Origin of the sequence: Nocardia sp. NPDC050412 (assembly GCF_044458825.1) — a bacterium.
In the GTDB taxonomy this organism is placed as follows: domain Bacteria; phylum Actinomycetota; class Actinomycetes; order Mycobacteriales; family Mycobacteriaceae; genus Nocardia.
The window spans coordinates 249779-479459 of sequence record NZ_JBITIJ010000007.1 but is presented as its reverse complement, the minus strand read 5'-3'; the positions used below and the strand labels follow the sequence as shown (position 1 = coordinate 479459).

At 65.6% G+C, this 229681-nt stretch carries 220 protein-coding genes and 1 riboswitch (2 of these 221 cut by a window edge); of the genes, 99 read left to right on the top strand and 121 right to left on the bottom strand.

Translation table 11 applies throughout. From position 1 onward, the window contains the following. Nucleotides 1-976, bottom strand: partial view of a Re/Si-specific NAD(P)(+) transhydrogenase subunit alpha gene (locus ACIBI6_RS22385; RefSeq protein WP_364355184.1) — the 5' portion only. The gene continues 176 nt to the left of window position 1, outside the view; the window shows 976 of its 1152 coding nt (coding positions 1-976); the start codon lies at nt 974-976; its stop codon lies off the left edge, out of view. A 316-nt stretch (nt 977-1292) separates the two neighbouring features. Here ACIBI6_RS22385 and ACIBI6_RS22380 point away from each other — a divergent pair, with 316 nt between their 5' ends. From ACIBI6_RS22380 to ACIBI6_RS22370, 3 genes are read left to right on the top strand one after another with little or no spacing between them, the layout of a single operon-like run. After that, nucleotides 1293-1751 carry an HIT family protein gene (locus ACIBI6_RS22380; protein ID WP_396957553.1) on the top strand — a complete coding sequence of 153 codons (459 nt, stop codon included), beginning with the start codon at nt 1293-1295 and terminating at the stop codon, nt 1749-1751. Then, nucleotides 1748-2587 (top strand): maleylpyruvate isomerase family mycothiol-dependent enzyme, encoded by an 840-nt coding sequence (locus ACIBI6_RS22375; protein ID WP_364355190.1) that lies wholly within the window; start codon nt 1748-1750, stop codon nt 2585-2587. The genes ACIBI6_RS22380 and ACIBI6_RS22375 overlap by 4 nt, the downstream gene beginning before the upstream one ends. 6 nt (nt 2588-2593) lie before the next feature. Beyond that, entirely contained in the window at nt 2594-3232 is a 639-nt protein-coding gene (locus ACIBI6_RS22370; RefSeq protein ID WP_364355193.1) for a Type 1 glutamine amidotransferase-like domain-containing protein, read from the top strand. Here ACIBI6_RS22370 and ACIBI6_RS22365 read toward each other — a convergent pair. Then, the gene (locus ACIBI6_RS22365) at nt 3131-3688 is read right to left on the bottom strand and encodes a GtrA family protein (protein ID WP_364355196.1); all 558 of its coding nucleotides are present in this window, start codon (nt 3686-3688) and stop codon (nt 3131-3133) included. The genes ACIBI6_RS22370 and ACIBI6_RS22365 overlap by 102 nt on opposite strands. A 74-nt stretch (nt 3689-3762) precedes the next feature. Continuing rightward, nucleotides 3763-4074, bottom strand: coding sequence for a hypothetical protein (locus ACIBI6_RS22360; RefSeq protein WP_396957552.1), 312 nt, complete (start codon nt 4072-4074; stop codon nt 3763-3765). A gap of 219 nt (nt 4075-4293) precedes the next feature. Here ACIBI6_RS22360 and ACIBI6_RS22355 point away from each other — a divergent pair, with 219 nt between their 5' ends. Further along, on the top strand, nt 4294-5652 hold the full coding sequence (locus ACIBI6_RS22355) for an FAD-linked oxidase C-terminal domain-containing protein (protein WP_364355202.1): 1359 nt from the start codon (nt 4294-4296) through the stop codon (nt 5650-5652). Between the two features lie 38 nt (nt 5653-5690). Then, nucleotides 5691-6017, top strand: a complete 327-nt coding sequence (locus tag ACIBI6_RS22350) for a GNAT family N-acetyltransferase (RefSeq protein WP_364355206.1) — start codon at nt 5691-5693, stop codon at nt 6015-6017. Between the two features lie 148 nt (nt 6018-6165). Here the strand turns inward: ACIBI6_RS22350 and ACIBI6_RS22345 are convergent, their stop codons facing one another. The 4 genes from ACIBI6_RS22345 to ACIBI6_RS22330 all read right to left on the bottom strand — a co-directional run bounded on the left by ACIBI6_RS22345 (nt 6166) and on the right by ACIBI6_RS22330 (nt 9923). Then, nucleotides 6166-7326 (bottom strand): acyl-CoA dehydrogenase, encoded by a 1161-nt coding sequence (locus tag ACIBI6_RS22345; RefSeq protein WP_364355209.1) that lies wholly within the window; start codon nt 7324-7326, stop codon nt 6166-6168. 160 nt (nt 7327-7486) lie between these two features. Then, nucleotides 7487-8167 (bottom strand): TetR family transcriptional regulator, encoded by a 681-nt coding sequence (locus ACIBI6_RS22340; protein WP_364355212.1) that lies wholly within the window; start codon nt 8165-8167, stop codon nt 7487-7489. An 87-nt stretch (nt 8168-8254) separates the two neighbouring features. After that, entirely contained in the window at nt 8255-8764 is a 510-nt protein-coding gene (gene purE / locus ACIBI6_RS22335) for a 5-(carboxyamino)imidazole ribonucleotide mutase (RefSeq protein ID WP_364355351.1), read from the bottom strand. After that, on the bottom strand, nt 8748-9923 hold the full coding sequence (locus ACIBI6_RS22330) for a 5-(carboxyamino)imidazole ribonucleotide synthase (protein ID WP_364355353.1): 1176 nt from the start codon (nt 9921-9923) through the stop codon (nt 8748-8750). Before ACIBI6_RS22330 ends, purE begins: the two co-directional genes overlap by 17 nt. A 90-nt stretch (nt 9924-10013) precedes the next feature. Here ACIBI6_RS22330 and ACIBI6_RS22325 point away from each other — a divergent pair, with 90 nt between their 5' ends. After that, nucleotides 10014-10556 (top strand): GtrA family protein, encoded by a 543-nt coding sequence (locus ACIBI6_RS22325; protein WP_364355215.1) that lies wholly within the window; start codon nt 10014-10016, stop codon nt 10554-10556. Here ACIBI6_RS22325 and ACIBI6_RS22320 read toward each other — a convergent pair. From ACIBI6_RS22320 to ACIBI6_RS22310, 3 genes are read right to left on the bottom strand one after another with little or no spacing between them, the layout of a single operon-like run. Continuing rightward, nucleotides 10553-11866 carry a HAMP domain-containing sensor histidine kinase gene (locus ACIBI6_RS22320; protein WP_364355218.1) on the bottom strand — a complete coding sequence of 438 codons (1314 nt, stop codon included), beginning with the start codon at nt 11864-11866 and terminating at the stop codon, nt 10553-10555. The two genes, ACIBI6_RS22325 and ACIBI6_RS22320, sit on opposite strands and share 4 nt — an antisense overlap. 18 nt (nt 11867-11884) lie before the next feature. Further along, nucleotides 11885-12562, bottom strand: a complete 678-nt coding sequence (locus ACIBI6_RS22315) for a response regulator transcription factor (protein ID WP_364355221.1) — start codon at nt 12560-12562, stop codon at nt 11885-11887. Next, nucleotides 12559-13086, bottom strand: coding sequence for a PH domain-containing protein (locus ACIBI6_RS22310; protein WP_364355224.1), 528 nt, complete (start codon nt 13084-13086; stop codon nt 12559-12561). The genes ACIBI6_RS22315 and ACIBI6_RS22310 overlap by 4 nt, the downstream gene beginning before the upstream one ends. Nucleotides 13087-13355: 269 nt before the next feature. Here ACIBI6_RS22310 and ACIBI6_RS22305 point away from each other — a divergent pair, with 269 nt between their 5' ends. Then, nucleotides 13356-14309 carry an acyl-ACP desaturase gene (locus tag ACIBI6_RS22305; RefSeq protein WP_396957551.1) on the top strand — a complete coding sequence of 318 codons (954 nt, stop codon included), beginning with the start codon at nt 13356-13358 and terminating at the stop codon, nt 14307-14309. Nucleotides 14310-14363: 54 nt separating this feature from the next. On the opposite strand, the gene ACIBI6_RS22300 is transcribed toward ACIBI6_RS22305, so the two are convergent. After that, complete coding sequence (locus ACIBI6_RS22300; RefSeq protein WP_364355230.1) at nt 14364-15164, bottom strand: biotin--[acetyl-CoA-carboxylase] ligase; 801 nt, start codon at nt 15162-15164, stop codon at nt 14364-14366. Nucleotides 15165-15173: 9 nt separating this feature from the next. Beyond that, entirely contained in the window at nt 15174-15353 is a 180-nt protein-coding gene (locus tag ACIBI6_RS22295) for a hypothetical protein (RefSeq protein ID WP_364355233.1), read from the bottom strand. A 270-nt stretch (nt 15354-15623) separates the two neighbouring features. On the opposite strand from ACIBI6_RS22295, the gene ACIBI6_RS22290 reads away from it, so the two are divergent. The 3 genes from ACIBI6_RS22290 (at nt 15624) to ACIBI6_RS22280 (ending at nt 18371) form a co-directional block, all read left to right on the top strand. Beyond that, nucleotides 15624-17264: an acyl-CoA carboxylase subunit beta gene (locus ACIBI6_RS22290; protein WP_364355236.1), complete on the top strand. Its 1641-nt coding sequence runs from the start codon at nt 15624-15626 to the stop codon at nt 17262-17264. Nucleotides 17265-17410: 146 nt separating this feature from the next. Then, nucleotides 17411-17731 (top strand): acyl-CoA carboxylase subunit epsilon, encoded by a 321-nt coding sequence (locus ACIBI6_RS22285; RefSeq protein ID WP_364355239.1) that lies wholly within the window; start codon nt 17411-17413, stop codon nt 17729-17731. A 4-nt stretch (nt 17732-17735) separates the two neighbouring features. Then, nucleotides 17736-18371, top strand: coding sequence for a nucleoside triphosphate pyrophosphatase (locus ACIBI6_RS22280; RefSeq protein WP_364355242.1), 636 nt, complete (start codon nt 17736-17738; stop codon nt 18369-18371). Here ACIBI6_RS22280 and ACIBI6_RS22275 read toward each other — a convergent pair. Beyond that, nucleotides 18297-19085 (bottom strand): transcriptional regulator, encoded by a 789-nt coding sequence (locus ACIBI6_RS22275; protein WP_364355245.1) that lies wholly within the window; start codon nt 19083-19085, stop codon nt 18297-18299. The genes ACIBI6_RS22280 and ACIBI6_RS22275 overlap by 75 nt on opposite strands. Before the next feature lie 167 nt (nt 19086-19252). Here ACIBI6_RS22275 and ACIBI6_RS22270 point away from each other — a divergent pair, with 167 nt between their 5' ends. The 3 genes from ACIBI6_RS22270 to ACIBI6_RS22260 all read left to right on the top strand — a co-directional run bounded on the left by ACIBI6_RS22270 (nt 19253) and on the right by ACIBI6_RS22260 (nt 23258). Beyond that, on the top strand, nt 19253-20167 hold the full coding sequence (locus tag ACIBI6_RS22270) for a sulfurtransferase (RefSeq protein ID WP_396957550.1): 915 nt from the start codon (nt 19253-19255) through the stop codon (nt 20165-20167). Between the two features lie 239 nt (nt 20168-20406). Beyond that, the gene (locus tag ACIBI6_RS22265; protein ID WP_364355251.1) at nt 20407-22212 is read left to right on the top strand and encodes an acetyl/propionyl/methylcrotonyl-CoA carboxylase subunit alpha; all 1806 of its coding nucleotides are present in this window, start codon (nt 20407-20409) and stop codon (nt 22210-22212) included. 77 nt (nt 22213-22289) lie between these two features. After that, nucleotides 22290-23258 carry a patatin family protein gene (locus ACIBI6_RS22260; RefSeq protein WP_364355254.1) on the top strand — a complete coding sequence of 323 codons (969 nt, stop codon included), beginning with the start codon at nt 22290-22292 and terminating at the stop codon, nt 23256-23258. On the opposite strand, the gene ACIBI6_RS22255 is transcribed toward ACIBI6_RS22260, so the two are convergent. Together ACIBI6_RS22255 and ACIBI6_RS22250 are read right to left on the bottom strand one after the other, a co-directional pair. Beyond that, nucleotides 23211-25379: a protein kinase gene (locus ACIBI6_RS22255; protein WP_364355257.1), complete on the bottom strand. Its 2169-nt coding sequence runs from the start codon at nt 25377-25379 to the stop codon at nt 23211-23213. The genes ACIBI6_RS22260 and ACIBI6_RS22255 overlap by 48 nt on opposite strands. A 178-nt stretch (nt 25380-25557) precedes the next feature. After that, nucleotides 25558-27279: a serine/threonine-protein kinase gene (locus ACIBI6_RS22250; protein ID WP_364355260.1), complete on the bottom strand. Its 1722-nt coding sequence runs from the start codon at nt 27277-27279 to the stop codon at nt 25558-25560. 194 nt (nt 27280-27473) lie between these two features. Here ACIBI6_RS22250 and ACIBI6_RS22245 point away from each other — a divergent pair, with 194 nt between their 5' ends. Both ACIBI6_RS22245 and ACIBI6_RS22240 read left to right on the top strand, forming a co-directional pair. Beyond that, complete coding sequence (locus tag ACIBI6_RS22245) at nt 27474-27887, top strand: DUF1707 domain-containing protein (protein WP_364355263.1); 414 nt, start codon at nt 27474-27476, stop codon at nt 27885-27887. Then, on the top strand, nt 27887-28225 hold the full coding sequence (locus ACIBI6_RS22240; RefSeq protein ID WP_364355266.1) for a hypothetical protein: 339 nt from the start codon (nt 27887-27889) through the stop codon (nt 28223-28225). The genes ACIBI6_RS22245 and ACIBI6_RS22240 overlap by 1 nt, the downstream gene beginning before the upstream one ends. A gap of 13 nt (nt 28226-28238) precedes the next feature. Here the strand turns inward: ACIBI6_RS22240 and ACIBI6_RS22235 are convergent, their stop codons facing one another. From ACIBI6_RS22235 to ACIBI6_RS22225, 3 genes are all read right to left on the bottom strand, one after another. Further along, nucleotides 28239-29450, bottom strand: coding sequence for a hypothetical protein (locus ACIBI6_RS22235; RefSeq protein WP_364355269.1), 1212 nt, complete (start codon nt 29448-29450; stop codon nt 28239-28241). A 164-nt stretch (nt 29451-29614) separates the two neighbouring features. Then, entirely contained in the window at nt 29615-30964 is a 1350-nt protein-coding gene (gene lat, locus ACIBI6_RS22230) for an L-lysine 6-transaminase (protein ID WP_396957549.1), read from the bottom strand. A 64-nt stretch (nt 30965-31028) separates the two neighbouring features. Further along, nucleotides 31029-31481, bottom strand: a complete 453-nt coding sequence (locus ACIBI6_RS22225) for an Lrp/AsnC family transcriptional regulator (RefSeq protein WP_040686931.1) — start codon at nt 31479-31481, stop codon at nt 31029-31031. A gap of 109 nt (nt 31482-31590) precedes the next feature. Here ACIBI6_RS22225 and ACIBI6_RS22220 point away from each other — a divergent pair, with 109 nt between their 5' ends. Further along, nucleotides 31591-33120, top strand: coding sequence for an aldehyde dehydrogenase family protein (locus ACIBI6_RS22220; protein WP_364355273.1), 1530 nt, complete (start codon nt 31591-31593; stop codon nt 33118-33120). Nucleotides 33121-33601: 481 nt separating this feature from the next. Here ACIBI6_RS22220 and ACIBI6_RS22215 read toward each other — a convergent pair whose 3' ends face one another. Further along, nucleotides 33602-33889: a hypothetical protein gene (locus tag ACIBI6_RS22215; protein ID WP_364355276.1), complete on the bottom strand. Its 288-nt coding sequence runs from the start codon at nt 33887-33889 to the stop codon at nt 33602-33604. A 13-nt stretch (nt 33890-33902) separates the two neighbouring features. Here ACIBI6_RS22215 and ACIBI6_RS22210 point away from each other — a divergent pair, with 13 nt between their 5' ends. Continuing rightward, nucleotides 33903-34109, top strand: a complete 207-nt coding sequence (locus tag ACIBI6_RS22210) for a DUF3761 domain-containing protein (protein WP_396957548.1) — start codon at nt 33903-33905, stop codon at nt 34107-34109. Nucleotides 34110-34324: 215 nt separating this feature from the next. Then, a complete protein-coding gene (locus ACIBI6_RS22205) occupies nt 34325-37792 on the top strand; it encodes an indolepyruvate ferredoxin oxidoreductase family protein (protein WP_396957547.1) in 3468 nt (1155 codons plus the stop codon). 176 nt (nt 37793-37968) lie between these two features. On the opposite strand, the gene ACIBI6_RS22200 is transcribed toward ACIBI6_RS22205, so the two are convergent. Together ACIBI6_RS22200 and ACIBI6_RS22195 are read right to left on the bottom strand one after the other, a co-directional pair. Further along, on the bottom strand, nt 37969-38808 hold the full coding sequence (locus tag ACIBI6_RS22200) for an SDR family oxidoreductase (RefSeq protein ID WP_396957546.1): 840 nt from the start codon (nt 38806-38808) through the stop codon (nt 37969-37971). Beyond that, entirely contained in the window at nt 38805-39743 is a 939-nt protein-coding gene (locus tag ACIBI6_RS22195; RefSeq protein ID WP_396957545.1) for a patatin-like phospholipase family protein, read from the bottom strand. The genes ACIBI6_RS22200 and ACIBI6_RS22195 overlap by 4 nt, the downstream gene beginning before the upstream one ends. A gap of 69 nt (nt 39744-39812) precedes the next feature. On the opposite strand from ACIBI6_RS22195, the gene ACIBI6_RS22190 reads away from it, so the two are divergent. Continuing rightward, entirely contained in the window at nt 39813-40442 is a 630-nt protein-coding gene (locus tag ACIBI6_RS22190) for a TetR/AcrR family transcriptional regulator (RefSeq protein WP_396957544.1), read from the top strand. On the opposite strand, the gene ACIBI6_RS22185 is transcribed toward ACIBI6_RS22190, so the two are convergent. Beyond that, complete coding sequence (locus tag ACIBI6_RS22185) at nt 40432-40977, bottom strand: histidine phosphatase family protein (protein ID WP_364355294.1); 546 nt, start codon at nt 40975-40977, stop codon at nt 40432-40434. The genes ACIBI6_RS22190 and ACIBI6_RS22185 overlap by 11 nt on opposite strands. Before the next feature lie 138 nt (nt 40978-41115). Here ACIBI6_RS22185 and ACIBI6_RS22180 point away from each other — a divergent pair, with 138 nt between their 5' ends. The 6 genes from ACIBI6_RS22180 (at nt 41116) to ACIBI6_RS22155 (ending at nt 50655) form a co-directional block, all read left to right on the top strand. Then, entirely contained in the window at nt 41116-45957 is a 4842-nt protein-coding gene (locus ACIBI6_RS22180) for an ATP-dependent helicase (RefSeq protein WP_396957543.1), read from the top strand. A 279-nt stretch (nt 45958-46236) separates the two neighbouring features. Continuing rightward, the gene (locus ACIBI6_RS22175) at nt 46237-47043 is read left to right on the top strand and encodes a DNA-formamidopyrimidine glycosylase family protein (protein ID WP_396957542.1); all 807 of its coding nucleotides are present in this window, start codon (nt 46237-46239) and stop codon (nt 47041-47043) included. A 129-nt stretch (nt 47044-47172) separates the two neighbouring features. Then, entirely contained in the window at nt 47173-47739 is a 567-nt protein-coding gene (locus ACIBI6_RS22170; RefSeq protein ID WP_364355303.1) for a TetR/AcrR family transcriptional regulator, read from the top strand. Further along, nucleotides 47739-48584, top strand: a complete 846-nt coding sequence (locus ACIBI6_RS22165; RefSeq protein ID WP_396957541.1) for an MBL fold metallo-hydrolase — start codon at nt 47739-47741, stop codon at nt 48582-48584. Before ACIBI6_RS22170 ends, ACIBI6_RS22165 begins: the two co-directional genes overlap by 1 nt. 56 nt (nt 48585-48640) lie before the next feature. Beyond that, on the top strand, nt 48641-50002 hold the full coding sequence (hpnE, locus tag ACIBI6_RS22160) for a hydroxysqualene dehydroxylase HpnE (protein ID WP_396957540.1): 1362 nt from the start codon (nt 48641-48643) through the stop codon (nt 50000-50002). A gap of 62 nt (nt 50003-50064) precedes the next feature. Then, nucleotides 50065-50655, top strand: coding sequence for a TetR family transcriptional regulator (locus ACIBI6_RS22155; protein WP_364355359.1), 591 nt, complete (start codon nt 50065-50067; stop codon nt 50653-50655). A gap of 3 nt (nt 50656-50658) precedes the next feature. Here the strand turns inward: ACIBI6_RS22155 and ACIBI6_RS22150 are convergent, their stop codons facing one another. Next, nucleotides 50659-52392 (bottom strand): glycerol-3-phosphate dehydrogenase/oxidase, encoded by a 1734-nt coding sequence (locus tag ACIBI6_RS22150; protein ID WP_364355312.1) that lies wholly within the window; start codon nt 52390-52392, stop codon nt 50659-50661. 277 nt (nt 52393-52669) lie between these two features. Here ACIBI6_RS22150 and glpK point away from each other — a divergent pair, with 277 nt between their 5' ends. After that, nucleotides 52670-54169, top strand: coding sequence for a glycerol kinase GlpK (gene glpK, locus ACIBI6_RS22145; protein WP_396957539.1), 1500 nt, complete (start codon nt 52670-52672; stop codon nt 54167-54169). A gap of 3 nt (nt 54170-54172) precedes the next feature. On the opposite strand, the gene ACIBI6_RS22140 is transcribed toward glpK, so the two are convergent. From ACIBI6_RS22140 to ACIBI6_RS22125, 4 genes are all read right to left on the bottom strand, one after another. After that, a complete protein-coding gene (locus ACIBI6_RS22140; RefSeq protein WP_396957538.1) occupies nt 54173-55348 on the bottom strand; it encodes a PLP-dependent aminotransferase family protein in 1176 nt (391 codons plus the stop codon). 75 nt (nt 55349-55423) lie between these two features. Next, nucleotides 55424-56467: a hypothetical protein gene (locus tag ACIBI6_RS22135; RefSeq protein ID WP_396957537.1), complete on the bottom strand. Its 1044-nt coding sequence runs from the start codon at nt 56465-56467 to the stop codon at nt 55424-55426. Between the two features lie 73 nt (nt 56468-56540). Beyond that, nucleotides 56541-57521: a hypothetical protein gene (locus ACIBI6_RS22130; RefSeq protein WP_396957536.1), complete on the bottom strand. Its 981-nt coding sequence runs from the start codon at nt 57519-57521 to the stop codon at nt 56541-56543. A gap of 471 nt (nt 57522-57992) precedes the next feature. Further along, nucleotides 57993-59396, bottom strand: coding sequence for an NAD(P)H-quinone dehydrogenase (locus ACIBI6_RS22125; RefSeq protein ID WP_364355327.1), 1404 nt, complete (start codon nt 59394-59396; stop codon nt 57993-57995). 125 nt (nt 59397-59521) lie between these two features. On the opposite strand from ACIBI6_RS22125, the gene ACIBI6_RS22120 reads away from it, so the two are divergent. Beyond that, the gene (locus ACIBI6_RS22120; protein ID WP_364355330.1) at nt 59522-60001 is read left to right on the top strand and encodes a gamma-glutamylcyclotransferase; all 480 of its coding nucleotides are present in this window, start codon (nt 59522-59524) and stop codon (nt 59999-60001) included. 55 nt (nt 60002-60056) lie between these two features. Here ACIBI6_RS22120 and ACIBI6_RS22115 read toward each other — a convergent pair whose 3' ends face one another. From ACIBI6_RS22115 to ACIBI6_RS22105, 3 genes are all read right to left on the bottom strand, one after another. Next, complete coding sequence (locus tag ACIBI6_RS22115; protein ID WP_364355362.1) at nt 60057-61187, bottom strand: M20 family metallopeptidase; 1131 nt, start codon at nt 61185-61187, stop codon at nt 60057-60059. Between the two features lie 128 nt (nt 61188-61315). Further along, nucleotides 61316-62548, bottom strand: a complete 1233-nt coding sequence (locus tag ACIBI6_RS22110) for a M20 family metallopeptidase (RefSeq protein ID WP_396957535.1) — start codon at nt 62546-62548, stop codon at nt 61316-61318. Between the two features lie 93 nt (nt 62549-62641). After that, nucleotides 62642-63346, bottom strand: coding sequence for an enoyl-CoA hydratase-related protein (locus tag ACIBI6_RS22105; RefSeq protein ID WP_396957534.1), 705 nt, complete (start codon nt 63344-63346; stop codon nt 62642-62644). Nucleotides 63347-63904: 558 nt separating this feature from the next. Here ACIBI6_RS22105 and ACIBI6_RS22100 point away from each other — a divergent pair. Together ACIBI6_RS22100 and ACIBI6_RS22095 are read left to right on the top strand one after the other, a co-directional pair. Continuing rightward, on the top strand, nt 63905-64684 hold the full coding sequence (locus ACIBI6_RS22100; RefSeq protein WP_364346527.1) for a purine-nucleoside phosphorylase: 780 nt from the start codon (nt 63905-63907) through the stop codon (nt 64682-64684). After that, nucleotides 64685-66202 carry a phospho-sugar mutase gene (locus tag ACIBI6_RS22095; protein WP_396957533.1) on the top strand — a complete coding sequence of 506 codons (1518 nt, stop codon included), beginning with the start codon at nt 64685-64687 and terminating at the stop codon, nt 66200-66202. Nucleotides 66203-66470: 268 nt separating this feature from the next. Here the strand turns inward: ACIBI6_RS22095 and upp are convergent, their stop codons facing one another. Continuing rightward, on the bottom strand, nt 66471-67094 hold the full coding sequence (gene upp / locus ACIBI6_RS22090; protein WP_364346523.1) for a uracil phosphoribosyltransferase: 624 nt from the start codon (nt 67092-67094) through the stop codon (nt 66471-66473). Between the two features lie 154 nt (nt 67095-67248). Here upp and ACIBI6_RS22085 point away from each other — a divergent pair, with 154 nt between their 5' ends. The 5 genes from ACIBI6_RS22085 (at nt 67249) to ACIBI6_RS22065 (ending at nt 70851) form a co-directional block, all read left to right on the top strand. Further along, complete coding sequence (locus tag ACIBI6_RS22085; RefSeq protein WP_364346521.1) at nt 67249-67557, top strand: hypothetical protein; 309 nt, start codon at nt 67249-67251, stop codon at nt 67555-67557. 4 nt (nt 67558-67561) lie between these two features. Beyond that, nucleotides 67562-68686, top strand: a complete 1125-nt coding sequence (locus ACIBI6_RS22080; RefSeq protein ID WP_396957532.1) for a C40 family peptidase — start codon at nt 67562-67564, stop codon at nt 68684-68686. A 20-nt stretch (nt 68687-68706) separates the two neighbouring features. Further along, entirely contained in the window at nt 68707-69057 is a 351-nt protein-coding gene (locus tag ACIBI6_RS22075; RefSeq protein ID WP_364346517.1) for a hypothetical protein, read from the top strand. Nucleotides 69058-69205: 148 nt separating this feature from the next. Then, a complete protein-coding gene (locus ACIBI6_RS22070; RefSeq protein WP_396957531.1) occupies nt 69206-69553 on the top strand; it encodes a YbaB/EbfC family nucleoid-associated protein in 348 nt (115 codons plus the stop codon). 26 nt (nt 69554-69579) lie between these two features. Continuing rightward, on the top strand, nt 69580-70851 hold the full coding sequence (locus ACIBI6_RS22065; RefSeq protein ID WP_364346511.1) for a primosomal protein: 1272 nt from the start codon (nt 69580-69582) through the stop codon (nt 70849-70851). Here the strand turns inward: ACIBI6_RS22065 and ACIBI6_RS22060 are convergent, their stop codons facing one another. The 3 genes from ACIBI6_RS22060 to ACIBI6_RS22050 form a co-directional block, all read right to left on the bottom strand. Next, entirely contained in the window at nt 70852-71949 is a 1098-nt protein-coding gene (locus tag ACIBI6_RS22060) for an adenosine deaminase (RefSeq protein ID WP_396957530.1), read from the bottom strand. A 371-nt stretch (nt 71950-72320) separates the two neighbouring features. Beyond that, complete coding sequence (locus ACIBI6_RS22055) at nt 72321-73607, bottom strand: thymidine phosphorylase (protein WP_364346507.1); 1287 nt, start codon at nt 73605-73607, stop codon at nt 72321-72323. 308 nt (nt 73608-73915) lie between these two features. Beyond that, entirely contained in the window at nt 73916-74329 is a 414-nt protein-coding gene (locus ACIBI6_RS22050) for a cytidine deaminase (protein WP_396957529.1), read from the bottom strand. A gap of 175 nt (nt 74330-74504) precedes the next feature. Between ACIBI6_RS22050 and ACIBI6_RS22045 the strand changes: the two genes are divergently transcribed. The 7 genes from ACIBI6_RS22045 (at nt 74505) to ACIBI6_RS22015 (ending at nt 80961) form a co-directional block, all read left to right on the top strand. Then, complete coding sequence (locus ACIBI6_RS22045; RefSeq protein WP_396957528.1) at nt 74505-75008, top strand: hypothetical protein; 504 nt, start codon at nt 74505-74507, stop codon at nt 75006-75008. A gap of 7 nt (nt 75009-75015) precedes the next feature. Continuing rightward, the gene (locus ACIBI6_RS22040; protein WP_396957527.1) at nt 75016-76449 is read left to right on the top strand and encodes a hypothetical protein; all 1434 of its coding nucleotides are present in this window, start codon (nt 75016-75018) and stop codon (nt 76447-76449) included. A 521-nt stretch (nt 76450-76970) separates the two neighbouring features. Then, nucleotides 76971-77369, top strand: coding sequence for a succinate dehydrogenase, cytochrome b556 subunit (gene sdhC, locus ACIBI6_RS22035; RefSeq protein ID WP_364346499.1), 399 nt, complete (start codon nt 76971-76973; stop codon nt 77367-77369). An 84-nt stretch (nt 77370-77453) separates the two neighbouring features. Further along, nucleotides 77454-77885, top strand: a complete 432-nt coding sequence (locus ACIBI6_RS22030) for a succinate dehydrogenase hydrophobic membrane anchor subunit (protein WP_396957526.1) — start codon at nt 77454-77456, stop codon at nt 77883-77885. A gap of 93 nt (nt 77886-77978) precedes the next feature. Then, nucleotides 77979-79745: a succinate dehydrogenase flavoprotein subunit gene (gene sdhA / locus ACIBI6_RS22025; RefSeq protein WP_396957525.1), complete on the top strand. Its 1767-nt coding sequence runs from the start codon at nt 77979-77981 to the stop codon at nt 79743-79745. Further along, nucleotides 79745-80515 carry a succinate dehydrogenase iron-sulfur subunit gene (locus ACIBI6_RS22020; protein ID WP_396957524.1) on the top strand — a complete coding sequence of 257 codons (771 nt, stop codon included), beginning with the start codon at nt 79745-79747 and terminating at the stop codon, nt 80513-80515. The genes sdhA and ACIBI6_RS22020 overlap by 1 nt, the downstream gene beginning before the upstream one ends. A 92-nt stretch (nt 80516-80607) precedes the next feature. Next, nucleotides 80608-80961, top strand: a complete 354-nt coding sequence (locus tag ACIBI6_RS22015) for a GNAT family N-acetyltransferase (RefSeq protein ID WP_396957523.1) — start codon at nt 80608-80610, stop codon at nt 80959-80961. Between the two features lie 83 nt (nt 80962-81044). Here the strand turns inward: ACIBI6_RS22015 and ACIBI6_RS22010 are convergent, their stop codons facing one another. The 4 genes from ACIBI6_RS22010 to ACIBI6_RS21995 form a co-directional block, all read right to left on the bottom strand. Next, entirely contained in the window at nt 81045-81728 is a 684-nt protein-coding gene (locus ACIBI6_RS22010) for a RadC family protein (RefSeq protein WP_396957522.1), read from the bottom strand. 109 nt (nt 81729-81837) lie between these two features. Then, the gene (locus ACIBI6_RS22005) at nt 81838-82695 is read right to left on the bottom strand and encodes a MerR family transcriptional regulator (protein ID WP_396957521.1); all 858 of its coding nucleotides are present in this window, start codon (nt 82693-82695) and stop codon (nt 81838-81840) included. Beyond that, nucleotides 82688-83551, bottom strand: coding sequence for an alpha/beta fold hydrolase (locus tag ACIBI6_RS22000; RefSeq protein WP_396957520.1), 864 nt, complete (start codon nt 83549-83551; stop codon nt 82688-82690). The genes ACIBI6_RS22005 and ACIBI6_RS22000 overlap by 8 nt, the downstream gene beginning before the upstream one ends. Nucleotides 83552-83574: 23 nt before the next feature. Further along, a complete protein-coding gene (locus ACIBI6_RS21995; RefSeq protein ID WP_364346483.1) occupies nt 83575-83778 on the bottom strand; it encodes a type II toxin-antitoxin system VapB family antitoxin in 204 nt (67 codons plus the stop codon). Between the two features lie 118 nt (nt 83779-83896). Here ACIBI6_RS21995 and ACIBI6_RS21990 point away from each other — a divergent pair, with 118 nt between their 5' ends. The 3 genes from ACIBI6_RS21990 (at nt 83897) to ACIBI6_RS21980 (ending at nt 86293) form a co-directional block, all read left to right on the top strand. Continuing rightward, nucleotides 83897-84457 carry a DUF4396 domain-containing protein gene (locus tag ACIBI6_RS21990; RefSeq protein WP_396957519.1) on the top strand — a complete coding sequence of 187 codons (561 nt, stop codon included), beginning with the start codon at nt 83897-83899 and terminating at the stop codon, nt 84455-84457. 127 nt (nt 84458-84584) lie between these two features. Then, nucleotides 84585-85478: a phenylalanine 4-monooxygenase gene (locus tag ACIBI6_RS21985; RefSeq protein ID WP_364346479.1), complete on the top strand. Its 894-nt coding sequence runs from the start codon at nt 84585-84587 to the stop codon at nt 85476-85478. 143 nt (nt 85479-85621) lie between these two features. Further along, entirely contained in the window at nt 85622-86293 is a 672-nt protein-coding gene (locus tag ACIBI6_RS21980; RefSeq protein WP_396957518.1) for an ester cyclase, read from the top strand. Between the two features lie 22 nt (nt 86294-86315). Here the strand turns inward: ACIBI6_RS21980 and ACIBI6_RS21975 are convergent, their stop codons facing one another. Further along, nucleotides 86316-86921, bottom strand: coding sequence for a TetR family transcriptional regulator (locus tag ACIBI6_RS21975; protein WP_364346475.1), 606 nt, complete (start codon nt 86919-86921; stop codon nt 86316-86318). Beyond that, nucleotides 86911-88455: an MFS transporter gene (locus tag ACIBI6_RS21970; RefSeq protein ID WP_396957517.1), complete on the bottom strand. Its 1545-nt coding sequence runs from the start codon at nt 88453-88455 to the stop codon at nt 86911-86913. The genes ACIBI6_RS21975 and ACIBI6_RS21970 overlap by 11 nt, the downstream gene beginning before the upstream one ends. A 127-nt stretch (nt 88456-88582) precedes the next feature. Here ACIBI6_RS21970 and ACIBI6_RS21965 point away from each other — a divergent pair, with 127 nt between their 5' ends. After that, nucleotides 88583-89875 carry a D-alanyl-D-alanine carboxypeptidase family protein gene (locus ACIBI6_RS21965; protein ID WP_396957516.1) on the top strand — a complete coding sequence of 431 codons (1293 nt, stop codon included), beginning with the start codon at nt 88583-88585 and terminating at the stop codon, nt 89873-89875. A gap of 162 nt (nt 89876-90037) precedes the next feature. Here the strand turns inward: ACIBI6_RS21965 and ACIBI6_RS21960 are convergent, their stop codons facing one another. Next, nucleotides 90038-90640 (bottom strand): TetR/AcrR family transcriptional regulator, encoded by a 603-nt coding sequence (locus ACIBI6_RS21960; protein WP_364346469.1) that lies wholly within the window; start codon nt 90638-90640, stop codon nt 90038-90040. 82 nt (nt 90641-90722) lie between these two features. Between ACIBI6_RS21960 and ACIBI6_RS21955 the strand changes: the two genes are divergently transcribed. Then, a complete protein-coding gene (locus tag ACIBI6_RS21955; RefSeq protein ID WP_396957515.1) occupies nt 90723-91823 on the top strand; it encodes a Gfo/Idh/MocA family protein in 1101 nt (366 codons plus the stop codon). 473 nt (nt 91824-92296) lie between these two features. On the opposite strand, the gene ACIBI6_RS21950 is transcribed toward ACIBI6_RS21955, so the two are convergent. The 4 genes from ACIBI6_RS21950 to ACIBI6_RS21935 are packed head-to-tail and all read right to left on the bottom strand — an operon-like array spanning nt 92297 to nt 95386. Continuing rightward, nucleotides 92297-93013: an ESX secretion-associated protein EspG gene (locus tag ACIBI6_RS21950; protein WP_396957514.1), complete on the bottom strand. Its 717-nt coding sequence runs from the start codon at nt 93011-93013 to the stop codon at nt 92297-92299. Then, a complete protein-coding gene (locus tag ACIBI6_RS21945) occupies nt 93010-94371 on the bottom strand; it encodes a hypothetical protein (protein WP_396957513.1) in 1362 nt (453 codons plus the stop codon). Before ACIBI6_RS21945 ends, ACIBI6_RS21950 begins: the two co-directional genes overlap by 4 nt. A 2-nt stretch (nt 94372-94373) precedes the next feature. Beyond that, nucleotides 94374-95015 (bottom strand): DUF3558 domain-containing protein, encoded by a 642-nt coding sequence (locus ACIBI6_RS21940; protein ID WP_396957512.1) that lies wholly within the window; start codon nt 95013-95015, stop codon nt 94374-94376. After that, on the bottom strand, nt 95012-95386 hold the full coding sequence (locus ACIBI6_RS21935) for a hypothetical protein (RefSeq protein WP_396957511.1): 375 nt from the start codon (nt 95384-95386) through the stop codon (nt 95012-95014). The genes ACIBI6_RS21940 and ACIBI6_RS21935 overlap by 4 nt, the downstream gene beginning before the upstream one ends. 207 nt (nt 95387-95593) lie before the next feature. Here ACIBI6_RS21935 and ACIBI6_RS21930 point away from each other — a divergent pair, with 207 nt between their 5' ends. The 4 genes from ACIBI6_RS21930 to ACIBI6_RS21915 are packed head-to-tail and all read left to right on the top strand — an operon-like array spanning nt 95594 to nt 97341. Then, nucleotides 95594-96625 (top strand): helix-turn-helix domain-containing protein, encoded by a 1032-nt coding sequence (locus ACIBI6_RS21930; protein ID WP_396957510.1) that lies wholly within the window; start codon nt 95594-95596, stop codon nt 96623-96625. Then, nucleotides 96622-96825, top strand: a complete 204-nt coding sequence (locus ACIBI6_RS21925) for a DUF397 domain-containing protein (RefSeq protein ID WP_396957509.1) — start codon at nt 96622-96624, stop codon at nt 96823-96825. The genes ACIBI6_RS21930 and ACIBI6_RS21925 overlap by 4 nt, the downstream gene beginning before the upstream one ends. A gap of 59 nt (nt 96826-96884) precedes the next feature. Further along, complete coding sequence (locus ACIBI6_RS21920) at nt 96885-97034, top strand: DUF397 domain-containing protein (protein WP_396957508.1); 150 nt, start codon at nt 96885-96887, stop codon at nt 97032-97034. A gap of 16 nt (nt 97035-97050) precedes the next feature. After that, on the top strand, nt 97051-97341 hold the full coding sequence (locus tag ACIBI6_RS21915) for a DUF397 domain-containing protein (protein WP_396957507.1): 291 nt from the start codon (nt 97051-97053) through the stop codon (nt 97339-97341). 51 nt (nt 97342-97392) lie between these two features. On the opposite strand, the gene ACIBI6_RS21910 is transcribed toward ACIBI6_RS21915, so the two are convergent. The 7 genes from ACIBI6_RS21910 to ACIBI6_RS21880 all read right to left on the bottom strand — a co-directional run bounded on the left by ACIBI6_RS21910 (nt 97393) and on the right by ACIBI6_RS21880 (nt 103496). Beyond that, nucleotides 97393-97911, bottom strand: a complete 519-nt coding sequence (locus tag ACIBI6_RS21910; protein ID WP_396957506.1) for a hypothetical protein — start codon at nt 97909-97911, stop codon at nt 97393-97395. Between the two features lie 4 nt (nt 97912-97915). Then, the gene (locus tag ACIBI6_RS21905) at nt 97916-99148 is read right to left on the bottom strand and encodes a DUF6973 domain-containing protein (RefSeq protein WP_396957505.1); all 1233 of its coding nucleotides are present in this window, start codon (nt 99146-99148) and stop codon (nt 97916-97918) included. After that, on the bottom strand, nt 99145-99444 hold the full coding sequence (locus tag ACIBI6_RS21900) for a hypothetical protein (RefSeq protein ID WP_396957504.1): 300 nt from the start codon (nt 99442-99444) through the stop codon (nt 99145-99147). The genes ACIBI6_RS21905 and ACIBI6_RS21900 overlap by 4 nt, the downstream gene beginning before the upstream one ends. Before the next feature lie 90 nt (nt 99445-99534). Further along, on the bottom strand, nt 99535-99822 hold the full coding sequence (locus tag ACIBI6_RS21895; RefSeq protein WP_396957503.1) for a YbaB/EbfC family nucleoid-associated protein: 288 nt from the start codon (nt 99820-99822) through the stop codon (nt 99535-99537). Between the two features lie 206 nt (nt 99823-100028). Next, nucleotides 100029-101048: an inner membrane protein YhjD gene (gene yhjD / locus ACIBI6_RS21890; protein ID WP_364346426.1), complete on the bottom strand. Its 1020-nt coding sequence runs from the start codon at nt 101046-101048 to the stop codon at nt 100029-100031. Nucleotides 101049-101118: 70 nt separating this feature from the next. Beyond that, entirely contained in the window at nt 101119-102153 is a 1035-nt protein-coding gene (trpS, locus tag ACIBI6_RS21885) for a tryptophan--tRNA ligase (protein ID WP_396957502.1), read from the bottom strand. Nucleotides 102154-102563: 410 nt separating this feature from the next. Further along, the gene (locus tag ACIBI6_RS21880; protein ID WP_396957501.1) at nt 102564-103496 is read right to left on the bottom strand and encodes an oxygenase MpaB family protein; all 933 of its coding nucleotides are present in this window, start codon (nt 103494-103496) and stop codon (nt 102564-102566) included. 361 nt (nt 103497-103857) lie between these two features. On the opposite strand from ACIBI6_RS21880, the gene ACIBI6_RS21875 reads away from it, so the two are divergent. Beyond that, on the top strand, nt 103858-104499 hold the full coding sequence (locus ACIBI6_RS21875) for a TetR/AcrR family transcriptional regulator (protein ID WP_364346420.1): 642 nt from the start codon (nt 103858-103860) through the stop codon (nt 104497-104499). Nucleotides 104500-104563: 64 nt separating this feature from the next. Here ACIBI6_RS21875 and ACIBI6_RS21870 read toward each other — a convergent pair whose 3' ends face one another. The 3 genes from ACIBI6_RS21870 to ACIBI6_RS21860 are packed head-to-tail and all read right to left on the bottom strand — an operon-like array spanning nt 104564 to nt 106386. Next, complete coding sequence (locus tag ACIBI6_RS21870) at nt 104564-105049, bottom strand: barstar family protein (protein ID WP_364346418.1); 486 nt, start codon at nt 105047-105049, stop codon at nt 104564-104566. Beyond that, nucleotides 105049-105534, bottom strand: coding sequence for a ribonuclease domain-containing protein (locus ACIBI6_RS21865; RefSeq protein WP_364346416.1), 486 nt, complete (start codon nt 105532-105534; stop codon nt 105049-105051). Before ACIBI6_RS21865 ends, ACIBI6_RS21870 begins: the two co-directional genes overlap by 1 nt. Before the next feature lie 36 nt (nt 105535-105570). Beyond that, nucleotides 105571-106386: an exodeoxyribonuclease III gene (locus ACIBI6_RS21860; protein ID WP_364346413.1), complete on the bottom strand. Its 816-nt coding sequence runs from the start codon at nt 106384-106386 to the stop codon at nt 105571-105573. A gap of 64 nt (nt 106387-106450) precedes the next feature. Here ACIBI6_RS21860 and ACIBI6_RS21855 point away from each other — a divergent pair, with 64 nt between their 5' ends. Continuing rightward, entirely contained in the window at nt 106451-107302 is an 852-nt protein-coding gene (locus ACIBI6_RS21855; RefSeq protein WP_364346411.1) for an alpha/beta hydrolase, read from the top strand. Between the two features lie 44 nt (nt 107303-107346). On the opposite strand, the gene ACIBI6_RS21850 is transcribed toward ACIBI6_RS21855, so the two are convergent. The 6 genes from ACIBI6_RS21850 to ACIBI6_RS21825 all read right to left on the bottom strand — a co-directional run bounded on the left by ACIBI6_RS21850 (nt 107347) and on the right by ACIBI6_RS21825 (nt 113451). Further along, nucleotides 107347-108609, bottom strand: coding sequence for an acyl-CoA dehydrogenase family protein (locus ACIBI6_RS21850; protein ID WP_364346409.1), 1263 nt, complete (start codon nt 108607-108609; stop codon nt 107347-107349). Nucleotides 108610-108664: 55 nt separating this feature from the next. Continuing rightward, nucleotides 108665-109546 (bottom strand): SDR family oxidoreductase, encoded by an 882-nt coding sequence (locus ACIBI6_RS21845; protein WP_364346407.1) that lies wholly within the window; start codon nt 109544-109546, stop codon nt 108665-108667. Nucleotides 109547-109621: 75 nt separating this feature from the next. Continuing rightward, nucleotides 109622-110500: a MaoC/PaaZ C-terminal domain-containing protein gene (locus tag ACIBI6_RS21840; protein ID WP_396957500.1), complete on the bottom strand. Its 879-nt coding sequence runs from the start codon at nt 110498-110500 to the stop codon at nt 109622-109624. A gap of 13 nt (nt 110501-110513) precedes the next feature. Next, entirely contained in the window at nt 110514-110951 is a 438-nt protein-coding gene (locus ACIBI6_RS21835) for an SRPBCC family protein (protein ID WP_364346403.1), read from the bottom strand. 60 nt (nt 110952-111011) lie between these two features. Then, the gene (locus ACIBI6_RS21830; protein ID WP_396957499.1) at nt 111012-112217 is read right to left on the bottom strand and encodes a lipid-transfer protein; all 1206 of its coding nucleotides are present in this window, start codon (nt 112215-112217) and stop codon (nt 111012-111014) included. A gap of 586 nt (nt 112218-112803) precedes the next feature. Then, the gene (locus ACIBI6_RS21825; protein WP_364346397.1) at nt 112804-113451 is read right to left on the bottom strand and encodes a helix-turn-helix domain-containing protein; all 648 of its coding nucleotides are present in this window, start codon (nt 113449-113451) and stop codon (nt 112804-112806) included. Between the two features lie 125 nt (nt 113452-113576). Between ACIBI6_RS21825 and ACIBI6_RS21820 the strand changes: the two genes are divergently transcribed. Continuing rightward, nucleotides 113577-114473: a LysR family transcriptional regulator gene (locus ACIBI6_RS21820; RefSeq protein WP_396957498.1), complete on the top strand. Its 897-nt coding sequence runs from the start codon at nt 113577-113579 to the stop codon at nt 114471-114473. A 129-nt stretch (nt 114474-114602) separates the two neighbouring features. On the opposite strand, the gene ACIBI6_RS21815 is transcribed toward ACIBI6_RS21820, so the two are convergent. From ACIBI6_RS21815 to ACIBI6_RS21805, 3 genes are all read right to left on the bottom strand, one after another. Beyond that, nucleotides 114603-115151 (bottom strand): TIGR03086 family metal-binding protein, encoded by a 549-nt coding sequence (locus ACIBI6_RS21815; protein WP_364346393.1) that lies wholly within the window; start codon nt 115149-115151, stop codon nt 114603-114605. A gap of 165 nt (nt 115152-115316) precedes the next feature. After that, nucleotides 115317-115628: an alpha/beta fold hydrolase gene (locus ACIBI6_RS21810; protein WP_364346391.1), complete on the bottom strand. Its 312-nt coding sequence runs from the start codon at nt 115626-115628 to the stop codon at nt 115317-115319. After that, a complete protein-coding gene (locus tag ACIBI6_RS21805) occupies nt 115628-115855 on the bottom strand; it encodes a hypothetical protein (protein ID WP_396957497.1) in 228 nt (75 codons plus the stop codon). The genes ACIBI6_RS21810 and ACIBI6_RS21805 overlap by 1 nt, the downstream gene beginning before the upstream one ends. 94 nt (nt 115856-115949) lie before the next feature. Between ACIBI6_RS21805 and ACIBI6_RS21800 the strand changes: the two genes are divergently transcribed. From ACIBI6_RS21800 to ACIBI6_RS21790, 3 genes are read left to right on the top strand one after another with little or no spacing between them, the layout of a single operon-like run. Next, nucleotides 115950-116540 carry a TetR/AcrR family transcriptional regulator gene (locus ACIBI6_RS21800; RefSeq protein ID WP_396957496.1) on the top strand — a complete coding sequence of 197 codons (591 nt, stop codon included), beginning with the start codon at nt 115950-115952 and terminating at the stop codon, nt 116538-116540. A 4-nt stretch (nt 116541-116544) separates the two neighbouring features. Continuing rightward, on the top strand, nt 116545-117750 hold the full coding sequence (locus tag ACIBI6_RS21795) for an epoxide hydrolase family protein (RefSeq protein ID WP_396957495.1): 1206 nt from the start codon (nt 116545-116547) through the stop codon (nt 117748-117750). A gap of 58 nt (nt 117751-117808) precedes the next feature. After that, complete coding sequence (locus tag ACIBI6_RS21790; RefSeq protein WP_364346383.1) at nt 117809-118222, top strand: nitroreductase family deazaflavin-dependent oxidoreductase; 414 nt, start codon at nt 117809-117811, stop codon at nt 118220-118222. Here ACIBI6_RS21790 and ACIBI6_RS21785 read toward each other — a convergent pair. The 3 genes from ACIBI6_RS21785 to ACIBI6_RS21775 form a co-directional block, all read right to left on the bottom strand. After that, nucleotides 118219-119358: an MFS transporter gene (locus ACIBI6_RS21785; protein ID WP_396957618.1), complete on the bottom strand. Its 1140-nt coding sequence runs from the start codon at nt 119356-119358 to the stop codon at nt 118219-118221. The two genes, ACIBI6_RS21790 and ACIBI6_RS21785, sit on opposite strands and share 4 nt — an antisense overlap. Nucleotides 119359-119757: 399 nt before the next feature. Beyond that, the gene (locus ACIBI6_RS21780) at nt 119758-120975 is read right to left on the bottom strand and encodes an NADP-dependent isocitrate dehydrogenase (protein WP_364346381.1); all 1218 of its coding nucleotides are present in this window, start codon (nt 120973-120975) and stop codon (nt 119758-119760) included. Nucleotides 120976-121263: 288 nt separating this feature from the next. Next, the gene (locus tag ACIBI6_RS21775) at nt 121264-122757 is read right to left on the bottom strand and encodes an MFS transporter (protein WP_396957494.1); all 1494 of its coding nucleotides are present in this window, start codon (nt 122755-122757) and stop codon (nt 121264-121266) included. Between the two features lie 132 nt (nt 122758-122889). On the opposite strand from ACIBI6_RS21775, the gene ACIBI6_RS21770 reads away from it, so the two are divergent. The 3 genes from ACIBI6_RS21770 to ACIBI6_RS21760 all read left to right on the top strand — a co-directional run bounded on the left by ACIBI6_RS21770 (nt 122890) and on the right by ACIBI6_RS21760 (nt 125331). After that, nucleotides 122890-123633 (top strand): TetR family transcriptional regulator, encoded by a 744-nt coding sequence (locus tag ACIBI6_RS21770; protein ID WP_364346377.1) that lies wholly within the window; start codon nt 122890-122892, stop codon nt 123631-123633. Nucleotides 123634-123676: 43 nt separating this feature from the next. Further along, a riboswitch (SAM riboswitch) is annotated at nt 123677-123787 on the top strand. Nucleotides 123788-124051: 264 nt separating this feature from the next. After that, the gene (locus tag ACIBI6_RS21765; RefSeq protein WP_396957493.1) at nt 124052-124183 is read left to right on the top strand and encodes a hypothetical protein; all 132 of its coding nucleotides are present in this window, start codon (nt 124052-124054) and stop codon (nt 124181-124183) included. Next, a complete protein-coding gene (locus ACIBI6_RS21760; protein ID WP_396957492.1) occupies nt 124180-125331 on the top strand; it encodes a homoserine O-acetyltransferase in 1152 nt (383 codons plus the stop codon). Before ACIBI6_RS21765 ends, ACIBI6_RS21760 begins: the two co-directional genes overlap by 4 nt. 38 nt (nt 125332-125369) lie before the next feature. Here the strand turns inward: ACIBI6_RS21760 and ACIBI6_RS21755 are convergent, their stop codons facing one another. Next, complete coding sequence (locus tag ACIBI6_RS21755; RefSeq protein ID WP_396957491.1) at nt 125370-125621, bottom strand: hypothetical protein; 252 nt, start codon at nt 125619-125621, stop codon at nt 125370-125372. After that, nucleotides 125618-126202, bottom strand: coding sequence for a TetR/AcrR family transcriptional regulator (locus ACIBI6_RS21750; protein WP_396957490.1), 585 nt, complete (start codon nt 126200-126202; stop codon nt 125618-125620). The genes ACIBI6_RS21755 and ACIBI6_RS21750 overlap by 4 nt, the downstream gene beginning before the upstream one ends. 110 nt (nt 126203-126312) lie before the next feature. On the opposite strand from ACIBI6_RS21750, the gene ACIBI6_RS21745 reads away from it, so the two are divergent. Further along, on the top strand, nt 126313-127221 hold the full coding sequence (locus ACIBI6_RS21745; RefSeq protein WP_364346369.1) for an SDR family oxidoreductase: 909 nt from the start codon (nt 126313-126315) through the stop codon (nt 127219-127221). Here ACIBI6_RS21745 and ACIBI6_RS21740 read toward each other — a convergent pair. Then, the gene (locus tag ACIBI6_RS21740; protein ID WP_396957489.1) at nt 127208-127759 is read right to left on the bottom strand and encodes a carboxymuconolactone decarboxylase family protein; all 552 of its coding nucleotides are present in this window, start codon (nt 127757-127759) and stop codon (nt 127208-127210) included. The genes ACIBI6_RS21745 and ACIBI6_RS21740 overlap by 14 nt on opposite strands. Nucleotides 127760-128035: 276 nt before the next feature. Between ACIBI6_RS21740 and ACIBI6_RS21735 the strand changes: the two genes are divergently transcribed. Next, entirely contained in the window at nt 128036-128281 is a 246-nt protein-coding gene (locus ACIBI6_RS21735) for a DUF3017 domain-containing protein (RefSeq protein ID WP_084508289.1), read from the top strand. Between the two features lie 126 nt (nt 128282-128407). Here the strand turns inward: ACIBI6_RS21735 and ACIBI6_RS21730 are convergent, their stop codons facing one another. Both ACIBI6_RS21730 and ACIBI6_RS21725 read right to left on the bottom strand, forming a co-directional pair. Then, the gene (locus tag ACIBI6_RS21730; protein WP_364346365.1) at nt 128408-128971 is read right to left on the bottom strand and encodes a hypothetical protein; all 564 of its coding nucleotides are present in this window, start codon (nt 128969-128971) and stop codon (nt 128408-128410) included. 238 nt (nt 128972-129209) lie between these two features. Beyond that, nucleotides 129210-129854 carry a nitroreductase family protein gene (locus ACIBI6_RS21725; protein WP_396957488.1) on the bottom strand — a complete coding sequence of 215 codons (645 nt, stop codon included), beginning with the start codon at nt 129852-129854 and terminating at the stop codon, nt 129210-129212. A gap of 69 nt (nt 129855-129923) precedes the next feature. Between ACIBI6_RS21725 and ACIBI6_RS21720 the strand changes: the two genes are divergently transcribed. After that, a complete protein-coding gene (locus ACIBI6_RS21720) occupies nt 129924-130298 on the top strand; it encodes a helix-turn-helix domain-containing protein (protein WP_364346361.1) in 375 nt (124 codons plus the stop codon). Here ACIBI6_RS21720 and ACIBI6_RS21715 read toward each other — a convergent pair. Beyond that, nucleotides 130295-130462, bottom strand: coding sequence for a hypothetical protein (locus ACIBI6_RS21715; protein ID WP_364346359.1), 168 nt, complete (start codon nt 130460-130462; stop codon nt 130295-130297). The two genes, ACIBI6_RS21720 and ACIBI6_RS21715, sit on opposite strands and share 4 nt — an antisense overlap. A 112-nt stretch (nt 130463-130574) precedes the next feature. On the opposite strand from ACIBI6_RS21715, the gene ACIBI6_RS21710 reads away from it, so the two are divergent. Further along, the gene (locus tag ACIBI6_RS21710; protein ID WP_364346357.1) at nt 130575-131039 is read left to right on the top strand and encodes a tRNA (cytidine(34)-2'-O)-methyltransferase; all 465 of its coding nucleotides are present in this window, start codon (nt 130575-130577) and stop codon (nt 131037-131039) included. Nucleotides 131040-131106: 67 nt separating this feature from the next. On the opposite strand, the gene ACIBI6_RS21705 is transcribed toward ACIBI6_RS21710, so the two are convergent. From ACIBI6_RS21705 to ACIBI6_RS21695, 3 genes are read right to left on the bottom strand one after another with little or no spacing between them, the layout of a single operon-like run. After that, nucleotides 131107-131337, bottom strand: a complete 231-nt coding sequence (locus tag ACIBI6_RS21705; protein ID WP_364346355.1) for a DUF167 domain-containing protein — start codon at nt 131335-131337, stop codon at nt 131107-131109. Further along, nucleotides 131294-132568, bottom strand: a complete 1275-nt coding sequence (locus ACIBI6_RS21700) for a DUF4349 domain-containing protein (RefSeq protein ID WP_396957487.1) — start codon at nt 132566-132568, stop codon at nt 131294-131296. Before ACIBI6_RS21700 ends, ACIBI6_RS21705 begins: the two co-directional genes overlap by 44 nt. 31 nt (nt 132569-132599) lie before the next feature. After that, on the bottom strand, nt 132600-133238 hold the full coding sequence (locus ACIBI6_RS21695) for a TetR/AcrR family transcriptional regulator (protein ID WP_396957486.1): 639 nt from the start codon (nt 133236-133238) through the stop codon (nt 132600-132602). Between the two features lie 105 nt (nt 133239-133343). On the opposite strand from ACIBI6_RS21695, the gene ACIBI6_RS21690 reads away from it, so the two are divergent. After that, nucleotides 133344-133742, top strand: coding sequence for a nuclear transport factor 2 family protein (locus ACIBI6_RS21690; RefSeq protein ID WP_364346349.1), 399 nt, complete (start codon nt 133344-133346; stop codon nt 133740-133742). 3 nt (nt 133743-133745) lie between these two features. Here ACIBI6_RS21690 and ACIBI6_RS21685 read toward each other — a convergent pair whose 3' ends face one another. Both ACIBI6_RS21685 and ACIBI6_RS21680 read right to left on the bottom strand, forming a co-directional pair. Then, nucleotides 133746-137144 (bottom strand): error-prone DNA polymerase, encoded by a 3399-nt coding sequence (locus tag ACIBI6_RS21685; protein ID WP_364346347.1) that lies wholly within the window; start codon nt 137142-137144, stop codon nt 133746-133748. A 67-nt stretch (nt 137145-137211) separates the two neighbouring features. Further along, nucleotides 137212-137667, bottom strand: coding sequence for a hypothetical protein (locus ACIBI6_RS21680; RefSeq protein ID WP_396957485.1), 456 nt, complete (start codon nt 137665-137667; stop codon nt 137212-137214). 230 nt (nt 137668-137897) lie between these two features. On the opposite strand from ACIBI6_RS21680, the gene ACIBI6_RS21675 reads away from it, so the two are divergent. Then, nucleotides 137898-138881, top strand: coding sequence for an SDR family NAD(P)-dependent oxidoreductase (locus ACIBI6_RS21675; protein ID WP_364346343.1), 984 nt, complete (start codon nt 137898-137900; stop codon nt 138879-138881). 241 nt (nt 138882-139122) lie between these two features. Here ACIBI6_RS21675 and ACIBI6_RS21670 read toward each other — a convergent pair whose 3' ends face one another. The 3 genes from ACIBI6_RS21670 to ACIBI6_RS21660 are packed head-to-tail and all read right to left on the bottom strand — an operon-like array spanning nt 139123 to nt 141227. Further along, a complete protein-coding gene (locus tag ACIBI6_RS21670; protein WP_364346341.1) occupies nt 139123-140031 on the bottom strand; it encodes a sucrase ferredoxin in 909 nt (302 codons plus the stop codon). After that, on the bottom strand, nt 140031-140423 hold the full coding sequence (locus ACIBI6_RS21665) for a YdeI family protein (protein ID WP_396957484.1): 393 nt from the start codon (nt 140421-140423) through the stop codon (nt 140031-140033). The genes ACIBI6_RS21670 and ACIBI6_RS21665 overlap by 1 nt, the downstream gene beginning before the upstream one ends. Nucleotides 140424-140432: 9 nt before the next feature. Then, nucleotides 140433-141227 carry an alpha/beta fold hydrolase gene (locus ACIBI6_RS21660; RefSeq protein WP_396957483.1) on the bottom strand — a complete coding sequence of 265 codons (795 nt, stop codon included), beginning with the start codon at nt 141225-141227 and terminating at the stop codon, nt 140433-140435. A gap of 157 nt (nt 141228-141384) precedes the next feature. Here ACIBI6_RS21660 and ACIBI6_RS21655 point away from each other — a divergent pair, with 157 nt between their 5' ends. Continuing rightward, on the top strand, nt 141385-142083 hold the full coding sequence (locus tag ACIBI6_RS21655) for a class I SAM-dependent DNA methyltransferase (RefSeq protein ID WP_396957482.1): 699 nt from the start codon (nt 141385-141387) through the stop codon (nt 142081-142083). On the opposite strand, the gene ACIBI6_RS21650 is transcribed toward ACIBI6_RS21655, so the two are convergent. Together ACIBI6_RS21650 and ACIBI6_RS21645 are read right to left on the bottom strand one after the other, a co-directional pair. Next, a complete protein-coding gene (locus ACIBI6_RS21650) occupies nt 142084-143679 on the bottom strand; it encodes a DNA polymerase Y family protein (protein ID WP_396957481.1) in 1596 nt (531 codons plus the stop codon). 298 nt (nt 143680-143977) lie between these two features. After that, the gene (locus ACIBI6_RS21645) at nt 143978-144712 is read right to left on the bottom strand and encodes a hypothetical protein (RefSeq protein WP_396957480.1); all 735 of its coding nucleotides are present in this window, start codon (nt 144710-144712) and stop codon (nt 143978-143980) included. Between the two features lie 333 nt (nt 144713-145045). Here ACIBI6_RS21645 and ACIBI6_RS21640 point away from each other — a divergent pair, with 333 nt between their 5' ends. From ACIBI6_RS21640 to ACIBI6_RS21630, 3 genes are read left to right on the top strand one after another with little or no spacing between them, the layout of a single operon-like run. Further along, nucleotides 145046-145645 (top strand): TetR/AcrR family transcriptional regulator, encoded by a 600-nt coding sequence (locus ACIBI6_RS21640; protein WP_364346329.1) that lies wholly within the window; start codon nt 145046-145048, stop codon nt 145643-145645. After that, nucleotides 145642-146493, top strand: coding sequence for a phytanoyl-CoA dioxygenase family protein (locus tag ACIBI6_RS21635; protein WP_364346327.1), 852 nt, complete (start codon nt 145642-145644; stop codon nt 146491-146493). The genes ACIBI6_RS21640 and ACIBI6_RS21635 overlap by 4 nt, the downstream gene beginning before the upstream one ends. 53 nt (nt 146494-146546) lie before the next feature. Continuing rightward, complete coding sequence (locus ACIBI6_RS21630; RefSeq protein WP_364346325.1) at nt 146547-147674, top strand: serine/threonine-protein kinase; 1128 nt, start codon at nt 146547-146549, stop codon at nt 147672-147674. Nucleotides 147675-148066: 392 nt separating this feature from the next. Here ACIBI6_RS21630 and ACIBI6_RS21625 read toward each other — a convergent pair whose 3' ends face one another. From ACIBI6_RS21625 to ACIBI6_RS21615, 3 genes are all read right to left on the bottom strand, one after another. Then, a complete protein-coding gene (locus tag ACIBI6_RS21625) occupies nt 148067-148702 on the bottom strand; it encodes a response regulator transcription factor (protein WP_062983336.1) in 636 nt (211 codons plus the stop codon). A 328-nt stretch (nt 148703-149030) separates the two neighbouring features. Continuing rightward, entirely contained in the window at nt 149031-150428 is a 1398-nt protein-coding gene (locus ACIBI6_RS21620; RefSeq protein ID WP_396957479.1) for a PspC domain-containing protein, read from the bottom strand. Between the two features lie 86 nt (nt 150429-150514). Then, nucleotides 150515-151663: an FG-GAP repeat domain-containing protein gene (locus tag ACIBI6_RS21615; RefSeq protein ID WP_396957478.1), complete on the bottom strand. Its 1149-nt coding sequence runs from the start codon at nt 151661-151663 to the stop codon at nt 150515-150517. Between the two features lie 365 nt (nt 151664-152028). Between ACIBI6_RS21615 and ACIBI6_RS21610 the strand changes: the two genes are divergently transcribed. The 5 genes from ACIBI6_RS21610 (at nt 152029) to ACIBI6_RS21590 (ending at nt 159220) form a co-directional block, all read left to right on the top strand. Next, the gene (locus ACIBI6_RS21610; protein ID WP_396957477.1) at nt 152029-152673 is read left to right on the top strand and encodes an MspA family porin; all 645 of its coding nucleotides are present in this window, start codon (nt 152029-152031) and stop codon (nt 152671-152673) included. Between the two features lie 120 nt (nt 152674-152793). Continuing rightward, nucleotides 152794-156828, top strand: coding sequence for an AAA family ATPase (locus ACIBI6_RS21605; protein WP_396957476.1), 4035 nt, complete (start codon nt 152794-152796; stop codon nt 156826-156828). Between the two features lie 94 nt (nt 156829-156922). Continuing rightward, nucleotides 156923-158776 carry a PspC domain-containing protein gene (locus ACIBI6_RS21600; protein WP_396957475.1) on the top strand — a complete coding sequence of 618 codons (1854 nt, stop codon included), beginning with the start codon at nt 156923-156925 and terminating at the stop codon, nt 158774-158776. Further along, the gene (locus tag ACIBI6_RS21595; protein ID WP_364346315.1) at nt 158769-158981 is read left to right on the top strand and encodes a hypothetical protein; all 213 of its coding nucleotides are present in this window, start codon (nt 158769-158771) and stop codon (nt 158979-158981) included. The genes ACIBI6_RS21600 and ACIBI6_RS21595 overlap by 8 nt, the downstream gene beginning before the upstream one ends. A 56-nt stretch (nt 158982-159037) precedes the next feature. Then, nucleotides 159038-159220: a hypothetical protein gene (locus ACIBI6_RS21590; RefSeq protein WP_364346313.1), complete on the top strand. Its 183-nt coding sequence runs from the start codon at nt 159038-159040 to the stop codon at nt 159218-159220. Here ACIBI6_RS21590 and ACIBI6_RS21585 read toward each other — a convergent pair. Both ACIBI6_RS21585 and guaA read right to left on the bottom strand, forming a co-directional pair. Continuing rightward, nucleotides 159208-159663: a hypothetical protein gene (locus ACIBI6_RS21585; RefSeq protein WP_364346311.1), complete on the bottom strand. Its 456-nt coding sequence runs from the start codon at nt 159661-159663 to the stop codon at nt 159208-159210. The genes ACIBI6_RS21590 and ACIBI6_RS21585 overlap by 13 nt on opposite strands. A 75-nt stretch (nt 159664-159738) precedes the next feature. Continuing rightward, entirely contained in the window at nt 159739-161307 is a 1569-nt protein-coding gene (guaA, locus tag ACIBI6_RS21580) for a glutamine-hydrolyzing GMP synthase (protein WP_396957474.1), read from the bottom strand. A gap of 66 nt (nt 161308-161373) precedes the next feature. Here guaA and ACIBI6_RS21575 point away from each other — a divergent pair, with 66 nt between their 5' ends. Further along, nucleotides 161374-162174: an alpha/beta fold hydrolase gene (locus ACIBI6_RS21575; protein ID WP_396957473.1), complete on the top strand. Its 801-nt coding sequence runs from the start codon at nt 161374-161376 to the stop codon at nt 162172-162174. 46 nt (nt 162175-162220) lie between these two features. On the opposite strand, the gene ACIBI6_RS21570 is transcribed toward ACIBI6_RS21575, so the two are convergent. Further along, on the bottom strand, nt 162221-163393 hold the full coding sequence (locus ACIBI6_RS21570; RefSeq protein ID WP_364346305.1) for a GuaB3 family IMP dehydrogenase-related protein: 1173 nt from the start codon (nt 163391-163393) through the stop codon (nt 162221-162223). 402 nt (nt 163394-163795) lie between these two features. Next, nucleotides 163796-165340, bottom strand: a complete 1545-nt coding sequence (gene guaB, locus ACIBI6_RS21565; RefSeq protein ID WP_364346303.1) for an IMP dehydrogenase — start codon at nt 165338-165340, stop codon at nt 163796-163798. A gap of 226 nt (nt 165341-165566) precedes the next feature. Here guaB and ACIBI6_RS21560 point away from each other — a divergent pair, with 226 nt between their 5' ends. Further along, entirely contained in the window at nt 165567-165980 is a 414-nt protein-coding gene (locus ACIBI6_RS21560) for a DUF5319 domain-containing protein (RefSeq protein WP_040686729.1), read from the top strand. Nucleotides 165981-166200: 220 nt separating this feature from the next. Here ACIBI6_RS21560 and ACIBI6_RS21555 read toward each other — a convergent pair whose 3' ends face one another. The 3 genes from ACIBI6_RS21555 to ACIBI6_RS21545 form a co-directional block, all read right to left on the bottom strand. Beyond that, a complete protein-coding gene (locus ACIBI6_RS21555; protein ID WP_364346300.1) occupies nt 166201-167283 on the bottom strand; it encodes an anti-sigma-D factor RsdA in 1083 nt (360 codons plus the stop codon). Continuing rightward, nucleotides 167276-167854 carry a sigma-70 family RNA polymerase sigma factor gene (locus ACIBI6_RS21550; protein WP_364346298.1) on the bottom strand — a complete coding sequence of 193 codons (579 nt, stop codon included), beginning with the start codon at nt 167852-167854 and terminating at the stop codon, nt 167276-167278. The genes ACIBI6_RS21555 and ACIBI6_RS21550 overlap by 8 nt, the downstream gene beginning before the upstream one ends. Before the next feature lie 127 nt (nt 167855-167981). Then, the gene (locus tag ACIBI6_RS21545) at nt 167982-168845 is read right to left on the bottom strand and encodes a hypothetical protein (protein ID WP_396957472.1); all 864 of its coding nucleotides are present in this window, start codon (nt 168843-168845) and stop codon (nt 167982-167984) included. Between the two features lie 624 nt (nt 168846-169469). Here ACIBI6_RS21545 and ACIBI6_RS21540 point away from each other — a divergent pair. The 3 genes from ACIBI6_RS21540 (at nt 169470) to ACIBI6_RS21530 (ending at nt 170931) form a co-directional block, all read left to right on the top strand. Next, the gene (locus ACIBI6_RS21540) at nt 169470-169763 is read left to right on the top strand and encodes a WhiB family transcriptional regulator (RefSeq protein WP_014981828.1); all 294 of its coding nucleotides are present in this window, start codon (nt 169470-169472) and stop codon (nt 169761-169763) included. A 339-nt stretch (nt 169764-170102) separates the two neighbouring features. Beyond that, entirely contained in the window at nt 170103-170678 is a 576-nt protein-coding gene (locus ACIBI6_RS21535; protein WP_364346538.1) for a sigma-70 family RNA polymerase sigma factor, read from the top strand. Nucleotide 170679: 1 nt separating this feature from the next. After that, nucleotides 170680-170931: a hypothetical protein gene (locus ACIBI6_RS21530; RefSeq protein ID WP_364346293.1), complete on the top strand. Its 252-nt coding sequence runs from the start codon at nt 170680-170682 to the stop codon at nt 170929-170931. 268 nt (nt 170932-171199) lie between these two features. Here the strand turns inward: ACIBI6_RS21530 and groL are convergent, their stop codons facing one another. Continuing rightward, nucleotides 171200-172810, bottom strand: coding sequence for a chaperonin GroEL (gene groL, locus ACIBI6_RS21525; protein WP_396957471.1), 1611 nt, complete (start codon nt 172808-172810; stop codon nt 171200-171202). An 88-nt stretch (nt 172811-172898) separates the two neighbouring features. Further along, nucleotides 172899-173198 carry a co-chaperone GroES gene (groES, locus tag ACIBI6_RS21520; RefSeq protein ID WP_040686722.1) on the bottom strand — a complete coding sequence of 100 codons (300 nt, stop codon included), beginning with the start codon at nt 173196-173198 and terminating at the stop codon, nt 172899-172901. Between the two features lie 712 nt (nt 173199-173910). On the opposite strand from groES, the gene ACIBI6_RS21515 reads away from it, so the two are divergent. After that, complete coding sequence (locus tag ACIBI6_RS21515) at nt 173911-175452, top strand: Hsp70 family protein (RefSeq protein ID WP_364346288.1); 1542 nt, start codon at nt 173911-173913, stop codon at nt 175450-175452. Between the two features lie 214 nt (nt 175453-175666). On the opposite strand, the gene tsaD is transcribed toward ACIBI6_RS21515, so the two are convergent. The 7 genes from tsaD to ACIBI6_RS21480 form a co-directional block, all read right to left on the bottom strand. Continuing rightward, nucleotides 175667-176710 (bottom strand): tRNA (adenosine(37)-N6)-threonylcarbamoyltransferase complex transferase subunit TsaD, encoded by a 1044-nt coding sequence (tsaD, locus tag ACIBI6_RS21510; protein ID WP_364346286.1) that lies wholly within the window; start codon nt 176708-176710, stop codon nt 175667-175669. Then, nucleotides 176707-177225 (bottom strand): ribosomal protein S18-alanine N-acetyltransferase, encoded by a 519-nt coding sequence (gene rimI / locus ACIBI6_RS21505; protein WP_364346284.1) that lies wholly within the window; start codon nt 177223-177225, stop codon nt 176707-176709. The genes tsaD and rimI overlap by 4 nt, the downstream gene beginning before the upstream one ends. 26 nt (nt 177226-177251) lie before the next feature. Beyond that, complete coding sequence (gene tsaB / locus ACIBI6_RS21500) at nt 177252-177965, bottom strand: tRNA (adenosine(37)-N6)-threonylcarbamoyltransferase complex dimerization subunit type 1 TsaB (protein ID WP_396957470.1); 714 nt, start codon at nt 177963-177965, stop codon at nt 177252-177254. An 88-nt stretch (nt 177966-178053) separates the two neighbouring features. Next, nucleotides 178054-178506 (bottom strand): tRNA (adenosine(37)-N6)-threonylcarbamoyltransferase complex ATPase subunit type 1 TsaE, encoded by a 453-nt coding sequence (gene tsaE / locus ACIBI6_RS21495; protein WP_364346280.1) that lies wholly within the window; start codon nt 178504-178506, stop codon nt 178054-178056. Then, nucleotides 178499-179572, bottom strand: coding sequence for an alpha/beta fold hydrolase (locus tag ACIBI6_RS21490; RefSeq protein ID WP_396957469.1), 1074 nt, complete (start codon nt 179570-179572; stop codon nt 178499-178501). Before ACIBI6_RS21490 ends, tsaE begins: the two co-directional genes overlap by 8 nt. Further along, complete coding sequence (gene alr, locus ACIBI6_RS21485; RefSeq protein ID WP_364346276.1) at nt 179569-180708, bottom strand: alanine racemase; 1140 nt, start codon at nt 180706-180708, stop codon at nt 179569-179571. The genes ACIBI6_RS21490 and alr overlap by 4 nt, the downstream gene beginning before the upstream one ends. Nucleotides 180709-181376: 668 nt before the next feature. Beyond that, nucleotides 181377-182861, bottom strand: coding sequence for an NAD(P)H-hydrate dehydratase (locus ACIBI6_RS21480; RefSeq protein WP_364346274.1), 1485 nt, complete (start codon nt 182859-182861; stop codon nt 181377-181379). Nucleotides 182862-182981: 120 nt separating this feature from the next. Between ACIBI6_RS21480 and ACIBI6_RS21475 the strand changes: the two genes are divergently transcribed. Beyond that, entirely contained in the window at nt 182982-183407 is a 426-nt protein-coding gene (locus tag ACIBI6_RS21475) for a cupredoxin family copper-binding protein (protein ID WP_364346272.1), read from the top strand. A gap of 501 nt (nt 183408-183908) precedes the next feature. Here the strand turns inward: ACIBI6_RS21475 and ACIBI6_RS21470 are convergent. After that, nucleotides 183909-184382: a MarR family transcriptional regulator gene (locus ACIBI6_RS21470; RefSeq protein ID WP_364346270.1), complete on the bottom strand. Its 474-nt coding sequence runs from the start codon at nt 184380-184382 to the stop codon at nt 183909-183911. 138 nt (nt 184383-184520) lie between these two features. On the opposite strand from ACIBI6_RS21470, the gene ACIBI6_RS21465 reads away from it, so the two are divergent. Further along, nucleotides 184521-185717, top strand: coding sequence for an MFS transporter (locus ACIBI6_RS21465; protein WP_364346268.1), 1197 nt, complete (start codon nt 184521-184523; stop codon nt 185715-185717). Nucleotides 185718-185914: 197 nt separating this feature from the next. Here the strand turns inward: ACIBI6_RS21465 and glmS are convergent, their stop codons facing one another. After that, nucleotides 185915-187795, bottom strand: a complete 1881-nt coding sequence (glmS, locus tag ACIBI6_RS21460) for a glutamine--fructose-6-phosphate transaminase (isomerizing) (RefSeq protein WP_364346266.1) — start codon at nt 187793-187795, stop codon at nt 185915-185917. 36 nt (nt 187796-187831) lie between these two features. Between glmS and ACIBI6_RS21455 the strand changes: the two genes are divergently transcribed. Then, nucleotides 187832-188689, top strand: coding sequence for a dienelactone hydrolase family protein (locus tag ACIBI6_RS21455; RefSeq protein WP_364346264.1), 858 nt, complete (start codon nt 187832-187834; stop codon nt 188687-188689). Here ACIBI6_RS21455 and ACIBI6_RS21450 read toward each other — a convergent pair whose 3' ends face one another. Then, a complete protein-coding gene (locus tag ACIBI6_RS21450) occupies nt 188690-189241 on the bottom strand; it encodes a helix-turn-helix domain-containing protein (RefSeq protein WP_364346262.1) in 552 nt (183 codons plus the stop codon). A 26-nt stretch (nt 189242-189267) separates the two neighbouring features. Further along, nucleotides 189268-189717, bottom strand: coding sequence for a DUF6640 family protein (locus ACIBI6_RS21445; protein WP_396957468.1), 450 nt, complete (start codon nt 189715-189717; stop codon nt 189268-189270). A 411-nt stretch (nt 189718-190128) separates the two neighbouring features. Between ACIBI6_RS21445 and ACIBI6_RS21440 the strand changes: the two genes are divergently transcribed. Next, the gene (locus ACIBI6_RS21440) at nt 190129-190410 is read left to right on the top strand and encodes a hypothetical protein (RefSeq protein ID WP_396957467.1); all 282 of its coding nucleotides are present in this window, start codon (nt 190129-190131) and stop codon (nt 190408-190410) included. Between the two features lie 12 nt (nt 190411-190422). Here the strand turns inward: ACIBI6_RS21440 and ACIBI6_RS21435 are convergent, their stop codons facing one another. From ACIBI6_RS21435 to ACIBI6_RS21415, 5 genes are all read right to left on the bottom strand, one after another. Further along, nucleotides 190423-190806: a hypothetical protein gene (locus ACIBI6_RS21435; RefSeq protein WP_396957466.1), complete on the bottom strand. Its 384-nt coding sequence runs from the start codon at nt 190804-190806 to the stop codon at nt 190423-190425. Between the two features lie 49 nt (nt 190807-190855). After that, nucleotides 190856-192460, bottom strand: a complete 1605-nt coding sequence (locus ACIBI6_RS21430) for a hypothetical protein (protein ID WP_396957465.1) — start codon at nt 192458-192460, stop codon at nt 190856-190858. A gap of 43 nt (nt 192461-192503) precedes the next feature. After that, nucleotides 192504-192830, bottom strand: a complete 327-nt coding sequence (locus ACIBI6_RS21425; protein ID WP_364346252.1) for a hypothetical protein — start codon at nt 192828-192830, stop codon at nt 192504-192506. 454 nt (nt 192831-193284) lie between these two features. Further along, nucleotides 193285-193593: a DUF6802 family protein gene (locus ACIBI6_RS21420; RefSeq protein WP_364346250.1), complete on the bottom strand. Its 309-nt coding sequence runs from the start codon at nt 193591-193593 to the stop codon at nt 193285-193287. A gap of 113 nt (nt 193594-193706) precedes the next feature. Then, nucleotides 193707-193904: a PspC domain-containing protein gene (locus tag ACIBI6_RS21415; RefSeq protein ID WP_364346248.1), complete on the bottom strand. Its 198-nt coding sequence runs from the start codon at nt 193902-193904 to the stop codon at nt 193707-193709. A gap of 172 nt (nt 193905-194076) precedes the next feature. Here ACIBI6_RS21415 and ACIBI6_RS21410 point away from each other — a divergent pair, with 172 nt between their 5' ends. Then, the gene (locus ACIBI6_RS21410; protein WP_396957464.1) at nt 194077-195735 is read left to right on the top strand and encodes an ABC-F family ATP-binding cassette domain-containing protein; all 1659 of its coding nucleotides are present in this window, start codon (nt 194077-194079) and stop codon (nt 195733-195735) included. Nucleotides 195736-195771: 36 nt separating this feature from the next. Here ACIBI6_RS21410 and ACIBI6_RS21405 read toward each other — a convergent pair whose 3' ends face one another. The 6 genes from ACIBI6_RS21405 to ACIBI6_RS21380 all read right to left on the bottom strand — a co-directional run bounded on the left by ACIBI6_RS21405 (nt 195772) and on the right by ACIBI6_RS21380 (nt 203877). Continuing rightward, entirely contained in the window at nt 195772-196464 is a 693-nt protein-coding gene (locus tag ACIBI6_RS21405; RefSeq protein WP_364346244.1) for a hypothetical protein, read from the bottom strand. A 213-nt stretch (nt 196465-196677) separates the two neighbouring features. After that, nucleotides 196678-198054 carry a phosphoglucosamine mutase gene (gene glmM, locus ACIBI6_RS21400; RefSeq protein WP_364346536.1) on the bottom strand — a complete coding sequence of 459 codons (1377 nt, stop codon included), beginning with the start codon at nt 198052-198054 and terminating at the stop codon, nt 196678-196680. Between the two features lie 209 nt (nt 198055-198263). Next, a complete protein-coding gene (gene rpsI / locus ACIBI6_RS21395) occupies nt 198264-198764 on the bottom strand; it encodes a 30S ribosomal protein S9 (RefSeq protein WP_364346242.1) in 501 nt (166 codons plus the stop codon). After that, nucleotides 198761-199204, bottom strand: a complete 444-nt coding sequence (gene rplM / locus ACIBI6_RS21390) for a 50S ribosomal protein L13 (RefSeq protein ID WP_040686710.1) — start codon at nt 199202-199204, stop codon at nt 198761-198763. The genes rpsI and rplM overlap by 4 nt, the downstream gene beginning before the upstream one ends. A 145-nt stretch (nt 199205-199349) precedes the next feature. Next, nucleotides 199350-201212, bottom strand: a complete 1863-nt coding sequence (locus tag ACIBI6_RS21385) for a hypothetical protein (protein ID WP_396957463.1) — start codon at nt 201210-201212, stop codon at nt 199350-199352. A gap of 70 nt (nt 201213-201282) precedes the next feature. Continuing rightward, nucleotides 201283-203877, bottom strand: a complete 2595-nt coding sequence (locus ACIBI6_RS21380; protein WP_364346237.1) for an FHA domain-containing protein — start codon at nt 203875-203877, stop codon at nt 201283-201285. A 161-nt stretch (nt 203878-204038) separates the two neighbouring features. On the opposite strand from ACIBI6_RS21380, the gene ACIBI6_RS21375 reads away from it, so the two are divergent. After that, complete coding sequence (locus ACIBI6_RS21375; RefSeq protein WP_364346235.1) at nt 204039-205430, top strand: metallopeptidase; 1392 nt, start codon at nt 204039-204041, stop codon at nt 205428-205430. Nucleotides 205431-205562: 132 nt separating this feature from the next. Here ACIBI6_RS21375 and ACIBI6_RS21370 read toward each other — a convergent pair whose 3' ends face one another. Then, a complete protein-coding gene (locus ACIBI6_RS21370) occupies nt 205563-206882 on the bottom strand; it encodes an FHA domain-containing protein (RefSeq protein ID WP_396957462.1) in 1320 nt (439 codons plus the stop codon). 141 nt (nt 206883-207023) lie between these two features. Here ACIBI6_RS21370 and ACIBI6_RS21365 point away from each other — a divergent pair, with 141 nt between their 5' ends. The 9 genes from ACIBI6_RS21365 to ACIBI6_RS21325 all read left to right on the top strand — a co-directional run bounded on the left by ACIBI6_RS21365 (nt 207024) and on the right by ACIBI6_RS21325 (nt 217207). Further along, nucleotides 207024-208229, top strand: a complete 1206-nt coding sequence (locus tag ACIBI6_RS21365; RefSeq protein WP_364346231.1) for a hypothetical protein — start codon at nt 207024-207026, stop codon at nt 208227-208229. A gap of 77 nt (nt 208230-208306) precedes the next feature. Next, nucleotides 208307-209545: a hypothetical protein gene (locus tag ACIBI6_RS21360; protein WP_364346229.1), complete on the top strand. Its 1239-nt coding sequence runs from the start codon at nt 208307-208309 to the stop codon at nt 209543-209545. Between the two features lie 8 nt (nt 209546-209553). Further along, the gene (locus ACIBI6_RS21355) at nt 209554-210753 is read left to right on the top strand and encodes a hypothetical protein (RefSeq protein WP_396957461.1); all 1200 of its coding nucleotides are present in this window, start codon (nt 209554-209556) and stop codon (nt 210751-210753) included. A gap of 110 nt (nt 210754-210863) precedes the next feature. Next, on the top strand, nt 210864-212057 hold the full coding sequence (locus tag ACIBI6_RS21350) for a hypothetical protein (RefSeq protein WP_396957460.1): 1194 nt from the start codon (nt 210864-210866) through the stop codon (nt 212055-212057). A gap of 8 nt (nt 212058-212065) precedes the next feature. Further along, nucleotides 212066-213259: a hypothetical protein gene (locus tag ACIBI6_RS21345; RefSeq protein ID WP_396957459.1), complete on the top strand. Its 1194-nt coding sequence runs from the start codon at nt 212066-212068 to the stop codon at nt 213257-213259. Between the two features lie 7 nt (nt 213260-213266). Continuing rightward, nucleotides 213267-214478 carry a hypothetical protein gene (locus ACIBI6_RS21340; protein ID WP_396957458.1) on the top strand — a complete coding sequence of 404 codons (1212 nt, stop codon included), beginning with the start codon at nt 213267-213269 and terminating at the stop codon, nt 214476-214478. Nucleotides 214479-214576: 98 nt separating this feature from the next. Continuing rightward, on the top strand, nt 214577-216169 hold the full coding sequence (locus ACIBI6_RS21335) for a serine/threonine-protein kinase (RefSeq protein ID WP_396957457.1): 1593 nt from the start codon (nt 214577-214579) through the stop codon (nt 216167-216169). A gap of 375 nt (nt 216170-216544) precedes the next feature. Beyond that, nucleotides 216545-216880, top strand: coding sequence for a WXG100 family type VII secretion target (locus ACIBI6_RS21330; protein ID WP_396957456.1), 336 nt, complete (start codon nt 216545-216547; stop codon nt 216878-216880). A gap of 33 nt (nt 216881-216913) precedes the next feature. Next, nucleotides 216914-217207 (top strand): WXG100 family type VII secretion target, encoded by a 294-nt coding sequence (locus tag ACIBI6_RS21325; protein ID WP_364346216.1) that lies wholly within the window; start codon nt 216914-216916, stop codon nt 217205-217207. 70 nt (nt 217208-217277) lie between these two features. Here the strand turns inward: ACIBI6_RS21325 and ACIBI6_RS21320 are convergent, their stop codons facing one another. Both ACIBI6_RS21320 and eccCa read right to left on the bottom strand, forming a co-directional pair. Further along, nucleotides 217278-218702: a type VII secretion-associated protein gene (locus ACIBI6_RS21320; protein ID WP_396957455.1), complete on the bottom strand. Its 1425-nt coding sequence runs from the start codon at nt 218700-218702 to the stop codon at nt 217278-217280. Nucleotides 218703-218722: 20 nt separating this feature from the next. Next, nucleotides 218723-222763: a type VII secretion protein EccCa gene (gene eccCa / locus ACIBI6_RS21315; RefSeq protein ID WP_396957454.1), complete on the bottom strand. Its 4041-nt coding sequence runs from the start codon at nt 222761-222763 to the stop codon at nt 218723-218725. 174 nt (nt 222764-222937) lie between these two features. Here eccCa and eccD point away from each other — a divergent pair, with 174 nt between their 5' ends. From eccD to ACIBI6_RS21300, 3 genes are read left to right on the top strand one after another with little or no spacing between them, the layout of a single operon-like run. Then, the gene (gene eccD / locus ACIBI6_RS21310) at nt 222938-224404 is read left to right on the top strand and encodes a type VII secretion integral membrane protein EccD (protein WP_396957453.1); all 1467 of its coding nucleotides are present in this window, start codon (nt 222938-222940) and stop codon (nt 224402-224404) included. After that, nucleotides 224401-225807 carry a type VII secretion-associated serine protease mycosin gene (gene mycP / locus ACIBI6_RS21305; RefSeq protein WP_396957452.1) on the top strand — a complete coding sequence of 469 codons (1407 nt, stop codon included), beginning with the start codon at nt 224401-224403 and terminating at the stop codon, nt 225805-225807. Before eccD ends, mycP begins: the two co-directional genes overlap by 4 nt. A 60-nt stretch (nt 225808-225867) precedes the next feature. Continuing rightward, nucleotides 225868-226617 carry a potassium channel family protein gene (locus tag ACIBI6_RS21300; RefSeq protein ID WP_364346206.1) on the top strand — a complete coding sequence of 250 codons (750 nt, stop codon included), beginning with the start codon at nt 225868-225870 and terminating at the stop codon, nt 226615-226617. 1 nt (nt 226618) lies between these two features. On the opposite strand, the gene eccB is transcribed toward ACIBI6_RS21300, so the two are convergent. Beyond that, complete coding sequence (eccB, locus tag ACIBI6_RS21295) at nt 226619-228106, bottom strand: type VII secretion protein EccB (protein WP_364346204.1); 1488 nt, start codon at nt 228104-228106, stop codon at nt 226619-226621. A gap of 112 nt (nt 228107-228218) precedes the next feature. Here eccB and eccE point away from each other — a divergent pair, with 112 nt between their 5' ends. Continuing rightward, nucleotides 228219-229681 carry the 5' portion of a type VII secretion protein EccE gene (gene eccE, locus ACIBI6_RS21290; RefSeq protein ID WP_396957451.1) on the top strand. 187 nt of this gene lie beyond the right edge of the window, so the window shows 1463 of its 1650 coding nt (coding positions 1-1463); its start codon is at nt 228219-228221; the stop codon falls past the right edge of the window.

Sequence of the window (229681 nt, the reverse complement as noted above, 5' to 3'; positions counted from 1 at the left end):
TCGCGGGCAGGTTCAACGGCGAGCAGATGGTCACCTCGTGCTTGACCACCGTCTCACCGGGTTCGGTCAGCTCGCAGTTACCGCCGGTCTCGCCGGCCAGATCCACGATCACACTGCCGGGCTTCATACCCTCCACCGCCGCGGCGGTCACCAACCGCGGCGCGGGACGACCCGGCACCAACGCGGTGGTGATCACCACGTCGAAGCCCTTGATCGCATCCTCCAACGCCTGCTGCTGCTTGGCCTTCTCCTCATCGGTGAGTTCGCGGGCGTAACCACCCTCACCAGCGGCATCAATACCGAGATCGAGCCACTGCGCACCCACCGAACGCACCTGGTCGGCGACCTCGGGACGCACGTCGTAGCCGGTGGTCCGTCCACCCAGACGCTTCGCCGTCGCCAAAGCCTGCAGACCCGCGACACCCACACCGAGCACCAGCACGGTCGCGGGCTTCACCGTGCCCGCGGCGGTGGTCAGCATCGGGAAGAACCGCGTCGACTCCGACGCGGCCAGCAGTACGGCCTTGTACCCCGAAACATTGGCCTGCGACGACAAGGCGTCCATCACCTGAGCTCGCGAAATACGCGGAATCGCCTCCACGGCGAAGGCCTGTACCCCGGCCGCCTTCAGCGCCGGAATCTGGTTCTCGGCATTGCGCGGGGCGAGAAAGCCGATCAGGGTCTGCCCGCTGGCCAGCTTGGCCACCTCGGCGTCACTGGGCGGCGCGACCTTCACGACCACATCGGCCGACCACGGATCACCGATGGTCGCGCCCGCGTCCACATATGCCGCGTCCGGAATGAGCGCGCCGAGCCCGGCGCCCGCTTCTACCACCACCTCGACGCCCTGCTTCAGCAGGCTCGGGATGATCTTGGGCACGAGTGCGACGCGTCGCTCGCCCGCGTTCGATTCGCGAACGACTCCGACACGCGCTCCGCGCGGCGACTGGTCGCCTACGCTCTGCGTTGTCTCCACTTGTCAGACTTCCTTCTCTGGCTCAGCTTCAAGCAACCGGTCACGGCAGGACGATGTTACTTGGGAGTAAGTTCGTCCAAATTCTCGCAACTGTACCCGGCTCGCTGATCTTTTCGAGCGACCTGGCAAGCAATCGCTAGCGGCGAGCGTAGCTGAGATGGCAGTCACAAGTTGCGGCCGGATTCCGCCGTTATGTCGGATTCGCGACCAACACCAAGGTTCGAATCCTGGTCGGTGCGGCGCAATACCTTCCCATAGTGACGTGCGTCATGCCCGACTATGTTCCCGGTGAGTGGTAAGCCGTAGGGTCGGCGGTGTGAACGACTGTGTCTTCTGCCGCATCGCGGCGGGACAGGCCCCGGCGACCAAGGTCTACGAGGACGACACGCTGTGCGCGTTCCTGGACATTCGCCCGATCGCGCGCGGCCACACCTTGGTCATCCCGAAGCGACACGCATCCGAGTTGACGGATCTGGACGCCGACATGGGCGCGCACCTCTTCCGCGCCGGACACCGGCTGGCGCTGGCGATCAGGCGCAGCGAACTGGCCGCGGACGGTGCGAATCTCGTCCTCAATGACGGCACCGCGGCCTTCCAGACCGTCCCACACGTCCACCTGCACGTGGTACCGCGTCGGCACGGCGACAAACTGAGTTTCGCCGCCGGACTGCTGCTGCGGCGCCCGCACGATCCCGAGTCCACCGCGGCCGCCATCCGCGCCGGAATATCGGCATTGGCACACGACGACAAGACCAGCGCCGAGGAGCAAGAATGACCGACCCGACCCAGGACCGGACGCAGCTGACCGGCCTGCTGTCCGAGCAATGGGAGACGATCGCGACCCTGGTCGCCGATCTCGACGAAGAGCGTTGGCGCACACCGTCTCCGCTGCCGGGCTGGTCGCTGTTCGATGTGGTGGCGCACCTCGTCGGGACCGAATCCTGGCTGCTCGGCGAACGCCCGCCCGCGCACGATCCGATCCGACCCAAAACCGATGTGACCACACTGCCGCATGTGCGCAACGAATCCGGTGTGCTCAACGAGATCTGGGTCGACCGGCTGCGGCCACTGTCGGGTAAGCGACTGCTCGAGCTGTACCGCGACGTCACCGACCGCAGGCGCGAGGCGCTCGCGTCTTTCGGTGATACGGAATGGCAGGCCGAAACCGTTTCGCCGATCGGCAAGGTCAGCTACGGACGGTTCATGCGGGTGCGGCTGTTCGACTGCTGGATGCACGAACTCGATATCGCCGATGGGCTCGGCATTTCCGTCGACGAGGGCGGGCCGCGCGCCGAGCGGGCCTTCGGCGAACTCACCGCCACCATCGGGCGGGCGGTGGCGAAGGGTGCGCAGGCGCCGGACGGATCACGCATCACCTTCGAGCTGACCGGCCCGTTGCCACAGACGCTGCACGTCGCGGTGGACGGCCGCGCCAATATCGTCGAGGAACTGGACGCGCCCGCCACCGTGGTGGTTCGAATGGGTTCCGGCCTGTTCGCCCGGCTGCGCGGCGGCCGCACCACCGCGGATGCGCATGAAGGCGAATTCACCATCTCCGGCGATGCGGAACTCGGCAACCGACTGGTGCACAGCCTGGCCTTCACCATCTGAGCAGCGGTGCGACTTTTCCTGTCCAGCTACCGATTCGGCGCACACTACGACCGGCTCGCCGCGCTCGTCGGCGAGCCGGGCCGAGTCGCGGTGATTCCCAATGCATGTGACGCCTGGCCCGCGGCCTGGGCTGGTGCGGTCACCAGTGACGTGACCCCGCTGCGCAAGCTCGGCTACTCCCCCGACGTGCTAGATCTGCGCGAATTCGTCGGTCGCGCAACCGAATTGGAAGCCACCCTGGCCGAATATCCGCTGGTGTGGGTGCGCGGCGGCAATACCTTCGTCCTGCGCGCCCAATTCGCCCGCAGCGGAGCCGATTTCGTACTGCCGAAGTTACTGGCCGCCGACGCCCTGGTGTACGCCGGGTACAGCGCGGGGGCCTGTCTGCTGACTCCGGATCTGCGCGGTCTGGAATCCACCGATGACCCAGCCGAGGTCGAACCGGCATGCGGCATCGAACCGCTTTGGGACGGACTGGGTTTGGTCGACCACCGCATCGTGCCGCATCTGGATTCCGCGACCGATCCGGATGGTGAGTCCGCGCTACTCGCCGCTCGGTACCGGGCCGAGGGCCTCGCGCACTGGGCGCTCACCGACGACGATGTCGTCGTGGTCGACGGCGACGATATCGAGATCCTGCGCTAGGCCGCGGAACACGATCCAGCGCATCGCGCTGTACATGTAGACCGCTTCGCATGCCCCCGCCAGCAGCCGCGACAGGTGGTATTCCGAACCCAGTGCGGTCAGTCCGCTACCGACGCCGAGTATGAAGGCGAGGTAGTTGATCACGACAACCACCACATACAGCACGGCCTGCCTGCCGACCGGTGCATGCGAGTGGAAGTTGAAGGTGCGATTCAGCACGAAGCTGAGCCCGAACGCGCAGATATAGGCGACGGTGACCGACAGCCAAACGGGCAGCCCCAGCCCGCCGTGCAGCACCGTGAGCAGTGCCAAATCGACACCGAAGGTGCAGCCGTTGATCAGCGCGAAGCCGAGAAACGTCGGGGCGACAAGGCGATTCAGCCCCAACGGCAACCTCGCGACGACGGCCTCGCACCAGCGGGAGAAGCCCGCCACCAGGGACTCGGTGCTCGTCACGCCGCCAGCATGCCAGCGGCAGGTGTCCACCAGGTGATCGTTCCGGAAACAAGATCGGCTGGAACCCGACTCGATCAGCCGATCCGGGTGAGCGTTGAACGGCGGTCCAGGACCGACCAGGCGACGAGGCAGCGGTGGCGGGTGACGTCGTCGACATCGTCGAGGAGAGCGTCGAGCAGGAGGCGGGGGTTACGGTGCCACTGATCGGACACGGTGGTGATGGCTGTTTTGCCGAACATGCCCGAACGATCCAGCGCCGTGATCCATTCGGCGATATCCCCCGCGTGGATGCGGCGCAAAGAATCCGGATCGATGCCCCCGTCGACGACTTCGTAGGAGAACACGGCAGCGACCAAATCACGGTAATCCGGCGACTCGACCTGCATGAAACCTCCTCGGCACGCCTGCGCACCTACTGGAATCGGACAGCGCCCCGAATGGGCGCCTCGCCCGGAATTCTTATCGGCCGACGGGCCCGGCACCACTGGACCGGCCCACATCCCGCCGGGCTCGGTGTTGTAGCAAACCTCCAGGGAGAACCGGACGCGCGGCTGTTACAGTCGGGCACGCACCGTGGGCCGCACCCGCCGTATAGCGTGAGCTGTGTGGACCTGCATGACCTGATCTCCCGCCTGCCCGATGGTGCGGTACTCACCGATTCCGACCTGTTGGCGGGTTATCGGCAGGACTGGGCGCGCGATCCGAACGCCGGCACACCTCTGGCCGTCGTCCGCGCTACCGGCACCGATGATGTCGCGGCGACGTTGCGGTGGGCGCACGAACACAAGGTCGCGGTGGTGCCGCGCGGGGCCGGATCCGGACTGTCCGGCGGGTCGACTGCCGTCGACGGCGGCATCGTGCTCAGCACCGAACGCATGCGCGCGATCACCGTCGACCCGGTCACCCGCACCGCAGTGGTTCAGCCCGGCTTGCTCAATGCGGAGGTCAAACGCGCGGTCGCCGAGCACGGCCTGTGGTACCCGCCGGACCCGTCCTCCTTCGAAATATGCTCGATCGGCGGCAACGCGGCCACCAACGCAGGCGGGCTGTGCTGCGTGAAATATGGCGTGACCACCGATTATGTACTCGGCATGGAGGTCGTACTCGCCGACGGTACGGTAGTGCGGCTCGGCGGGCCACGGTTGAAGGACTCGGCGGGCCTGTCGCTGACCAAGATGTTCGTCGGCAGCGAGGGCACGCTCGGGGTGATCACCGAACTCACCCTGCGGCTGCTGCCCGCCCAACCGCCGCAATCCACCGTGGTCGCGACCTTCGCGACGCTGACCGCCACCACCGAGGCCATCCTCGGCATCACCGGCACCCTGCGGCCCGCCATGCTCGAGTTCATGGATGCCGTCGCGATCAATGCGGTAGAGGACGAGATGCGGATGGGTCTGGATCGCGAGGCCGCCGCGCTGCTGGTCGCCCGTTCGGACGCGCCTGGCGAATTCGCCAGGCACGAAGCCGAAGTCATGGTCGGCATCTGCGAAAAAGCCGGTGCCATCGAGGTTTTCCACACCGAGGATCCCGAGGAAGGCGAAGCCTTTACTGCCGCACGGCGTTTCGCCATTCCGGCGGTGGAGAAGATCGGACCGCTGCTGCTCGAGGATGTCGGTGTTCCGCTGCCGCGGCTCGCGGATCTGGTCAACGGTATCGCCGCCATCGGGGCGCGCAATGACGTGCTGGTCTCGGTGATCGCGCACGCCGGGGACGGCAATACCCACCCGCTCATCGTGCACGATCCGACCGATGCGGCGATGACCGAACGCGCGCACCGCGCCTTCGGCGAGATCATGGACCTGGCCATCGAGCTCGGCGGCACCATTACCGGCGAACACGGGGTGGGCCGGTTGAAGAAGGCGTGGCTGCCCGATCAACTCGGCCCGGATGTGATGACGCTCACTCGCCGGATCAAGGATGCGCTCGACCCGCATGGCATTCTCAACCCAGGCGCGATTCTGTAGACGGAACATTCCCAGCCGCTGAGGAGTTTGACCCGATCATGACCACCAGGCTCGAGCACAATGTCGCCGATACCCGATTCGAGATCTATCTCGACGACACCCTCGCCGGGTACGCCGACTACGCCGAACGCGAAGATGCTGATCTCACTCGCCCCGTCGGCTCCGCCGACAACCATCCCCCTAAAGTTCGCGACTTCCACCACACCATGACTTTCCCGGAGTTCCGCGGCCGCGGCGTGGCCGCCCAGGTGGTCGAGTACGCGCTGCAGGATTCGCGCGCCCAGGGCTTCGCCGTCATCCCGACCTGCTGGTACGTCGAGCAGTACATCGCGGAGCACCGCGAATACGCCGATCTGGTCGCTTAACGCAGGTAGTCCGCGAGGATCGGGACCGGTCACCGCCAGGCGTCCGGGCTGGTGAGTTTGTTGTGTGTAGGGTTATCCGGGGGCACAGAAAGACCGGGTGTTCCCACCGCTCGGCGCAGCGGCCTGAACACCCGGTCGGTATGCGTTGTCAGCCCCGCAGCAGTGCGCGCGACATGACGACGCGCTGGATCTGGTTGGTGCCCTCGTAGATCTGAGTGATCTTGGCGTCACGCATCATTCGCTCCACCGGGAAGTCGGTGGTGTAGCCCGCGCCGCCGAAGAGCTGCACGGCGTTGGTGGTGACCTCCATGGCCACATCGGAGGCGAAGCACTTGGCGGCAGCGGAGATGAAGCCGAGATTCTTCTCGCCGCGCTCGGCGCGGGCGGCGGAGGTGTAGACCATGAGGCGGGCGGCCTCGATCTTCATCGCCATATCGGCGAGCATGAACTGGGTGTTCTGGAAGTCGGCGATCGCGGTGCGGAACTGCTTGCGGTCCTTGGTGTAAGCGATCGCAGCGTCCAGGGCGCCCTGCGCGATGCCGACGGCCTGCGCGCCGATGGTCGGGCGGGTGTGGTCGAGGGTCTGCAGCGCGGTCTTGAAGCCGCTGCCCGGCTCGCCGACGATGCGGTCACCCGGCACCCGGCAGTTCTCGAAATACAGTTCGGCGGTCGGCGACCCCTTGATGCCGAGCTTGTGCTCGAGCGGGCCGACCACGAAGCCCTCGTCATCCTTGTGCACCAGGAATGCGGAGATGCCGTTGGCGCCCTTCTCCGCATCGGTCACCGCCATGACGGTGTACCAGGAAGACTTGCCGCCGTTGGTGATCCAGCACTTGGAGCCGTTGATGACCCAGTCGTCGCCGTCCTGTTTGGCGCGGGTGCGCATGCTGGCGGCGTCGGAGCCCGCCTCACGCTCGGACAGCGCGTAGGAGGCCATCTCGCCGTTGACGATATCCGACAGCACCTTCTGCTTGAGCTCCTCGGAGCCGTTGAGGATCAGGCCCATGGTGCCGAGCTTGTTGACCGCGGGAATCAGCGAGGACGAACCGCACACGCGAGCGACCTCTTCGATCACGATGCAGGTGGCGACCGAATCCGCGCCCTGGCCGCCGTAGGCCTCGGGCACGTGCACCGCGTTGAAGCCCGCGGCGTTCAGCGCGGTGAGCGCCTCTTCCGGGAAGCGGGCGTTGCCGTCGACGTCCTTGGCATACGGAGCGATTTCCTTCTCCGCCAGTCCGCGGATGGCCGCACGCAGTTCGTCGTGGAAGTCCTCGAGCTGGAACAGATTGAAATCGGGGTTCCCTGCCATGGGACACACTCCTGGGTTTGTCGGTCGTGATTTTGCTGGATGGGAGCTCCAGCGATCGGCACTCAGTGCCACACTCCGTTTGAGTATACGCCCGAGGATGTACGCCAAGTGCGGTTAAAGTGTGGCACTGAGTGTCAGATACTGCATACAATGACTTCCGTCACAGACTACCGAGCTGCCGGGTCACCAAATCGGCGACCTGCCTCGGCGGCATATCCCTCGGGAACACCGCGACCACCATTTCCGCCGCACCCGACCCGCGCCCGCGCGGAATCGCCGCCAACTCCTCGCGCAGATCCGCCGCGCCCGCATCCGATTCGCCGCGCACCATGCGGCGCAACAGGTAGTTGTGGGTGGCCGTCACCGCGGCGGTGAACTGCACCCGCGCCAGATCCGGCACCTCCGGCAGCCGCTCACGCAGATAGTCGGTGAACAACCGCTCATACCGGAATACGGTCACGATCTCGCGCTCCCGCAGTGCGGGCACCTTCCGAACCACCCGATACCGCCGCTCGGCGATCTCGCGCCACTGGGTGAACCGCTCGAACACCTGCACCACCGCGGCGCACACCGCCTCCCACGGATCCCCCTGCGCCGCCGCCAAGGACTGCGCCGCCCGCGCCAACTGCGACTCGTGATCGGCGAAGATCACATCCTCCTTCGACCGGAACTGCCGAAAGAACGTGCGCCGCGAAATCCCCGCCGCCTCCGCGATCTCATCCACGGTCGTCGCCTCATACCCCTGCTCGGTGAACAACCGCAGCGCCTGATCCACGACGGTCAGCCGAAATCTGGCCGCATCATCCCCACTACGCCCCCGAACGGTTTCCTCAATCGCCACCGCATCACCGTACTGAGCCGCGCCGATACGGGATCCGCATGGCGGCAATTTGATCCTCGCCGCGCGCGGCGTGGCCGAGTCGGTTGGTCAGCCGAGGAGTTTGCTGCGCAGCGCGTCGTCCTTCTCCAGCACCATGGCTTCCAGACCAGCCTGGAACTGCTCCATCCTGGCGCGCAGGACCGGATCGGCGGTGGCGAGGATGCGGGCGGCGAGCAGGCCGGCATTGCGGGCGCCGCCGATGGAGACGGTGGCCACCGGGACGCCGGCGGGCATCTGCACGATGGACAGCAGCGAGTCCATGCCGTCGAGATATTTGAGCGGAACGGGGACGCCGATGACCGGGAGCGAGGTAGCGGAGGCGACCATGCCGGGCAGGTGGGCGGCACCGCCCGCCCCCGCGATGATGATCTTCAGACCGCGCCCCGCGGCCTCGCGGGCGTAGTCGAGCATGCGCTGGGGCGTGCGGTGCGCCGAGACGACGCCGACCTCGAAGCGAATATCGAACTCCGCCAAGGCGATTGCGGCGGCCTCCATAGTCGGCCAGTCGGAGTCGCTACCCATGATCAGGCCAACTTGCGCATTACTCACCGTGGGGATCCCATCCGTCGGTCCAAATCGCGTGCGACATCCAGTACGCCGCGCGCTCGGCCTGCTCGCGCACCACAGCGACATCGTCGCCGAGCACATTGATATGCCCGATCTTGCGATCCGGGCGTTCACCCTTGCCGTACAGGTGTACCTTCGCCTGCGGCAATCTGGCGAAGAGGTGGTGCAGCCGCTCGTCCATCGACATGGTCGGCGCCTCGGCCGCGCCGAGAATATTCGCCATCACCGTAACCGGCGCCAGCGGACTGGTGTCACCGAGCGGATAGTCGAGCACCGCGCGCAAATGCTGTTCGAACTGACCGGTGCACGCGCCGTCCATGCCCCAGTGACCGGAGTTGTGCGGCCGCATGGCCAGTTCGTTGATCAGGATGGCGCCGTCGTTGGTTTCGAAGAGTTCGACGGCCATCACACCGACCACACCGAGTTCCTTGGCGAGGTTCAGCGCGAGCGTCTCGGCCTGCGCGCCCAATTCGTCATTCAAGTCCGGTGCGGGCGCGATCACCACGGCGCACTGACCGTTGCGCTGGACCGTCTCCACCACCGGCCAGGTCGCGGCCTGACCGAACGGCGAACGCGCCACCATCGCCGACAGTTCGCGCTTCAGATCCACCTTGGCCTCAGCGAGCAGCCGCACACCGTGCGCGAGTTGATCGGCCACGATGGTCTCGGCCTCGGCCGCCGACCCCGGCATCCAGACACCGCGCCCGTCGTAACCGCCGCGCACCGCCTTCAGCACGATCCGCCAGTCGTGTTCGTCACCGAATCGCACCGCATCGGCCACCGAGGTGACGGGCACGAAGGCGGGCACCGGCAACCCGAGCTCGGACAGCTTGGTCCGCATGGCCAACTTGTCCTGCGCGAAGACCAGCGCGTGCGGCGGCGGCTGCACATTCACGCCCTCGGCGACCAGCGCCTCCAGATGTTCGGTCGGCACATGCTCATGGTCGAAGGTGAGCGCGTGCGAGCCGACGGCGGCCTTGCGCAGCGCGGTCAGATCGGTGTGGCTGCCCAGTACGACCTCGGGGCTCACCTGGGCGGCCGGGTCATCCGGATTCTCGGCCAGCACCCGCAGCCGCTGACCGAGCGCGATGGCGGCCTGGTGCGTCATGCGTGCGAGCTGGCCACCACCGATCATGGTGACGGTGGGCATGGCGGCAGGATCGAATGAACGGCGGGTGGTCACGTCGTGCAATCTTGTCATGTCCGGGCGCCATGATCCCTACCGGTACACTCGGGCCTTGTGTCTTTCGTCGACGACGTGGTCAACGTCCTCCCCAAGCCCCTGCGGGAGATCGCATACCGCCACCACGAACTGATCAAATTCGCCATCGTCGGCGCGACCACCTTCATCATCGACTCGGGCATCTTCTATGTGCTCAAGTGGACCGTGCTGGAGACCAAACCGGTCACCGCGAAGATCATCTCCGGCGTCATCGCGGTCATCTGCTCCTACATCCTCAACCGCGAGTGGTCGTTCAAGAACCGCGGCGGGCGTGAGAAGCACCATGAGGCGCTGCTGTTCTTCGGCGTCAGCGGCGTCGGCGTCGTGCTGAGCTTCATCCCGCTGTGGATCTCCAGCTACGTCTTCGACCTACGCCAACCCGATGTGAGCTTCACCGTCGAGAACATCGCGGACTTCTTCAGCGCCTTCATAATCGGCAACCTGCTGCAGATGGCATTCCGCTTCTGGTCGATGCGACGCTGGGTGTTCCCGGACGAAATCAGCGAGCTCGTCGAGGAAATCGAGGAGCTGCTCGAGGAAGAGCAGCTCGGCCGCAGTTAGCGCGGTTCAGGCGCCGGCGCGCCGTTGGGCGTGCGTTGCGACGCACTGGATCCGAGGAACATCGCGAACAGCGCGGGACGGCGGCGCTGCAATTCCAACCGTCCACCATCGGCCTCGATGAGCGCGCGGGCCAAGGCGAGTCCGACGCCGGTGGAGCCGCCTGCGGAGAAGCCGCGGTCGAAGATGTGCGGTGCGAGTTCGTCACGGACGCCATCGCCCTCGTCGGCGACCTCGACTACCACCAAGGGCTCGCGATCGCTGACCGTGCGCACCGTGCGCACCGATACCGTGCAGGTGCCGCCACCGTGCATCAGCGCATTGTCGACCAGCACCGCGAGGGCTTCGCGCAGCCGAGAACCCGTGATCGGGGCGCGCAAGGATTCGTCGCCGATCAACCGCAGGATCCGGCCTGCCTCGGTGAACGGATGCGACCACTCCTCGACGACGCCGCGCAACTCGTCCATTACCGGCACCGGATCGCGATCGGCGGCGTCCTCGTCGCGGGAGGCTCGGACCAGATCGTCGATCGCATCGGTCAGCCGGTCGACCTGCGCCATAGCCTCCTCGGCCTCGTGCACCACGGCCGGATCGGAATGCGCCGATAACTCGTCCAGCCGCAATCGCACCGCGGTCAGGCGGCTGCGCAGCTGATGGGAAACGTCCGCGACCAGCGCATGTTCGCGCTGCAGCCGCCCGGCGATCTCGACGGTCGCCGAATCGAGCACATCGGAAACCCGGTCCAGTTCGGAAATTCCGTGCCGCCGCGGATCCGGCCGGAAGTCACCCATGGCCAGGCGGGCGGCGCGGGCCGCCACGTCACGCAGCGGGTCGGCGACCCGGCGCGCGGTGATCATCGCCACCGATACCGCCGCGCCGAGTGAGGCGAGCACCGCGAAGGCAACCACCGCGACGGCCTGGATCTGGCGCGTATGCATCGGCCCCGAAGGCACCTCCAGGCGCAACGACCCCTCGGTCCCCATCGCCAGCGATTCCACCACCGGATCGTGCACCCGGTCCGCGCCGATATCGAGCCGGGACGCATTGTCCCGCGGGGCCGGATAGATGATGGTCAGCTTGCCGTCCATGGGGATCAACGGCCGCACCGGGCGGGTGTCGAGTTCGCCGAGCACCATGCCGTCGCCGTGTTCCTGGGCGATGATCTCCGCGGCGATGCGCTCGAGCCGGTTCTCCAGATCGTTGCGGGTGATGTCCTCGACCCACAGCCACGCGGTGTAGATCAGCGGGACGCCGAGTACCACCGTGGTGATGGTCAGCACGGTGAGCATCGATCGCAGAATTCTGCGTCTCATATCAGTTGTGCCGCACCATCAATCGGTGTTCAACCGGAAGCCGACACCGCGCACGGTGACGATGCGGCGCTCGGCCATCGGTCCCTCGTCGCCGATCTTGCGGCGCAGCCAGGACATGTGCATATCCAAGGTCTTCGAACCGCGCAGCTCGGCATCGCCCCACACCTCGCGCAGGATCGTCTCGCGCGGCACCACCTGACCCGCCCGATCGATCAGCACCTTGAGCAGCTCGTATTCCTTGTTGGCCAAACCGACTTCGACGCCGTTGACCAGCACCCGCCGCGCCGCGGGCTCCAGCCGGATACCGCCGACCTCGACCGCTTCGTCACCGATTCCACTGCGCCGCAACAACGCTCGGACTCGCGCGAGCAACTCGGCCAACCGGAACGGCTTGCCGACATAGTCATCCGCGCCCGCGTCCAACCCGACAACGAAGTCCACCTCATCGGTGCGCGCGGTGAGCATCAGCACAGCCAGATCGGCGCCGCGGGCGCGCACTTGGCGGCACACCTCGAGCCCGTCCATACCGGGCAGACCGAGATCTAGGATGAGTAGATCGTGACCGCCCTCCAAGGCGCGTTCGAGCACCGCGGGCCCGAAGCGTTCCACGGTGACCGAATAGCCCTCGCGCCCGAGCGCACGCGAGAGCGGTGCGGCGATGGCCTCATCGTCTTCGGCCAGCAGTACTGCGGTCATATGCGGTGGTCCCAGCGCGGATCGTCGGCTCTGGATTCCTCGAACACCTGCCGGTAGAGCAGCGCGTGTACCTGCTGCACCTGCGGGATGTCGTCGTATTCGAGCGGTTCCTCCGAGGAAGATCCGATGATCAAGGTGCCGGTACCGAGCAACCGATCGAACAGGCCGTGCCGGAACTGCACACTGGAAATCCGGCTCATCGGGATATCGATGCCGGTGTGGGTGATCACGCCCTGCCGGATGAGCACCCTGCGGTCGGTCACGATGAAATGCGTCGACTTCCAGCTGATAATCCGTGCGACACAACGCCATCCGATGATGCCCAGCCAGACGACCAGCACCACGATCAGCAATACCGAACGGGTCGTGCCCTCGGTCCTGCGCCAGATCAGCCCCCCGGCGAATCCGGCCAGCGCGGTCGCGATGATGAGCGTCACGATCGGCCAGAACAGCATTTTCCAATGCGGATGACGATGGAGTATCAACTGCTCGTCCGGGGCGAGCACCTCCTCCGGATAACCCATGCCGGAACCCTACCGCGAGAACACGCCGGAAAGCGTGGACAGCGACACGTGCCGTGCTGCACAATCGGCACCTTGCGCCGTCGCGACCTCGAGATCCTCTCGAGAACCCTCGAGATTCCGCACAGGATCGCTCCATAGCCTCGATCCGACGGCAGCCGCTCGATCCGGCTCTCGTTCGACCAGCTCTCGTTTTGTTCTGCTCAATGCTCTGCCTGTGAAAAGACAAGTCCGGCTTGACAAGACGTCGAAAACGAACCGTGGAGGCGTGCGTGACCAAGGATCTGACCCAGCTGCAAATCCTGACCGAACTCGAACCGGTGGCCGAACAGAATCTCGAGCGCCACCTGTCGATGGCCAAGGACTGGCATCCGCACGACTACGTCCCGTGGGACGAGGGGCGCAACTTCGCCGCGATGGGCGGTCAGGACTGGGAACCGGAACAGTCCAAATTGAACGAGGTCGCCAAGGCCGCGATGATCACCAACCTGCTCACCGAGGACAATCTGCCCTCCTACCACCGACTGATCGCCGAGTACTTCTCCCAGGACGGCGCGTGGGGCACCTGGGTCGGGCGCTGGACGGCGGAGGAGAATCGACACGGCATCGTCCTGCGTGACTATCTCGTGGTGACCCGTGGCGTCGATCCGGTCGCGCTCGAACAGGCCCGCATGATCCATATGACCCGCGGCGTACCCTCACCCCAGGATTGGGGCGGATTCCTCGTCAACGTCGCGTATGTGACCTTCCAGGAGTTGGCCACCCGGGTCAGCCACCGCAATACCGGCAAGGTCTGCAACGACCCCATCGCCGACCGCATGCTGCAGCGCGTCGCCGCCGACGAGAACCTGCACATGATCTTCTACCGCAACCTCTGCGGCGCGGGCCTGGATCTTGTGCCCGACCAGGCCATAACGGCGATCACCAAAATCCTCACCAACTTCGTCATGCCGGGCTACGGCATGCCCAACTTCCGGCGCAACGGCGCACTGATGGCCAAGCACGGCATCTACGATCTGCGCCAGCACCTCGAAGATGTGGTGGCGCCCGTGCTGAATAAGTGGAATGTCTTCGACCGCAACGACTTCGGCCCGCGCGGCGAACAGGCGCGCCAGCAACTCGGCGAATTCCTGGAGAAGTTGGAAAAGGACGTGCTCAAGTTCGAGGAACAGCGCGACCGCCTGCTCGCCCGCGAGGCGGCGCGCGGCATCATGCAACCGGTCTGAAGCTCCGAATGTCGGTGCCGCACAAAAGGCTCCCCTGAATCCGCCAGGGTGCGGTCAGTATTCGGCGCGCAGGTGGGTTACATCGGCGGCGGAGACCACGTGTTCGCCGATGCGCAGGCGGCCCGCGGTGTCGACATCGGTGGCGATGCCCTCGAGGGTCTGGCCGCCGGGTAGTTCGGCGCGGACGGGTGCGCCCAGGGTGGCGCAGCGGTCGCGGTAGACGCCGATCAGATCGGTGGTGTCCCAACCGGCGTCGCGCCACGCGGTGAAGCGGCGGGCGAATTCGGTCAGCAGCGACCGCACGAGCTCGGTGCGGTCGGTTACCTTCGCACCCGCCAGCGTGAGCGAAGTGGCATGCGGCACCGGCAGTTCCGCCTCGGTGAGATCGACGTTCAGGCCGATTCCGACGACAACGGCGGGCGCCCCACCACTGGAGGCGACTTCGGCCAGGATGCCCGCGACTTTGCGGCCATCGATGAGCACATCGTTGGGCCACTTCAGATTCGCCTCCACACCGGCGGTAGCGCGCAGTGCGTCCACCACGGCGACACCGGTGAGCAGCGGCAGCCAGCCCAGCACCGCCGGCTCGATGCCGGGCAGCCGCACCAACACCGACATCGCTATCTGTGCGCGTGGCGGGCTGACCCAGCTCCGAGCGTGCCGACCCCGGCCCTGTTCCTGGGTTTCGGCGAGCAGTACCGCGCGATCGGCGTCGGCCTCCCCGGCCCGAGCGATCAGGTCCGCATTGGTGGACCCGGTCGACTCCACCACAGCGATGTGGGAGAAGAACGACAGTTCGGGCGACTCGGCGAGACTGCGCCGCAACTGCTCTGCATCCAACGGTGGCCTGTGCACACCGGCAGGCTATCCGACGAGGTCGTACTCGCGAATCGGAACCGCGACGAACATGCCGTCGCCGGATTCCGCTTCGACCTCGGCCCACTCCTGCGGGTCCAGCACGGTCGGCTCGGTTTCCACGGTCTGCCAACTGGTCCACGAGGTCGCCGTGGCGTGCTCGGCGACTCGGCTGCTCCATTCCCACATGATTTGCTCCTCAGCTAGGTGTGCGTTGTCCTCCCATGCACCTCACTGCCCCCTTATCTCGAGCTGAAATGCGAACGTCCTCAGGGTATCTGGGCACCGCGGCGCCACTCCACCGATTTTCCGGCGCCTAGCACCGCATTCGGTTCGGGAATCGACCAGGAAGTTTGCCGCCATTCGCCTGTTGGAACATGATCTAGCTGCGGTTTTCTACTGACCGGTAAGCGACACTCGGTTACCGAGAGGCACTGGCACTGGTTACACTCCGGAGCCATGACGAGTGTCCAGCACCAGCCCGCATCGGAATCGGCGGGCGCCCCCGATATCCACACCACCGCTGGGAAGCTGGCTGATCTGCGGAATCGGCTGGAAGAGGCCAAACACCCGATGGGTGAGGCCGCGGTCGACAAGGTGCACTCCAAGGGCAAGATGACCGCCCGCGAGCGCATCCTCGCACTGCTGGACGAGGGCTCCTTCGTGGAACTGGACGCGCTGGCCCGCCACCGCAGCGTGAACTTCGGCTTGGAGAACAACCGACCGCTCGGCGACGGCGTGGTGACCGGCTACGGCACCATCGACGGCCGCGACGTCTGCATCTTCAGCCAGGACGTCACCGTCTTCGGCGGCAGCCTCGGCGAGGTCTACGGCGAGAAGATCGTCAAAGTGATGGATCTGGCGCTCAAGACCGGCCGCCCGCTGATCGGCATCAACGAGGGTGCGGGTGCGCGCATCCAGGAGGGTGTCGTCTCGCTCGGTCTCTACGGCGAGATCTTCCACCGCAATATCCAGGCCTCCGGTGTGATCCCGCAGATCTCGCTGATCATGGGCCCGGCCGCCGGTGGGCATGTCTACTCGCCCGCGCTGACCGACTTCGTCGTCATGGTCGACGGCACCAGCCAGATGTTCGTCACCGGTCCGGATGTCATCAAGACGGTCACCGGTGAGGACGTCACCATGGAGGACCTCGGCGGCGCGCACACCCACATGACGAAATCCGGCGTCGCGCACTACGTCGCCTCCGGCGAGCAGGACGCACTGGACTACGTCAAGGATCTGCTGAGCTACCTGCCGAGCAACAACCGCGCCGAGGCCCCGCGCTTCCCGGCCACCGACCCGATCAACGGCGCCATCGAGGATTCGCTCACCGACGAGGACCTCGAGCTGGACACGATCATCCCGGATTCGCCGAACCAGCCCTATGACATGCACGATGTCATCCGCCGGCTGCTCGACGACGACGAATTCCTCGAGGTGCAGGCCGAGCGCGCGATGAACATCATCGTCGGCTTCGGCCGGATCGACGGCCGCAGCGTCGGCATCGTCGCCAACCAGCCGACCCAGTTCGCGGGTTGCCTCGATATCGACGCCTCGGAGAAGGCCGCGCGCTTCGTGCGCACCTGCGACGCCTTCAATATCCCGATCATCACCCTCGTCGACGTTCCCGGCTTCCTGCCCGGCACCGGCCAGGAGTACAACGGCATCATCCGGCGCGGCGCGAAGCTGCTCTACGCCTACGGTGAGGCCACTGTGGGCAAAATCACGATCATCACTCGCAAGGCCTACGGCGGCGCCTACGACGTCATGGGTTCCAAGCACATGGGCGCCGATGTGAACCTCGCGTGGCCGAGTGCTCAGATCGCGGTGATGGGTGCCTCGGGCGCCGTCGGTTTCGTCTACCGCAAACAGCTGCAAGATGCCGCGAAGAGCGGAAACGATGTCGACGCGCTGCGCCTCGAGCTGCAGAACGAGTACGAGGACACTCTCGTGAACCCCTATGTGGCCGCCGAGCGCGGGTACGTCGACGCGGTCATTCCGCCCTCGCACACCCGCGGCCAGATCGTGTCGGCGCTGCGTCTGCTCGAGCGCAAGATGGTCTCGCTGCCGCCCAAGAAACACGGCAACATTCCACTGTGATCAAGCGATAACCTCCATGGACCGCGCACACTGGTTGCAGAGACGCAATGAGTCGATTCGAGGATGAGGGTCGCTTGGTCCATATGTCTTCGAGTCGGGCATAAGGCTCGATCGCAATAGAGAGAGGATCTGGCACTGTGACGACCGTGGCAGATGAAGATGTGTTGACCGCCGTCGAACTGGATCTCACAGTCGACCCGATCGCGGACGCGGTCGAAGCGGCCGCACCGACGGCAGCCCCGGCGCCCGCGCCGGCCGAGCAGCCGTTCATCCGAGTCATCAAGGGTGCGCCGTCCGACGAGGAACTCGCGGCGCTGGTGTCGGTGCTGTCGGCGGCCGCGAACAGCGCCCCGAGTAGCGGACCGGCCGGTCCGTCCGACTTCTGGGGTCGCCCGACCATGATGCACCGCGGCACCTCGCCGTTCTCGCCGTATTCTTTCCCACAACTGTCACACCTGCGCGACTGATCGGATGACGAGACTCGTTCTCGCCTCCGCCTCGCCCGCCCGCCGCGCGGTTTTACGCTCGGCGGGCATCGAACCCGTCGTCCAGATCTCCGATGTCGACGAGGACGCCGTCGCCGCGGCACTGCCGCCCGCCACGGCGCCCGAGGTCGTCGTGGTAGAGCTCGCGCGGGCCAAGGCGCGGTCGGTGGCCGCCACGATTCCGGATTTCGGCGCGGATTGCGTTGTGGTCGGCTGTGATTCGATGCTGCTCGTCGACGGCGAACTACAGGGCAAGCCGCATACGCCCGAGGTGGCGCGTGCCCGCTGGTCCGAAATAGCCGGACGCAGTGCGGATCTCATTACCGGCCATTGCGTCTTGCGCATGCGAGACGGCGAAATCGTCGCCGAAGCCGTCGACTGCAGTTCCACCACAGTGCATTTCGCCAAGCCCGAACCCGAGGAACTGGACGCCTATATCGCGACCGGTGAGCCCTTGCAGGTCGCCGGCGCGTTCACCCTCGACGGGATGGGCGGCTGGTTCGTCGATCGCATCGATGGCGATCCGTCGAGCGTTATCGGAATCGGTCTACCACTGCTGCGCCGACTGCTTGGCGACGTTGGGATCGGCGTTGCGCAACTGTGGAGCCACTCGCCCAGCTGAGGGCGGCGCGATGCGCGTCTCCGCCCCGGCCTCCGCGCCGATCGGCACCGGAGTCGCGTCACGCTCCGGATCCCGCCGGGCCGCCATCATCTCCAATCGGACCACGCAGAGCTCCGGCTCGACGAACGGTTGCAGCCGGACATTCACCTCCCCGCGCACGCCGTTGCGGTCGAGCACCTCTTTGATCAGGCCCAGGTGCACGCCACACACCACCTCGGAATGCGTGCGCGCGAGTTCGCGCAGCGGGCAGGCGGTGAGCCGGATCAGGACCTGCTCATCGGTTTCGGCGGCCGCATCGCGCTCCGGTGCGAAACCGAGTTCGGACATCAGCGTCATGGTGACGTCCTTGGCGTCCTCCAGCGATTCGACCGCATGGTCGCCCGCGTCGAGCTTCGCGCCCCAGGCGCGTCCGGCGGCAATGGCCGCCTCCGATCGACGCCGCGGATCGGGGCCGAGCTGGTCGGCTAGGACCTGAGCCAGTTCCTGATAGCCAACCGATCGCTGGACCGCGCTGTAGCCGATACGCGGGCGCCCACGGCCGCGCGGCGGTTGTTGGAACTGGCGCACCAGCGATTCCCTGGTAAGCACATCCAGATGGAACCGAACAGTGGTGACGTGCTGTCCGGTGATTCTGGCCAGTTCTTGGGCGTCGAGAGGTTCGCTGGCGCCACGTAGGATCGCGAGCAGTCGACGCCTCGGCCAAGAATCGGACATAGCTCACCCCTCCTCCCGGGAGACTTTATCGGATGAGGGTGCGATTTATTCGCCCATTCAGCCGATTTGTGATCTGAAACGAGTTTCACTATCGCCTCACACCTAACATCGGCGTGAGACCCGAACCGCTGTAACCACCCGTCTACCTCGTGTGAAGGACCCATATCGTGCCCGTTGCCCCGGACTCTCATCCTGCCTTCGGTTCGTACGCACATCCTCACCGACTAGTAACCACAGAGTGGCTGTCGGCAAACATCGGCACGCCGGGGCTGAAGATCATCGAGTCCAACGAGGACATCCTGCTCTATGACATCGGTCACGTTCCCGGCGCCACCAAGGTCGATTGGCGGGGCGACCTCAACGATCCGGTTACGCGTGACTATATCGACGGTGACCGATTCACCGAATTGATGCGCGCCAAGGGAATCGAGCGCGACGATACCGTGGTGGTCTACGGTGATCGCGGCAACGCGCAGGCGGCGCACACGTTCTGGGTCTTCACCCTGTTCGGGCATCCGGATGTGCGACTACTCGACGGCGGACGGGACGCGTGGATCTCCGAGGCGCGCGACACCACCTTCGACCCGCCGTATCTGCTGCGCAGCGAGTATCCGACGGTCCGGCGCGACGACGGTTCGGTGCGGGCGTTCCGCGAGGATGTGCTCGCCCACCTCGGCAAGCCGCTGATCGATGTGCGCTCCCCCGAGGAGTACTCCGGTGAGCTGATCCAGCCGCCGGCCAATCCAGAGGACGCGGCCCTGCGCGGCGGACATATTCCGACCGCGGTGAACATTCCGTGGACCGAGGCCTTCCACAGCGACGGCCGCTTCCGTTCCCGCGCCGAACTGGACGATATCTATGGCGATCTGGCGGCCGCGGACGATCTGGTCGTCTACAGCCGGGTCGGCGAACGGTCCAGCCACACCTGGTTCGTGCTGACCTATCTGCTCGGCTTCGAAAGCGTGCGCAATTACGACGGGTCCTGGACCGAATGGGGCAATTCGGTTCGCATGCCGATTGCCAAGGGGTATGAACCGGGTGACGCACGGACGGCCGGTACCCGCAAGGCGCGAGCCCGATAGCCGTGCTCCGGACGCATCACAACCGAGGGCGGTATCTGATTTGCGGCGTTCCCGCGCCCTAGGTGATTACGCAGACTGCCTCCTCCGGGCCTGACCGCAACGCCGCGGGTTGTGATGTGTGACCTACTGTGGAGTAGGGCTATCCGAGTGCGGCGGTTGTTGGCAGACTGCCTACACTCGCCCGAGACGGAAGTATGTCGACCACGGGGCGACCAAGAAGATTGCTAACAGGAGGCTCAGTGCCCAGCCATGCCAGCGCGCGGATATCGAAGGTACTCGTAGCTAACCGAGGCGAGATCGCCGTTCGCGTGATCCGGGCGGCCAAGGATGCCGGTATCGGCAGTGTCGCGGTATACGCGGAGCCGGATGCAGATGCCCCCTTCGTGAAACTCGCCGACGAGGCGTTCGCCCTCGGCGGGCAGACCTCGGCCGAGTCGTACCTCGTCTTCGACAAGATCCTCGACGCCGCGGCCAAATCCGGCGCCGACGCCATCCACCCCGGCTACGGATTCCTCTCCGAGAACGCCGATTTCGCCCAGGCTGTCATCGACGCCGGGCTGATCTGGATCGGCCCCTCCCCACAGTCCATCCGCGACCTCGGTGACAAGGTCACCGCGCGCCACATCGCCGAGCGCGCGAAGGCGCCGATGGCGGCGGGCACCAAGGATCCGGTCAAGAACGCGGCCGAGGTGGTCGAGTTCGCCAAGGAGTACGGCGTGCCCGTCGCGATCAAGGCCGCCTTCGGTGGCGGCGGTCGCGGCATGAAGGTCGCGCACTCCATCGAGGAGATCCCGGAGCTGTTCGACTCCGCCGTGCGCGAGGCCACCGCCGCATTCGGTCGTGGTGAATGCTTCGTCGAGCAGTACCTGGACAAGGCCCGCCACGTCGAGGCGCAGGTCATCGCCGACAAGCACGGCAATGTCGTGGTCGCCGGTACCCGCGACTGCTCGCTGCAGCGCCGGTTCCAGAAGCTGGTCGAGGAGGCGCCCGCGCCGTTCCTGACCGATGATCAGCGCGCGCGTATCCACGCTTCGGCCAAGGCCATCTGCAAGGAGGCCGGTTACTACGGTGCGGGCACCGTGGAGTACCTGGTGCAGGGCGACACCGTGTCGTTCCTCGAGGTGAACACCCGCCTGCAGGTCGAGCACCCGGTCACCGAGGAGACCGCCGGAATCGACCTGGTGCGCCAGCAGTTCCGCATCGCCGAGGGCCACGAGCTGGCGATCAAAGAGGATCCGACGCCGCGCGGGCACGCCTTCGAGTTCCGGATCAACGGCGAGGACGCCGGCCGCGGCTTCCTGCCCGCGCCGGGCCCGGTGTCGGTGTACCAGGAGCCCAGTGGGCCCGGTGTGCGCGTCGATTCCGGTGTGGTGCAGGGCAGTGTGATCGGCGGTCAGTTCGACTCGATGCTGGCCAAGCTGATCGTCACCGGCGAGAACCGGGAACAGGCACTGCAGCGGGCCCGGCGCGCGCTGGCCGAATTCCACGTCGAGGGGCTGGCCACGGTCATCCCGTTCCACCGTGCGATCGTCGAGGATCCGGCATTCATCGGTGACGGCGAGAAGTTCGACGTCTACACCAAGTGGATCGAGACCGAGTGGGCCAACAACGTCGAGCCGTACACCCCGGCCGGTGCCATCGCTGACGAGGACGAGGATCTGCCGCGGCAGAAGGTCGTCGTCGAGGTCGGTGGGCGTCGGGTCGAGGTGTCGCTGCCGGGCAACTTCACCGTCGGCGCCGGTGCCGCGGGTGCGGGCAGCAATGGCGCCGGGGTGATCCGCAAGAAGCCCAAGCCGCGCAAGCGCGGCGGCGCCGGTGGCGGTGCGGCCTCCGGTGATGCGGTCACCGCGCCGATGCAGGGCACCGTGGTCAAGGTCGCGGTCGAGGAGGGCCAGTCGGTCGAGGCGGGCGATCTGATCGTGGTACTCGAGGCCATGAAGATGGAGAACCCGGTCAACGCGCACAAGGCCGGTGTGGTCACCGGACTGTCCGTGGAGGCCGGCGCGGCCATCACCCAGGGCACCGTGCTGGCAGAGATCAAGTAAGTAAACAGCTGGCGAAGACCGTCTCGAGCGGGCGCTGGACACCGACGTCCGCGCCCGCTCTGTCGTATCGTGGTCCGGTGACCAGCTCTGCCGTCGTGCCCACCGTCGCGGAGGTCATCCGCGGCCGACGTGAATCAGCCAGCCGTGCCGACGGGTATCGCCTCGCCTTGGTCATCGAGGGTGGTGGCAGCCGCGGCGTGTACTCCAGCGGGATGGTGCAGGCGCTCGTGGAACTCGGGCTCGCCTCGATCTTCGATGCCGTGTACGGCACTTCGGCCGGTGCGATCAACGGTGCGTGGTTCCTGTGCGGGCGGGCGCTGTCGGGCATGCGGTCCTGGACCGATCCGGTGATCATGCGACGCGCGATCGATCCGGCCCGACTGCTGCGCGGGCGGCCCGCCTTCGATCTGGACTACCTGGTGAACCAGGTTTACGACGGCATCGTGCCAATGGATTTTCCGGCAATTCTGGCCAATACCACTACCTTTCATCCGATCGGCACCGATATCCGCACCGGGCACGCGGTCGATCTGCGCCGCCACATCGTCGACAAACCCACGCTGATGACCGCACTGCGGGCCTCGGCGGGGCTGCCGATTCTCGCGGGTCCACCGGTGCCGCTGGGCGGTGCCGAATATCTCGACGGCGGGCTGTCCGAAACGGTGCCGATCCGCACCGCGGTGCGCGACGGTGCGACGCACGCCTTGGTGCTGCGCACCCGACGCACCGATGAAAAACGCCCACCCGCACCGCGTTTGCACCAGGTAGTCGGGGGCAGCTATCTGCGTGTGCGGGCACCGGGCGCTTACCGTGCCTGGCTGCGGCGGCCGCATCAGCAGGCCATCGAGGATCACGTCCTGGCGGGCCTCGCAGACGCGGCTCTGCAGATCCACCCGCCCCTCGGCGCTCCGGATGTAGACAGCGCCGCGCGCGATACCGCACTGCTCGCCGAGGCATTGACGATCGGGCGGCAAGCCGTGCACGCGTCCTTGGCGGCCTTAGTTCAGCTCGACGGTGGCGCCGTTGGAGAGCATGAAGTCGTGTAGTTCCAGCCGATTCGCAGTCGCGTCCTGCGGGACGTCGAAGACCAGCTGGGTGGTGGCCGATTGGCCGGGCTGGAGTTCGAACGAGTAGCCGTAGCGACGCTGGGTGGTCTGCCACATAGTCGCGATCGCGTTGTGGTCGACCTGGCGGCCCTGGGTGTCCACGAGACGTTGACCGACGGGCAGGAACCACTTCGCCTCGTCGGAAATATTGCGGACCTCGACCGTGACGACGGAATAGGAGCCGCTCGCATTCTGCAATCCGATCCGCGGGACACCGGAATCCACCGAGGTGACCACGAATTCGAACTTGCCATCGCGCACGGGGCTGTTCAGCCCAGCAGACACCGGCGCTGGCGGGTCGGCCGATTGCGCGGTATCGCCATCCCGCACCGCGACCGACGGATCTGCCGTGCGCGTGCCGCCGCCACTGCCGGTATTGCCGAAGGCGATCAGCGCGGCACAGCCCGCCGCCAGCATGAACGGTGTCAGGACTATGACGGCGAGTGCGCCGATAAGCCTGGACAGGAAGGGCTTACGGCGCCGACGCTGTGCCCTGCGTGGGGGTGGTGCCCGGCGTGGGGGTGGTGCGATCCATGGGCGGCGCTGTGAGACCGTCCAGCGGGGTGCAATCGGAGCGCGCCACGGTGCTCGCTTCGGTTGTGGTGCAACACGCTTGGCCGGGCGCACGACCGGTGTCGGTTGGACCGCGACACGATTCGGCGACCACGGTGAATGCTGTTGCGGTGCCGCGGGTCCCGCCGGTGCTGGTGCCAGGCGGGTTGCCACGAGTGTCGGCGTTGGGCCGGGCTCGGTCATGACCTTCGTGGGATTGAGCGGCTTCGGCGACTCGGCCAGTGGCGCTGGTGAGTCTGCCGATGGGGTCGGCGCGGGTGGTTCCACGTTTGTCCGAGCGTGGGTGTCTGCCCGGGTCGGGGCCTGCGGCTGTGCCCATGTCAGGGCCGGGGTCTGTGCTCCTGTCGGCGGGTGTGTCTCTACCCGTGTCGGCGCGGGTGTCTCTGGTCGCATCGGCGAGTGCGACCGCACCGGCGTTGGTGTCGGCTGCTCATCCGCTACCAGCTGTCGGGTCTCAGATAGCGGTGCGTGCGGTTGTGGTGCATCTGGGAGCGGAGGCTGCGACGCATGCGGCTGCGGCGTATCAGGGGGCGGCGTATCAGGGGACGGAGGCTGCACGGACGGCTGGGCTGATGCAATCGGCGACTTGGGTGTCGGATGCTTGGGTGTCGGATGCTTGGGTGTCGGGCGCTTGGGCGTGCCGGGCGGCGATGATCGCGGTGCGGGGTGTGGGAGGCGCGCGAACGCGGTGGCCGCGTATGCGGCGGCGGCGAATTCGCGGGCGGTGGGGTAGCGCTGAGTTTGGTCCTTGGCCATGCCGCGGGCGATTACCGTGTCCAATTGCGGTGGGGCGGCCGGGTTCACGGTCGATACGCGGGGCGGGTCGGTCATCAGATGGCCGTGCATTTGGCGGGCCGGGTCGGTGTCGCCGTAGGGGCGACGGCCGGTGAGGCATTCGTAGAGGACGCAGGCCAGGGAGTAGACGTCGGAGCGGGCATCGACGGTGCCGTTGAAACGTTCCGGCGCCATATAGGCCCAGCTTCCGATGGCCATGCCGGTGGCGGTGACGGCCGTCTGGCCCGAGCTCTGTGCGATGCCGAAGTCGATGAGATATGCGTGCCCGCCGGTGCCGACCAGGATGTTCGACGGTTTGACGTCACGGTGGATCAGCCCGGCTCGATGCGCCGCATCCAGACCTGACGCGGCCTGCGTCACGAAGTCGACGGCTGCGGTGGGTGTCAAAGTGCCAACCCTGGTCAGCATTTCGGCCAGGTCTATGCCGTCGATGTACTCCATATCGATGTACAACCGGCCGTCGAGTTCGCCGAACCCGTGAATCCGCACGATATGCGGATGTCGCAGACTCGAGCCGAGCCGCGCCTCTCGCTGGAACCGCTTTCGGTAATCCGTGTCGGCGGCCACATGCTCCGCCAACACCTTCAGCGCGACCGTGCGCCCGGTTTCGCTGTCATGCGCCAGCCATACCGCCCCCATACCGCCCCGGCCGAGCAGACGGTCGAGCCGGTACTTCCCGAACTGTTCCCCCATCACTTACCTCCATCGCTGGGACGAGGCAGATGGCCGCGCCGTTGCGGAGTGGGGCGGCAACCCGATCGAAACCGCATCGCCCGAACCTAACCCGACCCTATCCCCGTCACCCACCCGCGAACAGTGTGACCTCCCCTACGTAGTTCTACTCGAGGAGCGATCCCGACTGAGGCGGCGGCTACTTGCCCGGCTTGGCGCGGCCACCGTGTCCAGGCTTGCCCTTGTTCGGCTTATCGTTGCCCGATTCGCCATTGGCCGAGCTGTTGACATGCGGATTTCCATTGCCGACGACCGTGGGTTCCGACTGCTGGCCGTCGGGTATGTCCCCGAAGGGCTGTGCGGGAGCCCAATTCGCGATACCGCCACCCACGGTCCGACATACGAGCGGTGTGCCGTCCGCCGCAATTACATTGCCGTCGACACCCGGTTCGCACGGCTGCCCGACGCCCGGAATCACCGCATTCGGGGACGCCGCCTGCGCCGGCCCGGTCGGCGCCAACGATTTGGGAACAGTTGGCGTAGTCCGAGCAGACGACGGTGCCGCATAACTCGTTTCGCCCCCAGGCCGCCCCAACCACAGCGCCAACCCGATCAAAGCGACCAACGCGGCAATAGCAACAGCCGCATGCCCAGGCCCAACTCCCCACCAACCGGCACGCTCCCACCACAGTTCAGCATCTCGCGTCGACTCCGCCCCGGCCCCGCCTACCCACGTCGGCTCAGGCGCAGGCGCAGCATCTCGTGTCCACTCGCCCACGGCCCCACCGACCGATCCCGGCTCATGCGCAGACACGGCATCACGCATGCCCTCAGCGGCCCCACCGACCCCCATCGACTCACGCCCAGCCGCGACATCCTGCATCCGCGAGGCTTCCGCCGGTCCGGTCCGCACCCCCGCACGCGCAGACCCGGCATCACGCGTCCACTCACCCGCGGCGGACTCGGCGATCTGCAGCCGCTCCATGGCGCCGGCCCGCATCGGCTCATCTGCCGGCTCGGCACTCACGCCCTCGGCCGCATGACATGGTTCGAGTAGGACATGGGTGGTCGGGACGGTTGACGCGGCGATCTCGACTGTCGACGCCTCACGGCCGGTTGCCGCGGCATAGGCGGTAGCGGCGAATTCGCCTGCGCTGGAATAGCGTTGGTTGGGATCCTTGGCCATGGCGCGGGTAATGGCGGTGTCGAGGGACGCGGGGACGGCAGGGTTCAGGGCGGCGGCGCTGGGCGGGGCGGTCAGTAGGTGGGCGCGCAGTTGCTGTGGAGAGTCGACATTGCCGAAAGGTCTTTGGCCGGTGAGGCATTCGTACAGGACGCAGGCCAGCGAGTATTGGTCCGCGCGTGCGTCGGCGATGCCGTCGAAGCGTTCCGGCGCCATATATGCCAGGGTGCCGACCACATTGCCGTGGGCCGTGATCGCGGGCTGGTCGATGCGATGTGCGATGCCGAAGTCGATCAGGTGGACGAACCCGGTCGGGCCCACCATGATGTTGGACGGTTTGACGTCGCGGTGCACCAGGCCGACCCGGTGCATGGCATCGAGCGCCATCGCGGTCTGCGCGATGATCGCCACGGCACGTGCCGGATCCAGCGGCCCGGCTTCCCGCAGCAATGCGCTGACATCGGTGCCCTCGATGAACTCCATATCGATATAGAGGCGGCCGTCGAGTTCGCCGAAGGTGTGGATCGGAACCCGGTGCGGTCCGGGGACCTGGGCCGCCAGGCGGGCCTCCCTGGTGAACCGCAGTCGGCAGGTCGGATCGGTGGCGTGCGAGCAGTCCAGCACCTTCAGTGCGACGGCACGGTCGGCGACGGTGTCCCGAGCCAGCCAGACCTGTCCGGTCCCACCGCTGCCGAGCAACCGATCGAGGCGGTAGTGGCCGAACCACGTTTTGCCCATGTCGAACCTCCTACTACCTTCCGTTCGTCTTTTAGCTACCCGAAATCCACACCGCCATCACAGAATCCGCGAATCTGGTCCGGCGGCAGGGCGATCATGACGCAACCAGTCCGCTCAGCGACGCGAAATTCGATCAGCTCGGGGTCGATGCGGCAGCACGAGAACATTCGGGGAAAGCCGCTAGCCTTGCTGTTATGAGTGACCTGCCCGAGATTCGCATCGGCACCGCGGAGCGTGAGCAAGCGATGCAGCGCCTGTCCGATCATTTCGCCGCCGGGCGGCTCAGTGTGGCGGAGTTCGATGAGCGCAGTGCCGTGGTCGCGGCGGCGCTGACCCGCGCCGACCTGGACAAAGTCTTCGTCGACCTGCCCGAACCCGCTCCCGTCGTCGCGGCGCCCGCCAAACGCGACTCCGGGTTCCTCGACGAGTGGCCGGAGCGGGTGATGGCGGTGATCCCGATCCTGGCCGTCATTCTCTTCTTCGTCACCGGCAGCTGGCTCTGGTTCCTGGCCATCCCGCTGGCGGGTGCACTGTTGTTCGGCGGTCGGCACGAGCATCAACGTCGCCGTCCACGCGACCGTCGCCGCCGCAGGGAGCTCGAGGACTGATGGAACCCGTCGAAATCAATGCGGGCACCTGGTATCTGCGGGCGCTGCGCGCCGACGACCGCATCGATGACCGCCCAGCCCTCGCCGCTGGCGGCATCACCGATCCGAACTACGTCACCCGCCGCACCGAGCAGTGGGATGACGAATCCCACTTCTCCTGGGCCGTCTGCGAACCCACCACCGCTGAACTGGTCGCCGAAATCGTCGTGACGCCCGGCGCTGACAACACTGCCGAACTCACCGGCTGGGCCCGCCCCGGTTACGAGCCCGCCCTCGAAACCGGCACCACCGCGGTCAGTCGCTTCGTAGAAGGCGGTCTCGGCCTCCGACTCCCCTGAGCCGGAAGCCAACTCAGCGCATCACACCCGTGTGTCCCGTTGAGTAACGGCCCGGCTGTGGCCAGATGGTGAGTCCGTGCGCTCCCCGCCCAACAGGTATGCGCGCCAACAGGTTCCAGTTCTCGATATCGATCGCGTACACCTCACCGTGGTGTCGACCCGATACCCAGAAAACCCGCCCGTCCGCGGACAGATTGCCCATATCCGGACTGCCACCGCCCGGGATGAACCACTTGCGCACCAACTTATTCGCGGCGAAATCCCAGACGGAGATGCTGCCCTCGTGGCGGTTGGTGATGAGCATCTGTTTGGAGTCGCGGGTGACATACAGACCATGCGCACCTTTTCCAGTCGGCACGAAACCCGTGTTCTCCCAAGTCGATGCGTCGATAGAGTAGATGCCGTCGGCGACCATATCGGCGATGAAGAAGCTGCGTCCGTCCGGGGAGAGCTTGACGTCCTGCGGCTTGCCAGCACGACCGCCCGGCAGGTCGATCATCTTGATCACCTTGCGCTCGGCCACATCGAAAACCAGCATGCGGCCGATGAATTCGCAGCTGGCCAGGGCGAATCGACCGTCGGCGGTGAAGTCCATGTGGTCGACGCCCGCGCAGTCGGGCACCGCGAGCGCGTGCATTTTCTGCCAGGTGTGCGGATCGTAGAAGTCCAGCGACTTATCCGCCTCGGCAACGACGAGCGCGTATTGGCCATCCGGCGTGAAGTACATGTTGTAGGGGTCGCGCACCGGGAAGGGCTCGCCGGGTTTGCCGGTGCGCGGATCGATCGGCAGCAGGGTGCCCCCGCCGATCGGCAGATCATTGGTGAGATACAGCGTCTGCATGTCATAGGACGGGACCACATGCTGGGGCTCCCGACCTCCGGCCGGGAAACTGTCGATTACTTGAAAGGTTGCCGGGTCGATCACCGAAACCGAATGCGATTCGCTGTTCGGCACGTAGACCAGGGGCCGATGATCGGCCACCGTCGGACTCAACGCCCGGTTCGCGGCATAGATGTCGGTCGGCGACAACGGCGGTGGCATACCGGGTAGCAGATTCTCCAGATGCGGCGGTGCCGCGCTGGTCGGGGCGGTGACGGTGGTGGGCGGCAGAGTCGTCACACCCACCGATCCGGCCTCGCTCGGGGCGCACCCGGCGACCGTCACGAGGACGGTCGCCGAGGCGAGCAATTGGGCGCAGCTTCGGCGATTGCGCTGTCGGTTCACGCGCTGCACCGTGCCAGGAGGTGGTGAAGACGAGATGACATGGGTGCGAAGCCTAGGCGCTGCCGCCGGGATTCCACAGCAATCCCCGCCAGGGCGTATCGGGTTGCCCGAATCATCCGGAACTACGTACTCGGACAGTCGAATTTCCGATTGCGGGCGGATAACTATCCGGCGTCGCTGAGTACCCGTTCGAGTGCGTCGACCGCGGCATCCAATTCCGCCTCGGTAACGGTGAGCGGCGGCCGGAACCGAATACCGCGCTCGCCGGTGCCGAGGATCAGCACATGCTCGCGTTCCCGCAGCGCGGTCAGCACCTCGTCCCGCAATTCGGCCGAGGCCAGCGTGATGGCACACATCAACCCGCGCCCGCGCGGTTCGGTGACCCGAGGGTGGTCGGCCGCGAGCTGTTCCAGACGCCGCAGCAGATGTGCGCCGAGCGGTCGTGACCGCTCGATCACCTCATCGCGCTCGAACACCTCGAGGATGCGTCGGGACCGCACCATATCGGTGAGATTGCCGCCCCAGGTGGAATTGAGCCGAGAGCTGACCACGAAGACATTATCGGACACCTCGTCCACACGCCCGCCCGCCATGATGCCGCAGACCTGGGTCTTCTTGCCGAACACGACAATATCGGGCTCGAGCCCGAGTTGTTGGTAGGCCCAAGTGGTTCCGGTCATGCCGACGCCGGTCTGTACCTCGTCGAGGATGAACAGCGCGTCGTTCTCGTGACACAGCCGCTGCACGGCCTGCAGGAATTCCGGGCGCATATGCCGGTCGCCGCCCTCGCCCTGGATCGGTTCGGCGATGAAACATGCTATGTCGTGCGGGTTTTCGGCGAAGGCGCGGCGCGCCTGGTCGAGTGCGTGTGCTTCGGCGGCGGCGATATCGACGCCGTTGGCCAGGAACGGCGCGTCGATGCGCGGCCAATCGAATTTGGGGAAGCGGGCCGTCTTCACCGGATCGGTATTGGTCAGCGACATGGTGTAGCCGGTGCGGCCATGGAAGGCTCCGGTCAGGTGCAGCACCTTGGTGCCGAGTTCCGGTGCGCGCCCGTGGGATTCGTTATGCCTGCTCTTCCAGTCGAACGCGACCTTGAGCGCGTTCTCCACCGCTAGTGCGCCACCGTCGATGAAGAACAGGTGCGGCAGCCGGGGATCGCCCAGCACCCGCACGAAAGTGTCGACGAAGCGGGCCATTTCGACGGTGTAGATGTCGGAGTTGCTCGGCTTGTTGAGCGCCGCGACGCTCAGTTCCACGCGGAACTCTTCGTCCTCGGCCAAGGCGGGATGGTTCATGCCGAGGGCATTGGAGGCGAAGAAGCCGAACATATCGAGGTAGGAGCTGCCGTCGCGTTCATCGACGATCAGGCAGCCACGGGATTTCCGTAGATCCAGCACCAGGTCGAATCCATCGGCGAGGATGTGCGCCGACAGGATCTCGTGTACCCGGGAGGCGGGGGTGACCGGTGCATTGCCACTCCCCGCGCGGGTGCGCTCCAGTTCGATGGTCACATCAGTAGGGTACGAAAATCTTTACGAAAATTCTATGAAATAACGGACTAATTACGGCCACAGGCTATCTGTCGTAGAATGTCTGCAAGATGATGGTGCTTCGAGTTCGCACGTTGGCGGTCGCCCTGATCTCCTGCAGCAACTGCTCGAGGTGCCGGGGAGAGGCCACCCGCACCAGCAACACGTAACTCTCGTCACCGGCCACCGAGTGGCATGCCTCGATACCCGGGATATGTTGCAGCACGGCAGGCGCGTCATCAGGTTGCGAAGGGTCGAGAGGAGTGATGGCGACGAATGCCGACAACAGTTGCCCGAGCGCCTCGGGATCGACATGTGCGGTGTAGCCGCGGATCACCCCGCGCGCCTCTAGTCTGCGGACCCGCGATTGCACAGCCGAGACCGATAAACTCGCCTTTTCGGCCAGATTCGACAGGGTGGCGCGACCATCGGCCATCAGTTCACGAATCAGCAGGCGATCGATGTCATCGAGTACGGGTCTTGCCGGTGTATCCGCCATCAGCGAAGGCTAACCCAGCGGAGGCTACTCGTGGCGAAAACTTTTGCTCGTTAACTCACCGTACCCATCCGATATTGTTCGCCGACCCAAAGTTACAGCGGAGCAACCGATGACAGACATGCTCGAAGACCACCTGACCAAGGACCTGGCTACCCGTGCGGCGGAACTACTGCACACACTCGGCGCGCAGTCACCGGTCGCTGGCGAACTGTCCGCGCGGACGCCGATCACCGGTGGCACGCTCATGACGCTGCCCGCCGACTCCCTCGACGACGCGGATGCGGCGATCGGGAGGGCGGCGGCGGCCTTCCGCGGCTGGCGCACCGTACCCGCCCCGGTCCGGGCCGGGGTGGTGCGGCGACTGGCCGAACTACTCACCGCGCACAAGGCCGAACTCGGCGAACTGGTCACCCTGGAGGCGGGGAAGATCCGTGCCGAGGCGGTCGGCGAGGTGCAGGAAATGATCGACATCTGCGAGTTCGCGATCGGGCTGTCGCGCCAGCTCTACGGCAAGACCATGCCATCGGAGCGGCCTGGACATCGGCTGATGGAGACCTGGCATCCCCTCGGCGTGGTCGGGGTGATCTCGGCGTTCAACTTCCCGGTCGCGGTGTGGGCATGGAATACCGCCGTCGCGCTGGTCTGCGGTGACACGGTGGTGTGGAAGCCGTCGGAGACGACACCCCTGACTGCGCTGGCCTGCCATACGCTGCTGCGCCGGGCGGCGGCCGATGTCGGCGCGGATCCCGAAGTGCACCAGCTGATTCAAGGTGGTGCGCAGGTCGGGTCCCGGCTGGTCGACGACGAGCGGGTGGCGCTGGTGAGCGCGACCGGTTCGGTGCGGATGGGTCGCATGGTGGCGCCGCGGGTGGCCGCTCGGTTCGGGCGATGTCTGCTGGAGTTGGGCGGTAACAACGGCGCGATCGTCACGCCCACAGCGGATTTGGAGCTGGCGGCGCGCGGCATCGTGTTCGCGGCGGCGGGTACGGCCGGACAGCGCTGCACAACCTTGCGTCGATTGATCGTGCACGCCGATGTCGTCGGGCCGCTGCTGGATCGCGTAGCCGGGGCATATCGTCAACTGCGCGTTGGCAATCCGCTCGACGACGGTGTGCTGGTCGGCCCGCTGATCAACCGCCGCGCCTACGAGGAAATGCGTGCGGCAATCGATCGTGCGCTCGGCGATGGCGGCGAATTGGTCTGCGGTGGTGAGCGAGTCGACGGGTTCGGCGACGATGCCTGCTACGTGCGTCCCGCGATCGTGCGCATGCCCGCCCAGACCGCCGTGGTCCGCGAGGAAACCTTCGCACCGATCCTCTACGTGCTGACCTACCGCGACTTCGACGCCGCCATCGACCTGCACAACGGTGTGCCGCAAGGCCTTTCCTCGGCCGTCTTCACCGCCGACCAGCGCGAAGCCGAACGCTTCCTTGCCGCCGACGGCTCCGACTGTGGTATTGCCAATGTCAATATCGGCACCTCCGGCGCGGAAATCGGCGGCGCGTTCGGCGGCGAGAAGCACACCGGCGGCGGCCGGGAATCCGGGTCGGACTCGTGGAAGGCATACATGCGGCGGGCGACCAACACCGTGAACTACTCCGATCAGCTGCCACTGGCGCAGGGCATCCAGTTCGGTTGAGCCACAACCCGCCCCCCGCCGCCTGGGCGCCTAGGTGAGGTCGACGGTGCCCGCTCGGGATAGCTCGCACGAGCCACCGGGCCCATGGTGTGTCCGGGCTGCCGATGGATTGGGCATCCACGGTCGAAGGTCGCGATGTGTTGATCCAAGTCGCCGATGACCTCGTCATGAACTGCTTTGTCGGCGACCGATCCGTATTAGGCGTTCGGTACCCGTTCGACGAGGGACTGTAGTTCGCTCGTCAATCGAGACTGTGTCCGCGGGTTCTCGGAGATCGCGACGCAGAGGCCGCAGGTTCGAAATCCTGCCCTTGCCACTGACGGTCCGAGCCGGTCGGTTTCCAAACCGACTGGCCTGGACCCTTTTTCATCGGTAAGTGTTTTGCGGTGAGTCGCTGCGAGTGTCGGTAACGGGATGTATGCCAGAGCGATGGAGCGAGTAGTCCAGGCACCCAAACCTTTCAGATCGCCCTGGCAGAAATTCAGTAGGGGAACATGAGGAATCGCTTCACCACCTTCGTCGGCACGGGCATCGCCTTCGCGGGTGCGCTCACACTGCTGCTCAGCGGCTGCGCGCCGCAATCGAGCGGCCCCGGCCTCACCGCCGCTACGGCGTCGATCACCACGTCGAAGGCCACCTCGACACCGCCCGCGACAACATCGCCGCAGCCGACTACGACCACCACGGCGGCGTCGACCGCAGCGCCGACCACGTCGGTATCGCCGCCCGCGCCGGCCCCGGCACCGATCGCCTCAGCACCACCCCCCACGTACCAACCACCGGTGGCAGCCGCCCCACTTGCACAATCCCAGCAGACCTGCGGCGACGACTCATACCTCAACTCGGACAACCAATGTGTCCACCGCCCCCAGTCCGCCCCCGCCGCCCCGCCCGGAGCCACCGCCCGCTGCGCCGACGGCACATACAGCTACAGCCAACACCGCTCGGGCACCTGCTCCCATCATGGTGGCGTAGCCGCCTGGCTGTAACGCCTGACGCAGCTCATACCGGGTCATCGTGGGCGGGATCACATTTCACCTCGCATCCTGCATAGCCGGTGTCCACCGATCGAGCTTCAAATTGCGCAGTCTGCTCAATGTGGCGCGCATCAGTTGTGCGTTCAGCTCTTCAAGTACAGGATTGCGGCAACAAATGCTCAAAACAGCGAAGCGCCCGATCGGCGCCTCGCGGATGGGTGGACTACATGACCGAGCTCGCCGACCGCGAACTGATCCCAGCCCCCTACGACCTCGCCGACCGCTACCGCGTGGGTGCGGGCACCGTTATCCTCACCGGCGTCCAGGCGATCGCTCGACAGCTGGTCGAGCAGCATGTTCGCGATCTGCGCGCCGGACGCCGGGTCGGTACCTTCGTCTCCGGATATCAGGGCAGCCCGCTGGGCGGTGTCGACAAGATGCTCAGCGGGATGCCGGATGTTTTGGCCGAGCACGATATTTCGTTTGTCCCCGGTTTGAACGAGGAGCTTGCGGCAACCTCGGTGTGGGGCAGCCAGGCGGATCTGCCCGCCGGCGCGGCGACCCATGACGGCGTTGTCGGAGTCTGGTATGGCAAGGGCCCAGGTCTCGACCGCGCGACTGATGCACTGCGGCACGCCAATATGTACGGCGCGAATGCGCGTGGCGGCGTGCTGTTGCTGGTCGGCGATGATCCGGCATCCAAGTCCTCGACCGTGCCGGCGGTGAGTGAGCGTTCGCTGGCCGCAATGGGTATTCCGGTGCTCTTTCCGCGCAACGCCCGCGAGATCATCACCATGGGCTTGCACGGTGTCGCCCTCTCGCGCGCATCGGGATGTCTGGTCGCGCTGAAAATTGTCGCCGACGTGGCCGATGGCGCTTGGACAGTCGACGGCAAGGTTGGCGATATCGACATCACTATTCCCGAGATCGACTGGGAGGAAAGGCCATTCACCTACCAACAGCGCCCGATGGCCGCGCCGACGGACAGCGTGCTCGCCGAGGCCGATCTGTACGGACCGCGCTGGAAGATGGTGCAGGCCTATAGCGCACTCAATGAACTCGACGTCATCGAGGTGAATCCGACGCGTGCCCGCATCGGAATCGCCGCCACCGGAACCACATTCGACGCGGTGCGCCAGGCACTGATCGATCTCGGCGCCGACGACGACGCGCTGCATCGTGCCGGGGTCCGACTGCTGCGCATCGGCATGCCGTATCCCATTGCTCCCGAACGCGTCCGGCAGTTCGCCGACAGGTTGGAGCGGATCGTGGTCGTCGAGGACAAGACCGCGTTCATCGAAACGCAGATCCGCGAAATCCTGTATGGCTCTGTCGATGCGCCCGAGATCATCGGCAAGCGCGATGCCGAGAACCGGCCGCTGTTCGCTCATGACGGCGAGCTCACCTCTGGTCGGATCGTCGCACCGCTGCGCCGTGCGCTGCAGGGTCGGCTGGAGATGAAACGCACCTTGCCGCAACCACTGTCACTTTCGGTTCTGCCCGCGAAGCGGGCCGCGTACTTCTGCAGCGGCTGCCCGCACAACCGGTCCACCGCCGTGCCGGAAGGGTCGATCGCCGGTGGCGGCATCGGCTGTCACACCATGGTGACCATGTCCGGCCGCGACGACAGCAAGGTGACCGGGCTGACCCAGATGGGCGGTGAAGGTGCGCAGTGGATCGGGCAGGCCCCGTTCACCTCGGTGCCGCACCTGTTCCAGAACATCGGTGACGGAACGTATTTCCACTCCGGACAACTCGCGGTGCAGGCCTGTATCGCCGCGGGTGTGAATATCACCTACAAGCTGCTCTACAACGATGTCGTCGCGATGACCGGCGCGCAGGACGCCGAGGGAGCACTCGCGGTGCCCATGCTGACCCACAAACTCAGAACCGAGGGCGTGCGACAAATCATCATCTGTGCCGATGAACCCGAGAAGTACCGCAAGCGCGACCTCGCCGCCGGAACCCTGCTCTGGCACCGGGATCGGCTCGACGAAGCCCAGCGCACCCTGCGCGCAATTCCCGGGGTGACCGTGCTCATCTACGACCAGCACTGCGCCGCCGACGCGCGCCGCCAGCGCAAGCGGGGCACGCTGCCGGTTCGGCGGACCCGGGTGGTCATCAACGAGGCGGTCTGCGAGGGCTGTGGCGATTGCGGTGTCAAGAGCAACTGTCTTTCGGTGCAGCCGGTCGAAACCGAATTCGGCCGCAAGACCCGCATCGATCAGACCTCCTGCAATACCGACTACAGCTGTATGGACGGCGATTGCCCCTCGTTCGTAACGGTCGAGCTTCCCGCGAAAGCCGAGAAGCGAAAGGCGACTCGACGCCCCGAGCCGCCGGTACAACCCGACCTGCCGAACGGCGCGCCTGCGACGACCCAGAATGTATTCCTCGCCGGTATCGGCGGCACCGGAATCGTGACGGTCAACCAGGTGCTTGCGACCGCGGCCTTACGCGCCGGGTACGAGGTGGCGAGTCTGGACCAGATCGGCCTGAGTCAGAAGGCTGGACCGGTCGTATCGCATCTGCGCTTCGCGAGTGGCGAATTGGAACCGGCGAACCGGCTTACGCCGGGTTCGGCCGACTGCATCGTCGCATTCGACCTGCTCACGGCCACCGATAACAAGAATCTGGCCAACGGGTCGAAGCAGACCACCCTGTCCGTCGCCTCGACCAGCAAGACCCCCACTGGCGAAATGGTCTACGACAAGTCCGTCGCGTATCCCGAAGAGCGCGACCTGCTTGCCCGACTCGAGCAAGTGTCGCGCTCGGTGCGCTCGTTCGACGCGCTGGCCGCGGCCGAGGTGCTGTTCGGCAACACCGCGGCCGCCAACTTCCTGCTCGTCGGCGCCGCCTATCAGATCGGTGGTCTGCGCATACCCGCGTCGGCGATCGAGGAGGCCATCGAGATCAACGGTGTTGCGGTGCATGCCAATATCGCGGCTTTCCGTTGGGGACGGGTGGCAATCGCGCGGCCGGATGAATTCGCCGCTGCCACCACACCCAAGACGCACAAGCGCCCCGAGATCGCCATTCCGTCAGATCTTTTCGATGGTGTGACCGCGTCAGGTGAGACGAGGCGACTGCTCGAACTGCGTGCCGTCGAGTTGATCAGCTTCCAGGGCGTGCGGGTGGCCCGCGCCTACGTCCGTACCGTGCAACGCATTTGGGATGCCGAGCGGCGTATCACCGACCGGACCGAGTTCAGCGAGCAAGTGGCCCGTGGCCTCTACAAGTTTACCGCATACAAGGACGAATACGAGGTCGCGCGGCGCCTGACCGACCCGGCCTTCCTCGACCAGGTCAGCGAGCGAATTCCCGACGGCGCCAACCTCACCTACCGCCTACACCCGCCGATCCTGCGCGCCATGGGCCGCAAGAAGAAGATCGGTCTCGGCCCACGCAGTCACTTCGCCCTGCGTGTCCTCGCCAAGGGAAAGCGCCTGCGCGGCACCAAATTCGACCCATTCGGCTATGCCCATGTCCGCCGCGTCGAACGCACTCTGCTCAGCCACTACACGGAAATGGTGACAACACTGGCCGCAAACCTCGGCCCAGCGGACTACGACCGCGCTACCCGGGCCGCCGCACTCCCCGACATGGTCCGCGGCTACGAGGACATCAAATTGGCCAACGTCGAGCTCTACCGAAACGCCCTGCGCGACCTCAGCATCGAACCACCTCAGGTGTAACCGCAGAGGTAGCTGTCTCGGCACCGGGCACCCGCTTATGGGTGCCCGGTTGTGACGGGGTGTGCCCGGTCGGTTCAGATATAGGTGCCAGGTGCCGAGGCACCGGGTGCAGTCGATTTCGACTGCGGAGCAGGTGCAGCCTCGGGGCAATCGTTCTCTTGCCGGATAAGATCCGACTATTCGGTGATCGAACGGACCTGTTGTTCGTACTTCGCGCGGGTTTCGGAGTCGGCTGGGTGGAGGGCGCGGTTGCCATCGAGGAGTCGGCGAACAAGGCGGACTGCGCGCTCGGGAGCGGCGGCCAGGGCAATGTCGATGGGGCCCAGGTAGTTCGGGACGGCCACTTCGGCCTTGCGGGTTTCGCAGGTTTGCAGGATGGCGGCGGCGACGTCTTCGGGATCCACTGTCGGCATGCCCTTGCCGAGGGACAGACCGGAGGAGAGGCGGGTGCGCACAGCCGAGGGCATCACGCAGCTGACGCTGACGCCCTGCGGTGCGAACTCCAAACGTGTTGCGGCGGATAGGCCTACGGCGGCGAATTTGCTGGCGTTGTAGACGGCCAAGCCCGCGACCGGGATCTTGCCCGCGAGCGAGGCGACGTTGACGACGTGGCCGCGGCGGCGCTCGATCATGCCGGGCACCACGGCGCGCATGCCGTGGATCAGACCCCAGACATTGACATCGATGGTGGCGCGGCCGACCGCGTCGGGCTCATCGAGGAACGCGCCCGCGGGCATGACACCCGCATTGTTGACCAGGACATCCACCGCGCCGAAGTCTGCGACGACCTTGTCCCATTGGTCGCGGACACGGACATCGAGCTCATAGGCACGCGCGCCGATCGCGGCAGCGGCGGATTCGGCTGCGACAGTGTCGACATCGGCAATGGCGAGTTCAGCGCCCTCGGCCGCGAACAGTTCCGCGGTCGACTGTCCGATGCCGCGGCCCGCGCCGGTAATCAGCACCCGCGCGCCCTTCAGGTCGATACCCGGATAACCGTGACCGAGAATATTCATGCGAATGCTCCTTGTTCCAGCGCTCGGCGGGTGCTGCGCAGGCTGTGTTCGAGGGTTTCGAGACGACGACGGCCGTCCATGAAGTTCGGTCCCATTACAGCGAGGTCAGCTGCGGTGGCACCGATCACGAGGACGCGCGTACCAGCCGCACGCAACACCGCGACCTCGGCAGCGAGCTGGGCGCTCATGCGATTGCGCAGCTGCCGCTCCAGGAAATGACCGGGACCGGTCGCGGGGACTTCTTCGACGGAGGCCATGGGCGCGAGCACCAGCACCTCGTCGAGTTGTTGTGCGGCAAGCAGGTCCACTGATGCGGTCGAGCCCGCACCACCATCGATGAAGCGACGTCCGTCGATCGATACGGGCGGGAACCAGCCGGGAACCGCCCACGACGCACGCAGCGCCGCACCCAGGTTCGCCGATGGTGCGTCGGGCGAGCCGAATGGAACCCGTTCTCCCGTCGCGTAATCCATGGCGACCAGCCAGGTCGCGGGGTGAGATACCCAGGACCGGCCGGGATTCAGGCGATCGGCAAGGTGCTGCAGCCAGCTCGCATCGCCACCGCCGATCGGCAGCAGGCCGCTGCCCGCGGTGAGCAACCGCTGACCGGTCGCGGGCGCACGCAGGCTCAATGCCAACTCACCCAGCCGCGGTCGAGGCAGCGGCGGGAACCGCCCGGGCTCGGAACGCATATGCGCCAACAGAATCGGATTCGTCGAGGTACCGCGCTGCATCGCGACGAGTTCATCCACGCCGATGCCGCTGCCGAGCAGGGTGACCGTCTCGGCACCCGCCGATGTGCCGAGCAGCACATCCGCCTCGCGCGGCTCCCAGTCGAGTACCTCGCGGGTGGCGGCCAGCGCGGCCACGATCCAGGCGAACCCGAGCGTTCCGCCGCAGCCTACGGCCATGCCGCGCCGGTTTTTGTTACCCATGGTTCCACACACTAGCAGGATTCAAATACCTTCAGTATCTGAAAGCCACCGGTACGTAGAATCGGCGGCATGGCACGTCTGACCCGGTCCGAAAGCCAGGCCCGCACCCGGGCCGACCTGATCGCGACCGCACGCGATCTCTTCCTGGCCGAGGGCTATGTGAAAACCAGCCTGGAGCGGGTCGCCGAGGAGGCGGGCTACTCGAAGGGCGCGGTCTACTCGAACTTCCGCACCAAGAAGGAACTGTGCCTAGAGGTGCTCGGGCTGATCCACGCGACGAAATTCGGCGAGGTGGCCGATCTGATCGCGGCGGGCGAGACGCTCGACGACCAGCTGGCTCGATTCCACGAATGGGCCGAGCACACCATCGGCGATGTCGGCTGGACCATGCTCGAAGTCGAATTCGCCACGGTCGCCCGCGACGATCCGGAACTGCAGGCCGCGCTGGTCTCGAGCCTGGCCATGATGCGCGGCGCTGTCGCGGCGCAGGTGCAGACGCTTTCGGACATGACCGGAATCCCGCTGCCGATGCCCGCCGAGGATGCCGCGACCGCAATCCTGAGCATGGGTATCGGGCTCGGCATGCAACGAGCCGTCGATCCGTCGATTCCGGTGCGCTTGATCACCGATGCGGTACGACTGCTCGTAACTATGGGCGAAGGGCCACTGCGCGCGATGAGCCCGGATCTCACGCGGTGAAGTGCAACGTCCATTCGCCGCGATAGTGCAGCCGGGTGACGCTGCCCGGCGGAATGTCGATCCGCCAGAACGATTTCGGCGGCGCGTCCAGGGTCACCAGCAGTGCCGCGCGGATCACCGCCGGATGGGTGACGGCGATGGTTGACATGCCCTCGGAAGCGATTTCGGCCATCCAGTACCTGGTCCGCTCGACCACATCGGTTACGGATTCGCCACCGTGACCACGGAACTGCGGGTCGGTCAGCCAGGCATATAGCTCATCCTGCGGCACCGACATCAGTTCGCCGCCGCGCCACGCGCCGGCATCCAGATCGCGCAGCCGGGTGTCCTCCTCGCCCGGAAGCCCCATCAGCGCAGCCGTTTCCACGGTCCGGCGTTCGGGTCCGGTGAGTACCCGCGCCGCGGTCAGGCGGCCACACGCGGCGATTGCTCGGCGACCGGCCTCGGTCAGCGATTCGTCTACTGGAAAACGTGCCTTTCGCATCGCCTCGGTCATGCCATGGCTGACCAGGTCGAGTCTGAGCACCTTTTGCACGGTTGGAAGCGTACGGCGCGACGCTGGCGGCCGTACTTCGATTGCCACCCCTTCGCTCGGGCCCACCAGCCATTTGCCGGACTCGAGGTATTCCGGCCGCCGCTGCTGGTTGTCGGTGCCCGGGTGCACACTGATGCCATGGCCCAGTTCTCCACCGCGACCCAAGAGTGGTTCGACGGCGCATTTCCCGCGCCGACGTCTGCTCAGCTGGGCGCATGGAAGGCCATTGCCGCAGGTGAGCACACCTTGGTCGTCGCGCCAACCGGTTCGGGTAAGACGCTGTCGGCCTTTCTGTGGGCCATCGATCAACTCGCGACCCGACCGAAACCCGAGGGCAAGGTCGGCACCTCGGTGCTCTATGTGTCACCGCTGAAGGCATTGGCGGTGGACGTCGAACGGAATCTGCGCGCGCCGCTGGTCGGGGTCACCCAGACCGCGAAACGGCTCGGCCTGGACCCGCCGATGATCACCGTCGGTGTTCGTTCCGGCGACACCAGTGCGGCGCAGCGGCGATCGATGCAGCGGACGCCGCCCGACATTCTGATCACCACTCCCGAATCGCTGTTCCTGATGCTCACCTCGGCGGCCAGGGAGACGCTCAGCGATATCGACACGGTGATCGTGGACGAGGTGCACGCCATCGCGGGCGGTAAGCGCGGCGCACATCTGGCGCTTTCGCTGGCACGGTTGGATCTGCTGACCGAGCGGCCCGCGCAGCGGATCGGGCTCTCGGCGACGGTGCGCCCGCCTGAGGAGGTCGGGCGATTTCTGGTTGGAAATGCGCCGATCACGATCGTTTCGCCGCCCGCTCCCAAGACCTTCGATCTGTCCGTGCGTGTGCCGATCGCGGATATGACCGAGCCGGGCGATTCCGATCAGCCCGGATCCATCTGGCCGCATGTGGACGAGGCGATCGTCGACCTGGTGCTGGACCACCGGTCTTCGATCGTCTTCGCGAATTCGCGCAGGTTGGCCGAGCGGCTGACCGCACGGCTCAATGAGGCCTATGCCGCGCGGCTGGGCGAGGCCGTCGAGACTGTGTCCGATTCGCCGCGCACGGGGCCCGCCGTGGTTACGCAAGCTGCCTCCTCCCGGCCTGACCCGCGCGGCGGGCACAAACCGCCCGCCCAACTCGGCGCATCGACCGAAGTGATCCACGGCGCGGATCCGCTGTTGGCCCGGGCGCACCACGGGTCGGTGAGCAAAGAGCAGCGGGCGCTGATCGAGGACGATCTCAAGAGCGGACGGCTGCGCTGTGTGGTGGCTACCAGCAGTCTCGAACTCGGAATCGATATGGGCGCGGTCGATTTGGTGGTGCAGGTGGAGGCGCCGCCTTCGGTGGCCAGCGGGTTGCAGCGAGTCGGGCGAGCCGGGCACCAGGTCGGTGAGATTTCGCGCGGGGTGCTGTTCCCGAAGCATCGCACCGACGTCATCCACTGCGCGGTCGCGTCACAGCGGATGACTGCCGGGCAGATCGAGGCCCTGCAAGTTCCCGCGCACCCCCTGGACATCCTGGCCCAGCAGACCGTCGCGGCCTGCGCGCTCGAACCCATCGATGTCGACGCTTGGTTCGAAACCGTGCGCGGCACCGGCAATTACGCTTCGCTGCCCAGATCGGCGTATGAATCGGTGCTCGATCTGCTCGCCGGTCGCTATCCGTCGGACGAGTTCGCCGAATTGCGACCCCGGCTCGTGTGGGACCGCGACGCGGGCACGCTAACCGGTCGGCCGGGGGCGCAACGACTGGCCGTCACCTCGGGTGGCGCGATTCCGGATCGCGGCCTGTTCGCGGTCTACATGGTCGGTGAAAAGGCCTCCCGGGTGGGCGAACTCGATGAGGAGATGGTGTACGAGTCGCGGGTCGGCGATGTATTCGCCCTCGGCGCGACCAGCTGGCGCATCGAGGAGATCACCTTCGACCGGGTGCTGGTCACGCCCGCGTTCGGGCAGCCGGGACGGTTGCCGTTCTGGCATGGTGACGGACTCGGTCGGCCCGCCGAACTCGGTGCGGCGCTAGGCGAATTCATCCGCAAGGCCGGTGCGCAATCGCCGAAGGGTTCGAGCCTCGACCCCAAGAAGAACTCCCCAGCGGATCCGGCAGTCGACGCACTCCTACGTGGTGCAGGCCTCGACGAGAATGCCACCGCGAATCTGGTGACGCTGCTCGATGAACAACGCACTGCCACTGGACAATTGCCCAGCGATAGAACCCTGATCGTCGAGCGCTTCCGTGACGAACTCGGCGATTGGCGACTGGTACTGCACTCGCCGTACGGCTTACCGGTGCATGCGCCATGGGCGTTGGCGATCGGTGCGCGGCTGCGGGAGCGGTTCGGCGTGGATGTCGCGCCGAATGCCTCCGATGACGGAATCGTGGTGCGACTGCCCGATACCACCGACGATCCACCCGGTGCTGAGCTGTTCGTGTTCGAGCCCGATGAGATCGACGAGATCGTCACCGAGCAGGTCGGCGGATCGGCGCTGTTCGCATCGCGATTCCGGGAGTGCGCGGCACGGGCGCTGCTGCTGCCCCGACGCGATCCGGGTAAACGTGCGCCGTTGTGGCAGCAGCGGCAGCGGTCGGCGCAATTGCTCGATGTGGCGCGGAAGTTTCCGGACTTTCCGATCCTGTTGGAGACGGTGCGCGAATGTCTGCGCGACGTTTACGATCTTCCGTCGCTGCGGGATCTGTTCGGACGGGTGGCGCGTCGCCAGGTGCGATTGGTCGAGGTGGAGACCGCGACACCGTCACCGTTCGCCAATTCCCTGCTGTTCGATTACATCGGGCAGTTCATGTACGACGGGGACAGTCCGCTGGCCGAACGTCGGGCGGCCGCACTATCGCTCGATTCGAGTCTGCTCGCCGAATTGCTCGGGCGGGTGGAACTGCGGGAGCTGTTGGACGCCACCGTCATCGAGCAAACCGAGCGGGAATTGCAGCGGCTCACACCCGAACGGTCGGCGCGGGATGCGGAGGGGCTGGCCGATCTATTGCGGCTGCTCGGACCGCTTACTGCCGAGGAAGCCGCGCAGCGGTGTGGCGGCGTTCAACTCGACGACGCAGAACCCACCGGTAATCCGGCGGAATGGTTCGCCGGCTTGGTGAAATCGAAGCGCGCACTCGAGGTTACGTTCGCCGGACGGACCTGGTGGGTCGCCGTGGAGGATGCCGCGCGCCTGCGCGACGCGCTCGGCGTGCCGCTGCCCATCGGCACCCCGGCCGCATTCATCGAACCGGTCGCCGATCCGCTCGGAGACCTCGTTGGGCGCTATGCCCGCACGCACGGACCGTTCACCACCGAGGCCGTGGCCGCTCGTTTCGGACTCGGCACCGCGGTCGCCGCGACGGCACTGCATCGGCTGGTCGCGGAAAAGCGCGTGGTAGAGGGCGAATTCACGCCGGCGGCCAGCGGCCCGGAATGGTGCGACAGCCAGGTGCTGCGCCGATTGCGCCGCCGATCCCTCGCGGCCGCCCGACACGAGGTCGAACCCGTCGCGACCGCCGCCTTCGGCCGATTCCTACCGTCCTGGCAACACATCGGTACCGGTGAATTGCGCGGCGTCGACGGGGTCGCGGCAGTGATGGAACAGCTTGCGGGAGTGCCGATTCCCGCGTCCGCATGGGAATCGCTGGTATTGCCCGCGCGGGTGCGCGATTACTCCCCCTCCATGTTGGACGAACTGATGGCCACCGGTGAGGTCATCTGGTCCGGGCACGGCGCCATCACTGCCAAGGACGGCTGGATTGCCCTGCACCTGGCCGACCAGGCGCCGTTCACGCTGACGCCCGCCGACGAGATCGAACTGTCCGAGGTACACCTGCGCCTGCTCAACGCATTGGGCGCATCGATCGCCCCATGGACGCCTATCGATGCCGATACGGAGGAACCACCCGCAGGGCCAGACCAGGTCGTCTCGCTGGATGATGCAGTACAGGATGTTTCAGCGATGCCGGGCATTTCCGCGAATCGAGGCACCTCGGCGACCACCAACGGCTCAGCCCGCCGAAACAGTTCGCCACCGCGACTTCCGCCGGTCCTGCACGGCGGCGGCGCATACTTCTTCCGTCAACTCTCCGATGCCACCGGACTCCTCGACGACGCTCGAGTCGCGACCGCACTGTGGGAGCTCGTCTGGGCAGGCGTCGTCTCCGGTGACACCTTCGCCCCGGTCCGCGCCCTGCTCTCAGGCACGGCCCGGACCACAACCGCACATCGCACACCCCGGCGCGCGCCACGCGGACGGGCCTATCTCCCACGACCGAATATGCCGACCAGATCCGGACCGCCCGCCGTGGCGGGCCGCTGGTCACTCCTGCCGGAACGGGTGGCGGACAACACCCTGCGCGCCCACGCAACGGCGGACACCCTGCTGGAGCGGTACGGCGTGCTGACCCGCGGCTCGGTGCAGAACGAGGGCGTGCCCGGCGGATTCGCACTCATGTACCGCGTGCTCACCGAATTCGAGGATCGCGGCCGTTGCCGCCGCGGCTATTTCATCGATTCGCTCGGCGGTGCACAATTCTCGACCACCGATGTGGTGGACCGACTACGCTCCTTCGACACCGAACGCACCCGTCCCGGCAGCGGCGGACAACGCCGGAGCACCGCATCAGCCTTGGCGGCAAGCGATCCCGCGAACCCCTATGGCGCGGCACTTCCCTGGCCGAAGGGACCGGCCGAGGGCGCAGGTCACCGTCCAGGACGCAAGGCCGGTGCGATCGTCGTGCTCGTCGACGGCGAACTCACGCTCTATCTGGAGCGCGGCGGCAAAACCCTACTCACCTTCACCGAGGACCCGAACCTCCGCCAAGCCGCGGCCACCGCCCTGGCCGATCTGGTGCGCGACCGCCGCGTCGACTCGCTCGTAATCGACCGAGTCGACGGAGAAACCGTGCACGGCAACACCTTCGCCGGTTTCCTCACCGAGGCCGGATTCTCCGCAACCCCAAGAGGCCTCCGATTGCGGAGCAAGCCGTGACCCGACGACGACGAACCCACGCAAAGCGGCACGGTTCCGGCACGCGTGGCGACGGCCCCTCGCACACCGCGAAGCGAGACCGAATTCTCCGCGACACCACGCGACCTGCGATCGCGAAGCAAGCCGTGACCCGACGACGAACCCACGCACGACGTGCCCGTTCCGGCACGCGCGGCGACGGCCACTCGCACACCGCGAAGGGTGAATTGCGCGGCGATGAGCGGACGCGCACTGCGGAGCAGACAATGACCCCGGCCCGAATCAATCTATGGTCGAGCCATGCCTGAAGGCGACACCGTATTCCTGACCGCGGCCAGGCTGCGGCTCGCGCTGGAGGGAAAGACACTGATCCGCAGCGATTTCCGGGTGCCGCGCTATGCGACGGTCGATCTGGTCGGGCAGCGGGTCGACGGTGTCGCCAGCTATGGCAAGCATCTTTTCGTCCGCACCGACGAGGTCAGTGTCCACACGCATTTGAAGATGAAGGGCGAATGGCGGACCTACTGCGCCGGTGAACGGTGGACGCGGCCGCCGGTGACCGCCCGGCTGGTGCTCGGCACCGATGACACCGAGGCGGTGGGCTTTTCGCTCGGTACCGTCGAGGTGTTGCGACGCGCGGACGAGCACACCGCCACCGACCATCTCGGGCCTGACCTGCTCGGCGCGAACTGGGATGTGACCGAGGCGCTGCGACGGCTGGAACGGCATCCGGCCCAACCCATCGGCCTCGCCCTACTGGACCAGCGCAATCTGGCCGGTATCGGCAATATCTTCCGCAGCGAAATCTGCTTCCTGCGCCGCGTCCACCCGGCCACACCGGTCGCCGATGTCCCCGACCTGCTCGCCCTCGTGCACGAGGCCCATCGCGTGCTCACCAAGGCCGCAACCGAACCGCCGTGGCGGGCACTGGCCTACGGGCGCGCCCGCCGTCCGTGTCAGCGCTGCGGCACCCGCATGATCGTGCATCTACTCGGCGAGACCGAACCCCAGCCCGGTCGAACAGCCCGAAACCCCCAGTCCGACCGCATCACCCAGCGCGAGCGCGGCATCTACTTCTGTCCCCGCTGCCAACCCGAACCCGCCTGATCGAACCGAGCGGGAACGAGTTGCCACTCAGTAGCTAACACCCTGAATCCACTGCTACCGACCATCTCGAATATCCGTCAGTTCCCGAACTAACTAGACCGGTCGTCATAGTTCACGTACCGTGAAAGCGTGGCACCTCGCACCGACTCCCGCCAACGCTTCATCGACGCCGCGGCCGACCTCTTCCACACCCAGGGCTATCACGCCACCGGCCTGAATCAACTCGTCAGCGCGGGCGGCGCCCCCAAGGGCTCGCTCTACTTCCACTTCCCGGGCGGCAAGGAACAACTCGCCGCCGAGGCCATCACCCAATCGAGCAGGCAATTGCGCGACCAGCTCGACGCGATCCTTGCCGATGGCGGCGATATCGCCACCGTCTTCGACGTCCTCACCGCGCTGCTCGTAGAGTCCGATTTCGAACGCGGCTGCCCGATCGCGACCATCGCACTCGACGCTGGGCGCGAAAGCGAAACGATCAGGCAGGCCTGCGTCACCGGTTTCGAATCCTGGCGCGAATCGATCGAAAAGTACCTGCGGGACAAGGGAATCGGCCGAGAGCGGGCCACCGAACTGTCTACCGTCGCCCTCGCCACGATCGAGGGCGCCCTGATGCTGGCCAAGACCAAACGCGATGTCGCGCCGCTGCGCGCGGTCGCCGCCCATCTGCGTACTACCTTCGAACGGGAGCTTTCCTGATGCGCGTGCACCACCTCAATTGCGGCACCATGCGCCCACTCGGTGGCCGTCTCCTCGACGGCACCGGCAGCATCTTCGGCCGCGCCGAAATGGTCTGCCACTGCCTGCTCCTCGAACTCGACTCCGGACTCGTCCTGGTGGAGACCGGCGTCGGCGAACAGGCGGTCCATCGGCCCGAGGAATGGCTCGGCCGTCGCTTCCTGCGGCTCACCAATCCGGTCCTCGATCTCGCGCAGACCGCCGTGCACCAGATCGAGGCACTGGGTTACCGACGTGAGGACGTCCGCGACATCGTGCTCACCCATCTCGATCTCGACCACGCGGGCGGACTCGCCGACTTCCCGCATGCGCGGGTGCACGTATACGCCGAGGAACTGCGCGCCCTACAGGGCGGACATACGCGGGAAGAACGCTTGCGCTACAAGGAACCTCAGTTTCGGCACGGTCCACGCTGGGAGTCGTACGCGGATACCGGTGCCAGCTGGTTCGGCTTCGACGCGGTGCGCGAATTGACCGGCCTGCCCCCGGAAATCCTGATCATCCCGCTCGCGGGGCATACCCGCGGTCATGCGGGTGTCGCCGTCGATACCGGAAGCGGCTGGCTGCTATCCGCGGGCGACTCCTACTTCCATCCCGGCGTACTCGACCCGGTTCGGCCGCGACAACCGTTCGGTACGGCCATGTTCGAGAAGAATGTGCAGATACTTCCCGCCGCCCGCATCGAGAACCAGCAGCGGCTGCGCGAACTGGTGCGCGACCACGGTGACGAGGTCACGGTGTTCTCCGCGCACAGCTCGATCGAATTCCATGCCATGCAGCAGATCGCCGTTCGACCAAACCCTTGACGGCCCAGGCACTCCCGATTAACTTGCAGAATGTAAGTTAATATAGGGAGTGCAATGTGAACGATCTGCGGCGGTACGTGGTCATCGGGGGTGGACTGGCCGGGCTGGCGTCCGCGGTCTGGTTGGCCGAGGCGGGTAAGCAGGTCACGCTGCTGGAACGCCGCGGCCGACTCGGCGGCCGGACACATGCGATGAAAGTCGAAGCGGCCGATGACCTTCCCGATAACGGCCAGCATGTGATCGCCAGCGGTTATGACCATCTGTTCCGCTACCTGACCAGCGTCGGCACCCGCCAGTACGTCGCCTTCCCGCACGGCGGGACGCTGCGCTGGCCGGGCGGGCGCAGCGTGTTCATGTCGACCGAGGGCTGGGGCGCATGGCGCACGCTGTTCGGCGCACATCCCGACGCGAGCCTGCTCGATCGGCTGCGCGCCGCCCGAGCCACGGTGCGACTCGGCTGGCAGAGCCTGCACCAACCCGCTGACCTCGCCGATCTCACCACCGAACAGTGGTTCAACCGGGTAGGCATGCCCGCTCCGGCGCGAGAAGCGTTGTGGGACTGGCTCGCTCTCGGCCTCGCGGCCGAGCCCGTCCAGCAGGAATCGGCCAAGATCCTCGCCGATTTGCTGGCCACCGGCATCCGGCTCGGGGTCGAACACCGTCGGGCGGTCACCATCGGCTACCCGACCACCGACCTCGATACCCTCTACATCGCCGGGGCCCAAAAGGTTTTCGAGAAATACGGTGTCGAGGTCCGCCATCGCGCGGTGGCCCGCCGCATCAATATCGAGAATGGTGCGGTGACTGGGGTGGTACTCGCCGATGGTTCGGTCGTCCCGGCCGATGCCGTTGTCTGCGCGGTACCGAATTCGAATATCGGCGGACTGCTGGATGAATTGCCGGAACATTCCGAAATCTACGCCGCCGCAGATAAATTGGGATATACACCGATCGTCAGCACCAACCTGTACCTGGACCGCCCGCTCGGCACCGAGGCCGAATTCGAGGCACTGATCGGCGGCACCGGCGTCATCGACGAGGTCTTCGACCGGCAGTTGATGACCGGGCGCAGCACCGACCGGGCCTGGCTGTACTGCCTGACCACCAGCGGCGCGTACGAGCAGATACACAAGACCAACGAGCAGATCATCGACGAACAAATGCGCCTGCTGCGCCGCTACTACCCGGCCGCCGAAAATGCGAAAGTCGTTCAGGGACACGTAGTTCGAATGCCGAAAGCGACGTTCTCGCAGGTGCTCGGCACGCACGGCCTGCGCCCGGATCAGCGCACCTCGGTGCCGACGCTGGTACTGGCCGGTGATTGGACCGCGACCGACTGGTCGGCGACCATGGAGAGCGCGGTGCAGAGCGCTGCCAAGGCGGTGGACCTGCTACTTGCGCTACCGTCTTTGCCGTGACCACGGAGCGCTCGACCTCTGAGCACCCCACTGCGAAGTCCTGTTCCACGCCCAAGCGCCGCATGTCCGCAGCCGAGCGGCGCGCGCAGCTACTCGATGTGGCGCGCGCTATTGTCGCCGTCGACGGCTTCGGCGCCGTGAGTATCGATCGGGTCGCGCGCGAGGGCGAGGTGGCACGGGCACTGGTGTATCAGCAGTTCACCGATCTGTCCGGGCTGATGACCGCACTGGTGGATCGCGAATCGGCCATCGCACTGGCCGGTATCGGCAGTCTCGACTGGGCGGACACCGATGACGATGCGGATCGGATCGGCCGCGGCATTCTCGCCTATCTGCATGCCGCGCCGACCAGTTGGCGGATCATCCTCAGCCCACCCGACGGCGGACCGCCGGATCTGCGCGACCGGCTCGAAGTCGGCCGGGCCTATGCGCGGGCGATCGGCGCGCGGCATCTGTCGCGCCATGCGGGAGTCACCGTCGATCCGGATGGTGCGACCGAGCGCATCATGCTCGCGGCATTGGAGGAATTGGCTCGGCTGCATCTGGCCGACCCGCAGCAGTACCCGGATGAACTGGTACTGCGCTATATTCGGTCGCTCTTGGCCTGGGCCACCCAGGTCGAAACCCCGAAAAAGCCGCCAGCTGTCGGTTAGCCCTCAGCTGTCCAACGGGACCGGTTCCAGGATCTCCGGGCGCGGTTCGGGGGCCGCGATGCGAAGGGCATCGGCGGAGGGGTCGTCCGGCTGGGTCTGGGAGCGGATCTCCGCGTCGACGCGGGCCTGGTAAGTGCTTACCTCCCGGTCGATTTCGTCGTCGTCCCAGCCGAGTATCGGTGCGACCAGATGGGCTACCTGTTCGGCGCAGTTCGCGCCGCGATGCGAGTATTCGATGGAGATCCTCGTCCGGCGGGCCAGAATGTCGTCCAGGTGCAGTGCGCCCTCCGCGGCGGCCGCGTAGGCGGCCTCCACCTGCAGATATGATGGCGCGTCCATAATCGGCTGCAGTAGTTCGGGTTTGCCGTCGGCCATGGCCATGACCTCGTCGATGAGTGAACCGTAGCGATCGAGCAGATGCTTGACCCGGTACGGATGCACACCATAGGCCTCGGCGAGTTGCACCGTTTGATTGATCAGCGCGAAGTAGCCGTCGGCACCGAGCAGCGGAACCTTATCGGTGATGGACGGCGAGACGCGCGCCGGAATATCCTGCGCCGCTTCATCGACCGCGTCATAGGCCATCACCCGGTAGGTGGTGTACTTGCCGCCCGCGATGCCGACAAGCCCCGGCGCAACGCGGGCGACTGCGTGTTCGCGCGACAGCTTGGAAGTCGAATCGCTTTCTCCCGCAAGCAAAGGCCGCAGACCCGCGTAGACACCGTCGATATCCGCGGGGGTGAGCGGGGTAACCAAAACCTGGTTGACTCGGTCCAACAGATAGTCGATATCGGCCTTGGTTGCCGCCGGATGGGCGAGATCCAGATTCCAGTCGGTATCGGTGGTGCCGATGATCCAGTGCGCGCCCCACGGGATGACGAACAGCACCGAGGTCGCGGTGCGCAGGATAATCGCGGCATCGCTGACTATGCGGTCGCGCGGCACCACAATGTGCACTCCCTTGGACGCGCGCACGTGAAAGCGGCCGCGATTGTGCGAAAGCGCTTGGACCTCATCGGTCCACACACCGGTCGCGTTGATCACCACATGCCCGCGGATCTCCCCGGTGCGGCCGTCCTCGCTATCGCGCATCTTCACCCCCACGACCCGATCCGCCTCGCGCAGAAAGCCGACGACCTGGGTGGAAGTGCGGATAACCGCACCGTAGTGCGCGGCGGTGCGGGCGACGGTCATGGTGTGGCGGGCATCGTCGACAACCGTGTCGTAGTAACTGACGCCGCCGATCAGCGAGTCGGGGCGCAAACCGGGCGCCAGCCGGAGTGCCCCGTGCCGGGTTAGATGATGTTGGCCGGGAACGGATTTCGCGCCGCCCATGGTGTCGTAGAGCACCAGCCCGGCGGCCACGTACGGACGTTCCCAGCCGCGGCGGGTGAGCGGGTAGAGGAAGCGCAGCGGCTTCACCAGATGCGGTGCGAGCCGGGCCAGTGCGAGTTCACGTTCCCGCAGCGCCTCGCGGACCAGCCCGAATTCCAGTTGCTCCAGATAGCGCAGCCCGCCGTGGAACATCTTCGAGGAGCGGCTCGAGGTGCCGGAGGCGAGATCGCGCGCCTCGACCAGCGCTACTTTGAGACCGCGCGTCGCCGCGTCGAGCGCGATACCCGAGCCGACCACGCCACCACCAACGACGACCACGTCGAAGTGATCCTTACCGAAGCGCTCCCATGCCGTCGCGCGCTGCTCGGGGCCGAGGAACTGCGATTGCGGTTTCTTGGTCATGCTCGACTCCTCCAGCCGACCCCGGCGTCGGGGTTCAGACGACGTTTGTGGTCTTTCGGGCACACGATCGGGCTGCTCAGTCCGGCGGGCGGTCTTCTGTTTTCCAGGCTAGAGGAACCGGCGACGATCCCAAGTCGGGGCCCCGCGGCCGATAACCCGCGCTACTCGCCGGTAACCGATCCCAACACTAGTCCGACAACCTGCTGGTCGCGAGGTGATGCGTGGCGCGCTCCGCTGTTTTCCCCGATGGCCACGTCGGTTTTAGTAGCCTGCACGAATGCGTCGCTATGTGGCCGCCATTGATCAGGGCACGACCTCGAGTCGGTGCATCATCTTCGACCGGCAGGGCCGCGTCGTCGGTGTCGCGCAACGCGAGCACGAGCAGATCTTCCCGCGGCCGGGCTGGGTCGAGCACGATCCGGAAACCATTTGGCGCAATACCGAATTCGTGCTCGGCGAGGTGCTGCGGAGCACTGGGATCTCCGCCGCGGAGATCAATGCGGTCGGCGTCACCAATCAGCGCGAGACGACCGTGGTGTGGGATCGGGCCAGCGGCAAGCCGATTCATAACGCGATTGTCTGGCAGGACACCCGCACCGACCGTCTGGTCACCGAACTGGGCGGCGAATTCGGCGCGACACGCTACCAAGACCGCACCGGTCTCCCGCTGTCCACCTACTTCGCCGGTCCGAAACTGCGCTGGATCCTCGACAATGTCGAGGGCGCGCGAGCCAGGGCCGAGTCCGGCGAGCTGTGTTTCGGCACCATCGACAGCTGGGTGCTGTGGAAGCTCACCGGTCAGCACATCACCGATGTGACCAACGCGTCACGCACCATGCTGATGGATCTGCGTACGCTGCAGTGGGATTCACAGATATGCGCGGAATTCGGGATACCGCGTTCGATGCTGCCGGAGATCCGCAGCTCATCGGAGATCTACGCGGAGATCGGCTCCGGCCCATTGGCGGGCATACCTGTCGCGGGCATTCTCGGCGACCAGCAGGCGGCGACCTTCGGCCAGGCCTGCCTGTCCCCCGGCGAGGCCAAGAACACCTACGGCACCGGCAATTTCATGCTGCTCAATACCGGCACAACACCGGTGTTCAGCAAGCACGGCCTGCTCACCACGGTCTGCTACCAGCTCGGCGATGAGGCGGTGGTCTACGCACTGGAGGGGTCCATCGCGGTGACCGGCTCACTGGTGCAATGGTTCCGGGACAATCTCGGCATCATTTCCGCCGCCGACGAGATCGAGCCGCTGGCGCGCAGCGTCGAGGACAATGGCGGCGCCTATATCGTCCCCGCGTTCTCCGGCCTCTTCGCGCCGCGCTGGCGACCGGATGCCCGCGGCGTCATCGCGGGCCTCACTCGCTTCGTCGACAAGGCGCATCTGGCGCGAGCGGTGTTGGAGTCCACCGCATTTCAGACGCGGGAGGTCATGGACGCGATGCGCGCCGACGCCGAATCCCAGCAGCTGCGACTGGAACTGACCACCCTCAAGGTCGACGGCGGGATGGTCGGCAACGATCTGCTCATGCAGTTCCAGTCCGACATCCTCGATGTGCCGGTGGTCCGTCCGGTCGTCAATGAAACCACCGCGCTGGGTGCGGCATATGCGGCCGGACTCGCCGTCGGACTATGGGAGAGCACCGATGACATCCGCGCCAACTGGGCCGCGGATAAGACCTGGCAGCCCGCGATGTCGGCGACGGACCGCGAAACCCACCTCGCCGCCTGGAACAAGGCCGTGGAGCGCACCTACAACTGGGTGGATTGACGACTATTCGGCCGCGCGAGCCAGCCGGTCGATCGCCTCCGCCAACGTCGCCGCGTCCGAAGTGGTGAAGCACATGCGCATGGAGTGGCTGTAGTCGGTGTCGACGGCGAAGGCCGAGCCGGGGACGAAGGCCACGCCGTGCTCCAGGGCTCGCGGCAGCAGCCGATCGGTGTCGGTGCCGTCGGTGAAATCCGCCCATACGAACATGCCGCCGGCGGCATCGGTGCAGGTAAGGCGTTCGCCGAAGCGGGTGCGTACGCCGTGCACGAGCGCCTTGGCGCGGTCACCGTAGGCGGTACGGACCGTGTCGACATGGCCGGTCAGCCAGGTCTCGTCGGTTAGCAGGTCGGCGGCGATCTGGTGGGTCAGCGCCGAACCGCACAGGTCAGCGCCCTGTTTCAGCAATTCGACCGCGCGGCAGATCCGCTCCTGCGCCACCATCCAGCCGACCCGCAGCGCGGGCGCGAGGATCTTCGAGGCGCTGGAAAGCCGAATCACGTTGCGGGAGTAGGTTGCCACGGGATCGGGCGAAGGCCGGTCGAACCAGAGCTCACCGTACGGATCGTCCTCGATCACCCAGAAACCGTGGCTGTCGGCGAGTTCGGCCAACTCACGACGACGCGGCGGACTCATGGTGACGCCACCCGGATTGTGGAAATTGCTCACCGTGTGCACGACCGCCGGACGCTCACCGCGCGCCAACAGTTCCTTCAGCACATCCAGCCGCATTCCCTCGGAATCCAAAGGGACCGGCACAATTCGCGCCCCGGCCGCCCGGAACACTTGCAGCGCACCGACATACGCCGGATCCTCGACAACAACCGGTGCACCCGGGTCCAGCAGCACCTCGGCGAGCAGCGAAAGCGCCTGCTGCGAACCATGAGTCACGAAGATCTCGTCGAGCCCCACCGTCCGGCCCAGCTTCGCCGACTCCCGCTGCCGCAGCACATCGCGAAGCGGAACCCACCCGGCCGACTCGGTGTACTGCAACACCGCAGAACCACGCAGCGCCGCATCTGCCGCCGCGGCGAGCCTTTCTCTCGGCATCAACTCCGCATCCGGCAAACCGCCCGCGAGACTGATCACCTCGTCGCGCGCGGTCAGTTTCAGCAGGTCGCGAATCGCCGAGCTCTTCAGTCCGCCCAGTTTGGCCGCGAGCGGTGGATTGGTCGGCGACATGGAAAACCTCCCGAAATCAGCAGCCCACGTACCCTATCATGGGATGAATTTCAGCTCTAGGAAGCCATCGAGAGCTCAGACGCGCTCCCGGATGGCGAAGATCACGCTCTTGCCGTCCCGGACCACCGTGATGATGGTCTGCCGGTAGACATTGGTCGTGCCATCGGGCCGATGTTCGGTCAGATCCACCTCGAAGGTGTCGGCAGCGACCTCGGCAATCCGCAGGCAATGCGTGGTGCCGACCGGGATCTGTTCATTGATCGCCTGCTGGATGACCTCGGCCATCGACACATTCTCGGCATCCGGCGCGACGAATCTGCGCGCCCGCTCACCATTGCGGTCGACGTAGAACTCGTACTGGAAGCCGAGGATCGCACCCGGGCCGCTCGAGGTGTCGCCCTGCCCGTTGCCGCGGGTCACCTTGCCGTCTTTGCTCGCAGGGCAGCTCAGCGCGGCGGAGGTACTCGGCGGTGCGGGCGGCGCCGCCTTCGGACTGCCGTTGTCGTCGCGACTGACCGCGACGAAGGTCACCACCAGCGCCAGAACCACCACGAGCGCGGCGAGCACACCTAGCGCGATCCACCGGCCGCGCGAACTGTGCCGGGTCGGGGTGGCGGTGATGGTGTCGGAGATCAGCTTCGGCGCAAGACGCTTCGCGATCGGATCGTCGGCCCAGGACAGACCCGGCGGCTCGGACGGCGGCTTCGGCACGCCGCCGGATTCGGTCGGACTGTTCCACCAGGTGTCGCGCTGGCTCGCGGCAGGTGTCGTATGCCGCACGGTGGCCTCGTTGGGGTCCGGTTCGACCGGCGGTTCCGGTCGCCGCGGCGGCGGTGGCGGCGCATCGCCGAACACCGTCGTATCCGGCGCGCGGTACTGCGGGGGTGGTGGCGGCACCGTCGGCGGTTCGTCGGCGGGCCGCCAGATCAGCTCGGGATGATCGGTGGCAGGCTCGGGCACCGACCACTGCGGTCGCGCCTGACCGCCCGTCGGCGGACCGAATTCGCCTACCGGCGGGCCGAATTCGGAGACCGGCGGGCCGAAATCGTCCAACGGGGGTCCGAATTCCGACCCGGACTGGTCGGATTCGTTGTCCCTGCCATCACCCTCGGAGCCCACACCAAATCCTTTCCCCAGGACACACGTGTGGGGCGGTCGAGAACGACCGCCCCACCCGTCGAATCAGCTCGTGTCAGTACTGGAGTGACCCACCCCACTGGGTGGTGACCCCGGCGACGTTGACCGTTTGCGGAGCCAGTTCGCCTGGCGGCACCGGAAGTTTAACTTGTGCGGCGGCCTCGAGGGCAGCCGCGCCGCCCGGCTGTTCCCGAATCCAGTGCTCGACAGCGGCCTTGGCCAGGTTGGCCTGGGTGGTGTCGAGGATGACCTCGGTCTTGTTGTCGGCCAGACCCTCACCACCGGTGTAGGAGGTGACCTTGACGCTGTTGGCGCCGACGTATTCGACCGACACACCGGCCTCGCCCTGACCGGTCGGGGTGCGGTACCCGATGGTGCCGACGTAGCCCGCAGCATTGTTGAAGTGGTGGGTGTTGGCCACGTAGCCGGGCGCCAGCGAGCCACCGTCGATATTGGCGCCGATCTCCTGGTGCGGGCCGTCCATCTCGACGACCGGTGCGGCGGGCGCCTGCTGGAAGCGCGGGGCCTCCCAGCGCGGCTGCTGCACCAGCGTGTCGGGCTGCGGCTGCTGCGGGGTCCGCGCGTTCGGACCGCTCGGGGTGTTCGCACCCGGTGCGGTGGTTCCGGGCTGCGCGGGCTTCGGAGCCTCCGCACCAGGCGCCGTCTCCGGCACCACGGCGGGGACATCGGGTCCGGTCTGGCCCGGAACCGGCAGCGGCGCGACGCGCGGGGTGGTGACACCCGGCTGAGTCGGCGTCGACAGCTTCGGATCCCTTGGCTGATTCGGCATGACCTGGTTCGGATCCGGCGTGGTGACACCCGGCTGGCTCGGCGTCGGCTTGGCCTCCGGCTTACCCGGATCCGGCTTGGTGGTCTCCGGCTGGCCCTGATCCGTCGGCGCGGTGCTGCCCGGATCGGCAGGCGCGGGCGCCGGAGTGGTCGGTGTGCTCGGCTGATCCGGAACTGCCCCCGCCGGCGCCGCGAAGAGCGTGGCCACGGCCGCCGCGGTGGCCAGCGGCAACGATGTGCTCGCCATCGCTCGCTGCGTCCGACTCGGCTTACGATGTTTCACTTTTCGCAATCCCTTTCCCGGGTGCGACCGGCTCGGTCACACACAGTTTTCCCTGGTGAGACGCTTGGCCCCTGAGACAGGAGCGGCGAACGACCATGCGGCCGTTCGCCGTTCCCGCTGGAAAGGATCGATCCCCCCACACAGAACCCTCGCGATCGCCCGCCGATCGCATCTCTGCGGGAAGTGAACCACATGCGCGCCGGACTGGCAACGCGGTGAAAGTCCAGACAAGACAGTAAGACTCGGGGCACTCGAGATCGACCGCATAATCCGGCCGCAACGGAGCGAGTCTTACGAGCGACGTTCGCGGCCCGTCTCGCGTCCGAGTCGTCGAAGTGCATGCACCGCAGGCGCGAGTCTCGACGGCTCGGACGCGAGACACCGGGGGGCCGCGAACACGCAGCGCCGAAGGCGCTGCAAATCAAACACCGCCTGTTAATCCAGGTCGTCGTGACGCATCAGCAGCCGGGCCGCCTCGGTGACCGAGCCGGTCAGCGACGGATACACCGAGAACGTCTGGGCGAGATCGTTGACGGTCAGATTGTTCTGGACCGCGAGCGCGATCGGCAGGATGAGTTCCGAGGCGATCGGGGCGACGACCACACCGCCGATGACCACACCGGTCGCGGGCCGACAGAAGATCTTGACGAAACCCCTGCGCAGACCCGACATCTTGGCGCGCGGGTTGGTGTTCAGCGGCAGCATCACCGTGCGCGCGGGCACCTCGCCGTTATCGATGGCGGTCTGGCTCACGCCGACGGTCGCGATCTCCGGGCGGGTGAATACGGCCGAGGCGACCGTCTTCAGCCGGATCGGGCTGACGCCCTCACCAAGCGCGTGATACATCGCGATGCGGCCCTGCATGGCGGCCACCGAGGCCAGCGGCAGCAGGCCGGTGCAGTCGCCCGCGGCGTAGATGCCCGGCACCGAGGTGCGCGACACCCGGTCCACACGCAGGTAGCCGCCGCGGTCGAGTTCGATGCCGACCCGCTCCAAGCCCAGGTCGTTGGTATTCGGGATCGAGCCGACGGTCATCAGCGCATGCGTACCCGTGACGGTTCGGCCGTCGGAGAGCTTCACCACGATGCCTGCGGCGGTGCGCTCTACCGCATCGGCGCGGGCGTGCTTGACCAGTTCGACACCGCGTTCGGCGAGTGCGTCCTCGAGCACGAGCGCGGCATCGGCGTCCTCACCGGGCAACACCCGGTCACGGCTGGAGACCAACTTCACCCGCACACCCATTTCGGTGTACGCGGAAACGAATTCGGCGCCGGTCACACCGGAGCCGACCACGACCAGGGTCTCTGGAAGTTCCTCCAGGTCGTAGAGCTGACGCCAGTTCAGGATGCGCTCACCATCGGGCTCGGCGCCGGGCAACACGCGCGGGCTCGCGCCAGTGGCGATCAACACTACTTCGGCCTCGATGGCCTCCTCGGTGCCATCGGGCAGGAGCGCGCGCACACGGTGCGCGGCCAGACCGGCGGCCGGATCGCTGAGCTGTCCGTGTCCGGTCAACACGGTCACACCCGCGGCCTGCACCTTGGAGCGGATATCGGAGGACTGGGCCAACGCCAGCGCCTTCACGCGCGCGTTCACCTCGCCCAGTTCGATCTGGGCCTGGCTCGGATCGAGGGTAATGCCCAGGTCACGGGCGCGACGCAGATCGGTGCGCACGCCGGTCGAGGCGATGAAGGTCTTCGACGGTACGCAGTCCCACAGGACGCACGCCCCGCCGATGCCGTCGCTATCGATCAGGGTGACCGTGGCCCCGTGTTGGGCCGCCACCAGTGCCGCTTCGTAACCGGCCGGTCCGCCACCGATGATCGCTATGCGGGTCATGGATACCTCCGCTCGAGCTATTCGACCGGGATCTCCGGTGCCGGTAAACAACGTTAGCTGGCGAACACACGGTCATCTCGCCGGGATAGAGACGATGCGCGCAAGTTATTGGATACCCTTGCGTCGTGCCGATCTACGCCGCCTACGGGTCCAACATGGACTCGTCCCAGATGCTCGAGCGCTGTCCGCACTCCCCCATGTACGGGACAGGCTGGTTGGAGGGCTGGCGCCTCACCTTCAGCGGTGACGACATCGGCTGGGAGGGCCCGCTGGCCACCGTCGTCGAAGAGCCGGGCGAGCGGGTATTCGTCGTGCTCTACGACGTATCGCCCGAGGACGAGCAGCGCCTGGACCGCTGGGAGGGTTCCGATTTCGGCATCCACCGCAAGATCCGGCTGCGCGTGGTGCCGAGCGCGGGCAGCGGTTCCGAACCCATCCTGGCCTGGCTATATGTACTCGATGCCTACGAGGGCGGGCTACCATCGGCGCGTTATATCGGCGTGATGGCCGATGCGGCCGAAAAGGCTGGCGCGCCAGCGGAATACGTGCACGCGCTGCGCACCCGAAACAGCAAGAACGTCGGACCTGGATTCTTCGGTAGCTGAACAGACGCGGAAGCGGCCGACCCCCATCGAGGGTCGGCCGCTTCCTTTGTCTTCGTCAGCTCGCGTTGAACACGATATTGCTGAGTACCCGGACACCGACGGCAAGCGCGCGCTCGTCGAGGTCGAAGGTCGGCTGGTGCAGATCCAACTGTTCGCCGTGCCCGGACCAAACGCCGAGGCGAGCCATCGCGCCCGGCACCTCCTCCTGGTACCAGGAGAAATCCTCACCGCCACCGGACTGCAAGGTGTCGGCGAGTGCGTCCGGGCCGAGCATGCGGATCGCGTCTTCGAACATCCTGGTCGAGTGCTCGTCATTGACCACCGGCGGCACACCACGGCGGTAGTTCAACTGGTAGCGCACCCCGGTCGGGGCGAGCAGGCCGTCCACGATCTCGCGCACCATCGGCTCCAGCAGCGACCAGGTCGCGTGATCGCCGGTGCGCACGGTGCCGGTGAGCATGCCGGTCTGCGGTATCGCATTGGGCGCCTTGCCCGCGCTAACCGCCCCCCAGACCATCACTGTGCTGGTGCGCGGGTCGATGCGGCGGCTGAGCAGCCCGGGCAGGCCGGTGATCACGGTGCCGATGGCGTAGACCAGATCGCTGGTCAGATGCGGACGCGAGGTGTGCCCGCCCGGCGAATCGAGAACCAATTCGATGGTGTCGGCCGCCGAGGTGATCGCACCGACCCGGATGCCTACCCGGCCGACCTCGAGGCGCGGATCGCAGTGCAGTGCGAAGATCCGGTCGACGCCCTCCATCGCCCCAGCGGCGACCATATCGATGGCACCGCCGGGCATCACCTCTTCGGCGGGCTGGAAGACGAATCGCACGCCGACCGGGAGTTCCTGATCGGCCAGTGCGAGCGCGGTGCCCAGCAGAATCGTGGTATGCGCGTCGTGCCCGCAGGCATGCGAGACGCCCGGGACGGTGGAGGCGAAGCTGAGTCCGGTGAATTCCTGCAGCGGGAGTGCGTCCATATCGGCGCGCAGTCCGATGCGCGGTGCATCCACCGGACCGATGTCACAGAGCACTCCGGTGCCGTTGGGCATCTTCTGCGGCGTCAATCCCGCCTTGGTCAGCCAGGCCGAGACGAACTCGGTGGTGGCGAATTCGGTGCGGGAGAGCTCCGGGTTCGCGTGGATATGCCGGCGCCACTGGATGAGGTCGACCGTGTGCTCGGCCAGCCAGGAATCGACCGCATCCGGTCCGACTTCCGCGGTATCCGATTGTGCTGCGCTCCCGTGGCCCCCCGTGGGCACGCGCGTCGCCGACACCGAGCGTGTCGCGTGCGCCGCGGAACGGCCAGTAATGCTCACCGAATGTCCTCCTGTCGTTGAACGAGCCGTTGCAACAACCTGTCCCTATGTATTTGATCGCGAGCTACGGCGATAGCGGTACGCGTGAGCGCGATCGCACCGTCGGTTACCGCACGATCGGCCGAGGCGTTGACACTCGCCGCGGCGAAGCCGGGCTGATGCGTCACCGCCCCACCGGCATCTATGCCGATGACCGGATGTATGCCCGGTATGACGTTGGTGACGTTGCCCATATCCGTACTCCCGAGCGGTCGCTGCGCCTCGAGTTCTGGTGCGATCGGCACCCGGCCCAAGTCGACGATCTGCTCACGATAGGCAAACAGTAATCCCGAATCGGGCGTCAGCTCGGTATATGTCGGCGCAACCGTCCGGATTTCGTGAGTGCAGCCGGTTGCCAGCGCACCCGCCTCGAAACAAGCCGACGCTCGTCGCATCAGATCGTCGAGGGATGCGGAGTCGACTGCGCGTAGGTAATACAGCAGTTCCGCACGTCCGGGAACGATGTTGGGGGCTACGCCACCGTCGCTGACTATACCGTGCAGTTGCTGTCCGGGTCGGAGATGTTGACGCAGCAATCCCAGAGCAACCTGCGTGACGGTCACTGCGTCACCCGCGTTGCGGCCCAATTCCGGGGCCGCACTGGCATGCGCCTCGTGGCCGTGGAAGACCACCGACAGATCCGCGAGCGCCAGCGAGCGCGCGTCGACGATATCGATCGGACCGGGGTGCACCATCATCGCCATCGCGACATCGTCGAAGACGCCGCGCTCGAGCATCAGCACCTTGCCGCCGCCGCTCTCCTCCGCGGGTGTGCCGAAGACGACGACGGTAATACCGAGGACGTCGGCCACCTCGGCGAGGCCGAGTCCGGCGCCGACCGCGGATGCCGCGATGATGTTGTGTCCGCAGGCGTGCCCGATCTCGGGCAGTGCGTCGTATTCAGCGCAGATACCCACCGTGAGCTCGCCGGATCCGTAGGTCGCGCGGAATGCGGTAGGCAGGTCGGCGACGGGGGTCTCGATCGCGAAACCGCGCTCGGCCAGCGGCGCGATGGTCTTGCCGACGCTGCGGGTTTCCTCGAACGCCAGTTCCGGTTCGGCGTGGATCGAATGCGAGAGCGCGATCAGTTCGGGCGCGGCGGCCAGGATCGCGGCGTCCGCCGCCGCACCCGGGTGCGCGACGTGGTGGTCCGTGCGTGATTCGGGGTGCCCGCTGCGCGGTGGTGGCATGGCACACAGTCTGGCACTGCGCACACGATCGGGCGCACCCTGCGCCCAGGGGCGATGTCGCCGCGCGGCGCAAGGGTTGTGATCAAGTTGCGGTTATCCCCGGGCGAACGCCAGATTCTCCGGAGTGGTCGGGATCGCGAGCCCGGCCAGCGCCTTGGCGTGCAGCGACCGCTTGATCACCGGCAGATTGGGCTTGCGATTTGCCGCGAGGGCGCCTGCGCGCTCGATCGCGGACTTCAGCAAAACATCAGCATCCGCCTTCGCGTCGACAATTCCCGCAGCGATGGCCTCGTCGGCGGCGAAGCGGTGACCGGCGGTCATGGCCTGTACGCACACCTGGTTGGTGAGACGCTCGGTGAGCAGCGCGTTCATGCCGACGGTGAACGGCATGCCGAGGTGCACCTCGGGCAGACACCAGAAGCCGCGGTCGGCGCGCATCACCCGGAAATCGTGCGAAGTTGCCAGCATCGCGCCCGCACCGAAGGCATGACCGTTGACCGCGGCCACCGTCGGCAGCGGGAAGGTCAGCAGGCGGGTGTAGATGCTGTGCACCCGGTCGAGGTAGCCGTGCATCTGATCCAGGTTGCCGAACAGCCAATCGGTATCGAGCCCGTTGCTGTAGAACTTCCCGCTCGCCGTGGTGACCAGCGCCGCCGGCCCCTCGGACGCCTCGACCTGGTCCAACAGCCCGTGGAACGCATCGATCCAATCCGGATGGAAACGGTTCTCGCTGTCGGTCTGCCCCTCGTTCCCGAGGTAGACGACGAACACATCCCCTTCACGTTCCAGATACGGCATGCGTGCAGCGTAACGGGTGCGCAGCGCGACACCTACTCGCGGGTAGCTAACACTCGGCGGGTTGCACGACAGCAAGCCGTGCTGCCGTCTCAGCTCCAACGGCGCAAGTCTGACGAGCGCCTTCGCGGCCCGTCTCACACCCCAATGGCCGAAACACATATGACACAGGCGCGGAACTCAAACCCCCGGCACGAGGGCATCAGCCGCTGAACAAACCGCCCTCAGCGACCACAACGAAGCGAGCCCTTACGAACGACCCGTTCGCGGCCCGTCTCACACCCCAATGGCCGAAGCACATATGACACAGGCGCGGAACTCAAACGCCCAGCACGCGTGCATCAGGTGCTGAACGCCCCCGCCATCACCAACCACCACGGAGCGAGTCTTACGAGCGACCGTTCGCGGCCCGTCTCGCGTCCGAGCCGTCGAAGCGCATGCGACGAAGTCGCGAGTCTCGACGGCTCGGACGCGAGACACCAGGGGGCCGCGAACCCGCCGCGCCGCAGGCGCGGCAATTAGACCCAGCCGCAGGCGCGGCAAATCAGATACGGTGACGGCATGCTTGCCGAACAGGCCGCGAGGGCGATCGCCGAACGTACGGGAGTGGAGCGGCACCGGGTTGCGGTGGTGCTGGGATCGGGCTGGCAGGAGGCGGCCGCGGAGATCGGGACGCCGTCGGCGTCGGTGCCGATGCCGGAACTGCCCGGGTTCGGGACGCCAAGCGCGCAAGGGCATGTCGGGATTGTGCATTCGGTCGCCGTCGATAACACGCCCGTGCTGCTGCTGATGGGGCGTCAGCATCTGTACGAGGGCTATCAGCCGGGCGATGTCGTGCATCCGGTGAGCGCGGCGATTGCGGCGGGCGTGGAGACCGTGGTGCTCACCAATGCGGCGGGCGGGATCCGGGACGGACTGCGCGTCGGCGAGCCGGTGCTGATCAGCGACCATCTCAATCTCACCGGCCGCACGCCGCTGGCGGGTGCGACCTTCGTCGATCTCGTGGATGCGTGGGATCCTGAATTGCGTGCGCTGGCGAGGGAAATCGACCCGAGTCTGACCGAGGGCGTGTACGCGGGCCTGACCGGACCGCAGTACGAGACGCCGGCCGAGATCCGGATGCTGCGCACTATCGGCGCGGATCTGGTGGGCATGTCGACGGTGCTCGAGGTGATCGCGGCCCGTTCGCTCGGGGCCCGAGTGCTCGGTATTTCGCTGGTCACCAACCTCGCCGCGGGCGTCACGGGTGCGCATCTCTCGCACGCCGAGGTACTCGCCGAAGGACGTGCGGCCGCACCGCGTCTCGGCAAACTGCTGCGCGGCGTACTGGAACGGCTCTAGATGCTGCGCTTCGGTACCGCCGGGCTCCGTGGGCCGCTGCGAGACGGGCCCGACGGCATGAACCTGGACACGGTGAGCCGGGCGACCGCCGGACTCGTGGACTGGTTGCGCGGTCGCTGTCTCGGCGGCGGCGCGGTGGTCGTGGGGCGCGATGCCAGGCACGGCTCCGGCGAATTCGCCATCGTGACCGCGGAAATCCTTGCTGCCGCGGGCTTTCCGGTGACGCTGCTGCCGCGGCCGCTGCCTACCCCGGTCGTCGCCTACGCGGTGCGTGAGCTGGGCGCCGTTACGGGAGTGCAGATCACCGCATCGCACAATCCGGCGACCGACAACGGCTACAAGGTGTATCTGGACGGCGGTTCGCAACTGATCGCACCGGCCGACACCGAGATCGAGCGCTGCATCGAGGCCGTCACCGACCCGATCGCCCGCACGCCCGTCACACCGGCCGCAGATGATGTGGTGCGCCGCTATATCGATCGGGTGGCCCGGCTGCCCGAGTTGATCGGCGGTCCCGGTGAGCGCTCCGATGTCCGGATCGCGTTGACGCCGCTGCACGGGGTCGGCGGCGATACGGCGGTGGCTGCCCTCACCGCGGCGGGGTTCAAGCATGTGCACGTGGTCGGTGCGCAATTCGCGCCCGATGCCGACTTTCCCACCGTCGCCTTCCCGAATCCGGAAGAGCCCGGCGCCACCGACCTTTTGCTCGCCACCGCCACCCGGATCGGCGCGGATCTCGCCATCGCGCTCGACCCGGACGCCGATCGCTGCGCCATCGCCATACCCGAGAATCACGACCCGGACGGCGACGGTGGCTGGCGCATGTTGCGCGGCGACGAAACCGGTGTGCTGCTCGGCGATTACGTGCTGCGGACCGCGCCGCCGGATGCACTGGTGGCGACCACCATCGTGTCGTCGCGACTGCTCTCGAAACTCGCGGCCGCCCGTGGCGCGCGGTACGCGGAAACGTTGACCGGTTTCAAATGGCTGGCCCGCGCGGGCGATGGTCTGGTCTACGCCTACGAAGAGGCCATCGGCCACTGCGTGGACCCCGTCGCGGTCCGCGACAAGGACGGCATCTCCGCGGCGGTGCTGGCCGCCGATCTCGTCGCCCGTCTGAAGGCCGCGGGCCGCACCCTCGCCGACGAACTCGACGACTACGCGGTCGAATTCGGCCTGCACGCCACCGACCAGGTGTCGCTGCGCCTACCCGACCCGGCAGCGGCCGCGGACCTCGTGAACCGGCTGCGCATCGCCCCGCCCGACGAAATCGCGGGCGAGCCGGTCGAATACACCGATCTGCTCCAGGTGCGCGGCCGAATGCGCACCGACGCACTGATTTTCGAGGGCGCCAGCTCTAGGATCGTGGTCCGGCCGTCCGGCACGGAACCGAAACTCAAGTGCTATTTGGAAGTGGTCGAGCCGGTCGCCAGCCGGGACGTACTCGCGCCCGCGCGAACCTCGGCTGAGCGACGGCTTGCCGAGTTGCGGGAATACTGCGGGCGACTCGCGCAATAGCCGACGGGGCGGCTTGGCCTGCTGCCGGACTCTGTTGGCCACGCGGTCCTGTCGTCCGGCACCGACTTCTCGAGGTTTGCCGCCCCCGGATGGCTCGCCGTTGCCGTGCTGGTCCCATCGCGTGCCACACCCGGCTCACCTTCCAGCTAACTCGTTGTCGAGGGTAGTCAATTGGTGGTTGTGGGTGGGTTTTTGAGCAACCATTCGACTACCCTCGATGGGGTGAGCCGCCATTTGGCTCGGCTCGATGGCGGCGGTGTCGGTGGGGTTAGCGGGGGCCGAATTGGCGGTCACCGGCGTCGCCTAGGCCGGGGACGATGTAGGCGTCGGAGTTGAGGCCCGAGTCGACGACTGCGGTGATCAGGCGCACGGGGAGTCCCGAATCACCAAGGGCGGCAATGCCTTCGGGTGCCGCTACCACACAGACCGCGGTGATGTCGGTGGCGCCGCGAGCGGCGAGCAGTTGCAGGGTGTGGCGCATCGAACCGCCCGTGGCCAGCATCGGGTCGAGCACGAAGACCGGCATTTCGGACAAGTCGGCGGGCAGCGATTCCATGTACGGCACTGGCTGATGGGTGGTTTCGTCGCGGGCGATACCGACGAAGCCGACCCTGGCGTCCGGAATGAGTTCGGCGGCCGCTTCGACCATGCCGAGCCCGGCGCGCAGCACCGGAACCAACAGCGGCGGCTGCGCCAATCGCGTTCCCTCGGTGTCGGATACCGGTGTGGTGAGCGGGAAGTGGACCACCGGCGCGTCGCGCAGCGCCTCGTAGATCAGGATTCCGGTGAGATCGCGCAATGCCGCGCGGAAGGCCGGATTGGCCGTTCCCACATCGCGCATCGTGGTCAGCAGGGCGGCGGCGAGCGGATGGTCCACGGTGTGCGTGCGCATGAGGGAACGATAAGGTCGAAAACGAGTTCGGCGGCGAACCTCCACCCGAATTTTTTTCGAACGGCTGGAACCGATCGGCAAGGCAGCGCGTCGAACTAGGTGGATGACGTACTCTGCCTGGGAACGAACAGATGGGGGAAGCACTATGCGAAAGATGTCGGCCGACACCGAGGGCATCACCGCCTACGGCGCGACCGCCGCGGCCATGTCCGGCGATCTCGCCACCGCGGGAGTGAGCGCCGCGGCCGCCGATCCCACTCTCCTCGGCCCGATCATGGGCTTGATCGGCGGCGATTTCATGGCCGCCTACGCCGCGGCACATGCCGGGCACGTTGCTTCGATCGGTCAGTTGTCGGCAGTGCTCGCGAGTATGGGCGGTACGGCAACATCTTCGGCCGTCGTCCTCGAGGAAACCGACCTGAACAATGCCGCCGGGCTGAATGCCACCGGCCTGGACGGATGACGCCGTGATCGATGTCAGCGCCCTGGTTCAGCCACTGCTCGATCTACTCTCCAGCTTCGGCACCGGCGTCCTGCCCACCGGCGGACCCGCCGACGCACTGACCTCCACCTCGACCGCCGTCGACCAGGTGCACGCGGTCGGCCGCAACAGCATCAACCAGGTGAATAACGCATGGGACGGTGCGGCGGCTGATGCCGTCACCGCGAAGGCGCTGCGGGTGCAGACCTCGGCCGCCACCATTTCCGACCGCGGCAACGATATGGCCACTGTCGTGAATCAGGCTGCCGCCCAGGTCGAAACGGGCCAGAAGGAACTGAACGGGATCGTCCAGTCCTTCGTGAGCCAGGCCACCAGTCTCGGTCCTGCGCTGGCCACACCGGAGGGGCTGACGGTGCTCGTCGGCTCCGCGATCGACCACATCGGTCAGGGGCTGAATGTGGTCGGCCGGGTACGCAACGAACTCGATACCCAGACCGCGTCGATGAACGAGCTGACTCCCGCGCCGTCGACGCCGTCGCTGTCCAATGTCGCCAGCACGGTCGGCACCGCCACCCAGGGCGCCTCGCAATTGTCATCGACCGTGAGCAGTGTCGCGAGCGGCGCGGGCGGCATGCTCAGCAGCCTGATGAGCACCGCGAGCAAAGCCAGCACCACGACCGCGAGCACGGCGTCGAGTTCCAAACCGAGTACGAGCACCGCGACCGGGACCGGGCAGTCGTCGGCCTCCGGCAAAGGCGTAAAGATCACCCTGCCCGACGGCAGTGTCGTGGAAGCCCCGAACGAGAAGGCGGCCACCGCGGTCAAGGCGGCCATCGGCGCGGTCGGCACGCCCTATGTGTGGGGTGGCAATACACCCGGCTCCGGACTGGACTGCAGCGGTCTCACCAAGTACGCCTACGGCGAGGCCGGTGTCGATCTGCCCCGACTGGCCCAGGAACAGGGCAATGGCCATATGCAGGTGTCGCCGGGCGATCTGATGCCGGGCGATCTGGCAGTGTGGGATGGCCACGTCGCGATGGTGATCGGCAACGGGCAGTTCGTCGAGGCCGGTAATCCGGTCCAGATCAGCTCGGTTCGAACCGACAACATGGGCATGAACTTTCATGGCTTCTACCGGCCGACCTCATAAATGAGCGGAGCGAACGAATAATGTCCCAGCCCCAGACCCCACCGATACCCAACGTCACGGTGGCGGCGAGCACCAACCGATCGGGCACCATCTCGGTCCGTGCCACCGATCAGGGCATGCCGATCGAGATCAAGTTCGAGCGCAGCGAATACCGTTACGGCGCACAGACTCTGGCCGACGAGATCCTGCGACTGACCAAACGTTCCACCGTTGCCGCCCGAGCCCGCCGCCGCGAACTGCTCGCCGAGGCGGGTATGCCCGCCGACATCCTGGACAAGCTCGGCCTGCCGACACGCCAGGCCGCGGTGGACGAACTGGACCGGATCGATGACGCGGACACGGGACCGACGAGCTGGATGAGGCAGGTTTGAGCGAGCGAATCATGGACACAGCTGCCACAGCAGTCATGCCGGAGGCGAGCGCCAGCGAGGCGCAGGCCATGAGTGAGCGAAGCGAGCGAATCATGGACACAGCTGCCACAGCAGTCATGCCGGAGGCGAGCGCCAGCGAGGCGCAGGCATGAGTGCTGAGATGGACGCGTTGGTTGCCAACGCGACGGCGAAACTGGAAGCCCTCGAGGCCGCACTGTACGGCCTCGAGCAGGTGCATGGCCGGTTCCGGACCGAGGACGGGACGGTCAGCGTCGAGGTGAACAGCGATGGCGCGCTGGTCGCCCTGAGCCTCTCGGAGTCAGTCACTTCGCTGCCGCCCGCCGAGGTCGGTCAGCTGATCGTATGGGCCTGTCGGCAGGCCGCTGAGGACGCCGGCACGCAGCGATCGAAGGTCGTTGCGACACTGAACGAGTCGTTCGTGGTCGCGCCGGAGGGTGATTCGGGAAGAGTTGGGGGCGGGCCGGATAGTCACTGACTCGGAAGGTCGATAGGCTTCCGCACATGGCTTCTGGAGACATCGTCCCGATCGAGCTCGGCCTGACCGACGGCGATCTCGTCACCCTGTGGGCACCGCGCTGGCGCGACGGTGATGACGAGTGGGAGGCGTTCCTCGGACATGAGGACTCCCTCTATGGTTTCGAGACCGTCGCGGAGCTGGCCGCGTTCATCCGGACCAACTCCGATAACGATCTCGTGGACCATCCGGCGTGGAAGGTCGTGGCCGGGCTGTCGGCGGCCGAACTGGAGCCGGAGGAGAACTTCACCTTCGATCTGGTCGGGGTGCCGGAGCTGGTCGCGGGCGATCCCGACGTGGACACCATCGCCGAGCTCGACGACACGCTCAGCATGGTGCGCAATATCGGTGAGGTGTGCGAGCTGGAGACGGTGACCAAGTTCTTCGGCTCCCATCCGGTGGTCGGCGCGCTGGCCAGCGGCGTGAGCGCCTTCGTCGGGCGCGACGGCGAGGAGCTGTGGGATCAGATCGGCGCTGCCATCGCCAAGGGCTGGGACGACGTCCTCGACGCCATCGACTCTGTGGTGCAGACCCCCGAGGTCGATGCCGAGGCGGTCGCGGTCGCGGAGGCCGAGTTGCTCGCCGCGGAGGAGAACGTCGTCGACGCCGATGACGCGGCCGACAGCGAGGAGGACGAGGAGTTCGAATCCGTCGACCTCGATGCGGAGGACGAGGAGGAGGACGAAGAGGGGGAGGACGAGGAAGACGAGTCGTTCTGGCATGAGGTCGGCATCGACCCGGTCAAGATCGTCACCTCCGACGGCACCTACTTCACGCTGCGCTGCTACCTCGACGACGAGCCGATCTTCCTCGGCAAGGACGGCTCCATCACCGTTTTCGGCTCCGAGCGCGCGCTGGCCCGCTACCTGGCCGATGACCATGAGCACGAGCTGGCGCGGGTGAGCACCTACACCGATGTGCAGACCGCCGCCGTCGACGGTTCGCTCGAGGTCGAGGTGACCGACGAGAACGTCTACGTGCTGCCCGGCCTCGCCGACGACCTGGCCGAGGGCCCGGAGGCGGTCGATATCGAACAGCTCGATCTTGCGGTCGAATTGTTCACCGACGCAGCCGATTACGCCGACGACGACACGGTGGAGCAGGCGCTGGCGCAGTCCACCCCGCTCGGTTGGTATGTCTCCTACCTACTGAACCCGGACCCGACCCGCCTGGCCCCCAACCCGCCGTTCGCCGCGGAGGCCCAGAGCTGGCGGGACCTGGAGCGCAACTTCGAGTCCCGGCTCACGCAGGAGAAGTAACTAGCCGAGCAGTACGGCATAACCGGGTTTGATGATGTCGTCGATGATGCGCAGGCGTTCGGGGAACGGGATGAACGCGGACTTCATCGCGTTGATGGTGAAGCGTTCGAGGTCGCTCCAGCCATAGCCGAAGGTGTCGACCAGCTTGAGCATCTCCTGGCTCATGCTGGTGTCGCTCATCAGGCGGTTGTCGGTATTGACGGTGACGCGGAAGCGCAGCCGCGCCAGCAGATCGAACGGATGCTTGTCGAGTGAGGGAACCGCGCCGGTCTGCACATTCGAGGATGGACAGAGCTCGAGCGGAATTCGCGCATCCCGCACATAGTTCGCGACCAGGCCGAGCTGCGCGTCTTCGATCGCGCCGGAAACGGTGATGTCATCGGTGATCCGCACACCGTGGCCGAGCCGGTCACATCCACAGAATGCCAGCGCCTCGTGGATGGACGGCAGCCCGAACGCTTCACCCGCGTGAATGGTGAAGTGCGCGCTATTGGCACGCATGTATTCGAAGGCGTCCAGGTGGCGGCTGGGCGGGAAGCCCGCTTCCGCGCCCGCGATATCGAAACCGCCGACGCCACGATCGCGCCACCGCACCGCGAGTTCGGCGATCTCGCGGGAACGTGCCGCATGCCGCATGGCGGTGAGCAGGCAGATCACCACGATCGGGTGACCGTCTCGGGCCGCGGCTGCCGCGCCCTCGCGGAATCCGGCGAGAGTGTGCTGGACCACCTCGTCCAGGGTGAGGCCGTCCTCGAGATGCTGTTCGGGAGCGAAGCGCACTTCGGCATAGACCACACCGTCGGCGGCGAGGTCTTCCGCACATTCCCGAGCCACGCGGCGCAGGCCCTCGGGGGTCTGCATTACCGCGACGGTATGCGCGAAGGTCTCCAGATAAAGTTCGAGCGAGCCGCTGTCGGCCGCATCGCGGAACCACGCCGCCAGCTCGGTCTCCTTGTCGGCGGGTAGGTCGTCATAACCGCAATCGGCGGCGAGCTCCAAAACCGTCGCGGGCCGCAGACCACCGTCGAGATGATCATGCAACAACGCCTTGGGAGCTTGGCGGATCGAGGCAAGGGTCAAAGGCATCGGTCCTGTCATGACCACACGTTAGCCGCACCAACCCATTCATGCGGCTGTGATTGCGCTCTCCGCCATCCCCACTCGAGACATAATCGGCAACTTCCCTGCTCGAGTAGCCGATTGCCACACCTCGAGTACCGGAAAGCCCCTTTGACCAGCCAAGAATTAACGTAGCGGTCGGTTTCCTGCCTGCTTGCCGCAAACCTTTGCCCACCACCTCGGTGCGTTCGAACCCCCCGGGCAAGTCCGTCCGCAGCAGCCGAGTCCGAGTCCGCCGAGCAAAAGTTCGTGTGTGCCGGACGGGTTCACGCGCGCCGGGGATTCGGGCGTGCCATGCGAATTCGCGCGCCGACGAAATTGCGCGCCGGGCGAACTCGGGTGCGGTGGTGTCAGGGGGCGATGCGGTCCAAGATCAAGGGGGCTTGCGGTGGGGGCGCGGTCCCGATGGTGAAGGAGTTCTCGAGGGCGGCGAGGGCGCCGGGGAAGGCTTGCGTGGTGTCGGTGTGCAGGGTGAGAAGGCGTTGGCCCGTGGTCACGAAATCGCCTGGCTTGGCGTGCATTTCGATGCCTGCGCCGAATTGGACGGGATCGCCCTGGCGGGCTCGGCCCGCGCCGAGTCGCCAGGCGGCCATGCCGACGGCCATCGCATCGAGGCGGGTGAGCACACCGTCGTGTGCGGCCCACACGGTCTCGGTGTGCTTCGCACGCGGCAGGGGCGCGTCCGGATCGCCGCCTTGGGCTTGAACCATGGCGCGCCAATGGTCCATTGCGCGACCATCGGCGAGGGCGTCGGCCGGGTCGATATCGAGTCCGGCCTGAGCGACCATCTCGCGGGCGAGGGTGAGTGTCAGCTCGACGATATCGGCGGGGCCACCGCCGGCGAGCACCTCCACCGATTCGGCGACCTCTAATGCATTGCCCGCGGTGCGTCCGAGCGGAGTGTCCATCGCGGTCAGCAATGCCACCGTCCGCACCCCGGCATCGGTGCCGAGTTCGACCATGGCCGTTGCCAATTCGCGCGCACCGTCCAGGGTTTTCAGGAAAGCGCCGGAGCCGACCTTCACATCGAGTACGAGCGCGGCGGTCCCTTCGGCGATCTTCTTGCTCATGATCGAGCTGGCGATCAGCGGTATAGATTCGACGGTCCCGGTGACATCACGCAACGCGTACAGCCGCTTATCGGCGGGGGCGAGATCGGCACCCGCCGCGCACACCACCGCGCCGATGCCGGGATCGGACAGGATCTCCCGCATCCGCGCCACCGGCACATCGGCCCGCCACCCCGGGATCGCCTCCAACTTGTCCAATGTCCCGCCGGTATGTCCCAACCCGCGCCCGGAAAGCTGCGGCACGGCAGCCCCACACGCCGCGACCAAGGGCGCCAACGGCAACGTGATCTTGTCGCCCACCCCACCAGTCGAATGCTTGTCCACCGTCGGCCGCGGCAGATCCGTGAAGTCCATCCGCCGCCCCGACGCGATCATCGCATTCGTCCACCGCGCTGTCTCTCGACGCGTCATCCCCCGCCACACGATCGCCATCGCCAACGCCGCCATCTGCTCGTCGGCCACCACCCCCTTGGTGAATCCATCCACCACCCAATCGATCTGCGCATCCGACAGCTCTCCGCCGTCCCGCTTGGCCGTAATGATCGAAACCGCGTCCACTGCCGTCACACCGGCAAGTCTGACACGTGGCACGCTCGCCGCCTGGAACTTGTCGGTGCTCTCCGATAGCCTCTGCGCATCATCGAGTCGACGATTGGGGGAGCGACGTTTTGGGGAGAAATGACGCATGCACACCTGGACCGCCGCGCGACGGATCTCGAGGCCCGCATCCGCCAGGCCGACGAGCGCTTCGGCGAATCCCAGTTGAAGCTGACGCGACGAGTCACAGGACTGGATGGGGCTCCCACCGACTCAGCTCGCGGACGTCGAGAGGTCGACGGAAGCCGAAATCGTCGAAGAGAATTGCTGAGGACAACCTAGGTCTGTCCGGCATCCAGATCGTCAGGTCCGAAGGCGTCGGGGAGCAGGGTTCGAAGCGGAACCGGTCCGGTCTTGTGGTCCACCAGAAGATCGGCCCCGCCGTGTTCGTAGAGCAACTGTCGGCAACGCCCACAGGGCATCAGGATTTCGCCCCGGGAATCGGTGACCGAGAGCGCGAGCAACCGGCCACCGCCGCCCGCGAACAGGTTCCCGATCAGTACGCATTCGGCGCACAGCCCTAATCCATAGGAAGCATTTTCCACATTGCACCCGACGACCACTCGCCCGTCGACCAGCCCGGCCGCCCCGACCGGGAATCGAGAATACGGCGCGTACGCCCGCTGCATGACCTCATATGCGCTGGTCCGCAATAGTTTCCAGTCGATATCCACGTGTTCGCTACCTTCCATGGTCTTGGGGCGGTTTCGGTATGGCGGGCGACTCGGCTGGTCGAATTCTCCCGGCCATGCTCGATGTCGCCCGGTTCGCCCCACACCTGATCGTCGGCCTGACCAGATCTCGATGCGCGGCAACAGATTTCGGATATCATCGAATTCCCTTCGGCCCCTCCGGAAGGTGGCATCGGTGTCCAGCCCGATCAGCGACGGCCTGTGGAATTCGCACGTCACGCCAGAAAGCTATGCGGACCGGTACCAGGACGCGGTGCTCGAACAGTACAAGCTGTATGTCGAGATGGCCGACCGGATCAGCGCCCGCCGCAGCCTGACCAACAGCTTCTTCCTCACTCTCAACACCAGCGCCTTCACGATCATCGGCGTGATGCTGCAACTCCATCCGAGCCGCGCGGTGTGGACGCTGGTGTGCCCGACAGTGGCGCTGGTCGTGCAGTGCGGGGCCTGGTACTACCTGCTGCGGTCCTACCGTCAGCTCAATGCGGCCAAATATCAGGTCGTCGGCGCGCTGGAGGAGCGATTGCCCGCGTCACCGTATTGGCGGGCGGAGTGGACCGCACTCGGTCAGGGTCGAAACCGGCGTCTCTACCGGCCGCTCACCCATCTCGAGCAGTGGGTGCCGGTGATATTCGCTCTCACCTACGTGATCACCTACGTCGTCGCCGTCCTGAAGTGATGCCGGCATGACCGCGGAGGACCTTCGACAACGTGTGCGCGCGACGGAATCGAAGGCACTGTGGTCCGGGCTCGGCAACACCGCACTTGCGCTGCCGTGGGCGGCGGCACTCATCGGACTGATCTTCTTCGCACCGGATTTTCTGTACAGCGGTATGCCGCAGGTGCCCTTGTCGGGATGGCGTCAGTTCGTGCTGTTTCTGGCGCCCCTGTGCGGGTTCGGGTTGTGGGAGCGCGGCTCCGAAGGGGCGCGCAACTGGCATGCCTGGTACAGCGCGCATCGGGTGCGCCGGAAGGTCGAACGTCATCCCGATCGCGCCGCACTTTTGGTGCCGCCGCTCGAGGCGCATTTGAACGAGTTGCGGGTAATCCGGGGGCACCGTCAGGTGGCGCTGCGGCGGGTGCGGTGGGTCGTGATTCCGATCGGGCTGATCATTGCGGTGCTGCTGTTCGGCGTGCAGACCGAGGACCCCAATGGCACGCTGCGCGATGCTCCGGAGGCGGTGGTGCCGATGGTCGCGATACTCGCGGCCATATCGGTGGTCATCATCGCGTTCGCACTACCACGCTGGCGACGCTGGTACGCGGCGTATATCGCCGAAAAGTGGTCCGGTGACCCGGCATACGCCGCGGCGCTAAGTCACCTCGGGCCCGATCCCCACTACGTTCGCGCCTCCGAGATTCCCCCGTTGCGAGTGCAGTTCGTCAAACCGAAGTCGGTCGACTACCGGTTGACCGTGGTGTCGGCCGCGCGCAACGTGTTCAAATCACCGCCGCTGGAGATCGCCTATCTGCGACTGTTCGAGAATCAGGCCAGAGTTCGCAATTTCCTGCACGGCGCGTGGCGTGAATTCGGCTATGTCTACATTCTGCGTAGCTCGGGTTCGGTCAGCCCGGCGGAGGTTGCCCGAGCGCGGGCCGACAACGCGATACGCACCATGTTCGCCGCATCGCCGCGCACCTTCCGCACCGCGCTGGCCGGATTCGGATCCGAGCCGCTGCCGCCGGGTAAGCACCGGCTGACCGGGATCACCAATATGCCCGAACGCGTGCACGATCCGGCCGGTAGCTACCCCGTCCGCGCGCTGCTGTGCCACGGCAGTTTCTGGAAGAGCGCGGTCGACCTGCTGTTGGCCAGAGTCGACCTGGTGGCGGTCGATCTGTCGGGATATGTCCCGGCCAACACCGGAACACAGTTCGAACTGCAGCGGGTGATCGACCGCTTTCCGATCAATCGCGCGGTGCTGCTCTGCGATGCGGGCAGCGACCACACTTTCATCGAGGCTCAGGTGCGCTACCACTGGTCGCAGATGGCTTCGGGTTCACCCAACGCCGGGGCCGCCGAACGCTCGATCCTGGTCGCCGTCACGGGCGCGGGGCGTCCCGCGGACCGCGAACTCATGACGCGGTTGCTGGAACGACGCCGATGGATGTCGTCGTAGCGAATTTCGGCTGTCGCCGATCGGAATCTGCGATAGTTTTCTGTTACCGATGAGTAGGTTATCGTTCGTCGAATGAGACATTTTCCACATTGCCGACGCTCACAATTCGGCCCGTCGAACTGAGAGCCCCGGCGCCGACCGGAAACCGCGAGTTCGACACATAGGCATTGCACATAACTTGAATTGCCTTGTCGCACAAGATTTTTCGGTCTCAGTCTGATATCGGCGGCCCCTCAGGGACCGAGCCGCACTTGCCCGCGCAGGGGCCACGGCACAACCCATTACGCATCAAGAAAGGTAAACCTAACTCGCTCGACTGTAGCGCAACGCACGGCCTGCCGAATTAGTTCCGCGATTGCGAGGGGATTAGAGTCCAGATCAGATCGGTTCAGGTTCCCGGCGGCGGGCCCCGCGCGAGCTATTTGGAGCAGCAAAGCGCAGCCACCTGGGCATTTACATCCACGTCGCCTGCCTCGGACTTGCAACCGGGTCCATCAACGACGTTGGAGGCACCGCACTCTATGACCACGACAGAAGCTCCGGCACAGCCGAAGCGGAAGACGCTGTACCGAGGCGACCCCGGAATGTGGTCCTGGGCGCTACACCGGATCACCGGTGTCACCATCTTCTTCTTCCTCTTCGCGCACGTCTTGGACACCGCACTGGTACGGGTCAGCCCCGACACCTACGACCACGCCATCGAGACCTACAAGAACCCCATCGTCGCCCTGATGGAGATGGGTCTCGTCGTCTGCGTGCTGTTCCACGCGCTCAACGGCGTACGCGTGATTCTGGTCGACTTCTGGGGCAAGGGCCCGAAGTACCAGAAGACGATGCTCTGGGTGATTCTGGCCGTCTGGTTCCTGCTGGTGGTTCCGGCCGTCGGCCGCCAGTTCTTCTACCTGTTCACGGAGCACTGATCCCATGAGTGAGCGAAGCGAACGAATCATGAACACAGCCGCCAGTGCGGTTATGCCGGAGCCGAGCGCCAGCGAGGTGCAGGCATGAGCGCACCTATTCTCGGTAAGTCCTACGACCGGCCCGCGAGCCTGGATCTGCCCCGCTCGCCGCGTGCCCGCTCCAACAACAACTTCGAGAAGTACGCGTGGCTGTTCATGCGCTTGTCCGGCCTGCTGCTGATCGTGCTGGTCCTGGGCCACATGACGATCATGCTGCTGCTCGACGGCGGCGTGAAGCGCCTGAACTTCGCCTTCGTGGCGGGCCGCTGGTCCAGCCCGTTCTGGCAGTTCTGGGATCTGACCATGCTCTGGCTCGCCCAACTGCATGGCGGCAACGGTTTGCGCACCGTGATCGCGGACTACTCGCGCAAGGACTCGACCCGGTTCTGGCTGAACACCCTGCTGGCCATCTCGATGATCCTGATCGTGGGCGTTGGCACCTACGTCATCTTCACCTTCGACCCCAACATCAGTTAGGAACAGGCGAACTCCGATGAGTGAGCGCAGCGAACGAATCATCGACACAGCGTGTTTCACACATGCCGGAGCCGAGCGTAGCGAGGTGCAGGCATGAGTGAATCCCGGATTCAGGAGCACCGCTACGACGTCGTCATCGTCGGTGCCGGTGGCGCCGGTATGCGCGCGGCGATCGAGGCCGGTCCCCGAGCCCGCACCGCCGTCCTGACCAAGCTCTACCCGACCCGCAGTCACACCGGCGCGGCCCAGGGCGGCATGTGCGCCGCATTGGCCAATGTCGAAGAAGACAACTGGGAATGGCACACCTTCGACACCGTCAAGGGTGGTGACTACCTGGTCGACCAGGACGCCGCGGAGATCATGGCCAAGGAGGCCATCGACGCGGTGATGGACCTGGAGAAGATGGGTCTGCCGTTCAACCGCACGCCCGAGGGCAAGATCGACCAGCGCCGCTTCGGTGGTCACACCCGCGATCACGGTAAGGCCCCGGTTCGCCGCGCGTGCTACGCCGCCGACCGCACCGGCCACATGATCCTGCAGACGCTCTACCAGAACTGCGTCAAGCACGACGTGGAGTTCTTCAACGAGTTCTATGTGCTCGACCTGGTCATGTCCGAGACCGATCGGGGTCCGGTCGCGACCGGTGTGGTCGCCTATGAGCTGGCCACCGGCGAACTGCACGTGTTCCACGCGAAGTCGATCATCTTCGCCACCGGCGGTTCCGGCCGGATGTACAAGACCACCTCGAACGCGCACACGCTGACCGGTGACGGTATGGCGATCGTGTTCCGCAAGGGTCTGCCGCTGGAGGACATGGAGTTCCACCAGTTCCACCCGACAGGCCTTGCCGGTCTGGGCATTCTGATCTCCGAGGCCGTCCGCGGTGAGGGCGGCATCCTGCGCAACGCCAGCGGTGAGCGCTTCATGGAGCGCTACGCCCCCACCATCAAGGACCTCGCGCCGCGCGATATCGTCGCCCGCTCCATGGTGCTCGAGGTGCTCGAGGGTCGCGGCGCCGGACCGAACAAGGACTACGTCTACATCGACGTGACCCACCTCGGCGAGGACGTGCTCGAGGAAAAGCTGCCCGACATCACCGAATTCGCGCGCACCTACCTGGGTGTGGACCCGGTGAAGGAACTGGTGCCGGTCATGCCGACCTGTCACTACGTGATGGGTGGCATCCCGACCCGGATCCGCGGCGAGGTGCTGCGCAACAACACCGATGTGGTGCCCGGCCTGTACGCCGCCGGTGAGTGCGCGTGCGTCTCGGTGCACGGCTCCAACCGCCTCGGCACCAACTCGCTGCTCGACATCAATGTCTTCGGCCGCCGCTCCGGCATCGCCGCCGCCGAGTACGCCCAGCGTACCGAGTTCGTCGAGATGCCGGAGAGCCCGGCGCAGATGGTGCAGGACTGGCTGGCCATGCTGCTGTCGGATCACGGCAACGAGCGGGTCGCGGATATCCGCACCGAACTGCAGTACACGATGGATATGAACGCCGCGGTGTTCCGCACCGAGGACACCCTCAAGCAGGCGCTCACCGATATCCACGCGCTCAAGGACCGCTACACCCGAATCACGGTGCAGGACAAGGGCAAGCGTTACAACAGCGACCTGCTCGAGGCCGTCGAGCTGGGCTTCCTGCTGGAGTTGGCCGAGGTCACCGTGGTGGGCGCGCTCAACCGCAAGGAATCGCGCGGCGGCCACGCCCGCGAGGACTACCCGGACCGCGACGACGTCAACTTCATGCGGCACACGATGGCCTACAAGGAGGGTGCGGAGCTCATCTCCGATATCCGCCTCGACTTCAAGCCGGTGGTGCAGACCCGCTACGAGCCGATGGAGCGTAAGTACTGATGACTGCCGTACTCGAAACACCCCCGCAGAAGGCCGCACCGGTGCCCGAGGGCTCGGTCATGGTCGACGTCAAGGTCGCCCGGTTCAACCCGGAGGACGACAAGGGCGCGCGCTGGGAAACCTTCCAGGTTCCGGTACTGCCGACCGACCGCTTCCTGAACGTGCTCATCTACATCAAGTCCTACCTGGATGGCACGCTCACCTTCCGGCGCTCGTGCGCGCACGGTGTCTGTGGTTCGGATGCCATGCGGATCAACGGCGTGAACCGGCTGGCCTGCAAGGTGCTGATGAAGGACATGCTGCCCAAGAGCGGCAAGTCCCTCACCATCACCGTCGAGCCGATCCGCGGCCTGCCCGTGGAGAAGGACCTCGTGGTCAATATGGAGCCGTTCTTCGACGCGTTCCGTGCCGTGAAGCCTTACCTGATCACCTCGGGTAACGAGCCCACCCGCGAGCGCATCCAGAGTCAGGCCGACCGCGCCCGGTTCGACGACACCACCAAGTGCATCCTGTGCGCCTGCTGCACCACCTCCTGCCCCGTGTACTGGAGCGACGGCAGCTACTTCGGCCCGGCCGCGATCGTGAACGCACACCGCTTCATCTTCGACAGCCGTGACGAAGGTGCCCGCGAACGCCTCGACATCCTCAACGACGTCGAAGGCGTCTGGCGCTGCCGCACCACCTTCAACTGCACCGATGCCTGCCCCCGCGGCATCGAGGTCACCAAGGCCATCCAGGAAGTCAAGCGCGCACTGCTGTTCGCACGCTGACCCGAGGCACCCGAAGGCCGCCCGCATCGAAAGACGCGGGCGGCCTTCGTCGTCTGCGCAATAAACGGCGGTACGGATGCGTTCCACGGGGCATGAGCGAGCGAACAGTAAACAGAGCCGAACCGAAAGTAGAGGTAGTCGGCGTTCCGGCGCGCAATGCGTACGAGATCCGACTCGATGGCGCGACTGTCGGCGAGGAGTTGTATTTCGATGACGGTGTGCACCGTGTCTTCTATGCGACCGAGGTCGATCCGGCGTTCGGCGGCCGGGGATTGGGCAGCGTTCTGATCCACGACGCGCTGGCGGAAACCGTGGCGAGCGGCCGCCGGATCGTGCCGGTGTGCCCGTTCGTGGTGCGGTGGGTCACCAGGCACGACGACTTCGCGGCGAGTGTCGACGAGCCGACGCCCGCACTGCTGCAACGCATTCCGGTACTGCCCCGCTGACCGCAACACACCGGATCAGCAGGCTGCAGCTGTTCTCACATAGGATGCATGCGGTCTTATGCCATTCCTATTGCGCCGCAGCATCATTGCGTTGACCGGTGCAGCGGTGCGGCGCTGGCCCACCTCTCCCCCGCGATCACCACGTGGTCCAGGAAGCGCAGGCCGACGGTATGGGCGGATTCGATGAGCAGGCTGGTCGCTCGACGGTCGTCGAAGCTGGGGACCGGATCGCCGGAGGGGTGATTGTGCACGACCGCGAAGGCGCGACCGTCGTGGCGCAGCACGGTATTCAGGATTTCGCGGACCGGGACGGCGACCTGATCGATCGCACCCTCGGCGACGAATACCTTGTGCCGCAATCGATTCTGCGCATCGCACACCAGCACCAGCAGCCGTTCGACGCGGGCACCGGCGAACAGCGGCAGCGCCACCCGGACGATATCGGCGGCGCCATCCAGACGCGGGGCGGTTTCCGGACTGTTGCGGGCCCTGGTGGCGAGGTGGAAGGCGGCGATGATGGCCGCGGCCTTGGCCTCCCCGACGCCCGCGCGCCGCGATAATTCCTCTGGCCGCGCGGCAGCCAAACCGGCGATGCCGCCGTGCTCGGCGATCATTTCGGCGGCCATATCCAGTGCGCTTTCGCCCTTGCGTCCCTGGCGCAGCAGCACGGCGAGTAATTCGCTGTCGCTGAGCGCGTGCGGTCCGAGCGTCAGCAGCCGTTCCCGTGGACGTTGCCCGGATGGCAGTTTGGTGATGGGTACCGACATCATTCCCCCTCGAATGCGGTGCGATCTTGCGCATCATGCCAGCCCCCACCGACAGGTCGAACGCGATGGCGATCATGGTCTGCGCACCTGTGACGAGGCAGCTGATTTGTCACCGGGCACGCGGTCGGCGACTGAGAGGAGGAGGTGTTGCGGCCGCACGCTGTTCGCGGTCCACGCGCTCGAGCTTCGTCCACCCGGTCCAGCCTCGCTTCGTCAGTAGCTCGATCAGTCGACGCGCCGGCGGCGCGGTATCGAGTGCCAGTGTGTCCAGCAGCATGGCGAGCGGCGGCTCGATGTCGACATCGCCGATGTGTTCCTCGCCCTGCTTGTCGGCCAGCTGCGTGAGGTAGGCGGCCGTATTGTCGGCCAGCTCGATCAACCGTGGGTCGTGGTCGGACCAGTCGAGTGCCTGGCCCAGGGTGAGATAGAAGTCGATGAGCTGCGGGGCGGCGAGCTGCTCCCGCTTGCGTGCCACCCATTCCGGGACTCGCTCGGGTGAGTGCGCGGCCAGCGGAATCCACCCGTCCCGTTCGACCCGGACGATCCGCTCGTCGACCCCGAGCGCCCGCAGCCGGTCGAGAAACTCGACTACCTCCCGCGGCAGCACCAGGTTGTCCCCGGCGGCGAGGCGAGCGATCCGCTCGCGGTGCTGCTGCCGCTCCCGGATCTCCGCCCGTAGCCGCTTGTCGATGTCAGCGACGGCCGCGACGAACTCCTCCTGGTCGGCCTGCAGCAGCTCACGCACGCGTGTCAGCGGAACCCCCGCCTCGGCGAGGGTTCGGATCTTGATCAACTCGACCAAGTCGCCAGCGCCGTACCTCCGATAGCCGGAGTGGTCCCGCTCCGGCTCCGGCAACAGCCCCTTGGCGTGATAGTGCCGCACCGCCCGCACCGTCACTCCGGCGTACGACGCCAGCTCGCCGATGGTCAGCATCGAGCCCGTCTCCTGAACCTGGGAGCTATTCACGAAGTCGCCTGACCGGCTGAGCCTGCGTATTCCCGATAATCTGGGCGATCTGCGGGGCGTGAGTGATGACCAGCCCGTGACCGGCGTCGAGCCAGGATGTGCAGATGTGCGGCCGCTCGCGGACGAGCCGCTCGACGCCGGCACGCCAGTTCTGGTTGCGCCACAATGCCCGCCCGTCACTACTGTCGCCCGCCATCGAGGTCGACATGACCATGCTGATCGGACACTCGATCTTTCGATACTGGTCAAGGATTCCGGACCGAATCACATCCAGCTCGAGATTGAGGTCAAGAATGTCCTGCGCGGTGAGCGAGACCTGACGTGAGGAGCCCTTGGTGGCCTCCTGGCGCGTTGCAAAGTCCTCCCACATTGCACGGAACTCCGGTAGGTCGGCCTCGCTGATGAACGGTTCGGGCACCGGGTTCGCTCCGTCTATGAGAACGAGCTCGGCCACGGCGCTTGGATACGCGCAGGCGTAGTGCACGATCAGGTCCGCGCCCAGCGAGTGGCCAACGAGCACGGGCGGCGAGGGTAGGTCGAGGCGCTGCAGCTTCGCCATGACGGCGACGAAATCACTCAGGAACGAATCGAAGGTGTACCGGTCGGCGGCCGAAGTGAGGCCATGGCCCCGCAGATCGAAGGTCACTACGTCGTGGTCGCGTCGCAACAGCTCGGTCAACTCATGCAGATCGGCCTGTGCCGTGAGCAGCCCGGGCAACAGGATCAGCGGTCGTCCCCCGCCGCCGCGACACACCGGGATTACGACCCCGTCGTGGTGAACCGCGAAATGCTGCATCGCAGTGGTTTTCGTAATCATGCCGACCATACTGAGGGGTTTCCCCTGCGTCAGGGTCAATCGCCGGGACGACAGAGTTCCGCTCAGCCGTCGGCAACCGCGATCTCGGGACCGGGCAGGGCACACAGCACACCGGCAGCCAATCGCTCCAGATGGTGAAGTTGCCGCTCGTGCACAACGATTCGGCGCAGCGCCTCGTTGATGGTGGCGCTGCTCGTCGACGTGCCCATGATGGCGGCCGCGGCGGCGAGCAGTTTCTGGTCGAGATCGATCCGCACGGATTTCATGCGCCCTCCTTCGTACATTCGCCATATTGCTTTATCCGGCTCGCCCACGTCTGGCAAATCGGGCACAACAGCCGGAATCCGTGTTGACTAATTACCCTACCGGGGTATAGTTCCCGACATGGAGCACGAGCACGGAACGCCCATCGGACACCACGAACATGCTGGGCATGCAGCACATTCCGCGCATGCGGCAGCCGCCGAGCACACTCGGCACGCAAACCCCGAGCAGCACGCTCCAGCGTCCTGGCAAATGGCCGCTCAGGCCACATTGCACTGCCTCACCGGTTGCGCGATCGGTGAAATCCTCGGCATGGTGATCGGCACCGCGCTCGGCTGGAACAACACCGCGACAATGGTGCTGGCGATCGCGCTGGCCTTCTTCTTCGGCTATGCACTGACCATGCGCGGCCTCCTGAAAGCGGGTCTGCCGCTGGCTGCCGCGATCACCACCGCGCTGGCCGCGGATACGGTCTCGATCACGGTCATGGAAATCGTCGACAATGCCATCATCCTGGCTGTGCCCGGTGCGATGGATGCGCACCTGGATACGGTCATGTTCTGGGCGACACTCGCCTTGTCCCTGGCGGTCGCCTTCATCCTCACCACACCGGTCAACAAGTGGATGATCGGCCGCGGCAAGGGCCATGCGGTGGTGCACGAAATGCACGGCCACCACTGATCAGCTCGCCGCAGCCCCAGCCGGTCTACTGCCGGTAATAACGCGAATAAGTCCGCCCAGCTAGGCAGTTTGTCCAGCTGGACGGGCTTTTGTTGTCGCAACCGACCGGCGGTGCTTGCATCGAGGTATGTTCACCGAAGCTCAGCTGTACTCGCCGGTAACCCGATCCGGCGACGGCGATGTCATGGTGCACCTGAGCGACGAGCACCCAGGCGTGCACGATCCGGATTACCGCGCCCGCCGCAATGCGATCGCCGCGCTGGCGCTGGATTACGCACCGGATAAAGCGTTGCCGCATATCGACTACACCGATGAGGAACAACAGGTGTGGCGCATCGTGTCGGCCGAACTCGCACGCAAACACCAGAAGTACGCCGCCACCGAAGTGCTCGCGGCCGCGGCCCGGCTCGATTTGCCGAGCGACCACATTCCGCAGCTCGACGAGGTTTCCGCGGCACTGACCCCGCTGACCGGATTCCGGTATGTGCCTGCCGCCGGCCTGGTGCCGCTGCGCGAGTTCTTCGGTTCCTTCGCCGATCGAACCTTCCACTCCACCCAGTACATCCGGCACCATTCGGCCCCGCTGTACACCCCGGAACCCGATGCCATCCACGAGATCATCGGACACGCCAATCAGATCGCCAGCCCGCGCTTCGCCGCTATCTACGAGGCGGTCGGCGCGGCCGTCGCCCGGCTGACCACCGAGACTGCGCTGAAGTTCCTCGCCGATGTCTTCTGGTTCTCCATGGAGTTCGGTGTGGTCCGCGAGCACGGCGAAATCCGTTGCTACGGAGCCGGATTGTTGTCCTCCTACGGCGAGATCGAGGAGTTCCAGCACGCCGAGCTGCGACCGCTGGACGTGGCGACGATGGGCACCGCCGTCTACGACATCACCCACTACCAACCGATTCTGTATTGCGCACAGTCGATTTCGGAGATCGAGGATGTGATCGGCGGCTTCTTCGCCACCATGGACGACGATTCGCCGCACCGCGCACTGCACACATCCGGTAGAATGTGACACATCATCATTTTAAACTCGAAAGTTGCTGGGAGACATTAGAGTTCGGCAAATTCCCGTCCTCGACACTCCTGCCGCGACAACAGACCAACCGGCTGTTAGCCTGCCTCGCGTCCGATCTCTTCGAAGGGGCGAGAGCCGAGATGACAGTTGATACACCGGATTCCACAACCGAGACGCCGCTGTGGCTGCAGGGCCGGGACGCGGTGGTCGCCGCGACGCCGGCCGAGGATTGGCGCAACGGCGCGCCCGACTACCACCTGACCAACGAAACCGTGCCGCGCGAGCGCACCACCGACCACGCGGCGGGCTCGCTCGAGGCCATCGTCGAGGATCTGGTGCGGGTCTTCGAGATGGAGGTCTCGCACAAGAAGGACCCTGCGACCTGGGTGTCGCTGGTGGCCGAGCACTACCGGGGCCGGGTCAACGGCGGACCATGGCAGGACGCCGAGGAATTCGCGCGGATCGGCAGCTACAACATCCTGATCGGCGATAACCCGTACTACGAGGTCGAGCGGGAGACCTTCGAGTCCTCGCACGCGACCTTCCACACCGCCTTCCCGAACGGCTTCTTCTGGGAGGTGCTCGAGGTGCTGGCCGGACCACCCGCTGTCACCTTCCGCTGGCGGCACTGGGGTCACTACGACGGTGAATACAAGGGCCACCAGCCCACCGGCGCATTGATCGAGATGTTCGGCGTGACGATCGCCAGGGTCAGCGACGACCTGCGCATTCTCGAACTCGAGCATTTCTACGACAACAACAAGCTGCTCGGCCCATTGGCACATGGGTGCCCGGTTACCAAGTCCGCCTAGGATTTTCGGCCGCTCGGCAGCACTATTGCTTGCCGAGCGGTAACCCCGCCTCTAGGAAATCCAGTGCGCGATTGAGGTTCTCGGCATTCAACGGGTTGAACCTCGCGATGCCGAGCGCGACCCCCGCGATAGCACCGGCGGTCACGCGAATCTCGAAATCGTCCGCATCCCGACCCATCTGCTCGGCGAGCAGGCCCGCCATCAGGTCGATGCCGCGTTGCAGTTCCAGTCCGATGGCGGCGCGCAGCTCGGGCACGTGATACAGCAGCGCCTGACGCTCCTGTTCGAATGCCAGCTCGGCCACGGGCAGATTCGCGAATACCTCCCCGACCGCATTGCGGAACGCCGTCATCGGCGGGATGTCGTGCGGTTGGGCTCGTATCGCGTCGATCATCAGCGGATCGAGATCGTCGGCGAGCACCAGCTGTTCCTTGGTCGGAAAATAGCGGAAGAAAGTGCTGGGTGATACCTCGGCCGCCGCGGCAATCTGCTCGATGGTGGTCTCGGTGTAGCCCTGCTCACGGAACAGCCGGAACGCTTCTTCGCGAATCGTCCGGCGGGTCCGTTCCTTCTTCCGCTCGCGCAGGCTCTGCGCGGCCGTCCCGTCCGCGGGCAGCTCAACCGACATATGTCGATTCTGGCCCATCAACCGGCACCAGCGCGTCCGGTATCGCCTCCGGGCTTTGCGGCGCGGCCGTCGACCGCCGTGGCAACACCCGCAGCGCGAGCGGCACCGCCACCGCACAGATCGCCGCACACACCCACAGCATCGCGCTCATCCCGCCGACGAACGCCGACTGCACCTGCTCCAGCATGGCGGCATTGCCGGTCGACTTCGCGACTGCCACACCGGAATTCACGCTGTCGCGGATCGGATCGACATTCAGCACCCCGAGATCGTCGCGGTACACGGTAGCCAGCACGGTGCCGAGCAGCGCCACCGCGATGGTGCCCGCCGCCTGACGCAGCGCCTGCACCAGCGCCGAGCCGACGCCCGCGCGGGCCACCTCGAGATTGTCCAACGCGACCGCCATACCGACCGGCAGTCCGAGGCCCATGCCCGCGCCGGTCAACCCGACCCACAGGGCCACGAACCAGTACGAGGTCCCCAGCTCGGTCAGCCCGCCCAAGCCCATGCCGACTGCCAGCACCGTCAGGCCGAGCGCCACCATGAGCGCCGGTCCCAGTTTCGGCAGCAACCGATCACCCAGCCGTGATCCGACCAGCAGTCCGGCGATCATCGGCAGCAGCCGCACTCCGCTGCCGAGCGCGTCGACGCCGAGGACCGCCTGGAAGTACTGCGGCACGGTGAAGAACAGGCCGAACAGGCCGAAGGTAATGATCACGGTGAACGCCGCGCCCCAGCGGAAACCGGGGCTGGCGAACAGGCCCAGATCGACCAGCGGGAAGCTCGCACGCCGCTGCCACGCGATGAACGCCGCGACGATCACGACACCGCCGAGCAGCGCACCCCAACCGAGGCCGTTGCCCCACCCCTTATCACCGAGCCGGATGAATCCGTAAGTGACGCCGACCATGCCGAGGATCGACAGCACAATGCCCGGCAAATCCATCGGCCGCTGATCCGGGTTCCGCGATTCCGGCACCAGGGCCGCGACGGCCGCCGCGCCGAGCACCACCATCGGGACGTTGATCAGGAATACCGAACCCCACCAGAAGTTATCGATCAGCCAGCCGCCGAGGATCGGACCGAGCGGCAGTCCCAGTGCGGTCGAGGTGACCCAAATGTTCATGGCCTTGGCCCGCTGCGCAGAATCCGGGAACAGCACCGGCAGCACCGCCATCGATAGCGGCATCATGACCGCCGCCGCGACGCCGAGTACCACGCGGGCCGCGATGAGTTGACCGGCGGTGGTGGCGAAGGCGCAGGCCAGCGAGGCCGCACCGAACAGCACCAGCGCGCCGAGCAGCAGCTTCTTGCGGCCGTAGCGGTCGCCGAGCGCGCCTGCGGGCAGCATCACGGCCGCGAGCGCCAATGTGTATGCGGAACTGAACCACTGCAGCGCGCCGGTATTCGCATTCAGGTCGACGGCGAGCGTGGGCAGCGCGACGGTCAGCACGGTCATATCCAGGCCGATGGTCAGCATTGCCAAGGCCAGCGCCCCCAGCGCCAACCAGCGGCGAGTCGAGTCTGTCTTCATAACCCCTCCATAAAATGATAGTTACAACTTTTTGATAGTAACTCTCATTTAGTAGTTCCTGTCAATACTAGATCCATCCGTGCCTCTTCCCCGCCCACAACGCGGCCGGTCAGTAGGCTCGCAGCCGATGAGCACCCGGGACCTTCGCCTCCTCGTCGCACTCTGCCTCGGTTCTGCACTGGCCGTAACAGCCGTGACCTGGGGCCCTGCCGCGACCGTTTCGCAGGCAACGCCGACTACCGCGACGACGACGCCGTTCAGCACCCCGAATACCGACAGCTGCCCGCAGAAGACGAAGCCGCCCAATCCGATCGACGAATCCGAGGTCCCCGAACCCGGACAGCCGACGCCGACCGCGCTGGCCGTACCGATTCCGCCGGTCGGCGGCTCACGCCTGGGGGAATGCGGCGTCGTCATCCCTCGCGGCGCACCACCAGTGCCGCAGGACATTTCGGCCACGGCCTGGCAGGTATCGGATCTCGATACCGGTGAGGTGCTCGCCGCCAAGGACCCGCACGGGCGCTACCGGCCCGCCAGCACGATCAAGGTGCTGCTCGCGACCGTCGCACTGCGCAACCTCGACCTGAACAAGACCGTCACCGGGACACAAGAGGACGCGAACGCCGATGGCACCCGTGTCGGCATCGGTCCCGGTGGCCGCTACACCAACCGACAGCTCATGCAGGCGCTGATCATGGCGTCGGGCAACGATGCCGCGCATGCCATCGCCGCCCAACTCGGCGGCGACGCCGGTGCCGTGCAGAAGATGAACGAGCTGGCAAAGTCGTTGTACGCCTTGGATACTCGCACCGCCAGCCCGTCCGGTCTGGACGGTCCCGGCATGAGCACCTCGGCCTACGACCTGTCGGTGTTGTTCCGCGAGGCCATGACGATTCCCTTGTTCGCCGAACTCATCCACACCGAACAAGTCGACTTTCCCGGCTACCCCAAGGACCCGAAAAACCCTGACGACAAAGACCATCCGGGTTTCCCCGTCGCAAACGACAACCACCTGCTCTACGACTACGACGGTGCGCTCGGCGGCAAGACCGGCTACACCGACGATGCCAGACAGACCTTCGTCGCCGCGGCCCAGCGCGATGGCCGCCGACTCGTCGTGACGCTGTTGAAGGCCGATGTGCTGCCGCTGCGTCCGTGGGAACAGGCCGCGCGCCTGCTCGACTACGGTTTCGCCCTGCCGAAGAGCGCCACCGTCGGCAAGCTCCCCGAAACCAAGTCCGCATCCACGAAAGTCGCTGCGGGACTCGCCTCCCCACCACCGAAAGACACCGACCACGAGGCACAGCCCGCCGATGAACCCGACAACCACACGGGTACCCGCACGCTGCTTTTGGCGGGTGGTGCCATCCTGGCCCTCGCACTGCTGCTCTGCGCCCGCCGCCAGCGACAACAGCGCTGAGGCCGGACGCCCTCGTCCTGCACATCGCCACGCGAGGTGCAGCGCCCGGACGTGCGCGAGCGCACCGGCCACGTTGTCAGCCGCGACAGTACCGATGGAGAAGTCAGGGTCACTTATGCGAGACATGATCCGCCAGTCGAGACGGAGTATTCGAGAGAAACGCTAGGAGCGGTTGCGGTCCCTGAGTCCGTCGAGGACGATCTGCAGGTTGCGGCGCCACTGACCGCTGTCGGCCTGAAGCCCGATGGTGTGTGAGTCGGTCGAGACTCCCGCGAGCAGAAAAGCTACGTCCTGCCAGGCGATATCCCGTCGCATCTCGCCCGTGCTCTGCGCGGCTTCGACCAAACGCCTGATCCGTGCACGTATTTCGGCCAGCAATCGATCCAAACCCGGGAAACCGGCGCCGCCCAGCGCCTCGTTGGCGCCGCAGCTTTCGGTGCGCAGTTGCACATACACGGAGGCGAAGTCGGTGAACCCGCGCCATGGATCAGGGTCGGCGATCGCGCGATCGGCGCTGAAGATCATCTCGTCCAGCACTTCCTCCAGGACGACCTGCAGCAGCGTCTCCCGCGAGGGAATCCGCCGATAGAAGGTGCCCTTGCCGACTCCGGCACGCTGAGCGATCTCCTGAGCGGTGACCTCAACCCCGATCTCGGCCAGTGCCGACCGCGCCGCTGCGACCAAGCGCTCGAGGTTGCGCCGAGCATCCGCACGGGGTGCCTGGCCAGACTCGTCGGCGAGTAGTCGGTCCACGGCACTGATCACGTCCACCAGCTTAACAACTGGACTCAGCGAGTCCGGTTAGCTATAAACGGACTCGACAGGTCCGCTTATCTCAGGAGTGATCATGGACCCTATTCGGGTGGGTATCGTCGGCGCCAGTCCCGACCGCGGCTGGGCCGTGCGCGCACATGTTCCCGCACTTCAGGCGCTCGAGGACTTCCGTATCACCGCTGTCGGCACGAGCCGTGCGGAGAGTGCGCAGCGGGCGTTGCGGATATTCGGCGCGAGGCACGCCTTCACCGATCCACGCCAACTTGCGGAGGATCCCGAGGTCGATCTGGTGGCGATCACGGTGAAGGTGCCCGCGCATGCGGAGCTGATCCGCATGGCGCTGGCGGCGGGCAAACATGTCTATTGCGAGTGGCCGCTCGCACTGAACACCGCTGAGGCCGAATCGTTGGCCGAGCTCGCCTCGGACGCGGGCATCCACCACGTGGTCGGCCTGCAGACCCGATACTCGCCGGCGATCGCCCGTGCCCGCCAGTTGCTCGCGGAAGGTTATGTGGGCAACGTTGTTTCGGCAACCGTGTACTCCGCACGTCACCTGGGTGCGGGCACGCAGGTACCGGCTTGGGCGGCCTACACTCTCGACCAGCGCAATGGTGCGGGAATCGTGGAGATTGTCGGCGGCCACACGCTCGACGCGGTCGAGTACCTGATCGGCGATTTCACCGACCTGTCGGCACGGCTCGCCATCCGCCACCCGCATGCCCTGATCCAGGAAACCGGCACGGCAATCGCTGTCACCACGCCGAACCATCTGCTGTTCGACGCCGTAACCGCAGACGGAGTCGTGGTGTCGGCTCACATCCACGATTCCAAGGTGACCAACGGTCACACTCGGATAGAGATCTCGGGCACCGCAGGGGATCTGGCGATCGTCTCCGGCGCCAACGGGGCGGGCGGCATTTCGTTAAGCGAACTGCGCCTGCAAGGTTCCCGCGGTGCGGGCTCCTGGCAGCCGCTGCAGGGCGAGGACCCGCTGGCGGGAATGACGCTCGGCACCGAAGTCGGCAATGTCGCGAGACTGTATGCGGCATTGGCACAGGACATCCGAACCGGCGCTACTACGGTCCCGACATTCGATGACGGGGTCCACATGCACCGGCTACTCGACGCCATTCGTAGTTCGGCAGACATCGCGACACGGGTGCCAACTGCCTGAGAAACCCGAGCCACGTCTGCGGCCGGGACGGCTGGACCCTCGATCCGGCAGACACGGCCTAGACATCGCGGGGTGCACTCGATACCGCCCCCTGTGGGTGACCGATCCGAAACGCTATGAATGCGAGCCCCTTTCGAACATGGCATCGCCGGCACCCTCCACATCGCACACCACTGCTCCCGCGCACACATTCACGCGCCGCGCACGTTTTCGCCCGCGAATTCATGCGCGCCGCGAGAATTCATGCGCGGCGCGAGAATTCATGCGCGGCGCGAGAATTCATGCGCGGCGCGAGAATTCATGCGCGGCGCGAGAAGGTCACCGCCAAGTGCGAGACTTCGCAGCACTGGATATGCCGAGATCGTCGATGTGGGGATCGTCGGTCGACGGCCAGTGGGGCAACCACTATCTGGATTGCCCGCCCTGCATCAGACCATCCGGCAGTCGAAACGCGGGGCTCCTCGAGCGGCGGATCAGGGGATCGGCTGCGCCATGCGGGTGATTTCGCGGCGGATCGTGGACTGGTCGTAGGGGGCGATGTGGAATTCGTTGTACTGGTGGCGGTAGCGGTAGCGGCCGTCGCCGTCGACGTCGACGTCGAACCAGTTCAGGTATTCGGGTGGGGCGGGATGTGAATCGCGGAGGCCGCGAAGGATTTCCACGGTTCCGGAACCGGCGCGTGGGGCGCGCAGGAGGCGGTAGATTTGGTCGGACGGCGTCTCTTTCAGGCCGGTCCAGGACTCGAGATTATCGACTAGGCATTGGACATCCTCGACGACGGCCGGATGGCGTCCGGGCGGCACATCGCCGAGCACGGCGGTGAACACGGCGGGCACGATCGCGGCGGTGCCGACCTCGAGCACTACATTGCCGCCGAATTCGGGGGTGGGGCCCGGCCGTTGCACCAGGGTAACGCCGATGTCGGCGTCGATCGCGCCGAACGCACGGAGCGGGCGGCGCCGAGTTCCGATGAGCGTCAATGCGATTCGCGGATCGGCTGCCACTCGCAAGGCGGCGGAAAGATCCGGGTTGGCGTGCAGCGGCAGGCGGCGGTCCAATTCGCGGGTGAGCTGCTCGAATTCGTCCTCCCAACGCACCGAGGCGATCAGCCGCAAAGGAAAGGGGTATCGATCCGACCGCGTCTCGCGCCAGATGTGCATGAACTCATCAGGCGTGAACTCGAACTTCACCCGCGCCCGTCCCCCCTGCTCGGGTGGGCCGGTTGCGCCGAGGGCGCATCGGCGCCAATCGACGGGGGCGCCGCGGGATCGTCCGGGCCGATCAGTTCTTCGTACTGGCCGATCAGGTAGTCGGGGACCTTGCGGCTCGACTCGTCTTCACCCGATTTGCGCCCCGCGCCGGGTGACGACATGCCCGACATGCCGTTGCGTCCGGTGCTTGTCGCGCTTTTCGCGGCAGTGGAAACCGTTGCCGCGCTGGCATTTCCGGTCGTCGGCATGCCGGCGACGCTGCGGCCTGGGCTAGGTGTGGTGCTGCTGCCGAGTCCGGATGCGCCGCCCGGCCCAGAGGTGCCGAAATGGCCGGACTGTCCCGGTGTCACCGCTTGGCTGCCAGGGATGCCGGTACTCGCTGCGGGCGAGGTGGCGGTGGTGCTCGCGGCCGTCGTCGGGGACTGCGTCTGTTGTCCGGTAGTGGAATTCGAGTCGAGGCCCGTGGGGTTCACCGTGCCCTGATCGCTCCCCGATGTCCCCGATCCGTTCGACTCGCCGTTGCTACCGCCGGTGTTTCCGGTGCCCGATCCGGTGGTGGCGCCATTGCCGCCGCTACTTCCGCCCGGCCCGCTAACGCCCTCGTTGCCCCCACCCGGCGACGTGACCGGCACGAATGTCGGAACTCCGGACCCGGCAGGACCATAGGACGGTTTGTAGTTGTTGTTCATGGTGTCGATCGCCGTGCGATACAGCGCCTCGGTACCACGCTGATAAGCGACTTCCTGGCTGTCACCGTCTCCGACCAGGCCCGCGCCGACCGCGGAAATAATGACCTGCGCGGGGTCCAGCGAGGTCGCCGAACCCCTACTCCCCTGCGCCGCGGACGGTGGCGGCACCGTCATCTTCACCACTTCGGCGGCCGACGCCACACCCTTTACCCGATGCCCGCAGGCATTGATCACCTGCTCGACATCACTGGCCTGCCGATAAAACGTCTGCGCCGCAGCAAGCGCCGCATCGGCCATGGCGCCCTCGATACCCGACGCCAACGCCTTCTGAATCGCAAGATTCGCGCCGAACAGTCCACCGCTCAGCGCGGTGGCGATACTGATCCAGGTATCGGCCTGATGATGCATGATGCCCGGACTCATCTGCTGCGCATGGGTATAGATCTCCTCATGCGTGATGCCCTCGAACTGCTCCATCCGAGTGATGTACGCCGGATCCTGGCCATCAGCGGAAAGTTTCGTACCGTACTGCTCCGCACCCTGCTGCTGACCGCGCGCAAGCGTGCTCGGCTGAGTGGTGTCGGGCCTGCGGCTCGAATCGAATGCACCGAGGGCTGAGGGGACACTGTTGATGTCGAGGCCGGTCATCGTCAGTTGTCCTTACCGATTTCCGGTTCGATGGTGGAGGCGATGTCGGTGATGCCGTCGCAGGGGTTGAGGTTTTGTGGGGCGCGTTCGGTCAGATCAACCGCTATCTGTACGAAGCCCACTTTGGTTCGGACATCGACTTGGCAGCTGCGCTTCATTGATGTGGCCGGATCATGGACGAGCAGGGCTTGGCGACCATTTACGGTGATCGGCTCGCTATACGAGCCAACCTTCGCAAGGTCTTCCTCCCAACTCGCGTTTCCTGAGTTCAATTGCAAGGTTCGCGAAGTTGACAGGAAGTCGCAGGTGAGAAAGCTGTACTCAGCCACGAGGTCGTCGCCGCGCGCTCGGGATGCGGGATCGAAGCCAGCTCGTCGAGCTGTGTCGTCGCTGATCCATGTGCACGGGTCGAAGACGACCTTGGGGCGTCCCGTGCTGGTGGTGTATTTGTTGTCTTGGGAGGGCGGTTGAAGCTTCGGGTTGGTAAGCGTCGGCCGGACCAATTGTGCGGCGGTGGACGACGTGATGGTTCGACCAGAATCAACCGGTTCTGATGCAGTGTCGCTGTTGGATGAGCAGCTCGCCGCGACTGGTGCGACGGCTATCACCAGTAGCGCCAGCAAGGTATTGCAGATTCGGGTCATGACGATTGCGCTCCTGAAGTGCCGGTGGTTATCGACTTCGCATACATGGCGTCGGCCTCCTCCACCAACTGACCGGCTCGCAGGTATGCCGCCGCCATCTTCAGTGCTGCCTCTTTCATCCCGTTAAGAGCCTCCGTCATCTGAACAGCCTTGCCAGAGAATCCATCCTGAAGCTGCTGAGCGGACTCGAAGCCGCCGAAGCCTTCGAGCCGCTGCAATCGCATCGATCGCCTGATCTCGGGATCAAGTGTGGTGTCGACGAACCTTGTATAGACCTCAGCGCACCGACGTGCAGCGTCGGCCTCCATCCGAAATGTTCCACCAGTGGCTTGCTGATACAGCGCATTTGCGGCCGATTGCCCCACTTCCATCGGCGATCCCTCCCTCGCTGTTTCGTCCGCTTACTGTACTGGACGCGCGAAACGGTCAATCGGTTCCGTTGGGACGCAAAACCGTTCTCGATTGGTTTCGATCCTGCGGGTTCAGCCCACGCCTGCCGCATTCGGCGCGGACACTCGGACCGAGAAGCGTGCGGTGCCGGTCTCGTCGCGGGTCGAGTGAGCCCGCCGGCCACAAATATGCCGACGCTGATCTGGTCCGCGAAAGCCGTGGTGGATGCAATTCTTCCTGGGGTTATGCTCCGATCGCATGATCATTCGCGATGCCGCCTCCACGTGGGATGGCGGTGTGCTCTGCTGTGGCGAACGGTGAAACCTGATGGGAGGCGGGACATGTCGGAGGACGGATCGACGCTGGCACGGCGGCAACTGGGGAAGTATCTGCGGGATGGTCGACAGGGGTGCGGACTCACCCTGCATCAGGCGGCCGAACTGATCGACCGCAGTGGCAGCACATTACAGCGGATCGAAAAGGGCACGGTGGCGCATCTGCGTGAGGTGGACCTCGATGCGCTGTGCAAGATCTACAGCTTCGATGCAGACCACACTGCCGCGATGAAAGGGCTTGCGGCGCAAGGCAACGAGTTGAGTTGGTGGTACGAGTTCGGCGACGTCATGCCAAGGAACTTCGACTTCTTCGTCGGCCTGGAGGCTTCGGCACAACGGCTGACGACCTATGAGCCCGAACTCGTGCCGGGGCTATTGCAGACACCGGCATACGCGAGTGTGCTAATCCGATCCGTCTATCCGGACGATGGCCCCGAGGAGCATGCACGCCGAGTGCAGTTGCGCATACGTCGGCAAACGAGAATCACCCGAAAGCACCAACCAGCAACACTCAACGTCATCCTGCGAGAGTCGGTACTCCGGGGGATGATCGGTGGGCCGAAGGTGATGGCGTCCCAGATGAGGCATCTCGCCGACATGAGCACACGCGCCAATGTGAGGTTGCAAATCCTCCCGTTCCGCGCGGGATTTCCCCTCGGGGTCGCGGTCGGTCCATTCGTCATCCTGGAGTTCGGCGCGGATAAGCAGGGGCGAGCGATCGAGCCGCCAGTGGTCTACACCGAGACTTTCACGGGGAACTTGTATCTTGCGAAACCAACCACTATTCAGCGATACCATGACGCGTACGAGAGCCTCCGGCAAAGCACGATGGATCCCGCCGACAGCCGTGCTCTACTCAGGCGAATGGCAAAGGAGTACGCGTGAACATCGATCTAACCGGTGCCGACTGGTTCAAGAGCAGTCGCAGCGGAGGCAACGCGAACTGCGTCGAAGTCGCCTTCCTCCCGAACACCCTTGTCGGCGTTCGCGATTCGAAGAACCCCTCCGGCCCCGCGCTCATGTTCACCTCGGCCGAATGGTCGGCCTTCACCGCCGCGACAACTCGCGGAGAGTTCGACCGCTGACCTCAGAGGGCACCACATGACGAACCACTCGGACCCGAAGTGGTTCAAGAGCAGTCACAGTGGCGCCCACTCGAACTGCGCCGAAGTCGCCGAACCACCATGTCGGCGTTCGCGATTCGAAGCAGCCCTCCGGCCCCGCGCTCATGTTCACCTCGGCCGAATGGTCGGCCTTCACCGCCGCGACAACTCGCGGAGAGTTCGACCGCTGACCTCAGAGGGCACCACATGACGAACCACTCGGACCCGAAGTGGTTCAAGAGCAGTCACAGTGGCGCCCACTCGAACTGCGCCGAAGTCGCTTCCCTCCCGAACAACCATGTCGGCGTTCGCAATTCGAAGCAGCCCTCCGGCCCCGCACTCGTATTCACCCCAGCCGAATGGTCGCCTTCACCGCCGCGACTACCTTGGCGGGTTCACTCGCTGACGGCCTACCGGTCTCGTAGGGAGCCAGTCGTCTGCGCTGAGGCGTCGTCCTGCTTACTGTCCGACGGACATGAGCACCTCGATATACGTTGAAGCGGAATTCGACCACGTAGCGCAGCCGAATAGCCCCACCAACATGGGCTTCTATGACGCCGGCTCCAGCCTGTCGCGCCCTGGCCGAGGCACGAGCACCGATTCGGCGGTCAGAGCTCCGCGGTCGCGTACTTCGAGGGGCTTCCGATCGCCGCTCCAAGAGACAACCTGCACCGGCTTGCCTTTGTCGACGAACAGGTAGTAGCCCTGCTCCGGTCCTTCCCGGTAACCCATTGCGGGGAGATGCTTCCAACACTGACCTGGTGTGTTCGCGTTCTTGTTGAGGTCAGCCACATCGGTGGACACACGCACCTCCACCAACCGCTCCCAGCTATCAGCCCAACCCGCAGCACGGGTTATCTCGATCAGCGTGGCTCCATCCGTACCCTTTGCCACCTCGCGCAGCGCGGCGTCAAAACGCTTGTTCGATCCAAGCGGCTCTGCTTGTGGAGGGCTGAAATCGAATGTGCCAGTGCAGGTTTGATCATCCGGTCGATCAGTGGATGAGGTGCATGCACTCAGCGCCGACACGGCAACGGAGACCAGCAGTACGTACTTCAGTTTGGTCATATGATCATTTCTTCCCAGGCAACGGAATCTCAACTCCGGCAGGCTGGCCAGTATCGCTCTCGCTCACGGTGTTGCTCCAGGTGATTGTCGGCCGACTCCGGAGACCAGTGGCCGGGTCGACGGGGTTGCCGAGGACGATGGCTTGCCCATTGTCGATGTGTTCCTTGACCTTCTGCGCCAACTCTTCGGCAGATGCGCTCGAATTCGCCAGGCCGATCTTTCGCCCTTGTTCGTTGTTGTACAGATCCATAGCCTCGCGATGCGGCGGGTTCCCACCGATCTTTTCATGGCTAGTGGTGTAGGTCTGGGTCCAATCCTCACCGAACTTTTGCGTCATCAACGCATTCCAGTATGTATGTCGGAATGCGTCACCGTGCCCGTCCAGGTATGAGGTCGGATACCGCTTCTTGGCTTCGTCCTCCGCCAGCGAGGTGATATCGAAGAAATCCTTCAGACCAGATAGCCCCTTCTTGGAGTAGAGGTTATCGAGAGCCCTGGACTCCTCCTCGGTCATCAGAGTGGCCTTGAAATCTGGTATCGCCATCCGAATGACGTCGAGCAGTGCGCCATCCGAGGGCCAAATCACCGGTTTGGAACTCGACGTTTCGGTTTGGTAATCCGTGAGTACCTTTGCGAGGTTCGGATCGGACGGAGTACCAGACACGCCTTGCTTTACGGAATCGGCTAACTTCTCCAGTAGCCGTCCAAGGTTCTCCGACCCGGTGAGATCGGCCTCCTGAATCCGGGTCAGCGCTTGACGAATCGCCTGGGTCAGCCGAAACTCCTCCAACTCCTTGTTGGCGACAGCAGTGGCGGGAGACCACCAATGCTCCTTCATCGTCTCCCAATTCGATTGGCGCGAAAGCACTTCGCCGTCTGGTTCACAGAATAGATCCCAGTCCGAATCCTCGACCTCTTCGAGCCACCCACGGATCTCTCCGATCTTCCCTTCGATGGTCTCGCAGATGGAGTTGATCGACTTCGCCATCTCCTCGTATACATCGACGGTCGTGAATCCATCCTTCTTGTCCTGCTCGCCGCGCTCGCGCACGCTATCGCCTGACTTGCCCTCGAAATATTCATATGACTGCGCTATCTTGCGACCCGCGTCAGCCATTTCCGAATCGATCTCACCTGACACGCGCTTCACGATTGATGCCACATCACGGGCCGGGCCGAGATTCCAACCCAGTACCTGAGGAACTGTGAGGGGATGATCCTCGTGAAGCCCGCTCACCGCTCCCCTACCTGACGCAAACGGGTCGCGTTGGCTTCATCCAGTTGCTCGAAGGCCGTGGCCTGTTGCTCGACTACACCAGCAAGCTCTCGCATCCGGCCGACATGAAAGTCCACTACACGGTCCAGCGCTTCAAGCGTCTCCTGGATGCGAACCCCTGTTGAAGAACCCTGCAGTTTGTCCCGCGCATCATCACGACTGTCTTTCGCGACCGGCGCCTTACCAGCGATGGTGTCCGAGTGGACCCTCACATCAGCGGCCAGCTTACGCATCCTCACCGGGTCGACCTCGAACACGGATTCACCACACTTTCGATTTCACTTGCCGCGCCTCGCAAGTTGCGTACGACAGACTCACCGACAGAATGTATTCGCGGACCACTGCCGCTACCCTCGCCGCTTCGGCGCATCCTGACTGAGCTCTGTATAGATACGTTCGGCCTCAGCCTGAGCATTTCCATACGCGATCCGGTGCTGATCCGCGATCAGCCGCTCGAGCCGTCGAGCACCCGCTTCCAGCGCATACGGCTCGATGAACAGAGCCGTGATCGTGCCGCGAGCATCGGCTTCGACATACACGCCACCGTCCGCCGATCGCGAGTTCCCGCGCACCTCGGAGACCGCGGCGTTCAATCGTTTGAGGTGCGCTGCCCGACGCTCGGTGTACTCGTCCATTGCTCCCCAACCCCGATCGACACATGGATCGTCTTCGACGTACAGCGAACTCTATCGGGCACAAGTTCTCAGCGGCAAACCCGTTGGGACTGGGTTTGTGTCGCGTTGTTGGCCTCCGGAGCTGTCCAGCTGGCGAGCCGAACGACTCTTACGAGTGACACGGTTGCATACGGATCTATCCGGGTCAGCCACTCACACCACCCGGTTCAGCGGCGGCGCAAACCCGAAAGAACCAGCGCCGCAAGGGCACCCACGCCGAAGTAGGCCGCTCCGGTGCCCATGGAGAGACCGGCCGGGCTCATGCGGGGCTTGATTACGGCGGGGGCGGGTGGGGGGATTTCGGCTTCGATCTCGTTTTCCGATGCCGTTGCGGCCCAGGCGGTTGCGAACAGGATGATGCGATAGGTCGTGTAGCTGAACACCATCAGGCCGATGATCGATCCGAATACCGCGCCCGCGGGGCTGTGCAGCACCATCTGCAGGTAGAACGATGCGACGTATTTGAAGATTTCGAAGACCACTGCGGCAATCGCCGCGGCTCGGGCGGCACTTCGCAGGGTGACCGGCTCGCGGGGCAGGCGTGCGATCACCCAGACGAACACCGCCCACGAAGCGAGGAAGCCGAGCAGTATCGAAATGAGGACCAGGATCAGCCGCGCACCGGGCAACTCCGACAGGCGGAACGTCTTCAGCAGTCGCGCGCCGAGGGTGCTCGACGCCAGCGTGGACAGGCCGATCGAGACCACGAAGGCCAGACCGAGACCGATCAGCGCGCCGAGGTCGGAGAGCTTGCTGAGGAACCAATTGCCTTCCGGGGTCTTCTGTTCCCATTGTTCGGTCAGTGCTGCCCGCAGATTCGCCATCCAGCCGAGTCCGGTGTAGACACCGACGAGCAGACCGAGCGTACCGACCGTGCCGCGCGATCGGACGGCCTGATCGATCAGATCATTGAGTTGGCCGCCGAGTGATCCCGGAATGTTCTCGATGATCTTGTTCCGCACTTCGGTGAGCATTTCCGGGTCGCCCGACAGCACGGAGCCCGCGATCGCGAAGGCGACCATCAACATCGGAAACAGCGACAGCACCGTGAAATACGTGATCCCGGCCGCGTAGTAATCACCGCGTTGCCGTTGATAATTTCCGCCCGCGCGAATCAGATGATCCAGCCATGGCCGCGACTGGATCCGCCGTTCGAGCGCCGCCTTGATGTTGTCGATCACCTGCATCTGTCACGCCCCTTCAACAGAGACCGCGCGCGGTGCTGGTCGACGAGCGGTCGCTAGCGGTATTCCCCAGCTAGCGAGCCAAAAACCCCACCCGGTCGTAAACCTGCGCCAGAGTGTTGCCGGCAATCTCGCGCGCTCGCTCGGCACCTGCGTCGAGGATGCGGTCGAGTTCACCCTGATCTGATAAATACTCTTCCACTTTCGCCCGCAGCGGGGTGACAAATTCGACCAGCGCGTCGGCGACATCGGATTTCAGATCGCCGTAGCCCTTACCGGCATAGTCGCGTTCCAGCGTGACGATCGGTGTGCCGCTGAGCGAACTCAGGATCACCAGCAGGTTGCTGACGCCCGCCTTGGTTTCCGGTTCGTAGCGGATTTCGCGCTCGGTATCGGTGACGGCGGAGCGAATCTTCTTGGCGGTGATCTTCGGATCGTCGAGCAGGCTGATCAGACCGGCGTCGGTGGAGGCCGATTTGCTCATCTTCGAGGTCGGATCCTGCAGGTCGTAGATCTTCGCGGTGCCCTTGACGATATGCGCCTCCGGCACCACGAAGGTCTTCTTGAACCGAGTGTTGAAGCGCTGGGCCAGATTTCGGGTCAGCTCCAGATGCTGGCGCTGATCCTCGCCGACCGGCACCTGATGCGCACGGTAGAGCAGGATGTCCGCGGCCATCAGGACCGGATAGGTGAACAGTCCGACGCTGGCGTTCTCCGCGCCCTGTTTGACCGACTTGTCCTTGAACTGGGTCATCCGGCTGGCCTCGCCGAACCCGGTGATGCAGCTGAGCACCCAGGTCAGCTCGGCATGCTCGGGCACCTGGCTCTGCACGAACAGGGTGGAGCGCTTGGGGTCGATGCCGAGCGCGAGCAGCTGCGCGGCCGCGGCCTTGGTGCGCCGGCGCAGTTCCTTCGGATCCTGCGACACGGTGATCGCGTGCATATCCGGGATGAAGTAGAGCGCGTCGTAGTCGTCCTGCATGGTCACCCAGTACTGCAGCGCCCCAAGGTAGTTGCCGAGATGGAAGGACGCGCTGGTGGGCTGGATCCCGGACAGCACCCGCTGTTTACGTTCAGCGGCCGGGTTCGTCTGAGCAGGACTGGACATATCCCGATCTTCGCATGCGGTGTTCGCTCAGCGGCGTGCGCGGGTCCCTCCGTGGCTACGCTCCGCTACCACCTCCAGGCCCGTCGCTCACGCCGCAGTGTTCGACCAGCGACCTGCGCGGGCCCCTCCATGGCCACACTCCGCTACCACCTCCAGGCCCGCCACTCACGCCGCAGTGTTCGACCAGCGACCTGCACGAGTCCCTCCATGGCCACACTCCGCTACCACCTCCAGGCCCGCCACTCACGCCGCAGTGTTCGACCAGCGACCTGCGCGGGCCCCTCCATGGCCACACTCCGCTACCACCTCCAGGCCCGCCACTCACGCCGCTGTATTCGACCAGCGACCTGCGCGGATCCCTCCATAGCCACACTCCGCTACCACCCCCAGGCCCGCCACTCACGCCGCGGTCACGCGGAATGTCGCGCCGCCCAGTTGCGTGGGTCGACACCGGGCATGCTCGGGCGGCCGGTGCTGTGCAGTTCGCGTTCCCGCTTGGACAACAGTCTGTATACCGGCGCGCTCGGACCGGCCAGCGTCCCGCGCAGCACCGGCGGCAGCAGCGGCGGTGCGATATGCGCGGTGCGCACGCCCTGGGCGAGCGCTCGGAAGGCGAGTTGCTCGGGAAGCCCCCAGCGCATCCCGTACATATCGCGGATGCGCGGCGGCAGACTGCCCTGCACCAGCAGGTAGAACGCGTCGACGACCTGGCGGATCGGCCCGCGCTGCCGATAGGGCATGCGCTGACCGGCCAGATACGAACCGACCAACCGTGCCTCATCGGTGAGGAACAACTCGTCCGAGGCGAGGTAGTCGTCGAAGGATTTCCGGAACAGCGGGTAGCTGCCGGGCGCGGCCTCGCGCGGCATGCCGAACAGCTCGCCCCAGCGGACGTAGTCCTGGTAAAGACCCTCACGTTCGCCGTCGGTGAGCGGGCGGACCAGCAGATCGTGCATTACTTCGGCCGAGTCGAAGGCGAAGGCCATGGTCATGTACATCAGATGCGGGTCGAATGCGGAGTAGCCGGTGCCCGCCGGATGGTGCGGGCCCGCGTCCTCGGGCAGTTCGCCGACGACCTTCACATGCTTCTTGGTGGTGAAGGCGAGCGCGCGATCCGCCTCATCCTTACTGCCGAGGAAGACGGCCTCGAAGAGCTTGCCGGTTAACGCGAGTCGCGTGTACGGGGTCATCCGATGCTCGGTGTTCTCGGCGGTTCCGACGTAGAGCAGCGGATTGACCGCGCCGATCACCAGGGCACGCTGACCGTAGGTGAGGCCAACCGCGCGTTTGCTCATGACGCGTCGGGCCATCGAATGTTCGGCGAAGTAGCCGGGCTCGGACATCGCTGCCTCCTCGTTGAGCGCGTGCCGTGGGGCGCGTTTGCCCCGCCATCCCTGGCATCGGGATGCACAGCATCTGACAACAGAATCCACCAGATTTCATAATCTGGCAATATCCCATGCCAGATTGCTGTCGTGCTCGGCTACCACGATCCGGTCGACCGGAACCACAGCCATGCCAGAATCGCGGTATGAGTGCATCGCGAAGCGATTCCGTGGGGGCGGTGGTCACCCAATCAACCGGACTGCATCGCGGAACGATTCCGTCAGGGGGCGTGGTCGGGCAACCGGCGGACCTGCATCGCGCAGTGAATCCGGTCGGGCGACGAGCGAGCAAGCATCATGAAACGACTCCGGTGTGGCGATGAGCGGCCCGACGAAACGTGCCTACGGCGGCGTCTCCGCCGATGAACGCCGCGCCCAGCGACGCACGACACTGCTCGATGCCGCACTGGAGATCATCGGCACCCAGGGCATCGCCAAGCTCACCGTCTCCGGGCTGTGCGCACAGGCTGGACTCAATGAGCGCTACTACTACGAAAGCTTCGACAGCCGCGATGCGGTGCTGGCCGCACTCATCGATCGGATCGCGGAGGAACTGGCCGGGGCGATCATCGGTGCGTTGCAGACCGCACCGTCCGATACCCGAGCCAAGGCGCATGCCGCGATCTCGGCAGGCATTCATCTGCTCACCGACGATCCGCGCAAGGCGCACGTCGCACTGGTCGCGGGCATGGCGACGCCGGAACTGCGCGCCCGCACGAACCAGACGGTGCGGGTATTCGCCCGCATCGTCGCCGCCGAGGGCATCGACTTCTACGGCATTACCGACCCGAATCCCGATCCCACCATCGACTTTCGCGCCACCTACCTGGTCGGCGGCCTGGTCCAGACCCTCACCGCCTGGCTACAGAACGACCTCCCGCTCACCCGCCAAGAACTGATCGATCACACCACCGACGTCTTCGTACTCCTCGCCGATGACCTCGCCAGCCGCCTCACCTGAGCCAGACCGGCATGAATGGTTGTTCCCCGCGAGACCGACAGCCAGCATTCGACTGTGCTCGGCGCTACGGGCTCAGGCGGACGATTTCCGGGTCGGATGGTTCGCCTTGGAGCACGACCCGGAAGGCCAGGCCCTTGGTGGACCAGTATTCGGCGGCCTCGCGCATGGCTTCGATGAACCATGCGCGTTCTTCCAGTTCATCGATCAGTAGCTCGGCCGAATCGCGGATCACGGCAACATACCCGGCGGCGGGGCCGACGAAATCGTCGAGATCGCGCAGACATTCGTCGAAGGCGTCCTTATTCGCGCCGAAGTAGTACGGGAATTGAAAGGCGGGCGCGAATTCGTCGAAAACGCCTGCGGTGGTGCGCATTTTGGGCCCCCGCAGTTCGCGTACCGCGTAGTCGACGGGTGCGTCGTAGCGCACGCCGCTGAGCGTCGGCGCGTCGACGGGAAGGGCACCCACCACCGAGGACGGCGCCGAAGCCGCGGCGTCGGTGGACCGCCGGGCCTCGGGGCGGGCAAGGAACTGCGATAACGGAACTGTCATCAGCGCATCCTCGTGAAGGTTTCGTAGTGGTCACCGGTGTACCAGGCCGAACCATCGCTGCCGGTGACGATGCGTTCGGCATCGCGGGAACGGTTGGGCTGCTTCGGGTTCACATCCCATTCCTGGTAGGTGACGGCTTTACCCGCCGAATCCTTGGCGGGCAGCGTGCCGCCGCGGTTCATCCAACGGTCACCGCCCTTGGTTCCGGACGCGTTCGCCGAATCCGGCCAGCGGCCCGCGTCGATTTCGGCCAGGGTCGCATAGGCGCGATCCGGCACGCCGGGGGCTCGCACTGTGGATGTGGTGGTGACATCCGGGCCGCGCGCCGGAACAGCCACGCTGACGCTGCGCGTGGTCGAGGTGACCGATGCCCCGTTCGGCTTGCTGTCCCCGCCACCACGCGAAGCGAGCAGTGCGATCACCAAGGCCAGCAGGGCCACACCCAGCGCGGCGAAGGCGCGAACCCGCTTCGAGGAAATATTCATGCGATCCCGATCTCCAGCGCTGCCATATCGCGAACCTTATCGGTATTGCACCGTGACGGGCGCGTGGTCGGACCAGCGCTCGGCATAGGTGGCGGCGCGCTCGACCACGGCCTGCTTCGCCCGTCCAGCCACCTCGCCACGTGCCAGGTGGTAGTCGATGCGCCAGCCCGCGTCGTTGTCATAGGCGCGGCCGCGATAGGACCACCAGCTGTACGGGCCCGCGACGCCGAGATGCAGGTTGCGCACCACGTCCACGTATCCGGCGGCGAGCATGCCGTCGATCCAGGCCCGCTCCTGCGGCAGGAAGCCGGAGTTCTTCAGGTTGCCCTTCCAGTTCTTGATATCGAGTTCGGTATGCGCGACATTCCAGTCGCCGCAGATCACGAAATCGCTGGTCTGGGCACGCATATGGGCGCCGATCTCGTCGAGGAAGCGGTACTTTTCGTCCTGCATCGGCGTATCGGCCTCGCCGGTATGCACGTACACGCTGGCCACGGTCAATTCATCGAATTCGGCCTCGACATAGCGTCCGGTACCGGCGAATTCGGCGCTGGGATGCCAGGTTCGGTCCTGCCAGCACCCGAGTCCGATGCGCACGGCACGCGGTTCGCGACGAGACAGGATGCCGACTCCGGCGCGTCCCTTCGCTCCCGGTTCCGCATGCGTCAGATACCAGCCCGCATCCAGTGCGGGCGCGAGCGCGGCGCGGGTCTGCTCATCGGTTGCCCGGGTTTCCTGCAGGCAGATGATGTCGGCTTCGGTGACCGCCAGCCACTCGAGCATCCCCTTGCCCGTTTTGCCCGTCGCCGCACGGACCCCGTTCACATTGATCGACGAGATGATATAAGGCACCAGACGACCGTACAATGCTGGTCAGACGAACTCCCCCGGGACATCGCAGTCCAGGAAGGGGTGAATGACGATGAAGTCAGGCACCACCAACTCTCCCGCCCCCATCAAAGCGCTGCATATCGGCTCCGGTGATCCGGTTCTGCTGCTGCACGGGTTCATGCTTTCGCCGCACTGTTGGGAACAGGTTGCGCTGCGGCTTTCCGCGCATTGCGAGGTATTCGCCCCCGCCTTCGCCGGCCACTGGGGTGGTGAATCGATCGACGGCTGGTCGACCGATGTCCATGCCCTCGCCGACCGGATCGAGGATCAACTCGACGAACTCGGTTGGCGTACCTGCCATATCGCGGGCAATTCGCTCGGCGCCTGGGTCGGCTTCGAACTGGCCCGACGCGGCCGGGCCCGCACCCTGACCGCGATCGCACCGGCGGGCGGCTGGCAGTCGCCCTCGCTCATCCAGTTCCGCGTCGGGGCGAAGTTCCTGTCGCTGGTGCCGATCGTCCAGGTGGGTAAGCGGCTCGGCGGGCTCGCGATCAACAATCCGATCGCGCAACGCTTCGCACTTCTGCTGCTCAGCAAGAACGCCGCCGCCGTCTCGCGCCGCGATATCGCAGCCGTGATCACCGCCGCTCTGCATTGCGACGTCATGATCCCGTTGATCCTCGGCACCGTGCGCGCTCCCGCCCTGGAAGACCTGTCCAACCTTCCGACCCCGGTGCGCCTGCTGATGGCCGAATACGACCGAATCATCCCCAACCGCGTATACGCCCGCCGCTTCCTGCAGGAACTGCCCGACTCCGCCGACCGCATCCTGGTCAACGGTGTCGGGCACGTCCCCATGCTAGAAGCTCCGGACCGCATCGCGACCCTGATAGCCGAACATATCTACGCCAGCCGCACACACTTGCGCGCGGTCTGAACACGTGCCGTTCGGCATGTGCTGTGCCGACGGCAAAGTTCGCGCTACTGGGCGAGCAGACCCTTGGCTATGTGGGTGACCTGGATTTCATTGCTGCCCGCGTAGATCATCAGGGACTTCGCATCACGGGCGAGTTGTTCCACTCGATATTCGGTCATGTAACCGTTACCGCCGAAGAGTTGGACCGCGTCCATGGCTACCTCGGTGGCGGCCTCGGACGCGTAGAGCTTCATGGCCGAGGCCTCGGCGAGGTTCGGCGGTTTACCGGCCTTGCCGCGCTCGAGGGTGTTGAAGACCATGTTCTGCACATTGATTCGGGCGATCTCCATCTTGGCCAGCTTGAGCTGCACCAGCTGGAAGCGGCCGATCTCCTGGCCCCACAGCTTGCGGCTCTTGGCGTAGTCCAGGCACAGCCGGTGACATTCGTTGATGATGCCCAGCGCCATGAAACCGACACCGATGCGTTCGGCGGTAAAGCTGGAGCGGGCACTCTCCCGGCCGTCGCCGCCCTTGTGCTCCTCGGTCTCACCGAGCAGCCGGTCACGACCCAAGCGCACATTGTCGAAGAACAGTTCACCGGTCGGCGAAGCGTGCAGGCCCATCTTCTTGAACGGCTTGCCCTGGGTGAGGCCGTCCATACCCTTGTCGAGCACGAAGGTGAGCACCTTACGCTCGCGCTTGTCGCCGCCATCGCCCTCGTCGAGCTTCGCGTAGACGATCATCACATCGGCGAACGGACCATTCGTGATGAAGGTCTTCTGACCGTTGAGGATGTAGTCCTCGCCGTCGCGCCTGACGTAGGTCTTCATGCCGCCGAACGCATCCGAACCCGAGTCCGGCTCGGTAATCGCCCATGCCGCAACCTTTTTCATGGTCACGATGTCGGCGAGCCAGCGCTCCTTCTGGGCCAGGGTGCCCCGCGACATGATGGTGGTCGCACCGAGGCCGATGGACACGCCCATCGCGGTCACCAAACCCATGCAGACGCCCGACAATTCGGCGATCAGCACGGCCATCAGCGACTCCTGGCCGCTGAACGGGCCACCGCCGGAAACCTTTTCCTTCTTCTCCGGCTTCGGCTCCCCGGCCGCGATGGCCGCCGCACGAGCCTTCTGCTTGGCGAGCAACTTCTCGATCGCCTCACCACCCATGGCGTCGATTCCGAACTCGCTGAACAGCTTCCGGATGATCGGGTACGGCGTCATCTCACCGCTGTCGAGCGCGTCGAGGTGCGGACGTATCTCCTTGTCGATGAAGGTCCGCACAGCGTCGCGGATCATCACATCGGTTTCGGACCATTCGAACATCGTTGCTCTCCTAACCAGGGGGTGGCAGTCGGCGAAGCCGACGGGGTGCGTCAGCTCAGGGCAGCCGAGCGGCGATGTCGTCGATGAGCCAGGGGCCCTCGGCCTCGATCGTCTTCACGTCGTGCCAACCGGCGAGTTCGGAAATGGCACCGCCCTGTACCGCGAACACCTTGCCGGTGATCGCACACTTATCGGAAGCCAAGTATGCGACCAACGGGGAGATATTGGCCGGACTGAAGGCGTCGAAACCGCCCTCTTCCTCGGCCGCCTCGGCCTCGGCGGCCATCATCGCGCCCATGCCTGGAGTGGCCAGGGTGAGGCGGGTACGCGCGATCGGCGCGATGGCATTGACCCGCACGCCGTAGCGCGCCAGTTCCTCGGCCGCGACCAGGGTCAGCGCCGCGATCCCCGCCTTGGCGGCGCCGTAGTTGCTCTGACCGGCATTCGGCACCGTGATACCTGATGCCGATGCGGTGTTGACGACCGCCGCATTTGGCTGGTTGCCAGCCTTGCTCTGGTCCTTCCAGAACGCCGCGGCGTGATGCAGCACGGCCGCGTGGCCTTTCAGGTGTACGGCAACGACCGCGTCCCACTGTGCCTCGTCCATGCCCGCGATGAAGGCGTCGCGCAGAATGCCCGCGTTGTTGATCACGATATCCAGGCCGCCGAACTCCGAAACCGCCTGATCGACGAGCTTCTTCGCGCCGTCCCAGGTCGCGATGTTCTCGGTGTTCGCGACGGCCTTGCCGCCGGCCGCGACGATCTCATCGGCGACCTCCTGCGCGGGACCGACATCGGTACCCTCGCCGGAGTTGCTGCCGCCCAGGTCATTGACCACGATATTGGCGCCCTCGCGAGCGAACAGCAGCGCGTGCTCGCGGCCGATACCACGGCCCGCGCCTGTAATAACGGCGACTTTTCCTTCCAGTGCACCCATGTGCGTCGACTCCTGTCCTCTGCCCCGGTATCCCGTGGCGAAATGAATGTCGCGGCTCTCGCCGGGGACATGTGGCTAATCGGCGATCTCCGCGAGGCCGTCGCTCAGTACGACGTCCTCGCCACGGACCGTTTCGAAGGCGTAGATGGTGACGCCGTCGGCCGAGCCGACCTTCCAGATCCGGGTCTCCAGGTCGTCACCGGGGAAGACCATCTTGGCGAATCGAACGGCAAATCGCTTCAGCCGGTGGACATCCGAGCCCGCGACCTCGGTCAGCACGGCCCACGATGCGAAGGCCATGGTGCACAGTCCGTGCGCGATGATCCCGGGCAGACCCGCATCCTTCGCGACCTGCTCATCCAGATGCAGCGGCACCGGATCACCGGAAGCGGGCGAATAGCGGTAGGTCTGATCGAGATCGACATGCTGCGGCACCACCGCGACCGGATCATGTGCCCGCAGTTTCTCGTCGAATTTGTGCGCCGGTGCGGCGACACCGACCGTCTTGCCCGCCTCGATATTGCGGAAGAAGGCCGTCAGGTACTGCTCGTTCACCAATTCCCCTGCCTCGGTGCAGCATTCGATGAGAATGGTGATGGTGCTGCCATTCGAACGGCTGGCGTAGCCGATCGCCTTCGCCCGCGAGACCAGCCGGTCCCCCGGCAGGATCGCGCGGTAGAAGTGGAAATCCTGCTCCCCGTGCATGACTCGGCCGAAGATGTCCATCGGCGCGACATCGATCACCGGCATCATCATGGCCTCGAACACCGGGACGATGCCGAAGATCGGCGAGGCCACCTTGCCCGCCAGATGCGCCTCGATCGGATCATTGGTTGCGGCGGCGTATTCGGCGATCCGTTCCTTCGTGACCTCGAAATGTTCATCGTCACACCAGGTTTCGAGCCCGCTGTCGTCGAATTCCACTGGCCGGGCCACAGCGGCCTCCGTTTTCATTGCCGGCTCCTTCTCAGGCCGAGGCAAGAGCGTCGAGCTGTTCGAGCGACCGGTCCAGCTGCTTGAGACCGTCCTTCTCGACCGCCTTCCCGAGTGCGCCCTTGATCAGCGCGCCCTCGAAGTCCCCCGAGACCAGGACGGTGCTGCCGCCATCGCCCTTGGGCTGGATATCGAAGGTGAATTCGGTCTTCACTCCGGCCATTCCGGTGCCGCCGAGGGTGAGCTTGTTCGGCTGCTCGACCGCGACAACGGTCCATTCCAGCTTGTTCGCCATGCCGAGCATGACGATCTTCGCGACCAGCTTGGCCCCCTCGGCCAAGGTGGCGGGCGGCTCCTCCATGAAGCGCTCGTGGATGGTGAACCACTTGTCCCAGGTCTGCGGATCGGAGACGACCGCCCAGAGCGCGTCGGGGGTGGCGTTGACGTCCTTGGTGGCTTCGATATGGCCCATGAGTTACTCCTTGTCGAATGAATATCGTTGCTGCATCGAGGCTTTCGCGAAGCAGAGCGGTCAGCGATCGGCCCGCTGGTAGGCCGTGACGACAGCGGCGCCGCCGAGGCCGATATTGTGCTGCAACGCGGCGGTGACGTTGTCGACCTGGCGCTTGTCCGCGGTCCCGCGCAGCTGCCAGGTGAGTTCGGAGCATTGCGCCAAACCTGTTGCACCCAAGGGATGCCCCTTGGAGATCAGTCCGCCGGAGGGGTTCACCACCCACTTGCCGCCGTAGGTGGTCTGGTTGTCGTCGATGAGCTTTCCGGCCTCGCCTTCGCCACAGAGCCCGAGGGCCTCATAGAGCAGCAGTTCGTTGGCGGAGAAGCAGTCGTGCAGCTCGATGACCTGAAAGTCCTCCGGACCGAGGCTGGCCTGCTGGTACACCTGTTGCGCGGCTTGGACATTCATGTCGTAGCCGATGAGGTTCTTAGCGGTGTTGTCGAAGGTGGAGGCGAAGTCGGTGGTCATCGCCTGGCCGACGATCTCCACCGCCTGCGCCGCGAGGTCGTGCGAATTCACGAATTCCTCGCTGGCCAGCACGACCGCACCCGAACCATCCGAGGTCGGCGAACATTGCAGCTTGGTGAGCGGGTCGTAGATCATCCGCGAGGCCAGGATGTCATCGAGCGAATACGCGTCCTGGAACTGCGAATACGGGTTGTTCACCGAATGCTTGTGATTCTTGTAGCCGATCTTCGCGAAATGCTCCGCGGTGGTGCCGTATTGCTTCATATGCTCGCGCCCGGCCGCGCCGAACATCCACGGCGCCACCGGGAAAAGCACCTCGGAGATCTCCGCGAGCGCCATGACGTGCTTGGCCATCGGCTGTTCGCGATCGTCCCAGGTTGAACCGAGCGAGCCCGGCTGCATCTTCTCGAAACCCAATGCCAGCGTGCAATCGGCCAGACCGCCCCGAATCGCCTGTGCCGCAAGATAAAGTGCCGTGGATCCGGTCGAGCAGTTGTTATTGACGTTGACCACCGGAATGCCGGTCATCCCCAGTTCGTAGACCGCGCGCTGCCCGGAGGTGGATTCGCCGTAGACATAACCGACGTAAGCCTGCTCGACTTCGCGATAGTCGATCCCGGCATCGGCGAGCGCCTTGGTCCCCGATTCCCGCGCCATATCCGGGTAGTCCCACGCGCTGCCGTCCTCGTTCTTACGGCGGCCCGGCTTTTCGAACTTCGTCATGCCGACGCCAACGACGTAGACCTTGTTCGCCATCGAACTCCTCACGTAGTACCTGACCCGGGGTGACCATGCGCCGTAGACGACAGCCCACATTGATCGATAGCGTCCGGATCGAACAGAAACAAACATACAGAGCTGTATGTAAATCTGCAAGGGCACAAGGAATTCCATACCGCGAAATACGAGAACTACCAGCTCAGGGCGATCGGGAGCGCCATGCCGCGGGTAGCGCGCATCGCGCCATCCACCAAGGGCAACGGCAAGCCTTCCGGCGTGCTGGGGCATGAAGCGCAGATAGTTGACGCGCTCGGCGATCTACGCCATAGGTGACGGGCGGACGCCGCAGCCAGCAGCGCGCCGGACATTCGGACGCCGGAACCAAGCAGATGATCAACGCCGGATGCCGCTCGCCCGCCCCTACTGCGCGCACCCTTCGGTGCGATCACGCACGAAATGGAGTTCGAGCGGCCGGACATGATCGCCTCGGCGGCGCCCGGACCCGGAGGGCCGGAACCAGGTACATCACTGAGGCTCTCAACCAACAAGCAGGGGCGCACGTATTGCCGCCAACACTGAGATGTCGGCAGGCAGCCGGGTCGAAAAGCCCGATGGCCGTTAGCTATTCGGCGGCACCCAGCATCGGACGCGCGGCCAGTGCGGCGCTCGCGATCTCTCGCAGATGCACCGACGCCCGCCGCCAACGCCGGTGTGCCCGTTCCGAATCCGGATCGATAAAGTTGGAGACCAAAATTCCGCGCAGCGCATCCATTGCGGTGTAGACGAAATCGCGAGCTTCCTTGCGCCGCATCTCATCCGGGACGAATCGAGCGACCGCCATCAGCACGGCATTATTGACGAACGGCTCGACCTTCTCCATGGCCGAGGCGAGAACCGGATCAGTCCGACCCGCCACCCACAGCTCAGCGGTGGCGATGAACAGTGGCCCCTGATGTAGCTCCCAGAGGAAGTCCAAGGCCGCCCCGACCGGATCGCCGCCGCCCTGAACCTTGGACATCTCCCGCATCGCGGTCTCCGCACGCAACTGCGCCAGATGACTGATCGCAGCGACCACCAGATCGGTCTTGGACCCGAAATGGTGCACCTGGGCCCCCCGGGTGACCCCGGCCAGCTCGGCGACCCGCGGCGTCGTCGTCCCCGCATACCCGTATTCGACCAGGCAGTCGATGGTGGCATCGAGCAATCGCGTGCGCATCTCACTACTGCGCTGCTCCTGCGTGCGGCGCTTGGGCGCTTCGGACCTGGTCATTCCGGCGATTCTACACTTACATACAGATCTGTATGTTCATCGCCAGACTTCGAACGCTAACCTTAGCAGCGCGTTCTGTCGAAAAATGGTCTGATTGGCTGGCGTAACCAATCAGGAGCACCACGATGGAACTGAGAGATATCGAAATCTTTCTGGCGCTGGCCGAGGAGTTGCACTTCGGGCGGACCGCGGAACGGATGTATCTTTCCCAAGCTCGGATCAGCCAGTCGATCAAGAATCAGGAACGACGTATCGGTGGACGTCTCATCGACCGCGGCAACCCGCGCAATATCCAGCTCACCGCACTGGGCAAGCAGTTGCTCAGCGACTTGCGCCCGGCATACCACGAGCTGACGCAAGCGATCCAGAACGCACGCTCGACCGCACAGGGGGCGGCCCGGATTCTTCGCATCGCCATGATCGGCTTCAATTCGTATGACTACCGGCCATTTTGGGAGCTTTTCCGTACTCGGCACCCGCAGTGGGAACTACAGATCCGCAATATCGAGTTCATCGAACAATTCGACCCGTTGCGACGTGGCGAGGCCGACGTGGTCATCGCATGGTTACCGGTCGAGGAACCCGATCTGACTGTCGGGCCGATCATCTCCACCGAACCCATGGTGGCGATGATGGGCGACGACCACGAGCTTGCGGACGAAAAGCATTTATCCCTGGAGGTTTTCGGCGATCGCGGGGTACTCGCTCCGAGCAAGCCGATGCCCGACTACTGGGAGGACGCCATCAGCCCCTTCTATACACCCCGGGGCCGTCCCATCGAACGCGTTTGCACCGTCTCGACGGTGGAAGACATCCTGACGGTCGCCAGCACCCGCAGCGCCTTCACCATGGGCATGAGCCATGTCGCCCGTTACTACAACCGCCCTGGTATTCGCTACGTGCCGATCAGCGATTCACACCTGGTCCGGTGGGCGCTGGTCTGGCGCAGCGGCGGTGAAACCCAGCAGATTCGCGCGCTGGCGAGCGTTGTTCGTGAGCTGGGGCCACTGGAGCAGAACTGACGCCGCGGTCGGACGCGTCCGAGCTGATGGCGGCGCAGCCGAAGACAGTCGGTGACGCGACGAAGGCAGACGGCATGGCAAAGGCCCGCCGCAACGATGCGACGGGCCACGGGCCACGGGCCACGGGCCTCAGGCTCGGCCAACGTAGGCGAGCAGCCGACGGTGCGCGGGAGCATCACAGGGCGCCTCAACCTCCGGGCCGAACATCCCTGGTACGCGGAAGTTTTCGATGCCCATCTCATGCATGATCGCCAGCATCTCCGCACACAGCTGCTCGTCGACCAAGTCGTCCTGTCCGGTGGCGACCGCCAGATCGACACCATGCACGACGAGTTCGGTCAGGTGGATCACCGCCGCCATCGGGCCGGGCACCTCGCCGAAGCCGAGACGCACCTTCTGCTCGAGTGCGTCGGGGCGATGCCAGGCCGCGCGGTCGAGCACGGCCGCCTCGGCGTAGGCGCCCTGCGGGTCGGTGTCGAGCCAGTCGTCGTGGTGGTCGCGAACCGGGGTCAGGCCCTGTAGTTGAGCGGCAAAGATATTCATGCCGCCCACCAAGTGATTGAGCAGTTCGCGCAGATCCCATTCCCGACACGGCGTGGATACGTTCATCTGTTGTGTGGCAATGCCTTTGACGATGTCACCGGTCATATCGATGGCGCGGTCGATGCGGTTGATCATGTTGATCTCCTGAAAGTCTCGAGCAGTTGGGGAAGGGTTACGCCCGGTCGAAGGTGTCGTCGAGCCAGTCGTAAATGCGAGCGAATGCGAAACGCTGCGCGCCGGACTGGCAGTGGGCGTCGGCACCCTCTTCGACGGTGAATTCGAGCAGCGTCTTCGGGCAGGTCAGATGCCGTCGACGGCGATCAGGGCGGCCACCCGCTGATCGAAGGCGGCGGCGCGCGGCGCGAGGACACCGCCCATGCTGACCCCGAACAGGGCGATCCGGTCGGCATCCACCTCGGGCCGGGCAGCGACATAGTCGAGCACGGGCCCGACCACGTTCTCCCAGTCCGGACGGAAGGCCAGACCCTGGTGGTGCCTGGTGCCCGGCTGGCCCGGACCATCGAAGCTGAGCACGTGGTAGCCGCGCTCGACGGCCGCGACCGCGCCGAAGAAGTGCATTTCCTCGACCGTGCCGTCGAATCCGTTGTGCATCACCACCGTTGGACGCGGCTCACCCGATGTGCCGTGCGCGCCGCACCCGCCACCCGATCGGCGGTAGCCAGCCACTCGTCGTACCAACTGTCGTAATCGTCGGGGACGATCCGCTGGGCGGTGACCGCGACTTCGCCGAAATCGGCTCCGCCATAAGCGATGTGACCGAAGATGCGCAGGGTCTCGTACCAGAACGAGCGGTTATCGGGAAAGAAGATCGGTTCCATTGCCAGCTCCTAAACGCAGTTCGTTGCGGCGTTAAGCACACGATAGCGGCCGCCCACACACAAACGCAAGTCTCGACTGCTTTAAGATGGGGGCATGGATGAACAAGCCCGCGCCCGCCGTCCCGGAGGCCGCAGCGCCCGCGTGCGCGCGGCGGTACACCAGGCGGTCACCGAACTGGTCGCCGAACGCGGCTACGGCAACTTCACCGTCGCCGATGTCGCGGCGCGCGCCGGCGTCGCCGATACCAGCATCTACCGGCGCTGGGGCAATCTCGAGGCGCTGGCCATGGAGGTGACCGTCGATCGGCTCGGCACCGAGTCGGCGATAGCGAATACCGGTTCGCTCGAGGGCGATCTGCGCGCCTACGCCGCCAAGGCAGCGCGCGATGTCAGCGGACCCGACGGATTGGCGCTGCTGCGCACGATTCTCGCGCTGCTCGACACCGGCACGGCGGGCGAACAGACGCGCGACCGCTTCCTCAGCGAACGCGCGAACCAGGTCCAGGCCATGCTGGATCGAGCCACCGCCCGCGGCGAACAGACACCCGACGTGCTGGAGGTGGTCGACATCATCCTGGCCCCGCTCTACACCCGCACCCTGTTCGGCACCGGCCCGCTCACCGACGATTACGTCGATACGCTGGTCGACCGGCTATTGCGCGCGGCGGCCGATAAGCGAAAGTAATCGAATGACAGTCGGATTCGGCGTTGTTCCGGCCGTCCGACTCTCGCAGGCTGAGTCGGTGTCCGAGATCAAGCCCTTCCGAATCGCGATCCCGCAGGCCGACCTGGACGACCTGGCATACCGCCTGACGCACACCCGGTACGTCGCGGAACTGCCCGCTCGGGAGATCGCGGGCCGGGTGTACCCGGGCGTGCCGGTGCGGCCCGGCTGGGAGTACGGCGTTCCGCTGTCATTCGTCCGCCCGCTGCACGAATATTGGCGCGACAGTTTCGACTGGCGCGCACAAGAGCGGCGGCTCAATGCATTTCCGCAATACACGACCGAAATCGACGGGCAAACTATTCATTTCGTGCACGTCACTTCGCCGGAGCCCGACGCGATGCCGCTGCTACTCGCGCACGGTTGGCCGAGTTCGTTCGCCGAATTCCTCGGCCTGGTAGGCGAATTGACCGATCCACGTGCACACGGCGGCGATCCGAGCGACGCCTTCCACGTGGTGATCCCGTCCTACCCCGGCATCGCCTTCTCGGGACCGACCCACACCGCCGGTTGGCGCCCGACACGCATGGCGGCGGCATTCGACGAGCTGATGAACCGCCTCGGCTACGACCTCTACGGTGTGCACGGCAACGACTGCGGCGCCATCGTGGCACCCGAGCTGGGCCGACTCGCCCCGGACCGAGTCGTCGGCGTGCACGTGACCCAGCTCTATTCCTTTCCCAGGCGCGAGCCCGGCGAGCTGGACGGACTCAGCGAATACGAGCTCATCCTGGTGTACTTCGGGCAGAAATTCCGCGCGCACGCCGTCCACAATGCCGCCCAGCAAGCGCAGCCGCAGACCCTCGGCCACGCACTATCGGATTCCCCGGTCGGCCAACTCGCCTGGAGCGGCCAGGCGCTGGTGAACGCGATGAGCACCGACGAATTGCTCACCAATGTGGCGATCTACTGGTTCACCAATACCTCGGCGCCCGCGGCCCGGTTCTACTTCGAACACCATCGCTCGACCGAGGCGACGAAGCCCACCAGCGTGCCGATCGGGCTGGCCTCCTTCGGTTTCGACTTCAAACCGCCACGCAAATTCGCCGAACGCGACCATCGCAACCTCGTGCAATGGCACGAATACGACCGCGGCGGGCACTGGGCCGCACACGAAACCCCCGACCTGTTACTCGCCGACCTGCGCGGATTCTTCAAAAAGGTGATCTGAGCGGACCATCCATCGGCGACGATTACCTCGACCCGATCTCTCGATCCGAGGAGTGCAGATGGCCAACGATTGGAACCAGAACATCATCGCGGAGTTCCGTGCGAATGCGGGCAAGGTCGGCGGCCCGTTCGAGGGCAAAGATCTGCTGCTGCTCACTACGACCGGCGCGAAGACCGGACTGCCGCGCACGAATCCCGCGGCCTACATCCGTGACGGCGACCGTCTGGTGATCATCGCGTCCAAAGCGGGCGCACCCGATAACCCGGACTGGTATCACAATCTGCGGGCGAATCCGAAGGTCACGCTGGAGATCGGCACCGAGACCGTCGAGGCGACGGCCACCCCGATCACCGAGGGCCCGGAACGCGATCGGCTCTACGCGGCCATGGTGGAGGTTATGCCGGGCTTCGCCGAATACGAGACCAAGACGGATCGGGTGATTCCGGTCGTCGCGCTGGAACCCAGCACCTAAGCCACTGAGCGGCGAGCGGTCCAAACGGTCACCGTGAACAGCAGAACGCCGAGCACGGCCAGACCCGCGCCGAGGGCAGCGGGCGCGGTGTAGCCGAGATCTGCCGCGATGACGAGCCCGCCCAGCCACGCGCCCGCCGCGTTGGCGATATTGAGGGCCGCGTGATTGAGCGCCGCGGCGAGGGTCTGGGCGTCGGCGGCGACATCCATCAGCCGGGTCTGCAGACCGGGCGCGAGCGCCGCACCCGATGCGCCGATCAAGAAGGCGCCGATGGCGGCCGTGTACGGATTGTGCGCGGCGGCAACGAATACCGCCAGGATGACGACCATGGCGATCATCGAAGCGTAGATCGCCCGGTCGACGCCGCGATCGGCCAGAATGCCGCCGACGATATTTCCCGCGACCATCCCGAGCCCGAAGAGCATGAGCACGAACGGCACCAGACCGAGCCGCAGACCGGCCACGTCGGTCAGCGTGGTGGTGATATAGGTGTAGACGGCGAACATGCCGCCGAAGCCGATCGCGCCGACCAGCAGGGTCAGCAGCACCTGCGGGCGACGCAGTGCGCCGAGTTCGGTCATCGGGTTGGTGATCCGGATACCGTGCAGTTCCGGCACGAATCGGATCAGGGCCGCGACGGTGGCGACACCGATCACCGCAACCACCACGAAGGCATCGCGCCAGCCGAGATGCTGGCCCAGCCAGGTCGCGCCGGGAACGCCGACAACGTTGGCGGCGCTCAATCCCAGCATAACCGCGGCAATCGCCTTGGCGCGCTGCCCCACTGGCGCCAACGTGGCAGCGGCCAGCGAGGCGACACCGAAGTAAGCGCCGTGCGGCAGGCCCGAAACGAACCGTGCGATGACCAGAGTTTCGAATGTGGGCGCGATAACCGTCGCAGCATTTCCGATGGTGAACGCCACCATCAGGGCGACCAGCAGACGTTTGCGCGGCACCCGCGCGGCCAGTGCGGCGATCAGCGGAGCGCCGACGACAACGCCGAGCGCATAGGCCGATACCGCATGACCTGCCGTCGGCTCGGATACGCGCATGGCACTCGCGATATCGGGCAGCAAACCCATGGTGACGAATTCGGTTGTGCCGATTCCGAATCCACCGAGGGCCAGCGCCAGCATCGCCGGAATATGCCAGTCCGTGCGCTCGGCATCGGCGGGTACTGGGGTCTGCGTGGCAACGGTACCGGTCACGTATTCATGTAACCGCCCGGCGATACCTTCTGCTTCCCGGGCAGGCGTGAGTTCCCCCACGTCAGCGTCAGGAAATCGACTGCGCCGCCCGCATACCGCCCATTCCGGGCACCGCCCGAGCAAACGCGCGTCGATTCCCGCTCCAGCTATCGCGATCCGACCACTTCGCATGGATGCTCGGACCTGCGCAACGCCGACGACGGGTACGACAGTCACACATGGGTCGCGAAACAGTGCGGGCACCCGTACCACCGGTGTGGTGCGGGTGCCCGTATGTCGCGCCCGGCGCTGGCTTTCGTACCCAGCGCCGGGTATTCGGTCAACCTGTCAGCGCAGGGCGCGGGCCAGGTTGGCGTCGAGCGCACCGAGGAACTCCTCGGTGGTCAGATAGCCCTGATCGCCGCCGACGAGCAGCGCCAGGTCCTTGGTCATCTGGCCGCCCTCGACGGTCTTGATGACGACATCCTCGAGTGTCTGCGCGAAGCCGATCACCTCGGGGGTGTTGTCCAGCTTGCCGCGGTGCTCGAGGCCTCGGGTCCAGGCGAAGATCGACGCGATCGGGTTGGTCGAAGTCGGCTTGCCCTGCTGGTGCTGGCGGTAGTGCCGGGTGACGGTGCCGTGCGCGGCCTCGGCCTCACAGGTCCGGCCGTCCGGGGTGAGCAGCACCGAGGTCATCAGGCCGAGCGAGCCGAAGCCCTGGGCCACGGTGTCGGACTGCACGTCGCCGTCGTAGTTCTTGCACGCCCAGACGTAGCCGCCCTCCCACTTCATGGAGGAGGCGACCATATCGTCGATCAGGCGGTGCTCGTAGGTGAGGCCCGCCGCGTCGAACTGGGTCTTGAACTCGGCTTCGAACACCTCCTGGAAGGTGTCCTTGAACATGCCGTCGTAGGCCTTGAGGATGGTGTTCTTGGTCGACATGTAGACCGGGTAGTTCTGCTGCAGGCCGTAGTTGAACGAAGCCCGCGCGAAGTCCTCGATGGACTTCTTGAAGTTGTACATACCCATCACGACGCCGCCGTCCTCGGGCATCTTCACGACCTCGTGCACGATCGGCTCGCTGCCGTCGTCGGGGGTGAAGGTGAGGGTGACGGTGCCGCCCTGGAACACCTTGAAGTCGGTGGCGCGGTACTGATCGCCGAACGCGTGACGGCCGATGATGATGGGCTTGGTCCAGCCGGGGACCAGACGCGGCACATTCGAGATGATGATCGGCGCGCGGAAGATTGTTCCGCCGAGGATGTTGCGGATGGTGCCGTTGGGCGAGCGCCACATCTTCTTCAGGCCGAATTCCTCGACCCTGGCCTCATCCGGGGTGATCGTGGCGCACTTGACGCCGACACCGTGCTCTTTGATCGCATTCGCGGCGTCGATCGTGACCTGGTCGTCTGTCTTGTCCCGATATTCGATGCCGAGGTCGTAATACTCGAGGTTCAGATCGAGATACGGGTGGATCAGCTTGTCCTTGATGAACTGCCAGATGATCCGGGTCATCTCGTCGCCGTCCAGTTCGACGACGGTGCCTTCAACCTTGATCTTGGACATGGATCTTCGTGTCCTCCTAGGATGGTGCCCTTATTGCACGGCCAGGCGAACACGCTTGTGAGCGGACCCCAGCTGTTCCAACAGACAACGTATATGTCCCGCGTTGTCGGCGAGACATGTGGTGCAAACAAGACAAGCGTACTGCTGCCATTGACCTCACCGCGCGGGCAGCCCCCTATGTGAAGCCGCCCGAAATAGTTACCGACAAGTAGGTCGGCGGTGCCGACACCCTGCCGAAATAGCATGTCCGGGCATCCCCACGGATACCCGGACATCGCTATTTCAGGATCAGACCGCGACCGGAATCTGTACGTCTTCCTCGGATCCCTCGATCAGATTTTCCGGCTTGTCCCGAATCATCAACGCGATCACCGGAATTGCCGCGAGGAAGAATCCGGCGCCGACATAGAACGCCACGTCGTAGCTGTGGATCGACGCGCGGGCCATCAGGTTGTCGACCGTCGGATTGTTCTGCGCGAAGGTCTTGGCCGTCTGCACCGAGATGGTGGTGAGCAGTGCGGTGCCCACCGCGCCGCCGACCTGCTGTGCCGCATTCAACAGCGCGCTGGCCACACCGGAGTCCTCCTGCTCGACCTGATGCAGCGCGACGGTCTGCATCCCGACGAACAGCGGGCCCATACCGAGCGCGATCAGCACCTGCGCCGGCAGCACGCTGGCCGCGTAGCTGTCGCCGTAGCTCAGCTGCGCCAGCCACACCAGACCGAGCACGCCGAGCACAGCGCCGGCCACCATCAGCGGCCGCGGCCCCAGCTTCGGCAGCAGCGCGCTGGTGACACCGGCCGAGATCGCGATGCCAGCCGGGAACGGCAGGAAGGCGAAACCGGCCTTCAGCGACGAGTAGCCGAGCGTGATCTGGAAGTAGTAGCTCAGGAACAGGAACATCGCGAACATCGCGATCGGGATCAGCAGCGCGGCCAGGAAGGCGCCACCGCGGTTGATCTCACCCGGAATATGCAACGGCAGCAGCGGATTCGACGAGCGACGCTCGATGGCGACGAAGGCGATCAGCAGGGCGACGCCGATGACCAGCAGCCCGAGGGTGCTGCCGGCCAGCCAGCCGTCCTCGGCGGCGCGGCTGAATCCGTACACGATGGCGATCAGGCCGAGCGTCACGGTGACCGCGCCGGGCACGTCATAGCCGCCGGTGCGCAGAGTCGGCACATCCTTCACCACGAATGCCAGCGCACCGAGCAGCGCGAGCAGGGCGATCGGGGTGTTCACCAGCAGGCACCAGCGCCACGAGGCGTATTCGGTCAGCGCGCCTCCGGCGATCAGGCCGAGTGCGGCACCACCCGCGGAAATACCGGCGAAAACGCCGAACGCGGTCGCGCGCTCCTTGGCCTCGGTGAAGGTCACCGAGAGCAGTGACAGCGCCGCGGGCGCGAGCAGCGCCGCGAACGCACCCTGCAGTGCTCGTCCGGCGAACAGCTCCGCGCCGTTCTGCGCCAGACCCGCCACCGCGGATGCCCCGGCGAAGCCGACCAGGCCGACGATGAAGATCCGACGCCGCCCCAGGTAGTCGGCCATCCGCCCGCCGAGTAGCAACAGGCCGCCGAAGATCAGCGTGTAGGCGGTCAGCATCCACTGCCGATTGCCGTCGCTGATGTCGAGATCCTGCTGGGCGAAGGGCAGCGAAATGGTCACGATGGTGGCGTCGAGAACCACCATGAGCTGGGCCAATGCGATCACCCCCAGGGCCCACCAGCGCGCCGAACTCGTTGGTTTCTCCAGAACTTCTACCGCTGTCGCAGTCTCGCTCACCTTGGTCTCCTAGTCCGAAGTTCGTGCAGCCATCCTGTCATCGACAGACATTTGTCGTCAAGAGAAAAATGTCGCACTACGACATTTGGCCGTTAAGGACACGAACCGGCCCGATTGCGCTAACATGAGGCCATGCTCGAGTCATCGACGCCGATCGGCGCGAGCGCCACAGCCGAGGACGCTGTGCGCGCCCCAGCGAACCCAGGGCCCAGTGCGCCCGGCGGTCTGGGGTTGCGCGAGCGCAAGAAGCAGCAGACCCGGTTGCGCATCATCGAGGTGGCGCTCGACCTGTGCGACGCCCAGGGATTCGACGCGACGACGGTCGAACAGATCGCGGACCGCGCGGATGTGTCCCCGCGCACGATCAACCGGTATTTCGACAGCAAAGAGGCCATCATCCTCGGGCCGGTCAAGGACTTCGGACTCGCGATCGCCGAGTGCCTGCGCGGACTCCCGGTCACCGGCAATGAGCTGCAATCGCTGCGCGAGGCCTTCCTGCTGGTCGTCGACCAGGCCGCGGTGAATACCGAGGGACCGCTGTCGTTCCGGCGCTTCCAGCAGATGCAGCGGATTCTGCGCAGCAGTCCGACGGTCAGTGCGCAGAGCATGGAACTGGCCGACGATAAGAACGCCGCGATCGCCGACGTGATCGCCGAGCGACTCGGCACCCAGCCCGATGCGCTGCCGGTGCGGCTGGTCGTCGGCGCCTGGCAGCTGATCGGCCACCTCAGCATGGAATGCCAGAACTCGATCCTCGACGAGGAGGACACCGCTGCGGCCGCCGCGGACGCCCGCACCGGATTCACCACATCGTTCGATGAGTTCATACGCGTGTGCACCGGGCAGCCTGCGACCGAACCGGCGGAAACCCGGTAAGGGATTTCAGTCGCCGACCGCCCGCCGGTTACCATGTCCGTCAGGTCATGAGTGCCAGCGCGAAGCCCCGGCTTGCTGGACGGCAACCCTCCAGCAGCGGTGGGGTGCTCCGGGTGATGACCGGGCTCTCGATGGTCGAGGGCAAGCGCGCACTTCAGGAGGTTTTTCCGATGAGTTGTTGTCCGTCACCCGCACTCCGATAAGACCTGCCGGCGAACAACCCTTTGGAGCACGACATGAGTGACCCCATCGCGTCCGCGGCCGATCGGTTCGTCGCGAGCGCGCAGAGCACCGGCGCACGCACCCAGCCGATCTACCGGACCGCGGCCCGGTTGAGCCGGGTAGTTAACATCGGGGACGTGCGTTCTCTCGTGATTCACCCAGCGTCGGCGACGCGCAGTTTCACGGGGACGACGTCATGAGCGAACGAATCGGCGATACCGCGATCGCGACGGAGCCGAACGTCGGCGAGGCGGACGTGAGCGAGCGAACCGTCGATGCAGCACCCTCGGTCGCGACGGAGCCGAGCGCTGGCGAGGCGGAGTCGTGACCGTGACAGATCCCAGTACCACGCGTTCGTCCGTGGTGGCCCTGCCGCCGCCGGACGGAAGCCTCGGCATCATTGCCATCGGGGATGTGCGTCTCGAAAGCGGCGCGGTCATCCCGGACGTTCATCTGGCCGTGCAGCGCTGGGGCGAGCTCTCTCCCGCATTGGACAATGTGGTGCTCGTCGAGCACGCGCTGACCGGCGATTCGCATGTGGTCGGGGTACCCGACGATATCCATCCGCTGCCCGGCTGGTGGGACGGCATGGTCGGGCCAGGCGCCCCGGTGGATACCGACGAATGGTGCGTCATCGCGACGAACGTGCTCGGCGGCTGCATGGGCAGCACCGGTCCCTCGACGCTGGCGCCGGACGGAAAGCCTTGGGGTTCAAGGTTTCCGGAGATCTCGATCCGTGATCAGGTGACCGCGGAAGCGGCACTGCTCGATCTGCTCGGCATCGAACGCCTGGCCGCCGTCGTAGGCGGTTCGATGGGCGGTATGCGGGTGCTGGAGTGGATGGCCGGCGCGCCGGAGCGGGTCGTTTCCGCACTGGTACTCGCCGTCGGCGCACGCGCCACCGCCGACCAGATCGGTACGCAGACAACGCAAATCGCCGCCATCAAGGCCGATCCCGACTGGCAGGGCGGCGATTACCACGACACCGATCGCGCCCCGGTGACCGGCATGGGCATCGCCCGACGCATCGCACACCTGACCTACCGCACCGAGGGCGAACTCGATCACCGCTTCGAGAACAACGCGCAGGACGACGAGGATCCACGCAACGGCGGCCGCTACGCGGTGCAGAGCTACCTGGACCACCAGGCCGAAAAGCTTTGCAGCCGTTTCGATCCCGCCACCTACGTGCTACTGACCGAGGCGATGAACCGACACGATATCGGCCGCGGGCGCGGCGGTATCGCGGCCGCCCTCGCCGCCACCCCGGTACCGTGCGTGGTCGGCGGTGTCGACTCGGATCGCCTGTACCCGTTGCGAACTCAACAGGAATTGGCCGACGGCTTGCCGGGCTGCGAGGGTCTGGAGATCGTACACTCCCGCGACGGTCACGACGGCTTCCTCACCGAAGCCGCGGCGGTATCGAAATTGCTGACCGAAACAATGCGATTGGCACGAGTGGGTCGCACCAGCTGAAAGTCCGCTGCCTACCAGGCCACCTGTGTCGCAGACGATCACTCGGCTTGTTCAGCGCGCTCCTCGCGGAGCAACTCTTCCGACTTGCCCGCGAGATCGGGCTCGGCGTGCATCATGCCCGCAAACGAGAGGTGCCGACGCCGCTCGGCCCTTGGGCTCGGTGATCGGGTCTCGCCGAGGGTGTCGGTGACAACCAATTGCAACGCGACGGCCTGCAGCGCCTGCGCTTGGTCCGGCGTAAGCCGATCGACCAGGCGATGCAGGTCTTCGTAGGCGTGCGCTGCGGTCATGGCGTCGATGGCAGTGGTCCTCCGGTCACGAGTTTCAACTCATCCAAGGCCGCGCGAATGTGTTGCGACAGAGTGCGCTTGCCGCTGCCCTCGACCCAGCTCTCGAAGGCGATCTTGAATACGGCGACCCCGGCTTCGGCGGCCAAACTCGCGGCCGGATCGGTTACGCCGCGCTCGCGTAGCGCCTCGGCCAGCGCGGCAGCCAGTGTTGCCAGCTTGATCAGCTCGCGCTCCTGAAGTTCGGCATTGGCCGCAATAACGGCTTGCCGTTGCCGGGCGAACTCGCGGCGCTGCTCGAAAAACGTATCGGCGACCTCGGTGAGCGCCGTGGCGATCGCCTCGATGGGCGGCATGGCAGCGGGCGCGTCGCGCACCCCGCGCACGAGGGCCGCTTGGAGCGCGCTCGCCCCCGCGAACAGGACTTCGCGCTTATCGGCGAAATGCCGGAAGAACGTTCGCTCGGTGAGCCCCGCACGCTTGGTGATCTCCGCGACGGTCGTGCTCTCGAACCCGTTCTCGCGGTACAGCTCCAGAGCCGATTTTTCGAGGCGACCGCGCGCATCAGGCTCCCATCGACTCATGTGCAGATCCTATCTGATGACAGTGGCTGTCATCACGTGTACGTTGATGTCAGTCACTGACATCACTGCCTTCGCGCTGGCGAGGACATCAAGAGACTTGGAGTACTTCCGTGCGGATTTTCATTACCGGAGCATCGGGACATATCGGCTCCGCGGTCATCCCCGAACTTCTCGCCGCCGGACATGAGGTCGTCGGCCTGGCCCGGTCGAATGAAGCCGCCGCCACGGTGGCAGCAGCCGGTGCCGACGTGCACCGAGGAGATCTCGACGATCTCGACAACCTGCGCGCAGCCGCCGCCGCAGCCGACGGCGTCATCCACCTGGCCTTCAAACACGACGCCATGCAGACCGGCGACTTCGCCGGAGCGATCGCGGCCGATCTGCGTGCCATCGAGACGATCGGCGATGCGCTCGCGGGCAGCGGCAAACCCTTCGTGAGCACATCGGGCACGCTCATGCTCGCGTTCGCCGGGCTGGGCAGGGTGGGAACCGAAGCCGACGCGCTCGATGCGGGACCGCGGGTCGACGCCGAGAAAACGGTAGTCGCGCTCGCGGACCGCGGTGTCCGATCGTCGGTCATCCGGCTCCCACCGACCGTGCACAGCTCACTCGACCATCACGGCTTCGTGCCGACCTTGATAGCCACCGCCCGCGAAAAGGGCCTCGCCGCCTACGTCGGCGACGGAAACAACCGCTGGCCCGCCGGACACACCCTCGATGCCGCGCACCTGTACCGATTGGCGCTGGAGACGGCCCCTGCTGGGGCTCGGTTACATGCGGTCGATGACGAAGGCGTGCCCTTCCGTGAGATCGCCGAAGCAATCGGTCGCCATCTGGATCTGCCGGTGATCAGCATCCCGCAGGAGCGTGCGGATGCGCACTTCGGTTACCTCGGTCCCTTTGTCGCGCTGGACAATCCGACCTCGAGCGCGCGCACCCGGGAACTTCTCACCTGGAAGCCGACACATCCCGGCCTCATCGAGGATCTCGGCCAAGGCCACTACTTCAACGCTCTTTAGCGACCAGCTCCGGGATGGCGCACGCCATGCCCTCCGCCATCCCGGTTGGGCGCACGCCGAGCCCCTGGTTATGGCGGGCACGCTGGTTTTCCCAGGCGATGGTGGCCGTTAGTTCGGCGAACTGCCCTTTGGACAGGTGGTTCAGCAATTCAGTGCGCAGATCCGCGAGTTCGACGGCCGGTGTGGCGGTCATGGCCTCGGCGAAGGAGATGACAAGTTTGTCCAGGTCGCTGTAGACGTCGCTGGTGCGATAGCGCGGCAGGTCGCGCAGTTGTTGCTCGGTGAGTCCGCTCGAGTGCGCCAGTGCCGAGCCGATATCCAGGCAGAACTCGCAGTTCACAAGTCCGGCCGTCTTCAGTTCGGCCAGCTCCTTGAGCTTGGGATCCAGTCTGTTGCTGAACAGCAGCGCTGTTTCGTACCCGAGCGTGCCGAAAAGGAGCTGTGGTCGGCGGGCGAGCCAGCCGAACAGGTCGGATCGGTTCCGCTTCGCCTGCCGCATCGCTTGCACGTAGTGCCGAATCCGGGAAAGCGCTCGCATTGTCCGTGCCCCCTTGTGCAGGATGGATCTCTTCTCGCTGAAACTACGCCTGGTAGTAGTCGGAGGCAATGCCTGATCGAGTGTCGCGAAACCTGTTGCGGAGCAGTAGCCCTGCCTCGAGGCCCGGCAATCGGGTGCGCGGCTGCGTCGCACTGGTGTGAGCGGCCGCATGCCGTCTGCAAGAATCGGGGCGTGACCGACGTTGACTCGTCTGCCGCTGAACGGCAGTCCGACCGGACCAGCCCGGGTGCGCAGTTCCTGCGCTGCCACCTGCCCATGCTGGTCGTGACGGCGGTCATCCTGCTCGCGGTCGTCTTCGTGGCCTGGGACCGCTGGCGTCGCGGCGCGCTGTTCTTCGGCGGTGCGGCCCTGCTCGCGGCCACCTTCCGGCTCTGCCTGCCGACGGCTCGGGTCGGACTGCTCGCGGTGCGCAGCAAGCCGTTCGACGTCGCCGCGCTGAGCCTGCTCGGCACTGCCATCGTGTTCATTGCCGCCACGATCAACACCCTCGGCGTCGGCTGATACCGCGACGATTACCCCACGACACGACACGAGACAAACCCCGCCCGACCGCACACGAAAGCGGTCCCGGCAACCGACGTTACCGGGACCGCTTTCACCTGCCACTTGACAGAACAGGCCTACATATCAGTTGTGGCAGGTGTCCCGGTCGTTGTAGAGCATCAGCTGGGTGACCCTGGCATCGGCGGGCATATCCCGGTAGATGCCGAGGAACCCGTAGCGCGCGGGTTGATCGGGGACCGCGGCCGAACTCCAGTTGTAACCGATCTCGAGCGTGGGATAGGCGGCGCGCACTTCGTCGACCGTGGAGCCGACCGCAATGCCCTCGGGCGTACGGACGGGAAGTTTGCCGGGCATGATCGCGACTATTTCGCCCTTGTTGGTGAAACCCTGCCAACCGGCTCGTGCGGTATAGCGGCCGCAGCCGGGCGGATCGTTGGTGTCATCGAAGGCCGCGATTTCGCTGGTGGCCTCGGCCTCGCTTCGGCTCATCCCGAGCCGTAGCTTGCCGAAGCCGAGCGGGCCGAGCACGGTCGGTGCCGATGGCACCGTGGTCGTCGACGCCGCTTCCCGAGTGGTCTCGGTCGGCTCATCAGAGCACGCCGTTGCGCCGGTGAACACCGCACTGAGCAGCGCGAATGCCAGTACGGCACGGTGAATACGCATGGTCTTACCCCCGATGTCGTCCATGAACCGGAATGCCCGCCGAACCGAGACGGGTGCGATGTCGGCCCAGTCTGCACAGCGGCGACTGCCCGAGTCAAGGCGGCATCCATCGGCCGAGGTACACCTTATGCGTCACCACTTCGGCCGCGATGCCCGCTGAGGCGCAACAACTTTCGGTGCGGCGGCTTCCGATCGAGCGTGGCGGAATGGCGACTCCCATGATCTTGCGGATCCGCCGTTTCGCCGGCGCCGTAGCGCGATGTCAGCTCGACGGGTATCGCTCGGTGAAGACTGCGCGCTCGCGGGGACGGCGACCCGGATGCGGCGGAGCGCTGTCGCCGTAGCCGATCGCGACCATGACCGCGATGGCGAGGTCGGGGCGGTCATCGATGCCGATGGCCTTCTTGACCAGGTCCGGGTCCCAGCCGTTCATCGGAGCCGAGGACAGACCGAAGCTGGTGGCGGCGAGCATGACATAGGTCGCGGCGATCATCGCATTCTTCACGGCGTTTTCGCGAGTGAGTCCGCGCTGCCGCAATAAGTGGAATTCGTTGCGCGAGTTGAACATTGCGGTGAACTCCGCATTCCACGCGCCGTTGCGTCCGGCCAGTTCGACGATATCGGCATTTTCGGCCTGCCATGCCGCCGTTTCGGCGACGAAGACCAGCACGACGGGGGCCTCCAGCGGTTGTGGCTGACCGAAGGCGGCGATCGACAGGTCGCGACGCCCGGCCGCACTGGTCATTACCACGATCGACCGGTCCTGCATATTCCATGCGCTGGGCGCCTCGACGGCCAGATCCAGCAGTTCGTCGAGCAGTTCGCGCGGTACTGGATCCGGACGGTAGTGGCGAGTGGTGCGTCGGGCGCGAATCGCGTCGGGAACCGAAAGTATCTGTGCGTTCATGATTCTTACTATCGGAGAGTGACGAACTAATGGGAAGACAGCACTTAATGGTGCGCTACACTCCGAAAGGTGCGTACGGTGATCGAGGCCAGCGGGCTGCCTGCCGATGTCTACTCGGCGAAATGCCCCACCCGACAGGTACTCGACCACGTCGCGGGCAAATGGACCGTGCTGATCGTGGACGCACTCGCCGAGGGCACGATGCGCTATACCGATCTACACCGCCGCATCGAGGGCATCTCACAGAAAATGCTCACGCAAACCCTGCGGCAGCTGGAAACCAACGGATTCATCACGCGCACAGTGCATCCCACCGTGCCGCCGCGCGTGGACTACGATCTCACCGACCTCGGCCACAGCTTGCGCGGCCCGATCGCGGCACTGCGCGACTGGATCGAGGTCAATATCAACCGCATCGAAGCGGCACGTCGCGCCGCCCGCTAGCCGACCTCGGCTGCGGTGCGCCGCCCACAGGCGCTGTACAACTGCCGCGCCCGACTCGGCGTAATCGTCTCCAGTCGCATCGGCGGCTCGCCCTTCAGATGCTGCTCCAGAATTCGACCCGCCATCGGGGCGATGAACGGCGCGGCGACGATTCCATCGTCCAACTGCTGCTCGGCGCCCCCGCCGCACCGTCAGTCGAATGATGTCCGCGCGCCGTGCCGCCGTGGATCAGGCGGGATGCAAGTCTCCAGCGCGAACATGACAAGCTGATGCGTTGTGTTCCGTTTGATGTTTCACGAGCCCGCGATTCCCGGAAATACCGGCAATGCGATTCGACTTGTCGCGGGGACCGGGTGTGAGTTGCATCTGGTCGAGCCATTGGGGTTCGACCTTTCGGAGGCGAAGTTGCGGCGGGCCGGATTGGACTACCACGATCTGGCCTCGGTGACGGTGCACAAGAATCTCGCGGCGGCATGGGAGGCGGTACGGCCCGAGCGGGTGTTCGCGTTCACGACCCAGGCGAGCACGCGGTATACCGATGTGGCGTACCGCGAGGGCGATGTGCTGCTGTTCGGCACCGAACCGACGGGATTGCCGGCAGAGGTGCTCGACGATCCGCACATCACCGATCGACTGCGCATTCCGATGCTGCCCGGCCGCCGCTCGATGAACCTCTCCAATGCCGCCGCCGTCACCGTCTACGAGGCTTGGCGCCAGTTCGGATTTCCCGGCGCTGTGTGACCGTGTCGCTCAACCCAATTCGGCGATGGCGATCTCGTGGTCGGTGATGAACCTCCCGTGCGGGAGCTCAGAGGTCCAGCTCGAACCGTTTGAAGCGGGAGGTGGCGCCCGCGATGAGGCGGACGGCGGATTTGGGGACGCCGTAGTGGTCGGCGAGCAGTTCGATGGCAGCCTTGTTGGCCTTGCCTTCCACGGCGGGGGCGCGGACGTACAGCTGCAGGGTGCCGTCGTCGAGGATTTCGACGAGTGGGCCCTTACGGCTGTTCGGTTTGATCGTCGCCCTTACGACCGTCGGCACCTGTATCTCCTGTCGTCCCAGTGCCTTTCGCCGCCCCAGTGCCTTTCCCGGTCTCAGTGCCTGCGCCTGTTCCAGAGCCAGCACCAGTTCCCGCGCCTGCACTCTGTCCAGCGCCCGCCGTCTTTCCAGCGCCCGCACCAGTCTCAGCACCAGCACCGGTCCCAGCGCCCGCACGAGTCCCAGCGCCCGCATCGGTCCCAGCGCCCGCACGAGTCCCAGCGCCCGCACCGCTCCCAGCCACCGCACCGGCACCGGTCTCAGCGCCCGCACTCGATCCTGCACCCGCACCTTCAGCCGCTGTCGTGTCCGCACCGGTCGAGGCACCGACCGCAACCGGAACGGCCTTGCCCTCCTCGGATTCTCCCGTCTCCGACGAACTCCGCTTCCGACTCCGCGCCATCCGCACCACACCCCACACCACCGCGGCAATCACTACGACGAACCCGAGCCACGGAATCGCCTTGCCGGTGAACACCACCGCATCCTTCAGCCAATCCACCAGCGAATGCCAACCGGAGACGATGCCGTCCCAGAAATTGGTCGGCCCCTCGTCGGAATCCTTGTCCTCGGTGGTGATGTCGATGGTGAGCGTGGACAGCGCGACCTGATCGTCGAGGTGCCGCTTCTGCGCGGTGAGGCTGTCGAGCTCGCCCTGCCGGCTCGATAGCGCCTGTTCGGCGGCAATGAGATCCGCGGTGTTGGTCGCCCCGGCGATGAGCGTGCGCAACCGGTCGACCGAGGCCTGCAGCGCCTTGATCCTGGCGTCGAGGTCCTCCCACTGCATGGTGACGTCGTCGCGGTTGGTGCTCATCCGGGTTACCCGGCCGACGCCGCCGAGGCCGTCGATGAACTTGTCGGTCTTATCCGCCGGTACCCGCACGGTGAGCGTTGCCTGCGGATCGTTGTCATCGGTCCCCGGCTGCTCAGTACGGCTGTCGACCCGGCCGCCGACCTCGCGCACCTGATCGGTGACCTGACCGCCCGCCTTGATCGGATCGTCCGCGGTGATGTCGACGCTGCCGGTGATGACCTCCTTGCGCGCCTGGACCGTGGTTCCGCCGGTATCCCCCTTCGCCGGGGCGCCCTCGCGCAGGCTCGGCGGCGGCGCCATCGGCGCGACGGTCGCCATGCTCGACCGGCCCGGACCGGCATGGTCGTCGTTGTCATCATCACAGCCGACCAGCAACGTCAAACCCAGCAGGCCGATCACCAGCACAGCAAGCTTCCGCATGGACGCAGGTTAGCCGCTGCGGCGAATTCGGTCACGAAGTCCGATGCGGACCATTCCCGAATGCCGAAGCGACGCCAACCAGTTTCACGAGAAATCGTTCGATCTGCTCGGCGAGCGGCGGCCAGGTCTGGCCGGGTTCGTTGAGCCGCATCGACACCGCGCCGTGCACCGCTGCGCGCAGGTCCAGCATGACCGAGACCGGGTCGTCGACGGGCACGAGACCGGCATCCATACAGCGCCGGATCGAGGCGGCGGTACGTTCGGTCAGCTCCCGCTTGAACGGCATGTCCACACGCTGATTGATGGTGCTCTCGTGTAGCACCTTGTACATGCCCGGGTGTCGATAGGCCCAGTCGCCGAGGACGCGGATGCGAGCGCGCAGTTTGTCGACAGGATCATCGCCCCCGGTCTCCGCGTCATCGATCGCGCGCACCAGATCGCCGTGATAGCGCTCCAGTGCGGCCGACACCAGCGCGTCTCGATCGGCGAAATGCAGGTAGACCGACGTTGCGGCACTGCCGATTTCGCGTGCGACCGCACGCATGGACAGGGCCTGATCATCACCGAGTTCATCCAGCAGTCGGATCGCGGCGTCGACGATCTCCGCACGCAGTCGGCCACCGTGGCCGCGCGGATTGCGACCGCGTCGGGGCGTCGGATCGGAGGTCATGCGGGGATTGTAGCCGGACATGCGTAGCGCTACAGTTGTAGCGCTACAGCTGTACAGTTTCCGCTAGCGACTGCTCGCAGATCGCCCGACAAGGAGAAAACGCTGATGACCAGCACTTCGGTCGACCCGAAGCTCGAATCGAATAAGCAGACCATCCTCGCGTTCTACGAAGCCGCGTTCAATGCCAAGGATTTCGAGGCCACCGCCGAGTTCTTCGGCGCGCGCTATATCCAGCACAATCCGGAAATCGCCGATGGTTTCGACGGACTACTCGCCCGACTCACCGGCCTGAAGGAAGGCGCGCCGAAACTCCGCGTCGAAGTGAAACACATTGTGGCAGAGGGTGATTATGTTGTCGCCCACGTGCACGGTGTGCGCGAGCCCGGCGATCGCGGGCTGGCGATCATGGATATCTTCCGCCTCGACGACGGAAAGCTGGTCGAACACTGGGATGTCATTCAGCCGGTTCCGGAGCAGGCCGCCAATGCGAACGGAATGTTCTGATTCTCAACGGAAGTCGCGAGAGCTCGAGTCGACGCGCAGGTCCATGCGCTGCAGGTATTCAGCGACGACGCTGACCGCGCCCTCGGCATTCTGGACGCGGCCGCGAACAAGCAGGGCGGGGGCGCTCTGGGCCAGGCGGCGATAGCGGGTCCACAGGCCCACTGAGCAGACGATGTTCACCATGCCGGTTTCGTCCTCGAGATTGAGGAAGGTGACACCGGCAGCGGTGGCGGGGCGTTGGCGATGTGTGACGGCGCCGCCGACCAGAACGCGGGAGCCATCGGGCACGTCGAGCAAGCCGGCGGCAGGGATGACGCCCAGCGCATCCAATTGCGGGCGTAGGAATTCGGTGGGATAGCTGCCTGGAGAAATACCGGTGGCCCAAACGTCGGCGGCGGCAAGTTCGAGTTCGCTCATACCGGGTAGGGCGGGGGCGGTAGTGGCGGCACCGGTGCCGGGGAGGCGGTCGGGGCGTTCACCCGCTGCGGCGCCCGCCGCCCACAATGCTTCCCGTCGGGTAATGCCGAGACAACCCAAAGCGCCTGCGGTGGCGAGGGATTCGGCTTGGGCGACAGAAAGTTCCACACGACCGGTCAGGTCGAGGAAGGAGGTGTACGGACCGGTCGAGCGGGCGGCGACAATGCGTTCGGCGAGGTCGGTGCCGATGTGGCGGATGGTCGCAAGCCCGAGTCGCACCTCGTCACCATGATTTTCGAGGGTGGGATCGGCGCGGCTGGCATTGATATCGGGCCCGCGCACCGGAACGCCGTGCCTGCGGGCGTCGGCGACCAGCGACTGCGGGGAATAGAAACCCATCGGCTGGGCGCGCAGCAATCCGGCGCAGAAGGCCGCCGGATAGTGCAGTTTGAACCAGGCCGAGTAGTACACGATCGAGGCGAAACTCTGCGAATGGCTCTCCGGAAAGCCGAAATTCGCGAAGGCGTACAGCTTCTCGTAGATGCGATCGGCGACTTCGCCGGTAATGCCGTGCAGATCGCGCATGCCCTGATACAGCCTCTCCTCGAGGCGTTCCATGCGTTCCGGTGAGCGTTTGGAGCCCATGGCGCGGCGCAGCTGATCGGCCTCTGCGGCGGTGAAACCGGCCACGTCGATGGCCATCTGCATGAGCTGTTCCTGGAACAGTGGCACACCGAGGGTGCGTTTCAGCGAATTCTTCAGCGCGTCATGGTCATAGGTCACTTCCTCGTCCTCGTTGCGGCGACGGATATAGGGATGCACCGAACCACCCTGGATCGGGCCGGGGCGAATCAGCGCCACCTCTACCACCAGGTCGTAGAATTCCCGCGGCTTCAGCCGGGGCAGCGTGGCCATCTGTGCCCGCGACTCCACCTGAAAAACTCCCACCGAATCGGCGCGCGAAAGCATCTCGTAGACAGCGGTTTCCTTCAGGTCGAGTTTGTGCAGTTCGACCGTTTCGCCCTTGTGCTCGCGCACCATATCGATCATGTAGTGCAGTGCGGAGAGCATGCCGAGACCGAGCATGTCGAACTTCACCAGATTTATCGCGGCGCAATCGTCTTTGTCCCACTGCAGTACGCTGCGCCCGGGCATTCGCGCCCATTCGACCGGGCAGACATCGGCGATGGGCCGGTCGCAGATCACCATCCCGCCGGAATGAATACCGAGATGCCTTGGCAGACCCTCGATTTCGGCGGCCAGCTCCAGTACTTCCGCGGGAATATCCGTGCCGGTTTCGGCGGCCACGCCGGTCCAGCGGCTCACCTGTTTACTCCAGGCATCCTGCTGTCCGGGCGAAAAGCCAAGTGCGCGTGCGGCATCACGGACCGCGGACTTACCGCGATAGGTGATCACATTCGCCACCTGAGCGGCGTATTCGCGACCATATTTGGCATAGACGTGCTGAATCGCTTCCTCCCGGCGATCGGATTCGATATCGATATCGATATCGGGCGGACCGTCGCGCTCCGGAGCGAGGAAGCGTTCGAACAGCAACTCGGCGGCGACCGGGTCGACATTGGTGATGCCGATCGCGTAGCAGACGGCCGAATTCGCCGCCGAACCCCGACCCTGGCAGAGGATGTCGTTTTCCTTGCAGAAGCTGACGATATCGTGCACCACCAGGAAGTAGCCGGGAAACTTCATCTCGTCGATGATCGCGAGTTCGTGTTCGACCTGCCGATACGCCTCGGGATTTTCCGACGGCGGACCGTAACGCCGAGCCGCGCCCTCGAGGGTGAGCTCCCGCAGCCAGGAAGCCTCGTCGTGGCCGTCGGGCACGTCGAACGGAGGCAGGCTCGGCGCGATCAATTTCAGATCGAAGGCGCATTCACGGGCGAGCGTCACCGCATTCGCCACCGCCTGCGGACAAGCGGCGAACAACTGCGCCATCTCCGCACCGGAACGCAGATGCGCGCCACCGGTCGGCGCCAACCAGCCCGCGATATCGTCCAGGCTCCGGCGCGCCCGGATCGCCGCGAGCGCCATGGCGCGGCGACGCTGGGCGGGCGCGGCGAAATGCGCACCGGTGGTGGCCACCACGGGCAGACCGAGACGATCGGCCAGGGCAATGAGGTGGGCGTTGCGTTCGTCGTCCTCCGGAATGCCGTGATGGGTGAGTTCCACGCTCACCCGGTCGGCGCCGAAGCGCTCCGTCAGGTCGCGCAGGGCGGCCTCGGCTCGCCCGAGACGGGTGTCTCCGGCCCGCAGATCGCGCTCGAGGGCTTGGCGCACATGGCCTTTACGGCATCCGGTCAGAATGTGCCAGTGCCCGTCCGCCGCCGCGGTGAGCGCGTCCAGGTCGTAGCGGAGGATGCCCTTCTCCCCCGCGGCCATATGCGCTGCCGCGATCTGGCTGGAGAGTCGGCGATAGCCCTCCTGACCGCGGGCGAGCACCAGCAGATGCGGCCCAGCCGGGTCCGGCGAACCGGTGCGCGGCGCCGAATCGGGTGCGCCGACATGGCCGAGCGAATTCCCCAGTCGCGGTGCGTCTTGCGCGGTGCCGAGCGACAATTCGGCCCCGTAGACCGTCGGCATACCCAATTCCCTGGCCGCCTCGAAGAAGCGCACGGTTCCATAGAAGCCGTCGTGATCGGTGAGCGCGATCGCTTCCAGCCCGAGCCGCACCGCCTCCTCCACCAACTCCTCCGGCTGACTCGCACCATCGAGGAAGCTGTAGGCCGAATGCGTGTGCAACTCCGCATACGGCACCACCGGGCCGCCGCTAGCGACTGCTTGCAGGTCGCTCGAAACAGCACTACCCGGTTCGACCGGTTCGGGTCGGTAATCCCCGCGCTTGCGCGACCACGCCGGACTGTCGCCGCCGTCGCCCGGATACATCGCGTCCGGATTCGTCGGCCCGGGGCGACCGGACAGCACCCGCTCCAGCTCCGCCCAGGTAGGCGGGCCGTTGCTCCAACCCATGACATATCACCTCCGCTATAGTCGAACATACATTCGAACCATGAAGGAGGTGTGGACACCCGTCGAATCAGGCGGCCGGGAGCGGTTCCACCGACTTCTCACCCAGTGCCGCCTCAACCTTGTCCAGGCTGGAGCGAATCACGGCGCCATAGGCGTCGTTGGCGAGGACATCGAGGTGGCCGCGCGCGATGGTCAGCTGCATGTAGGCCACATCGAAGTCACCGACGCGGCGGTGACTGTCGGCGAGATTGAGGTACAGCGAGGGCAGGAATCCGCGTAGCCCCTCATCCAGCGGAACACCCGGGCCGAAGACCGCGGCCAGCGCGCGTTGGTCCCAGCGCAGCGCATCTTCGGCCGTGCCCTGAAGATCGGCGAGATGGTGCGCAATTACACAGCGCTGCAACGGATCTCCACCGTCACCGAGCTCGCCCCACAGTTCCGCCAGCATCCGCCGCGCCGCCTCCGGATCACCGCCGGAGAGCCGCACCGCGGCAAAGATTTCCGCCATCCGATCGTCCGCCATGCGCAGAGTATCGCACATATGTTCGATAGATTCGAGGACGGTTCGAACACCTCGGCGTGGTCGGATTCGAACGCTCGACGTGACACGGCGGCGTGGACGAAGGGCCGGAGGCGCTAGCTTGCGTAACCCCCCGCCAGGGCCCGCGAATGTCGCCATCGAACAGAGCACACTTGGCAGGTAAACTTACTTCAGAGTAAGTTCATGCCAACTCGACCTGCAAAGGAGCAGCGATGACCCGAGCTTCCGCTGACGAGGCCGACCTGCGCGGGCAGGTACGGCGCGATCGCCGCAACCGCGACCTGACAGGGCGGCATGTGCTCATCACCGGCGCGTCCTCCGGCATCGGCCGGGCCGCCGCGCTGGCCGTCGCGGATAAGGGCGCCATCGTCTTCCTGCTCGCCCGGCGCGCCGACGAACTCACGGCCGTGGTCGAGGAGATCCGGGCCGAGGGCGGCAGCGCCTACGGGTACCAGTGCGACGTAACCGATTCCGACTCCGTCGACCACGCCGTCAAAACCATCCTGGACGAGCACGGCCACGTCGACATGTTGGTGAACAATGCGGGCCGCTCGATCCGTCGCGCCATCCACCGCTCCACCGACCGGCTGCACGATTTCGAACGCACCATGGCGGTCAACTACTTCGGCGCCGTGCGATTGACGCTGGCGCTGCTGCCGCAGATGCGCGAGCGCAAGTTCGGCCACATCGTCAACATCAGCAGCGCGGGCGTGCAGGTGGCCACGCCGCGCTTCGCCGCCTACCTCGCGAGCAAGGCGGCGCTGGATAAGTTCGCCGAGGTCGCGGCGGTCGAAACCATGGCCGACGGCGTCAGCTTCACCACCATCCACATGCCGCTGGTGCGCACCCCGATGATCACCCCGAGCGGCGATCAGGGTCCGTCGGAGTCCCCCGAATGGGCGGCCGCCACCATCGTGCGCGCGCTGAGCGAGCGGCCCAAGCGCATCGATGTCCCGCTCGGCACCTTCGCCGAATACGGCGCATTGCTCACCCCGAAGCTGCGCGACCGCATCCTGCACCGCTACTACCGGGCGCTGCCCGACTCCCCCGCCGCCAAGGGCGAGCAGGCTGATACCGAGGAACCAGCGGAATCCACAGTGCCGCAACGTGATCCGCGTCATCAGTCGACGGCCCGCCGAGTCACCGGCACCGCCCTGCGCCGCGCCGCCCGCTGGGTGCCGGGCACCCACTGGTAAGCCCGCGACCTTCATCCCGCAGGGGGCGATAAAGGTCGCCGCGAACGGGACATGGTTGCGGTGGATTCCGCCGCAACCATGTCCCGTTCGGCGTTCTCGGCCGAGCACGAGGCAACGGCCAGCGCACCACCCTCCACATTGAACGCGCACGGTGTCGCGCACCGTCGACCGCAAATCGGGGCCGGGCACATCCGGCAGACGGGTCAGGCGTCCCCAGCGCGATCCAGCCGTTGGACCACGATCAGCCCGTGATCAAGCGCTGTATCCGATCGGCCACGACCGCGGTGACCGGTTTCGGTACGGCACCGCAACTGGCCTGGCGCGGTGGAAGTTCGACCGTGCGAGTTGTCACCTGCCAGCGGCGGCCGTCGCGATGGGTAACCACGGCCAGAGCGGAATCGGTTGCGGTGGAATCGGTTTCGAGACGCACGGTGAGATCATCGAGTCTTGCCGAAACTTGGTCGCGCACCGCGATTTCCGCGACCTGCTCGACCGGATGGTGACCACTGCGACCTCGCAATCCAGCCAAGGAAACCGCACCGCGTTCCACGGCTTCGACCGCCGCGATGGCGGCCGCGGTATCGACACGGCCGTAGGTCAGGCCGGAGGGCAACAACACCATGGCAGGCGCGAAGCGATGGCCGCCGGTGTGCGAGCACTCCCAGACCCGGTCCGGATAGTCGGCGGCCAGATTCGCCGCGATCGGACGGCCGAACAGCGCACAGCACTGATCGCGTTTTCCGTGCGCGCACACCAGGACCAGCGAATCACGCACGGGTGCGCCGATTCCCGGCGGCGGGCCGTTCAGCAGGTCGAGGTCCAGGTCGAGCAGCTGCTTCAGGTCGGTGATCTCGAAGCGTTCGCACCAAAAACCCTGCGGGCGCGAGCTGGCGATCAAAACCGTTCGAACACCGGCGAATTCATTGCGGCCCGGTCGCCGGATCAGCGTCGGACGAACCCTGGCGGCAACGGTACGGGCGGCGAGCTCGGCAGTGATCTCCTGGCCGAGCACTTCGTCACCGATCACATCCCGGCCCCACGCCCCCGGCTGCTCGACGCACAACCACCCCGACACCCGAGTCGCCGTCCCGGGCAATGGCACATCGACCGCGGCCGCCGCCGAGCACAGCATCCCTTCGAATCCGGTCATCAATCCAACGTCTGTCCGTCGGCGAACGCCACGTCCCAGCGGCCGTCGGCCTTGGCCCGATCGATCTCGGCCTGTCCGGCCGGGTGCATCAGCCCCTGCTCGATCAGCTCGGCGACCAGGCCGATATTGCGCAGCGACCATGGGCTGCGCTTGCGCCGCGGAGTGAAGCCGACCTGCCAGAACTCCGCATCCTCACCGCGCGCCTGCCCATCGATCCAGCCGAAGCACAGTGCCTGCCGCAGCGCGCCGGCATGATTCAGCGACGCGCGTCCGGAGCCCTTTTTGGCGAAGCGCAGCCAGACCCCGTCCACCGTGGCGTGGTTGGCCAGGAGCCAGTCGCGGAACGACTGCTCGTCGGGGAAGAACAGAACCGGACGGTCTTGCGCGGACACCGCTTCACTCTAGATAGCGGCGGGTCGGAGCGTCGCGAGGAACGGCAGCACGGTCGCCTCGAATTGCCGGTAACGGTCGCGGTGGATGCTGTGGCCGCAGGTGAAAGCGGTCACCGCGCATTCCGGGATGGTGTCGCGCAGAATGGCCAGCTTCTCCGGATCGACCATGCCGCCGGGGCCGCCGCGCAGCACCAGGGTGGGCGCGGTGATATCGGCGAGCCGATCCCACCACTCCGGATGCGGCTTGCGGAACTGTTCGAGCGCGGTCCGCGTCATCGAGCGATCGAAGGCGAGCACCGCGCGCGGATGCCGGATCAGACTGGTGGTGGCATGCCAGAGTTCGGGAATGGTCGGGAAGCGACGGGTCAGCTTCACCTCTTCATCGCCGGAACGCAGCGGCATCGGACACTCCTCGATGACCAGTCGCCGCACCAGTTCGGGCCGTTCCTGCGCGACACAGGAAACCGCGAAACCGCCCAGCGAATGTCCGACCAGATCCACCGAAGCCAGCTCGAGCCGGTCACACAGGTTCAGCACGTCGGCGCCGAATTCGGCGAAGAGATAGGACTCGGTGTGCGCGCTACGGCCGTGCCCGCGCAGATCGGGAATGATGACCCGCCGCCCGGCCCGCACCAAGGTATGCGCGAACCGATCCCAGGTATGCCCGTCCCCGCCCATACCGTGCACCAGCACCACCGGCGCGCCATCGCCCACCACGGAGTCCCGATAGGCGATCTGCACGCCGTCGAGCACAGCCCTGGTCAACGCCAAATCCACGATTTCCGAGGTTACCGGTATTGTCATGCGCCCACCCCGACTTGTCACACGCATCACTCCCCATCGGCCCCACTAGCCCCAGACATCCCCCGCCGCCACAACCACATGCGGCGGCTCGACGAAGTTGTTCTCGGGTACCGAAATTGGCTGGCAAATGCCGGGGTGTCGCGACAATACTGCGGCCATGCCCTCCTTCGCCGACTTCGATCGCCGCAACTATCACACCGTCGACGTCGCCGCCGGATACGACGGATGGGCGCCGACGTATGAGCAGACCGTCATGGACGAGATGGATCTCGCCTTGCTGAATCGGCTGCGGCAACCGGATTGGGTTGGGGTACAACGCGCCGCGGATCTCGGCTGCGGGACCGGGCGGACCGGAGCTTGGTTGCGGGAGAAGGGAATTCGCCATATCGATGGCGTCGACGTGAGCGCCGGAATGCTGGCGCGCGCACGGGAGCGCGGGGTGCACACCACCCTTGCCCAGGCGGACGTGCGTGACACCGGATTGACAAGTGGCGCATACGATTTGGTGATCTCCTCGCTGATCGACGAGCACCTGGACGATCTGACGCCCTTCTACGCCGAAGCCTGGCGGCTGGCCGCACCCGGCGGCATTTGTGTCACGGTCAGCTATCACCCGCAGTTCATGATGGTGACCGGCATGCCGACGCACTACACACCCGCGTCCGGTGAGCCGGTCGCGATCAGCACACATCTGCATTTGATCAGCGAGCAGGTGTCTGCGGCATCGGCGGCGGGCTGGGTGCTCACCGAGATGGTCGAGGCGCTGGTGGATGACGCGTGGATCGCGGCCAAACCGAAATGGGCGCAGCTGCGCGGACATCCGTTCACGCTGGCGCTGGTGTGGTCGCGCACGTAGTCAGTCGTAAAGCCCCTCGGCGCGCCAGGTCTGATCGTTGTAGATGAGCAGCAGCACACGGACATCGGCTGGTTCCCCGGCGAGTTGCACTTGAATGCGGGCGGCGATGCCGGCGCAGAGGGTGGCGGATTCCGGGGTCCACCAATGTTCGTCCACCGGCCATGGACCAGCCCAGCCCGCAAGAGGCCACTGCTTGCTGCCCCAGCGCAGCAGGGCTGGGTCGGTGGTGAAAAGGCCGCGGTCGGTGACCTGCACGGGCGTCCCGTCGGCGGCCTCCAGACGCACCACCGGCCGGTTCACCAGGATCACCGCTGGTGCGGGGCGGGGCAGGCGACCGGGCCACGGCAGGGCCGGGTCGGCGGCCGGAATCGGCTCGTCACCGAGGGCGACCATGGTGATGCGTTCGGCGGGTCCACGACCGCCGCTGAGCACGCCGACCTGGACCGCCTCGCCGCCGAGCAGACCCTGCACCCGGATCAGGGCGCGGCGGGCCCGCTCGTCCTGCTCGCCGACGCCACCCCATAGACCGAGCTGAAGTGCGCTCGCCGCAACGACTTCGACGGGTTCCAGGCGCAGCAGTGTGATCGGTGCGGTCGGCCGGTCGCGGCGGGTGAGCCAGCCGTCCAGTTGCCAGCGCACCCGATCTGCGGTGCCCTCCGGGGTCAGCGGTTCGGCGCACCGCCAGATGCGCGACAGTTGTTCGCCCGCCTCGGTTTCCGCGAACACCGACAACCGGGTGCAGGCCATCGAGGCTTTGGACAGCGCCTCGTGCAACTGGGCGGCGAGCATGCGTCCCGCGAAGGCGGCGGAATCGACCCGATCGATCGGCGGATCGCAGCGGTACTGCACCGTCAGATCCTTCGGCGGCCGACGCGCGGACGGCGGACGCTCCGGCACGGCCCTTGCGCAGCGATGTGCCAGCACGGCATCGGCGCCGAAGCGCGAGGTGACCTCGCTCGGGGTCAGCGCGGCGAAATCACCGATCCGCCGTAATCCCAAGCGGTGCAACAGATCCACCAGCTCGATGCGCTCCGGTGCGGACAGACTCGGTTCCAGTGCGAGTTCGCGCACCGGCAGCGGCGCCAGAAAACGCGCACCCCCGCCGGGCGGCACGATCGCGGTGAAACGCGCCGCGATCACCGCCGTGGACAACTCGTCGGCAATGCCGATCTGCGCCTCCACCCCCACCGCCGCGGCCGCGTCGAGGAGCCGTTCGGCCGCCGCCTCCTCGGACCCGAAGAACCGTGCCGCACCCCGCGCACCGAGCACCAACAGCCCCGGACGCAGCACCTCTACCCCCGGCACCGTCGCATCGATGGCCGCCACCACCGGCTCGAACAATCGCGCATCCCGATCCGGATCCACCTGCGCGACATATACATTCGGACACCGCGCCTGTGCCTCGCGCTTGGTCAGCCCACGCCGCACCCCCTCGGCCCTGGCAATGGCCGAACACTCCACCACCTTATTGGCGAACAGCACCGCGACCGGCCGCGTAGCGGGCACCCGCGCCACCGCCGCCGCCGTCACCGCCGACCAGTCCGGACACCACAGTGCCAGCACCCGCGCCCCACCCACCCGACTCGGCCGGATCACCACCCCACCCCTCCGGGCACCCCGCACAACAACTGGGCACCCCGTGACGGACCACCGGCCCCAGTGCTGCCGCACCGTCCGAATCCGGGACCGATGCGACAGTCGGCCGTTGTTCGCCAACGACCGTTGCTTGCGGCAGCGAGTGTCACTGCGTCCGAATCACGCCAGCGCACCGAACGTCACCTCACTCGCGGGCGGCACTGCGCTCGCCTTGGCTCGCCGCCGCGTCGAACTCCGAATCGACGGGGAAGGCCGCTTCGCGCAGCAGAACTCATGACGCGCAGTCGCGAGGACCGACTCATGACGCCGCACCGTGCGCCTCGACGGTCGCTTCATCGGCCGCGGCGACCGTTTCCAGTGCCACCCATTCCACTCGGCTCGAACCGGGACGCAGTTCGATTCGGCCGTGGCAGGGTGGGCCGGCCTTGCCGCGGACCGCGACCTCCAGGCGGAGCGAGCGGAGGCGGCCCCGGCCCGCGCCGAGTCCGCCGTACCCGGCGATGCGGGTATCCACGCGCAGGGACGGATTGGACCAGCGGCCGTCGGTAACTACCAGAGTGGCCCCTTTGCTGCGCGCACGTGCGGCGATGACGCGGGTGCGGGACGGAGCGACGGCGGCGCCGGCGAGGCCGAGCACCACCAGATCGAGGCCGTCGAGCAACACCGCGGCCACCTCTACCGGATCCGGCCCGGGATCGGCGACGACGGCGAGACGCTGCAACTGCGCCCCCATCTCGACCGCGGCGAGCAGCCCGAGCCGCGGCATTCCGACCACCGCGGCATGCCCACCGCCCTCGGTCACCGCGGCGAGCAGGCCAGCCAGCAGCGAACTCGCACCCGAATAGGCCACCACCGACCCCTTGACCAGGCCGCCGTCAGGCAACAGCTCGGCAAGGGCGGGCGGCACCGCGAGCGCTTCCCTGCGCAATTCGGCGGCGCGCGGAATCCGCTCGGCCGCCGCTTCCCCGCGCCCGGGGATCGCCGCCATCCGTCGGCGCAGCTCATCCAGTGTCGGTTTATCCCTCGGCGGCATCCTGTCCCGCCGTCTCCCCGCCCCTGAATCCTCATCCGAACCCATCACAACCACCTACTTCCAACGATGGACCCGAGGCGAAGGCGCGGCCCGAACCTCCACGAAACAAGAGTTCAGCACCGATCCAGCTATCGATCACTATCGAATATACGTTCGATGCTCGCTCAGTAGAAACCCACCCCCGACTTCCGTCAAGTACGCGCGTGGGCCGCGATCACTTCGCAATGCTGCTGTTGTTTTTGAGTTGAACTCAACTTAAGATCGGATCATGAACGAGCGAGACACAGCCGACATGTCGGCCATGACGGAGGCGAGCGCCAGCGAGGCGCAGTCATGACCGACCAGGAATGGACCGGACGCGGCGCGACAGCACGCAGACGGCTGCTGGAGGCGGCGCACGCGGAGCTGAGCGAGACCGGCGAACTCGAGGTGGCCGCCGTCGCCCGCCGCGCCGGGGTCAGCGTCGGGCTGCCCTACCGATACTTCGGCTCGCGCAGCGGCCTGCTCACCGCCGTCATCACCGACTTCTACGACCGACTCGGCGAAAACGTCACCTATGCGGAATTCGCCGGAAAGGATTGGCGCGAACGCGAACACGCGCGCGTGGTTGCCTGGGTGAACTTCCTCTACGACGACCCGCTCGCCCCCGTCGCACTCGGACGATTCGGTGACGCCGAGGCGGCGGGCGTGGAACGGCAACGGCTGCAGCAGGCGATCGAGGTCGGCATCCGAAATATGGCGCAAGGCCAGCGCCAGGGCATGGTGCCCGCGGACCGCGATCCGGAATTGCTCGTCGCGGCCGTCCTCGGTGGTGTGCATATGGCCGTTGCGGTGGCGCTCACCCGCAGTCCGCGCCCGGACCGTGCCGTCGTCGCCGATCAGGTATGGGAATTCGTGGCCGGGGCAACCGGCGCAGGGAAGGAAGAACAATGAGCTATACACAACCGGAGGTCGAACGACTCGAGGACCTCGCGGGCAACCTGTCTCGAACCCATCGCGCGATCCACGAAGCACGCGATGTCCCCGCCGCGCAGATGGACGCCGATCTCACCGCGCTCGATCGCGACGGCTACGTGATCCTCGAGGGCCTGCTCGACTCGGCGCAGTGTGCGGCACTGCGCGCAGAACTCCTGCCCCTGCTCGGCCCGAACGGGCGAAATGCGTTCGAGGGCCACCGGACTCAGCGGCTCTACAGCGTGCTCGGCAAGACGCGCATGGTCGATCAGCTGGTCGACCATCCCCGCGTGCTCGCCCTCTTGGATCGACTTCTGCTGCCCGGATATCTGCTGTCGCAGTTGCAAATCATCAATATCGCCCCCGGCGAAAACGCCCAGCTCCTGCATCCCGACGACGGCTTCTATCCGGTGCCGCGACCACGAAAGGCATTGTCGGCGGCCACCATCTGGGCGCTCGACGAATTCACCGCCGAAAACGGCGCGACGATGCTCATCCCGGGCAGTCATCGCTGGCCGGACGGTCGGACGCCACAGGAGGACGATGTGCGCGTACCCGGCGTCATGCCCGCCGGATCGTGCGTATTCTTCCTCGGCACCCTCTGGCACGGCGGCGGCGCGAACCGCTCGGCTAGCACGCGATTGGCCGCCACCGCGCAGTACTGCGAGCCGTGGTTGCGCACCCAGGAGGCCTTTACTCTCTCGACCGATCGCGATACGGTGCGCGCGGTATCACCCGAAATCCGGCGCATGCTCGGCTACAGCATTCATCCGCCCTTCATCGGCATGGTGGACGGTATGCACCCGGATCGTCTGCTGACGCAATAACCGGCACGGCGCGAATCAGGCCAGCTGGCCACGTTTTCCGCTAACCTGCACCCGTGACCGAACGCGCTCGTCCTATTGTCGGCCCCGATTATCTGGTTGCCGGCCGCTACCGTCTGCAGTCGAAGCTGGGCGGCGGCGGTATGGGTGCGGTATGGCTCGCACACGATCGCCTGCTCAACCGGGACGTCGCGATCAAACAGGTGCTTTCCACCGCCGGACTCCCGGAGGCGCAGGCCAATGAGATCCGCAACCAGATCATGCACGAGGGCCGGGTCGCGGCCAAGCTCTCGCATGAGCACGCCATCGCCGTCTACGACGTGGTGCTGGAGGCCGGCGAACCTTGGCTGGTGATGGAACATCTGCCATCACGCAGTGTCGCAAGGGCATTGGCGCTGGTGAACGCGCTGCCGCCGATCGAGGTGGCGCAGATCGGGGCGCAGGTCGCCGATGCGTTGGCGGCCGCGCACGCCGCGGGCATCGTGCACCGCGATATCAAACCGGGCAATATTCTCGTCGCCGACCGCGGACCCGTCGTCGGGATGGCCAAGCTCAGCGACTTCGGCATCTCGCGTGGTGCGACCGAAAACCCCGACGAACCGGACGGCGTGATCACCGGCACCCCTGCCTATCTCCCCCCTGAGGTGGCGCGCGGCGCGCAGCCGACCACGGCCAGCGATGTGTTCTCCCTCGGCGCCACGCTCTACACCGCGATCGAAGGACAACCGCCGTTCGGTATGGACGACGACACCGATGCCGTGGTCTATCGCGCGGCCATGGCCCAGATCATCCCGCCCAGCCGCAGCGGCATGCTCACCAACGCGCTGCTGCACATGATGGAACCCGCCCCGCAGCGCAGGCCGACCATGGCTGAGGCGCGCGACGAAATCCTCACCGCCGCATTCGGTCCCGGCACCGGACCGTATATCCTCGGCGCTCCGGTGCGCACCGAGGACGGCACCATTCCGGCATGGGCCGCCCGCAATTCGGCATCAGGCCTGCGCAGTCCGCACTCGACTCCGCTGCCGCGCCCACACCGCAGCAACACCTCCGGCCCCGCGGCCGCGGCACCCCAGCGCCCGAAGGCGAAGTCGAAGGAAGCGAGCAACGCCCCGCTCGCCATCGCCATCGGCCTGCTGATCGGCCTGGTCCTTATCATCGCCATCATCATCGCGATGATGTAATCCGCTGCGCCGCAGCCTTTCAGCTGCCGCATGACTGCGCAGCAGGCACGCTTCGAGTACGCAACCTTGCACTACGTACGAAATGGCACCACGCCACAAATTGCACCGCGCCGCGAACGAAATGGCGTGGCGTGCATGCACCAACTCTGGCACCGAGCGGACGAGCTGGGCTCGCCGCGCACAAACCGGCCCGCCGCAGACCGGCCCGGCACGCACGAACCGCCCGTCGTGCACAAACTGACCCGCACGCACAAATTCGCCCGGCACGCACAAACGGCCCGCCGCCCACAAACCGACCCGGCACGCACGAACTTGTCCGCAGCGCACCAACTTGCCGGGCGAAACCGTGCGCGGCGAGCGAATACGTACGCGGCGCGCCAGAATGCGCGAAGTCAGTCGATGCGGCGCCGGTGGGCCCAACGGGTGAGCGCGTTGCGGTTGGACTGCTGGGTCTTGCGAAGCACGTTGGAGGCGTGTGTCTCAACGGTTTTCACCGAGATAAAGAGCTTCTCCGCGATTTCCCGATAGGTGTAGCCGCGGGCGAGCAGCCGCAGCACCTCCAGTTCGCGCGGGGTGAGCGAATCCAGTTCGGGATCCAGCGGCGGCTCCGGCACCGGCGATTTGCCGGTGAACGAGTCGAGTACGAAACCGGCCAACCGCGGGCTGAACACCGCATCGCCACCGGCGACCCGTCGAATACCATCGGCCAGTTCGGATCCCGAAATCGTCTTGGTCACATAGCCGCGCGCACCCGCACGGATCACCGCGATCACATCCTCGGCGGCGTCGGAGACGCTCAATGCCAGGCATACCGGACCGTCATCGATGCCGGACAGCACCGCGACCCCGCCACCGTCGGGCATGTGCACATCGAGCAGTACGACATCCGGACGCGCGGCATTGATTCCGGCGACCGCCTCGGCCACGCCCCCGGCCTCCCCGACGACCTCCATATCGGTCTCCCGGCTCAATTCGGCCCGCACACCCGATCGGAACACGGCGTGATCATCGACGAGAAAGACCCGCACGGCCACCTACTTCTCCTCACCCTCGGTGGAGCGACCCACCCTGACGCACGGACCGCCCGCAGGCCGTCCGCACTTCATCGGTACCACAACTGCCACCGCATCTGTCGTCATCCAAAGTCACCAACCGTGCCGCGTCATCGGAGCGACCGATGCGACGCCTCGAATGCGCTTCCCACCAACCGGACCGCTCGCGCGAACGGCCCGATCCGAACGCCTTCGACAGCGTCCCGAGTTCCGTCGATGCGGCATCATCGGCCCACAGCAGATCATGTAACCCGTCTCACGGCCGAACGCCGTCAGCACGGAGCCCGTCGCACGACGGGCACGATCATTGACGATTGCGAACCGACTGTCGCACCTCATCACACTGTTCGTCCCCCACCGACGCCTCGTCGGCCCGATCCTGATCACCGGAATCGGTTCGCGGCATAATGATCCGCACCTCGGTGCCCCGACCGGGCGTGGACAGTATCTCCACTTGACCGCCGCGCCGCTCGATCCTGGCCCGAATAGATTTCGCGACACCCCGCCGATCCTGTGGCACCGCCGCGATATCGAATCCGGCTCCGCGATCGCGCACGAAGATGCTCACCTGATGCGGTTCCGCCTCGGCGAACAGATCGATCTCCGGGACGCCCGCATGTTTGGCGGCATTCACCAGCGCCTCCCGGCTCGCGCCGAGCAATGCGGTGAAATGCTCCTTCGGCAGGCCGGATCCGCTGTCGGCGCCGTCCATCGTCACATCGCCGACGGTGACCGGAGTCACCTTCACTCCGTGCTGATCCTCGACCTCGCCCGCGATCGTGCGCAGCGCCACGGCCAGGCTCGACTGTGCCGGCCCGGAATCCTCGAAGAGCCAGCGGCGCAGTTCCCGCTCCTGACTGCGCGCCAGCCGGGCAACCTCTTGCGGATCGTCGGCTTGACGCTGGATGAGCGCCAAGGTCTGCAGCACCGAATCATGCAGGTGGGACGCGATTTCCTCGCGTTCCTCATTGCGAATGCGGGCCGCGCGCTCGGCATTCAGCGCGCGCATCATGCGCAGCCACAGCGGCACCGTCAGCAGACCGGCACCGATCAGCGTGACCGCCACCGCGATCAGCGCCGAGCCGAGCGAGCTCAGATCGATCCTGGCCAGCACCACCACACCGAGTCCGAGCACGATCATGGTGATCCCGGCGACGATGCGCGCCCAAGTCACCACCGAGGGACGCGCTGGCAGGCCGAGCAGCGACCGCGGGCCGTCGGTGTCATATTCGCGCCACACCAGCGCCGCACCCACCGCCACCACGACGATCGGCACGATCACCTTCGCCGCGGTACCGCTGAACAGCCACGACACCCCGACCGCGAGCCCGAGTCCGAGCAGGGCCAACCCGATCGCCTGCCGACGCTCCTTACCGGTCGGCTTCACCGCATCGTGGCCGCCCGGAGTGAAGATCCACAGCATCCCGTAGGCGACGATCCCCGCCCCCGCGAGCGCGGACAGCAATACGAATGCCATCCGCACCTTGAATACATCGAGCCCGAGATGATCGGCGACACCGCCGGCCACACCCCCCACGATCCGGCCACCCGAACGCCGCACCATCCGCGGATACGGCGGTGTGGGCGCGAGCGCCGGCGCGGCACCGAAGCGGCCAGGACCGGGCGTGAACCCGGGCGCGGCGCCGAACCCCCGTGGATCGGCCCCCCGAGCAGCATCGAACGCGGGCACGGACGGGTACATGCCTTCGATACTGGCACGGCCCACCGACAACCGACCATCAGGAATCACCCTGATCTTCGCCGGTGACAGGGCCCCGTAGCGGTCGATCAGGCGGAGTAGTCGATAGCGGGCCCGAAGGTGCCGTCGCCGTTGCCGTAGCGCAGGGTGATGTTCCCCGAGCCGGTGTTGCCGATGACCGTGTCGATCTTTCCGTCGCCGTTGAAGTCGGCGAGAATCGGGGTGGACAGGGGGACGAGCCCGCCGGAGGGGTAGGTGTGCGGCGGACCGAAGGTGCCGTTGCCGGTACCGAGCAGCACGCTGAGGCTGGAGGTGCCGCCATTGGCAACCACCATGTCGAGCATGCCGTCGCCGTTGAGGTCGGCGAGGTCGAAGCACTGCGGGAGCAGACCACCGGTTTGATATGCCGCGAGCGCGCCGAAGGTGCCGTCACCATTGTTGAACAGCGTGGATACGCTGCCTGCGACAAGGTTGGAGAAGAGGATGTCGGGCTTGCCGTCGGCGTTGATGTCGCGCGCCATGCCGTACCAGGCGGTCAGGGCACCGTCGCCGAACGTGGTCGGGGCGGCGAAGGTGCCGTCACCGCGACCGCGGTAGATCTGGATGGTGCTGTTGACGTAATTGCCGCGTAGCAGGTCGAGGTTGCCATCCCCATCGAAGTCTGCGATGTCGGCGGACCCGGAGCCGACACCCAGGTTGCTGGAGACGGTGTATGCCGAAAAGAAAGTGCCATCGCCCTTGCCCCGGAGCACCGACCATGACGGGGCCTGATTGGAGGTGGCCAAGTCAGGGTTGCCGTCGTGGTCGAAGTCGCCGACGACCACAGCCCCGGGGGCCAGGTCCGTCGCGTAGTCGACGGCCTCGGCGAAGGTGCCGTCGCCGTTGCCCATCAGTATGGAGACGTCGCTCGTGGTGAAGTTGGTGACGGCCATATCGAGTTTGCCGTCGTGGTCGAAGTCCGCGATGGCGACATAGTCCGCCTGACCGCCGGTGGCGTAGCGGACGGCGGGCTGGAAGCCTCCGCCGGGCCTTCCCAAGAAAACCGACACTCCGAATCCGAGCACGAAATCACTGAATACGACGTCGGTGTAGCCGTCGCCGTTGAGATCGGCGATCGCGGGAACCGCTGGGCCCGTCAGATTGGGGAGCAAATCCGCCGATGCTGGAGTGCCGGGGAAGGCGGTACCCGCCAATGCCGCAGCGACGCAAGCGCTGACGACGAATCTGGTGCGTAACACTTGTCTCTCCCGTAGGACCGATATCAGCAGAACGCTACGGCGTTCTCAGACGTGGTGATCTTGCACAGGCCGCCGATTCCTGTCCGGTCCGGACAAGAAAGCCACGCTGAACTGCCGTTCTTCTCTCGAGCTAGACAGCTTGCGACGTCAGCAGCGGACAACCGACGGATCCGCCGCCGACCCGGGCACCGCCGGACCGGATAACTGCCGCAAGGCATGTCTACCAGTGCTTTTCAGATCGAATACCGATCAATGGCTTAGGCAGCTCACAGCCCCACGCCATACGTTTCTTCCGGGTCGGAAACGTCCCACTGAACACCGGGACTCGCGCCGCAGGGGGCCGAGCACAGGTTCGGGGAGGAATCATGAACATCAAGTCGGTACTGCTCACCGCCGCCACCTTGGTCGGAATCGCCGTGGCGGGTGCGCCATTCGCCGCCGCCCAGGGGATGGCGCCGCATGAGAAGAACTACGCGGGCCCAGGGGGGTTCGCGCTCACCGTGGGCCATATGGACGAGCAGTTTCGCCCCGTCCCCCCGCTCAACGGAATGCCGACCAACCGAGAGGTGTTCCTGGACAACACCTTCTACGGCACCATCCCCGCTAATGCGAGGGGCACCATGAAGGCGGGCTACCTCGTCGCCTGTGCGGTCGATCTCGATCTCACGGTCGATATCCAGGCCGGGATCGGCTTCGACACCGGGTTCAGCATCGGTGTCAGCGGCAGTGACGATTCGACGTCACCGAACTTCGATGCCAGCATCGGCCCGAAGATCTACGCCGGAGTCAGCCTCGACATGTCGATCAGTCCCGGCGAGATCAAGCCGATCGAAGTGGGCACCAAGGACCTGGCTCTCGGCGGTACCGGCTATCTGGTCAGTCACGACTACCACCTGCTGGTCAAGAATTGCGGCGGAGGGCTCACCATCCAGTCCTATGTGACCCTCACGGCCGACACACCCGATGTCACCGCCGCCGACGCGGTGACAGGAGACCGGATCTTCCTGTAATTCGGCAGCACCACAGCGGCCGTGTGATCGACGATCGCACGGCCGCTCGACCGGTCATGCACCTCGAACCGGCTAAGTTGTCCCTATGTCTGTGTCGCCCAAAAAGATCGGGCGCACGTGGTGACCGAGGACACCACCGCCGAGGCTCGGGGGGAAATCCGATCACCGCGTGCGATTTTCGCGCATCGATTCGCCGATCTCTATGCCGCCGCGGGCAATCCGACGCTGCGACGGGTCGCTATGGCGGCTGAAACGCGGATGCGGGCCGCGCAAGGTAAGCGGGCCGCCCCGAGTGCTTCGGTGCAGCGGATCAGCGATTGGAAGGCGGGGCGCAATGTTCCGGCTCGCTTCGAATCGATGCTTCCGGTCGTACTCACCCTGATCGACCTGGCTAAGAAGGCCGAGTCGCAGGCCAGTCGGCAGTTGCTGGAAGTGCGTGAGTGGCAACGGCTCTGGCAGGCCGCCATCACCTGGACACCGAATGACGAGGACGACGCGGCCTGTCCCTACCTGGGACTCACCTCCTATCGCGAGCAGCACCGGGACATCTTCTTCGGCAGAACCCGATCCACTGCCGAACTCGTCGATTTGCTCCAGGACGCCGCCGCCGACGCGGATGGAGTCGTCGTGCTGATCGGCGCATCGGGTGCGGGCAAGTCCTCGCTGTTGGCCGCGGGACTCATACCCGCGGTCACCGACAACTGGTCGACCACCGCGATGACACCCGGGGCGAGGCCACTGCTCGCACTGGCCAAGGCTTTTCACGCGGACAAGGCGATAGCGAAGCCATCCGCCGACGAGGTGTGCGCGGCTCTCGACCAGTGGAGCGCCGATCAACGTCGGCTGCTGATCGTGGACCAGTTCGAGGAGTTGTTCACCGCCTGCTCGGATGAACGCGAGCGCGAAGCTTTCCTGAATGTCTTGGACCGCTGCGCGACTCGAGCCGACGATGCCCTCACCGTCGTCATCGCCCTGCGCGCCGATTTCTATGCCCAGTGCCTCGACTACCCGATCCTGCAGCACGCTCTCGAACACCGCGGCTATCTGCTCGGCCCCATGCGGCTGGACGAACTGGCCCAGGCACTCATCGGGCCGGCCAACCACGCCGGGCTCGAACTGGAGTCCGGCCTGGCAGAACTGGTGATCACCGAACTCTGCGGAGTCGGCGATCACGAGAACCGCCAGAGCTACGATCCGGGTGCACTCCCGCTGCTCTCGCACGTCATGGCCGCCACCTGGCAGCACCGCGAAGGCCGCAAACTGACCGTCGCCGGATATCGCAAGGCGGGCGGTGTCATCGGCTCCATCGCCGCCACCGCCGAACAGGCATGGAGCGAACTATCCGACACCCAGCAGTCCTGCGCGAAGGATGTGCTGCTCGGACTCGTTGCCGTCGCCAATGATTCGCGCGATACCCGGCGCATCGCTGTCCGTCCGAACCTGCTGCAACGCACCACCGACCCGGTATCCGCCACGGCCGCACTGGAGCTGCTGGCCCGCACCCGCCTGATCACCCTCGACTCCGACTCGGTGTATCTGACCCACGAGATCGTGCTGGACGCGTGGCCGCGACTGCATACCTGGATCGATGAGGACCGCGTCGGCTACCTGGTCCGGCAGCGGTTGGAAGCCGATGCCGCGGAATGGGATTCGACCGGACAGGATCCCTCACTGCTTTATCGGGGCACCCGGCTCGAGACCGCTCTCGGTCATGTCGATCCGCCCATGGTCGGCGGCCAGATCCGCAGCTTCCTCGAGCATTCCCGAGCCGCGCGAACGCATACCCGCAGACGGTCGTCGGTGACCCGGGTCGTCCTCGCCATGCTCGGCGTCGGCCTACTCGTACTCGGCACATTCGCCTACGCGCAGGTCGAGCTCACCAAACAGCAACGCAACGACAAGAACTTCGGATCCGTACTGGCAGAGGCCGATCGACTACAACAAATCGATCCATCGCTGTCCGCGCAGCTATATCTCGTTGCCGGACAACTCAGGCCGGGCGATCCGGAAGTGCGGGCGCGGTTGCTCGCGACCCAGAACGTCGCCCTCGCAACACCATTCGTCGCTCACGACGAGGGGATCAGGACCATCGCGTACCGACCCGACGGCCGGGTGCTGGCTTCCGCGAGCAACGACAACACCATCCGCCTCTGGGACGTCGCCGATCCGCGACATCCCCACCCGCTCGGCGAGCCGTTATGCCAATCCCCTTCCGGGGCGGCGTCCATGGCATTCAACGCTGCTGGCACGGTGCTCGCCACCACCGGCACTTCGGCGCGACCGCAGCTGTGGGATGTCCGTGATCCGGCGCATCCCCGGCTGTTCGGATCACCCCCGACGACCACCAGCGATACGGGTTATCTGGTGTCCTTCAGCCCGAACGGACGGACCCTGGCAGTCGGGTCCACGCGCGACAAAGGCATCACCCTATGGGATGTCGGCAACCCGGACGAACCGATCCAGGGTCGGTTCGTCCCCGCGCCGCACAATCGGGACCTGTCCGCGTTCGCGTTCAGTGGCAATGGAGGACTACTGGCGGTCGCGACCAGTGACTGGGACCACAGTATCGCGACGGTCGAATTGTGGTCCGTTCCGGACGCGGGGGAAATCACCCGCGCTGGAACACCATTCGAGGTGACCCACGATGTCGAAGCAATCCGGTTCAGTCCTGATAACACCACCTTCGCCCTGGCCGGTCCACGCCTGACCATACGACACACCTACGTCAGCGTGACCCAGTTATGGGCCGTCGAAAATCCCGCCCATCCGCGCCCGCTCGGAAATCCGTTGGTCGATAACGTGGTTCAGCAGCCCGTCCCCCTGCTCGCCTTCAGCCCGGACGGCCACACATTGGCGACCGGTGGTGCCACCGGCGCGAAACTATGGAATATCGCCGACCCCGCGCAGCCGACCCCGCTGGGCGCCCAGCTGTCGGCGATTCCGGCTCGCTGCCTCAACGACGCGAGAATTCCCACCCGCTGTACCGGTGAACCGACGGGACTGGCATTCAGCTCGGACGGCAAGATATTGGCCGTGGGCGGCACGGAGGGCGTCGTGCGGCTGTGGTCCCTGGCTCCGGCGGTTCTCACTGGACACACCGATTGGGGCAGGAGTCCGATATTCGATGGCACCGGCACCCGAATGGTGAGCGATTCCAGCGACGGCACATTCGCCATATGGGATACCGGTAATCCCCGGGAACCGGTCCGGATAGGGGAATTCAGGGCGAAACCGGGATCATCGATCCGGGCCCTGAGCCCTGATGGGAGGTCCCTGATAGCTCGGGACGGTCCGACGGGCCCGATGGTCCTTGTCGACATCTCCGACCCGAAGCGCATTCGGATATCGGGTGACTGGCAGGCATCGTCGCAATGGTCGCGCCTGGGCTTCAACCGCGACTGGACCCTGGCGGCGCAAACTCTGGCTCCCGAGGTAGACACCTTCCAACTCGCGAACATTACGGATCGCTCCCGCCCAGTGCTATTGGGGACACCGACATCAGTGGCACCCGCGCAGGTCCAAGCCATCGGATTCAATCCGACCGGCCCCACCCTCGCGATCATCGAATCGACCCTGTCCGAACCGAGTTCGCCGGCTATGGCCCTGCGAACCAGGCTGGCCCTGTGGGATATCTCGAACCCGGACCACCCTGTGCGGGTGGGTACATCCCCGCCGGAGCACTCGCCGCTGATGCTCGATGTGATCATGCACCCCGACGGCCGCACCGCCGTCACCGTGGCGAACGAAACCTTCCAGGTCTGGGACATCAGCAACCCGGCATCGCCCGAACCGATCGGTGACCGGGTCACCGCACATAATCTGGCGATCATCTCGACCTCGTTCAGTCCCGACGGCAAGACCATGGCCACCAGCGGAAATGACGGTTCGGTGCGGTTGTGGGACTTCACCGATCGCCGTCATCCCCGCCTTATGTCCAGCTCCATCGCGCCACCCGGCCCCAATGTCTGGTTCATCCAGTTCCATCCACACGGCGACTATCTGTCCGCGTCGAGTAGCGGTGGCGAGCGTCGACTGTGGGATCTGGACGAGCAGCACGCGATCGCACGCATCTGTCATGCCACTGCCACCCTCATGACTCCCGAACTCTGGCAGCGCTACCTGCCCCAACTCCCCTACCGTCCGCCATGCGACTAAGTAACCAAGAGACCGATTGGTCCAAAAGGATCAGCAATAGTTTCAGGGTTCCCCCCGATGTGCCGAAGCGCTGGTCACGCCCAGTATGGAAACCATGACGAAAACGAGCTTCGGCGATCAGATTCACCAGATGTGGCAGTCGCGGCCCGTCCGGTTGCCGCGGCAAGGTCCGATCGCGGGCGTCGCGGCCGGATTCGGGCAGCGATACGGGATCGATCCAGTGCTCGTGCGGGTCGCGCTCGTGGTGTCGACGATCTTCGGCGGAGCGGGCATTGTGCTGTACCTGCTCGCCTGGCTGCTGTTCAGCGAGGCGGGGGATCAGTCCTCGGCGGCCGAGTCGCTATTCGGCAAGGGGCACAGCTCGCAGTCGCAGACCAAGACCATCGTTCTGCTCGTGGCACTGGCCATCGCGGTCAGCACCATCGGACCGGTCGGCGTCGGACTGGCCGGCTCCGGCATGATCAGCATGGCGCTGATGCTGGCCGGTTGGTGGATGCTGCATATGCGAAACCCACAGCCGCCACCCGGCACGAGTTCACTCGGCGGCTTCGACGGCGGTCTCACCGCGACCGGCTACCCCGGGGCCGTATTCCCGCAGCGCACGATGCCCGGCGACTTCTACGCGCCGGAGACCAGCATGTACACGCCGTACACGAAGTTGCCGGACGCATATGTTCCGGACGCTCCGGCCCAAGCGGCACCTAATACCCCTGCGCAGCAGCCAGGTTCGGACACAGTTCGCTTGCCGGACGCCGAAAATGGCGACGCCGAAACCGAACTGATCGAAAATGACGGCACGCCAATCGACGCGGGCGCTACGCCAGCCGATCCAGACACCGTCCTGCTGGGTAAGGAAGATGCCGACACCGTCCTGCTCGACAAGGGCAACGTGGAAACCACGGCACCACCCACCGAGACCACAACGTCCGACAACGGAACAACGCCGGGAATTACCGCCTCCGCCTCGCCGCACACGACCGGCGGACCGTCCGGCGCGAGCGCAACGTCCAACACGAGCGCGACGTCCAACACGAGCGCGACCTCCGGCGCAAGCACAACCTCCGGCGCAAGCACAACCTCCGACGCAAGAACGACGGCCGACGAGAGCACGGCGTCCGGCGCAACAGGTCGCGACACCGCACAACCTGCCGCAACGTCCGGCGCGAGCGACACCGACTTGGAAAGCGGCGGTAGCTCATCGCGAACCGAATCCACTTCGCGCACAAGCACTCCCCCATCCCGTACAACGGCCGCGACACCTGCGCACCCCGCCGGACTCACCCCACCCTCCTGGGACCCCCTCGGCGTAGCCCCACTCGCCTGGGATCTCCCCGAACCCACCCCGACCCGCACCATCGTCGCGCCCCCGCCGAAGCGCCCCCGCTCCCGGCTCACTCCCGTGGTCCTCGGCCTGGCCATCCTGGCCGCCGCCGGCGCGGGTGCGCTGGCCGCCTCCGGCGTCGAATGGATGACTCCCGGACGCATCGCCGCGGTGGCGCTGGCGGTGATCGGGTTGGGTCTGGTCATCGGCGCATTCCTGCGCCGCGGCTTCGGCCTGCTCGTACTGACCGCACCACTGGCCGGATTCGTGGTGCTGGCCTCGATGCTCGGCCCGATCGAATTCGACAGCGCGACTATCGGCGATCGCACCTGGGCGCCGACCTCGATGACCGACCTGTCCTCGAAGTACGAGTTGACCATGGGAACAGGCACATTGGATCTGCGGTCGCTGAAGCTGACCGAGAACCGGGCCGTCGAGGTCGCGGTTGGGCTCGGCGATGCCGAGATCCTGCTGCCCGAGGGTATGGCGGTACGCACCGATTGCACCGTCAACCTCGGAGATGTCAACTGCCCCACCGGTATTACCGGTCCGCATGCCGACGGCGCACCGGTGCTCGACCTGAAAGTCCATGTCCGGACCGGCAATGCGGAGGTGCACCGTGGCTGACCCCACCGATGACAACGTCACCAAGCGAGGGCCGTCCGTCTCCCTGCTGATCGTCGGACTGCTCGCCCTCGGCGTGAGCATCTGGGCCTTCATCGGCCCGGCCACCATGACCGCCACCGGTGTGGCCTCACTCGGCTGGGTCGTCGTGATCTCCGCCATCGTGGTCGGCATCCTGCTGGTCATTTCCCCGCGCAGCCCCCGCTGATCACACGAATGGCCCGTCCCGGACGGGCCATTTCTTTCTGGAGGAGCAGAACACCAATGCCCAAGGAACAGTTCGACATCGACGACGACCCGACCGACCATACGGGAATCCCGATCGGCCGCTTCATGCCACTGACACCGAGCCGCAGTTACCTCGGCGGCGGCTTATTACTCGGGCAACTCATCCTCGGCCGCACACCGCCCGCCCACAACGAATCCCGAGACCACTACTCCATATAAGCCGGGCAGCCCAAATGCTCACTGATCCGGTCGAGTAGCCGCTGCATACTCACCCGCTGCTTGCCTTCGACACCCCGTGCGATCATCGGCACTATCCACCGCGCACTGGTCGCGACGTTGAACATCTGCTGGATCACCCGAGCACCCTTCGGATGCGGCAACACTCGACATTCGGCGCGAAACCATCGCTGCCCCTCGACGGCGAGCATCGCCTGCGCCCGATCCACCTGGACCCGAATCCCATTGGGATCGCCGGCGATCGCGGCCCGGAATTCACTCGGGCCGCCGCGCAACCGCATCCCGGGATCGGGCCCGTCGGCGAGGAAGAAGGCGTTGTCCGGACCGACCGGGCCGGCGCTCACCGCGGTGAGCAGCGCGGCCACCACCCCACACGGTGCCTCGACGACCGCGTTGACGGTGCAGAGCGGCTTCTTCGCTGCCATCCGGACCCCCTGGGGAACTGGTCTACCCGGCTGACGGTACTCCCGGAATCCGGCAAATCAGGCCCGATTGCGGGGTCACTCCCATTCGATGGTGCCCGGCGGCTTGCTCGTCACATCGAGGACAACCCGATTGACCTCGGCCACCTCGTTGGTGATGCGGGTGGAAATGCGCTCGAGTACGTCATAGGGAAGCCTGGTCCAATCCGCGGTCATCGCGTCCTCGCTGGAGACCGGACGCAGCACGATCGGATGACCGTAGGTGCGGCCGTCGCCCTGTACACCGACACTGCGCACATCCGCGAGCAGCACCACCGGGCACTGCCAGATCTGGCGGTCCAGTCCGGCGGCGGTCAGCTCCTCGCGTGCGATGGCGTCGGCCTGCCGCAGCGTCTCCAGACGGTCCGCGGTGACCTCGCCGACAATGCGGATAGCCAGGCCGGGCCCCGGGAAGGGCTGGCGGGCAACGATTTCCTCGGGCAGCCCGAGTTCGCGGCCGACCGCGCGTACCTCGTCCTTGAACAGCAACCGCAGCGGTTCGACGAGGTCGAACTCCAGATCGTCGGGCAGACCGCCGACATTGTGATGGCTCTTGATATTCGCGGTGCCGCTGCCGCCACCGGATTCGACGACGTCCGGGTAGAGCGTGCCCTGCACCAGGAACTCGACCTCGGGCTTGGCGCCGCCGCTCTGTTCGACGACGACCTCGGAGACCGCATCCTCGAACGACCGGATGAACTCCCGGCCGATGATCTTGCGCTTCTCCTCCGGATCGGTGACGCCCTTCAGCTCACCGAGGAACTTGTCCACCGCGTCGACGGTCACCAATTTGGCACCGGTCGCGGCGACGAAGTCCTGCTGCACCTGCTCGCGCTCCCCCGCCCGCAACAGGCCGTGGTCGACGAATACGCAGGTCAGCCGGTCGCCGATGGCGCGCTGCACCAGTGCGGCGGCGACCGCGCTGTCCACACCGCCGGAAAGCCCGCAGATCGCGTGGCCGTCGCCGATCTGCTCGCGCGCCGAAGCGATCAGCGATTCGGCGATATTGGCCGGGGTCCAGGTGGGAGGGATTCCGGCGAGTTCGTGCAGGAAACGGCTGAGCACCTGCTGACCGTGCGGCGAGTGCAGCACCTCCGGGTGGTACTGCACACCGGCCAGCTTGCGGGCCCGATTCTCGAATGCGGCGACCGGAGCACCCGCGCTGGTGCCGGTGACCTCGAAGCCCTCGGGCGCGTCGGTAACCGCATCGCCGTGGCTCATCCACACCGGCTGTTTGGTCGGCAGGCCACCGTGCAGCAGACCGCCGTCAGCACTGAGCTCGGTGCGGCCGTATTCGCGGGTGCCGGTATGCGCGACGGTGCCGCCGAGCGCCTGGGCCATGGCCTGGAAGCCGTAGCAGATGCCGAAGACCGGAATGCCGAGATCGAACAGCCGCGCGTCCAGCTGCGGCGCGCCCTCGGCGTACACGCTGGATGGTCCGCCGGACAGAATCACCGCGAGCGGCTGCTTCTCGGCGATCTCATCCACGGTGGCGGTATGCGGGATCACCTCCGAATACACACTCGATTCACGGACCCGCCGGGCGATCAGCTGGGCGTACTGTGCGCCGAAGTCGACGACGAGGACCGGTCTCTGAGTTTCTGCCACTCGAACAGTTTAGTGAGGGGCTGAAATCGTCCCGCGCGGCCCCGCACCGCTGGTTATCCTCATGCCGTGCCCTTCGCCCGCGCGATAGACGCCGACATCCACTACGAGGACAGTGGCGGCGACGGTCCGGTGGTCTTACTAGCACACGAATTCTTCATGGACCGAACGATGTTCGCATCCCAGATGGCCGCGCTCGCACCGGAATTCCGGATCGTGTCGTGGGATGCGCGCGGACACGGCCGCACCAGGGACGAGGGGCTACCGTTCACCTACTGGACCGCCGCGCGCGACGCCCTTACCGTGCTCGATCATCTCGGCGCCGAACGCGCCGTGTTCGGCGGCACCGCGCAAGGGGGATTCACCGCGCTGCGCACCGCGCTCATCGCACCCGAGCGGGTTTCCGCACTGATCCTGATCAGCACCGAAGCGCACGGCCCGACGCCCGAACAGTCCACTGCGACCCAGAAATTCCTGGACGAGTGGTACGACGACGGCTCCCGGCAGGAGGCCGTCGAACAGCTCGCGTACTGGCTGATCGGCGATGACGAGTGGTACCGGGCGATCTGGACCAAGCGCTGGCTGGCCCGCGACCGCAGCGGCATCGAGGTCGCCGCGGGCTGTCTACTCGGCCGCGATTCGGTATCGGACCGCCTATCCGAAATCACCTGTCCCGCCTTGGTGATTCACGCCACCGACAGCGGTATCGCCCGCGACCGCGCCCAGCAGCTGGCCACCGGTCTCCCCGCAGCGCAGTTCGTCGAGATCGCCGGCGCACGACTCGCGGTCACCATGACCCACCCCGAACCGGTCAACCACGCCATCCGACAGTTCCTCCGCGAGCAGTCCGTCCCCACCCACGCCCGCTGACCCCGCCGGCTCGGAGAGCCACCGTTCGACTACTGTCGGCGAATGGTCAGGCGTGGACGCTCAGGCCGACCCGCTGGAATTCCTTGAGGTCGGAGTAGCCTGCCTTGGCCATCGAGCGACGCAGGCCGCCAACGAGATTCAGTGAGCCGAACGGGTCGTCGGAGGGGCCGTACAGCACCCGCTCCAGGCTCGGACGCACCGTCTCGCCGGTATCACCGGACAGCTCGCCGCCCAGATCCCACGGATCCTCCACGTGCAGCAGCGAACCGCGCGGCACCGACGGATGCGCGGCCGAGGACGGCCAGTACCAGCCGCGGCCCGGCGCCTCTGCGGCCAGGGCCAGCGGCACACCGAGCATGGCGGCATCGGCGCCACAGGCGATGGCCTTGGCCAGCTGACCCGAGGTGGCGATATCACCGTCGGCGATCACGTGCACATAGCGTCCGCCGGTCTCGTCCAGGTAGTCGCGACGCGCGGCGGCGGCATCGGCGATGGCCGTCGCCATCGGCACCCCGATGCCGAGCACCTCGCCGGTGGTCGTCGCGCCCGGATAGGAGCCGTAGCCCACGATGACGCCCGCGGCGCCGGTGCGCATCAGATGCAGCGCGGTCTTGTGATCGCTCACGCCACCGGCCACCACCGGCACATCCAGTTCGGCGATAAAGGTCTTGAGGTTCAACGGCTCACCGTCGCCGACGTGTTCGGCGGAGATGATGGTGCCGTGCACCACGAGTAGGTCGATCCCGGCCTGCAGCAGCGCGGGGGTCAGCGCGCGTGCGTTCTGCGGGCTCACCCGCACCGCCACCGTCACACCGGCGGCCCGCACCTGCGCGACCGCGGCGGCCAGCAGATCCGGCTGCATCGGCGCGGCATGCAATTCCTGCAGCAGCCCGATGGCACGTTCGTAACCACCCTTGCCGACAAGTTCGATCAGCTGGTCGATCTTCGCGGCGACATCGGCGTGCCGGGCCCACAGTCCCTCGCCGTTGATGACGCCGAGTCCACCGAGCCTGCCGAGTTCGATGGCGAACTCCGGCGAGACCAGCGCATCGGTGGGGTGTGTCAGGAACGGGATCTCGAATCGGTAGGCGTCCAACTGCCACGCCAGAGATACCTGCTTCGACGAACGAGTCCGCCGCGACGGGACGATATCGACATCGTCCAGTTCATAGGTACGCCGGGCGGTCCGACCCATACCGATCTCGACCATGTCGCGCACGCGTGCTCCTTAGTTTCGGCCGCGCGCGGCGCGGCGTGTTCACGGCTCTGTTGGATTAGCAGCACCCGCAGCACTGCGTGTTCGCTCGCCCGTGGTCCCGCTGACCCGGTCGAGCGACCTGCGTGCAGTCGCCGCGTCCGAGCCGTCGAGACTCGCGACTGCGTCGCATGGGCTTCGACGATCCGGCTGCCACGCCGCGAGGGTCGCTCGCAAGGACCCGCTCCGTCGTGGTCGCATATCGAGCCGTCGATCGCGAACAGGCGACTACGTCCGGGGGCGCGGGCCGGGACTCGTGGTCCCGTCCCTACGCCTCGCGAGGCCGTGGGTTATGCACCTCGATGACCGCGAACACGGTCAATCATGCACGGACCATCCCGTCCAGTACACAACCCGTCAAGCAGGCTAGCCGCGACCAGTGTAGTTGGGCGCCTCGACGGTCATCGTGATGTCGTGCGGGTGGCTCTCCTTGAGCCCCGCCGCGGTGATCTGCACGAACTGTGCCTCCTGCAGATCCGCGATGGACTGCGACCCGGTGTAGCCCATGGCCGCGCGCAGCCCGCCGACGAGCTGATGAATCACCTGGTTGACCGGTCCACGGAAGGGCACCCGCCCCTCGATGCCCTCGGGCACCAGCTTGTCTTCGGCGAGCACGTCGTCCTGGAAGTAGCGGTCCTTGGAGTAGGACTTGGCCTGCCCGCGGCCCTGCATGGCACCCAGCGATCCCATGCCGCGGTAGCTCTTGAACTGCTTGCCGCCCACCAGGATCAGCTCACCCGGCGACTCGGCGGTACCGGCCAGCAGCGAGCCGAGCATCACGGTGGACGCGCCCGCCGCGATGGCCTTGGCGATATCACCGGAGAACTGGATGCCGCCGTCGGCGATCACCGGAACGCCGTACGGCTTGCACGCGGCAACGGCCTCGAGAATCGCGGTGATCTGCGGGGCGCCGACACCGGCGACCACGCGGGTGGTGCAGATGGAGCCGGGACCGACACCGACCTTCACCGCATCCGCACCCGCCTCGACCAGCGCGGCCGCACCGGCCCTGGTGGCCACATTGCCGCCGACGATCTGGATGCGATCGCCGACCTCGGCCTTGACCTTGGTCACCATCTGCAGCACACCGGCCTGATGACCGTGCGCGGTATCGACGATGAGTACGTCGACCCCGGCATCGGCCAAAGTCATAGCGCGCGACCAGGAGTCCTCGCCGACACCGATCGCGGCGCCGACGAGCAGGCGGCCGTCACGGTCCTTGGTGGCGTTCGGGTACTGATCGGTCTTGACGAAGTCCTTGACCGTGATGAGTCCGCGCAGGCGGCCGTTACCGTCGACGATCGGCAGCTTCTCGATCTTGTGGCGACGCAGCAGACCTAGCGCGGCCGCGGCGGTGACGCCCTCCTGCGCGGTGATCAACGGCGCCTTGGTCATCACATCGGCCACCCGACGGTTCTGATCGACCTCGAAGCGCATATCGCGGTTGGTGATAATGCCCACAAGCGCGCCGGTCTCATCCACCACCGGCAGGCCGGAAATGCGGAAGCGGGCGCACATCGCGTCGACCTCGGCGAGAGTGTCGGTGGGGCGACAGGTCACCGGGTCGGTAACCATGCCTGCCTCGGACCGCTTGACGGTCTCGACCTGCGCGGCCTGATCGGCGGCGGCCAGATTGCGGTGCAACACACCCATGCCGCCTGCGCGCGCCATTGAGATGGCCATCCGCGCCTCGGTCACGGTGTCCATGGCGGAACTGCAGAGCGGGGTGCGCAACCGGATCTCGCGGGTCAACTGGCTGGAGGTTTCCACCGAGCTCGGGATGAGATCCGAAGCGGCCGGCAACAACAGCACATCGTCGAACGTGAGGCCGAGCATGGCGATCTTGTTCGGATCGTCACCACCCGTAGGAGGGCGGACCGCGATTCGTTCGCCCGATACGGGATTACTCATTCGGATCGACTCCTCCTGGACGTCGAAAGCAACGAACGCCGGGGTGGCCGGCGTCGTGGAAGCTGATGGGATGGACGGTGGCGGCTCCGGCAGCGCTGTCGGATACTGGCCGGGGCCTGTCACCATGGTATCTGTCCCGCAAACACGCCGATGAACTGAGCCCACCACCGAAACTGGCGCGCCACATAGCTGGCGAAGACCACCCTGTTCTGCGTACCGTGGGGGTGTGCGTGACCATCTACCACCTGGCTTGCCGCCGGATCCGTTCGCCGGAGACCCCTCCGACCCGTCCGCCGCGCTCGATGCCATCGAGCCCGGTGAACCGCTGGATCCCCACGAGCGCCTTGCGGTCGAGGAGGATCTCGCCGACCTTGCGGTGTATGAGGCACTACTAGCGCACCGCGGCATCCGAGGACTCGTGGTCAGCTGCGAAGACTGCAGACAAGATCACTACCATGACTGGGATATGCTGCGTGCCAATCTGCTTCAGCTGCTGGTCGACGGCACGGTGCGCCCGCACGAGCCCGCCTACGACCCGATGCCGGAAGCGTATGTCACCTGGGATTACTGCCGGGGATACGCGGATGCCTCGATGAATGAGGCCTTCCACGGCGACGGATTCGACGGGTTCGACAGCTGACATCACGCGCGCCCACACAGTGTGCTGACGCGCGCGCGATGTGAAATAGCTGACATACAAGAAGCCGACCGCCGCCGGTCGGCGATCGGTTCATGCACGATTATTCGGATGCCCGCGCACCCACGCACGCGCGGAAGTGGCGGATATACATCCGCCACAGCGCTTCTACTGGATCGAGCGCTTTTCACGAACCGAAGCGCTGTTGGAGTGTCGACTCCGATTAAGTGGCCGGCCCCGATCCGGGCAAACCCGGCAAAGTCGGCAAACCGGTGGGGACCACGAAGGGCGGCGGCTGCTGATGAGTCGGGGGTTGCACGGGCGGGCCACTGTCCACGCTCGGCACGACCCCCGTGGGCTGGGTCCCCACCGCGGTGCTCGGCGGAGCCTGGCTCGTGTGACTGGGCTGTGTCGGCGGTTCCGGAGTAGTCACCGGCGGCTGGGTTGTCGGCACTGTCGACTTACCCGGTGTATTCGGTTCCGTCGTCGGCGCCTTCGTATCGACCGGCGGTGCCACCGCGGAGGTCGAACCAGTACCGTCCGAAGGCTTGATGGTCGACGAGTTGGTGCCGTCGGTTGTTGCCGGATTGGGCGTCGTCGTCGATGTCGTGCTCGCCGCGAACGACTTCCCGATCTCCGGAGCGATCTTGTTCAACTCCGCGAGCAAGGCGTTGAATTCGTTGATTCGCTTGTCCCGCTTCACCGGATCGTCGATCAGCTCGGCATTCGCCTTGGCGCCCTCCAGCCTTGCCCTCGCCTGCTCCGGATTGTCCTGAGCGAGCATCACTTTCGCATTGGCCAGATCGCTGTCGGCGCGCTGCACCACGGTCGACTGCGCCTGTTCACTGAAAACGACTTCCTTGACCCGCCAGAGCGGATCGCCGGGAGCGGCGCCATAGGAGAACGCCGACAGACCACCGATGACCAGAGCCAGCGCGGCAGCCGTCCCGAGAATCGGACGGATAAGCCGTAGTCGCCCACCGGACTGCGCACCGATACGGACCTGCCGGGCACCGATCTCCTGGTTGACCGCCGCAACGATCTCATCGAGGTTCGGCCCGCCGGGCAGCGGCGGAGAAATCAGCTCCGCTCGCCAGTCCGCAAGCAGCGAGGCGAGCTGAAACTCCTCCGCACTGTCGGTCTGTACCTGCCCGTTGCTAGCAATGGCATCGATCAGCGCATCGTCTCTGCGCACCGCAGCGATGTCCACCGGACCGGTGTCACCACTCCCGGCGTAGGGACCGCTATTTCGCGATCCACGTCGCGCCTTCCAGTCGCCCCGACCGCGCTCGCCATCCCTAGCCATACATTTCACCTGCCCTCGCCACTTGTGACTTCAGTTTCGCGAGCGCCCGGTGTTGGGCGACGCGTATCGCACCCGCCGTACTGCCCACGGCGACTGCGGTTTCTTCTGCTGACAAACCCATGACCAAACGCAGGATCAGAATCTCTCGATGCTTCTCCGGAAGCGTCGCGAGCAGGGTGTTCATCTGCCTGCTCGTTTCGGACTCGAGAGCTCGCTGTTCCGGCCCCTGGTCGGTGGATATGACATCTGGTACTTCGGCCATTGCCTCCGCCTTGTTACGGGCGGCGTTGCGATGAGCGTCGGCAACCTTGTGCGAAGCGATTCCGTATACGAAGGCCATGAAGGGCCTGCCCTGGTCCTGATACCGGGGCAGAGCTGTCATCACGGCCAGACATACCTCCTGCGCAACGTCGTCCGCGGAGAGCTGTCCACGCTCCGCGGCGCCGATCCGCGCGCGGCAATAGCGCACCACCAACGGGCGGACCAATTCGAGTACCTGGGCTAAAGCGGATCTGTCGCCCTGCGCAGCGGCAGCGACGGCGAGGTCCAACTCTTCGCCCGTGTTCGTCATCGTCAGAGAATTTCCTGGCGTTACAAGTGGCACCGGCGGTGATGACCAGTGCTTCCGCCGAAGGGGCGGAACGGGTCTAACAATAGCGATACAACCCGTGGATCCGGGCAACACGGTGGTGTCTTGATCAGACGCGGGAATCACTCATGGGACGAAAGCGCCCGCCACGACGGCCGATGGTCTGCGCGCACCCCTGCGCCTCGGCCGCGGCCGCGCTTGCGTGAGCCCCCGTGCACACCCCGGAGCGCAACATCGAACTGGCCCAACGCAATGGGAGCAACCCGTGCTCGCGGCACTGCTCGGCTACCGCATCGGCGAGCGTGCGCGCGCGTTCGGTATCGCCGGATGCCGCGGCGGTCGCGGCTACCAAGAGCCGGGACTTGACCCGGTGTCGGACCGACGGTGCGTCCTCGGCCAGCGCGAGGGCCGTCGCGGCGTGGGGTGCGGCGGCGCCGGCGGCGCCGGAAGCGAGTGCGGTCTCCGCGCAGACCCAATGCCAGCGGATCAGGGTCCGCCAGCCGTGCGGCGACTGCACCACGGTCATCGCGTCATGGCTGCGCCGGAGCAGGCGGGTGGCGAGCGCCAGGCGGCCGGTGCCCAGCGCGTCGGCCGCGAGACCGGTCAGCGCGTCACAGATCGCGTCCACGCGAGCGGGCCCGACCGCATCGCCCGTAGGCAGGATCAACGCTGCCGCGCGACCGTCGTGGACGGCGGCGCGAGCATGCCAGCCGAGCTGACGCAGAAACGAGCCTTCGGTACTCGCGGCCAGCGCCAGCAACACCGGATCGGTGGTGCGCTCGCGCAGCGTCCGCAACTCTGCGCGTGCCGCGGCATACCAGCCCTGACCACCGAAAATCACCGCCCGGTACCAGCAATCGAGCGGGTTCGTGGCGGCTGGCAACTCGGTAGCGGCACGGCCGGGGTGGGTACCGAAAGCCGCGTCGGCAAGCATGGCGGACTCGATATATATAGGGGAAGCAGGCACGAGCACGGCCGAACTCTAACCCGAGCGCCGCATGTGACCCCGCACGAGAAACCGTCCGTCAGGTACTTCCGGCTAATATTGAGCATTTCATCGCCGTAGCCATGTTTCCACCAAGTAAAAGTACTTCCGGCAATCACTTAGCTTGTGTGACCGGAATTCACATGCGTTTCGCGCAATTAACCTGAGCGCCCCGTTTCTGCCATCTCCGATCGACCGGACATCGCAACGGCCCGCCGACGGTGTGATAGGACCCACGTTCGCGCCTACTCGCTACCAACCGGGGATGCCACCGCCTACCCGTTCCCACCTGCGGGAATGCGGAATACTGACGCCATGCGAAGACACCCCAGCCTCTGGTCAACCGATCAGTATTACCGGACGGTCCCAAAAAGTAAACAGCTTCGAGGTTAAATTTCGCAGCTTAAGATTTAGAAAACTGCTGCATCGAACTATTGACGGAATTTCGCGGCTGGACCTAACGTAGCTCATCGCCACGGTCGGCGCCGCGCGAAATTGCAGCGACCGCAATAGGCGAGCCCATGGCACGCCGCCGACCCAGCGCCGTGGCCACAACTGTTGCAGAACAACTGCTCGACAACGCTGACGAGCTCGCACCACGAGGAGTTCACCATGCCCATGCCGACTCACCTCCCCGGACCGAACGCGGACGTCTGGGACTGGCAGATGCGGGGATCCTGCCGAGGCCAGGATTCCGCGGTGTTTTTCCACCCCGACGGTGAACGCGGCCGCGCGCGTACCGCACGCGAGATGCGCGCCAAGGAGATCTGCCGGGCCTGCCCAGTGCTCATGCAGTGCCGCAGCCACGCGCTCAAAGTCAGCGAGCCCTATGGCATCTGGGGCGGTATGTCCGAAACCGAGCGCGAGATGCACGCCCGGCGCAACCGTCGTCGCATGGCCGTTTGAGACCAACTTCTTCCCATCCATGTGGCGCGGCGCGCCGAATGCCTAGCAAACACCCGGCGCTGGCCACAAGCCGAAGTCGGTTGTACATACGGTGTTTCGCGAAAACCATCGGCGTGTCACGGCGTGTTCCCGCCAGAAACGTCTGGCGCGTCGAGGTTTACAGGGAAGTTGCTGGCCCGCATACGGTCCGCTGATACCCCACCGCACGGGGTTCGATAGCGGCCCGCTACGGTAGTGACCGATGACACAGAATGGAGCGTTGTGACAACGCGGCCGCCGGCCGCAGAGGGCGACTCGTTCCGAAGAGAAGCCATCCCACCCACCGTTGCTTTCAACGGAGTGGAATCTGCGGTAACGGCACGCGCCGCCGAAAGTATCGAGCTCGCCGCACTTCTCGAACGTTGCGGCCGGTCCGACCAGCAGGCATTCGCCGAGCTCTACGACCGAACGTGCGCTCGCGTGTTCGGCCTGGTGCTACGCGTCCTGCACGATCCCGGCTACGCGGAGGAGACCACCCAGGAGGTGTATCTCCAGATCTGGCGGACCGCGTCCAGTTTCGACGCGAACAAAGGATCCGCGGTGACGTGGTTGATGACCCTCGCACATCGACGGGCCGTCGACCGTGTCCGCGCCGAACAGGCCCATACCCTGCGCGAAGTCGCGTATGGCATAAGGGTTCTCGGTAACGAGTTCGATGAGGTCACCGAAGAAGTGGAGCGGAGGCTCGAGCAGCAGGCCGTCCAGGCGGGTCTAGGGACATTGACACAGACTCAGCGGGAAGCCATTTCGCTCGCCTACTACGGCGGGCGAACCTACGCGGAAGTCGCCGACTTCCTCGGCGTAGGGTTACCGACCGTTAAGTCCCGTATACGGGACGGATTGACACGACTGAAGAAAAGTTTGGGGGTGACGTGAGATGAACGAAGCTCGGATCGATCTCGCGCACGCCGTCGCGCTCGGATCGATCGACGACGAAGACCACAATGCGGTACAGGAAGTGCTCGACGGCGAGGACCCCGCACTACGTGCGGAATTCGTGACCGAAGTCCAGCAAACGGCCGAAGTCCTCGCCGCTCTCGCGCAGGCGTCGGCGGCCACGCCGCCCGCCGCCCTACGCGCCAGATTGCTCGCCGCCATCGCCGCTGAGCAGCCACCCGTCGCCTCTTGATCCGCTCTTCCCGTCATCCCCCACGGGATAATTGATTTCGCTGGCACATGGGTAACTCGTCGGGTACGCCCAGAAGTCGGCTCGAGACCAACCGTCGGCCAGCGACGAAACTCTCGACGCCACCCAGCTCGTCGGGAACAGGCCCGAGGATGCGGGGAGCCGCGATTGATATTTTTCGACTTGTTGCGCGGTATTGCGTTCATATTGTTCACAAAACGAAGGCCCCCGGGACGTACGGTCCCGGGGGCCTTTTGCCGTCGGCCTGCGCTCAGTGCGCGTGACCGTGGTGGCTGTGGTCGTGCTCCTCTTCGGCGGGCTTCTCGACCACGGCGCTCTCAGTGGTGAGGATCATCCGGGCCACCGACGCCGCGTTCACGACAGCGGAACGGGTCACCTTGACCGGGTCGACGACACCGTCGGTGAGCAGATCACCATAGGTGAGGGTGGCGGCATTGAAGCCCTCCTTGCCCTCGGCGACCTTGCTGACTACCACGGAACCGTCCACGCCAGCGTTGGTGGCGATCCAGTACAGCGGCGCCCGCAGTGCGGTACGCACCGCCTCGACGCCGATGGCCTCGTCACCGGAGAGCGAGTCGCGCAGTTCGACGAGCTTGGCGGCGGCGTGCGCCAGGGCGGTGCCACCACCGGGCACGATGCCCTCGTCGACGGCGGCCTTGGCCGCGCTCACCGCGTCCTCGACCCGGTACTTGCGCTCCTTGAGCGCGGTCTCGGTGGCCGCGCCGACCTTGATCACCGCGACGCCGCCGGCCAGCTTGGCCAGGCGCTCCTCGAGCTTCTCCCGATCCCAATCCGAATCGGTGGCCTCGATCTCGCGCCGCAGCTGCGCGCCGCGGGCCGCGATGTCCTCGGCGGTGCCGGCACCATCGATGATCGTGGTGTCATCCTTGGTGACGACCACGCGACGCGCCTTGCCGAGCACCTCGATGCCCGCCTCGCGCAGCGAGATCCCCAGATCCGGGTTGACCACGGTGCCCGCGGTGACGACGGCGAGGTCGTCGAGGAAGGCCTTGCGCCGGTCACCGAAGAACGGCGCCTTCACCGCAACGGCCTTGAGGGTCTTGCGGATCGAGTTGACCACCAGGGTGGACAACGCCTCGCCGTCGACGTCCTCGGCGATGATCAGCACCGGCTTGCCGGATTCGGCGATCTTCTCCAACAGCGGGAGCAGATCGGGCAGCGAGCTGATCTTCTCCCGGTTCAACAGGATGTAGGCGTCCTCGAGGACGGCCTGCTGGCTGTCGGCATCGGTGATGAAGTAGGGCGAGAGGTAGCCCTTGTCGAACTGCACGCCCTCGGTGACAACGAGTTCGGTCTGCAGCGTCGAGGACTCCTCGACGGTGACGACGCCGTCCTTGCCGACGGTGGTCAGCGCCTTGCCGACCATTTCGCCGATCTCCTCATCGCGCGAGGAGACGGTGGCGACCTGTGCGATTGCCTGCGCACCGGAGACCGGGGTGGCCAGCGCGAGCAGCGCCTCGGAGACCGCGTCGGCGGCCTTGGCGATACCCGAACCGACCGCGATCGGATTCGCGCCCGCGGCAACGTTCTTCAGACCCGCGCGCACCAGCGCCTGGGCCAGCACGGTGGCGGTGGTCGTGCCGTCACCTGCGACATCGTTGGTCTTGGTGGCGACGCTCTTGACCAGCTGCGCGCCGAGGTTCTCGAAAGGGTCCTCGAGGTCGATATCGCGTGCGATGGTGACACCGTCGTTGGTCACGGTCGGGCCGCCGAAGGCTTTGGCGAGCACGACGTGGCGACCACGCGGCCCGAGGGTGACCTTCACCGCGTCGGCGAGCTTGTCGACGCCGCGCTCGAGAGCACGACGAGCCTTCTCGTCGAACTCGATCTGCTTTGCCATGTGTTTGTCAGCTCCTGTGTGTTCTGGGCCGAACGCACTCCGCCCCGGGTCGCGAAAGACACCGGGGCGGAACGCATGTGCCTATCGGCTACTTGGTGACGACGGCCAGGATGTCGCGCGCCGACAGGATGAGGTATTCCTCGCCCTGGTACTTGATCTCGGTGCCGCCGTACTTGCTGTAGATGACGACGTCGCCTTCCTTGACGTCGACCGGGATGCGGTCACCCTTGTCGGTGACGCGTCCTTCGCCGACGGCGATGACGGTGCCCTCCTGCGGCTTCTCCTTCGCCGTGTCGGGGATGACCAGGCCGGAGGCCGTCGTCGTCTCGGCCTCGTTGGCCTGGACGAGGATCTTGTCCTCGAGCGGCTTGATGTTCACGCTCGCCACGTTGAGCCCTCCACTTTCAGGGGATTTACGGTCGTCCGGAACTGTTGTCCCGGACCATCGGTATCGGTGTTGTATCGAGCGCCCCGCATACAGTCGCCGGTCACTCGAACTCGACCCTGCGCATCAGCCCCGTCGTCGCGGGTGCCGGGACCCCTGCTCAGTAGTCGAACTGGCACGCACATCACACAGTGCCGACTAGCACTCTATACATGAGAGTGCCAGCGCTCAAGGTTGGACTGTGCCAAAATCGTTGGTCTCCGCCCAAGCGTGTCGTTTTCCGACACGTGTGCGCCACGCCACGCCCAGATGTCTGAGGGCTTCCCAAGACTTCGGCAAATCTGTAACGTTCGGATAACGGATTGTGACAGTATTGACGACGGCCGTGTTCCGCTCGCCGTGTTCGTCACGAACCGGCGCCATGGGGGAGCGCAAAGCGTCACGAAACACCCAGTGCCACAGAGCAATACCCGCTCCGCAAGAGCAAGATCAGCGTCAGTACCGAGTTCGAACAGCGTCACAACACCAGCGTTTTTCCACAAGAAGCTTCACCAGAGGGCAAGACCACACGTGATCCATGGCCGTCCCAGCGACCCATCCGGACAACGGGTCGGCCCGGTCCCGCGTCCGGATCGCTCGCCATCCACGCGAGCTGTCCGGCTGTCCATTCGAGATGGTCGGCGACACCATGACCATCCGCTCGAAGGGAGGTGACATGCGAACATCCCTCGGCATATCGGCCGGTAACGAGGTCGTGTGCTCGGCGCTGGTCGCTACCGCGTCCAACGGCGCACAGAGTTTCGACTACCGAGTGGTTTCCGCGGACGCGGCCCACTCCGATCTCGGCGATCTCGTGGCGTCCTCGATCGAGCTGATGACCACCCAGCTTCCGACCACGCAACTCTCCTATGACGTGGCGTTTCCGGCGCATCCGGTCGGTGCGCGCTTCGCCGGTGCGAAATCGATCGGTGTCGATTCCGCCGCCGGTCGCCCGCCCACCAGCGTCGCGGTCGCCTACCGCAGCAAAGAGCAGGCGCAGGTGATCCGGTCGGCCACCGGCAAACAGCGCGACCTGCGGCTGGTGCCGGAAGGTACTGCGGCACTTACGTATTTGCGGCACACCGGACTCGTGGACCGCTACGATACGGTCGCCATCGTCGATCTCGGCGCGACCGGTCTCAGCATCACAGTGGCCGACCGGGCCGACTCCACCATCCTGCGCACCGAACGCACCCCGGCGGTCAGCGGCAACGCCATCGATGAGCTGATCTATCACCATCTCGTCGATCTGCACTACGCCCGGCGCGGCACCCGACCCAACCGGGGCATGCTGACCAATCGCGGCCGCGCCGCCAAGGAACATCTATCGATCGCGCCCGCCGTGACCATCGACCATGTCGCCGGGCAGCCGCTCAAGCTGACCAGGGCCGACTTCGAGGAACTGATCTCGGATCTGCTACGCGAGACCGCCGTCTTCGCCGCTGCGGCATTCGCGCGGGCCCCGAAATTGCCACAGGCCGTAATCGTGATCGGCGGCGGGGCCAATATTCCCGCCGTCCTGTCCACCCTCGAACACGCGTTGGACATTCCGGTGCACACCATCGACGATCCGGAGGCGGTGATCGCGAAAGGCGCCGCGCTGGTGGCGGATTCGGCACAACCGTCGGTATTCCCGGTGGTCGGCGCCGCCGACGCGCCGGTCGGTACCTTCACCAAGGTCGTCGGCACGCTGGCGGGTGCGATCGTGGTGGTCGGGCTGGTCATCGGCTACGGGGTGAAAACCTTCGCGCCGACCGGGGACGACGAGATCTCCCCCGCGGGCACCACGAGCAGCGCCCAACTACCCACGGCGCCGGTGACGGTGGTGCCACCGACCGGTGCGGGCACTTCGACCACCGGCCCGAACCGGGAGAGCACCAACCGGCCCTCCGGCGCCAATATCCCCTCACTCACCCCGGACCGTAGCCAACCGGCCACCTCGACCGCCTCGTCGCCCGTCGGGACCACCCCCGCCGCGCCGACGCTGCGCCCGGATCCGAACCTGCCGCCGATCCCGTTCCCCGAGTTACTCGGACCGCTGTTCGGAAATCCGAACTCGCCGGGTGCAGGGTCGTCGGGGCAGGACCGCGGTCCGGCGTCAGCGCCGCAATCGGGGCCGACACAAACACCTGCGCAGTCACGAATCCCATTCCCGCCCAAGGCGAATTCGGGGTCGAGTGCGGGGCAGTCGGGGCACCAGGTCGGGCCCGACGACTGAGGTCGCGCTCCGTAGGACCAGGGCAGCGACCGAGCGGGCACTAAGGACCGGGTGCAGTTGCTCCGTGGCCGCGTAGGGCGCGACCGTCCCTGCCAACGGGCACCACCCAGGGCGCACGACTGGACAGATGACCACGTGGAAACCATGGCGGCAAACCGCGACCGCCCTCAGTGCCATCTGATCTTGATTGTGTCAGCGCTCCCTAGCGCAGGGGTCAGCCGACTTGGCTGACGGAGACCGGGAGGCCGGGGTCGGTGGCGACGGTCAGGGCGGATGGGAGTGCGCCGCCGGCGATTACGTGGGCGCCGAGCGCGGCGATCATTACGCCGTTGTCGGTGCACAGGCGGGGTTTGGGGACGCGCAGGCGCAATCCGGCTGCAGCACAGCGATCTTCGGCCATCGAACGGATCCGGGAGTTGGCGGTGGCGCCGCCGCCCAGGACCAGGGTGTCGACGCCGACGTCCTGGGCCGCGCGCACTGCCTTCATGGTGAGTACGTCGGCGACCGATTCCTGGAACGATGCCGCGATGTCCGGGATCGGCAATTCATCGGCGGTGAAACCGTTGCGCTGAGCCGCCTCGACGTAGCGGGCGACAGCGGTTTTCAGGCCGGAGAAGGAGAAGTCGTAGCGGGGATCGCGCGGGCCGGTCATGCCGCGCGGGAAGGCGATGGCCTTCGGATCGCCATGTGCCGCAGCGGCATCCAGCGCCGGTCCGCCCGGGAAGCCGAGGCCGAGTAGCCGGGCGACCTTGTCGAAGGCTTCGCCCGCCGCGTCGTCGACAGTGCTGCCGAGTTCGACGATCGGCTCGGCCAGATTCGTGACGTGCAGCAGATGCGTGTGCCCACCGGAGACCAGCAGCGCGACGCACGGCGGCATCGGGCCGTGCTCGAGGGTGTCCACCGCGACGTGTCCGCCGAGATGATTCAGCGCGTAGAACGGTACATCCCACGCCGCCGCATAGGCTTTCGCGGCCGCGACGCCGACCAGCAGCGCACCGGCCAGTCCGGGTCCGATGGTCACTGCGAGCGCATCGGGCTTGCTGATGCCCGCGGCGGCGAGTGCTCGGCGCATCGCGGGCACGATGGCCTCGAGGTGTGCGCGAGAGGCGATCTCCGGGACCACACCGCCGAAGCGGGCGTGCTGTTCGACGCTGGAGGCGACCTCGTCGGCGAGCAGTTCGCAGGTGCCGTCGGGGTGTCGACGCACAATGCCGACTCCCGTTTCGTCGCAGGAACTTTCGATGCCCATGACGATCACGACAGCACCTCGTTCGGTTGTGCCGATTCGGCAGGCCGCGGGCGCCAGGCCGGGTTCGCCGCTAGTTCCGGTCTGCGCATGGTGTAGGCATCGGCGCCGCTGGGGTGGTAGTAGTTCTTGCGCAGGCCGATGATGTGGAAGCCGTGCTTGGCGTAGAGCGCGATGGCGGGGGCGTTGTCGGTGCGCACCTCGAGGAAGACCGGCCCGCCGCGCTTACCGGCCTCGGCGAGCAGCGCCTCGAGCAGCATCGTGCCGATACCGCCGCGATGGCAGCCGGGATCGACACCGATGGTGTGCACCTCGGCCTCGGGATGTTCGGCATCACCGAGTAGCGCGATACCCGCATAGCCGACCATCCGCCCGGCCTCGTCGCGCGCGACGATATAGCGGTTGTGCGGCCCGGCCAGTTCCGAGCGGAAGGACACCGCCTGCCACGGATCGTCCTCCGGGAACAACAATTGCTCGAGTTCGACACAGCGCTCGATATCCACAACGTCCATGGGCTCGATGCGCATCACGGATCTGCTCGGCTGCACGGCCGTCACGCTCCCGTCCGGTCGAGCGTGCGGTAGCTGCGTTCGACCGCATCCGGTCTGCGCAAGTACAACGGGATCAACGGTTCCGGCACGGTGCGCGCCAGCAGTTCGGCAGCCGCGACTCGCACCAGACCGGCCGGCGACGGCGTCTCGGCCGGAAGCACGGGCAGGTCGAACAGGTCGACGTGCGAGGCGGATCCGGCGATCATGGTGGCCTGTACGGGATCCAGGTCACCTGGCTTGCTCACCTCTGGGCCGTCGATGCGATATCCGTCACGGTAGCGAGCCCAATACACTTCGCGGCGGCGCGCGTCGGTGACCACGAGCAGTTCGCTCTCGGGTGTGATGTCCGGCAGCAGGGAGGGGTCGAGCACCGCGTCAGCGGCGATCGCATCGAGGCTGCATACGCCGTAGACCGGGACGCCGAGCGCGTCACCGAAGGCGGCGGCGGTCGCCATGCCGACCCGCAGTCCGGTGAACGGACCCGGCCCGATGCCGACCACGACGGCCTCGATATCGGCCCTGGAACGATCTGCCTCCGAGAGGCATTCGAGGATTTGCGGGGTGAGCACCTCGGCGTGGGCGCGGGCGTCGACTCGGACGCGAGCGGCGAGGGTGCGCACCCGCGCCGGGGCGACGGTGCCGGATGCGGCCTGCTCCAGTTCCACCAATCCCGCTGTTACGGCGGGTGTCGCGGTGTCGACGGCTAATACAAGCATGATTGACCCAACGATACCGGGTGGTACCTGCGCGCGGTGCGGAGCTACTCGGTCGTTATGGCGCAAGGAACATCCACCATTTCGCGAGCTAGCCGACCCATTCCCAGATCGCGGTGCGGACTTCGGAATTCGGTTCGCGCGAGAGCAGCACGTACAGGTGTCGCTCGGCGAGGTGTTCCACGACACCCTTGCCCCACTCCACCACCACGACTGCCTGATGCAGATCGGTGTCGAGATCGAGGGCGTCCAGTTCGTCCAGATCGCCGGCGAGTCGGTAGGCGTCCACATGCACCAGCGGCACCGGCGCGGCGCCCTGGCGCTGTCCGGCCCGATGCTGGCGGGCGATGATGAAGGTCGGCGAGCTGACCCGGCCCTGCACACCGAGGCCCTCGGCGATGCCGCGAGTCAGGGCGGTTTTGCCCGCGCCGAGCGGCCCGTCGAGTACCACCAGATCACCCGCATCCAATCCGGCGGCGAGTTCGCGACCGAAGGCCTCGGTGTCGGCGACCGTGGGCAGAATCCGTTGCTGCCGTTCAGCCACCGGCGACCTCCGCGGTTGATGGGGTGTCCTCGATCACGCCGGCGCGCATGAGCAGCCGGTCGAGTGCGGCGTTGACGATATCCGGGAATTGCATATGCGCCATATGCGCGGCGTCATCAAGGCGGACGAGTTCGCAATCGGGCAATTCGCGTGCCAGCGCGCGCGCATTTCGGAACGGGATGACGACATCGTGCGCGCCGCCCATCACCAGCACCGGCAGGCCCGCGAGCGTCGGCAGTGCGGCCGATTCGTCGTGCAGTTCGATTGCCTTCAGGAATCTCACGATCGTTTCGACGGGTGTGCGGTCGATCATGAGCGTGGTGAAGCGCGAGAGGGTGGGACCTACGTCCCCGTGAAACGAGCTGACGTGCAGTATCGGCGTGATCACATGCCCGACGGTGCTGCGCCCGGCCTGCACCAATGCGGGGGCGGTGTGCACGGCCAAGCGGAAACCGTCGACGGCCGGATTGCGCAGCAACTGCGTGATGCCCGCCGAGGTGACCTCGGCGGCGGCGGTCGAGAGCAGTCCGACTCCGATCACTCGCGCCGCGAACAACTCCGGGAACTGCGCCGCCGCGGCCAGCACCGCCATGCCGCCGAGCGAATGACCGACCAGTGCGACCGGACCGGTCGGGGCGGTCGCCTCGATAACGGACGCCAGATCGCGACCGAGTTGGGCGACGGTGCAACTGTCGGTAGTCGGGGTGCCGGAGCGGCCGTGGCCGCGCAGATCGAAGAAGACCAGGCGAACGCTTGCGCCCCAACGCTTTTCCAGATCACGGCGCTGGAAGTGGTAGGACTCCATGGTGTTGCAGAAGCCGTGCACGAAGATCACGGTGACCGGAGCATCGGGCGGACCGCATTCCCGGGTGGCCAGGCGCACACCGTCTTCGGTGAGCACCGCACCGGAACGGTCCTCGTCGAGCAGGGCGAAGTTCTCGTCGCGATATTCATCGACGCGAGCGGGCCAGAGCACGCGGGCACCGGCGCGACGCAAAGCGTGGGCACCGGCCAGCGCGGCGACCACACCGGCGGTTGCCAGTCCGCCCCGGACGACTGATCTCATCGGATTCCCCCTATATGGCGCCGCACCACCCGGCCGTGCGGCGCGCACACGATCTCGTAATGGATGGTGCCGAGCAGATCGGCCCAGTCTTGGGCGCGGGGTTGGTCCGCGCCGAACAAGATCGCGGTGTCGCCCTCGGTGACGCCTGCGGCATTGTCGCCCAGATCGACGACGAACTGGTCCATGCAGATGCGCCCCACATTGGGGCGCAACGCGCCGCCGAGCCACACCGTGAAGCGGTTGCTCAACGGGCGGAACACACCGTCAGCGTATCCGGCGGGGATAAGGGCCACGGTGGTGTCGTGCGGTGCGATCCACTCGTGGCCGTAGGAAACGCCCTCACCAGCAGCGACCTGTTTGACCAAGGCGACTCGCGCTTGCAAAGTCATCGCCGGGCGCAGACCGAACTCACCGAGTTCGGGTATCGGGGTCAGTCCGTACATCGCGATACCGGGCCGGACCATATCGAAGGCCAGATCCGGGCGGGTCACCGTTGCGGCCGAGTTCGCGAGGTGCACCAGTTCTGGTTCGAGGCCGTGCTCCTTGGCGGCGGCGATGGCCTCGACGAAGCGGTCGCGCTGGACGTCGAGGAAGGGGTGTTCCGGCTCGTCGGCGTGTGCGAGGTGGGAGAAGATCGCGCGGAATCGCACCACCTGTTCGTCCACCAGCGTGCGCAAGGCCACCAGCACCGCCGGGTATTCGGACGGTGCAATGCCGTTGCGGTTGAGGCCGGTGTCGACCTTGAGCGAGACGACCGCGGTCCGGCCGGTTGCGCGCGCCGCGACCTCGATCGCACGCAGGTGCTCCAGGGAGGAGACGCCGATCTCGATATCCTGCTCGATCGCGGCGCCGAAGTCGGCATCGGAATTATTGAGCCAGCACAGGATCGGGGCGGCAATCCCGGCGGTGCGCAACTGCACCGCCTCGGCGACCGTGGTGACCCCGAGTTCCGCCGCTCCTGCCGCCAGCGCGGCCCGCCCGACCTCGACGGCGCCATGGTTGTAGCCGTCGGCCTTGACCACCGCCATCACCGCCGCATCCCCCGCATATTCACGCAGGACCCGCACGTTGTGGGCAATGGCATCCAGATCGATAACCGTCTCCACTTGCGCCTCCACGCTTAGTGATCCTGCCATTCGGCGACTGGCTCGCGCGAGGGCGTCGGTTCATGTCCAAGGGGGGAGGGCGCGCACGACGCGTGATGACGAGGCGGCAGCGGCAGTTGGCGGCGAGCGCAGGTAGAACGCGAACGGCCGCGCGGTTACCGAGACCAGCGCGTCTGGTGGGTCGTCGAAGTGGCGTCCAGGCCAGCACACGTCACTTCGTGTCGAGCGTGGGTGAGGTGCGGATTGCCGCACGAAGGTGGTCGAGTGAGAGCAGACGCGAAGGTGGGTGTTCTCATGGGCGGCGATGGCATAGAGGCCGCCGGTTGCGGTTGCCGAGACCAGTGCATCTCGCCGGGGTCGCCGATGCGGCAATGAAGGAGCGGGCCGGGCCAGCGCGCGTCATTTCCCCGCAACCGGGCGCAACGTGCGGATTGCCGCACGCAGATGGTCGAGGAGAGAAGGCACGGAGATGTGGTTCTCATGGGCGGCGAAGGCGTGGACGTCGTTGGTTGCCAGTCGCCGGTCCCGTTCCCTGCTGCCTGTCCCGTTCCCGGTCGCCGGTTGCCTGTCCCGTTCCCGGTCGCCGGTCGCCGGTCGCCGGACGCCGGACGCCAGACGCCAGACGCCAGACGCCAGACGCCGAGACCAGCGCATACCGCGAGGCCATCGAGGCGGCAATGAAAGTGGGCCGGCGCGCGTCACTTCCCCGCAACCGTGCGCAAGGTGCGGATTGCCGCACGCAGGTGGTCGAGGAGAGGGGATGCGGAGGTGGGGGCGGCGGATGGGTGGTTTTCATGGGCGGCGAGGTTGGCGGCGAGGGCGTGGACGCGGGCGGCAGCGGCGGCGGACCAGGCGGGGTCGTAGCCCGCGGCGAGGAGGGCGCCGATGATGCCGGACAGGACATCACCCGCACCGGCGGTGGCGGCCCAGGAACCACCTGCTTCGTTGACGAGTACGGGGCGACCGGGGCTGGCGATGAGGGTGGCTCGGCCTTTGAGCAGGACGGTCAGTTGCCAGGATTCGGCGAGGTCGCGGACGGCGGCTACCCGGTCCTGGCCGAGCTCTTGTCCGGTCAGGCGGGCGAATTCGCCTGCGTGCGGGGTCAATACAGTGGGGGCGGTGCGGCTGCGGACCAGGTCGGGGTCGCTGGCGAGCAAAGTCAGGCCGTCGGCGTCGACGACGACAGGAAGGTCGGTTGCGAGGATTTCGGCAAGTCGTTTGTGGGCGTCGGTATCGGTACCGGCGCCAGGGCCGAATACCCAGGACTGCACTCGGCCGGTGGACGCGATGGTCTGGGCGGCAATTACTTCGGGAAAATGGCCGAGGACCTCGGCCGAGCCGGTTCCGGCGTAGCGAACCATGCCGGAGGTGGCCGCGACGGCGGCGCCGGTGCACAGTACAGCGGCGCCGGGATACGTCGCGCTGCCCGCGCAGATACCGGTGACGCCCTGGGTGTACTTGTCGTCGGTTGGTCCCGGAATCGGCCACCGCGCACCGATCTCCGCTGGCTCCAGCGCCGCGAGATTCGGTTCGGGTAGTCGTAAACCGATGGGTACCAATTCGATTCGGCCGCAGTAGGGCGCGGCCATGGCATGCACCGGCTTATAAGCGCCGAATGCGACCGTGACCTCAGCGCGGACAGCAGGGCCGGTGACCGCGCCGGTGTCCGGATCGACTCCGCTCGGGAGATCGGCGGCGATGATCGGAACATCCAGAGCGGCAACGAGTTCCGCGGCGCTTGGACGGAGGGGGCCACGGCCGGAGATGCCGACGATGCCGTCGATCACGAGGTCGGGTGCAGCCGAATTGATTTCGTAGTTCGCGCCATCGGCACGCAGAACATCCGATGCAGTTCGGACCCGACCGCCTGCCTTGCGCAGGGCAGCAAGGCCTTTCGCGTGCGCGCGTTCCGGATTCAGCAGCACGGCAGTGACAGCGGCGCCGCGGCGGCGGAGCATCGATCCAGCCCAGAGCACGTCCCCGCCGTTATCGCCGGAACCGACAAGCAGCAATACCGACCTGCCCGTGATACCACCGGTCCGCGCCCGCAACTCGCTCGCGACCACCGTCGCCAATCCGTAGGCCGCCCGATGCATCGGCATACCCTCGGGGACGCGGGTGAACAGCTCGGCCTCTGCCGCGCGCACTTCATCTGCGGTGAAATAGCCCCGCTGGCTGGACATGAACGCTCGCCTCCACTGCGTCGATCGGGCACTGCGGTTCCGCTGGTACGGGATACGCCGAAGCGGCAACGCCATGGCGCTTCGCGGACCCGCACCGTCAGCAGACTACGCTTGGCGGTCATGCCGATGGTGCGCCGCGCGATGTCCACCCGGATCGCAACCGGATCCGTCCTGGCTGCGATGCTATTGCTGACAGGCTGCGGCTCCGGCGATACGAACTCGACCGCCACATCGACCACCGCGAAGTCCGGCCACACGACGACCCCCACCAAGTCCGGCGATTCGAAACCCGCCGCCGTCACTGTCGGCGTCACGGATATGAAGTTCTCCCCCGCCGATGTCACCGTCAAGGTCGGCGAGACCGTGACCTGGAAATTCAAGGACTCCGTCCCCCACACCGTCCAGGGCATCGGCGATAAGGCCATGGGCCTCAACAGCCCGATTTTCGACAAGGGCGAATGGAGCTACACCTTCTTCGCCCCCGGCACCTACCGCTATCTGTGCTCCCTGCATCCTCAGATGCGCGGCACCGTCACCGTCGAATAGCCGAGCCGCCTTCTCCGGCTCTCCGAAAGCGCAGATGCAGGGGTAATCGCGCTCGGATGGATCGAGCACGAAGGCATTTCCGCACACCAGCGTCGAGCCAGCCTTCCACAGCGGGATGATGGGAAGTTGAACAGATTATGCCCGCAAGCACAGCCCCAGCAGAATGCCTCTTTGCCACGATCACGGCCCAACCACCGCAGGGGCATCATCTGCCGCCCGATATACATTCCGGCGTGAGCGCAGACGACCTATCCTGAGCCGCACCATCACCATCGAAGTAGCCGGGCCAGATCCCCCAGACGTCTCCGCCACGGTCACACCCTCGCTGGCACCTGCCAAGACACTCGATGCACGATCCGAGCCGAGCGCGGGGGTCGGATCATCACGACGTTCAACCCGCGAACCATGTTGAGCCGGTTCGGACCACTCGTCCCCATGGCAGCAGGCACATGCGACCAGCGGGAGGGGCAGTGTGCCCGTCACTGGCGCGCCGACGAAAGGTTACGCCTGCGGGATCCGGGCAGCGTTGGTGTTCATCGCTTCCACGGCGGCGACCAGCGGGGCAAGTTCGGGGTCGGCGGCGGCTTGGCCCAGAGCGCTGGACAGGGCGGTGTCATGGGTGGGGCGGGCGCGGGTCAGTAGTTCCAGGCCCGCGGCGGTGACGTCGGTGTAGATGCCGCGGCGATCGTCGGGGCAAAGGTAGCGCTGTAGCAGGCCGCGGTCTTCGAGGCGGGTGACCAGGCGGGTCGTCGCACTCTGGCTGAGCACCACGGCTTCGGCGACTTGATTCATACGCAGGTGACCGCCGGGTCCGTCGTGCTGGCGGCTGAGCACGACGAGCAGCGAAAACTCGCGCACGCTCAGCTCATGACCGGATTGCAGGGCGCGTTCGATATGCGCCTCGATCCGATCGTGCAGCAGCGACAGTGCGTACCAACCATCGGCCAGGCCGGTCAGGGCGGCATCCGCGGTCATGACGTTCCTTCGCATCGGGGCTCGTACGTCCAGGATAGATGACGTACGCAATAGCCCGCGTTTGCAATTAACACGCGTCTGCAATTATTGTTGACGCTTGTAAAGCTCAGGTGCAACATCACGTGGAGGCTCGCGCTCATGCCGCTCGCACTACTCGCCCTGACACTCGGGGCCTTCGGAATCGGCACCACCGAATTCGTTGTCGTCGGACTGCTGCCCGACATCGCAGACACCTACACGGTGTCGATCCCCACGGCAGGTCTGCTGGTCACCGGGTATGCGCTCGGCGTGCTGGTCGGCGCGCCGATCATGACCGGGCTCGGCACCCGGGTATCCCGCAAGCGCATGCTGCTCGTCAGCCTGTTGCTGCTGATCGCGGGCAATGTATTGTCCGCGCTCGCACCGACTTTCGGTCTCATGCTGACCGGACGCATCGTTGCCTCGCTCGCACACGGCGCCTTCTTCGGCATCGGATCGGTGGTCGCCGGAAATTTGGTCGGCCCGGATCGCAAGGCCGGTGCAATCGCCATGATGTTCACCGGACTGACCGTCGCGACCATCGTCGGTGTGCCGCTGGGCACCCTGCTCGGCCAGCAGTTCGGTTGGCGACTCACCTTCCTCCTCGTCGCACTGGTCGGCTTGGCAGGTCTGATCGGTGTCACCGCGCTGGTGCCGGAACAGCCCGCGCCTCATGACGCGCGCCTACGTCACGAACTCGCCGTACTCACCAACCCGCAGGTGCTGCTCTCGATGGCCATGACCGTGCTCGGCTTCGGCGGCGTCTTCGCCGCGATCACCTACCTCGCACCGATGATGACCGAGGTCACCGGCTATGCGGAGAGTTCGGTCACCTGGCTGCTTGTCCTGTTCGGCATCGGCTTCTTCCTCGGCAATCTGATCGGCGGCAAATTCGCCGACCGCCATTTGATGCCGATGCTCTACACCACCCTCGGCGGCCTCGCGCTGGTGCTCGCACTGTTCACGCTCACCGCACACAACACGGTCGCGGCAGCCATCACCGTCGTCCTGATCGGCGCCCTCGGCTTCGCGACCGTCCCGCCGCTACAGAAGCGCGTCCTCGACCAGGCAGGCAATGCGCCGACCCTGGCCTCGGCCCTCAATATCGGCGCCTTCAACCTCGGCAACGCGATCTCCGCCTGGCTCGGCGGCGTTGTCATCGCCGCGGGATACGGGTACACCTCACCCAACTGGGTTGGAGTCATCCTGGTCGTGAGCGCGCTGGGTCTGGCGGTCATGTCGGGCAATCTCGAACGTCGCGGTGCCGAAACGCCAAGCGAGACAACCGAAACCCTCGTCGCGGCTAACCGGTCCTGAAGACCTCGTAACCGGCGGCGCTGATCGATCGTCGCCGGTCACGACTGTCCACGCCGAACTACATCCAGGCCGCAACGGCGCAGCACAGGCTTCCGCTCTCGCCGCAGTGCCCTCGCCCTTGGCGAAGGTTTCACCGCCGTCCTGTCGAGCAAGCCACCGCAACTCCCCCGCCGACAGCACATATACGAGCCTTCTCGCTATTCGACGGTGACGGACTTCGCCAGATTGCGCGGCTTATCGATGTCGTACCCGCGAGCCTGAGCCACTTCGGCGGCGAATATCTGCAGCGGAACGGTCGACAGTAGCGGCTGGAAAAGCGTTGGTGCCGAAGGGATTTCGATGAGGTCGTCGGCGAACGGACGCACCGTGTCATCGCCCTCCTCGGCGATCACGATGGTACGGGCGCCGCGGGCCTGGATCTCACGGATATTGCTGAGCAGCTTCGAGTGCAGTACCGCGCGCCCCTTGGGTGAGGGCATGACGACGATCACCGGCAGCCCCTCCTCGATCAGTGCGATCGGGCCGTGCTTGAGCTCACCCGCCGCGAATCCCTCGGCGTGCATGTACGCGAGTTCCTTGAGCTTGAGCGCACCCTCCAGCGCCACCGGATAGCCGACGTGGCGGCCGAGGAACAGCACGGTCGGCACGTGCGCCAGTTCCCTGGCGATCGCGCGCACCTGCGGAGCGGTATCCAATACCCGCTGCACCAGGTGCGGCATCGCCTCGAGTTCGGCGAACTCGCGCGCCACCTCATCCGGATACTTGGTGCCGCGTGCCTGCGCCAAGGCCAGCCCGACCAGGTAGTTCGCGGCCACCTGCGCCAGGAATGCCTTGGTGGACGCGACACCGATCTCCGGTCCGGTCCTGGTGTAGAGCACCGCGTCGGACTCACGCGGAATCTGTGCGCCATTGGTATTGCAGATGGCGAGCACGCGCGCCTTCTGCTCCTTCGCGTGCCGAACCGCCTCGAGAGTGTCGGCGGTCTCGCCCGACTGTGAGATCGCCACTACCAGTGTGGACCGGTCCAGAACCGGGTCGCGGTAACGGAATTCGCTGGCCAACTCGACCTCGACAGGCAGCCGGGTCCAGTGCTCGATCGCGTACTTGGCCAATAGTCCGGCGTGATAGGAGCTGCCACAGGCGACGACGAATACCTTGTCGAAGTCGCGCAGTTCCTGATCGGCGAGGCGCTGCTCGTCCAGCACGATCCGGCCACCGGCCTCGTCGTGGGTGAAGTGGCCGATGAGCGTATCGGCGACACCGGCGGGCTGCTCTTCGATCTCCTTCAGCATGAAGAAGTCGTGCCCGCCCTTCTCGGCGGCGGCCAGATCCCAGTCGATGGTGAACGGTCGGGTCCGCGCCGAGCCGTCGTTGCCGGCGAAGTCGGTGACCGTGTAGGTGTCGGCGGTAATCACGACGGCCTGGTCCTGGCCGAGCTCGACGGCCTCGCGGGTGTGCTCGATGAAGGCGGTGACATCGGAGGCGATGAACATCTCACCCTTGCCGACACCGACCACCAGCGGCGTCGAGCGGCGGGCGGCAACAATGACGTCCGGGTGGTCGGCATGGGTGAAGACCAGCGTGAACGCACCCTCCAGCCGACGCAGCACGGCCAGCGCGCTAGCCGCGAAATCACCCGCGGTCGGTCCCTCGGCATATGCGCGCGCCACCAAGTGCACGGCGACCTCGGTGTCGGTATCACTGCTCAGTTCGACACCGGCGTCCTCGAGCTCCCGACGCAGCGGCGCGAAGTTCTCGATGATGCCGTTGTGCACCACGGCCACCTTGTTGGTGGTATCGCGGTGCGGATGGGCGTTGCGGTCGGTCGGCGCGCCGTGGGTGGCCCAGCGGGTGTGCCCCATGCCGGTGGTCCCGGCGAAGTGGTCGGTCCCGATTTCGGCGAGTTCGGCCTCGAGATTGGCCAGTTTGCCCGCCTTGCGCTCCACCGCCAACACGCCCACGCCATCCAGGATCGCGACGCCTGCCGAGTCGTATCCTCGATATTCCATGCGGCGCAACGCGTCAACGACAACGCCGAGGGCATCCCGGTATCCGACGTATCCCACGATTCCGCACATGGCTCATCAGAGTACTTATCGGATAACGTTCACGTCGTGTCGGCGTCTGTGAAATCACTCGTGAGCACCCTGACCAGCCGGGGGCCCCACCGCGTACTGCGCGGCAATCTCGCCATCGCCGGTCAGCCCGGCGTGGTGTTCACCCCGGAGTCCGGACTGAATCTACCCGCGATCGCCTTCGGCCATGGCTGGCTGACCGGCGCCGCGAACTATCGCGCCACGCTCGAACACCTGGCGTCCTGGGGTTTTGTGGCCGCCGCCCCAGATACCGAGCGGGGGCCGATTCCGTCACACCTCGGATTGGCCACCGATCTGCTGACCACGCTCGATATCTGCACCAGCGTCCGGCTCGGCGACGGCACGATCAGCGTGCATCCGGACCGGCTGGCGCTGGCCGGACACGGCATGGGCGCGGGCGCCGCGGTGATCGCCGCCGGACAGCGTCGGGTCGCCGCCGTTGCCGCCCTCTACCCCGCTCCGACCGCGCCGTCCGCCGAGACCATCGCAACCGATATCGACACGCCCGCGTTGGTGTTGGCGGGGGCGACCGATATCGAATCGGTCAGCTCGAATGCGATCCCGCTGACCGCAGCATGGGCCGGACCGGTGGTGTTGCGGGCAGTCGACGGGGCGTCACATAACGGCATTGTCGAAGGGCGGCGTGCGCTGGCCGCGTTGGGTGCGGGCAAGCATGAGTCCAAGACGGCGCGGACCACGCGGGCCCTGCTCACCGGATACCTGCTGCACAAACTATTGCGCGACAAGACGTATGCCGCGTTTTCCGATCCGGAAGCGGTTATCCCGCACACCACTGTTATCGATCCGGAAGCGCCGCACGAGGAGGAGAAGCCGAAGCTCTCGGTCCTGCAGCTCGCACAGCTGTTGCGCAAGTGATCATGGCCGGAGGCCGTCGAGCGCGAGCTCGATGAACCGCCGCCAGTCGCCGAATCCGTCGCGACTGATCGTGGCGACCGCGCCGACGATCATATAGAGGTCGGCGACGGTCGCATCCGCGCGAATGCTGCCATCGGCTCGCCCCCTGGCCAGCAGTTCCGCGCCGAGTTCGGCCAGGTCGTCGCGGACCGTACCGCGCGGTTCGGTATCGCCCAGTACCGATTCGATGGTGCCGGACAGCGCACGCCCCTGCTCGTGCACTTCGGCGACATGGCCGAGGAAACCGGCCAGCGCCTGCCGCGTATCCGGATTCGGGAGGCAGGTGCGTCGCACATGCTCGAGAATTCCGGCGAAACGCTGTTCCGCGGCCGCCTCGATCAGGGCCCGGCGGGTCGGGAAATGCCGGTAGACGGTGCCGACCCCGACCCCCGCGGCACGTGCCACATCGGCCATCTGCACCTCGTCACCGTGTGCGGCGAACAGTGCCGTCGCAGTGGCGAGGACCTGGTCGCGATTGCGGGCGGCGTCGGTGCGGAGTTTGCGGTCGGTCATCGATCTCCCTGTCTGCTGGCCGTAGGTTAGCCCCGGATCGGTGCGCGGGTGCGCTCGACGACGATCGCTAGCGCCAAGGCAATCAGCATTACCAAGGCGATGAATAGTTGCGGGTCCATACCGATGACCTTGGTGGCGTCGGCCGCGTGCTCGGGGTCCTGAGCTGCGGTGCCGGGGAACAACAGCGCGCCGAACATGGCCAGCCAGGTGACCGATCCGAGTGCGGCCGCCAGCAAGAACTGGGCGCGGAGGTTTCCCGATCGCTGCCACAGGACCACCAGTCCGATCGCACCGATGAGTGCGCCCATGCCGATGTATTGGGCGTCGTGGAATTTGGCGTGCGGAGGCCATGCGGGGTTGTGCAGGTGGAGGTCGGCGATGTCGGGGATGACCAGGTCGGCGAGGAGGGGGCCGATGAGGGTGTTCAGGAGGACGGCGCCGACAAGGATTCGCGGGAGGGTCCAGTGGGTGGTCATTGGGAGTCCTATCGGTCAATCAATGAACCGGAATCCGATTCCGATTAGACGGTAGCGCTGTGCGATGCGGACTGTCAACGGGCCGTTGGCATTCCGGGTGTTCGACCAGGTTGCGGCCCCTTGACCACCAGCGAGAACCCAGGGCGAGATCGCGCGCACGTCCCCGGCGGCGCAATCGGCAAAAGATCCGGAACCACCGTCCCCACCAGTCCGCACCTGGCCACCGCACAACCACCCGCTCCGGCCAGCCGCACGACGCATTCGCAGGCCTGAATCGTCGGCGCGGCCGGAGCGAGCCGCGGCGAAACCGAAACTTGTGGGCTGAAACGCCACGGACGCGCCGCACTCGGTCACGAACCACCTGCACGATCGATTGGAATCTCCAGATGGCTGAATGCCCCAGGGAGCCGGATGATTTCGCCCGCACCGTGGTTCAGCCCAGCGAACGGCCGCTTCCCCAATCCACTCCGCTACACCTGCCGTTTCGCCTACCGCGACGACTTCGACACCCACCGAGTCACCATGCGCGAGCGCTACTCCCCCGACGAACTCGAAGAGATCCAACTCGCCGTGCACACCCTCACGAGCTCGACGATCCGCGTCCAAATCTTCGGCGGCACAACCCAACACAAGAACCCGGCGATCAACCAACCAACCCAACGCCTCCGCGAAGCCGAAGAAGACCGCTGGTAGCCCCGGCAATCCTCAGATCAACCAGCTCTGACGGCGGTAATACTCGGACTCCTCGTCGCCCTCCTCGTCGATGGGGGTCACAACATCGTGTGCTTTGCGAGCCGCAATCGACCGCGCAATCGCCTCACGCTGCTCGCGGGCATCCGCCTCCAGGCGCTCTCGCTCGGTCTGCGCCTCGACCTCGAGCCGCTCCTTCTCTTCCGCCTCAGCCTTTGCCTTCGCTAGCTCTTCGGCATGGTCTTCCCAAAACCGACCCATTTCTATGGCGGACTGTTCGGCGAGTTCACGGTCCTTGTCGGCGGTCCGCCTATTGATCTCCTCGAACTCGTCCAGCAGCATCGTTGACCGTCGACGGATCTCCTCGACGATTTGTTCCATTTCGTCCGAATAGTTCACGATGACACCCCTCCTCGACGGTTACCGATCACGTTGGCGCGGACCGACTTCACAGCGGCCCCGCCTCCGCCAGTTCGGCACCGCTGTCGGCAGGCTCTTCCGGTTGCGGATCTGCTTCCGGCACCAGTTGAGGTTTATGCTCGCCGTCCTCTTCCTGCTTGCCAGCCGAGGGGGCGCCCGGCACGGTACCTGGACTGCCGCCGTTGTTGTCGTCGGTAGCCGGAGTTCCCGTATCGGGCTTGTCAGTGGAGGTCGATTTGTCGTCGTTCCCGTTCGATCCGTCGGTGGAGATGACTGGATTGCCATTGTCATCCAGCGTCACGCCGTACTCATGCGATTTGCCGTCACTGTCGGTCATCACGAGCTTTGGCTGACCATCCGCACCTATCTCGACCTTCACATGCTTTCCACCCAGGTCGAACTCGGCTGCGGTCTTGTTCGTGTCCCCGTCCGGCTTGCCGTCGCCGTCCTTGTCCTCGGTTTCCGTTGTCTCGAAGGCCTTCGTCAGCTGCTCTATCGCATTGTCGACGCTGTCCTTGATCGAGGTACCCAATGAGGTGAGACCTTGACTCACAGACTCGCCGAGCGATGTCAATTGCGAAGCTGCCGACGTCAACGATGACAACCCCGACAGGAGGCTGCTCGCCGTAGTGGTGTTCGTCGAAGTCGGATTCGTTGTGCCCGGCGTACCGGGAGTGCCCGGCGTACCGGGAGTGCCCGGCGTACCGGGAGTGCCGGGTGACCCTGGAGTCCCAGGGGTGCCTGGCGTACCGGGATTACCTGGAGTGCCCGGAGCCTCGGTCGGCACTCCTGCCGGGCGGTCGTACCGGGCATCCGAGACCTTGTCCAGATCCTGGATAATTTTGTCGTATACCTGCTTGACACCGCGGTCTGCCGAGTCGCACGAATCAGTGAAGATCTTGATCTTGGCCGCATAATCAGGTTTGAAGACATTGTCGAGCCAGTGCCTGCAGCGCGATTGAATGTGCTGCTGGTAATCGGATCCCGGCAGAATTCCGAGAACGTTATCCGCCGTCCAAGCATCGAATCCCCCCTGTAGATCAGGAAAGATTCTGCGCAGCTTGCTCAGCAAGCTATTACTTTGCCAACCGTTACTTACCGCAATACTCGTGCCGGAGATAATGTCATCAATATCCTCTGGCGTCTTCTCCGCGATACGAATACCGTCGCCGTTCTCGAGGATATAACGGACGGCCTCGGCTTTGATTTTCGCGGCCGCACGCAGGCCTTCGAAAGCGCCTGCGATGGACTTCCATGCATCCCCCGCTGCTTTCCAATTCGCGTCCGCTTGACCTATCTGTTTGTTCAGCATGTCAAGCGCCGCCGTTCCAGCCTCCCCTGACCAGAGCGTCGGCATTGTCTTCGCGTATCCACGCTGAGCATCCAACTGCGTTCCGCACTCCTGGAGCACCACCTGCAGCTTTGTCGAGGTGTTCAGGAGCTTGTCTTCGTTCAACCCGTTCTGCTCGTAATAGCGCTTATGGAGTTGCGAATAGTCTGGAAAATCGGCTGGCAAATTACCTCCAAAAGCGCGTTTATAGCGCGGCTGGAAGTACTCGAAGTACAGCAGAGCTCGGGAGCCGATGTCGAGATATTGTTCGACCGATCCGTTCGCAGGTACCTCAAATGCCATACTAACGACCCCCTCGGGCTACTTCTCGACTGCTCGAACGCAGCTACGATTTTTTGTCATTGCCGATCTTTGCGATATCGCGAGAGTTTTCGTCGTCAGTACTCGAGTACTTGACAACCGACGCCCCGATAACGTCCGACGTCGCCAATGTTGCCTCGGACCAATTACCCAACCATGTGTAGATCTTCTCCAGTCCGTCCTGGATCTTCTTCCCACGGTCGTGGTAGTTTTCACCAGCATCGGCAGGCCCGAACAAATAGTCGGCCACATCCTTGGCGCGATTTCGCACCGCTTGGCCCGAACCTCCGAGGTCATTTGCGAATCGCCCGAGTTCCCCAGTCTTGACGCCGAGCATGCTTGAATCGCCCACTATCCAGTCCCCTCCTTCTCCGGTTGCCGACCAGACCGACTTCAGCTCGCGACACTGATGCCGCCATACTTCCTTCGACGCACGCGGCTGACGTTCGGTTCCATCGGATCCGTCGGCTGATTCTGTCAGCAGAATCTACTGGTTGGGCGAACCAGCTACAACGGACAATGGGCCATCGAGGAGAGCATCACCACAGCCGTGGCGGTCAGCGGGTGCAGGGTTCCGCAGGTTCCAATGATCCGCACATGAACCGCACGGGTCATCGCAGCCTACGGCCGGGTGGGCCCACGAAGATCTGGGATGTGGAGGCCGTTGTCCGACAGTGTAATTGGGGTCAGCCGGACAGCGAAGGCGTCGAGGCAGTCCGACAGTTACGGCTAGATGTCACCGAGTCGATTCGGGACGGCCTCACCCGGCGAACGAGGCTGCGCCAAAAATCGATACCGCCCAGCGACTAGTGTCCGATCTTCCCCTGATCGGTCCGCACCCACTCCGAGGTTCCATCCGGATGCCGATGGAACTCCCATGCGGAGTAGTCGCCGTCCTTCTCGACCACGGTGACCTGGTCGGCGAAGCCGTCGTGGTCCCAGTCGGTCCAGACCTGCATGGCCTCGGGGCCGGTGGTGGTGATGGTGTCGAGGGTGCCGTCGCCGTCGATGTCCTGGGTCGGATGGTGCAGTTCGACTTCACCGAGGCCGTCCAGGGAAGAGGATGCGTCGATGCCGGGTAGATCCATGCCCGGGAATTCACCTGAGGTGATCATGACTCCTCCTGGTCGGGACTCGTGTGGGTGACACGGCGGTCGATCGGTGGGTACCGGTCCATAGTGTCATCCGCGAGTCCCGGACGCAGCTCCCAGCCCCTATTTATCGGGGATCATTTTTTCGGAATGATCAGCCACAGAACCAGATACACGACGAACTGCGGACCCGGGAGCAGGCAGGACAGCACGAAGAGCAACCGGACGACGTTGGCGTTCCAGCCGAAGTATTCGGCGATGCCGCCGCAGACGCCGGCGATCCACTTGTCGTTGTGGGAGCGGTTGAGTCGGCGGGTGGGCGCGGGGGCGGTCATTGTGTTCCCTCTCTGGTGATGTGCGGTACGACATCAACTCTGCCGGGGTAAATCGCGCCTGACATCGGTCGCATGACCTATCCCGACCCTGATTTCCGCAGGCTATGGACTCAGGGTGTAACCCCGAGCACGGACCCGCGGTGCTGACGTGCGGCACCGACACGGCAGACTCATGCTGGTGAGCACCACTCTGCACGCGCGCGGACTGTCCGCGGGCCACGGCGAACGCACCCTGTTCGACGACCTCGATTTCACCCTCGCGCCGGGTGATGTGATCGGTTTGGTCGGCATGAACGGTGCCGGCAAGTCGACGCTGCTGCGCATGCTCGCGAACCGATCGACACCCACCGGCAGTATCACGTTGTCCCCGCCCGACGCCACCGTCGGGTATTTGGCGCAGGAGCCCGAGCGGATTGCCGGGGAGACGGTGCTCGAATTCCTCGGCCGCCGAACAGGTGTCGCCGAAGCACAACGCGAAATGGATGCTGCGGCCGAACGTTTGGCTGACGGTGGCGAGGACGAATATTCACCGGCCCTGGAGCGCTGGCTCGCGCTCGGTGGTGCCGATCTGGATCAGCGCGCAGAGGAGGTCGCGGCGGATCTCGGACTCGCGGAAAGCCTGCCGAACGGCCTCGACACCTCGATGACCGGACTTTCCGGCGGCCAGGCGGCCCGAGCGGGACTCGCATCGGTCCTGTTGTCTCGCTTCGACATTCTGCTGCTCGACGAGCCGACCAACGATCTCGATCTTGATGGTCTCGCCCGGCTGGAACAGTTCGTGACCGGCGTGCGGGTACCGCTGATGGTCATCAGTCACGACCGAGAGTTCTTGTCGCGCACCGTGAATCGGATCGTCGAACTCGATCTCGCGCAGCAGCGGGTCGGGATCTACGACGGCGGCTACGAGGCGTATCTGATGGAGCGCGAGATCGCCCGCCAGCACGCGCGCGAGGCCTACGAGGAGTATGCCGACACCAAGGCCGGTCTCGAGTCCCGCGCCCAAATGCAGCGCAATTGGCTCGAGCACGGCGTTCGCAATGCGCGCCGAAAAGCCCGCGACCCCAAGAAGGTCGACTCCGACAAGGCGGGCCGCAAGATGCGCGCTGAATCCACCGAGAAGCAGGCCGCCAAGGCCCGCCAGACCCAACGGCGCATCGAGCGCTTGGATGTGGTCGAGGAGCCGCGCAAGGAGTGGGAGCTGCACATGTCCATTGCCGCGGCCCCACGCAGCGGCTCGGTGGTCGCCACTTTGTCGAATGCGACCCTCACCCGAGGGGATTTCGAGCTCGGCCCGATCACCACCCAGGTCGACTGGGCCGACCGCATCGTGCTGACCGGCGCCAATGGTTCGGGTAAGTCCACACTCCTGGCCCTGCTGCTCGGAAAAACCCAGCCGGACAACGGAACGGCCGCGCTGGGTTCCGGCGTGGAAATCGGCGAGGTCGACCAGGCACGCGGGCTCTTCAGCGGAAGTACCGCCCTCGCAGAAACTTTCAGCGCTGAAATGCCCGAGTGGCCCGACGCCGAGGTCCGCACCCTGCTGGCCAAATTCGGCCTCCGTGGCCCACATGTCCTGCGCCCCTGCGAAACCCTTTCCCCCGGCGAGCGCACCCGTGCCGCCCTCGCCCTGCTCCAAGCCCGCGGCGTCAACCTGCTGGTCCTGGACGAACCAACCAACCACCTCGACCTCCCCGCCATCGAACAACTCGAGCAGGCCATCGAATCCTTCGAAGGCACCATGCTTCTGGTGACCCATGACCGCCGCATGCTCGACTCGATCACCGCGACCCGCCGCTGGCACATGAGCAACGGCCACCTCACCGAAAGCTAAGAGCATGCCGGTGCCCATGATTTCCAGCCACGGGGCTCAGTCGCGCCGATCGGGAGCGTGTCGAGTCGGAGATGGAATGCCGGTTTTCCGGAGCGGATCAGTGAATCGCAGCGAGCTCAGTCCGGTACTGGTGCATTCCAGGCGGGTGGAGAGGGGGCATTTGGGCTCGGGGGCGGTCAGGGTGATCAGTTCAGCGGCTTGGGTGTAGCCGCGGCGTCTGTGGTGGCGTTGGAGTTCGGTGGCGAGTGCTGCGCGGGAGATGCCCAGGCACAGTGCGGATTCCAGGGTGGCCAAGGCTTCGCGGCGGTGGGCGGTGCGGGCTAGGTCGATCGCGGTGCGGGTGGGGTTTGTGGCCACTATGCCGTGGATCAGTTCTAGTTCGGCTTTGTCGACGTGGTCGCGATGCACGAGAAGGCGGCAGGAGCGCGAATCCCGAATGCCCAGTACGTGGGTGGATTGGCTATGCGGTATTGCGAGACCGTGCAGTTCGGCGGCGGTGTGATAGGCGGCGACAAGGGTTGGTACCCCCATGGATAGTCGGGCTGCCTCGACGCGGAGTTGCGCGGAGGGTTGGGTGGTTGCCTCGCGGAAGACGCCGCGGAAGACCCGGACCCATTCGCCTCGGTCGAGCAAGGTTCGCATCTCCGCGCGGGTGTACTCGCACAGCACCTGCCATGCGGTGAATACCCCGAATTGCTTATCCCGTACTTCTTCCAGGCCTGGTCGCATACGCCAACTATCGGCGAAACCAAACGCCGCCCTCAGCACCTGACCAGTGCAAACAGAAAGTCTGTGGATAAGCGATTCGCTGTGGACAACTCGCCGCGCGCGAGCACGCAGCAGCCACTCGAGCCCAGCGGCCATGCGGCTGTCATGCCGAGCGCGCAGCTTTGATGCGGTGTGCGACGCCGGGACGCGCGGCCGATCGTGCCGCTGACCCAACTACACTGCGGCGACGCGCTTAGCCAGATCCTCGGCCAATTGCTGGGCTTGAACCGGGTCGGTGGCCTCGACCATCACCCGGACCAGCTGCTCGGTTCCACTGGGGCGCAACAGGATCCGCCCGGAGTCACCGAGGGCCCGTTCGGCTTCCGCTACCGCCTCACGGATTTCGGGGGCCGCAGCGACCGTGGCCTTGTCGGTAACCGGAACGTTCACCAGCACCTGTGGCACGGTCTGCAGCACCGAAGCCAAATCGGCCAGCGTGCGGCGAGTCTGCGCCATACGAGCCATCAGTTTCAATCCGGTGAGGATGCCGTCGCCGGTGGTGCCGTAATCGGGGAACACCACGTGGCCGGACTGTTCGCCGCCCAGGTTGTAACCGCCGCGACGCAACTCCTCGAGGACGTACCGGTCGCCAACGGCGGTGGTACGCAAGGTGATTCCAGCTTCGCGCATCGCGATGTGCAGACCGAGGTTGCTCATGACGGTGGCGACCAAGGTGTTCTGGACGAGCGAGCCGGTCTCGTGCATGGCCAGCGCGAGAACGGCCAGGATCGCGTCACCGTCGACAATCGCACCGTTGGCGTCGACGGCCAGGGTGCGGTCGGCATCGCCGTCGTGTGCGATGCCGAGGTCCGCGCCGTACTCACACACCGCGCGCTGGATCTGGTCGAGATGCGTCGAGCCGCAACCGTCGTTGATATTCAGGCCGTCCGGCTCGGCGTTGATCGCGACCACCGTGGCTCCGGCGGCGCGGTACGCGGCAGGACCGACCTCGGCAGCCGCGCCGTGCGCGCAGTCGACCACGACGGTCAGCCCGGACAGATCCTGCCCGGTCGCCTCGACCAGATGCTCGACGTAGCGCTCATGCGTTCCGGCTACGCTGTACTGATCAGGGATGACCTGTCCGTGGTCCCTGGCGCCTGATGCATTCAATACCCGACCGATCCCCGCGCCGACCGGACGCAGTGGCGCGCCCTGGGCGATCAGCGCCTCGATCCGGTCTTCGATCGCGTCATCGAGCTTGTGCCCGCCCGCCGCGAAGATCTTGATCCCATTGTCCGGCATGGGATTATGTGAAGCCGAGATCATGACGCCGAGGCAGGCGTCGTACAGACCGGTCAGATATGCCACGGCGGGTGTCGGAAGTACCCCGACCGAAAGCACATTCACGCCTGCGGCGGTCAGGCCGGCGGTCACCGCGGCCTCGAGCATCTCGCCGCTGGCGCGTGGATCGCGACCGACCACAGCGAGCGGACGCTCCTTGCCGCGGCTCAGGATCTGCGCCGCCGCCCCGGAAACCTGTAGCGCCAGTTCCGGACTCAGTGATCCATTGGCAAGCCCGCGGACTCCGTCGGTGCCGAACAAACGTCCCATTCCCTCGCCCATCATCGGTGGATCCGCGCGGCGCGCCCGAAGGCGGCGGCCGGTGCGACCGGGAAGTGCCCCGCGAATGCCTCGAGTTCATACAGCACGAGAGCAGGCGCCCAGCTGTCTGGAAGCCTGCTCTCGCACAGGTGCCCCGCCGACCGTACCGTCTCCGACACCTCGAGGGTGCCGGATGACGGCGGCCGACGTAGCCAAAATCAGCGCTTCGAGTACTGCGGCGCCTTGCGGGCCTTCTTGAGGCCGTACTTCTTACGCTCGGTGGCACGCGGGTCACGTGTCAGGAAGCCGGCCCGCTTCAGGGCGGGACGGTCATCCGGGGTGACCTCGATGAGCGCACGGGCGATGGCCAGACGCAGCGCACCGGCCTGGCCCGAGGGGCCACCGCCGACGAGACGCGCGTGGATGTCGAAGGACTCGGTCCGCTCGACGGTCACCAGCGGCGACTTGACCAGCTGCTGGTGCACCTTGTTCGGGAAGTAGTCCTCGATGGTGCGGCCGTTCAGCACGAAGTTGCCGGAACCCGGCAGCAGGCGCACGCGAACGACGGCTTCCTTACGACGACCGACGGTCTGCACCGGGCGGTCGATCACGACCGGGGCGTAGCTGGCGGGCTCGGCCTCGTAGCCGTAGTCCTCCTCGACGACCTCGACGTTGGCGTCCTCGGTGTAGTCCTCGTTGAATTCCTCAGGAGCGGTCACTGGGCCACCTGCTTGATCTCGAACGGAATGGGCTGCTGGGCGGCGTGCGGATGCGTCGGGCCCGCGTAGACCTTCAGCTTGCCCGCGATGGCGTTGCCGAGCTTGTTCTTCGGGATCATGCCCTTGACGGCCTTCTCCACGAGACGATCGGGGCGCGACTCCAACACCTGACCGACAGTGCGCGACTTGAGGCCGCCCGGGTGTCCGCTGTGGTGGTGGATCAGCTTGTCCGCCTTCTTGTTGCCGGAGATGGCAACCTTGTCGGCGTTGATGATGATGACGAAGTCGCCACCATCGAAGTTCGGCGCGTAGGTCGGCTTGGTCTTGCCGCGCAGCAGATTCGCTGCCTGGACGGCGAGACGGCCGAGCACTACGTCAGTGGCGTCGATGACGTACCACTTACGGGTCACGTCACCCGCCTTGGGGCTGTACGTAGGCACAGTGGTTCCCTGTCTGTAGTCGGTGTTGCCAGCCACGGCGTGCAGTCGAGTGAGTTCCCGGCGGCCGGTGGAGACCCGGGGCTCGACGCAGTTCCACACGCCAACGGGCAACGATACCAGCCATGCCCCAGCGGTATGAAACCGGTCAGATCTCGATCGGCGGCCCATGGTCGATGGCGCCGGGCGGGCCAGGGACCACGTAGCGGGGGACGTCGATGCTCGGCTGCGCGCACTCCGCGCCCGCGGCGTCGAATCCGGAGTCGCCCTGTTCCGTCACCAGACCCGGGTCGTATCCGCGAGCCGCGGCAATGCCCTCACGCTGCTCATTGGTGACGTATGGAGTCAATGGGCAGGAGACCGGCGCCCCGGCGAGCGAAGCGGCCAGTTCGACGCGGTCACCACCGGACGGCATGGCCATCGCGGCCAATGCGGCGGCGCCGGCCACCGCGGGCGCGCCGAACAACTTGCCCCAGCGCTTGCCCTTACGCGGTTTGTCATCGTCGTCCGATTCGCGGGGGCGCCATTCCGAACCGCTCTGTGGCGGTTGGTCTTGCGGCGGTTGGTAGGGAGCTCGCGGCCCCGGCGGTGGCACCGACCCTTGCGACGGCGGCCCCTGGGGCGTGGGCGGGCGACCGATAACGGTGGGACGCTGTTCTTCGTGATACTGCCCGGGCGGGCGGGTGAATCGGCTACCCAACTCGGCGAGGTTCGGTGGTAAAGACTCCCGGCTGACCCGAGTGGTCGGCTCTTCCCCAGTCGGCTCGGTCGCCGGCCGCACCGTCGGATATCCGGGCCCGTACTGCACGACTGGCGGATGTGTCCGACCGGTGTCATGAGGCCCCTGCCCCCGGTCAGGCCGGACTTGCCCCTGATCGGGAGGGCCCTGCCCTTGCTCCGGACGCACCTGCCCCTGATCAGAATGGACCGGCCCTTGGTCGGGACGCCCCTGTTCCGGCCTGCCCTGCTCCGAACGAGACGACACATCCCGCCCCTGCAACGCCTCCGCCTGCCGCTGCGCCGACAATGCCTGCGCGGCCTCCACCTGCCACTGCGTCGAAAAGGCCTGCTGCTGTGCCGATTCGGCCTGATACTGCGCCGACTCCACCTGCCGCGCCCGCGGCGGCGGTGCCGGCTCGGCATGCCGCCCCGCCGACTCCGGCTCACCGTTCTCGTTATCGGTCACCAGCAGGTGCGAGGCGCCGAGCACCAGCGCGTGCATCGGGTGATCGGCCACGTGCAGCCGGTGCCCGAGATGGTTCTGGAAGGCCAACCGCAGCGCGTCGTTGAAACAGACATTGCCGGACAGCAGCAACGTCGAGGTGTCGGCACCGATCGAGCGGGCCGCGGCCATCACCTCGATCACCACATTGTCGGCCGAACGCGCATCGCGCATGGCCTCCGCGGTGACCGGCACGTCGACCGATTCGGTCGGCTGCTCGTCGTCGCCGTGCACCGCGACGACCAGCATGGTCCGCCCGTCGGAGTACACACCGGTCGCGCCGATGCCCTGCGGATTGCGATCGTCCGGGGACCGCACCAGCCCGAGCGCACGCACATATCCGGACAGCGCGACGCTTTCCGGCAGCGGTTCGACCGTGACATCCAGCCGCTCGACCAGGTCGACGTACACATCGACCTTCGCGTCCGGCCAGCCGTCCGGGAACGGCAGCGCGACCAGATCCGGTTTACCGCGCAGATATTTGCCGACGGCCGCGAGTGGGTTGTACATGCGGGCACGAAAGACCAGCTCTGCGGGCCAGGTCGCACCGGCCACCACGATCTGCGGATGGCCGAGGATGTCGCGCACATCGGCGATCGCCATCCCCAGATCCGGCCGCTGCCGCTCCACTCCGGCGGTATGCAGCCGACCCGAAGAATCCGCAAGCAGATATGCCGGCGGCGTGTATGTCCCTTCTACCTGCACGGGGCGGATCGGTGTCCCACCGCCGCCCGCGGCAACAGACACCACATCCCACCCGAGATGTACTGCCCCAACTCGCACCGTCACAGGCATAAGTGTGCCTGTTGCGCGAGCGACATGCTCACCACATCCGGTGAGAACCCGCCTGAGCAGCCCGTCACGCGTTCGACTTCCGCAACCGCAACCGGCGCCAGGTGATAATCGCCAACACCGCGGTTATCCCGACGAGCAGGCCGATATCGAGATACCAGATATTCGGCTCGTGCTTCCACAACGCATCGGGTTGCGCATTGGCGAACAGTGTCCGAATATCCACCGTCGACGCCCCGGCCGCATATCCCCACCGTGCCGGGAACAGCCACGAGATCTGCTCGAGCACCACCCGGTTGGTCACCGGAATCAGACCGCCCGCCATCACCAGCTGGACCATGATCATCACCACGAGCATCGGCATGACCTGCTCGTTGGACCTCGCCAGACTGGACAGCAGCAAGCCGAAGACCACACAGCACACCGCGGTCAACGCGATATCGAGATAGAGCTCGGCGGGCCCGTTCGGGATCACCGAACCCTCCAGCGGCGGCTTCTTACCGACCAGCGTGATGCCGACCAGCACCGCCGCCTGCAGGAATGCCGTAACGCTGAATATCGCGATCTTGGCGAGAAGGTATGCCGAAGGCAGCAGCCCGACCGCGCGCTCGCGATAGAAGATGGTGCGCTCGCCGACCAGATCGCGCACGGTCAGCGTCGATCCCATGAAGCAGGCGCCCAGAATCAATACGACGAGCAACTGCTGCGTCTCGCTGCCCCCGGACGGGACGAAGAACACATCGTTGCCGCTCTGCACCTGCTCCAGCGGACCGCTCTGGAAACCGTTGCTGCCCGGCACCACCAGCGACAGCGCACCGAGGATGAAGGGCAGGATCACCAGGAACGCCAAATAACCGCGGTCGGCGAAGATCAACCGCACCTGCCGTCGCGCCAAGGTGGAGAACTGCTTGGCGCGCCCGGATTGCGGCGGACTGCCCGCCGACCCCTGCCGCGGCGGTGCGGGCGGTGGCGGCGGTGGCGCGAAGGCCAGCCTGGACCGATACGCGGCGAATGCCTGATCCGGATTCGCGGCCACCCGCCCGAAGATCTCGGCCCAGTCGCTGGTGCCCATGGCCGCGCCGACGCTGGCCGGATGACCGCAGAAGGCGGTCTTGCCACCGGGCGCGAGCAACAGCACCTGATCACACATGTCCAGACAGGCCACCGAGTGGGTGACCACGATGACGGTGCGTCCGGCATCGGCCAGTTCGCGCAGCATCGTCATCACCTGACGATCCAGCGCCGGATCCAGACCCGAGGTCGGTTCGTCCAGAATCAGCAGCGACGGACCGGTGAGCAGTTCCAGCGCCACCGACGCGCGCTTGCGCTGACCACCGGAGAGCCGGTCGACCCTGGTGTCGGCATGTTCGGTGAGCGAAAGTTCTTGCAGTACACCGTCGATCACCTGCTGGCGGTCGGCCTTCGAGTTGTCCGGCGGCAGTCGAAGCTCCGCCGCGTAGCCGAGGGCCTGACGCACCGTGAGCTGACGGTGCAGCACATCGTCCTGCGGCACCATGCCGATGCGGGAACGCAGCGCCTCGTATTCGGCGTGCAGGTTGCGGCCTTCGAAGGTGACCACACCGCCGGAGGGGTGGGTGCTGCCCGCGATCAATTTCGACAGCGTCGATTTGCCCGCGCCGGAGGGTCCGATCAGTGCGGTGAGGGTGCCCCGCCCCGCCTGCATGTTCACATCGACGAGCAACTGCTTATTGCCCTCGACGGTGAAGCCGACGCCGTGCACGTGCAGACCCTGCTCGGCGACCGGCTTCTGCCGATGTACCAGTGCGCCCTGCTGGACGACGAAGTCGATATTGCCGATGGTGATGATGTCGCGCTCACGCAGCACCGTGCGCTGCTCGCGATGGCCGTTGACGAAGGTGCCGTTGGCCGAGCCGAGGTCCTCGATGGTCAGGCCCTCGGATGCCGCGACCAGGCGGGCGTGCTTGCGCGAGGCCAGCGGATCGTTGACGACGATCTGATTGTCAGAGGTACGACCGATATCGAGTCCGCCGGGGGGGAGGCGGTCGGCCCTGGCAATCGGCGCTGTGGATGGTCGCGTGCGGACCGGGGGCAGCATCGAGGTGTCGGCCTTGAAGGTCATATTGACATTCGGCTGCTGCGGTTGGGAGGGCGGTGGCTGCTGGGGTTGCGGCTGCGACGGTGGCTGTGGGGGGTGCTCTGGGCGTTGCTGCTGCGGGGGTTGCTGCTCTGGACGTTGCTGTTGCGGACGCTGCTGGGAGGGGGCCGGTGCCTGCGGTGTCCGTCGCGGATGTTGATAACCCGGCGGCACCGACGACTGCGGTTGCGACGGTGGCGGTTGCGCCGCCGGCGGCCGCTGCTGCCGGGCCGGCGTCGCGGGCAGCAGATGCAGTAACGGACCACTTATCGCATCACCGAGGCGCACCTGCGTCGGCCGATTGATCGGCACCGGCTGACTCAACCGACGCGCATCCACGAAAACGCCGTTGGTGCTGCCGTTGTCGGTGAGTACCCAGTTGTTGCCTTGCCAGGCGAGCGTCGCATGCACCCGCGAGACCAGCGGACTGTCCACGAAGAGCGTCACTTCCGGTGCGCGACCCATCGTGACCTGTTGATTCGAATCGAAGACCCGTTCGGTTCCATCATGGCGCACGGTGATGGTCTGCGCCCCCGGTAAAGACATGCAGCGGATACTATTCCATCACCCGGACTTCGGCGGTGCCCCCGATGCGCCTTTTGCCCCGATCCGGAGACCGTTATGAACGTGCGACCGGCCGACTAGGGGGAGCCTTGCCGAAACTCCGAGCGACCGCAGTCGTTGCCGCAGTGCTATGTGTAATCGCAATGTTGGCGGGCTGTACTCGCGCGGTGCACGGTCGAGCGGTTTCGGTCTACGACGATCCGTTCAAGGTCGCCGGACTGCCCACCACGAGCGGTCCCAGCGGGCCGCGCGAAGGCATTCCCGATAGCTCGCTCACGGCAGTCAACGGCGACAGCGGCGAGGTGGATGCCCTGGCGCTCAACGCGATCGACGATATTCAGACATATTGGCGCGCCGAGTACAGCAAGGATTTCGAAGGGGAATTCAAGCCGGTCGACAAGCTGATCTCCTGGAGCGCCAAGGCGCCGCGCAGCCAGGCACTCGAATTCTGCAAGGAATCCACCTATCACCTGGTGAACGCCGCCTACTGCCGACTGGACAACTCGATCGGCTGGGACCGCTCGGTGCTGTTGCCCACGATCGAGGACACCTTCGGCAAGATGGCCGTGATCATGGTGCTCGCCCATGAATACGGACACGCCATCCAGACCCTGGCGAAAATCGTGCAGACCAAGGATCCGGTGATCGTCAAAGAGCAGCAGGCCGACTGCTTCTCGGGTGCGTTCATTCGCCATGTGGCCGAAGGCAAATCCAAGCACTTCACCATCAATACCTCCGATGGCCTGAACTCGGTGCTGGCCGCGACCGTCGCCATTCGAGACTCCAATCCGGATGATCCGGAGAGCGTGCACGGGTCGGCATTCGAGCGGGTCACGGCAGTGCAGATCGGCTTCACCGATGGTCCGAAGGCGTGCAAGGCCATTGATATGCACGAGATCGAGCGCCGCCGCGGCAATTTGCCGCAGAGCTTCAAGGACGATCCCGGCCACGGCGAGAATCCGATCGACAAGGACAGTCTGATCGAGCTCAGCAAGGCACTCGCGGTGATCCTGCCGCTGAAGCAGGCGCCGACCTTCGACTACTCCGGCGCGAAGATCGACTGCAAGAACGGCGTTGCCACACCGCCGGTTTCGTATTGTCCGGCCAAGAACACCATCGTTACCGATGTGCCCGCGCTCGCGCAGCGCGGCACCTCCGATGCCGATGACAATGATCCGTTGCCGCTCAAGGTGACCGGCGATTACAACGGCTACGTCGTCTTCATCTCGCGCTACACCCTCGCCGTGCAGCAGGCCGACGGTCAGCAGCTCGTCGGCGCCAAAACCGGATTACGCGCGGCCTGTTTGTCGGGGGTGGTCACCGGCAAGCTCGCGCAGCCGGGGCGAACCCAGGCAGAAGGCGATATCGTCTTGGCCGCAGGCGATCTCGACGAGGCGGTCTCCGGACTGCTCGCCGACGGGCTCGCGGCCAGCGATATCGAGGGCAAGACCGTGCCGAGTGGGTTCTCCAGGGTCGACGCGTTCCGCGCCGGAGTGCTCAACGGCGAGCACACCTGCACGTCACGGTATTCCTGAGCTCCCCCTTTTTTGCCGGACGTTCAGTGCCACGCAAGCCGCGTGCTCGGGTCGGCGTTCTGGCTGCGAGTTACTCAATCCGCACGAAATCAGTTGTTGGGTCGGGCAGATTCCCCAGGACGGCCGAGCATGTCAGCCGAATGGTGGCGGAGCGGCGGGTTCGAATCGCAGCACCCGGTTGCCGATCATGATTTCGGTGCCGGGTATCAGGCCCATCGGCTGGTTGGGTGGTAAGCGGATCCAGTCGCGGTAACCGGGTAGGCGGGTGCGGGTGCCATTGGTTGAACCCCGATCCACCAGGGACACATCCCAATTCAGCAGCAGCACCTCCGCGTGCGCGCGAGACATGCCGCCCGAGGAATCCTCGACCTTCAACGGCACCATGCCGCGGCCGGCCTGTTCGGAATGTTCCGGATCGCGGCCGAGGACCGCGTCCGCGGCCAGCATGTAGGTCATGCCGTCGTCGAGGACCAGCATGCCCAGCGGCGGGCGGACCACCTCGATCAGCTGCTGCGTCTGATCAACCGGCATCCCGCAGACCGTGCAGAACGCCGAGCGCGGATCGCTGGGATGCGCACGCGCGCACTTGAATCCCATCACCTTGACGGTGAGGGCGGTGGCCTTCGCGGTGGCCTCCAGCCTGCGCTGTAGATCCGGATCCGGGCGCGGGGCCGGATTGGTGCCACCCATTTGGGTCGGCGCGTGATGCGGGTCGACCGGTTGCTGCTCCTGGACCGAATCGAGCATCGCGGTCGAGGCGCGGGTTTCGGTCGGCTCGGGCTCGGGCTCGGGCTGGGGTTCGGGCACGGGACGCTGGGTCGGTCCCGAGTCGATGCGCGCGGTCGGTGGCCTCTCGGTCGGTGGCCTCTCGGTCGGTGGCCTCTCGGACCGCAACGGTTCGGATCGAGCACGCACCGCATCGGACCAGACGATCGCGCCGCCTGCCTGTGCGATCCCCTCGACCAACCAGCCGATCCCCCGCTCGGCGGGCAGTTCCGGAATGCGGCCCTTGGGGTCGTCGACGAAGAGCGCGACCGCTCGCGCGGGCAACGATGCGACCCGGTCCACTGTGAAGGCGGCGTCGCTACCCCGATAGCGCTCGAGCGTTCCGTCACCGGCGAGTACCGCGGTGACCGCACCGTGCAGGAAGATCGCCATCCCGCCGGTCTCGGCGGCGGACAGGATGCCGAAATCGATCGGCGCACCGGGACTGATCCGCTCGGCATGCGTCATCAGCCAGCGTGTCGCGGCGCGCGCGACCAGTGCCCCCGGTCCCTGCGGATGCTGTTCGGCGGCGTCGCGCACGAGTTCGGCCAGCGATTCCAGCGCGATGACGGCAGGTGCGTCCGGAGTCGGGCGCCCATGCCCACGATGTGCGACGACCACTACCGCACCCGCGACCCGGGCGACGGCGTGACCTCCGACAACGACCTCAACCTGCCGATCCTTCAACGGTATCGGCCTTCCAGAGGTGCGCATCGCGGGGTCGTCGCCACATCGACAAGGGTATTGCAAACCAAGCCCTAAGGGGTCCCCGTCCACGGCGTCCGTCCGGTAACTTCAAATGCACATCGGGAGGAACGAGGGGCCGTCATGGTTAGGACTTCGCGCATCGCGCTCGCCGTGGCTTGTATCGCGGTGACCGGGGTGTTGACCGGCTGCAGCGGGGTGCAGGGTGCGCCGTTGGCGGCCGAGCAAGACGTGCGCAAGCTCGAGGTCGGCACCTATCCGGTCGATCGACACAAATACGACCAAGACGCCGGCTCGAACGGGGCGCTGCTCGAGGGCATGCGGATGTCGGAGGCCGTGGTCGCCAGTTCGAAGATCGACCCGTCGCTCACCTACGGACGCGAAGGCAAGGTGCTCAGCAGCATCGACGATGCAGTCGAACACGTGGCGTCCGCATCGAAACCGGTACTGGTGAACCGCAACTACCTCACCGGATACGCCACCAGCGGTTCGGATAAGCCCGATCCGCCCGGTCAGACCCGGCCGTCGGCCGACACCACCGCGATCACCAATGTCGTATTCCGGTTCCCGGACGAGGCCACCGCGAAGATCGCAGCGCGCGAACTCGAAGACGCCGATATCAATATCTCCCCCGAGAACCGCAAACTGACGTCGACCAAATATCCGGACGCCTATATCCATTGGCGCCCAGGCGTTCCCAACGTCGGAACCTTCATGGCGCACAAGGAGTTCGTCATCTCGCTGTTCGTCGGGCGGCCCCGCGCGGACAGTTCGGACTTGCTGAGCTGGGTCGAGAAAACGCTCGATACCCAGACCCGCGCGTTGGACAAGTTCCAGGCAACCCCGCAGGACAAATTCAGCAGCCTGAAGGTCGATCCGGAGGGCATGCTGGCGCGCGTGGTGGTCGCGGATCGTCGTGGGCACACCCCGAATGCCGATAACTTCGCGGTCTACGGGCCGAGTTACTTCGTACAGTCGGCCGAGGACGAGAGCAAGACCCAGAAGCTGGTGGACGAGGCCGGGGTCGACCGGTTCGCCGTCGTCGACAACGGTTCGGTCACCCGTGTCCGGGACTATCCGGCCGGGCAGAAATTCATCGACGGACTGATCGAAGAGGTGCGCGACACCTTCGACCCGATCGACGCACCCAAGGATGTTCCGGGCGCGAAGTGCTTGCAGCTCAACAGCAAAGGCGATCCGGAACGGCAGTACAAGTACCGCTGCTACGTCCCGTACAAGCGGTATGTCGGTGTGGTCACCAGCGATAAGGAACCGGATGTGCGACAGAAGGTGACCGCGCAGTACGCACTTTTGGCCAACAGCTTCTGACAGCGCTCCGACCTCCGTGGGGAACCCGGACGGTGAAGTAGGATCCGCGCGGAGATACGCGAACGATCGGGTGGGACGTGAGATTCGACGCGAAATCGAAACTTCGAACAGCAGCGGTCGCCACCACGGTGGCGGTTCTCGTCGTCGGCGTTGTCGCGGGATGTGCCGCCGACGTTCCCGGTCACGCCGGCCCCGGCATGACCGCGGTGGATCCGAACAGCCTCAACATCGGGCCCTATCCGTCCGCGCCACAGGATTACTCGTTGGACGGCCTCGACAAGGACGATGTCTTCCGCATCGAATCCCGGCGCATGCTGGGCTATTTGGTGCTGCCCTACGACGTCGACAGCGATATCAGCCACCTCGTCGATACCCGTCTTGTGGAGGCGACCTCGACGAATTTCGACGACGGTTTGCTCGGCGTGCTGCCCGGGCAATACCTACCGGTCGTCGAGCGCAACAACTTCATCGCCGGGGTGTACACCCAGCGGTCCAACGACAGTCTGCGCAGCATCAAGAACCTGGCCATCGCGTTACTTCGCTTCCCGTCGGACGCTGCGGCACGCTCCGCAGCGGCGGAACTCGACCGGGCAACCGATGAGTTCAAGCCGGGGCGGCACCCGGTCGCGATCGACGGCTATCCGGATATCCGAGCCTCATCGGATAACGATAAGAAGGGCTATGTCTTCGTCGCGCGTGGTCCGTTCGTTCTGCTGAGCATGATCACCATGCCGGGGCCCGACCCGAAAGCCCTTGCAACGCAATTCAAGAAGATGCTCGATCTGCAGCTTCCCAAGCTGGACAGCTTGGTCCCGACACCAGTGGATGACATCCTCGACCTGCCGCTCAACCCCGACGGGATCATGCGGCGCACGCTGCCAGCCGGGAAAGAGACGCGGGACTACTCACGGGACAAATACATCGGCATCTATGACGGACTCGGTCAGTTGCACTTCGAGCGCAACGGTCTCGATCTGAAACGGACACTGCAGGAAGCCGGTACCGATCTCGTCGCACAGAACCAGTCGACCCTCTTTCGCACTCGCGACCTCGCGGCATCGTTCCGGCTCCAGAACGCATTGGCGCAGTTGGGCAAGGACGACGAAGCCTTGAGCAGCCCACCGGGTCTCGCCGACGCACGCTGCCTGAAGATGGACGAGACGGAACCGATCTTCAACAACAAATTTCTGTGCATCCTCGTGCACGACCGCTATGTCGCGGTGCTCGGTTCCCAGGGACAAGGTCTCGGGAAATTCGACCCCGCGCTGTACCAGGCGACCGCCGCACAATATTCGATCCTGGCCAAGACCCAGTGAGCGCACCGATGAACCTTCGATACCGAAACGGCTTGCTCTGTCTCGCGATAGCGGCCATACTCGCGATGACCGCCTGCGGCGGGTCCGACGACCCCGCCCCCGCGGTGGATGTGTCGAAGCTCGAGGCCGGAAACTATCCGACGACACCGCGCGACATCGACAAACAGCGCACCGCCGAAACCGGTGCGGTGCAGGAGTCCATCCGACTCGCCGAGTTCGTGCCGCTGATAATGGATCTGGACGGTCGCCTGATCTACAACCAGCGCCCGTTCTACTTGCATCCGTTCACCCCACAGAATCCGCCGCGAAACGGCTCGCTCGGCGGATCCGTCGAGAACTTCGCCGAGGCAGCCCCCGGTCTCGTCGCGGGCTGGACCACCTCTGGGCACCGCAGGAAAGACCGCTCGCTCGGGCTGAACATCGACCTCACTCTGCTGCGATTCTCGAACAACGCGCAGGCAAAGACCGCCATGGACGTGTTCTCCGATGAGAAGAACGAAAAATACCCTCGAAAGGGGCCGTTGGCGATTCCCGGCTACCCGAATGCCAAATCCGCACTGACCCAATATGATGCCGTCGAAACCTGGATCGCGCGCGACGACTACTTGCTCTACACCTACCTCGGCAACAGCCTCGCGACCCCACCGGATCCGGCCCCGCTGATCGACTTCACCAAGCAGCTGTTCGACAAACAATTCGAACTGCTGAAGGGCTACACCCCGACCCCATCCGACAAGGTCGCGCAGGAACCCGCCGACATCGACGGCCTGGTCGCCCGAACCCTGCCGAACCAGCCTTCCGCGGGTTATGCCGACATCACCGGGGCCTACACCCCGCACGCGGCCCTGCACCTCGAGGAACGCCCCGACATCACCAAGCGCGCTTTCGACGACGCCGAGGTCGACCTGATCGCGCATAGCGACTCCTCGATCTACCGCACCGCCGACTCCGCCGCCGCCGCCCGACTCACCGCAAGCCTGCTCGACCAACTCACCGGGCTCTTCCAAACCACCGACAGCCCACCCGGTCTCCCGGCCGCGAAATGCTCGAAGAAGCTCGACAACGACGCGACCAAATCCCGCAACCTCGTCGAATTCATCTGCTACCTACCGTATGACCGCTACGTAGCCGCCATCACCGCCAACCAGCGCCAAGACCTCGACCAAAAACTTGCGGCGCAGTACAAACTGCTGGCCTTCGGCAAGTAGCTGCCGATCCGGACAGGCTGACACCGGCAAACTGGCCCCCGGTGCTGGTGGCTTGCGTCGAGTAGGATCCCGCGGGAAGTATGCGAACGGGGAGATGGAACGGGGGAAGTATGAGGTTCAGAGGCGGATTCGTCGCGTTGCTCGCCGTGGTGAGCGCGGGTTGCGCGGCGAGCGTGACGGGGCATCCGGGGCCGGGGTTGGCACCGGTGGACGTGGCGACGTTGAAGACGGGGGCGTACGCCCTGGAGCCGACCACCTATGACCCCCGCATCAGCAGCATTCCCGACATGCGGCTGATCGAAGCGCGCCGGATGCTCAACTACCTGGTGCATCCCTATGAGATCGACAGCGAAATCAGCGACACGTCGAATCAGAAGTTCATGTCCGACGCCGAGTCGATGATCGGCGAGAAATACTTTCCAGAGAAGTACCGACCCGTCGCAACGGACAACAACCTGCTTGCCGGGGTTTATGTCGTGGGCGGCAACGACAATCTCCGCAACCACAAGAAGTTGATCATCTCGGTTCTGCGCTTTCCTACCGACGCGGCAGGTCGTGCCGCTGCCGACCAGTTCGATCAGGTCGCGAACAGTGATCCTGGCCGGCATCCGGTGCCCATCCCGGGGCATACGGATGCTCGGGCATCGTCCGCGGACGACCGAACGATCATCTCGTTCACCGCGCACGGCCCCTATGTGGTCGTGGTGAATCACGCACTGCCCCAACCGAACCAGGCGGCAATCGCGGACAATATCGAAAAGACGATCGACCTCCAGTTCACCCGATTGGACCAGCAGAAGCCCATACCGCTGGACGATCTCCTCGACCTGCCCACTGATCCGGACAGCATCATGCGGCGAGCCCTGCCAGAGGCCCCGGACTACAGCGACCCGTTCATCGGCAAGGCGGACTTCGGCTACTTCGACCCCTCGGGTGAACTGCACTTCGAGCGCAACCCGATCGATATTCGCAAGGCATTCGAGGAGAGCGGGGTCGATCTGGTCGGCCGCCGCGGCGCGATCATCTACCGTGCTCATGACCTCCCCGGCGCCTTCCACCTACAGTCCGCGCTGGCCAAGACTGGTAAGAACGACGAAGTACTTGCACCGCCACCGGGTCTCCCCGACGTCCGGTGCGTCAAGCTCGATACCGCCACTGCTAACAGGAATTTCGACCAGTTCTGCGCTGTGGTCTACGGGCGATACGTAGCCGTCGTCGTCGCAAGAGGATTCGCAGGGGCGGTAGACCCGGTGCTGTACCAACGTGCCGCCGCTCAGTACGCGATTCTGGCGAAGAGTGAATGAGTCCGACCATGCGATTGCGACACAGTCTGTACGCCATCATCGCCATGGCGCTCGCGGCGACCACTGCCTGCGGTGACAGCCAGGGCACGACCACGCCGACCATCGACGTTGCCAAACTGGATTCCGGCAACTATCCGACAACACCGCGCGATATGGAAACCACGCGCAATGCCGACTCGGGGGGCTATCTAGAGTCGGTACGGCTCGGAAACTCGGTACCACTACCTTTCGATATAGATGGAAAATTCGCTTTCCAACGCCTGGCAACGATCGATGGGCGGACCACCCTGAAATCCCCGGCAACCATCTCATCGATCGATAACAAGGAATTCCCTGATCTTGCACAAGGACTCGTCGCCGGGTGGGAGACGACGGGTGAGCGCCGGAGCCCGTTCTGGCTCGGCAGTTCGGTGATCATGGATACGCTCCGGTTCTCGGACCAGGGCAAGGCCGAGACCGCGGCTCGTCGCCTCGCGGACCGTCAGACCGAAGTGCTGCCCGGCGAGACCGTGACGATCCCTGGGCATCCGACTGCTCGTGCGAAATGGTCGCCAAGCAAACGGACCCTGGACTCGTTCCTCGTACACGACGCCATGCTGCTATACGTGCATATCGACGATCCGGTTAGTGAACCTGTCGACACCGCACCGCTGATCGCTTTCACCCAGGCGGCCTTCACTGAACAGATCGAGACGCTGAAGGACTACTCGCCGACTCCGGTCGATCAAATCGCATCCCTCCCTATGGATGTGGACGGATTACTCGGACGGACGCTACCGCTCGAAGAGCGGCAGAAGAGCGTATCCGGAATCGACCGCACGGTGCTGATGCCCGGACACGTCGCGCTGCATTCGGAGAACTTCCCTGCACTCGCCAAGGCGGCTTACGACGACGCGGGCGTCGATCTGGTCGCGTACGCCGGTGAGAAGGTATATCGCACCCGGGATTCGAGCAGCACAGTCCGTCTCATCGCCGCCATGATCGATCAGAAGGCCGATAAATACCGTCCGGTCGACGCACCCCCGAATATGCCCGACGCCAAGTGTTTCGATGTCAAGGATAAAAAGAGCCCTTCGCTTACATATCCGCCCGTGTGCTATCTCGCATACGACAGATACGTCGCGCGAGTCGTGGGAACCAACGTGCAGGAGGCATATCAAAAGGCCGCCGCGCAATACAAGTTACTTGCTTACGGGCGTTAGGGGAGGCATGAAGCTCGCGACGAAGCCGACGGCCGTTCGATGGGTGGCGGCACTGTGCACGGCCGCGGCGTTGACGACCGCGTTGTCAGGGTGTGGTGCCCAGGTGACCGGCGAGCCGGTCCGCGTGCAACCCGATGTATCGAAGCTCGATGTCGGCAACTATCAGACCAAGCCGCGCCAAGTGGGTAATGCCAAGAGCGACAAACAAGCTCGGGCGCGGGAGGCACAACGACTGGCCGACTATGTGGCGCTGCCGTACGAAGCCGACCCCGTTTACGTTGAGGACGCCTGGGGCATCGCGACACATATTGTCCTCAACCGCAAGACCCTCGGCAGCCTCGTCATCAACGACACCTTCGATGATGTCGCGAAGGACTTGGTCGCGGGCTGGGTCAACGCATGGCGAAGCGGGGGCGCGCAGGAGGACAAGCGGCGAACGCTGAATGTCGCGGTGCTGATGTTCCCGGATGCGCAAACCGCGTCGGCAGTCGGACCGGCCCTCGAACACGACGACTTCACCTACAACGCCGACAATCAGCCTGTTCCGATCGCGCAGCCGAATACGTACGCACATTGGCGACCGGATATCTCCTCGGTCGGCTCGTGGACGGTGCACGACCGATATGTCGTCTACATCAAAGTGGTGGACGATACCTCGGCACCCGATCTGCCCGCGTTGACATCGCAGGTCGAGAAGATGCTCGGAGTGCAACTCCCGCTGCTCGACAAGTTCCAGCCGACTCCGGCCGGCGAGCTCTCACGTATCCCGCTCGATCCACAGGGTTTGCTCGGCCGAACCATACCCAGCAATCCGGAAAGACCCATTCGCGCAGAGCCCGACGGTGTTTTCCGCGGCCGCGGGACGGTGTCGTTGATGAATGCCGGTCAGGCAACACTGCCGGAACTGGAGAAGCACGGCGTCGATCTGGTGTCGTTCGGTGATGCCGTCGTCTTCCGAACCAAATCCCTGAAGGACGCCGACGACCTCTGGACGAAGTGGCAGCCATTGAAACCGGATCAGAAGATGGTCGGCGCCCCGGCCGGACTCGGCGAACATGTCCAATGTTTCGCGGATGGAGTAACCGATAAGAATCCGACCGGCTCGATGAATCTGTGTATGTTCCAGGTCGATCGGTACGTCGTGCAGGCGTTCGGCAAGCAGCTGCAGGATCTGCACCAGAAGGTCTCCGCGCAGTATGTCCTGCTGCAGAGCCGTTGAGGACGGTTCGGATGCGACTCGAATACCCACCGACGACTTGCTAGATTTCTGACGGAGGCTCGCGTGTCCGGGCGTTCGACATCATCGAGGAGGACCGAATGGCGTTGCGGCCCGGCGCAATCGTAGGTGGCTACCGGGTACTTCAAGTTCTCGGCAGCGGCGGTATGGGCACGGTGTACCTGGCCCAGAACCCGATCCTCCCCCGTCGTGACGCATTGAAGGTTCTCAGCGCCGACCTGTCCACCGATGACGAATTCCGCGCCCGCTTCGAGCGCGAAGCGAATCTGGCCGCCGGACTCGATCATCCGAATATCGTCGCGGTGTACAACCGCGGCGAGGAGAACGGCCAGCTGTGGATCGCCATGCAGTACGTCGACGGTGTCGATGCCTCGGACGAGGCCAAGAAGGGGCCCTCCGTGATGACCCCGCAGCGAGCCCTGCGGATCGTGTCCGAGGTGGGCAAAGGGCTCGACTACGCGCACCGACGCGGGCTGCTGCACCGAGATGTGAAACCGGCGAACTTCTTGCTCTCCGCCGCCGAAGCGGGTGATGAGGAACGAGTACTGCTCACCGACTTCGGTGTCGCGAAGTCGTCCGAGGACGGCCAAGACCTCACCGCGACCGGCAATTTCATGGCCACCGTCGCCTATGCCCCACCCGAGCAATTGGTCGGAACCAGCCTGGACAATCGCGCCGATATCTACAGCCTGGGCTGCTCGTTCTTCAAGCTGCTGACCGGGCAGAACCCGTATCCGTCGACCATGCCGGCCGTCGTCATGATGGGCCATCTGCACGAGCCGCCGCCGAAATTGAGTGCGGTTCGCCCGGGCCTGCCGCCCGCCTTGGATGCGGTGATCGAGAAGGTGATGGCCAAGGATCCGACACAGCGCTACGCGACGTGTCGGGAGTTCACCCAAGCCGCGGAGGCCGCCTTATACGGCACTCAATTCCGCGCTCCGGAGGCCGGATATTCGACCGATAACCGCATGCCTGTCGCGGGATATTCGACCAACCCGACCATGCCGGTCACCGGGGGTCCCCACGCCCCCGGCTACCACACCCGACCCCGAACTCCTGCTACCGGATTCGCGCCGCAGGAGAATACGGACCAAAGCTTGATCGCGACGCAGCGAAATCACTCCCCACGGTCGGCCATCCGCCGAATCCTGGTACCAGCGGCTCTCGCGGTTGTCGTCATCGCCGCCGTCGCGGCTGGAACCTTTTTCCTCACCAACGGTAAATCCGACTCCGGCGGCGGTGGCGACAAGGTGGCCGAAGCGCGGAACGCCAATCCGCAATTCTCGGGAAAGACTGTCACCGCGTTCAATTTCGGCAACTCGACCCTCTCGGTGGTGCTCAACCCCAGCGACCAATCCAAGTTCCTGCAGAACCTCGGCTTTGCCTACAGCACCAAATACAAGGCCGTCGGCGACGAGAAGTCACCACGCGCACTTTCGGCCGCGAGTTATTCGGCAGATGTCGATTCCGAGGTCGTGATCGTGCTGCGGACCGATAGCCAGGCCGGGAACGGCGGACTGCGTGGCTTGCCGGGGAGCATTCTGTCAAGCAACGCGAAGATCGTTGTGGTCGATGATCCGTCGACAGTGCAGGCGTTCCAGGTGTGGACCGCACAATCCCAGGACACACTGGCGGACAAGATGGTTCCGACGATCGCCAAGGTCGTCAAGTAGCGCAACGCCAGGGTTATCCACAGCTCTTATCGAACTGGGATCTGTCTTGTAGACGCGAGAGCGCGCTGTTCGGTAGGGTGTTCGCAGCCAGCCCACTCGCCAGTTCAAGTGGCCGCGAACAGGGGGAAGGAGGGGATCGGTGTGCTGGTGGCGACCGAGACGACGACATTGCGGTCCGAGACATCCGGGGGGATCTCTGAGGCCCTCCGACCGTGATGTAGCCGGTCGACAACGCTACAGCGCCCGTGCGACGCGGTGGATCTATCAGATTCTTTCGAACTGGATGGAACCGAACGGGCCGAGGACGCGTCCAACCGTATGAACGAGGTCAACTCGCACTTGGATTGACCACAACCAGAACCAGGAGCAGAAGCGATGACTTCACCAGGGAATTTCGCTGCGGATACCGAGGGTATCAATGCGAAGGCGAAGGAATTCCAGGAGCAGCACAACAGCCTGATGATGGCCATCCGGCAGTTGAAGACCGATGAAGACAACGTGACGAACGGCGCCAACTGGCAGGGTGCGGCCCGCGACGCGTTCAACGCCTTCATGGAGCGCTACTACTTCCAGGCCGACAAGATGAACGACCAGCTGATGGAGACCTCCGAGAAGCTGCTCAAGATGAGCAACTCGTTCTCCGATCAGACCGGCGACTTCGCCTCCAAGGTGCAGGCGCAGGTTTCCAGCCTCGACCTGCCTGCGGTCTAAACTCCAAAACCACGCAGCATAGGAGCCTGAACAATGAGCAGTGGCAAGCCCATCTCCGCTAATTTCGACGGTGTTGCAGACGGCGCGCGTCAGATCATCAACCGCGCCGAGACCATCCGCAACGAGCTCGAGGCCTTCGAGAAGAAGGTGAAGGCCTTCTTCGACACCCAGGGTGGTGCGGCGAAGGAAGCGTTCGACCAGTACCAGACGACCTGGAACCAGCATGTCGTTCAGCTGAACACGACCCTGCACGGCGCCGCTCAGCTCGTCGACAAGGGCAACTCCGAGCTTCAGGGCACGGACACCGCGCTCGCTGGCCTCTTCTGAGATTCGACTCGGAACCATTCGTGCCCCCGGCAGTTTGCCGGGGGCACGAATTATTTGGGCGGAACAGCGATTACGGCGTCGTCTGAATGGATGCCGCGAACTGCGCACAGGTCTGCGCGATCGAGTCCCAGCTACCGAAGTACTGGCATCCGGTGCTGATCTGAAGTCCCTGCTCCACCAATACATGCCAGTACACAGTTGAGCCATCACCGGGCTGTTCGGTGTAGGCCAGGCCCGATTTACCGCCGAATACTATGTCGCGCTTCAGCTCGCCGACCGTACCACTCGGCCGCTGCTTCATCTGGGCCTCGAGATTCGCCGCGACCTGCTCGTATCCGGCGCCCGTTGCGACCGGGGTCTGGATCACGGTGATGCGCATCCGAGTTCCGTCCGACGGGACGAGATCGACCCGAGACTTGTTCGGGTCAGGCGCCTGTGCGAATCGCCATCCAGCCGGTATCTGGAAGCGTACGCGCCCAACGGTTTCCGATGCTCGGGCCGTCGTCGATGGCTGCGCGCTGGTCGACGGCGGCGTGGGACGCACGGAGACAGCTGTGCTCGCCGGTGCGGCGGTTGGGTGGTCATCCGAGCCGCCGAACGCGAACACTGCCCCGACGGCCGCAGCGGCCACCACCGCAACCGCAGCCACGGCACTCACCACGTACACCTTCGTATTGCGCCCAGGCGGCTGCATCGCCGCTGCCCGCTGCCGCAGCGGCTGCATCCACTCCGTGGTCGGCAATGGCGCGATCTCGGGCTGGTACTCCGGTTCCAGCCGCGACCCACGCACCAGATCAGCGCCCGCGACCGGACGGACTTCGACCTCCGGTCCGCAGAACCGCTGTGCCACCGACCTGATCACATCAAGCTTCGCCGAATCCGAAACACCCACCGCCTGAACGACATCGGCGGGTTGCCCGCCGAGCAGACGATCGAAAAGAGTGGCCAGCTGTTCGTCCCCCGCCGCATCCGCCGCGATGTCGGCAACCGCGAGATTCGGTTCATGCTCACACGATTCGATGTGAGTGCCCTGATGGCTGCGCACGACGGCGGTCGCTGTGGTCGAGAGCGGGCCGAACTCCAACACAACGGTGCGCCTGCTGCGCGCGGTACCCGCATCGGTGACAACGGCGCGTATTGCCATGTCCTCGAACACGATATCGGTGGCGAAGCGCCGAACAGCATCGTCGATGACCGCACGTCGCCGCCTGCCCCATTCGGTCGGGCACACCACGGTCACCTGTTCACACGGAATCGCCGCACCGAGGTTCCGCAGGACTGTTCCGACCACCGCCGTCATCGCTTCGGCGACGGCCGGAACACGCGGCAGCAGGGCTATGCGGTCCCCGCCCACATACTGGACCGCGGAGCTCACCTGTGTCGGCGGTGTAAGCGGCTCTCCGACAACGAGATCCCCGTCGCTACCGAGCACCGCCGAAGGCGGCGTATCCCAATGGGTGGCCGGACCGCGCGCCCATACGCGGGTGTCCGTCACCACTAGATCGACGCTCGGCATCACTCCGCCGGAGGCATCCAGGCCAACTGGATCAGACCTTCGCTGTTACGCGTGACGTAGGTACCACGCCCGGGGGGTTTGATACCCGGACGCGTGTTACCGAACAAAACGCCCTCATCCTTATTGCAGCTCATGACCAGAGCGGCCGATCCGAGGTCCTTCATGCGCGCGACCGTCGCTTCGTACAGTGCGCGACTCGCGCCACCGGAGCGCCGCGCGATGATCACGTGGAAACCCAGATCTCGGGCATGCGGAAGGTGTTCCAACAGCGCCGATACCGGGTTGCCGCTGGATGAGGCGACCAAGTCGTAGTCGTCGACGATGACGTACAGTTCCGGACCCCGCCACCAAGAGCGATCACGCAGTTGCTGCGGCGTGACGTCGGAGCCGGGGGTCCGCTGGGCCACATAGGCGGCGAGATCGGCCATGTTCTGGGTGAATTGCGGTGCGGTGGAACCGTATCCGGCGAGGTATCCGTTGGGCACGAGTCCCAGCATCGACCGTCGGTAGTCACCGAGGATGAAACGCGCCTGATCCGGCGTGTTCGAGGCCGCGATGCTCTCGATAATCGACCGGAGCAGTGTCGTCTTACCGCTTTCGGTATCACCGATGACGATGAAGTGCGGGCTCTCGTTGAAGTCGAGGTAGACGGGCGCAAGCTCGGATTCGTTGATGCCGAGCGGAATTCGCATGCACTTGGCTTCCGGATTGACCTGGGAGGGCCAGTTGCCCGCGAGCTGCAGCAATTGCTCGCGCGGCAACATTTCCGGAAGCATTCTGGCGGCCGGAGCGGGCCTGCCAGGAGTCAGACGGGCAATGGTCGCCACCGCGTCCGCCACTGCCTGGCCGAGGTTTTCCTGGGCGGCACTGCCATCGATGCGCGGCAGACCGGTCAACATGTGCAGGCATTCGGGGGTCATGCCGCGACCCGGGCGCCCCTGGGGTACCAGGGCGGCGAACTTGCGGCCGAGGTCGGAATCCATGGGGTCACCGAGACGGAGTTCGATGCGGGTGCCGATCTGGTCTTTCAGGGCGGGACGCGCTTCGGCCCAGCGGGCGAGGGCGATGACCACGTGGACGCCGTAGGACAGGCCCTGGACCGCGAGGTTCATGATGGGCTGTTCGAGAGGGTCGAAGTCCTGGCGGATGGAACCGAAGCCGTCGATGACCAGGAAGACGTCACCGAACGGATCCTCGTGCGCCCCAGCCGCACCGGGACTGCTGGCCGGGTCCATGGCGCGCAGACGGCGGAATTCGGTCATCGACTCGATGCCCAGTTGGCGGAACCGCGCTTCGCGCTGACGGACGATGGTCGTCATTTCGGCGATGGTGCGCCGGACCTTGTCCTCATCGAGACGGCTGGCCACCGAACCCACATGCGGCAGGCCTTCGAGGCTGGCCAGGGTACCGCCACCGAAGTCGAGGCAGTAGAACTGCACCTGTTCGGCGGTGTGGGTGAGGGACAAGGCCATGATCATCGTGCGCAGGGCCGTGGATTTGCCCGACTGGGGGCCGCCGACGACTGCGACATTGCCTCGTGAACCCGACAAGTCCACGACGAAGGGGTCGCGGCGCTGGTCGTAGGGGCGGTCGACGATGCCCATGGGGGCGCGCAGGGTGGCGACGGCGGAGTATTCGCCGGTGAGCACGCTGCGCGGGATGAGTTGGTCGAGGGTCGGGGCCTCGTCCAGGGGCGGGAGCCAGATCTCGTGGGCCGGGCGGCCGTGGCCGCGGATGCGGGAGGCCAGCATATTGAGGTTGGAGATCTGTTCGCCGTCTTCGGACTGCGGTTCGGGATCGTGTGTCGGCTCGGACGGCAGTGGGATGCGGTCGATGGCGCGGAAGTCGACGTGGGTGGCGGTGAACGGCCTTGCCTTGATATCGATTTCGCCGCCCGCGACGCCGGCTTGGGTGACCTCGCGTTGGGAGCCGCCGCCGACGTAGGGGCCGGAGACGTAGGAGGCCTGGAAGCGCTGGATCTCGCCGGAGTCGGACTTGAGGTAACCACCGCCGGGGATGCCGGGCAGGTTGTAGGCGTCCGGGACGCCGAGGACCTGGCGGGATTCGTTGGCGGAGAATGTCTTCAGACCGATGCGGTAGGAGAGGTGGCTCTCCAGACCCTTCAGCTTGCCCTCTTCGAGGCGCTGCGAGGCCAACAGCAGGTGCACGTGCAGCGAGCGGCCGAGGCGGCCGATCATCACGAACAGTTCGGCGAAATCCGGGTGCTGGGTGAGCAATTCGGAGAACTCGTCGAGCACGACGAACAGTGCCGGCAGCGGGTCCAGATCGGCGCCCGCGGCGCGCGCCTTTTCGTATTCGGAGACGTTGGCGAAGTTGCCCGCCTGACGCAGTACCTCTTGGCGGCGGTTCATTTCACCGGCCAGGGCGTCGCGCATACGGTCGACGAGGTCGGCTTCCTCTTCGAGGTTGGTGATGACGGCAGCGACGTGCGGGACACCGTCCAGGCCGAGGAAGGTCGCACCACCCTTGAAGTCGACGAGCACCAGGTTCAGCTGGTCCGGCGAATGCGTGGCCAACAGGCTGAGCACCAGGGTGCGCAGGAATTCCGATTTACCGGAACCGGTTGCGCCGATGCACAATCCGTGCGGACCCATACCGCTTTCGGCGGCTTCCTTGATATCGAGTTCGATGGGCGCGCCGTCCGCGCCGACACCGAAGGGCACGCGCAGCCGCTCGCGGCCGTAGCGGGGACGCCAGGCGTGCTCGGGATTGAATGTGCCGATGTCGCCGAGCTTCATCAGCTGGGTCCAGGTCGAGATCACTTCGGCGTCATCGTGTTCGGCATCGCTGCTGCGCTGGGTCGCGGCGCGATACGGCGCGAGGCGGCGTGCGACCTGCTGGGCCTGCTGCGGACTGATTCGGTCGATGAGCGCGAAACGCTCCTGGTTTCCGGTGGCGCCGCGACCGACGCATTCACCGTTCTCGACAACCATCTTGATGCCGCGCGAAACCGCCAAACGCGGTGCGTAGCCACACAAGTCGATGATGGTCACGCCTTCGTAACCGGATTCGCGAAGTTGGTCTTCTTCGGCCTCGAGCAGGCCGCCGTCGACGACAATGACGATATGCACCAGGTTGGCATTGGCGGGCTGGTTGCGCGAATAGCGAACGCGGTTGGCCAGCAACGGATGCAGCCCCGCGGTGGCCTCCCGGATCGAGCCGTAGAACATTCGCTCGGTGCCGATGCCGTCCTGCGCGTCCGGATGTTGAGTGTGCGGCAGCCACTTGGTCCATTCCCATTCGCGGGCGGTGTCCGGGCCGCAGACGACGGCGATGAGCACCTGGTCCGGTGCCTGGAACATGCACAGCTGCAACAGCATTGCGCGGGTCATATCGCGAGCTTCGGCGCGGTCGCCGTCGAGTGCGACGGTCGCGAAGCCCTTGACCGCGATCGCCGTCGGCAGATCCGGAACCGTGGAGTGCGCGCGCACGAAGCGGCGCAGCGAGACCGCCGCGATCGGCTCCAATTCCTCGACCGGGCCGGTCTCCGGCGCGACCAGACGGGTGGCCAGACGCTGTCCGCCGATGCCGATGCGGGCGTGGCAGAAGTCCTTGTCCCCGGCGCGACGTTCCCACATGCGGCTGGTGCCCGCCAGCATCCAGATGAGACCCGGCTCGGGATGGCTCCATTCGACCGAGGCGCGCTGCTGGGTGGCGGTCTGGTCGACATCCTTGCGAACCTGGTCGAGGTAGCGCAGATAGTCCTTGCGGTCCTCGTTCGCCTCGGCTGCCTTCTGTCCCTTGCCGCCCCCCTGACCGGCGAACATGCCGACCATGGAGACGACCATCATCATCGGGAACATCATGCTCATCGGGTTCGACGCGATGCTGCCACCCTGGGTGAACAGCAGCGCCATCATGCCGACCATGCCGACGACCATCACGACCGGCATCAGCTTCGATACCAGGCTGCCCGGTGTCACCCTTGGGATTTCGGGCGGCGGCTGCAGCGTGACCTCGCCACCTGGCGTGCGCGGCATCTCGCGACGCGCACGCCGCTGGAACCGGACAGTACTCATCGGACGAGATCCCCCTCTTCGCAAGCTGCACTTTTTCGGCCTCAGTGTAGAGGGCACAGCTGACATGTCGTACAGTTCGACCAGCATTCTGCTGCCCGAACGGTGGGTTCGCAAGCTCGGCCCCCTCGCTCACGGGACGCGGAAATACGAGGTAGAGACCGAGTTGGGGGAAGCTTGACGCACGCGCGACTTGACCACATCGACGAAGAATCCTCGCGCGGCATCGTCCGTGCGCCCGATCTTGCCCGGGTCACGATTCTCGCGAAGCACACTCAGGTTGATATGGCGATTCCGGTCGATGTGCCGGTCGCGCTGGTGATTCCGAGTGTCGTCGATATGGTCGCTCAACACAGCCGCACCAACGATTTCGACAATGAGGGCGAGCGTTTCGAGCCCGCCGAATGGGTGCTGGCCCGAATCGGCCATCCCCCGTTCTCCAATTCGCTGAGCCTCGGCGAGCACGGCGTGCGCGACGGCGAACTGCTCATGTTGGAGAGCGCCTCGCATACCGCACCGACGCCGCTGTTCGACGACATCATGTACAACGTCGCGATCGCCGACGCCGATCACTATCGCAGCTGGACACCGAAGGTCGCGCGGATCACCGGGTCGGTGCTGGCCGCGCTCACCATGATCGTCGGTTGCCTCGGTCTGCTGCTGTCCAAAGGCGCACTGCCAGGCTGGGTTAGCGGTTCGCTCGCGTTGACCGTGGCGATTCTGCTCGTGGTCGCCGGCATGGTGCTCAGCAGGATGTACGGCGATACCTCGACCGCGCTGGTACTCGGGGGCTGCGCGCTGCCCGCCGCGTTCACCGCCGGAATGCTTTATGTGCCAGACGATTACGGCTGGGCGCATCTGCTGCTCGGATCGGTATTGGCCGGCGCGACAGCGGTTCTCGCGTGGCGCGTCACGGGCGTCGGCCTCGCGCTGTTCATCGGCGCGGCCACGCTCGCCGTGTACGCGGTACCGGCCGCGCTGGTCGGCGTGCTGACCGACCAGCCGGAGAAGGCCATCGGCGCCGTCGTCGCCGCGCTCGGGCTCGCGGGTCTTTCGCTCGCGCCGCGGGTTTCGATGCTGCTGGCCAAACTGCCGCTGCCGCCGGTGCCCTCCCCCGGCACCCCGATCGACCCGACCGAGGACGATCCGGACGATCACCGCGCGCTGCCGACCATGGACGCGCTCCGGGTGAAGTCCGAACGGGCCCGGATGTACCTGGCCGGACTCGTCGCGGCGACCACGCTGCTCTCGGTGGGGGGAGCGTTGGCGGGCACCGATCCCAGCGCCGGGGATCCGTACTGGCCGGGTATCGCGCTGGCGCTGGTGACCGCCGTGGTGCTGATGTTCCGCAGCCGGACCTACGCGGGCGCGGAACAGGCCGTGGTGTTGATCGCCGGCGGCGCGGCAATCGTGCTGATCATGATGGTCGGCGTCGCCATCGGCATGGAGCAGCCGCTGGCCGTCTTCGGGGCGGCGATGGTAGTGCTGGTCGCCGCGTTGATTCTCGGCATCATCATTCCGAACCAGTCCGCGACACCGCCGATGCGCCGTGGCGTCGAATTGCTCGAGTACGCGTTCGTGGCCGCCGTGCTGCCGCTGGTGTTTTGGGTGGCCTCGCTCTATTCGCTCGTTCGCGGGCTGTGAAGCCGCAACTGCGCGTCGCGGCGGCGGTCGTGGCGTTGGGCCTGAGCGCGTCGTTGGGGCTGGGGGCCGGTGCGGCTGCCGCGGATCACCCGCCCGCGGTGAATCCTGGTCTGCTGCCCGCGGGCGATCCGGCCGCGCCGCCCGAAAAGACCGAGCGGCCAGCGAATTCCGATTGCTCGAATACGGTCTCCGGTGGTGAGGGCGCGACGATTCCGACCGCCCAGCGCTCCCTCGATCTGGAAAGTGCGTGGCGGTTCTCCAAGGGTGAGGGCCAGACTGTCGCGGTCATCGATACCGGTGTCGCGCGGCATCCTCGCCTGCCCGGATTGATCGCCGGTGGCGACTTCGTAGCGAACTCGGGCGACGGCACCGAGGACTGCGACGGGCACGGCACCTTCGTCGCGGGATTGATCGCCGCTTCGAAGATCGATAGTCAGGGGTTCTCCGGTGTCGCGCCGGAAGCGCGCATCATGACCATCCGCCAGACCAGCAAGATGTATCAGAGGGAAGGCCGGGCCAGGGAGCGCAATCCCGACGACCTGCCCGAGGGCTACGGCAATCTGGCCACCATGGCCTCGGCGATCCGGCGTGCGGCCGATGCGAACGTGAGCGTCATCAATATCTCCGAGGTGTGGTGCGGCTCGTCCAATGACGTCGACGGATCCATCGGCGCGGCAGTGCGATACGCGACGCTGGAGAAGGACGTGGTCGTGGTCGTGGCCGCCGGAAACCAGGACGGCTCCTGCAAGACCGAACAGCAGATCCTCGATCCACTCAATCCGTCCGCCGATCCGTGGAGCAACGTCAAGGTCAATGTGAGCCCCGCCCGCTGGGACGACTATGTGCTCTCGGTGGGCTCGATCGATTCGAACGGCGCGCCGTCGAAGTTCACCGTGCCCGGCCCCTGGGTGAGTGTGGCCGCGCCGGGCGAGAATATGGTTTCGCTCGACCCGCGCGGGACCGGGACCGCCACCGGCACCGTGAATCAGCAAGGGCAGCAACAGGCGATGAGCGGGACGAGCTTCGCGACGCCGCTGGTCTCCGGGGTGGTCGCGCTGGTACGTGCCCGTTTTCCGGAGCTGAGTGCGCTGGAAGTGGTCAAGCGGATGCAGGCCACCGCGCATGCGCCCGCCGAGGGGTGGAGTCCGTATATCGGCTACGGCGCGATCGATCCGGTCGCGGCGCTGACCGATGAGGTGGGCAGCACGCCGCTGCCGCCCAAGCGGCCGAGCCCGGCCAAGAACGCCCAGCTCGCGGTGCCGAAACCGGCTCCGCCGCCGGACAATCGGGCTCGCAATGTCGCGCTGATCGGCACCGGGATCATCGGGGGCGCCTTGGTGCTCGGCTACCTCGCCTCGTTCCCTATCCGCCGCCGGTTCGGGGTCAACTCCGACGATATGTAGCGTCGTCGTGGCAAACGGCGGTACATAGGGTGTCGCGCCCGATCGAAACAGGTAGTTCCCATGCACCCAGCACACAGCCACCCGAGCCGTAGACAAAACTGGGAACGCGCGACCGGTGTTCCGATGCTGGTGCTTGCCGTGCTCTTCATCAGCGTCTACGCCTGGCATGTGCTGGATACCGGAGCGTCACCGCAGCTCGATGCCTGGCTCGAACGGATCGACATCATGATCTGGGCGGCATTCGCCGCGGACTTCGGCATCCGGACCTGGTTGTCCAGCGATCGTTGGCGGTTCGTGCGCACACATCCGCTGGAGCTGTTGATCGTGCTGTTGCCGCCGTTCCGGCCGGTGCGGTTATTGCGGGCGGCGCTACTGGTGCTCGACCAGCTCAACCGCAATCGGGTGACGCGCGCCCGGCTCGCGATATTCGTCGGCACCAGTTCGGCGCTCACGCTGGTGCTGTGCAGTCTGGCGTTCTTCGATGCCGAATACGGCGCACCCGATAGCAAGATCCACAACTTCGGCGATGCCCTGTGGTGGTCCATGGTGTCGGTGACCACGGTCGGCTACGGCGATGTGTATCCGGTGACCGTGCACGGCCGCCTGATCGCGCTGATCCTGATGACGCTCGGCATCGGCCTGATCAGTTTCGCCATCGGCACCACGACCAGCTGGGTAATGGATCAGCTGAAGGCCGTCGAGGTGAGCGCCGACCGCACCGAAGGGGAGATCACGGTGCTGATCGACGAAATCCGCGCGCTACGCAGCGAAGTCGCCGAGTTGCGCGCGGCCTCGATGTCCGAGGACTGACTCAATTCGCCGAGGCGACAGGCGATTTCGAGGGCGAGGGATCCGCGGAGACGCCGTCGTGGGCGACCATGGCATCCGCGCGGGCCAGGCTCGGACCGGCCGCGAGCAGGCCGACGATCGGCCACGGCGCTGGTTCGGCCTTGGTGCCCGAATCCGAATCCATGCCGAGCGCCTTTTCAGCGTCGGAGTCCTTGATGCCGTAGCGGACACCGGTGTCGGCGATGTAGAACTTGCTGTCTTTACGGCGACTGTCGGGTTCGATACCGGTGGTCTGGACGAAGGCGCCGGTGCCCGGCGGGATGTAGACCGAGTCGGCATTGGGGCCGGTACCGTCTGCCTGGGCCAGCTGCACGAGTTTGGCGTTATCCGGAATCGGCAGGGCCACACCGGTGAGCACCGTCAGTTCGGCGCGATTGCCACCGTCCTTGTTGTCCGCGGCGGCGGCCAGCGGCTTCCAGGACAGGCAGCTGACCGGCTGGTCCTTGTAGTCGACGATGGACGGCACGGCCTGTGGGTACGTTCCGACCTGCAGTGTGCTCGACACCGGCGCATAGGTCTTGTCGATCTGATCGACGACGTCGTTGCCCGACGTCGAGCGGACTCGGTTGCGGATGATCTCGGCGGTCACCGGCGAGATCGGCTGCAGACCGTCTTGCAGCACAACGTATTCCGTATTGGGCTGCGCGGGAACGTGGACGACGTCGCCGATGCGGTGGCTGCCGACCGAGTAGGTCACCGGGCCGCCCGGATTATCGATGTGGGGCGGAATGATCGGCAGCACTTCGGGAATCGTATTGAGCAGGCCCTCGCTGATCGGCCGGGCGGTCGCGCCGGTGATCTTCAATGCGTCGGTGACAGCGCGGTCCTTGAGGTCGACGCGAGCGCGCTTGCCCTCGTACACCAGATACGCCGAATCCTTGCCCTGCACCAGCAGCGCCCGGTCCCTACCCATCACCGACGCCTTCTCGCCGAGCGAGAGACTTCCGGCGAGCACCGAGGTGGTGAGGTCCCTGCTGCCGTCCACCTTCAACTGGTCGCAGACGGTCCAGATCCGGCCCTTGCCGTCCTTGTCGAAATGCAGTGAGGTAGGTGCGCCCGGAATGCCGATCAGCTGGCCGCGCGCCTTCTTGCCGATCTCGGATTCCTTGACGATGACGGCCTTTTCCGGCGATCCCGCGGCCAACCGGGCCGAGGCGAGGTTCAGCGTCGGATGCGCCACATCGTTGATCATCACGTAGACGGCACCGGATTCCTTGCCGATCAGGATCTTGCTACTGCCTACCTTGTCCTGTGGACGCAGCAGTGCGAGCACGCCACAACCGGCCAGCACCACGATCGCCATGATCAATCCGGCCGCGTAGGCACGGGACTGGGAGCGCATCGGATCGTGCAGCATGCGCACGTCCCGGCGCACCAGCGCGTGTTCCATCCGCCGGACCAGGAAGCGGTAACCGCTCACCTGCCAGCGTGTAGTGGGTTTTGAAGGCATGTTTCCCTCCCCGAACAATGCTCGCGTTCGCGGAACACAGTACAGTTCCCGAGGACTATTGTTCAGCTCGGCCGCTGCGATACGGCCGATACCGGGTACTTGGGGGACGACGATGGCCGAACAAGCCGGCGCGGGACCACGCCCGCTGCTCGGGCGCATCTCACTGCCGAATCTGCTGATAGCGCAGGTGATCGGGCTCGTTGCCGGACTGCTCGCCTTATTGGTCGGGGTTGCCGCCTGGCCCGCGTTGGGTGTCGCGGTGGTCGTCGGACTGCTGCCGCTGATCCCGGTCGCCAAGCGCACCATCCTGGATTGGATCGGGACCTGGTGGCGCTATCTGACCCGCGGCGATTACCAGCTCGGGGATACCGTCGACTTCCGCGGCTCCGACGGTCGCTCGCTCGGGTTGTATTGGGACGGAACGAGAGTCGTCGCGGTCGTCGAGGTGCTGGCCCCCAAGGGCGGGCTTACCCGGATCGCTCGCACTACCGTGCACGCCTCGCATCTGCTGCCGCTGCCGGAATTGGCGAAATGCCTGAACCAGCACGACATTCTGCTCAGCGGTATCGACATCATCAGCCATGGCCACCGCAGCCGTTCGGGTACGCCCGCGGGCAAGATCTACGAATCGCTACTGGGTCCGCTGCCCGCGACCGCGCACCGGAATGTGTGGCTCGCCATCAGCTTCGACGCGATCGCGTGCCCGGAGGCAGCGGCCCGGCGCGGTGGCGGTAGTGAGGGTGCGTCGCGGGCGGTAACCATTGCGACGCAACGCATTATGCGCACGCTGGAGGACGCCGACTGCAGCGCTCGCATCCTCACCGCACCCGAGATCCGCAAGGCGGTTCTGCAGGTCACGCAGGGCTTCGATCCGCGCACGCTGACCCACCGCTGGCGGTACGCCGAAATCGGCAACAGTGTGAATATCGGTAGCGCGGTCGACCCCAAGCGGCTCGGCTCGGATCTGCTCTCGCAGCTGTGGGTTGCGCCCTCGCGCGGAACGACCGTCGCGGTGCGGCTGCGTCCGGGTAGTTCGGCCGAAGCGGTGAGCGTCGGTGCAGCCTGGCGGCTGACCACGCGGGAGCTGCCGGAGCGCACGAAACTCAAGGGTCTGATCTCGATGAACGGGCGACAGCGTGATGGTCTGCTCGCGCATCTGCCGCTGGCCATTCCGGATCTCGACGATGCGGTTCCGGTGACCGAGTACCCGATCGATGTGATCAGTGCGCTGCACCTGCCGTCGTCGGGGTGCGGTCAGCTGATCGGGTCGGATGACGAGGGTCAGGGTGTCGCGGTCCGGATTGTCGGTACCGGTATCTCGACGGTGTATGTGGCCGGTGAGCTGTATTTGGCTCAGCAGTTGGTGTTCCGTGCGTTGGCGGTCGGAGAACGCATCCTGATCCGTACCGATCGGACGCACGCTTGGGAAAATTTGGTGACGACCATCGGGAATCCGGAGCGCCTGCAGCTCGCGGTGGAGACCCATCAATCCGATGCCGGATTCACCGCGACGGTGGTAGACGGTGTGCTGGCGCCCGCGCCGCACGCCGGTGTCACGACTATCTATGTCACCGG

Bases quoted from the DNA above. Each gene is read 5' to 3' on its own strand.
- ACIBI6_RS21755 (WP_396957491.1), bottom strand. From the start codon at position 125,621: ATGACCGCAGCGCACGCCTACGAAGACCTGCATCGCCTGGTCGATCGG.
- ACIBI6_RS21350 (WP_396957460.1), top strand. From the start codon at position 210,864: ATGAGGTTCAGAGGCGGATTCGTCGCGTTGCTCGCCGTGGTGAGCGCG.
- ACIBI6_RS22075 (WP_364346517.1), top strand. From the start codon at position 68,707: ATGTCCCAGCCCCAGACCCCACCGATACCCAACGTCACGGTGGCGGCG.
- ACIBI6_RS21690 (WP_364346349.1), top strand. From the start codon at position 133,344: ATGACCAGCACTTCGGTCGACCCGAAGCTCGAATCGAATAAGCAGACC.
- ACIBI6_RS21695 (WP_396957486.1), bottom strand. From the start codon at position 133,238: ATGACCTCCGATCCGACGCCCCGACGCGGTCGCAATCCGCGCGGCCAC.
- ACIBI6_RS21730 (WP_364346365.1), bottom strand. From the start codon at position 128,971: ATGGACGACATCGGGGGTAAGACCATGCGTATTCACCGTGCCGTACTG.
- ACIBI6_RS21735 (WP_084508289.1), top strand. From the start codon at position 128,036: ATGCTGGTCGTGACGGCGGTCATCCTGCTCGCGGTCGTCTTCGTGGCC.
- ACIBI6_RS21770 (WP_364346377.1), top strand. From the start codon at position 122,890: ATGCTCGAGTCATCGACGCCGATCGGCGCGAGCGCCACAGCCGAGGAC.
- ACIBI6_RS21700 (WP_396957487.1), bottom strand. From the start codon at position 132,568: ATGCGGAAGCTTGCTGTGCTGGTGATCGGCCTGCTGGGTTTGACGTTG.
- ACIBI6_RS22020 (WP_396957524.1), top strand. From the start codon at position 79,745: ATGACTGCCGTACTCGAAACACCCCCGCAGAAGGCCGCACCGGTGCCC.
- ACIBI6_RS22360 (WP_396957552.1), bottom strand. From the start codon at position 4,074: ATGCAGGTCGAGTCGCCGGATTACCGTGATTTGGTCGCTGCCGTGTTC.
- ACIBI6_RS21540 (WP_014981828.1), top strand. From the start codon at position 169,470: ATGCCCATGCCGACTCACCTCCCCGGACCGAACGCGGACGTCTGGGAC.
- ACIBI6_RS22165 (WP_396957541.1), top strand. From the start codon at position 47,739: ATGCGCGTGCACCACCTCAATTGCGGCACCATGCGCCCACTCGGTGGC.
- ACIBI6_RS22225 (WP_040686931.1), bottom strand. From the start codon at position 31,481: ATGGCGGATACACCGGCAAGACCCGTACTCGATGACATCGATCGCCTG.
- ACIBI6_RS21780 (WP_364346381.1), bottom strand. From the start codon at position 120,975: ATGTCCAAGATCAAGGTTGAAGGCACCGTCGTCGAACTGGACGGCGAC.
- ACIBI6_RS21480 (WP_364346274.1), bottom strand. From the start codon at position 182,861: ATGTCCAGCCAGCGGGGCTATTTCACCGCAGATGAAGTGCGCGCGGCA.
- ACIBI6_RS21825 (WP_364346397.1), bottom strand. From the start codon at position 113,451: ATGACCAGGTCCGAAGCGCCCAAGCGCCGCACGCAGGAGCAGCGCAGT.
- ACIBI6_RS22030 (WP_396957526.1), top strand. From the start codon at position 77,454: ATGAGCGCACCTATTCTCGGTAAGTCCTACGACCGGCCCGCGAGCCTG.
- ACIBI6_RS21300 (WP_364346206.1), top strand. From the start codon at position 225,868: ATGCACCCAGCACACAGCCACCCGAGCCGTAGACAAAACTGGGAACGC.
- ACIBI6_RS21375 (WP_364346235.1), top strand. From the start codon at position 204,039: ATGTTGGCGGGCTGTACTCGCGCGGTGCACGGTCGAGCGGTTTCGGTC.
- ACIBI6_RS21790 (WP_364346383.1), top strand. From the start codon at position 117,809: ATGGCCAACGATTGGAACCAGAACATCATCGCGGAGTTCCGTGCGAAT.
- ACIBI6_RS21675 (WP_364346343.1), top strand. From the start codon at position 137,898: ATGACCCGAGCTTCCGCTGACGAGGCCGACCTGCGCGGGCAGGTACGG.
- ACIBI6_RS22065 (WP_364346511.1), top strand. From the start codon at position 69,580: ATGGCTTCTGGAGACATCGTCCCGATCGAGCTCGGCCTGACCGACGGC.
- ACIBI6_RS21445 (WP_396957468.1), bottom strand. From the start codon at position 189,717: ATGACCACCCACTGGACCCTCCCGCGAATCCTTGTCGGCGCCGTCCTC.
- ACIBI6_RS22255 (WP_364355257.1), bottom strand. From the start codon at position 25,379: ATGGGGGAACAGTTCGGGAAGTACCGGCTCGACCGTCTGCTCGGCCGG.
- ACIBI6_RS21895 (WP_396957503.1), bottom strand. From the start codon at position 99,822: ATGGACGAGTACACCGAGCGTCGGGCAGCGCACCTCAAACGATTGAAC.
- ACIBI6_RS22040 (WP_396957527.1), top strand. From the start codon at position 75,016: ATGACCGCGGAGGACCTTCGACAACGTGTGCGCGCGACGGAATCGAAG.
- ACIBI6_RS21365 (WP_364346231.1), top strand. From the start codon at position 207,024: ATGGTTAGGACTTCGCGCATCGCGCTCGCCGTGGCTTGTATCGCGGTG.
- ACIBI6_RS21970 (WP_396957517.1), bottom strand. From the start codon at position 88,455: ATGAAGACAGACTCGACTCGCCGCTGGTTGGCGCTGGGGGCGCTGGCC.
- ACIBI6_RS22345 (WP_364355209.1), bottom strand. From the start codon at position 7,326: ATGGCAGGGAACCCCGATTTCAATCTGTTCCAGCTCGAGGACTTCCAC.
- ACIBI6_RS21610 (WP_396957477.1), top strand. From the start codon at position 152,029: ATGAACATCAAGTCGGTACTGCTCACCGCCGCCACCTTGGTCGGAATC.
- yhjD (WP_364346426.1), bottom strand. From the start codon at position 101,048: ATGCAGGTGATCGACAACATCAAGGCGGCGCTCGAACGGCGGATCCAG.
- ACIBI6_RS21975 (WP_364346475.1), bottom strand. From the start codon at position 86,921: ATGTCGGTTGAGCTGCCCGCGGACGGGACGGCCGCGCAGAGCCTGCGC.
- ACIBI6_RS21915 (WP_396957507.1), top strand. From the start codon at position 97,051: ATGACGAACCACTCGGACCCGAAGTGGTTCAAGAGCAGTCACAGTGGC.
- sdhC (WP_364346499.1), top strand. From the start codon at position 76,971: ATGACCACGACAGAAGCTCCGGCACAGCCGAAGCGGAAGACGCTGTAC.
- ACIBI6_RS21935 (WP_396957511.1), bottom strand. From the start codon at position 95,386: ATGGAAGTGGGGCAATCGGCCGCAAATGCGCTGTATCAGCAAGCCACT.
- ACIBI6_RS22310 (WP_364355224.1), bottom strand. From the start codon at position 13,086: ATGGGTTATCCGGAGGAGGTGCTCGCCCCGGACGAGCAGTTGATACTC.
- ACIBI6_RS21965 (WP_396957516.1), top strand. From the start codon at position 88,583: ATGAGCACCCGGGACCTTCGCCTCCTCGTCGCACTCTGCCTCGGTTCT.
- ACIBI6_RS21880 (WP_396957501.1), bottom strand. From the start codon at position 103,496: ATGTCCGAGCCCGGCTACTTCGCCGAACATTCGATGGCCCGACGCGTC.
- ACIBI6_RS21725 (WP_396957488.1), bottom strand. From the start codon at position 129,854: ATGAACGCACAGATACTTTCGGTTCCCGACGCGATTCGCGCCCGACGC.
- ACIBI6_RS21830 (WP_396957499.1), bottom strand. From the start codon at position 112,217: ATGGCGAACAAGGTCTACGTCGTTGGCGTCGGCATGACGAAGTTCGAA.
- ACIBI6_RS22295 (WP_364355233.1), bottom strand. From the start codon at position 15,353: ATGTGGGAATGGAGCAGCCGAGTCGCCGAGCACGCCACGGCGACCTCG.
- ACIBI6_RS21600 (WP_396957475.1), top strand. From the start codon at position 156,923: ATGACGAAAACGAGCTTCGGCGATCAGATTCACCAGATGTGGCAGTCG.
- ACIBI6_RS21985 (WP_364346479.1), top strand. From the start codon at position 84,585: ATGTTCACCGAAGCTCAGCTGTACTCGCCGGTAACCCGATCCGGCGAC.
- ACIBI6_RS21910 (WP_396957506.1), bottom strand. From the start codon at position 97,911: ATGACCAAACTGAAGTACGTACTGCTGGTCTCCGTTGCCGTGTCGGCG.
- ACIBI6_RS21475 (WP_364346272.1), top strand. From the start codon at position 182,982: ATGCCGATGGTGCGCCGCGCGATGTCCACCCGGATCGCAACCGGATCC.
- ACIBI6_RS21555 (WP_364346300.1), bottom strand. From the start codon at position 167,283: ATGGCTAGGGATGGCGAGCGCGGTCGGGGCGACTGGAAGGCGCGACGT.
- ACIBI6_RS21945 (WP_396957513.1), bottom strand. From the start codon at position 94,371: ATGACCGGCCTCGACATCAACAGTGTCCCCTCAGCCCTCGGTGCATTC.
- ACIBI6_RS22155 (WP_364355359.1), top strand. From the start codon at position 50,065: ATGTCCGCAGCCGAGCGGCGCGCGCAGCTACTCGATGTGGCGCGCGCT.
- ACIBI6_RS21740 (WP_396957489.1), bottom strand. From the start codon at position 127,759: ATGCGAGCGCTTTCCCGGATTCGGCACTACGTGCAAGCGATGCGGCAG.
- alr (WP_364346276.1), bottom strand. From the start codon at position 180,708: ATGGCAGGATCACTAAGCGTGGAGGCGCAAGTGGAGACGGTTATCGAT.
- ACIBI6_RS21340 (WP_396957458.1), top strand. From the start codon at position 213,267: ATGAAGCTCGCGACGAAGCCGACGGCCGTTCGATGGGTGGCGGCACTG.
- ACIBI6_RS22175 (WP_396957542.1), top strand. From the start codon at position 46,237: ATGCCTGAAGGCGACACCGTATTCCTGACCGCGGCCAGGCTGCGGCTC.
- ACIBI6_RS21325 (WP_364346216.1), top strand. From the start codon at position 216,914: ATGAGCAGTGGCAAGCCCATCTCCGCTAATTTCGACGGTGTTGCAGAC.
- ACIBI6_RS22280 (WP_364355242.1), top strand. From the start codon at position 17,736: ATGACGAGACTCGTTCTCGCCTCCGCCTCGCCCGCCCGCCGCGCGGTT.
- glmS (WP_364346266.1), bottom strand. From the start codon at position 187,795: ATGTGCGGAATCGTGGGATACGTCGGATACCGGGATGCCCTCGGCGTT.
- ACIBI6_RS21440 (WP_396957467.1), top strand. From the start codon at position 190,129: ATGATTTCGCCCGCACCGTGGTTCAGCCCAGCGAACGGCCGCTTCCCC.
- ACIBI6_RS21875 (WP_364346420.1), top strand. From the start codon at position 103,858: ATGAGCGGCCCGACGAAACGTGCCTACGGCGGCGTCTCCGCCGATGAA.
- ACIBI6_RS21940 (WP_396957512.1), bottom strand. From the start codon at position 95,015: ATGACCCGAATCTGCAATACCTTGCTGGCGCTACTGGTGATAGCCGTC.
- ACIBI6_RS21345 (WP_396957459.1), top strand. From the start codon at position 212,066: ATGCGATTGCGACACAGTCTGTACGCCATCATCGCCATGGCGCTCGCG.
- ACIBI6_RS21620 (WP_396957479.1), bottom strand. From the start codon at position 150,428: ATGTACCCGTCCGTGCCCGCGTTCGATGCTGCTCGGGGGGCCGATCCA.
- ACIBI6_RS21660 (WP_396957483.1), bottom strand. From the start codon at position 141,227: ATGACAATACCGGTAACCTCGGAAATCGTGGATTTGGCGTTGACCAGG.
- eccB (WP_364346204.1), bottom strand. From the start codon at position 228,106: ATGCCTTCAAAACCCACTACACGCTGGCAGGTGAGCGGTTACCGCTTC.
- ACIBI6_RS21820 (WP_396957498.1), top strand. From the start codon at position 113,577: ATGGAACTGAGAGATATCGAAATCTTTCTGGCGCTGGCCGAGGAGTTG.
- ACIBI6_RS22105 (WP_396957534.1), bottom strand. From the start codon at position 63,346: ATGCCGTATCTGGAACGTGAAGGGGATGTGTTCGTCGTCTACCTCGGG.
- ACIBI6_RS22070 (WP_396957531.1), top strand. From the start codon at position 69,206: ATGAGTGCTGAGATGGACGCGTTGGTTGCCAACGCGACGGCGAAACTG.
- ACIBI6_RS21635 (WP_364346327.1), top strand. From the start codon at position 145,642: ATGAGCTATACACAACCGGAGGTCGAACGACTCGAGGACCTCGCGGGC.
- ACIBI6_RS22180 (WP_396957543.1), top strand. From the start codon at position 41,116: ATGGCCCAGTTCTCCACCGCGACCCAAGAGTGGTTCGACGGCGCATTT.
- glpK (WP_396957539.1), top strand. From the start codon at position 52,670: ATGCGTCGCTATGTGGCCGCCATTGATCAGGGCACGACCTCGAGTCGG.
- ACIBI6_RS21990 (WP_396957519.1), top strand. From the start codon at position 83,897: ATGGAGCACGAGCACGGAACGCCCATCGGACACCACGAACATGCTGGG.
- ACIBI6_RS22130 (WP_396957536.1), bottom strand. From the start codon at position 57,521: ATGGCGAGCACATCGTTGCCGCTGGCCACCGCGGCGGCCGTGGCCACG.
- ACIBI6_RS21420 (WP_364346250.1), bottom strand. From the start codon at position 193,593: ATGATCACCTCAGGTGAATTCCCGGGCATGGATCTACCCGGCATCGAC.
- tsaB (WP_396957470.1), bottom strand. From the start codon at position 177,965: ATGCTTGTATTAGCCGTCGACACCGCGACACCCGCCGTAACAGCGGGA.
- ACIBI6_RS21450 (WP_364346262.1), bottom strand. From the start codon at position 189,241: ATGACCGACCGCAAACTCCGCACCGACGCCGCCCGCAATCGCGACCAG.
- ACIBI6_RS22240 (WP_364355266.1), top strand. From the start codon at position 27,887: ATGGAACCCGTCGAAATCAATGCGGGCACCTGGTATCTGCGGGCGCTG.
- ACIBI6_RS21655 (WP_396957482.1), top strand. From the start codon at position 141,385: ATGCCCTCCTTCGCCGACTTCGATCGCCGCAACTATCACACCGTCGAC.
- ACIBI6_RS21850 (WP_364346409.1), bottom strand. From the start codon at position 108,609: ATGTTCGAATGGTCCGAAACCGATGTGATGATCCGCGACGCTGTGCGG.
- ACIBI6_RS21805 (WP_396957497.1), bottom strand. From the start codon at position 115,855: ATGGAACCGATCTTCTTTCCCGATAACCGCTCGTTCTGGTACGAGACC.
- ACIBI6_RS21330 (WP_396957456.1), top strand. From the start codon at position 216,545: ATGACTTCACCAGGGAATTTCGCTGCGGATACCGAGGGTATCAATGCG.
- ACIBI6_RS22195 (WP_396957545.1), bottom strand. From the start codon at position 39,743: ATGGGTAACAAAAACCGGCGCGGCATGGCCGTAGGCTGCGGCGGAACG.
- ACIBI6_RS21380 (WP_364346237.1), bottom strand. From the start codon at position 203,877: ATGTCTTTACCGGGGGCGCAGACCATCACCGTGCGCCATGATGGAACC.
- ACIBI6_RS21465 (WP_364346268.1), top strand. From the start codon at position 184,521: ATGCCGCTCGCACTACTCGCCCTGACACTCGGGGCCTTCGGAATCGGC.
- ACIBI6_RS21685 (WP_364346347.1), bottom strand. From the start codon at position 137,144: ATGGGTTGGAGCAACGGCCCGCCTACCTGGGCGGAGCTGGAGCGGGTG.
- ACIBI6_RS21840 (WP_396957500.1), bottom strand. From the start codon at position 110,500: ATGAAAACGGAGGCCGCTGTGGCCCGGCCAGTGGAATTCGACGACAGC.
- ACIBI6_RS22350 (WP_364355206.1), top strand. From the start codon at position 5,691: ATGACCACCAGGCTCGAGCACAATGTCGCCGATACCCGATTCGAGATC.
- ACIBI6_RS21750 (WP_396957490.1), bottom strand. From the start codon at position 126,202: ATGAGTCGATGGGAGCCTGATGCGCGCGGTCGCCTCGAAAAATCGGCT.
- ACIBI6_RS22140 (WP_396957538.1), bottom strand. From the start codon at position 55,348: ATGTCGCCGACCAATCCACCGCTCGCGGCCAAACTGGGCGGACTGAAG.
- guaB (WP_364346303.1), bottom strand. From the start codon at position 165,340: ATGAGTAATCCCGTATCGGGCGAACGAATCGCGGTCCGCCCTCCTACG.
- ACIBI6_RS22320 (WP_364355218.1), bottom strand. From the start codon at position 11,866: ATGAGACGCAGAATTCTGCGATCGATGCTCACCGTGCTGACCATCACC.
- ACIBI6_RS21800 (WP_396957496.1), top strand. From the start codon at position 115,950: ATGGATGAACAAGCCCGCGCCCGCCGTCCCGGAGGCCGCAGCGCCCGC.
- ACIBI6_RS22085 (WP_364346521.1), top strand. From the start codon at position 67,249: ATGTCGGCCGACACCGAGGGCATCACCGCCTACGGCGCGACCGCCGCG.
- ACIBI6_RS21865 (WP_364346416.1), bottom strand. From the start codon at position 105,534: ATGAATATTTCCTCGAAGCGGGTTCGCGCCTTCGCCGCGCTGGGTGTG.
- ACIBI6_RS21670 (WP_364346341.1), bottom strand. From the start codon at position 140,031: ATGACCGGATTCGAAGGGATGCTGTGCTCGGCGGCGGCCGCGGTCGAT.
- ACIBI6_RS21585 (WP_364346311.1), bottom strand. From the start codon at position 159,663: ATGGCAGCGAAGAAGCCGCTCTGCACCGTCAACGCGGTCGTCGAGGCA.
- ACIBI6_RS21765 (WP_396957493.1), top strand. From the start codon at position 124,052: ATGAGCGAACGAATCGGCGATACCGCGATCGCGACGGAGCCGAACGTC.
- ACIBI6_RS22290 (WP_364355236.1), top strand. From the start codon at position 15,624: ATGACGAGTGTCCAGCACCAGCCCGCATCGGAATCGGCGGGCGCCCCC.
- ACIBI6_RS22050 (WP_396957529.1), bottom strand. From the start codon at position 74,329: ATGGAAGGTAGCGAACACGTGGATATCGACTGGAAACTATTGCGGACC.
- ACIBI6_RS22220 (WP_364355273.1), top strand. From the start codon at position 31,591: ATGACAGACATGCTCGAAGACCACCTGACCAAGGACCTGGCTACCCGT.
- groL (WP_396957471.1), bottom strand. From the start codon at position 172,810: ATGGCAAAGCAGATCGAGTTCGACGAGAAGGCTCGTCGTGCTCTCGAG.
- ACIBI6_RS22125 (WP_364355327.1), bottom strand. From the start codon at position 59,396: ATGACCCGCATAGCGATCATCGGTGGCGGACCGGCCGGTTACGAAGCG.
- ACIBI6_RS21845 (WP_364346407.1), bottom strand. From the start codon at position 109,546: ATGGGTGCACTGGAAGGAAAAGTCGCCGTTATTACAGGCGCGGGCCGT.
- ACIBI6_RS21590 (WP_364346313.1), top strand. From the start codon at position 159,038: ATGCCCAAGGAACAGTTCGACATCGACGACGACCCGACCGACCATACG.
- ACIBI6_RS21415 (WP_364346248.1), bottom strand. From the start codon at position 193,904: ATGACCGCCCCCGCGCCCACCCGCCGACTCAACCGCTCCCACAACGAC.
- ACIBI6_RS21355 (WP_396957461.1), top strand. From the start codon at position 209,554: ATGAACCTTCGATACCGAAACGGCTTGCTCTGTCTCGCGATAGCGGCC.
- ACIBI6_RS22010 (WP_396957522.1), bottom strand. From the start codon at position 81,728: ATGTCGGTACCCATCACCAAACTGCCATCCGGGCAACGTCCACGGGAA.
- ACIBI6_RS21430 (WP_396957465.1), bottom strand. From the start codon at position 192,460: ATGGCATTTGAGGTACCTGCGAACGGATCGGTCGAACAATATCTCGAC.
- ACIBI6_RS22110 (WP_396957535.1), bottom strand. From the start codon at position 62,548: ATGCCACCACCGCGCAGCGGGCACCCCGAATCACGCACGGACCACCAC.
- ACIBI6_RS21470 (WP_364346270.1), bottom strand. From the start codon at position 184,382: ATGACCGCGGATGCCGCCCTGACCGGCCTGGCCGATGGTTGGTACGCA.
- ACIBI6_RS21405 (WP_364346244.1), bottom strand. From the start codon at position 196,464: ATGCGACCAGGCCTGGAAGAAGTACGGGATAAGCAATTCGGGGTATTC.
- ACIBI6_RS22190 (WP_396957544.1), top strand. From the start codon at position 39,813: ATGGCACGTCTGACCCGGTCCGAAAGCCAGGCCCGCACCCGGGCCGAC.
- ACIBI6_RS21550 (WP_364346298.1), bottom strand. From the start codon at position 167,854: ATGACGAACACGGGCGAAGAGTTGGACCTCGCCGTCGCTGCCGCTGCG.
- ACIBI6_RS21795 (WP_396957495.1), top strand. From the start codon at position 116,545: ATGACAGTCGGATTCGGCGTTGTTCCGGCCGTCCGACTCTCGCAGGCT.
- ACIBI6_RS22095 (WP_396957533.1), top strand. From the start codon at position 64,685: ATGCTGCGCTTCGGTACCGCCGGGCTCCGTGGGCCGCTGCGAGACGGG.
- ACIBI6_RS22275 (WP_364355245.1), bottom strand. From the start codon at position 19,085: ATGTCCGATTCTTGGCCGAGGCGTCGACTGCTCGCGATCCTACGTGGC.
- sdhA (WP_396957525.1), top strand. From the start codon at position 77,979: ATGAGTGAATCCCGGATTCAGGAGCACCGCTACGACGTCGTCATCGTC.
- ACIBI6_RS22205 (WP_396957547.1), top strand. From the start codon at position 34,325: ATGACCGAGCTCGCCGACCGCGAACTGATCCCAGCCCCCTACGACCTC.
- ACIBI6_RS21815 (WP_364346393.1), bottom strand. From the start codon at position 115,151: ATGATCAACCGCATCGACCGCGCCATCGATATGACCGGTGACATCGTC.
- ACIBI6_RS22245 (WP_364355263.1), top strand. From the start codon at position 27,474: ATGAGTGACCTGCCCGAGATTCGCATCGGCACCGCGGAGCGTGAGCAA.
- ACIBI6_RS21980 (WP_396957518.1), top strand. From the start codon at position 85,622: ATGACAGTTGATACACCGGATTCCACAACCGAGACGCCGCTGTGGCTG.
- ACIBI6_RS21530 (WP_364346293.1), top strand. From the start codon at position 170,680: ATGAACGAAGCTCGGATCGATCTCGCGCACGCCGTCGCGCTCGGATCG.
- upp (WP_364346523.1), bottom strand. From the start codon at position 67,094: ATGCGCACGCACACCGTGGACCATCCGCTCGCCGCCGCCCTGCTGACC.
- ACIBI6_RS22315 (WP_364355221.1), bottom strand. From the start codon at position 12,562: ATGACCGCAGTACTGCTGGCCGAAGACGATGAGGCCATCGCCGCACCG.
- glmM (WP_364346536.1), bottom strand. From the start codon at position 198,054: ATGGGACGTTTGTTCGGCACCGACGGAGTCCGCGGGCTTGCCAATGGA.
- ACIBI6_RS22200 (WP_396957546.1), bottom strand. From the start codon at position 38,808: ATGAATATTCTCGGTCACGGTTATCCGGGTATCGACCTGAAGGGCGCG.
- rimI (WP_364346284.1), bottom strand. From the start codon at position 177,225: ATGCGCATCGAGCCCATGGACGTTGTGGATATCGAGCGCTGTGTCGAA.
- ACIBI6_RS21930 (WP_396957510.1), top strand. From the start codon at position 95,594: ATGCCGACGCTGATCTGGTCCGCGAAAGCCGTGGTGGATGCAATTCTT.
- ACIBI6_RS22060 (WP_396957530.1), bottom strand. From the start codon at position 71,949: ATGACAGGACCGATGCCTTTGACCCTTGCCTCGATCCGCCAAGCTCCC.
- ACIBI6_RS21490 (WP_396957469.1), bottom strand. From the start codon at position 179,572: ATGAGATCAGTCGTCCGGGGCGGACTGGCAACCGCCGGTGTGGTCGCC.
- ACIBI6_RS21870 (WP_364346418.1), bottom strand. From the start codon at position 105,049: ATGACAGTTCCGTTATCGCAGTTCCTTGCCCGCCCCGAGGCCCGGCGG.
- ACIBI6_RS22015 (WP_396957523.1), top strand. From the start codon at position 80,608: ATGAGCGAGCGAACAGTAAACAGAGCCGAACCGAAAGTAGAGGTAGTC.
- ACIBI6_RS21995 (WP_364346483.1), bottom strand. From the start codon at position 83,778: ATGAAATCCGTGCGGATCGATCTCGACCAGAAACTGCTCGCCGCCGCG.
- ACIBI6_RS21785 (WP_396957618.1), bottom strand. From the start codon at position 119,358: ATGCTGGCGCTGGCCCTCGGTGGATTCGGAATCGGCACAACCGAATTC.
- ACIBI6_RS21680 (WP_396957485.1), bottom strand. From the start codon at position 137,667: ATGGCGGACGATCGGATGGCGGAAATCTTTGCCGCGGTGCGGCTCTCC.
- ACIBI6_RS22250 (WP_364355260.1), bottom strand. From the start codon at position 27,279: ATGGGCAAAACGTGGTTCGGCCACTACCGCCTCGATCGGTTGCTCGGC.
- ACIBI6_RS21835 (WP_364346403.1), bottom strand. From the start codon at position 110,951: ATGGGCCATATCGAAGCCACCAAGGACGTCAACGCCACCCCCGACGCG.
- trpS (WP_396957502.1), bottom strand. From the start codon at position 102,153: ATGTCCAGTCCTGCTCAGACGAACCCGGCCGCTGAACGTAAACAGCGG.
- ACIBI6_RS22150 (WP_364355312.1), bottom strand. From the start codon at position 52,392: ATGACCAAGAAACCGCAATCGCAGTTCCTCGGCCCCGAGCAGCGCGCG.
- ACIBI6_RS21640 (WP_364346329.1), top strand. From the start codon at position 145,046: ATGACCGACCAGGAATGGACCGGACGCGGCGCGACAGCACGCAGACGG.
- ACIBI6_RS21515 (WP_364346288.1), top strand. From the start codon at position 173,911: ATGCGAACATCCCTCGGCATATCGGCCGGTAACGAGGTCGTGTGCTCG.
- ACIBI6_RS22375 (WP_364355190.1), top strand. From the start codon at position 1,748: ATGACCGACCCGACCCAGGACCGGACGCAGCTGACCGGCCTGCTGTCC.
- ACIBI6_RS21810 (WP_364346391.1), bottom strand. From the start codon at position 115,628: ATGCACAACGGATTCGACGGCACGGTCGAGGAAATGCACTTCTTCGGC.
- ACIBI6_RS21855 (WP_364346411.1), top strand. From the start codon at position 106,451: ATGACGATGAAGTCAGGCACCACCAACTCTCCCGCCCCCATCAAAGCG.
- eccCa (WP_396957454.1), bottom strand. From the start codon at position 222,763: ATGAGTACTGTCCGGTTCCAGCGGCGTGCGCGTCGCGAGATGCCGCGC.
- ACIBI6_RS22100 (WP_364346527.1), top strand. From the start codon at position 63,905: ATGCTTGCCGAACAGGCCGCGAGGGCGATCGCCGAACGTACGGGAGTG.
- ACIBI6_RS21335 (WP_396957457.1), top strand. From the start codon at position 214,577: ATGGCGTTGCGGCCCGGCGCAATCGTAGGTGGCTACCGGGTACTTCAA.
- ACIBI6_RS22330 (WP_364355353.1), bottom strand. From the start codon at position 9,923: ATGCCCACCGTCACCATGATCGGTGGTGGCCAGCTCGCACGCATGACG.
- ACIBI6_RS21410 (WP_396957464.1), top strand. From the start codon at position 194,077: ATGCTGGTGAGCACCACTCTGCACGCGCGCGGACTGTCCGCGGGCCAC.
- ACIBI6_RS21955 (WP_396957515.1), top strand. From the start codon at position 90,723: ATGGACCCTATTCGGGTGGGTATCGTCGGCGCCAGTCCCGACCGCGGC.
- ACIBI6_RS21645 (WP_396957480.1), bottom strand. From the start codon at position 144,712: ATGCCGCCGAGGGATAAACCGACACTGGATGAGCTGCGCCGACGGATG.